Raw genomic sequence first — 192,239 nt, forward strand, 5'->3', positions numbered from 1 at the left:
TTCAACCGGATCGTAATCGGAAAGATCAACAATGTGTGGAAGATACTCGCTTATGAGTTGAATGAATAATAAGGTATTTTTCCAACATCCGCTTCATCCGCTGTGTGCCACAGGAATGTTGGCGGTGTATCCGACGTTACTTGTAGTTCATTACTTAAAAGCTGGACTAAATCTTCGCTAGCATTTTCACCTATCAAATTGATTCGTGAACCTTGATGCGCGTTCACACCAAGTGAAATAACCGGATAACACAGAACCATGAGATTGGGACGGGAGCTTTGATGCTCAATTGGATCTTCAGAAGCCTGATCTCCCCCATCGTAGTGCGTGCCCGCTGTCGCTGCCAAATGTCCGCCTGCCGAAAAACCAAGAATACCAATGCGTTTCGCATCCACACCCCATGCCTCCGCATGGTGTCTGACGATTCGAATAGCCCGCTGGGCGTCATTTAGAGGAATAGGATGTTTATACGGAGCTACACGATAGTTCAACACGTAAGCGGATATGCCAAGTCCATTCAGCCATTTTGCAATTGGCTCACCTTCATGAGGGGCGCGTCTGCCGTAGCCTCCACCTGGACATACAATAACTGCTGCGCGAAGGCCATCCCCCTCTACTGGATATAAGGTTAAGCTTGGACAGCCTTGATTCTCCTCACCTTGACTATCTTGTACAGCTCCTGGCCACAATTCAATCGTTGTCCCTGCGTTCAATTTTGAAACCCCCTCATTGGATTTACGTACTTAGTTAATAATAGCCAATCCTAATCAAGTAGAAAAGCATCTATTTCAACATTGAAGGAGCGATTTGATATGATGGTAGTTACGACAGAAAATATTGCCGGATATGAGATTACCGAAGTTCTAGGCAGTACATTTGGTGTTGTCGTGCGAGCCCGAGGCATTGGTGGGGATATTATGGCCTCTTTGAAAGGATTAATTGGCGGAGAAGTCACACAGTATACGCAAATGGTGGAAGACGGCCGCCGGCAAGCTATGGACCGACTGGTCAAGAATGCCGCAGCCATGGGTGGAGATGCGATTGTCATGATGCGGTTCGACAGTGGGGATATTGGTCAAAATATGAGCGAAATCGTCGCGTATGGCACAGCCGTCCGGACGCGAAGGCTATGAGCGGGAACTCCTCTATTTTGCTTATATACGGCTTGTGGATCGTAGGCTTTCTTATATTACTTCTTCTCGGTTATCTTGTTTACGACAAACGTTACAAAACGAACGGTGCCGCGACACCTCAATCGCCACCAAATGGCTTTGTTTTTACAACTGAAGTCTTCATTGATCCCCAAGATGGTTTCACTTATCGGGTCTATTACAACCCTCGAACGGGTGATCGAGCTTATATTCGTGAGAAATAATCGCTGCACAACATAAAAAGCCTTACAAAAGCTGAGAATCGGCTTTGTAAGGCTTTTCTTTATAGAAGGACGATCTACGTCCAAATGACTTGCCAATTGTGGTTAACACTAGCCTCGATGGTACCTCGCTCCATAATATACCCTGCGAGCAGTTCAGCTACATCCGTTGGGATATCCTTGACAACCGGCTTATTCTGGAACATCGCATAATTCCCTCCGCCAGCAGCACGGTAATTGTTCATGACCACTTCGAAAGAAGCCTCAAGATCTATGGGTTCCCCTTTAAAATCCAGCTGTACCACTCGGTTCCCAACAGGGCGGGCGATGTTCAGCGTGTAGGAAATTCCCTCCCACATATCATAGTTGTAATGGGCAGGCTTCGGTTCCATGAACGCTTTACTTACTTGAAGAACGCCATCCGCTAATTCAAAATACTCCGCAGACTGTTCCAAGGCATCCTTGATATCTTGACCTGAGATTCGAATGACCTTCAGCGTGTTCGGGTAAATATAGTTGGACACAATGTCCCGCATGGTAATATCCGAAGGAAACCCAGGAGAAATATTATCAAACAAAGCCGTGTTCGAAATCTGAGCACCCGACAGCTCCATTTGGACTTTGTTAATGAACTCGATCAGTGCATTATCAGCTGTACGAATCTGCATGGGATCTTTCACGAGCATGTCTCCTGTAAGCTTTCCGATGGGTTGATCCAGCCATAGCTGTGTCTTCGCCTCGTAAGAGCTGATCTGCGCGAGCAGCTCCGTGTCCGCTTCCACGTTGTCAACAGGTAGAAGCTCGGATTGCTTGGAAGCAATACGCCACTTCCCTTCCACCTGATCTAGCTCGATATCCACCTTCCCAAGTGTAACGCCAGCTGTACCAGGTTGAACAATGGTAACCCCATTAATGTGAACCCCAGCAATGCTGCGATGCTGATGACCGGTGAGAAGAACATCGATTCCCTCTACTTCCATACATAGCTGATACCCTTGATTTTCACCTGTTAACGGCTCAGTAGGTTCTCCGGTCACAATATCTCTTTCAAATCCGCCATGGTAGGAAACCACAACAACATCGACATGTTCTTGTTCCCGCAGGAATTGCACCCATGTACGAGCCGTAGCAATAGGATCTTCAAACCGTAAGCCGACAATATGCTTCGGATCTTCCCAGTTCGGGATATAAGGTGTCGTGATTCCAAGAATTCCAACACGTACGCCATCCGGAAATTGTTTAATCAGATACGGCTTACCGAAGAATGGCTCACCTGTCTCCTCACTCAAAATATTCGCGCATAACCATGGAAAATTAGATTCGCGAACTGCTTTTTGCAGAACATTCATGCCATAATTAAACTCATGATTCCCGAGTACTGCCGCATCATATTTCAAATAATTCAAACCTAGCACCATAGGATTCATTGGTTCATTATCTAATCGCGCGTGGTGGTAGGCGAGTGGTGTACCTTGAATGAGGTCGCCGTTATCCAAGACAATCACATTATTTTTGTGAGCACGTTCTTGTGCAATTAAGGCTGCAATTTTTGATAATCCGACATTATTGTGCTTATTATTTGCGTAATGAATGGGAAACATATTCCCATGGAGATCGCTTGTTTCCAAAATTGTAATATGACTTCTTCGTCCTTGCTCCGTCTGCGTCAAGCGTTTCACTCCATTCTTTATATTGTAAAGTTTTACATATCATTTGTCAGTTTAACAAATACTTCACACTATCTTCCATATCTCTTATGATAATGTTATAGTACATCATAGATAAAAAGTAAATATTTAAACGGAGGTCAAAAAGACATGAAAAAATTAACATTACTCAGCTTGTCCATGGTTGTAGCTGCAGGTGCACTTGTAGGCTGCGCGAAAAAAGACGAAACTCCAGCTGCTTCATCAACAGCTAAAGCAACGGCAGCAGCAACAACTGCGGCAACTGCTACTCCAGCTGCGGCAGGATTCGTTCCAAAAGAACTTAAAGTTCAATTCGTACCTTCCCAAAATGCAGAGACACTTGAGGCAAAAGCTAAGCCGCTTGAAAAATTGCTTGGAGATAAATTAGGTATCCCAGTTAAGGTTTCCGTTTCCACAGATTACAACGTTGTTATCGAAGCTATGTCTTCCAAACAAGTTGATGTTGGTTTCTTGCCACCAAGTAACTATGTTGTTGCTCATGATAACCGTAAAGCAGCTGATCTTCTTGTACAAGCTCAACGTTTTGGCGTTGATGATACAACTGGTCAACCAACGAAAGATCTTGTAGATTTCTACAAATCCATGATTGTTGTCAAAGCTGATTCCCCAATTAAATCCGTAGCTGATTTGAAAGGTAAGAAGATGGGTTGGCAAGGTGTTACTTCCGCAGCTGGTTACGTATACCCAGGTCTTGTGTTGAAACAAGCTGGCGTTGATCCTGTGAAGGATGTAACAGGCGTTCAATTCCAAGGACATGACAAAGCGGTTATCGCACTTCTTAACGGTCAAGTTGATGCAGTAGGCGTGTTCCAAGACATCCGTGCCAACATGATTAAAGATTACCCAGATATTTTCAAACAAACGAAAGTTCTTGCTTTCTCCGATAAAATTCCAAACGATACAATCGCTGTTCGTTCCGATATGGATGCAGCTTGGAAGAAGAAAATTCAAGATGCTTTCATCGCGATTGGTAACGATCCAGAAGGTAAAAAAGTGATTATCGATGTATACACACACCAAGGTTACGTAGCTACAACTGATGATAAATTCAACATCGTTCGTGAAGCTAACAAAGCAATGGGCTTGAAATAAGCCTAGCTTACACACTACACTATCAAACCACCGCAGCATGAGCCTTGCTTCCATGACGCGGTGGTTTTTTCCTTCTAATTTTACATTCTATACCAGAGTTTCCTTGCATATTATGAATGTGGCACGCCCGTCCAAGCTCATCGTTTACTTTTAACATTCAAACGTTTACTAAGTCGGTCGTGTCATAACTCATTGTGGGGTGAAAAACGGGATGTACGAAATGCTGATCATGCGTAAATCAGAAGTCATAATTCGGTGCGGCACCGATGAAGTACACGGAATCATTTCGCAGTATTACCCAGAATTTCAGCTGTTAAAAATAAACAACATTATGGTCCCCATTACGTTAATTGACCAAATCGAGCTTTTAGGGCCCGACGAACCGCTCTCACCTGTTGCTCATCGTCTTCGTGAACCTCGTACTCTTCACTTGGTTGCACAAGGTGGAAATAGTAAGTAGGTTAAGCACTTGATCTTGATCTTGATCTTGATCTTGATCTTGATCTTGCATGAATGATAAAAGGCAGTTCTTGAAGGTTAAGACCTTCAAGAACTGCCTTTTATTTGTGATACGAACGCGTATTCTAAACGATTCGTTTTCTTAATGATCCAGAGATATAGTCAATGATCGAAACGGTAACGATAATCCCGATCAAGATAATACCTACACGCGGCCACTGCCGAGCATTCAGTGCGAAGATGAGCGGTGTCCCGATCCCTCCAGCTCCAATGACCCCAAGCAAGGTGGCAGAACGAACATTGATTTCAAAACGGTATAGTGTATATGAAATGAAATCCGGTATGACCTGTGGAATGACGGCGAACGACATCCGCTGCCAGAAATTCGCACCAACAGCTGTCATAGCCTCTGTAGGCCCCATATCCATGTTCTCAATGGCCTCGGCATACAGTTTGCCAAGCATCCCTACAGAATGCAATCCGAGGGCCATTACGCCCGCGTAAGCGTTCGGTCCAACGGCTTTAATAAAGATTAAAGCCATAATGATTTCCGGAATCGTACGAACGACGCTAAGGAATAGCTTACCAGTACCAGAAACAGCGCGGTATTTGCTCATGTTCGCCGCAGCCCAGAAAGCAAATGGAAGACAAACGATCGCGGATACGAAGTTACCTAAATAGGAAATCGATAAGGTTTCAAGCAAGGAACGAAGTAAATCTTCGCCTTCTGGAATATAGACATAAGCCCAGTCCGGATGGAATAATCCACTGATCATCGCTTTGGTAAGAATCCAAGTTGTTGGTTGGAAACCTGTAAGTTCCAAACCTGTTAGAGCCCAAATAAGAAGACCGATCACAGCCACTATACCAATAATTTTATAGGTGTTAGCTTGTGTCTCAGACATCGGCTTGGCGCTTCCTTTTAGCAAATACGTACGGAAACGTGTACTCACCAAATCAATGATGACGACGATTAGCAACGTATAAATAACAATGGCACAAGACTGATCATAACGGAACAGATCGAGTGTGTTTTTGAGCAATAAGCCGATACCACCTGCGCCAACTAGACCGAGGATGGCAGATGCACGAATACTCACTTCAAATGTGTAAAGGAAATGCGCCAAGTATGTAGGAGCAACTTGCGGCAGAACCCCGAAGCGGATCAGCTTCAACTTATTAGCGCCAACCGCCGTCATCGCTTCAAGCGGGCCTGGATCGATGGCTTCCGTCGATTCATAAGAAAGCTTTGAAATAATACCAAAGGTAAAGAAAATTAGAGCTAGCGTACCTGCTGTTGGACCAAAGCCTACTAATACGGCAAATAAGGCAGCATAGAGCAAATCAGGAATGGTACGAACGAAATTCATAATAAATCGAGCTGGATAGGACAACCATGGCGATGATGTCACGTTGCGAGCAGCGAGCAGCGCCATTGGAAATGCGAATAACGCTCCTACAATCGTACCCAAGATGGACATTTGAATCGTTTGAGCCATCGGCTTCCAAATGTCTGCAAAGAATAGCCAATCTGGCGGAAACATTTCTGCAATAAACTTCAGAATCTCCGGCGTCCCCGTAGCTAATCTTGTCAACGTTGCATCCGTTTGATATATACTACCAATCAAGAACAGCACCATGATCGCGATGATCATGTAGAACTTCGTGCGTGGAGGCTTTTTGACGGTTGCTACACTCATCCCTCCTGCACCCCCAACAGTTCATCCTTCTTGATGGCGCGACCATAAATCTCGGAGAACACATCATCCGTCGCATCAGCAACAGGTCCATCATAGACGACCTTACCTGCACGAAGTCCAATAATGCGTGTTGCGTACTCACGAGCCAAATCGATAAAGTGAAGGTTGACAACAGTTGTGATGCCAAGGTCCTTGTTAATGCGTTTCAGGTCATCCATAACCTGTCGAGTCGTTAGCGGATCTAGTGAAGCAACAGGCTCATCCGCGAGGATGATTTTCGCTTCCTGCGCAAGTGCTCTTGCGATGGAAACACGTTGCTGTTGACCGCCGGACAATTCATCTGCGCGTGAATAAGCTTTTTCTCTAATGTTCACACGCTCCAATGCTTTAAGCGAAAGCTCAAGGTCCGCTTTGGGGAACAAACCAAACATCGTGCGAAGTGTGGAATGGTAGCCAACTCGACCGGAAAGAACATTACGAATAACCGTGGATCTTTTGACTAAATTAAAAGTTTGGAAAATCATTCCAATATCTCTACGCATCCGACGCAGCCCCGCGCCGTTCGCTTTGGTAATGGATTTTCCATCGATTAAGATCTCACCGCTCGTCGTCTCATGCAGACGATTAATCGAACGAAGCAGTGTCGACTTGCCAGCCCCTGATAAACCTACAATAACTACGAACTCCCCTGGGTGTATGGTCAGGTTAATGTCATTCAAACCAACAGTACCATTTGGATAAACCTTTGAAAGATTCTTAAACTCGATCATATTCGTCCTACTTTCTTTTACTCAATTTCGAAGTACTAGACAGACTACTTTCAACGAACAGTGGGAAAATCCTTTTTTCTATCATTACCTTTAGAAAATATTCATATTCCATTGTTCACCATGCACAATAAAGGACTACACAGTCCAGTTTGGACGAGTGCCCCCTCCAGAATTATAGCCGAATTTGCAAGTGAAGCCTATACCTGATAAATTGACAAAAAAAGGGCCTATGCGCGCTCGCAGTGGCCCTTTCTTCTATTGATTGTACTTCGTGCCCCAGCGCTCCTCGATTTTCATGCCTCTCCAAACAGCTATCGAAACGATCCAGGCGATGACGAACATCCCAACCAGAATAAAGCCTAATGTACCAAAATCAATCGCTTGCAGCCACGTCCAGAATGTACCTTCCATACTGAACTCTTCGGAAAGCACCTGTCCAAGTTCAATCACACCAATGATTAATGCGGCAACCACCGCGAGTGCTGTTACCGTCAAATTGTAGTAAATCTTGCGAACTGGGGTGTGGAACGCCCATTTGTACGCTTTTGTCATGAACATGCCATCTGCCGTATCGAATAAGCTCATCCCAGCGGCGAACAAGAGAGGCAACGAGATGACGCCGATAAACGGGATGGCATCCTTCGCCGCGTGCGCGGATATGGCCAACAATGCAATTTCACTGGCGGTATCAAAGCCTAATCCGAAGAGAAAGCCTAACGGGTATACGTGCCAGCTTTTGGTGATGAATGAGAAAAGTGGCTTAATGAGGCGGGCAATAAACCCACGTGACTCTAATAGCTCCTCAAACTCATTGTTGTTGTACTCACCGCCGCGAAACTTCAGAAACATTTTGTACAAGCTAATCAAAATTAATAAATTAATGACACCGATAATGACGAGGAAAAGTCCTGAAACAGAGGCACCGATCACACCGCCGAAACGCTGCATCCAAGGGAGCTCACGTGCCGCCCATTGCACCGAGAATGCAGTCACTATCGCCATGACGAACACAACGGAGGAGTGACCCAATGAAAAGTAAAAGCCAACGCCTAACGGATTTTTCTTCTGTTGGACAAGCTTCCGCACCGTATTGTCAATAGCCGCAATATGATCAACGTCGAACGCATGACGCATCCCCAGTGTGTAAGCTAATAGTCCAATCCCCCAGAATGCAGGAGAAGATTGAGCAACGGTGTATAATCCTACCAGGCCGAGTACGTGAAGCAGGATAATAACAATGACATATCCAGCCCAGTTCTTTCTCTCCTGCAGCAAAGATCTCCACATAGTCTTGCAAACACACCCTTCCCATTCGTGTTACGATTAACTAATAATGTAGCACACGCGTGCGTGGATTGAGAAGTACCGATCCGATTATTTGTGAAGAATTCTAAATTAGATCTGATATAATAGAAACCGTTCCAACCTTATTGCCCATCCTGTTATATCGAAAAGGAGCTGATTTCCTCCATGTCTATGCGTAAATACAAGCTGTTCACGATTTTATTACCCGTAATGATAATTGGTGGTTTTGAATATATCCGTCATGAATATTTACTCCGCTATTTAACAATGGAAGCTGGCAATTTCACAATCACGGTCATTACTTTGTTCTTATCCTATCTCTTCGCTTCTTGGATGTTTAGCAGCATGGAACGGAGTAATGAACAAATCCTACATAGCGAAGCCCGTAGAGCAGTCTTCGAAGAGCGTGAGCGATTGGCAAGAGAGCTGCATGATGATTTGGCGCAGACGCTTTTCTTCCTGAATGTCAAACTGCGTCAGGGCGACATCGAAGAAGCAAAAGCCGCTGTATCCGAGATCGACAATTCGCTGCGGCAGGCCATTTTCAATTTGCGAACACCGCCAGAAGAAGGTACTTCTTTTGGGCAACGCATCCAAACTTTCCTAGCCAACTGGAAGTTGGTCAGCGGCATTCACCTCCAAGTGACCGTGCAGATCGAAGAAGACAGCTTCACGCCAAGTGAGGAAGTTCAACTTTTTGGCATCCTGCAGGAAGCTTTCACCAACATTCGCAAACACTCGATGGCAACAGACGCTACGTTTCATTTGGAAGCTACACCCGATCGTTGGCGGCTACATGTGACGGACAATGGCTGTGGTATGCAGCTCGACTCGGATACGGATACAGGTAATAAGAAGAATACGACCTACGGCATCGACCTTATGCAAAAACGAGCTTCCGAGCTCGGTGCTGCTTTGGAGCTTCGGAGTGAGAAAGGCTGCGGTACAGAAGTGATCGTACTTGCCGATAGAAAGGTGAATAGCTGATGCCAGAAACGATGCCATTTCGTGTTCTTATTGTTGATGATCATCCCCTAGCACGCAAAGCGATACAAAGCATGCTGGCACCTTGCTCTGATTTCTTCATTGTCGGAGAAGCTAGCTCCGGAGAAGATGCCATTCGTCTTTGTGGAGAGCTTGCTCCTGACGTTGTCTTAATGGATATTCATATGTCGCCAATGGACGGCTTACAAGCCACACGGTACATCAAACAAGCCTACAGCGGGATACGCATCGTTATGCTCACGGTTTCGGATGATGTCGCCGATCTTTTCACGGCATTGCAATTCGGGGCGCAAGGGTATTTGCTCAAAAACATGGACCCCGATGAGTGGCTGAACTATCTCCGTGCACTTCTCGACGATAATTCCGAGGTGGCTCGAGGCATGGCGGACAAGCTATTTGGCCGTTTCCGCTCACCGGCAGGTGCGCACACGGAAGGTCCAAGCCCTCATATGCTCACTTCGCGTGAACAAGAAATTACTGCTTATGTCGCTCAAGGGGATAACAATCGCGTGATTGCCGAAAAACTGCTAATCTCCGAGCATACGGTGAAAAATCACATGAAAAATATTCTCGTGAAGCTCTCCCTAGAGAATCGCGTGCAGCTCACAGCTTTCGCCATTAAACATGGGTTGACACGAAAAGGACAAAACTAGTCGAAAAAATAGCCCACTCGAGTCATACTCTTATGCTTGTCTATCAGGTAAGATGGACAACATGGTAAGAGTTGAAATTGAAAGGGGAATATTATTCCATGTTTAAAAAGTTCATGTTAACCGCAAGCTCGATGATGATCGCCTCCATGCTCCTCGTAGGGATCGCAAGTGCTCACGTCACCGTATATCCGAAAGAAGCTACGCAAGGCAGCTATGAAGTTTTCACCGTACGAGTGCCTTCCGAGAAGGATAGTGCAACCGTTAAAGTAGAGGTGAAATTCCCGCTTGATTCAGTCGCTGTTTCTCGTTTTGAACCTAAAGCTGGATGGAAGTATGACATTGCAAAAGATGCTGCTGGCAAAATTACTGGCGTTACTTGGACAGCTACGGGTGATGGGCTAGGCGCAACTGAATTCGGAGATTTCAGCATGCAAGGTAAAGTCGCTGATGCCGCTACTCAAATCATCTGGAAAGCTTACCAAACTTACAAAGATGGTTCTGTTGTGGAATGGGTTGGCGCCAATGGATCAGACAAGCCTGCTTCGGTCACAACCGTTAAAGCGAAAGCTGCTGCTGGCGCAACGACAGATAGCCACGGGAATGTAACGGCTGGCACAGCTGCTGCTGGGGATAGTTCCGAATCGAACACGTCGCTGTACCTTTCCATTGCTGGTTTAGTGCTGGGTGCTGCTGCGTTGATTGTCGCGTTAGTAAGAAAACGGACATAAGAACCCTTTTAATCCTGTAGAAAATGGAAAAAGACTTCCATCAGATCTCGTTGATCTGATGGAAGTCTTTTTGGGTTGCTTATCTTATCTCTCGTAAATCCGGAAATAGTACTCATACGGATTCTTCTCGTTACGCTCACCTTGCTCAGACGATACTAGTGTCCAAGTGGTCAAGTCGAGGTCGGACATAAAGGTATCCGCCTCAAACTCATCCTCGATGTACGTGATGTACATCCGATTCACATGCGAGGCAAACAGTTTGAATATCTCTGCTCCACCGATGACGAATAGCTCCTGATCAGGGAACGCGTCGATTGCTTCGTCTACGGAGTGAATAACTTCGCAGCCCTCGGCTTGATACGCAGTATTCTGCGTGAGAATGACGTTGCGTCTTCCGGGAAGCGGCTTGCCGATGGACTCGTACGTTTTGCGTCCCATCAGGATGGGATGCCCCATCGTCACGTTTTTGAAAAATTTTAAATCACCTGGCAGATGCCAAGGTAGTTTATTATTGACGCCAATGGCTCGGTTACGGTCCATGGCAAATATAAATGAGATACTCATAGGGCGAACACTCCTTTCGTTACAACAACTTCCTTATATCGCAATCGGCGCCTTGATGCCCGGCAGCGGTGTGTAGTTCAGAAATTCAAAATCATCGAATTGATAGTCAAAAATGGAAGCTGGCTTCCTTTTGATATGAAGTGTTGGCAGCTCTTGTGGCTCTCTCGCTAGCTGTTTATTCACTTGTTCAACATGATTCTGATAAATGTGCACATCGCCACCGTTCCAGATCAGATCCCCTACTTCAAGATCGCACTGCTGAGCAATCATATGGGTTAACAGAGCATACGACGCCAAATTGAAGGGCAGACCCAAGAACGTGTCCACCGACCTCATTTGGAACATACACGATAAACGACCGTTGGCTACATAAAATTGAAACGCATAGTGGCACGGCGGCAAGGCCATGTTATCCACTTCTGCAGGGTTCCAAGCGCTAACCAAGTGTCTGCGTGAATCTGGATTCGTCTTGATTTGGTGAATCAGCTTCTCGATTTGATCGATAACTTGCCCATTTGGCGCCAGCCATGTACGCCATTGTGCACCGTATACGCGGCCAAGATTTCCCTCTTCGTCCGCCCATTCATCCCAGATCGAAACACCATTATCGCGCAAATATTGAACATTCGTGCTGCCGCTTACGAACCACAGAAGTTCATGAACAATGGATTTGATATGCAGCTTCTTCGTTGTTAAAAGAGGGAAACCTTCGCTCAAATTGATTCGCATCCCACGTCCAAAAACAGAAATCGTTCCTGTTCCCGTGCGATCTCCCTTTTCGACACCTTGATCTAAGACATCCTTAAGCAATTCTAAATAAGCTTTCATAATTCAATCATTCCCCACATTTTCGACATATCTTCTATTATAACATCATCCAATTCGACAATTCATCTCAAATTCCACCCGTATACAAGAAAACCAGGTTTGTTCATAATTAAATATGGATTACCAACTATTACCAAGGAGTGATGTTATGTCCAAAAAGATCTTATTTCTAACTGGTGATGCTGTAGAAGTATTGGAAGTATACTATCCTTATTACCGTGTACTGGAAGAGGGCTATGAAGCCGTTATCGCCTCCCCCACGAAGAAAGTACTCCGTACCGTCGTTCACGATTTTGTTGAAGATTGGGAAACATATACCGAAAAACCTGGACATCTTCTCCCTTCCCACGTCGCCTTCGCCGATGTTGATCCCAGCCAGTTCGATGGGCTGATCATTCCGGGCGGCAGAGCTCCAGAATACATTCGCTCGAGTGAAGATGTGCCACGCATCCTTCGTCATTTCCTTGAAGCGGATAAGCCTGTAGGTGCCATCTGTCATGGTGCGCAAGTATTCGCCGCTTTGAAAGACAGAACCCTCTTCGAGGGTCGCACGTTGACAGCGTATAACGCATGTCGCTTGGATGTAGAAGCGCTAGGTGCGACCTATACTACAGATACGCTTCATGTCGATGGGAAACTCGTCAGCGGTCATGCGTGGCCGGATTTACCAGGTTTTATGCGGGAGTTTTTAAAATTATTGGCTTAATCCATTTACATAAAGTGAGAGCAAAAACGAGACTAACTAGTGATAGATAGTCTCGTTTTGTTTTCTAATATTGAAATTTATTTAGAAACAAGTGCATTTCCGAAGTCAATCATAGCCCAGCTGCCCTTCCCTTTTTCCATTGTAAACACGAGCTTAAGTTTCTCGACTTGTGCAATCGGAACTGTGATATCTTGCGCCTCTTGCCCGTCTTTTACTTGAAAAGTAGCTAGCAGCTTATTATCACCAAATATTTGAAGGATGCCAACTTCTCCATCTTGATACTTACTAATGCGCTTATGCATACCGACAAAACCCGTTAATTTCTTATACTCGCCATGCAGGAGGAACTCAACGGATGCCTCCGTTGGCGCTGCTCCGTTCTGCGAATGTACACCACTGCTAATTCCATGAACAGCTGTCCTTGTGCCAACACGAATCGTTTCCCCGACGAAAGATTCGTTCAGGTTGATTTTCGGTCCATTGGGATCGCTCGATTTCTGAGTAAAATCAAAGTCCGCTAGGATATCAGGACTATTCTGGGTGGCATCTTTATAAGGTAACGAAGGATCAACTGTTGCCGCAGCTTTTGTCTTGAGCTCCACGGTTTGCTGTTGTTCGAGCCAACCGACATCCAGCCCCACAGCCTCTGCGACAGCACGAACTGGCAAATAGGTGGAACCATTAACAATTAATGGACTCAGTACTTGACCGTCTGCACTCTTCGGTGTCCAAGGTGCAGCATTCAAAGAAAATCGAATATCACTGTTCAAATACCCCTTTATTTCTTCCAAATTTGACTGTGCCGCAACGACCGTACTCACACCTACTAATAGGAGACTTGCACAAATAAGTATTTTTTTCATCTTTATGTTCCTCCTACTATTATCTATAAAGTTTGGCATCGAGAAGATTAATTGTTTGTGGTGAATGTGCACCGTTGCTAAAAGACACAAAAAGCTTATCGACATTTGTAACATCAATAAACACCGTTCGCGGTTTATCTCCCGGTTTAATCCTATACTGGTTTTGAGTCCCCCACATACTTGATATACCAACTGTACTATAGTTGCTATCCGCTACAGAGCTGTCGTCTATACCGACAATTGCTTCTAATTTTCGGAATTGCCCGCCTAAATCAATCTCCATATTTTTCAACCAATTTTCCCGATCAGGTGCATAAGTGGTGAAGGGACTTAGAGATAATTGCAGGCCTGATGAGTAAGTTTTGCTGAACATCGTAACAGGTGTTTGAACAATTTTCATCGCAGTCGAGAGATCTGAATCAATGTAAGGAATTATTTTCCGATTAGACAGCAATTCAAATTCTCCTGTCGTTTCTTTCTTTGAAAGTACGATTGTCTTAGCGGATTCATTCCAATCTACTTTCAAGCCTGTAGCCTCAGCAACAGAACGAAGCGGCAAATAAGTACTGCCCTCATACGTGAGTGCATCCTGTTTGATTCCATCTGCATCGAAAGGCGTCCATGCTTCCCCTTTCAGCATAAACTTTATCCCCTTGTTCACATAGACAGAAACTTCTTGAATGTTTGATGTAGCATAAACGGCTGTAGAGCAACTAAAAATAAGCAAACTAGCAAGAGCTAACGTAGTCGATTTTCTCATAAGTCCTCCTGATTTCGTCAAAATATATGACCATTCTACAAGATCTGCAAGAGAACTGGCATGAAATTCAGCAATCTTTGTCAAATCTTTAGCAAAGTCCTCTTAAACCGCTCTGTAATAATTGCCACCTCACAGCAAGGTGCTTTTTCCTGCGGATTATGTTACATTTTTTTAGAAAGAAGAGGTTCGTGAACTCCCTCTCTAAAAAACTATGAAATGAGGATTTACCCATGGCAGGCAGAAGTAATGAAGATTTGAAAGACATTACGTTGTTAGGCAATCAAGGAACGAAATATATTTTCAATTATGACCCTACACTCTTAGAAGCTTTTGATAATAAACACCCGGATCGGGCTTATTTCGTCAAATTTAACTTCCCTGAGTTCACTAGTCTTTGTCCTGTAACGGGACAACCGGATTTCGCTACCCTTTACATTTCGTATATTCCTACGATTAAAATGGTCGAGAGCAAATCCTTGAAGCTCTATCTATTCAGCTTCCGTAACCACGGTGATTTCCACGAGGATTGTGTCAATATTATTATGAATGATCTCATCGACTTGATGAACCCGCGATACATTGAAGTATGGGGCAAGTTCACACCGCGCGGCGGCATCTCCATTGATCCTTACTGTAACTGGGGGCAACCAGGTACGAAGTATGAGGCCATGGCTGATCATCGCTTGATGAATCATGATCTGTATCCAGAGAAGATTGATAACCGTTAATAAAAAGAAAAGCTTCGTCATTCCCAGCTACTAGCTGAGAGTGATCGAAGCTTTTTTAATTTATTTATCCTTGTCTTTGTCCTTGCCCCGGATTACTTGTAAGTGATAAATCTTCACTGACGAATCTTCTGCGGTAACGACTATAGTAATCTCATTTGCACCTGGATGCAATTTGATTGTTTTAGAAGGAGAGCCGCTTGCAACTGTTTCTCCGTCTACGGTCACTGTAGCCGTACTGTCTGATGTGATAGGTGTGAATTGGATTTTTGAATTGCTAGTTGATACATTGGCAGTTTGGGTCGTTAGCATTGGATCAAATACAAACGTTCCCGCGCTAATAGCTAGGTTACTCAGATTCGCATTATCAGAGAGTAAACGTGTAACTACTAGATGATAAGTTCTCGTCGACATATCTTCTGCAGTAACTACAATGACAATGACATTCTCGCCAACATTTAAATGGATAGCATTGGAAGGTGATCCGCTAACGAGGGGAGCACCGTTTACAGTTAATATCGCCTCGCCGCTCCCTGTAGTAGGTGTAAGGATAAGCTCTGATGTTGTTTTCGGTACAGAAGACACATATTCCGTCACTGCTGCATTAAATGCAGGGCTCAAGGTACCTACGCTAATACCTAAACCACTTAATGTGTTGTCTGTAGAAGGCCAAACTTCCGATGCCGTAACGCCAGCAGCCTTATCGTAATTTGTACCTATATTGTTTAATCGATTTTTAATTAGCAGAATGTTGTCGCCAGCTTGTAATTGAATTCCATTTGTATTACCAGTAACCACATTTCCTTCAATTTGTACATTCTGAGGGTCACCCGCTCCGATAAAATTAGCGTTCTGGTCTCCTCTATCATGTTCCAGTAAGATCCCCCAGTAATTGGATGCCGTATTATTTCGAACGATGTTATTTACAATACGGGTTCCTGGTCCATTCAAAATATTGATTCCTACCGCATTCTCAACGGAAGTCGTATTTTCAATAATGTTGTTCTCAATTAACGTATCGGATGTGCCCATTGTAATAACAATGCCTTCTCGCGAATTACGGATTACATTGTCATGAATATGGTTTTTAGGACCGGATTTACTATGGTTAGATGGCGCTGTACCCCCTGTATTGCCTAGTCCTACACCACCGCCTGTCAAAATATTCTCAATGGTATTACCATACACTTCATTCAAGTATTCTAACTCACCGTGGAGATCGATCGCGTCTAATTTGGTATTGATATAATGGTTGTTTCGCAGAACGTTATTGTGTGCCACATTCTGAATAAGGGAACCGTGACGTAAATAAGGACCTTCAAATGTGGAATCTTCCACAACATTCCAATACGTATCATTATCAAAACCAAGTCTGTCTACCTTCGGCATCCCTTGAATGGAGGTTCCGTAGCCTGCTCCGCCACCTCCAAGATCTGTTGCGTTACGGAAGGTACTACGGCGTACGATCACATCGTGACTGTTCTCAATACGGATTGCCATTCGTCTAAAACGTTCCACGGTTACATGATCTATCGTCACGTTATAGGAGGGAATCTCACCATAATTAGCTACAGCAATGCTGCTGTCAGGACCACCTGCATCGGGATTGTTCGTCGCATGCTCTAATGAAAAGTTACGATTCCAAGTCGAAGTGATCGTCAAGTCAGACACAACAATATCGTGTTGGCTCGATGATTTCACAACGGAACTATTTTTTATATCATCAATGCTTGACTTTAATATGGTACCCGCTTCACTTTCACCGCGTACATTTACACCAGACTTCAGCTTCAAATTCACAAAGCCATCAGGCGAAGTGATAAGGTTATACACGCCATTCGGCAAATAAACTTCATCCCCTGGTGAAGCCGCATTAATGGCATTTTGAATCGCAACACGGTCATCATTTGTATTATCAGCAAGATCCACACCATAACTGGTTACATTAATCGTTGCACCTATAACAGGATTAGGCGTATGCAGGACATGCGCAGTACCATCTGGATGGGTCAATCCAGCTTTAGTGAATGGAACCGTACCCGCAGGAGGTGTTGGTGTAATATTTGGAACAATAGCAACAGGTGTATCACCCGTTACATATGGCGCGTAGATCATAACATCGGTTAAGCTTGTAAACGTGCTTCCATCAGAATTTCCATGCCCAACAATCCTTACGAAACGGGCATTCGTATCGGGGATATCAAAAGCTTGCATATTCGCTGTGGTTGCGCGACTGCTTCCACTAAATACATTTGTCCATGCTATTGCATCATTTGAGGTTTCAATATCTATCCGAGTAGAGCGGAGATCTCCCTTATAAAAAGCAATTCCTACATAGCCAATCCGCTTGGTTTCGCCTAGATCAAACATCACATATTGACCATCGCCCGAGGCTGACCAACGACTAAATAAATTATTGTCTAAGGTGTTGCTCTCTACGTTTCCGTCGCTGCTGCTCGCGTTAACTTCAACGATTGGAATCGACGAGACCGGCGCTGATAGTGTCGTTGTTTGGTAATTCAACGGGCGCGTGGAAATATTATCAGCAATGTCTACTGCATAAACCGAATAGGTGACATTAACATTTGGAGACAAGCCTTGTGCTGTGTAAGTCGTGCTACCTGAAACAGTTGCTGCAAGTGCATTATTTTGATAGATCTGATAACTAGCTACCGAGCTATCATCGGTTGCCGCTGGCCAAGTCAATTGAACAAAATCAGTACCCAGATTAATCGACTTTAACGCAGCATCTGTTGGCCACTCCGGCGGGGTGCTATCACCTTGTACGATGCGTTTCACAAGAAGCTGTGTTTCTGAATTAGAAACGGAAGTATTGTCTTTCGAGTAGAAGTTAACGGATTTTCCCGTTAGCAGCGAATCAGCAACTACAAACGTCACAACGCCATCCGCTAAATGACGTCTCACATAATCGGATACATCAATATCGTGATAGATTGGTTTGGCACCATTTAATGTTGTAATTGTAAATTGACCTACTCGCTCCATTTGCGATAGATCTTTTTGAGGAACGGTCGCATTGTTCCAAGTAAACGTGCTTTCCTGCCATGAATTATCGGTTAAGCCGTATACTTGCAAATCTGCCGTAGTCAGATTGCTTCCTAGTTTCGCAGAAACTTGTAACGTATAGGTATAACTCGGATCAGAAGCTGTTGTGACATCAAATTTCATATACATTTGTTTCTTTTGCGAGCTTGTAGAAGAGATACTGAATAGCCCATCCGTGGATCCATTCTTTTTATCGTAGTTCGTGTCTGCGAAGGTTGGTGTAGCAGTATCTCCACTCTTCCACTGAATTGCTGCGTCAGCTGACGGAGGAAGTGCTTTAACGATGACTTCAACATCCTCTGCCATCCCTGCTGCCGGAAGGAGCAAAGACAATATCATAGAAACCATAAGCATGAATGCAAACTTTTTTTGGGCATTTTGAAATTTCATTGCGCAAAACTCCTTATCGTTATATTTCGACAATTGTAAGCGTATACAAAAATGATCATACTCGCTTTCGCCGCAAAATAATTGTCATTTATTTAGGTCAGGGAGTGGATAATTTAGGATTTTGCATCAAAAAACCTTTATCAAGGGGCATTCCACGATACGTCATTGAACCGCCACTTTAGCGAGCGCCCACCGGCTGCGCAACTGCCCTTGCGCACATTTCTTGTGCGCTAGCTAACCCCCGCCGGCGGCGCAACTGCCCTTGCACACAAAAAAACCGATCCAAAAAGATCGGTTTTTTTGTGCAAGTCATGTCCACACCCTAATACAATGGCTGAGGTGTATACACCGGCTGCTGCGGGCATTGCGGGTACGGCAAAATATCTCTTACCTGATTGAACGTATAATGCTTCGTAGCGAATTGCGTATGGTATAAATACTCAATGACGTAGATCGAGCCGCCTTGTACACTGCACAGAATACCAGATACTCCGGTACCATCCATCAAGGAAATACCAACAGGCCTGCCGATTAAGGCGTATGCTTTTTGCTGAATGGGCATAAATCATCATCTCCTGATGTAGCCTATGCCCCCAAGCGCCCAAAGGTTCAAGCTCCGCTTAACTTTTCCACGCCTACCCTTCCAGAGAAAAAGGTAGCCCCACCGCCCATATCGGCCACGCGATCTGGTGTCAGGACGTTTACGCGCGTTTTGCTGCCTGGTGTATCAGCCCAAAGCCCTTGACTGACAACTACCCCGCGCTGCACATCGCGACCAGCCATAACGACCAGCTCACACTCGCCGCGCTCGTTCCACACACGTGCGAAGTCGCCGCTGGCCAAGCCCAAAGCCGATACATCGTCTTCATGCATATGCAGCTTCGGTACTTTCTCCATGCGAACATGCTTCTCATTATGCGCAAAGGTTGAATTCAAGAAGTTATGATTCGGCGCCGGAATGAACATAAATGGCAAATCACTCGTCTCAGCAAGCGGTACATACGTTGGAAGCGCTGGAAAACCTTTACTCGCCATGTCGGCCGAGTATAGTTCGATTTTGCCGCTAGGCGTTCGCAGTTTCCCGGGAAATAAACGAACAGTCGCCGCCTTCATGAATCCGGAATCCAATAAAGAATCAAACGAAATGTCTGCTAAAGCTGGATTTTCAGGGTGATTCAAGGCTTGACGAACCATGTCCTCATCGCTGTCCCGCAGCGCTTCATCCTCGTAGCCCATCTTCGCTGCAAGCAGTCGGAACACATCTACATTCGCTTTGCTCTCACCATAAGGCGTAATCACTGGCAGCTGAAGATGCACATAGTGATGCCAATAGGAGCGATAGAAGTCTGTATTTTCAAAAGAGGACGTCGCTGGCAGCACAATATCCGCATACTTGGCTGTCTCGGTTAAAAACAAATCATGCACGACGGTGAATAAACCCTCCCGCTCCAGCCCTTCTTTCACCTTATTCGCATGCGGGGCCACCAACGCTGGGTTGGAATTATACACGTACAACGCGTGGATAGGCGGGTCTAGTTCGAGCAAGGCGCTGCCTAACAAGTTCATATTGATGAGACGCGCATCCTTCGCACGCAAATCCGGCCGTTGCAAGGCCGGCAAATTATGCTCCAAATAAGCGCCATTTCCTTTGATCGCACCGCCGCCTTGATGCAGCCATTGTCCTGTTAACGCGGGTAAGCAAGCGATCGTCCGCACGCACATGCCGCCATTATCGTGGTGCTGAATTCCGTTACCTATACGAATGAAAGCGGGCGAAGTCTCCCCATATAACCGAGCAAGGCGATAAATGTCCTCCACTGGCACACCTGTTATCGCAGATACGCTAGCAGGATCATAGGACTTTACGTGCTCCCTAAGCTCCTCATAGCCTAGCGTAAATTGCTCTAGGAAATCTTCATCCGTCATCCCCTCAGCAAACAGAATGTTCATCATGCCAAGGGCGAGAGCCGCATCCGTTCCTGGCAAAATGGGAATGAACCAGTCCGCCCAGCGGCCTGTTTGGTTCTTATGCGCATCAATGACGATGATTTGCGCGCCATTCTTGCGAGCTTTCTCAGCCAGCATCACCTGATGCATATTCGTGCTAACGGCATTGATGCCCCACATGATGATCAGCTTCGCATGCACCGTATCCTCGGGATCGGTCCCATAGCTGCCGCCCATCGTGTACTTGTAGCCTTCCGTGCCGGCTGATTCGCAAATCGAATACATGAGACGGCTCGCTCCCATTCGATGGAAGAAGCGACGATCCATGCCTTCCGTTCCTATGCGTCCCATATTGCCATAGAAACTATAAGGCAAGATGGCTTCTGGGCCTTCCGAGGCAATCAGTTTCTTCCAACGACTCGCAATCGTGTCCAATGCCTCATCCCAAGAAATCCGCTCGAACGAGGCCTCTTCCCCTTTGGGGCCGACGCGTTTCATGGGATATTGCAGCCTTTTATCATCGTAAATACGTGCTGTCATGTTGCGAACCTTGTTACAAATCGCTCCCTGTGTCACGGGGTGGTCAGGGTCCCCTTCTATTTTCACAATCTTCCCATCTTGTTTATGAAGCAGCAGTCCGCACTGATCTGGACAATCCAGAGGGCAAACGGCTGGAAAAATACCTTGTTGTTCTTCAGTCATTGTCGTAGTCATCGTTGCACGCATGTTCTTCTTTCTAGCTCCTTTCCACACACCTCATTTCTTTACTATATACCGAAAAGGAATGGAAGTGAAACTGCGCACTTTTAGTACAAATGTCCAGCTGACCAGTCTCCCTCTAACAGAAACGGTAGATGGGGATATCCCCGTTAGCATTGATGGTCGACAAAGCGTTACACGTAAAAAGCAGCCTAATGCCTCTTAGTAAATAATCCCCGCCCCTCATGGTACGGAATGCCATGAGGGGCGGGGATTTGTTCGCCTGCTATTGTTTTCTGTTTAGATTGAGTTCCTTCATAATCTTCCGTCCCGTTGGTGTCTGGGCTAAACCGCCTTTGGCCGTTTCCCGATGCTTCTCCGGCATGGCTGTGCCTACCTCATACATCACTTGAACGACTTCATCGGAAGGGATCACCGAACGGACTCCGGCGAGTGCCATATCGGCTGCCGCCATCGCGTTAACTGCACCAAAGCCGTTGCGAACGATGCAAGGGATTTCTACCAATCCACCAACGGGATCACAAATCAGTCCGAGCGTATTCTTCAGCGCAAGACCAACCGCATGCATCGCTTGCTCAGGCGTACCGCCGCGGAGCTCCACGAGTGCGCCAGCTGCCATCCCAATGGCTGAACCGACTTCCGCTTGGCAGCCTCCTTCGGCGCCAGAAACGAAAGAATTGTTGGCAATCACATACCCAATCGCACCTGCACAGAGCAACCCTCTGACCAAATGATCATCTTCCCAGCCAAAACGTTGCTGTGAACTGATGAATACACCTGGAATAATGCCGCATGAGCCAGCTGTTGGTGTAGCAATGATACGGCCCATCGATGCGTTGACTTCCGAGACCGCAAGGGCATACGCCATCGCTTTGCAAGCCTCTTCGCCCAGTGATGCTTCTGTTGTCGTGAGGTAGGCAGCCACACGCTGCGCATCCTTGCCTGTTAACCCGCTTCGCGAGGTCGTATCCTCGGTAAGACCCTTGGTTACGGCCTCTTTCATAATTTGATAATAGGCACGCATTTTATCAAATACATATTCGGGCGGCTTGCCTGATTCGTGACTTTGATCAGCCAGCATCACTTCTGCTATCGTCATGCCTTCCGCCGCACATAGATCGGCTAGTTGCTTTAATGTCCGGAATCTCATTCGTCGCCTCTTTCTGCCAGATCTACTTTTCTAACTTCAGTGATCATGTTTAGACGCAGAATTTGTTCTATTAAAGTAGCTGAAATAGACGCATCCGTCTCAATGACCGTCATCGCTTCGCGATTACGCCCTTTTCGGTCCAAATCCATAAATCCAATATTGATCTGGTTGCCCCCTAGCAGCGTTGTAATATCTGCAATCATTCCTGGCCGATCATGATGCGAAATAACCAATGTAGGGTAATTCGCTGTGAATTTCACATCAAATTGATCAACATTCATAATCTCAACATTACCGCCGCCGATAGACGCCCCTCTCATGCTGACTTTTCGCAATTCTGAGGTAAGTACAATCCCTACCGTGTTCGGATGATCGGCTTTATCTTTACTAATATGAAAAGCTATGGCTACGCCTAAAGCTTCTGCCACTTCGGCCGCTTGAGGTATACGTGGATCATCCGTTTCCCAATCCATAATCCCGCCGATCAACGCGAGATCCGTGCCATGTCCTCGATACGTATCTGCGAAGGATCCGTATAACGTGATCTCTGCCTGGAGCGGCTGTTCGCCTAGCAATTGCCTGGCAACGCGTCCCAAACGAATCGCACCCGCGGTATGCGAGGAAGAGGGACCGATCATCGAGGGGCCGATGATGGAAAAAACATCTTTAAAACGCATCACACAGCGCTCCTATCCTAAGGTGTTACTTACTATCTTCTCCTATTGTATGAAAGGGGACATATAAAAGACAAGTCTTTAAATTGACTAAATAAAATATTTTGAATTATAAAACACTTAAAAAACCAGTGCCTCAAGGCACTGGTTCGTGTCAACTGGTTGGAGCCTCCTGCCAGCTTAAGTTACTGGCACACCTGCTGCCCAGTAACCTGCAGAACGAATCCATTTCCCATATGTTTCCGACTGAAAGGATGGCGGATGATGGCCTGGCATCAGGTAAACGACTCTGCCCAACCCATATGCGCGCGTCCATGCTGCAGGCCATTGTTTGCCTTCATGTGTATACGTCAGAAGGAGCTCGATCGGCGCGAACGGGTCTAGTTCGAAGCGATACGGCTCTTCGTCCATCTCGAACGACTCCAGTCCGTTCAGTAACGGATGATCGCATTCCATCTTCTCGAAAGGGAGTGTCGTGAAGGCAGGATGACCTGTAAATCTTGCCCCGATTAGCTGGCTAAGCTCCGGGCTGCCCTGGATGGAGATGCCGTTATGGATAACGAGCAAGCCCCCTCCGCCAGCGACATATTGGAGGAGGCAGGCTGTTTCTTCGGCCTCAGGCACTTTCCCCCACATATCTAAGTAGGAAACAACTAATGGATAGGGCCGGAGGACATCTACTTTTAGATGAGTAGTGCCTTCAACGGATGTGACTTGAAAAGAAGCCCCTAAGTTATCTATGATAAGCTGCTGTACCGCCTGCAGTTTATGGTACGGTGCATCGTCGTTATTACCAATAATCAAGGTAGGAATAATTGACATTCGAGTTCATCTCCTTTTACTTCGTGTCGCCATGACTTACCACGGCCATTGTCCGCCTTGATAGTCAGTCAGAGCCAGTAATTGATCCGGCCAATCGGATCCGAGACGCTGTTCGAGTAGCCCAAGGATGTGCTGAGCAGATTGCTCAGGCGATAGCTTGGCAGTCGCATCTAACTCGCCTTTCATATAAGACTGCACATGCCCAGGATGCACGACCAGCACTTTGCCGCCTTGCGGCGAAATTTGGTTATGAACGAGTTGTGATTGCATATTGAGCGCAGACTTGGACATGCAGTAGGCATACCAAGCGGTTCGCTTGCAAGCCCCGACGCTGCCCGCTTCGGACGAGATGTTCATAATGGTTTTGTCGGTGCTTTTTAAAATAAGATCAATCAGCCCATTCGTCATACGCAATGCCCCAAGTGTATTCACGCGAAATACCTGCTCAATGTCTTCAAAATCCAACTCATCTTGAATCGTCGAGGTCGTATTCCCCAGGATGGCTCCATTATTGATGAGCAGATCAAGCTGCTCTGTTTGGTCAACCACTATACGCAGCGCTTCCGCTACACTCGTCGCATCGCTGATGTCCAGACGAATAGGACGCAGCCGCTTACCGTAAGCTGCCTCCAACTCCTGCAATGCCTGAGATTCCTCTGCATATTGCCCTGCCCATACATCATAACCTCGCGCCAACAGTCCTTTGGCCAAAGCGAGGCCAAGCCCTCGGTCAGCTCCGGTGACCAAGGCCCAACGATTGTTTTTCATAGCTGCAGCTCCCCTCTTATTTAATGAATAGACATTTTACCAAGCATAAGCCTCTGGAGCCGCTCCGCCTGGACCTGGGAAAATGCGATCCAGCTCCTTCAGCGTCGCTTCATTCAGCTTAAGCTCCACCGCTCGGAGCGTATCTATCAGTTGGTCCACCGTACGCGGCCCGATAATTGGCGCTGTCACGGTTGGATTCGCGAGCAACCAGGCTAACGCGACATGCGCGGGTTTTTCGCCTAGCTCGCTGCACAAATTCGCGAAAGCTTCCAGCTGATTGCGGTGCTTCGCTACGAACGCTTCGCTTTGTCTGCTTCTGCGCGTACCTTGGTCAGCTGAAAGCGCATTGCCGCCAAGCAGTCCACCTGCCAGCGGACTCCAGACGACAACGCCTAAGCCCAAATCCTGAGCGGCCGGCAACACTTCCAGTTCTGGCAGACGGTTCAGCAAATGATATTTATGCTGCTCGCTTACAAGCCCGAGGAAATGGCGCTCTTTGGCCGCCGCCTGCGCTTTCACGAGATGCCAGCCTGCAAAATTGCTGGAACCGATATAGTCGATTTTGCCCTGTTGAACCAGGCCTTCAAATGCTCCCCAGATCTCTTCCCAAGGCGTACGACGGTCAATGTGATGCATTTGGTAAAGCTCCACATGATCCGTTCGCAGACGACGAAGCGAATCTTCGAAATGGCGACGGATTTTGTATAGGGACAAGCCGCTCTCATCATTAGGGCCGTAAAGCGGCTTATGAAGTTTCTCATATACTTTGGTCGCTAACACAACACGTTCTCGGCGGTTGCCGCCTTGTGCGAACCAGTTGCCGATAATCGTCTCCGTGGCGCCAGAATTCTCGCCCCAGCCATAAATGTCAGCGGTGTCAAAAAACTGAATACCCGCATTCAGCGCGGCATCCATAATGCGGAAGGCTTCTGCTTGCTCCGTATCCACACTGAAATTCATCGTACCCAAACAGAGTTTACTAACCCGCAGCCCCGATCTGCCTAAATAATTGTATTCCATATAGATCGCCTCTTTCGGTTAATTTGATTACACAATTAAATAAATGGACGTCGGTCTAAAATCTTCTGCAGCACAATGTCCGCCTCGACTTGTTCAGGCATCACGGACTGAACGAGCGCTAGCGCGCAAACCGTTCCGCATAACGCATGCATATCTTCGAATAGGGCATCTTCAGGCCCGTCTCCGAGTACAGTAATACTGGTTAAAAGATGGCTGCCAATCGCTGATCATGGCTTGGAGTTCATTTGCCCGATGTTGGCTTTGTTCAGCATCACTGATCAATGTGTACATAACATCCAGTTCTCTCCAAGGTAGTTGAGCCCAGTCCTTGCAAGGTCGTCACCAAGCGTTCACGCTCGATGCTCCCTTCTGGCGGTAGTTCACCAATTGTGTATAGCAAAATGACAGCATCTGCAGTTCCATACAAATCTGCCTCGAGAGATTCAGAGATCTTTTGACGGTATCCTCCTAAAGAACTTATTCGGTGAGCATCGATAGAACGACGTACTTTTTTCAGAAAAGGTTCAATATTCGTCAGGTTGATTAGCCTCGCTTTGCAATTATTACATGTGAATTGAGTTCATTCTAGTCCAAATTGGAAGTCACTGCTATAATAAAATGGATGCACTATATAGCATAATGACCTATTACTCTTTCAAACCTGTTAGGGGGCAGCCGCCAATGGTTAACCATACAATTGCTCAGTACGCCATCGCAGCTCAGCAAGACGTCCAATTCTATTACACAGGGACAGAACAATGCGTGCCCGGCCAATCTTGGGGACCAGCGATTAAACAGAACTATAAAATCTTCTATATTCACAGTGGCAAGGGTATCTATCGTGTGGGCAATGAAACGTATCACTTATCTCAGGGGCATGTTTTCCTGATATCTCCCTATGTTGTTTCTTTTTTTGCAGCGGACGAAGTGGAGCCGTGGAACTTTTCGTGGGTCGCTTTCGGTGGCGGCATTGTCCAAGATTATTTGCGGCAAGCAGGCTTTACACCAGACAATCCTGTCATTTCCTGCGATCGAGAGTTGGAAATTCGGCAGTGCTTCAATAAACTGTTTGACGCGAACCAGCAGTTTTACAGCAAGCCTTTGCAGTTAACCTCAGCGCTGTATGCCTTCTTAGCCTTGTTACTAGAATCTTCTCAACAGGAGTCCCCTTTCCAGCAGCAGAAGACCATGAAAGACTTATACGTGGCGCAGGCAATCACTTTTATGAAAAATAACTATGCCCGACCGATTACGATCGAGGAAATGGCACAAACACTGGGGCTTAGTCGAAAATATATCACAAGCCTTTTCAAAGCTGCCATCGGCACACCGCCGCAGCACTATCTAAGCGAAATCCGGCTGGGCAAAGCGTGTGAACTCCTAACGAGCACGTCACTATCCATAAAAGAGATCGCCTACTCCGTCGGATATACGGATCAATTACATCTTAGTCGGATGTTCAAGAAGTGGTATGGCATCTCACCAAGCCAATACCGCGAAGGCATCCGATTGCCAACAAGCCAACAATGAAAAAAATCAGTTAACATCCCTTTTTATGGACGTTAACTGATTGGACAGGAGCATTAATAGGAGATCTCGGTGCTAGTAAATTTCCACCTCAGGAAAAGCCATCCGATACCGATTCGCATCGGTCGGGTTCGGGCGCAGATTCGTCCCTTCGATTTTCACATATCTTGCAGATACCGCAGAAAACGCAAAACTCTGAACGGCATTCCCCGGCTGCGCATAGCCCGTACGTGTAACTACCGTCGACCAATTCACATTATCCGCCGAGGTTTTAATGGTGAAGTCGATCGGAAAGTTTTGTCCGATATTCCCCGCATCATTACGTGGATAGATGTCTACCATACTCACACTGCGACTCCCCCCCATATCTAGTGTCACTGACTCGGTATGATTCGCAGTCAGACTATTATTACTAGTCCATCCCATCGAGCCTGTCACCGAATTTCGCCCGCCGTCATTTACTCTACTCGTAGAATAATTGCTATTCTCTAATGAGCTGCTTGCCGACACGATAGCCCCAGTTGCGTAATTGGTCGCATACAGTTCCACCTCCGCAAACGCCATCCGATACTGGTTTGCATCGCTCGGGTTCGGGCGCAGATTCGTCCCTTCGATTTTCACATATCTTGCAGATACCGCAGAAAACGCAAAACTCTGAACGGCATTCCCCGGCTGCGCATAGCCCGTACGCGCCACAACGGTCGACCAATTCACATTATCGGCAGAAGTCTTAATCGTGAAATCGATCGGGAAATTTTGCCCAACATTGCCTGCGTCATTACGCGGAAACAGATCCACCTTCGAGATCGTCTTGCTTGACCCCATATCCAGCGTCACTAACTCGGTATGGTTCGAGGTTAAGCTGTTATTACTGCTCCAACCCATAGAGCCTGTCACGCTGCTGCGTTGTCCGTCATTTATTTTAGCCGCAGAGAAATTCGTATTCTCCACCGAGCTGCTCCCCGACACCGTTGCCCCCATTGCTAAATTACCTGCTGCACCATATACCTCAAACTCCCATAAGGAGTACCCGTACACCGAACCCCGCAGAGTTCCATTCATTTTCACATATCTAGCCAACGTTGGCGTAAAGCTGATCTCATCGACACCGCCATTCCCCGTAGTTGTACTAAATACATTTGTCCATATGCTGCCGTCATTAGAAACTTGAATTTGATAGTTTTTGCCATATGCCGCTTCCCAATAAAGCTTCGCACCATCGACATACACAGGTGATCCCAAATCGACATAGATCCACTCATTATCTGTATAGCTAGATCCCCATCGTGTACCGAAGTTGCCATCAAAAGAAAGACTAGGAGCAGCTGCGCCAGATGAAGCTGTTGCTGGTTTATTCAAAGCTAGATTCACCCGTTGCACAGGTTCAGCAATTTGCGTCGGCAGTATCGTCACAGGTGTATGATTAGCACGATTGAGTATGTTCATTTGCGCTAAGTTCTGCGCTGGTGTCGCACTGCCCGGCATCACCACGTTATTAAACGTAATATTGCTGATGTTTTTGGTGCTGCTATAACCCTTCAACGTCCCCAACGTCGTTCCGGCATCGCGGACTAGAATATCCTTAACGGTCAACGTATTGATCGTACCGCCGCCAAAACCATCGGCATTTCGAATAATAAAGGAGGCCCATGTCCGCGTGCTGTCATTCGTATAGGTAATACGCTCAATATCGATATTTTCGAAGGTAACATTCGTGAGATTACCAACACCGTATTTATGATCGACACCGATTCCGACAGATGCGTCGTACACCACACTATTTTTGAAGGTCACATCGCTTTGATTTTGTCGCATGCCTTGACCTACTTTATACCCAAAGCAAACCGTCCAGGAAATCAGATCATCGAACACAACATTGCTGACAGGCTCAGGGCTTCCAGGCCAGCTTAGACTAATATCTGTCGCCTGATCCCATGTTTTCGTCGTGTAAGGATCGTCCAAGCCAATGCCGATGCCATGCTGAACGAGTACATTCTGAGATTCATTCACGTCGATACCGTCGTTCTCACCCATATCGAAGCGGTTAAAGATTTTCATATTTTTAAAAGTCAGATCATTCGATCTTGCCGGTGTCACGGCCCACGAACCTGAATCGCGAAGCAGTGGACCATCCAGCGTAAAATTGGTCGTACCGATTGGCACAATTAGATTGCTGGCAAAATTGTTCGTCGTTGTCGCGTATTTGCCATTGCCGTCGATGGTGCCTCGACCGTAAATTTTGACATTGTCTGCACCAGTCGGGGTGTACAGCCACCAGGTGACGTCTCGATTCTGTGAATCCTTATGCCAATTCACCGTGTAATCACTCGCCACTCCTGTAAAACGAAGCACAGCTCCGCCCTCTAAATACAAGGCGACGTCGCTTTTCAGTTGCAGATTTCCCGCCTTGTAGATCCCCGCAGGTACATACACGATTCCCTGACCGCCTGTGTAGCTGGCCGCATCATTGATCGCATTCTGAATGGCGGTCGTCGCCATGCCAGCACCCGTGCTATCCGCGTTGTAAGGCGCGTTCTTCACATTATAAATCCCTGTCCCCGATGAAGCGGGTTTGTTCGACTCTGCCGGGTCCGCTGCGATGACGAGCGCGCGCTGCCCGTTGATTTTCACGATTAAATACTCATCGCCACTGACCGTAAACGTCAGCTTATTGCCACTCGTTGTGCCAGTCAAATTAAGCTTCTTGGGACTGATGGAGTACGAGGAAATACTCGTTTGTCCAATAGCTGTAACCTCAATCGTCGCTGAGCCTGACATGGAAAAATGAGCATAATCATAGTCACTCGTGTAACTCACAACGGGAATCGTTGTCGCATCGACCTTAAGTCCGTACACCGTGGATGCGGTGTAGATCGAAGGCAGTGCGTAAGAGGAGATGGTGGCTGCATGGACACGAACAGGTAACGCACCTAAACTCCCAAGGATAAAAACAAAAGTAAATAATCCGATCAACCAAGCTTTCATTTTGTGCAAATAAATTCCCTCCTTCAGATGTGCTCGCCAAGACGAGATTGAGATTGTAAAGCGCTTACACAAATAAGTATAAAAAATCTGCCCTCGTTCCAGTAAGGCGGGAACTTCCATGTCGAGGGCAGATTTCTATTGGTTTTCAGTTAGTGAAGCAACCGGATCTCGCCTGCAATGCCCCATTTGACGAAATGGGAACCATTTACCTTCGTTTGTTCCGGAGCATCTGGACGGTCGGCGAAATTTTTAACACCTTTATACTGATCCGGACTCGTTAAATAACGATCGCCATCCACATGATGATGAGGTCCGTACACATTAAATGTACTTGGATATAACAGGACCTCGAGTTCATACGAGCCTTCCTTCATGGCTTTCGGAAGCGGCACCGACCAATTCGGTCCCCAGCACCAACCCAGCTCATTCCCGTTCAGCTTTACCAATGCGGCGTCTGCCCATAGATCGGTAAGCTCAAGGGCTGCTTGCTCCACGTCGCAAAGTTGGATGGTTTTTCTCACAGCAATCGGTGAGCCTGCAAAAGGAAAGCCGAATGCGATGAAATTCGTGCTATCGATCACTGTGGGCAGAGGAGCTAGCTCAAGTTGCCCTTCGAGCAGCCATTGATGCTCATCCTTTTCGATCAGCGGGGCTTTACTGGTGACAATGAACGAACCGCGCAATAATGCAATCGGACATGCTTCTCCCTCAGGTAACGGAGTTACTTCCATATGCAGTTTCGACACATTCACAGTTAATGCAGCAGGAACTTCCGCCTCAAAACCGCTTGCCGTCGGTACCACGGTTAATTCCACATCGTTCAACCAAACTGAACTTACTTCATCATGTAAAAAGAGTGTCATCACGCCAAACGACTCTGCCTGGTGCACGTCGATTTCTGCTGTCAGCTTGCCATTGTCTTGTAGCTGCAACTCCACGTAGACCTGATTCGCTTTCGGCACTTCTGCCGTCCACGAAGACTGCTTAATGAAAGAGCATTCCGCAGCTGATTGAACAGGTAGGGCTTTCACAGCAAATACGTGCCGCCAGTTCTCCGCATCACACAACGTAACTCCTGCTGTGAGAAGCCGCTCCACGATTGCTGGCTCCCTCCAACGACAACCGTCTGCCAACAGCACATGCGTGTAGTCCCGCTGGCCAATTCGCAGCATACCATCTAGAATGGTACCCGACTCCTCAAGCTCCCGCTCCTCGGTCAACTCATAGTGAACCCCTGCCTCAAAGCAAGCCTCTACTAGCGCAAGCAGCTTCGCATCGAGCACGCCTGTCGTGCTTGCAGGAATGTTCGACCCGTCATGCTCATTCATTTGCATCGCATCACGCGTATCAAAATCCGCCATGATTCCACGCGTTGGCGTTACAATTAGCACATCCGGCTTGGCTCTTAAATCTGGCAGTTGAGCAGCCTGCTCCTGCAGGGTGGCCAGCAGTGCTGGAAAAGCATCCTTCCAAGTCAGATGACTCGGCATGGAAGGCGGCCAATCTTGAATGGCTTGGGTATTCAGCTTGAGCTGGTTCAAGTGGAACACGAAATGTTCCACGCCGTGACTGGCCAGCCACATCACATAATTGGTGAAGGACTCGGGTGAAACGCCCCAGCCGCTTCCTCCCATCGCTTCGACCAGAGCGCCATCACGTCCTTGCTGCATGGCAATCGAATGGGCAATCCGAGGGTAAAAGTTATTCCCTGGAAACCGCTCCAAGGCGTCAATGGCCGGCGTTTCTACTGTTTTTAACACTTGAAAGCAAGAACCGCTATAGGACACTTGGAAAAAAGGACTTTCTTCGGCTTTAACATGAGCTGTAAATTTTTTACCATATTTTTCACACCAGTCTGCAACCGGTTTATAGAAACTCGTAATGAGCGCGTCCGTCAGCATTTCCCAGTAGCGGACACGGAACTCCTCATAGCCATCTACAGTTGTGAACAGCAGCGGCAATTGAGGAAGCAACGCCTCACCATATTTGTATTCATATAACGCTGGGAATCGATCCTCCCAAGGAATGGCCCCTGTTTTGACCGTAATCCCATGCCCATCCAAGAACGCGACTTCATCAGAGAAAAAGCCCGTCACATAATCAAATGCTTCGGGGCGCAACCCTTTGCGATATCCCTCATGAATGAGCTCAATAAACACCTGCGTTGTCTTCGGGTCGATCGAGGATACGGCGCTAAACGATTCAAATACGAGCCTTCCTCCTTGCCCATCGGAAACCCAATTCACATATTGGCAAGTGGAATCCGGCAGCCTTTTGATCACTTCGCCGCTTCCTGTGCCAGATGGCCAGCCATTTTCATCGTAAATCCAGAAGATCATCCCGGTCGATTTGGCATATATAATCAAGTCTGAAAGGATGTCCAAATAGGCATCGCTCATATAGACAGGTTTTCCCGGATAAAAACGGGGATGAAAAATAACCCCATCCAGCCCCGCTAAACGGAGCTCATCTAATTGGGTTTGCAGCCGCCCCAGATTCAATTCGTCATTGATCGACCAGAAACTAAGGAAAGACAATTTATTTCGCATGGGATAACACCCTTCTTCCCCCTAACGAGGGCTATTTCGTATTTAATAACATGGATATCATAGAGCCATCAGATCGACTTCTCAATATACACTTTTCCGTTATATAGACGTATAACATAGGTGTGTTGCGAATCCGCATGGCTCCATGATAACTGAAGGGTATCACTCGTCTGCTCAACTGCTTCCAAGCGGCCTTGAAGCTGATTTTTCGTGCTGCGATCATAATGGATAGCTTGCACAAATAACACGCGTTGTTCCACAGACGCGGTTGTTAGGAGAGACGTGCGCTGCCCGCTCGGCGGATTATCCGGTGTTAATGCTGTGTATATCGTTGTTGTCAGCGAGCACCAAACGTGCTGCTCCAACGTACCTTCACGCATCTGATAACCAAAAGCAGATACATCCGCTATCAGCTTCCGCTTCTCTTTGAACCAGTGCTGATCCAATCGGCTGAGCGGGTCCTCCGTCGCGGACCAAGCATCCATCGCATCATTGTCCAGCAGCATCCCGCTCCAATGATTCGTCCAATGCACCACGCGCGGCTCTGGAACCGTGACTTGCACAATATCGATGAGATGATCCTCAGCTAAGAGGTTAATTCTTCGAATTTGAGCCCCTCGATAAGCATCGCTATCCCAAGGATTAAGCTCCGCAGGCAAGATGATACGATCTTTCATCTTGTAATCCTCAGCCAGCCAATCCACGGCTGTTTCCAACCATACGCCCCATGGCTCTTCGTGCATTTGAATCAACCGCCCATCCCGTGGCGGCTGATCTGCCCCATCGATACTCACGGTATTATGCGAGTACGTATGTTTAAACCAACCGTAATGCGCAGGAACGCCGTACGCCGTTGTTCCGGGATCCACGAGCAGCGGAGTACCGCTATGCATGACGGACAGCCCTAGCCGATCCATGTGATCGTGTTCACCGCCGAAACGGCTGTGCTTCACGATTACATGCCAGCCAGCGGTGTTCACTAGCTTGGTCAGCCCACTCGCAGGTAACGAGCGTGAGCGTTGCACCTCAGCTCCTAGCGAGTCCAGCTCCGCTGTATCTCCGTCCAAGCTTTGGCCAAACATCAAAGCGTAAATCGAATCTCGCTGGGTTGGTTTCACGATCTTGATACGTGGATCATCTTCTGCCGTGCCATAAGCCGTATTCAAAAGCGAACGGTATTTGCCATCACCATAAATATCATAGGCAATCTCGTAGTACGGCGCGTAGGAGCCAATATGATGACCCAGCCCTGCATCATTCATCGTCGGCATCACGCCGTCTGGCAATACTAACTGTAAGGGATAATCAAACATCGCTTTCAGCGCTTGCTTTTTCCATACGTCCCAAGACGTCCCTTCAGCAATTAACGCGTAGTGCAGCAGGGATTTAAACGCGTAGAAATGATACTGCACATTCCCCTCGTACCATAGGCCGTCCTCCATAATTCCGCGATTCAGCTGGTCATGCAGGCCGTATTTGCCTTCCAGAGCAGCAGACAGCACAGTCTCATCATGTAATAGAAGCCCCAGTGCGGCAATCGCTGATGTAATCAATACCGAGTGATTATGGATTTGTCTTTCTTTATGAGCAATAAGAAATTGGGCACAGGGCTCAAGCAGCCCTGCCCGAATATGAGCGAGCTCACCAGGGGTTAGATGCTCCTGAATGATGTCAAAAGCAAGCGCCAAATCCGTGATCCAATGTGCTTCATCCAGCGTTTGGGCAAATAATTTGCCGGGCCCATTATAGGGAATATCTCCGTGAATGGCGTACGTAACGTAGTGATCGGCATACGCCATGAGGTACGATTTGACGAATTGAAGGCGTTTCTCATCTGTCTCTAAGGCATATAGTAATGCCACATGATACACAGCTTGACCGATCTGGCCATGAGCTAAAGACGTCCAGCACCCGTCAAGCAGTTGATTGCGCCGTTCCTTACCACAAGTCGAACAACGATGAAGAAAGGGCTCGTGCCACTGGAAAGTGAGCCGAGTCCCATCTTCTTCGCAATGATAATAATGCGTCCATTCGCCTTGCTCTTGGGCGCGAACGGCGAAGGTAATCTTCGCCGCTTCTTCCGCATCCCGTCTTAGCCCCTCCATCGCTGCTTGAAATTCCGCTTTTCCTGCGTTCCTTCGCAAGTTCTCAAAACGCTTGATGTCCATGGTGTGAAGTCCTCCTAGCCTTTCAATGAACCCGCCGTCATGTGCATGAACTGACGATTGGCAATCATATAGACAAGTAACAGCGGCAGAATAGATAGACACGCTCCAGCCATCATATAATGCGTTTGTACCGCAGCGGAAGCCCCATACCGCAAATAAGATAGGCCAACCGTCAACGTTTGCAGATTCGGATTCGTCATCGTAAATACTAACGGCCGCAAGTATTCATTCCACGCTCCGCAAAAGGTGAACAGTGCGCCTACGCCAAGTCCTGGGCGCATTAACGGTAAAATAATTCGCCAGAAAATGCCTGCGTTAGAGCAGCCGTCGATCCGAGCCGCCTCATCTAATTCCCGGGAAATACCTTTTAAGAAACTAAGTAAAATAAAGAAAATATACGCGTGGCCACTGACGAGAATGAGGACTACGCCCCATAAATTCGTATTCAGGTGCAGCTTGACCATCAGCTCGAACTGCGGTCTAATCACAACCGCGCCAATGGAGATAAACATCGTAGACGCTTGAATCGCCACATAAATTGCTTTTCCTGGAAAGTTGAGCCGATCAACGACGTAGGCGGCCATGGAAGCTACGGTCAGTACGCCGATCGTCGTCGCTCCACTTAAGAATAAGCTATTCCAAGTAAATCTCGCGAAGTTAGCTTGGACCCAGGCTTCCTTATAATTTTCAAAATGCCAGGATGAAGGGAAGATTTTGCCCCCCTTGGTTATCTCCAGGTTGGACATAAAGGAGCCTAGAAAAGTCACAATGACAGGGAAAACGATGAGCAAAGCGGTAATCAGTAAAAACAACCAAAGAAGCGCTCTCCCACCCCATCTCCCTACAAAAAATGACTGTGTTTGTTTCTTTATATGAACAGCTGGTATCGATTTGGATACTTCCATGATTCCCGAGTCTCCTTCCTATTGAAGTTTGTTGAGGCGCTTCGACATCCCATGATAGACGAGCGTGATGATGCCGACAATGACAGCGGTCATGAAGCCTACCGCACTACCGTAGCCGAATTGCTGCTCGGTTAATGCGTGCGATGGGGTTGGGAAGAATAGCTTATACACATAGAGATACATGACTTCCGTCTTCCCTACCGGTCCACCTTCTGTAAGAACCATGATGCTCTCATACCCTTTGAGGGAATTGATGATCGCGAGCATAATCACAATCTGAAGCACTGGACCTAGCATCGGAATCGTTAAATACCAGAACTGCTGCCATTTATTCGCGCCATCCAAGGAGGAGCTTTCGTACACATCATTCGGGATATTTTGAAGACCAGCTAGAAATAACAGCATGTAGTTCCCTACCGCGCCCCAGACTGCAATGAGGATCGTTGTCAGCATCGCATGCTTAGGTCCGAGCCAATCGATTCTTTCGGAGATGATATGGAACTTTAGTAAATATTGATTGAGAATACCGTTATATGAGTTGAAAATGACAAAAAATACGACGGCCATCACAGCCGAGCTAATAATTGTTGGCATGAAATAGATGGCTCTTAAGAAGTTGCGTCCACGCAGCTTGGAATTTAAGATCACGGCAAGAAGTAAGCATAACGGAAGGGTTATGATGAGCTTGCCACCTGCATAAACGAATGTATTGATGACAGAATCCCAATACTGCGTATCCCGGAAAAGTCGTCTGAAATTATCAATCCCAATAAAAGTCGGTGCCCCGAAGCCCTTGTACTCATAGAACATGTAGCGAATCGCCCAAGCAATCGGATAGACGCCCAACACCATGGTAAGCAGAAAGCTTGGAAATAAAAATAAGTAGGAAAACCCGATCTGGCGAGTTCTGTTCATCCCATTCCCTCCTCTTTATAGAACGCGAGAGTGGAGTTTCAGCTCCACTCTCGCTTCCTTTCTCTTCAATTCGCTCTTATTTCATCATCAGTTTCATTGGATCAAAACTTGCATTTGGCGCTACTTTGATATCGCCTTTGGCAACAGCTTTATCCAACGCATCGTTATAGCGTTTGTTCAATTCTTGAATAATTTGATCCAAGTTGCCGCCACTGATCATATATTTGAAGAAGGCGTCATTGTATTTCATACCTTCAACCGTAACGGTTGGCTGCAGCGGCCATGTGCCGTCATTTCCACTTGGCAAGAAGCCATCAATGCCTTTAATCTCAGGCTTTTTCGCTGTGGAAGAAATCGCTGGCACCATCGATAGTCCGAAACCTTTCTCGTGATACGTTTTCAATACATCGTCAGCATACATGAACTGCATAAATTTCCAAGCTTGATCCGCGTTTTTAGTTGTGTTGCTAATCGCTAACCATTGACCGCCTACGAAAGAAGTTGCCCCTTTAATCGTTCCGTCCGTGGTTGGAACAGGTGCTGCTGCCCAATCAATCTTAGCTGGGAACTGATTGGCGTATACCCCTGGCTCCGAGGAATAGGAGATGTACATCCCGATTTTACCTTCTGCGAATTGGGCGCGAAGCGGATCAATATCGAGCGACTCCATCCCTGGCAATGTGCTGCCATCATCCACCATTTGTTTGAAGGATTGAATGACATCCTTAAACCCTGTGAAATCGAACTTTGCTGTTTTAAAATCAAATCCAAACCCACCGAAACCGTTAGCTTCCGCGATTACCCTTGCCGAACGACCAAGCGCACTGTCTGGGCTCTTGAAGTTCAGCGCAAAGCCGTAGGAGCCGCTAGCCTTACCAACCGCCGTGATTTTCTTCGCATCCTCGACCATTTCTTTCAATGTTTTCGGAGGTGCTGCAATTCCTGCTTTAGCAAAGAGGTCTTTGTTATAAACAAGACGCAGGGTCGAGCCGTAGTTCGGAAGACTGTACAGTTTACCACCGATGCGGTTGAAATCATCAATAATCGGGAATTTCTTCTTCAGCGTATCATTCACATAGGAATCGATCGGTTTGAGGTATCCTTTGGCTACGAAAGGCTGGATGGTATTCTCCTTCACACGGATGATGTCAGGCGCTTGTCCTGATGCGAATGCCAGATCGATCGCTTGATTGAAATCCTCGGTTTTAACAACAATTTCAACTTCAATATTTTCGCCATTCGTTTCATTAAATTTCTGCACAACGCTCTTAATGTAGTCCATATCGTGACGATCATTTGTCCAATAGGCAAGCTTCGTTTTTCCCTTGGCAGGAGCCGCGCTTGCCGGTTGATCGGATGCTTTCGCGGACGCCGCTGGGCTTGCTGCTGTATCGGTTTTCGTGGAGCTACAAGCTGCTAAGCTACCCGCGAGTGCTACTGCTAATGTGACCGTCCCTAATTTTTTTATCATGTGTAAGCCTCCCTTAAATCTGTTGTTTACACTTCTAATAGTAAAAGAATTTCGATGCCCTGATAATGAGGTCAACTCTTGAACGAGGGCAGATATTTCTATATGTTGCCCTTCCGCTGGCCTAAGAAACAGGCAAGCCCTCACGGCTTCGAGGGCTTGCCCAGAGACATTTCTTTAAATTCGGTCGGTGTGAGCCCCGTCTGCTTTTTGAATACCTCGCTGAAATAACGTCGATGCTCATAGCCTAGCTCCTGCGCAATTTCCTGCACTTGGTAATCCTCGATCAGCATCGACTTCGCCCGTTCCATTTTGGCTTGCGTCACGAATTGCTGGAAGGTCGACCCTGTCACTTTTTTGAACAAGTTCGAGTAGTAGCCCCAGCTCAAATTCACCTGCTTCGCACAGTGCTCCAGCGTCAAATCAAGATTCAAATTCGCTTTAATATAATCCGCTGAACGGTGAATGATCTTCTGTGACTCGCTAGCCCGTTCCTGATGGATCAGACGGCAGCCTATTTCGCATAACTCCATAAACCAGGCGCGATACTCCAGAATGGCAGCCCCGCTGTCTCTGATTTCAAGCGACTTGGCTTCGAACTCTGCGAGGCTGGGACGAGGGAATTTCTCCAGCAGCACACGCAGCATGCGCAGGGCAAGTCCTTGCAGTAATCGGTCCACGACACCTGGTTCCGGGAGAACGGTTACTTTTCCCATCTCGGTAAAAATAGTCATTGCCCACTCGACACAAGCTTCCTTATTGCCAGAACGGAAAGCGAATAGAAACTCATTCTCGCTATCCTCGGTATAAATCCACTCCACAGGAAGCGCTGCCCCATCCCTATTGTAGCTGAATGCGCCATTGCCGCCTGTATAAAAATGATACGACAACGCGCTAAGCGACTGCTGATAGCTCTTCGGCAGCTCTTGCACGGTTTCAACATACTGGCCGATGCCAATGGATATCGTGAATTTGGTATGGCGCGCGATATTTGCGCAGCATTGGTCGGCAATCGCCATGGGCTGCTCTTGATTCGTAACATTGAGAATACAAATATAGCGATTGAGCCCCTCGCGAAACACGACGGCTGCCCCATGAAAGGCAATCGTCTCTTCGACGATATTTTGCAACGAAAAACGAACAAGCTCCAGCTCTTTCACAGGCACTTCGCCATATTTATCGGTAAATTGATCAATTTGAATCGTCATCACGGCAAAAGGGGGCTTCAACTCATTAATATCCAAAAAGTCCGATAGACGCGCTAATTCGGATTCATTGGTTTGATGATTGACTAGGAGGGATAAGTACTCCTGCCGGAGCGCTGGCATGCTTTCCTTAATCTTCTGCTGAAGACCGATCAACTGCTTACGGCTCAGGTTCTCTTGCTCCCAGACTTCCTTCGCCTTGACGACTGCTTTTACGATTTGATCAATGGAAAAAGGTTTCTTCACATAGTCCAATGCTCCATATTGGATCGCTTTTTGGGCATAATCAAAGTCTGTATAGGCACTTAAAATGATTACCTTACTCGTCGGCAAAATCTCCATAATATTACGAGTCATTTCCAAGCCGTCCATTTTAGGCATACGAATGTCGGTTAGAATCAGATCTGGCTTCGTTTCGCGAATCACCGCAAAGCCTTCCTCACCATCAGTTGCGCAGCCTACGATTTCAATGCCATGATCTGCCCATGAAATCTTCTTCGTAATCATATCCACGACACTTCGAATATCGTCCACGACACATAGCTTAACTCGTTGATCCATGGAAATCCTCCTCTTTTTCATACCGTGGCAACCACAAATCGATGCGAGCTCCGTTCCATGCGTTCGTCGTAATCTCCATACGTTGCTCAGTCCCATAGTACAGTTGAAGTCGCGTGTAAATATTGCGAAGTGCGTAGCCATGCTTCGAAGTTGTAGGATGCAGCATGCTTTGGCGCAGCCGCTCCGGAACGAGCCCTTGACCATTATCTTCCACTGTAATATGCAGCCAATCCCCATCCGATCGGGCTGTGAGCTGGATTTCGCCACCGGTCTTCATATCCTTGAAGCCATGCAAAATACTATTTTCAATAAGAGGTTGAATCATGATTTTAGGCACAAGACAAGCTTGCAACTCAGGCTCGACATCCATCTGAAAGACGAATAAATTCTCATAAGACCTTTGCTGAATGGCCAAATATTGCCGAACATGATCCACCTCATCCGCGAGCGTGATCAAATCCCTGCCTCCGCTTAAACTCAATTGAAACATATTCGATAAGGCCAAAATCATTTCATTCACATCATCGTTCTCACCCAGCACTGATTTACAATAAATCGTATTCAGCGTGTTGTAGAAAAAATGAGGATCCATTTGCGCAGATAACGCCTTGATCTCCGCTTTTCGTTTATCGCGTTCCCGATTCTTCACATCGGCAATCAGCTGTTTGATCTCATCTAACATGCGATTGAAGCGGAAACCAACCTGCGACACTTCATCCTGGTACACGCTTTCGAAACGCACATCGAGATCATTTTCTTCCACGCGCTTCATCAGCTTCTGCAAACGGAACAAGGGCTTGAGCAGCAGGAGTGTTAAATTGTTCGTGATAAAAAGGGATACCACAATAAAGCCGATGGTTACGTACGTCGTGGCTTGCTTAATACCGTTGAGTTTAGCTAAAAGTTTATCCTTGGCTTGAACGCCGACAATCATCCAGTCATCCTTCACGTCTAGTCGCGCATAGTTCACGAGATAATCCTTGCGATCCGAATCGCTATAGAAAAAGGAACCCTTGCTGTCCCCCGTTAATTGTTGCACGAAATCGGGACGCTGTATGAACGCTCTATCTTGGGTGCGATCCGCATAATTAATATCTTCTCCTTGCGAATCAACGAAATAATAGTGCTTGTTGGGATCCGTTAGGTTTTCCATAAAAAGATCACGAATATCGTCTTCTTTCACATTGATGACCACATACACATTCGTCGACTCATTGCGTATATAAGAATCCTCACTTACACCTTCGGCAACAAGCGAGATGACCCGCTGATTCCCTGTAAAAAAAGGATCCACATGCCCCTTGCTCCAGAAGCCTCGCTTCAAGAGCTGAAACTGCTTAAACATATCCGATTGATAAAAGGAATTGGCGTTATTCCGCACACTGGAGGTCGGGTAGAAATCCCCGATCGGGGTTGCGATCAGGATACTTTCAATCATGGAATCATTAAATTTCACTTGCGAAAAAACATATTGCAAAGACGTTAACGACTTAAAGTAGCTAGAGCTATCCTTATTCTGGACATCCTTCATCAGCTGTTTGAAGGCATCGCTGAACATGAGGGCACGGACGGCCGTGCCAATATTTTTCAATCGTTCATTCACAATTTGCGCCGATTGATTGACGGTATCTTGGCTTGATTGCATCGTAGTACGCTGAATTTCCTTGGATGCGATCAGATAAGCGATGCTCCCGGTAGCTACTAGACCTGCGGTGATGAGTATGACAAAGGTAAACCAAATCCGTTGTTTTAGTGAAAAGGAGTGGAACAGGCGTGGCAGCCACGACCAAATAGCTAGCTTATTCATAGGCGACGTTAGCACCTTTCCTTTATATGAAGGTAGACTTTATCTATTCTACATTATAGTATAGGAGGCTTTCTGGAGGCAGGGGGGAAATTCAAGGTGGAGGGCAGCTATTTCGATATTCCACGCCACAATTAGAACATATGTTCTTTATTTTTCAGGGGAATTGTGGTAATAATAAGAAGTAGACTTTTTCCCTTTCAACTACTTCAATCTAAGGAGCTGTTTAATGATGTCTGTTCGTTTAACTCCGTATTTAGTATTGCCTGGTACTGCTGGTGAAGCAATTGCCTTTTATGAAAAAGCGTTGGATGCTCAAGTCCTATTTAAACAGACCTTTGGTGAAATGCCTGCCAACCCGGAGTTCCCAATTGGTGAGGAACAGAAACATCTGGTTGCTCATGCCATGGTGCAAGTCGGCGAAAGTCAATTGATGTTTTCGGACACCGACGCAGGTCGTCCTATCCAATTGGGAGATCAAGTAACGATCTGTATTACTACGAAAGATGCTAGTCTGTCCAAGCGATATTTCGAAGGGCTCAAAGATGGCGGCACTGTCATCATGGATCTGCATGAAGCATTCTTCAGCCCGGCCTACGGACAAGTGAAGGATAAATTTGGCGTCACCTTCCATCTGTTTACCGAAGGCGAAGCGATGAATTAGAACGCAGTAAAGGCCCTGTCGCTTGTGACAGGGCCTTTTTTAGGTTGGGATTGGTTAGGGGTGTGTTGGCTGGTCCGTAGGCGTTATGCCAGCTGCTCAGCACCTGCATACCAGAACAACGCGTATTCCGTCATCACCGAAGCATAGCCCATTTGGCGCAGCATGGCCGTGACGTTCCCCCGATGATACGTAGCGTGATTCACAATCTGTAAAACGATCTCAGCCAAACTTGTTTCCCTGACTCCAGCATAGGGATTATCGAGTGTGATCTTCTTTTCCAAATCAGGCAGCTCCTTGAGAAAAGCCTTACCTCGTATCGACAATTCGACATACATGGCCTCTAGCTCAATTAAGCTCTTGCTCTCGGTTGCTTCAGTTATCTGCCAAGAGGCTGCCATGGCTTCCTTCATACTTTTACCTCCAAGAATGTCTAACCAAGTGCGATCTGTAAGGTAGATATGCGCAATTACTTTCGCAACAGTCGGAAACACACTCTGAATCTCTTGGCGGTACACCTCCTGCGGAAGCTCCTTCAACCTGTTGATCAGCGTTTGATTCGCCCATACATGATAATCATACATACGGTCAGCTGTTTGTGTCATTTAATACACACTCCCTTAATTCAATTTATTTTTATCATTGTTTCCAGATATACCCTTATTATAATGGAAGTACCCTGACAACATATTGTCAGGGTACTTTACGTTTTTTTATTTTACTTTCATTTCCTATACCCTTTTTTCTGAAAATAGCCAAAAAACCGTCCCTGCTTAGCGCATTGACGGTCAGTCATCCTTAATTAAATTGACGAAATACAACAGGATCAAAGTGTTTATTTTCATCGATTTCCCGTTGCTCACGGTTCGCTTGAATCCACGAACTCACACATAGCGCAACAATCCCCACAAAGAGCAGAAAGCCAAGAAGTTTCCACCAAAAACTACCTGCTATAGAAGGATTAGCCCCTATAATCAGAATTACAATTGGCAGGAACCATGATAGATTCTTCATATAAATCCAAATCACTTTTCGTTTTAACAAGCTGCTCTATCCCCTAAAATAGTTTCAAGTTCCGTATATCTTTCGCAGCAGCTTTTCACTTTAGGACCGTCCACTCCAACTTAAAATTCGTCCAATTTATGGAAACCAATACCCAGTCATCAAATGGTGTTATTCGGCGTGTCTACGAGGTCAGGATCAACTGTATTTGTACTTCCATTCAGCACATTCTGAACACTTCCAAAGCTGTCCCCAGGGGAAAATGAGTTGGCTCCTGCAAAGATTTTGGAGCTGCTTGTGAGACTAACAGCGAAGGTATCGCCAATCTGGACATTGGAGCCTTGAGCGACATTTAAAATTTTGATACCTCCATTAATAATGACAGGCATACTCCGGCCACTCCCTTCCAACTCTAAATCATTGTATGTATTAGAGTGCCTATTGGTCACTTGGGGGGTGGATAGATAACCGCATGAACATAAAAGAAGAACAGGTCCTAATGAACCTGTTCTTCTTTCTTGGCGACTTCATACTCGATGACAACCATCTGGTGGCACTTCAGACTAGGTACTGTGTAGTAAACCGTCTGATCCTCATACCTGAATGTGAGCGAGGTCATCTGCGGTGCCATATATACGTTCTTTACGTGGTTCGATGTACGAACAGATACCTGCACGTCATAGATGGGAACCATATCCTCAATGACTTCGATGTTTTTCCCTCTGCGGATTGGGGTTGCGTATAACAAATGATTAACCAGACGATGCTCATCCTGTTGATGCTGCAGTGTGACGATGCCTTGCGCTGGGAGATTGGTTTGCAACGTCTTGTCTAGGAGAAGGCGATCCAATGCATACAGTACGGCTTCTTTCAATATGAGGCTGCCTTTCGTCGCATAATCTTCAAATATGTTCCACGCGATATAAATACCACTTTCGCTTTCCACCATACCCGGTCCTCCATATTCATAGCTGCTTGGTGTATGCTGGTGCGAACAGAAAGTAAACAGATCGCGGTTAAAATAAGGATTTTCACGGTGTGCAAGCTCCGTTCCACCCGCAATTTTGATTTTCTGCCCCTGTGAATAGAAAATGTAAGAGGCCTCTCTACAGCTTCCAAAATTGAACAGCGGACGAAAATAATCGGGGCGGTATGGATTTGTCCCTACATACCCCACCCCGAGGTCGATGGCAAAGCGAGTACCCTCTGGATCAAGACACGACCAGCCCGTTGCGAGAACTTTACCGCCTTGCAGAAGGAATTGCACCAATTTGTTCTGGAGCTTATCATTCACTGCTACGTAATCCGGTAAAATTAGTACCTTATAAGCTGTAAAATCATTTTCCTGATCGATCACATCGAACAGGAATTTACCCTCAAGCAGCATGCGTACAGCCCCTGCGTCTGAATCCGATGTAGACACATTAGCCTTGGGATGCAAGCCGGTTGCTTCCAATGTCAACAGGGCCACATCTGCAACATTCGTCGCCTTTACGCACCATGCCTCCTTCGCCTCGACCTCGCGATATGCCTCGCCAATCAGTGCGTAGGTCGCTTCATCCATATGACCGTCAGGATGAAGCTGATCGCCAATCGAGCAGCAGGCGCCATTGGCTATGCTAAGCGCAGCTTCATAACGGAGTGCGTTCGGGTGCTTATAGCCACCAAATTCTCCCCAGGATGTATGGAATTTTCCCGTCATACCGAGAAAATCGACACCAAGCGGTTGCGCATACCTAGCCGACAGCGGAAAGTGATCATAGCCCCATCCACCTGTAGGCAGCGATTCCAGTTCTAAATGTGTGTTCATAGCAATCAGATCGCGTCGACCTCGCGCAATGTGTCCGCCATTGTGAAAGATCGGCAATCCTGGCTTGATCGCTTGAACCGTTTCCTTCACCTTCGTCGTATAATTCGCGTAGGTTGACTCCCATAGCTTTCGCATTGCCTTCTCATCCCGTGGATCCTGTCCTTGCCTGCGTATGCTCTCCACACAGCTATGACAGTAGCACTTGCGTATGCCAATGATATCTAGGAATAGTCCATCCAGATCATATCGGGACACGACTTCCCCGATCTGCTCGATCAGGATTGCCAGATAGGGAGAGTTTAAGCACAATTGGTGATAGCCTGGCAGTATAAATCCTTTGACCCAATTCGTTTGGTCATTCTCATCACGGATGAGCCATTCGGGGTGACGTCTTGCTAATTTTTCATCCAAACCTGCCGACAAGTATACGGGTGTCTTCACACCAATATCATGTGCCGCTTCAATTATGGCCGCAAGCAAGTCAAAGCTCAGCCCAGGATGGATTTCGTTCGCCTCCGACGGATGGTAAGCCCAGCCGTGATGGCATTTGGCAAAAATCGTAACGGAATCCACATGACCAAGCTTAAGCATTTCCTGAAACTGCCCCTGATCAAAACGTGCTCCGATCGGCGCTATAGCTTCCGAAGTGTGAAAATCAAGATGCACCTGACGAAATCGCATGCGGTCTCATCCTTTCCATTTTATATGCTATCCCTTTACCGAACCAATCATGGTCCCTTTCTCAAAGTAACGCAGCAGGAATGGATACATGACCAGCACGGGAAGAGCGGATACAATGACCGCTGCCATCTTCAAGCTCTCAGGCGCAGGCGGAACCTCATTCACAGCCGTCGTAAACGGATCGAGCCGGTTCTCAATCAGAATTTGCCGAACAATCTGCTGCAGCACGAACTTCGTTTGATCTGTCACATACAACAAATTGTCCATAAACGCATTAATGTGATACACAAGCGACCAGAGGCCGATCGTAACCAGAACGGGGACCGACAGCGGCAAAATAATACGAATGAGAATTCGCAGATCGCGCGCCCCGTCAATCCGTGCTGCTTCAATGAGCGCATCCGGAATCGAGCGGAAGAACGAGATCATCACCAACACCTGGAATGCGTTCGCCGCATGCGGCAGCACGTAAACCCACCGCGTATTCAGGAGATGCAACTCCTTTATAAGCAAATAATTTGGCACGATCCCACCATCGAAGATCATGGTAAAGAGCAGAAGCAGTACCAATACCCGCTTCCATGGCATTTCATTGCGAGATAACGGATAAGCTGCGCAAATGGTAACAATCAGGGTAAGCGCTGTGCCGACGACCATGCGGAACAACGTATTGCCGTACCCTTTCCAGATGAATGGATAGGTCAGTAATTCTTTGTATGGCGTCAAGGTCACATCCTTCGGAAACCAGTGAAAGCCGCTGCGGAGCGCCTCTCCCCTTCCACTTAGTGATACTGACAGCACGTGAATAAATGGGTACACGACAATAATGGCGAGTACGCCAAGTACGATATAAATGAGGCTAACGCTTAATCGATCTTGCCAGTTTCCAGTTCTCATGTTGCAAATCCTCCTACCATAAGCCGCTCTCTCCCTTGCTCAGTCTGCGCACCGTAAAGTTAGCCCCCAGAATTAGCAGCAGCCCTACTAAAGACTTGAACAAACCAATTGCAGCCGTATAACTGTATTGAAATTGCGTTAGCCCCACGCGATAGACGTAAGTATCAATAACATCCCCCGTATCAAAAGTGACAGGATTGAGCAAGTTAATAATTTGTTCAAAGTTCGCGCTCAAGAAGCCGCCTAAGCTCAGAATGAACATAATTGCAATGGTTGGCATAATCGACGGAATATTAATATGAAACAAACGCTGCCAGCGATTCGCCCCATCCATGGTTGCCGATTCATGCAGTTCCGGATTAATGCCCGATAGGGCAGCAAAATAAATAATTGACCCCCAGCCGATATCCTTCAGTATGGCTGAACCCACCACAATGGAGCGAAAATACTCCTTATGCCCCATGTAAAATACGGGTTTCCCGCCGAACCAGCCCACGATCTCAGCCACAATGCCCGTGGTTGGCGACAGGAAATAGATGACAAGGCCGGACATAATAACCCACGAAACGAAGTGCGGCAAATACATGGTCATCTGTACGAAACGCTGAAAAAAGCGGGATCTGATTTCATTCAGCAGAAGCGCCAGCACGATTGGTGCCGGAAAAGCGAACAGCAGCAAATATAGATTTAACAGCAGCGTATTACTCAGCAATCGGTAGAAATCAGATGAATGAAAGAGCGCTTCAAAATGCTTTAAGCCCACCCATGGGCTGCCCCATATACCATCGACAACGCGAAAATCTTTGAAAGCAATGAGTACCCCGTAGATCGGGCCATATTTGAATACGAGAAAAAAGGCAAAGGCAAATAAATAGAGCGCAAACAGCTCCCTATTTTTCAGGATCATCTTCATGTCATGTGCACGTCCTCAGGGCCAGTTGCGATTCCATCCTCGGCAGCAGCCACTTGACTAACAGCCGAGGATACAGATTCGCTTCTTAAGCTGATTATTTTTTAAATTGCTTTTGGTACATCTCATTGGCTTCTTTCGTTAACTCGTCTCCACCCTTAGCTTTCCACTCTGCTACATACTTATCGAAATCGCTAAGCGGCACTTCTCCACTGATGATTTGTGCAAAATATTTTTGCGTCAGCGCCGTCAGCTCCTTCTTATATTTGCCATCGGATGGAAGAGCTGCGAATAATAACGCATCTGTCTGACTGGGTGCAGAAGAATAGGTACGAACGGCTTCGTTCAACTGTGGATTGGAATATTTATCCCGATAGGCTCGCGTCGTGATATTACCAAGCGAGAACAAGCGAATACCAACTGCATCACGTTGTTCCTGCTTTTCGAAGCCCGGTAACACTTTCGTCGCGCCAGCAGTTGCTCCGCTAGCTGCAAAATCCCATTGCGTTCCTTTGACACCTAAGCTCGTCATATTAATCGTTTCTTCGTCACTGCTTTCTGCTCGCAGTATTTCAAAAATTTTGCTCAGCTTAGCCGGGTCATTCTTCACCTTATTGCCAAGCACAATGTAATTACTTTTTACGCCCCAATCCCAGCTGCCGCTGCCGCCTGGTCCTTTCGGATTTTTACCCAGTTGAAGCTTAGCATTCGGATTGATGTCTTTCATCGCTATATTGGTCGCACCATCCGCGAGCGCTGCTTTTCCGACTTGCTCCTCAATGACACCGATCCGACTGTTATACAGCTTCTTGCGGTACGAATCTTGGGTATCCGTAATATATTCAGGATCGATCACGCCGTCCGCATACCATTTACGCAGCTTCTCAAGAGCAGCCTTGGCCTCTGGCATAATGGAACCGTTCATGATCTGCCCTTGCTTTTCGTGCCACATCGTTGGTTGTACGCCAAAGGCGCCAAATATCGAATAGAAGCCCGTCGACCACGTCGACGTCGCTGTTCCGGTCAAACCATAGGTGTCGTTCTTGCCATTACCGTCTGGATCTTTTTTCGCGAACGCATACGCCGCCTGCTCAAATTCATCCAGCGTCTCTGGGAGCTTGGTGATACCGACCTTGTCGAGCCAGTCTTTGCGCCACAACATCGAAAGGTCATAAGGTTTCAAATCGATAAACATCGGGACTGCCCAAAGCTTATCGCTAAATGTAACCGTCTGGAACAGCGCCTTCGACTGCTCAACATCTTTATAGTATTCAGGCATTTTCTCTTTCACCATGTTAGGGTCCAGATCCATCAGAACACCTTGTGCTTGGTAGGCAGAGACATTCGATGGATCACCTAGCATGAACACATCCGGTACGTCACCGGAAGCGATACTCGCGTCAGTCACTTTGACAGGTTTGATTTTGATATTGAATTTCTGTTCAAGCCACTTCTGAACTGGCGTATCCGCCACGACCGCTGGTGCTTGGAATTGAATGCCCCACGTAATTTCAATCGGCTTTGCAGCAGCAGCAGAAGTACTACTCGGTTGACTCGATTCGGACGTTGTTTTCTTTTCTGCGGAACATCCGCTAAGTACGCTTGCGGCCATGCTAGCTGCTAATACGGTAAGTGCGACTGGTTTCATTTTATAGATAGGCAAAATAAATTCCCCCTGGTTCACCCTGATTTCCGTTCCTTAACGCGCTCTACCCCGGCCAGGAAATGGGAACGGTTACATCTTTTACGATATCCCGTGGCACACAACTACACAATGATCTCATTCGATTTTTGTTATGTTATTCCTTTCCGTGGCTGTTTTTATAGCGTTATGTTATTCGATTTTTCGTATGTTTTTCGCCTCTCTGCTTCCCCCTTCTTCATTCTGTGCTATAATTTTCTTCGTGCCGAGCGCTTCATCCACGTCATCTTGAAAACGCTAACACTTTGAAAGGAGGGTCTGGATGCCTAGTCTTCAAGTGATTCGCAACCGATCGCTATTCGTCAAGCTGTTGTTAACTATGACCGCTATTATCGTTGTTACCGTCATCCTCATTTCTTCGGTTACCTATACGATTTCTGCCGATACCAGCATTCAGAATTCGATTGAATACAATCAATCCATCATGGAGCAGCAGCGAGAACTGATTCATAAAGAACTTCTTGCGATACAGAACATCGCCTCGAGCATGGTCATGACCCAATCCTATCTGTATCATAAAATAAATGATAAGCTCAGTGTCTCTTCACTTATTGACTTAACGCGGTTTCTGGAGGAACAGCAGAAGCTAAGTCCTTATATCGATTCCATTTATCTCGTCTACAATAAACTCGATCTCGTACTGACCTCACGTTCTGATATGAAAATGTCCCCGTTATCCTCTTTCACCGACCGTTCTTGGATGACGGTCATGAATGAAGATACTGCCAACCGAACGGTGTGGCTGACTAATCGTCCTGGCAACGCCGCTGCGAAAGGAACATTGGCCACAAGTTTAATGCAAAAAATGCCACTCATTGGTCCTGTTGATGGAGCCATTGTAATTAATTTGAAGCTCGACCTGCTCTTTAAAGAATATTTGAGTCATTATCATAATAAAAAAGGCCTGACACTAGTCCTCGGGACTCAAGGTGAACCGCTCTACAGTGAAACAGAAGAAGCCGCAGCCCTGATCAGGAAGTTTAACCCTAGCGTGCTATCCGCTCCAGGAAGCGGTTCCTACGTTGATGATCGCCAGTGGATCATGACCTACACCACCTCTAACGTGACAGGGTGGAAGTTTGTTAATTTAACCCAACGATCTGTACTGCTTGAGGGTTTAGGCCGAATTAAAATGATCGTAGCCGCCGTTTCTGCTCTTTACGTCACCATTGCCATTTTGCTGCTGATCTACATCTCACAGCGACTATACCGTCCGCTCAAAAGCGTTCTCACCTATATTAGCGGCAGTGAAAGAGCAAATCCTGAAGCCTCATTGCCGGCCGCCGACGAAGCAAGCTTCATCCAGCAGGCATTCGAACGGCTTCGACATAGCCGGGAAACGATCCTTAGCGAGAAGGAACGGGTAGAAACATTGCTTGGCGACAACCGTTCAGCGATCAAGGAAAAATATTTGAGCGACCTCATAAAAGGACGGGCAATTTCCCAGCAAAGCAGTGGGCAGGAGAAAGACGCAGCGGAGCTTTTGGGATTAAAGTTGAATTTTGAGCGATTTGCTATCCTAACGATCGAGCTAGAGGAACAATCCTTGCTGAATGACTCGACGGGCAATCTCCATTTTCATCTATTTCAATATGGCTTAATTGAAGAACTTGGGCCCGAAATCGACGGCGAAATCTTCGCCAGGGACGATGAACGCATCATCATCATTCTTGCTGTCCCAGCTAATCAAGACGATGCTCCAAATGAGCTTGCGCGAAAGCTACAGCTTAATATGGAGAGCCGTTACAGCATCACTGCAACGTTTGGAATTAGCCGCATCCACACGGGTGTGCATTCAGCTCAAACCGCTTATGAAGAATCGGTCGAAGCCCTCAATCTGAAAATGTATGTCGGCAAAGGCGAAATCGTGCCCTATACCATCGTTTATTCCTGGAAGCAGGATGAAGAGACCTATTATTACCCCTACGAGCTAGAGACAAAGCTGCTTCAGGCACTGCTTCAACTGAACGAGGAGGAGTGTGTGGAGACGATCAGCCGTATTACGAAAGAAGTGACTACCCGCAGGCTTGGGATAGCCAACGTACAACAGCTCTTCTTTCAACTAAGCGGGGAAATTGTCAAAACGCTGGTGCAAACCGGCGGAGATATGACTGCCGTACTCGGCGATCGGCCATTCGTGCTGTCCGGTATCCAAACGCTTCGTGATATGGAGGCACGCTTGATGGAGATGTGCACCCAAATCATTGCCCACAATCGAGAGAAGCGGTTGAAACTGAACGATATGACCTTGCAGCTCGCTACCGAATTTATGGAAAAGAACTATAATAACAACATCACAATCGAGACCGTTGCCGGGCACGTGCAGCGAAGCACGTCCTTTTTGAGCCGTATTTTTAAGGAAACGACGGGCACAACGATCAATGACCATTTGATTCATTTGCGAATCAAACGGGCTTGTGAGCTGCTGAAGCAGCCCAAATATTCGCTGGAAGACATCTGCCGTGAAATTGGCTATGCCAACGTCAGCTATTTCAGTAAGCTGTTCAAATCGCGAATGGGGAGTACACCTGGGCAATACCGTCTGTTACAGACGGTCGACCAGATACCGGCGGGAGGATTGGAAGAGTAGTGAGACAATGCAAAAGAGCCGACCAATTCTCTTAGGGAGATTGGTTGGCTTTTTGACCACATACGATATTAAAAGCTCAGGATTGTGTCCATCGTTTCCCACAAGATAGGTCCATGCTCGCTCTCCGACCAAGGAATAAAATGCGGCTGCATCACGTCATGCCAATTCTCTGGTGTAATCGGAGCAGGCCATTTCCTTCTCGTCACACCATGTTCGAACGATGGCGCCGGACGTTCCTGATAGGAGAAGATCAGTTCCTCATGCGCTCCGATGAGATAGGTTGGATTAAAACAGCTCGGTTTTTCCTCCTGCATAGCATAATGATAGAAGATGTAGCTGCTGTATTTCGAGGGTTTCAATCGTGCAAGGCTACCAACTCGCTCACCACTTTGCCCGGCTTCTTTCATCTCCGGTTCACCATCGTGGAAGATATCGAGCATTGGAACGGCATATCGATGCTCACCTCCAAAACTGCCCGGCCATGCCTCCAACAACGGTTTGCACGTTATTGGCCATTCCCATTCACAGCCTTCGCCCGTCATTTCAAAATAAAGAAATACCCCGCTCCCCTTCGCAAAAATCGAGCAGCCCACTACACCCTGCCCCCGAAGTTCGCGCTGCCAGCTTACGGCTGCTTCCGCTAACGCGAGCGCGAAGCCCACTTCGCAGCCAACTTTCGTCTGCGCTCTATACATCCTTCTCATCATATCAGTAGTCGGTAGAATCGACTAGCATTGCCCGCACGAATCATTCCCTTCTCCCCCTCCGCAAGATTATCAGGAAGTACCGCCTCGAACAAGTTGATGACGTCCCTATAGCCGCCTGCCTGTAAGGCGACCGGCCAATCACTGCCAAACAACAATCGTCCGCTGCCGAATATCTCAAGCAACTGATCGATGTAAGGCCGAATCCTCTCAGGATGGAATCCGCCTGCCATCGTGATCATCCCGGACAGCTTAACCGCCACGCCCGGAAGACTGGATAGCCGCTTCATGTCTGTTCGCCACGGTTCCATTTGCTGCTCCCGAATGTTGGGGCAGCCCAAATGGTTGACGACCGTCTTAAGCTGCGGCAGCTCTTCTAAATACGACGCTACATCTGCAAGGTCTGCCGGCTGTACAAGCAGATCCAACGTGAGATCAGCCTGCATCAGCGCAACGAGTGCCGACCGCAGCTTGTTCTGGTCGATCTCTGAACGCTCAGAGCGAAATGCACTCCCGTTTAATCGAATGCCGGTAAAGCGCGAGTTGGCCTTCAAGGATTCCAGCTGCTCGTAGAAAAGACCCGCGAACGGATCGAGTCCTCCGCTCACACCCGATATAACTGGCCAGGTCTTCGCCAGCTCCAGCAGGAATGCCGCTTCCTCCGCACTTACGGCAGCCTGTACGGCTACCAGCTGCTTAACACCGTAAGCGTTCAGCTCCGTAAACAACTGCTCTGGCAGGTAGTCCCGATAGAGGAGCACATTCTCAGGCTTCAACCAGCCATAATCAATGCGCGATGGCTTCCAAAAATGAACATGACTGTCTACGTACATGACGCATCCCCATCTTCCCTACGCCCTACCAGCAGATCGGCAGCATAAGGGTTCGGCCACGGCATATCATAGCTCGGCGAATTGACGTAACGCTTCATGCCAAGCTGTAGTCTAAGGCCAGCGCCTCGCTTTAGATGAACAGCCAGCCATTTGCCATCAAGCTCTATGTGCGAGCCTGGTACAGGGCAGCCATCTCCGTCTATTCGCTGGACACTGGTAAACTCGTGTTCTCCGAAACTTCCTGCTTGAATCACGACCTCGCGTTCATCAAACAAACTCGTATTGCAGAGCTGCAGCGTCACACCATCCTTTGTAAGCGCCTCCACTAACGCAGATACACCTTGTGGAAGACCTGGTCGTTTCTCCTGTGAATCAAAGTAGCGAACCCTTGCATGCTGCAGGCCACCGTGCGAAATATGCATCGGTCCCCCCATTGTCAGCTGTACAAGCGACTCGAAATATATCGGGCACATCTCTTGCCAGATATGAATGTTAGAAAAGTCACCGTCTGCAAAATCGCTTTTCCACTCATGCGGGTCGCCTTGGTCCGAGCGCATTTTCTCCAGCTGCCGGCCTACCAACTCCATATTGGCTGCCAGTATTCGCTTCGGATAGTCCGGGTTGAGCCCTCGAATGTACTGGAACCAAGGCTCCGTATTGCCGATAAAGTGCTTTGTTTCTCTCCCTGTCTTGCTGTCCCTACCGGAGACGACAGGTATCGTAATTTCATTCCAATCATGATCTCTTGGAATCCGCTCTAACCGTTCTAAATCCTCGTCGGCCATGGACATCGTCCACAAATAGACCGGATACTTCGGCAGCGCCTTCCGCCAATCATACCAGCCGTTATCCCCATGTTTATTTGGCACGAGTACCTGGCCATTTTCTTCCCGCCGCAGCGCCCAGTTGGCATCCAGTTGAGAACGGGCTAACTCAAGCTGGTTCATGTCTCCCGTAAGTAAAACGGCATTCATACACGCGTTTGTCAGCGGCTCAATGATGGTCATAAATCCGTGCGGCCATCTATAGCCGTAATAGCCTCCCCACCATTTACCGTCATTGTACTCGCCTATTAAGCCAGACAGTCCGACATTATCAGGAATAATCCCCCCGTTACGGTGAGTGCGTTCTTCCCATGCTGCGAGATAATCGACCACCCAATCACGATAGGTTGCGTCTCCATTAAACATGAACGCATGCGTGATCATTCCAGTTGCATTCAAATTCAGCGGAACGTCTCCCCGGTTCATACGCTCATTCATCATTTCAATCATTTTCTGATAGACGTCATCGTTGGACCATGGGGTTTTACCGCTTGCAAAATCAACACCAGGAATATCCTCATACGGTGCAGGATAGTGGTCGAGAATACTGCGATGCGTGACCCAATCCTCTTCTGTTACTTTAAAACGTGGACCTTTGCTTCCGTTCAAAGGGGACCTGATAAGCTTCTGCGCCTTATCATAATTCGGAGCCTCTGGATCGTCTCCCGTATACATGCCCGCAAAACGTACGGCTCTCTGCCTGTCTTTGCTTGTAGCAGGACCAGCTAGTCCGAGAAAGTACAGAAATAAATACCCTTCACCATGATGCATCCAATCATAGTAAGCATCAAATTCTCGGGAAACTTGCCCATATTCCGTCCACTGCCACGTAATCCCTTCCCAAATCTTACGGGATACTTCGTGAAGCTCACGACTACCCCCTAATACGTAGAGCAGTGCTAGATTCATGAACCCTTCATAGGGATCATCTGATCCGTCCATCCCTGGCCATTCCTTCTGCCAGATCAGCGTTCCATCCGGCTGTGTGTAACGAGCCACAAACTCCTTCGCCGCTTGATTCAACGTAGCAAATAACCACTGTTCCTGCAACGCCCACTCTGGTGGCATCATTCGCTCTTCCGCTACAATCCTTGGCAATATGCCTGCTTGTGTGTTCATTTCGATGCCTCCTTCTCCGCTGGAAATAAACTTTTGCCCTGAAATAAAGCATATACCCGTTGCTGATCTTCTAAATCCAATCCATGCCCATCACAAAACGCCAAGTTCGCGCGCAGCACTTCCCGTGTTGCAGCCCCAGTTAAGGTCACGTGAATGGCCGGTTGCGATAGACTGAAACGCATGGCTGGTTCGACGAGTCCGTGCGGCTCTGTTTTGCGCAAAAACGTGAGCTGCTCCATCCGCTTCGCTGCCTCGTCAATGATGTTAGGGTTCAAAAACGGTGCTGGCGTATCGGCAAGCAGGCCGAGTCCGAGCACACTGCCGTTGATGACACCTATCTCCTTCTCAGCTGCGAGCGGGAGCAATGCATCCTTCGCTGTATGATCAATCAGCATATACCTAGCATAAAACTGGATGCTGTCAAACCGATTTATCCGAGCATATCGCTCCAGAAGTGACAATATTCTTGTCGAAACGCCGATATAGCGAATCTTTCCATCTTCCCGCAATTTCTCCAAGGCAGGAAGCGTCTCGTTCACGATCGTTTCATAGGAAACCTGCTCTACATCGTGAATTTGCAACAGATCGATCCAATCCGTTTGAAGCCGTTCCAAACTATGTTCAACGGAGCGAATCGTCGTCGCATAATCGAAAGATTCTCCCGGACCTACTGCCTTGGATGCCAACACGACTTCGTTTCTTCTTCCGCCGATCAGCGCCTTACCGATTCTACGCTCCGACTCACCTCTGCCGTAGCTCGGTGCCGTGTCAATAAAATTGATGCCGCTGTCCAAAGCCTCATGGATCATTTTCTCGACGCCTTGTTCATCCGCAGGTCCAAAAACCCCTCCAAGGGGTGCGCCGCCAAGCCCTAGTTTCGATACACGAAGTCCAGTACGGCCGAATGTAGTATACTCCATTTGTATATCCCTCCTACTGTAAATTGTAGTGTTCATCCTTTATAATCAAAATAGCCAGAGTTCCCCATCTCATGGTATATCTTCTCTATATGAGGAAGAGGCGAAAGATCACGTGGAATTTATTTATACGGATCCGATTGGTTTGACCGATCTGGCGGTGCTGGAGATCGGCACACAAAGTTGCCTGCCTGACATTTCTTTCGGGCCCAGCGTAAGAGATATGTACATTCTTCATTACATTCACAGCGGATATGGCACTTACTCGACAGGAGGCCGAACGGAACGGCTCGGCCCTGGTGACCTGTTCCTCGTTACACCGGATACCGTCCACACCTATCGCGCCGATTCGGTTGAGCCCTGGAGCTACTCTTGGTTTGGCTTCGTCGGAACATTTGCCCCCCGTCTGGTCGAAATAGCCGGATTTAATGTCCTGTCTCCTGTTCGGACGGCTGATTCTTCGTTGCCCGTTGACTCTCTTTTTGGCAATTTAATGAGCCTGCGCAAGGAACCAGCTAAAGAGCTCCTACTAACCGCTCTGCTGTACCAAATATTTGGGACGCTGGCCATACCGGACGATACGCCCCCACTTAGAGCTGATGTCGGACACCATGTACGTAATGCTGTTTCTTATATGAACGCCCGTTATGCCGATCGCATCAGTCTACACGAAATCGCTGAACATGTCGGGCTGGACACCAAATACTTGTGCCGTCTCTTCCAACAGCGCTTATCCATGTCCCCCTACCGATATTTGACCGATGTCCGGATGAGGAAAGCTTGCCGTCTTCTCCGCAGGCAGCTTCTCGGCATCGCCGAAATAGCCCAATCTGTGGGCTACCAAGACCCCCTCATGTTCTCGCGCATGTTCAAGCGGACCATTGGTATTTCGCCAACAGCGTACAGAGAGAAGGCTAAATTGGAGAGTGGAACAACTTCCTACGAAACTTCCTGATTATTCCTAAAAATGGAAATAAGCCTATCGATGATAGGCTTTAATTGAAAATAACCCCCACTCAGGTTAGCGCCATAGGGTAGGGGTTATTCATTTCCGGTATGTCACTCGGAGTGTCTCCATCCAAGTGTTGTGCAGGAGACGGACCGCGAATCCGTCTCTTTTGTTATATTTACTCTAACATTTTGAACCATTAATCAAAATCGTACCTCTGCTCCCTGAACGGATCCCCGTACATATGATATCCATTCCGCTCCCAGAAACCTGGCTTATCCTTCGCCATGAACTCGATGCCTCGCAGCCATTTGGCGCTTTTCCAGAAATAGAGATGCGGAACCACCATCCTTACAGGTGCTCCGTGGTCAGGAGTCAGCAACACGCCATTATGCCGGATGCCCAGAAAAGACGTCTCCAACAGGAAATCTGCCAGTGGCAGATTCGTCGTCCATCCATGCTCGGCATGCAGCATCACATGGGTTGCTTCTGGCTTCAGCTTCACTTTGCTCATGAGTTCGGACACAGCTATGCCCTCCCACACATTATCCAGCTTGGACCATGTGGTGACACAATGGATATCGTTAGCAAATTCCTTACGCGGCAGCGCCATGAAATCTTTATACGAAATGGTGAACTCTTCCTCCACCAGACCGAACAAACGTAAATCCCATTTGCTCATGTCGTTGTAGTAGGGCACGGACCCATAATGCAGCACAGGCCAGCCTTGTGTCAGCGTTTGCCCAGGAGGAACACGATCACTCGGATCCTGCGGTTGCTTTTGCCCAAATTGCATGGAACACCCTCCATCTGTTCTGCCTTCAAACCTTAGTCGTTACCGATATAGGAGCCGTATTCCGCAGCACTCAATAAGCCTTCCAATGCTTCTGGTCCTGAAATTTCAACCTCAACCATCCAGCCTTCACCGAAAGACGCATTGTTCACGAGCTCTGGCGAGCCTTCCAGCGTGCTGTTTACAGCCGTTACTTTGCCTGATACTGGGCAGAAAATGTCCGAAACCGTTTTGACCGATTCCACGCTGCCAATACTCTCATTCGCGGTAACAGAAGCACCTACCTTCGGAAGCTCCACGAATACAATATCCCCCAATTGATCTTGTGCAAAATCAGTAATCCCTATGCGAACCACCGTATCCGATAGCTTCTCTACCCACTCATGCTCTTTGGTGTATAACAAATTGGCTTGTACGTTACTCATCAGTCCACGCCTCGCTTACTTACAAATTTTGCTTATAGCTTAATCTACAGAGAACATCAAAGTCAAGACGGACATCATGGAGGGCACAATTCCTATTGAAACAGGCGGATGAGTACCTTCCAACCTAAAAGTTACTGTTGACAATTCATACCGATTTAGCCTCATAATGAGGATAAGTAGGCTAATTAAATATTGGCGAATGAGGATACAGGGAGAGACTGCGGAGAATGTTGGCAGCGCCGAAGGAGTAAGCCCAATGTGGTGAATCTCTCAGGCAAAAGGACCTGTATCGGACGCGACTCTGGAGAGCTTCGAACACTCGTTAATCACGAGAGATCGGACACCCAAGGGGAAACTTAACGGTTGAGCATATAGATTCATCCGTTCTAGGCAACTCTCAGGTACAAAGGACAGGGGCAAAAGGTATGTTTGTGTTGCATACCTTTTGCTCTTTTTTTGCGTTTCCGGCAATAATACCAACGGAAAATCACTCGATTGAAGGTGAGGTTATACGCATGCTGAAACGAACACCGCTTTTCCCGATTTACGCGGAGTATGGCGCGCGAATCATTGATTTTGGCGGCTGGGAGCTGCCCGTACAGTTCACTGGCATTCAAAAAGAGCATGATGCTGTCAGGGGGCAGGCGGGGCTTTTTGATGTATCGCATATGGGTGAGGTACGCATTCAAGGCCCGGATGCATTCGCATTTGTCCAACACGTCACGACGAATGATGTGTCCAAACTGGTAGAAGGACAGTGCCAGTACAGCCTCCTATGCTATCCAAATGGCGGTGTGGTTGATGATCTGCTCGTATACAAGTTCAGCGACGATGATTACATGCTCGTTATCAATGCCTCCAACATTGAAAAAGATATCGCTTGGCTGCAACAGCACCTGACAGGTCAGGTCGAGCTGACCAACATATCCGATGAGACTGCCCTGTTAGCCTTGCAAGGACCACGGGCCTTAGACATTTTGGCTAAATTGACCGACGCACCGATTGAGACGTTAAAGAGCTTCCATTTCCTCCATGATGTCAAAGTTGGAGATGTGAAAGCGCTGCTTTCCCGAACGGGGTATACAGGTGAAGATGGTTTCGAGCTTTACGTCGATCAAAAGGATACCATCCCCCTATGGCGGAAACTGCTGGAGGCAGGAACCGAGCATGGGCTCATCCCCACAGGGTTAGGTGCTAGAGATACGCTTCGCTTCGAAGCGCGACTTCCCCTTTATGGGCAGGAGCTATCCTCGGAGATTTCGCCGCTGGAGGCGGGCCTTTCTTTCTTTGTAAAGTTGAATAAAGGTGATTTCATAGGACGGGACGCCCTGCTCGAGCAAAAAACACACGGAATTCCACGCAAACTCGTTGGCATTGAAATGCAAGAACGCGGCATTCCACGTCCGCATTATGCTGTATACGCCGAAGGTAAACAGATTGGTGAGGTAACCACAGGTACACAGTCTCCAACGTACAAAACGAATGTGGGCTTAGCTTTAATCGACTCCGCATATAGCGCCGTTGGTACGGAAGTATTCGTTGAAATCAGAGGGGCACAAGTGAAAGCTCAGGTCGTCTCTACCCCTTTTCACAAAAAGAAATAATCCCCGAGTCCGGGTCGGAAGGAGCACTTCTTGTTATGAAACATCGTTATTTGCCTATTACGGAGCAGGATCAAAAGGAAATGCTGGATACAATCGGCATCTCCTCGATGGATGAGATGTTTAGCGATATTCCGCAGGGGGTGCGGTTTCAGGGTGAACTGCAAGTCGGGAATGCGCTCAGTGAACAGGGATTACTTCGATATATGCGCGAGTTGGCGGGGCGCAATGCGGATTTTCAGCGCTATGCCAGCTTCCTCGGCGCTGGCATCTACGATCATCACCTTCCGGTGGTGATCAATCATGTGATCTCACGCTCGGAGTTCTACACCGCGTATACGCCTTATCAACCGGAGATTAGCCAGGGGGAATTGCAGGCGATTTTTGAATTTCAGTCGTACATCTGTGAGCTCACCGGCATGGCCGTAGCGAACGCCTCGATGTACGATGGCGCAACCGCGCTGGCCGAAGCCGGCGCGCTAGCCAGCGGCGCGACGAAACGCAGCCGTCTGCTCGTGTCCCGCTCGGTGCACCCGGAGGCGCGCGCCGTCTTGCGCACGACCGCCCGCGGGCTGAACTTGGACGTCGTCGAGATCTCCGTGACCCCCGAAGGTGTCACGGATCTGGACGATCTCGCGTCCAAGCTCGAGAGCGACGCAGCCGCTGTCATCCTCCAATCGCCGAATTTCTTCGGCTGCTTGGAGGATCTCGCGGCTGTGGAGCCGCTCGCGCACGGCGCGGGCGCACTGCTCGTCGTGAGCGCGAATCCGCTCACGCTCGGGCTGCTCGAAGCGCCGGGGAAGCTCGGCGCTGATATCGTCGTCGGCGATTGCCAGCCGCTCGGCATCCCAGCTGCGCTGGGTGGACCGAGCTGCGGCTACTTCGCCGTCGCGGAGAGCTGGATGCGCCGCATGCCGGGGCGCATCGTGGGCCAAACCGTGGACCGCGATGGCAAGCGCGGTTTCGTGCTTACGCTCCAAGCGCGGGAGCAGCATATACGACGTGAGAAAGCCACGTCGAACATCTGCTCCAACCAAGCGCTGCTCGCGCTTTGCGCATCCGTGTACTTGTCCACGATGGGCAAGCAAGGCATACAGGACGTTGGCACGCTGAACGTCCGAAAAGCGCACTACGCGGCCAATCGCCTTGCCGCGTCACCTAAACTTGAGCTGCCGTTCACCGGCAGCTACTTCAATGAATTTGCCGTCAAGCTGCCGGACGGCACGAACATCGAGGAGCTGAATCGTCAGCTCCTCCAGCGCCAAATCATCGGCGGCTACGACCTCGGCCGCGACTATCCACAGCTAGCTGGCCATATGCTAATCGCCGTTACCGAGCAACGAACACGCGAAGATATTGATGCCTTCGCAGCTGCATTGGAGGAACTCGTATGAACAACGAAAAAGCACTCATTTTTGAAATGAGCCATCCTGGGCGTGTCGCTTATTCCTTACCAGATTCGGATGTCCCCGACGTAAATATAGATGAGCTTCTGCCAGTTAAATTTCTACGACAAGTCGAGCCTGACCTGCCCGAAGTGTATGAAGTCGACGTCATTCGCCACTACACGGCGCTTTCTCGTCGCAACTTTGGTGTGGATAATGGTTTTTATCCGCTAGGCTCATGTACGATGAAATACAATCCCAAAATCAACGAAGACGTCGCCCGCTTCCCCGGCTTCGCCCATATTCACCCGTATCAGCCAGAGGAATCGATACAGGGCGCTATGGAGCTGCTGTACAATCTCCAACACGATCTCGAAGCGATCACCGGAATGGATCGGGTAACCTTACAGCCGGCAGCAGGTGCACATGGCGAGTGGACGGGGCTCATGATGATTCGCGCCTATCACGAAAGCCGTGGTGAACACCGTACCAAGGTCATCTGTCCCGATTCCGCTCATGGCACGAATCCTGCAAGTGCGACGGTCGCTGGGTTCCAAACCGTCACGATCAAATCCGATGAGCGCGGCCTCGTGAATCTCGACGAGTTGCGCCGTGCCGTCGGTACAGATACAGCCGCTCTCATGCTCACAAACCCGAACACACTCGGTTTGTTCGAAGAGCAAATCGTTGAGATCGCCGAAATTGTGCATGCCGCAGGCGGACTGCTCTACTATGACGGCGCCAACGCGAATGCCATTATGGGCATCACGCGGCCAGGAGACATGGGCTTCGATGTCGTCCATCTCAACCTGCACAAAACCATGAGCACACCGCACGGCGGCGGCGGCCCTGGCGCTGGTCCTGTCGGCGTCAAAGAACGGCTGATTCCTTTTCTGCCGACGCCGCTTGTTGCCAAACGGGAGGATAACAGCTTCTACTTCGACTACAATTATCCACAGTCCATTGGTCGTGTTAAAGGCTTTTACGGCAACTTCGGCATCCTAGTTCGTGCCTATACCTACATCCGCACACTTGGGCCAGAAGGCTTGCGCAAGGTATCCGAGTACGCCGTCCTGAACGCCAACTATATGCTAGCTCGGTTAACGCCTTATTTTGACGTACCGCATCCCCGCTTCTGTAAGCACGAATTCGTGCTATCCGGGAATCGCCAGAAGAAGCTGGGTGTACGTACACTCGATATCGCTAAAAGATTGCTCGACTTCGGCTACCACCCGCCAACGATCTACTTCCCGCTCAGCGTGGAGGAGTGCATCATGATTGAGCCGACAGAAACGGAAAGCAAACAAACCTTGGATAGCTTCATCGACACGATGATCGCCATCGCCAAAGAAGTTGAAGAGACGCCAGAGTTGGTTAAAAATGCCCCTTACACAACCGTCGTCAGTCGGATGGATGAGGCATTGGCCGCTCGGAAGCCGGTTCTGAACTGTACCTGCGGGTAAAACGCAAATCTAAGTCACGCATCTACACGCGAAAAGGCTGATCCCTGAAGTAGATATCTACTTTAAGGATCAGCCTTTTATTGTCTTTCTCGCCCTTTATCCCCAACCAGCCAATAGTACGAAAAAACCGAACTAAACGCGACCAAGTCGCCTCACTTGATCGAATAGTTCGATTCGCCGAACTATTCAACCAATTTCCGAGATGACTGGCTGAAAATAGCGTTTTAAGCAGGCTAAATCGAACTACAGGCGCTTTCCCCCACAAAATCATCCTAAATAAGTAGGCAAAACCGAACTAAACGGCTCCGCTACCTCAAACCGACAGCTTCTCCACCAACTCGTGCGAAGCCAGCACAAGATCCGCCCGAATACCGCACGCATTCGGATCATCCAGCGAATGCAAGAAATGCTGAACGACGCCAGCGAAGCCTCTGCGCTCCAATACGGTATCCCAGCTGCCGAAGGTGCGCAGGCGAGGGGCAGCATTTTTATCATAAAAGACCGCTGACTCCAAATTCGTCACCTCGACGGATCTGCCGCTGCCGTGCAGCTCAACTTTTTCCAAATCAACACCGGCTAATCTCACCATGCTGTATGAGCCTGTGGCAGAACCGAAACCGAGCATACCTGATGCATGCAGCAACTTGCCGCTGTCATCTACCTGCTGATGGGAAGCCGTCACCTCATAAGGACTATCCCCTAACCAAAGTAACGTATCCAGCATGTGGATCAGATCATCATACAGCGTCTCTTTGGCGCTATGCCCCTGCAGTTTGGTACGATGCTTTACGGCTGAGGCCACATCAAACCCACCCGCTTCCTGCAACCACATCTTCGCCTCGATATATAACGGCGCATAGCGACGGTTGAAGCCCGCTGCAAGCAGCACGCCTTTTTGCTCCGCATACGCTGCCATTTCCACTGACTCTGCCCACGTATAAGAAAGGGGTTTATCCACATAAACCGCTACCCCATGCGCCATGCAGGCCATTGCAATATCAAAATGCGTTGACGTCGGGCTATGTACAAATACGACATCCAAACCAAGGGATAATAGTTCATTCAACTGCGTTGTTCCGAACGGAATTCTATACTTCATCTTCATTCGTTCAACGGTCGCTGCTGTAGAGCTCATAATACCTACAAGCTCTACCTGTTCATTTACAGACAGCAACGGTAGATATACTTTTTGCGCAATATCTCCTAAGCCGATAAGGCCAATTCTCTTTTTAGACATGTTACACGCCACTCCTTATTTGTGTTCGTAATACATAACGCCCTACCCATAAACCAAGTATGAGCAAAATAGCACCGACCACCGTGGATACGCCATATACCTGAACCCACATAGGTTGATCAGCAATTAGTGCATATATTTTCCCGCCTGCAACAGGTCCTAGGAAAGCTGCGAATCCCGTGATTGCCGAGTATGTCGCAATGTACATGGGACGCTCACTCTTCGGAGTATCTCCAATTGTAAAAGCAAATACCATCTGATTGAAGCCGCCCAAACCGATACCAAGCACAATATGAACGGCAAACAGCACAACAACAGCTGGTATAAAAGCGATCGCTCCCCATAATAAGCAGGCCAAGGCAATAATCGGCAAAGACCATAACAGCAAGGTTTGAGCCGAGAATCGCGCATTCAAATTGCCCCACACATAATAGCTAGCCATCATCACTAAGGTATGTACTACCGTTATATAAGAAACCGTCCCGTAGGAAATGTTCATCAGCTTCAGCATAACGTAGGAAAAAAGAGGCACAGTCAGCCCCTGAACGAAAAGGAAGGCGGCAAGGAAAATAATAGCTCTGAGAAAAGCGCGGTCCATTAATGGCTTCTGGATCATGCCTACAGGATTCGAAGCGGTTGATGGCTCGAAAGGCGGATTCGGGTACATAAAGTACGCAATCACATTAAACACCACACAAACACTGACAATCATGAAAATATAGGTAAAGCCCTGCTCACCTGGATATGTATCGAGAATTTGACCGCCTATGAAAAGCGCCAGCGAACTTACTCCCCCCAAGATGGTGTTTCGCAGTCCAAAATAACGTCCCCGAATCGGTCCTGGAACCGCATCACTAATGAGCGATGTCCACACAATTCCCCCAGCCGCATTCCCTAGATGAGCAGCGGTGTACAGAATCATATACGTGATGACCCAATACTCTTGCGGTAAAACAAATGGAATAAGACCTACACAAGCCCATAATATTCGATGCGTAGATCCAAAAATAATGAGCATACGCTTTCGATTACGGAATTTTTGCATGACGACTGCCATCGCGATTTGAACGATATTGACGACGGTTGTGATAGCCAGAATAAAACCAATCTCGGTCGAGCTTGCACCTAAGTAAATCAAATAACCGGTTAAGAATGGACCGCCCAACAGTTGAAAAATAATGACAGCAGGAAAGCCTTCGAATGTCGCGACGAATAAGCTTTTACGGTAGGTGGACATCTTTCTCTTCGGCTTACGCGCGTTCGGATCGAATAATTTCAAAGGCATAAACCTCCTTATGTCTGTCTCGCAAGGTTAGCAGGATCTAATAGTTTACAACCTATGGGTCGCTTATGGTAAAATAGTAGGGACTACCTAATCTATCACGTCAGGCGGGATCATCGTAAACCTATGAAACTTAAACTTTTGGGTCTAATCGCAACCTTGTTGCTCTTTTTGACTTTCATTGTACTCTCTATCAAGTCTGAGTCAACTACTTATTTGTATATTGCTAGTGTTTGCCCGCTTCTAGTCGTTCCTTTTCTACCAGATATCCGTTCGAATCAATATATTAAAGCTAATGGCCCTGTACGCCTCATTACCATGGAGAGCAAGGATAGCGGAGATTCAGATTTTCTTGTAATCCTTTTTGAACCAGGCTATATCAAATGGAATGGCGGCAAGCTTTTCTTCAATTTGGCAGATAACATGAAAGATGTGTATGTGAAGCCCGATCCATTGGCAGCAACGCTTACTGTTCTAAAATTTGATCTGCTCACGCACCGCCGCAAGAAGAATTGGATCGGCATCTCCTTGGCACAGTTGCAACAACGCACAGAACAACTCTCTTATACAACCAATGAAGTAAACCGTCTTATTATTCGTATCTCAGATATTCAAGAGTTACAACAAACCAACATTAACCAGCCTGCTTCTGTGGGGCAACAAGTTGGCGCTTAACAACTAGCTATAAAACACAAAATCACCCAACGTTGGAGATCTCCGCCTACAGTAACAGGTAGGTCAGAGAAGTCTCCCTCGCGGGTGATTTTTTATTGGATCTCAAGGCTAAGTAAGCTGCTCACCGCACAAGTATGCGGCTAATGTTCGCACCATCACACCTGTTGCCCCTTTGGGTTCAATGCCTTTGGCCGACCAAAGCCAAGCCGTACCACCGGTATCCAGATGGATCCAAGGTGTTTCCTCAGCAAAGTAACCGATGAACAAACCAGCCGTAATCGCGCCTGCCCAGCGGTCGGAGGAGGTGGCGTTTTTGATATCCGCTACATCACTCTTCAGCATCGCACGGTATTCAGAGTAGTTAGGAAGCTGCCAAACCTTCTCTCCTGCTGCTGTCGCGGCTTGTAGCAATGGCTTCAAGAACTCATCATCATTCGTCACAGCCCCAGTCGCGATATCGGCAAACGAGATTAGGATAGCCCCCGTTAATGTCGCTACATCGATCAGACGGGTCGCTCCATGCGCTTTCGCGTAGGTGATTCCCTCTGCCAAAATAATACGACCCTCCGCATCGGTATTCAGCACCTCCACGGAATGCCCGCTGAGCATCTTGACGATATCTCCTGGGCGGTACGCGCTGCCCGACGTCATATTCTCCGCTGCCGGAATGACCACAACCAAGTTCACCTTCGGCTTCAATTGTCCGACGACATGCAAGGCACCTAACAGTGTGGCGGCTCCGCCCATATCACTGATCATTTCTTCCATGCCGTCGGGCTTTTTCATCGAGATACCGCCGGTATCGAAGGTCACGCCCTTGCCGACGAGGCCCAGCACGTCGGCATTATCGGGATCACCCGTGTAACGCAAGGTGATCATGCGAGGCGGGTGGACGCTCCCAGCGCCCACCGCTTTGAGGCCGCCCATCCCGCGGGCGGCGATTTCGTGCTCGTCCAGCACTTCGCAGGCGAAGCCGTAGTGCAGGGCGAGTTGCATGGCTTCCTGAGCGAGGGAAGCCGGCACAAGCTTGTTGCCCGGGAGGTTCGTGAGATCCCGGGCATAGTTCGTGCCCTCCGCAACAGCCTCGGCGGCTGCGATCGCTTGCTTCAGAAGCGCTGCATCCGCAGCCGCTTCTGTCAAGAGCACCGCCTGGCGCAGCTCCGCGCGCGCAGGCTCATTCTTGCGGTACGCCGCGATGCGGTACGTACCGAGAAGCAGCCCTTCGGTCAGCGCCGCGGCGGCTGACCGGCTGTCAAATCCGCTTGGCAGCTTCAGCGCCAAGCTTTCGAACTGCAGCGCGAGCATCCGCCGCGCTGCAAAAACCGCGGCTGCGCGCAGCGTATCGCGCGTGGTTGCCGGGCCGAGCCCCGCAACCAGCACATACGCGTACGGCAGCAGCCCGTGGGTCGGCAGCGCCTCGAGCTCGCCTGAGGCGCCCGTGAATAGGCCCTTTGCGCGCATGCGCTCAAGGGCCTGGTCGAGCTGCGGCAGGCCGAGGACACTGTCCTGGCGCAGCTCTGCTTCTGTGACGCAGAAGAGAATCGCGTCTGCTCCTTCTATATTTTCCAACAACGAAGTGTACACACGCGTTGTAATATCTGTTATTTTTGTAAACATAGGCAATGATCCCTACCCTCATCCGTATTTCTGTTCCCACCAACTAACTGGAAAAACGCCAGCTAATTCCCTCACTCCCCCTAATAAAACGAAGCCGCCTTCTGCACAACCGACGACATCGGCAGTTGGTATGGACACTTCGCTTCACACAGCGGGACTACTTTACAAGGATCATGGTCTGCACAGCTAGTTATTTTTTCCTGATGACGCTGAAAAAATCCATCCCCTTTAGGCAGCAAACCAAATTTCTCCCTAAACTTGCTTGCGATCATCACATCAGGAATTGGGATTTCTAACGGACAGGAGCAATAATTGCACCGTCTGCAATCATGTTCACCTAGCTCTATGGCAAGCTGCTCTAGCTCACGGCGCTCCTCTGGCCCAACTTCCTTATTTTGGGCATCCAAATTCTCCTGTACTTCTTTGATGCTGACCATCCCTGAGATCGTAACATGCACATCTTGGCTATACGGATAGCGGATCGCCCGATCCACGGGTTGAATGAAACCGCCCGATAAGGGCTTCATCGCTACCCGCATCAAATCCATTTCAGAAGCTCTAGGAATCAGTTCATCGAGTGCGAAGGGCTGTGCCAAATTCAGATGAAACAAAATTTGCGAGAATTGCCCCTTCGCAATCCATTTCACAAGAAGATCTGGCCGGTGTCCGGAAATACCAATAAAGCGTACTTTTCCTTCACGCTGAGCCTCTAACGCAGCCTCGTAAGCGCCGCCAACTTCCATCGCTTTTTTGTATTCCGTCACATTATTCACATAGTGAATTTGTAACAAATCCACATGATCTGTCTTCATACGCACTAAACTGCGCTCAATTTCCGCTTTCGCCGTTGCATAATCACGCGCTCCTGTTTTCGTGGCTAGGAAATAGTCCTGTCGCCGATGCGAGATACACTCTCCTATAATTTCTTCACTATTCCTATAGGCAGCAGCCGTATCTATATAATTAATGCCATGATCCAAGGCATAATTGAGCGCTTCTCTTGCTTGTTCGATAGGTACATTGGGCAGATTCATAGCACCGAAACCTAATGATGACACGTTATAGCCTGACTTTCCAAACACCCGATATCTCAAGCCTTATTCCCCCTTAGTTGTGCTGCTTGCCAGCGTAACTTGTTCCTCAACCGATGCTCTCCCGCAAGAGCTTAGTACTTTTGTTCACTTCAACTATTGTAATACAACTCGGTTGCACTTTCCATGCTGTGAAGCTGTTCGACTACATTTAAAAGCCTCTCCAAGTAATTTTGCAGTCTCCTTCTTGAACTCTACCATAACAAAATACCTTCAACATTGAAGTGTTGAAGGTCTACTTTTAAATCCTCTAGCAATTGTCCCCATACCGTTATTTTATATTTGAGTAATGATATATACTTTTGACATATCCTTGCTAGTTCCAAAAAATAAATGTTATTCGCTAAGAACAACCTATAGAACGGTCTATTTAAGGTTGTAACTTTTTTCCCCAGACCTAATTTTACTTGTTTAGGAGCATCTGGAAGAATCTCAAACTCAAAATCTCCTGGTATCTGCATTAAGAAATTCATTTCTGATGAATCCCCATATCTTGAAGGTGTCTCATCACCCAGATACCATCTAGGAGTGCCACCTACCTTAAACTTGATTTCTTTAGGCTCAATACTACTAAGTAAATCTAGGTGCTTATACTTAACTTTAGGTACATAACAATCTTTTATTATACCTTCAGAAGTATCAAACACAATGACACTAAAATTCCTCTGATATTCATCTAAAAATCCTTCTGGTATGATCGCTTTACTTATTCTTCCAGTTAACATCTCTGGTATGAAATATTTCTCATCTACACACGAAGTACAGCAAAATAATGCTAAAGTGTATCCATTCCATTTGTGTTGAGTAGGAAAAGCTATTTGCAAGAAAAAAGTCATTTCAGCTGAACAAAGTTTACAACAAGGTATGCTAATATCATTTGGTAAAGTAGGCACGCCACCAATATATGATTTAGCATCGTTAGTCTGATTAGAATCTTCATTTATAGTAACCTGGTAACAACTCATTCTTTACATCCTTTCTTTAAACAACTCGGTGGTAACGCCACTATAGCTTGCACAAAATAAAAAGACTAACCAAGAAACACCTGATTCATCTAATAGAAAAGCCGAGAAATTGACTATAGATGACTTTTTTCTACCAGGTACCACTTCATGTCTAGAAAACTAGAAGGATAGTAGATCGGCTCTATCCATCGATAACCTCCGTCAGTAGTTACTTCTCCAATCAGCATTCGCTGGTTTTCATTATTTTGCAATTTGAATTTACCGTTGCCGAACGCTTTCCCCTTTTCCAGCAACTCAAATACATCCTTAAAGGAGTATTCCGCTCGATCAATTCCAGCTGTGATTAAATACTGTTCCAACGAAATCACTTCTGGTTCCGAGTTTTCTGAATTCCAAACTTCGTGAAACTCAAACCCGGTAAGACCACTCTCTAGCACACTATTGCGAAATTCATCGGTAACGAAAATGTACGATCCTTTAAACTCAGGTATTTTAAAGATAGCTTGTCCCTGAACCATGTCTTCTTTAAACACATACCGTTTGATATCCTTTACCACTTTGTATTTATCATGTATAACTAAGTCTGATTTCTCATAATCTAGGCAATTAACCACATTAATTACATTGATAACATAGTATGGTTCTCTAGCATGTTTCAAAGGTAATTCTTCTGCTTTGCCATCTAAGAAGTATGCTAAATTATTCACAGCTTTTTCATTGAGAATCGGTTTTCCTGGAGTTAGTCCAGTGCAATCGTAAAGTCTGCCTTTTTTATTAATATCCTCCATATAAATAGTAGGCCAATTATCCGACATTTTTTCCCCAATAAATCCATCAAGAAATAAATTACTAAATTCCAAATGATTTGAACGCGTAAGTGTAGACTCTTTATAGTTCCATTTCCATATTTTCATCGTTCACACCAAAGATTCTCTTAGATTTGTGTTAAAACATAAACTAAAGGATTTAATCTATCTCTAGTGCCGAAAAAATAGAGATTATTAGCCAGAAACAACTCATAATACCTCTTTTTTGAAGGCTCAAGCTTTCCTGAGAAATAGTCCATCTGCACTTGTCCAGGTACTCCTTCTAGAATCTCAAATTTTCTATCCTCTAAGATTTGCATAATAAACATCATCGGAATATTGTTATTATATGTAGCAGGAGATTCGTCTTCAAGATACCAATTAGGTATACCGCCGATTTTATCGACTCTTGTCGTTAACTGATTGAATTCAATTAACTCAATTGTGCTATACCTAACTTTTTCAACATAATTTGTAACTATACTCGACTCTGCTGTTTTAAATACTAGAATAGTAAAATTCTTTTGATATTCTTTTAAAAATCCATCTGAAATATTTACTCCTTGTAAAGGACCATTAATCATTTCAGGAATTAAATATCTTTCATCAAAACAAGAAGTACAAGCAAAAACAGACATAGTAAATCCTCCCCACTCATGCTCAATTGGAAAAGTTATTTGAAAAAAGAAGGTTAGTTGTGATCCACACAATTTACATACAGGCACGTTAGTTGTCGGTGGCAATTTAGGTCTTCCACCAATAAATGATTCTATTATTGAATCTTGAACATGCCCTGATTTATCTTCAATTAATTTATATGAGTTTTTAACTTCCATTAAGATTCCACCCTTTCTAGTTTTTTAAATAGCAGACATTTTAATAAAAACAGGACATCGTCTCTTTGCGGAGAAATGGTTGTTTCGGCTCTCTTGAGCTATCCAATTCCTAACGCAAAACATTTTAGAGTTTTGCGTCAGGCGTGGATGAAGAATGGTATTGACGTGACAGTTGTTTAACTCGCGCGTCGCATCCTAGAAGAAGTCTCGGGCAAATCGTTGTGTACGTTTATCAACAAGCCTTGAAGAAAAAGTCGCTTCATAAGTCACTTCAAGATCTCAGCCTAAAGTGAATTTTGCCGATTACGCTACAACCCTCCCCTTTTAAGGTATATTGCTACAAAATTCGCAACTCTTGATGAAACATTAATTATAATGGATTATCAAATGTTCTTGTTAACTTTTCTCCATCTATTATAACTTTAGCAGTTACAGACACTTACTCTCCGTGCCATTTCCTTATTATTATTTCACCCAAAATCGCTCTCAACCATTCCACTAATAGCCCTTCTTTATAAATAATAACTTTCTCAAATTTATTACGGATAAAAAAGGACGCTCGAAAGGCAGTTAATCGTAATACTTTCGATTAACATCCCTAACAAACGTCTTATAATGAATTAAATCTATAGTTTATTTTAAAATGTTCGCCTTAACGATATTAAATACAGTATTCGCCCATTGCCTTACTACCTCTATGTTGTGCTCATTCCCAACTTCGTACTTAAAAGTATTTCCTGTCCATTGGTTATGTTCAATAAGCACTTTAATATTATTTTTAATAAAGTACCCTTTCATATCGGTAATACCTATATATTCAATTTTTTCGGGGTTTATTTGACTTCTAATTATTTTAATAATATCTAAAAGATCCACCCCTGTATCATAGCCTTCAAAATCAAAAACCACAAAATCATTGTAGATAAACTCGAGTAATCTCATTTATTCCACCGCCTTTACAATTTGCTTTTTTCAATGTCAGTTCATTTTTATTTTAATTTAAACATTGAATCCACAGAATCTCTGCTTCTCATAGAAGAATTGATAATCGATTGAAAAATTCTATCTCCAACTAAACCTTTTTTAATTTGATATGTCACCATGTCTTCCCATGACATATTAGATTCTACAGACATTAAAAAATCTGCCCAAACTCTATCACTCATTGAATCCCTTGCTGAAGTTCTTAAAGAATTTCTTAAGTTGAATGCTTGTCTAGCAACATTTTCTAATGATTGGGAATAGTCTAATTTAGAAGATATCTTTGTTTCCTGCCAAAGGTACCAAATTCTAGTTTGATAAATACTTAGTGAATGTGCTGCAGGAGAATCCCCAAGTCCAAATATACCTACTAACTCATCCAGATTTTTACCAGGTATTACTTCTTTTGTTGCTTGAGCCAATTTTACAGCCAGATCCATTCTTCCAGCAGTAATTTAAACAATATCATCAATTTTTGGTATTAAGTCAACAAAACCATATAATTTAAGATAGTTATTAATTAGTATCTTGGGATCAGTAGTCACCGCTACTTGTTTAAGAACTTGTCCTCCAAACTTTACATCTCCCAAAACCGGTAGCATTAACGCTGCACTTAGTGCTGCCTCAGCATATTCTTTTCTTGCTAAATAAATAATTGAATCTACACCACTCGCTGGAATCGATAACACAGGAATTAAAGATAGATTTGAGAGCATTTTGTGAACATTCGTTTCTATATCAGCATTTGGATCATACATGAAAGTTTCCATGCCACCAAAAAATGTCTCAATACCGTTTAAACCGTAGACTCTCGCTGCCCACTCAGGAAATGCGCTTTGGGGGGCACCCGATTTTGGATCCCATGCATATCTTACAAAATAATTATAACAAGTGCGACATTTATATTTATTATTGGAGGTAATTGGTATCCCATATTCCTCTGATGGCGGGGCAGGAATAATAGCATTATGTTCATCTAATGGGTTATTTGCTACAACAAAATTGTATGTAGTTGCCCAATCTGGGTGCCCCGTTGGATATACTTCTGCATAGTACTCCCCATCCCTTGTATAGTACCATTGATCCCCTGAAAATTCATCAATATAAGGCATGGCATACTGTGTATTTTGGTTTACTTCCCCCCCCCCCCCAACTAATTGAGTTTGGCCCTGCTGCGAATCCAATATTATAATTCATACTATAAACTATCGGGTCATCGTTTCTACGTCCCATATGGATATCTATTGTTGTTTCCTGGTGAGGTAAATCATATTTAAATACAAAATCGTGTACATTTCCAGTTCGTGGAGTCGCATCAATGACATCTGTCCGACCATAATAATCTTGAATTGGGACAGCTTGTATATTAATACTTTGAGGATTTATCGACCCTCCAATTGATCCGACTTTACCGGAAAAATCAAAATTATAGCCAGTAAAACTTCCTACCGATAATTCTGAAACACCTTGGGTAGGACTAATATACTGTGCTCTTATGAAATAGATCCCTGGACTAAGAGAAATAGTATCCGAGTTCCCCTGGTCATATATACCTAAAATATTACCTTGATTATCTTCTAACATTAAAGAATTTTTTGACACTCCAATATGAACCTTTTGTCTCTCAGTAACAACAACTTTGTAGTAGTTTACATCATATAAAGAACTGATTCTATTATTTAAATATATCTGATCCCAATTTGCTGAGGTTGCACTATTCTTGGTGTTATCAAAATCATCCTCAACCGTCAAACGAGCCTTCAAACTTGCGCTGCCGTAATTTCTCAAAACAACGTAGTACGTGGTTCCTTGAGTCAGTGTGTAATCAATTTTGGAATACACTTCACCATATGGATGAATGTCTAATGCGTCATCATTTCGAGATAACAATGTCGTCAAAGCTGCATCTGCGTACAGTTCAAGTACTGTGTCATTAAGACCTGCTTGACCTTGGAATGGCGAGCTAAAGAATCTGTAATGCCCCGATGCGCTTGGCGTGAATTGATAATAGGCTTTGCGATAGCTTGGCAGACTAACATCTACAGACTGCTGGTTGCCTAGTGTGGCATAAGATACTTGCTGCTTCATTGTAGCCAGAAGTCTCGTGTAGATTGGATCTCCCGCATAGTTCTCAACCATAATGAAGTACGTATGGTTCGCTATCAGGCTCAGCTTTACGTTAGAGAACAAAGAGCCGTCCATGTCATCGTTGTAGCCAATTAGGTCGGTTTGGTTATAATCGCTAAACACAGACATTACCGTGTCGTTATCTGGACTGCTTGGGCTATCACCGTAGTAATTGGTACTAAACTCATATTCACCCGATTGCGCTGGGGTAAATTGATAGACAACATAATCTCCTGCCTGGCTGGCGCTAATATCCTCAGGAGCGTTCAACGCTAACGGAGGGATCGAACTAGTTTCCGTAGTAACCGTGATTCTCGCATGAACAGCAGTAGTTTCATAGCCGGATAATTTAATGTAATACGTGACTCCGCCCTGCAGCGTCCGCTTAATCTCCGAGAAAAGGGTATTGCCGCTAGCATCATCATTAGATGTTATCTGGTTGGCTAACTGATCATCTTCATAAAGATCAAGCATGGTATCGTTTAGCGTTCCTGATCCGCCATATGAACCCGTGTAGAAGGAGTACACGCCAGTCGATGGTGGGGTAAATGCATATACACGTGTTTTATCCGAAACGAGATCCACATCAATCGGATTGTTCAGGAGCAAGGTTGTAGCCCGAGTTCTAGCAATTATAGGGCTATAAGAGCTTGTTCCAGCCGTGTTTGAAGCGGCTACCCCGATATAGTACGTAGTCAATGGTTCTAATCCCGTATAAGTAAAGTAGGTGCTATTCGTAGTGCCATAATAGGATCCATTCAAAATAACTCGATACGACGTTGCCCCGCTAGATGGACTCCAACTCAACGTTACAGTAGTATCCGTGCTAGTGACGCTTAAAGAAGATAAGTCAGGTGCTAGTGGTACCGTCGGAACATCCACTAGCGTAGTGCCTGACGTTGTCGTTACGGAACTACTTCCATAGCTATTTACACCTTTTACGCCAAGTGTATAAGTTGTATCTGACGCCAATCCGTAAAATGTATAGCTCGTACTATACGTAGTTGCAAACTCACTACCGTTCAAATAAACCGTATACCCTGTTGAATACGCAGATGCTGACCAGCTTAGCGTAAGACTGGACGAGGTCTTGTTCGTAATGCTCAGATTTCCTGGTGCATTAGGCGTATTCCCTTTAGAGGCGCTAACGACATGGATTGTAAAGATATTAATGTAAAAGTCGCTCTTAATAGGATGTCATCATGCAGTCTGCCGTTCCCGCAGCACGTTGCACGATGGATTAGTTAAAAAAAACCTTTAATCCCAACTTGTCTCGAGGGATTAAAGGTTTTTCTACAGCTTCGAATGTGTCGCGCATCACTGCGGATTACCTGGACTGACTTATTCAGCTTTCATTTTTTCAATCAAATACCAATCCATCTCCACAAAAGTCGGTGGGAATGATACAGGAATAGTCCAATGATAAGTCCCATTATTCAACAAGATGCCTAGCCATGTTCTGTTCTGATCGTCATTTTGCAGGACGTATCGATCGCTGGCTATGGCTTGTTTGCCTTGCTCAATCATATCCAGTGCTTCAACAAATTTGTATGCTTTTCCTTCAAACTTCGGAGGAATGACCGGGGCATCTTCATTCTCCTCTTCCTCCGAATTCCATACTTCTTCAAACTCAAATCCAGTCAAGCCATGCTCTATAACGGCATCGCGAAATTTTTCGGTAACAAAATAATGGGTACCTCTGAAATATGGCAATTTAAAAATCACTTCATCTTTAACTAATTGTTCTTGAAATGCATATTTTTTAATAGCAGTGACAATGTTATATTCCTCATCTCTTACTACAATTGCTTTGTTAAGATCAAGACAATCCAGTACATTCAATATATTGACAAAACATAACTTGTCAGCCTCATATACTATTGGCAAATATTCTACTTTATCATGAATAAGAGGATCCAACGCATCAAATACCTTTTTATTTAAAATAGGTTGGGCAGTTCCAAAACCTGTGAAATCATATAGTTTAGTTGACTTGTCAATTAATTCAACATCGATTGGCTTCCAATCCCCCTTCATTGGTTTACCTTTAAAACCGTCCCTTATATGTTTCCTGTAATCATCAGGGTTTAAATACGTGTAAACACTATCTTTAAATCCAAGCCTCCAAATACGCATAACTCTACCTCCATATGAAAAAATAATTTGGAGCATAGTGCATGAAAAGCACTATGCTCCTTAGATGCTTCTGGTTACATCAATTGTTAATTAATCCCATAATAATATCACGATTCATTAATCCTTGTCGAATTTCCTGCAATTTCAAAACACCTTTTTTCTGCAATTGCTCTAAAGGCAAATCACTATAGTCATCATATACTTTTTGTAACTCATCATTAATAAATTGAAAATATTTCTTAGTATGAATTTTACTATGGTTTACAATTCTTACTTCGACATTGTTCAAATCGATCATTTCATGAATAGGTGTTCCTTGCTTTCTAGGAAGCCACATGCCATTGGCAATAGAATTTATATCGATTTTAAAATCATTTACTAGCAAATCCCTAACTTGTGTTGCCGCAGGAAACCGTTGGTAATCATAAGGAACAATATGATGAGCATCCCATTGCATTCCGTCTGTCCGATCCGGAATCAGCCCTGCTTCTTCCATTTCGTTACCTAACTTTTTGGATGGTGTAGACCCTGAAGCCTTGGAAGTGATAAACTTCGACAAATCATCATCCAGACCCGAAATGTAATTAGCTACAGGAATACAACTCGTATTATGAGTAAATATGCCAAGATTCGTAACGAAATAAGTGTGAAAGTCCTGTACACTAAAGTTATAAACCTTAACATTCTCTTCTTTTACCTCAATCGTTTCGATTGCAACAAGAGAGCCATCGCTCTTCTCTAACAAGTCTCCCACATTTAAATCTTTTGCTAAGACCCAGCCCTTGCCTTGAATCCAGAACGGATGTCGGTCGGTAGTAGTAACTGTTTCATTGCCAAAGGTAAGGTGCCATGCGGTTGTAATCTCTTTTTCAAAAGTATGCTCTACAGGTTTGTAAGCTACCTCTCCCGTTTCTGCATTTTTAGAAAGAACAAGGTCTCCTGCCTGAATCTGTTCAATCGGTAGTTGACCCTGATCGGTCTTCACAACCGTTCCTGCTGTAAAGCAGTTGACACAAACAGCAAATTCATCAAACTGTCTAAACCATTTTAATCCTACCTTGGCGCCCTTCCCAGCTTTCATAGACCAGCCAAGTGCATTACCCGCAATCGGAATCATAGAAGCTGAAGATAGTGCTGCGTTCACAGCATCTCCACGCATGATATAAACGACAGCGTTAATTCCATCTGCCACTTCACCAAATACCGGTACTAGTCCAATTGTACTCAACAATGTATTAATATTATCAATAGGATCCTCACTTGTACCAAGGAGGGATTCATCTACGGTTGCCCAGAATCGTTCGATCCCGTCTAAACCATAAATACGATTAAACCAAGATTCAAATGCCGTAGTCGGATTGCTTGTATACCCATCTGTAAGCCATACATACTGCATAAAATAGTTATAACATACATAACAGTTCGTATCGGAGGTAATAAGCTGACCATCCTGCTCCATTGGTATAGCTTGGAAATAATTTGGTATATCCATTTCACTATTTGCAACTGTTACCTCTCCGAAAGCTTTATGGTTACTGTTTGAATCATCAGGAGCGATAACAATCGTATACTTACCATTTCGCGCATAATATCTTTCTGGAAGACCATTAAAATTACCATCAAATGCTAATCCGAGAGTCTCAGGGTTGGGTTCAGTCGATGAAGTTTCCCCATTCCAAGTAAATTGATGGCTTCCTGCCCCCCGATACCCCAGTGTTGTGGTGTATACATCCAATAATGTAACGTTACTGCGAACAATTACCTTCGTCGCATTATGGAATTGACTATAATCCCATTCGACAGTTGCCGAATCCATCCCACTTGTTGCTTCAAATATCGGGTCATCTACATTAGTTGCTTTGGCTGAAGTTGAGTAAAACCAATCCAACCATCCAGAAGAATTAACTGTCTGTGAAGACATATTAAAACTATTATGTTTATCAAAATATTGCACTCTTGCATAATATGTCCCTGGTGTTTTAATTTGATATAATCCTGTGCTATCACCAGGCACAAAAATTTGGAGCAAATATCCGCTTGCATCTTCTAGGAATATACCATTTGTTGTAACATTCAAATGAATTGACATTGGTTGAGAGACTGAAATTTTGTAGTAATCAACATCGTAAAGCGAAGATATATCTCCTTCATAAATCTCCTCCCAAGTTGCTGACTTGGCATGAGCTTTGTCTGAATAAAATTTATCTTCTACCATTAACCGCGTTTCGAGTCTCTGCGATGAAATCAAGTTGCTTGCAACAAGGTAATAGGTCTGCCCTCCAACTAAATTTACTTCAATTTTCGAGAACAAGCTCCCATATGGCTTTAATGCACCTTGCACATCATCGTTTTGAGCAATAAGTACAGCCAATCCTGTATCTGCATACAAAGACAGAAATGTATCATTAATAACTGCATTACCCGGAACCGGAGACGTGAAAAAGCGATACTGCCCTGATTCTGTTGGTGTAAATGAGTAATATACTTGTTCTTGAGCAGGCTTGGAAATATCCGCAGCTACTTTGGCCTGCAATTCCCCAAAAGAAACCGCTTGATTTTGAATAATGCTAAGTCGTGCGCTTACAGCTGATTCACCATATCCTGATACTTGAATATAATACGGCTCATGGGCGACCAAATTAATAGTAACTTCAGAAAAAAGAGTGCCGTGTTCATCATCATTGTAGTCAATCAACTGAGTGAGATTAATATCATCAAAAACTGAAAGAACCGTATCCCTTTCACCATCGCCGATATTTCCTTCATAATATTCAGTATAAATCTTATATGATCCCGAAGAGCTTGGCGTAAATACATACACCTTGGTTTCGTTGTCTTCCGTTTGGAAATCAACAGGAGCACCTGCATGAATTTGAGGAATACCTGCTCCTACAGCTTCTACTGTAAGCCTAGCCTGAACTTCTGCATCTTCAATACCATGCAATTTAACAAAGTAAGTGACGCCTGCTTCTAGAACGGTATCTATTTGCGAAAATACACTATTACTGGTATCATCCGAGCTTGATATTTCGTTAGTAAAATTGAGGTCTCTATATAATTCCAAAACGGTATCTGAAGGTGCCCCAAACCCCCCGTATGCGCTCGTGAAAATTTTGAATTGACCCGACACCGAAGGGGTGAATGAATATATACCGAATTGTCCTTCGGCAATGTCCTCATCAATCGGTAAACTTTCATATAAACTTCGAGGGCTCGTCGTTACACTTATTACCGAATAACTGCTCGTACCAACTGTGTTTTTTGCCGCGACACCGAAAGTGTAATTCGTGTATGGATTTAATCCATTAACGGTAATATGGTTTGTAGTGCTACTTCCTGAGGGAACATCATTTTTCTGAATAAGATATTCCGTTGCACCCGATGAAGCCGTCCACGATAAGGTGACACTATTCTCACTAATTGCAGTTAATACTAGTCCTACTGGAGCAGTTGGCGGAACAACGATCGTTGATGCAAAAATAGAAGCGCTCGAACTTGTTCCGTAGGCATTTACACTTCTTACACCAAGCTTGTAACTTATACCTGGGGTCAGAGAGTTAAACGTGTACGATGTACCTGAGATATTTGTTTGTTTTACGTCATTTAAATAAATATCATAGCTTGTTGCTCCGGAAGCCGAAGCCCAGCCTAACTTAATACTGTTTGCAGTAATATTTGTAACAGCAAGATTGGTCGGTGATGAAGGTGCATTCCCTGTTCCGCTACTTGTAACGGCAACCTTAAAATCATCATCCCAATTTGGTGCAGAAGGGTAATGAAAATTTATGCTATATTGACCTACTACAGTGCTTGCTGTTGTATGCCACGTATAGCTGACGTGAAGAGAACTCGGTGAAATTGCATCTGTTTCAATCGTGTTACCGCTACTACCACTAGTTCATCCTTAAGAACACCTCATCAAGTTATCGGTATAAATGGAGTTGTTGCAGTAGATAATTCAACAGACCATGCAGTGGCGATAAAACAGGATGGCACGGTATGGGCGTGGGGAAGAAATGATGGTGGTAAAATTGGTAATGGCACTAGTTCACCCCTGGAAGTTCCAAATGCCACTCAAGTAGTCGGTTTAAATGTAAATTAAGTGTAGCTTACATAAAAATCCCCTGCCAAGTTTAGTTGGTAGGGGATTTTTATATCATTTTTTAATTCATTAACACGACTATCTTAATGGCTCTCTCACCTAGCCGGGCACAATCAAAAACTGCTCAGGTGCTCTGTTTACTACCGTCTTCCCTCATTACCATTATCGTCCCGGTCTCTATCTCCCCAGCCCCAATTCACGCCAGGGAATTTCCCGTTGTCATCCCTTTGAAAGGGTTTCACCGTAGGTTTACTCGTGCTTGTCGGCTTCACTGTAGGCTTAATAGTTGGCTTAGGTGTCGGGGTTGCCTTCGGCGTTGGTGTTGCCTTTGGTGTTGATGTTGCTGTTGGTTTCTTCGTTATACTGGGTCTCCCATCGTCGTCATCTTTACCATCAGGCTTTGGGGTCGTTTTGTGATCATCTTTATTGTTGTTATCGTTATTGTTTTTATCATTTCCGTTGTTCTTACCATTATTGTTATTGCTGTTATTATTGTTGTTGTTATTATTTCTGCCGTTATTGTCATTCTTGTTATTATTATCTCTATCATTCTTCGATGATGGCGGCGGTGGCGTTGGTTTATTGGTTACTTTCCCTGGGGTAGTACTCCCATTCCCTTTGCCATTGTTATTTTTACCGTTTTTATCATCATCTTTTGTTGATGAACGCCCCGTATCCGATTTGGAAACAATCGAAGTCTGTTGTGCACGTTCGCTCAGTTTGCCGGATTTCTCGTCAGCAAGCAATCTTTGCAAAGAAGACTTATCAATCGGTTTATCTGGTTTAACAAACGTTTGGATACCACCGTTGTCCTTGGCAAGCTGATGAATAGACGTTGTTTTAATATCATCCAGCGAGACTTTCACACCATTATCAATCGCGTTTAGATATATCGCATATTTACCAGCAGATACACCACTCGCTTGGGCTTCCTTCCTGACCTCTTGCGGGGCAGCAAAGGCTTGCACCTCGTAGTTTTTCACTTGGTCTGGATGGCTGTCCTCGATATGCTTAGCGACCTGAGCTTTCAGTTTCGTCGCGATAGCTTCATCACTAACTGTTGTTTTGGATTCCACCACGGTTGAAGAAATAATAATATCTCCTTCACCTTTGGCCAAGGCTCCTTGCTCCGCTTTATCGAGAATATCAGACGTGACATCCTCCAACGATTTACCCTCAAATACCAAAGCTTGAATTAAATCCTCACCATCTGTATTAAGCCCATGAAGATCACGAACAATCTCATGATCATCAATGCCAATTTCAATACTGGGATTAATATCAATGGTAACATACGCAACTACGCCATTGCCTGGTACACCTCCAGATAAGGTAGAAACCAAGACGAAGCATACGACAATCGCTGCAGCTAGTGCCGATACGATAGCCATTTGCGGAACTTGCAGCCGACGCTTCATCGGCGCGTAGAGAATCTCTTCCCCCAACTCACAGCTGCGCGTCCCTCTTGGCAGCTTATCAAACCGACCCTCTGAATTCATTACAATAATGGAGCCCTCGCTTAATTCCATTACGATCCCCTTGTTCATGCGCTGTTCTTCCTTTCATTCAACTTTCGTCATCACGAATATGTAAGTAATCCCGTAAATACGGATAAGGACCGTTAAAAATAAGTGCAATTGCAATGATGTACTTACGATTTCGCTCCAAAGTTTTCCTTGAAACCTGGACTTGCTCGAGCAGCTCTTTGATCGGCAGCTGTCGTTTCGTCAACAGAGTGCGCATAAGCTCTGAATCCTGTGCAAGTGTACGGCCAATGCCGAACAGCATCTGCCTTGAGTCGTCATGCTTCGGAGAGGCATCTGTCAACTCCGAGAAATTAATATCAAAATCACTTAAACAGCGATTAAAATCGATAATTTCACTTCGTCTTTCTTCTAAGCCCTTCTGCTTCTCATAGGCTTCAATCGCTTGATGAACCTCAATCGGATTCATTAAGTTGTCTTCATCATCTTCTTGATCAAACGAGCTATAAGGGATTTGCCCTTTAAAGCGTTGTTCCTTACGAATAAAATCAATAAGCCTTCGCCTAATTACGGTCTCTGCGAAACCTAGGAAAGACCTTCCCATGACCGAAGAGTACTGATTAATAGCTTCATTAAAGGCCGCTAATGCAATACTAAATTCATCATCCCGTGCGGGATCAATAAATCGTTTGCAGAATCTGCTCGTTACTTTAGCTACATACGGTTGATAGTCCGCAATAAATTGATTCCTTAGTCGTAGGTCTCCCGTTTGGATTTGATGTATAGTGACCTCAAGTGAAGAGGCTTGCGGTTCATTTTTTCCATGGGACTCATTCTTTCCCAGAAACTTTTTGAATAGTACCAGTAGCACCTTTCCACCTCACAGTATAGTAGTTTCGTCCTTATGTATATCAATTAGGGGGGTACACATGATGAAAATTACAAATAAATTGCTGATTCATTATAACATAGATCTGTAAATGAGCACCTACTGGCAAATAAACCCTTGTTTACGGTTTCAATTGCTTTATCAATCCTTTATAATATTAAGATAACCTCAATCGATATGTCATCTCGGACGACTGACAATGAATAGAGGTAACTTTTATTACCAATGAGATGGACGTTTTTGGAAGGCTTATCTTCTGGAGATTTTTTCTAATCTGATGTGGTAAGACAGGGGGGTGTTCATATGGAAGCAAACAATCATTTCGGTAAGTTTCTTGAAACGTTACGAGGCAAAGCTTCTTTGCGTAAAGCAGCTAACAAAAGCGGCCTATCACATGCATATATCAGGGATTTGGAGCTAGGAAGAAATCGTACTACGAATGATGTCATTAAGCCTTCTCCGGAGACGTTGAGGAAGTTGGCACAAGCTTATCAGTATCCGTATACGGATTTACTTAAAAAGGCAGGATATCTAGAAGAAACTTCCACTTGGTCAAAACCGGCTGAAGTGAATTTAGACAATATCTGGTATGTTGAATTCGGCATTCAATCCATTCTTTATGTCTCTGAAGATGGTATGAAAGAGGAGCAGGTCGAATCTCTTGTGGCCTTCACCCATTTCATTGAAACGTTAACTGAGCGCAACTTTGTGAAGTTGGATATGCATCTTTTCGTTAATCTGAAAAAAATAAAAAAGTATGCCCCCGCTGAGGGCAGACTTTATTTTGACATCTATGACCACGCACCTTATATTGTTGCGGCAGCCATTCCGCAGAAAAAATATCATCAAATGATACTCGATTATATCGCTTGTAACAATGGTCTTGCTATCGATTCATCGGCATCATCTTCCGCATGTGCTTCATCTTTGAAAACTAAGTTCTTTTCCTAACATGGTATAAAGGAAAAGAATAACTGCCATACTCAACATTTGAATTGGCATTGCTACACTATACACACTTGCTGGATAGGAATGACGGTAGATCAGTCCTAGTAGTACTACAATAATGAACAGGTATACACCGATATTCTCCCGTACAAGTGGAATTTTCGTATAGTTCGACAGAAACGTAAAACCTAAACGAAATTTATACAAACCAAAAAGAATACCAAATTTCACAACTACGACAATAGCACGAGTTGCATTGACGATGACTGGATTGTTTCTCATCTCCAAAAATTCGGCCGATTGCGTGGAATTAAGACTAACGATGACCGTTGTCGAAATAAAGGCACACATCACGTAACCTGAAAGTGCCATAAGTAACGCTGGTACGAACCGATATTTCCAAACAACAATAAGTAATATACAGATAATAACAGCGAACAATAACGGATTGTTGGCGGTAAGTACCGATCCTGCTACGATAGCAAGCGATAGTTGTTTCCAATAAGGCTTAAGACGAAGCCTAAATAACATCAATGAGAAAAAGAGCATGGGAATAAAATGAAGTACGGATAGAATCAACTTCTCCCCTGTAAACAATTTCCTTTCCCTCTTTTCCTAGTGCTGCCATTATCTAGCGCAGCGTACAATTTTCAACTCCACTTAGAACTATACAGGATAACTGCATTTTTGCGGTCGAAGTGGACTAAGTTGGCTGTTTCTGAGTATAAGATGACATGGTCCTTACAGAGATATAGAAAGGATTGGAGTGAGATTTAAGGAATGGAGCATCGCTTTAGAGTCGCGATCGTAGAAGATAATTATTGGGTAGGGCAATTGCTTGAAAGCTATTGTCAGCAATGCGGGTTGCAGGTCATTGCCAACGTGTCGGACGGGGAGCAATTTCTGAGGGAATACGATAAGCTGCAGCCAGATATCTTACTCATGGATATTGGTCTTGAAGGTAATTTGGATGGGATCAGTGTTGTTCAAGCTTTACGCCTTTCTGGGTACCAAATGAAGGTCGTTATGGTAAGCGGAACAACGAATACGGAGCATATTTTGACAGCCTTCCATGAACTGGATTCTGTCTATTTTCTCTCTAAGCCTGTCATACTGCCAAAATTTCAAGCAGCTATTTCCAAAACTATTGCTGAAATTCAACTGGAGCGAAGCCGTATATCGCTTGAACCACAACCTACTTCTGCTACATGGATTACAGTTAAAAATCAAAAATCGCAACTCCCCATTTCCGAAGACGCCATTCTTTTTGTTGAAAAGGAAGACAAACGTCTCTCCAGAATTCACCTGGTGAATGGTGCTCAAATGGAATCCAGTTCTAATTTATCTGAGATTCTAGCTCAGAGTACGACACATTTGTTCAGCCCCTTCAAGGGCTATCTCGTCAATCTAAGGCACGTCGTTTCCTTCGTGAAGGAAAGCGGGTTTCCCACTTCACGGAGATTTGTCATTCATTTAAGACATACTTCCGTCAAAATTCCTTTGAGCCGCGATTTGCAAAAGGATTTCGCTAGGCTGCTTCAGGAAATCAAATAAACGCATCCGTCTACATGGACGGATGCGTTTATTGCGTACAATTTTGTCTTCCAAACGCCTCTAGGAATTCTTAGAGGTTTTTTTATTTTTTAGCTTGTCGCGGCGTGCGCTAAGCATTTTCAATCGTTTCATAAGTTGCTCTTCCCATTCTTGATCGGCAATGGATTTGGCGAAGCCTAGAAGATCTAGCGCCATGTCAATTTGACAGCGAACGATATCGAGCGGCTCTTCCCCTTCGTGATTGACACAATTATCGTGCAACATATGATCTTTGCCATCTACGTATTCTATAAAATCTACTTCTGCAGCTCCATCCCCATGCGCATACTCGGCGAGAATTTCATATTCATTCTCCACCAAATAGTGAACCTCAATATGGTGACATACCGGGCAGAAGAGAATGGGCACATTGTGAATTTGTGTACGTACGTGCTTCAAAGTACCTTTCGTTCCAATCATACTGGCTCCACAGCAAAAACTCATGGAATTCCCTCCTTAAAGTTTTGCCTTGGCAAAACTCTCTTCGTAAGCATATGCTTCGTCAATCACCGGATTCCTTTAATATATTCGTTACAAATGTGTGAAATTCCTTTTTCATATGAGAGCTAGCTTATGTCAAATCATTCTAAATGTGTTTGAATAAGCATAATTATAGTAATGATCGATCCAATACGTGTTTTCCGAATTCTTAAGATGAAGGGGAGAGCGGCGTGAATATGATTCCGAGTGTTTCAAGACAGATTGCCTTTGTGCAGTATGACGATCAATCTTCCAGCATGACAGTTCAGTATCATACCGGATTCAGAGCCTCCTACACCAATGTAAAACAGGATGAGTATCTCTATGTTTTCACATCGGCGAATCGGTATGATTCTCTAATGAAACTTACGGAGAGTAGGTTCATGGAAGATAACATGCCAGCCGAGTGATGCATAAGATTTTCTTTCCCCTCATGCAAGCCTGACGAGCAAACCCCTAGTGGTAGGCAAGCAATCTCCTCCCTTTCTATATGGGTGGAGATTTTTGGTTTATATGGTGCATATGCTACAATAAAACATAGGATTAACACAAATTGCTCTTCTTACTACACTTATACAGTCCTCTTGCTTCATGAACTCTGAATTCTGATAACTCTAGAAAAGGTGAGTCTGATCTCTACTCAAGCACGCCCCTTTGCCAATGATTGCGATACACTTTATTTACTGGCACAATCTCCTGTCGTGCAGTTCATTTATTGGCAGCTCTCAACTAGTAAGCAGTTGCTTCTTCAGGAGCACTTCCAGAAGGACTGGCGTTCATTAACTCCCACCCTACGGTTTCATGAAGTCGGAGATCCTTCTCCCAGCATGTCATTCACCAAGCTGCAGCAGCCCGTTAAACGGGTCTCAGAGCTATTACTTCCCCAAGAAGATTCCTGCTTTATTCGCGGGTTAACTTCCGGTCAGTCGTACTTTGCAAGTCTTGGTATCCGGAATGAACAAGGCTGTTTCCTTCCGCTCCTTCATTCCAATACGATTCAAATTCCAGAGCTGAGCTTGTCTAACGCACAGCATCCAGCCGAATCTGATCAACCTTACATCTACCAACTGGCGCCTCTTCTCTTACAGCAAGTAACGTCTGATGCACATGCCTATTTCTCGGCCTATTCGGTGTATGTCCCGAAGAACACTTACCTTGTAGATATGGAATCCGGAGGCGATACTGATTGAGCACTAACGTACAAGGCCATGTTGCTTTGCTCTTGCATGCCCATATCCCTTATGTTCGCCATCAGGCATCTGAGATTACGTTGGAAGAACGCTGGTTTTTCGAGGCGGTTGTCGATACGTATCTTCCTCTCATCGACATGATGGAGAGACTTATTGAAGAAAGAGTCCCCTTTCGCCTTACGCTGTCCTTGTCTCCTCCGCTGCTTGCCATGCTAGAGGATTCTCGGCTGCACTTGCGACTTCGCAAGCACCTCTCCTCGCTTTGCGAGCTGGGGCAGCGAGAAGTGATTCGCCTGTGGGGCGATGAGGACTTCGGCCCCTTAGCCAAACTCTATGCCGATCATTATCACCGGCTCAAGCTCTTATATGATCGGCTGCACGGCGACCTTATTGCGAAATTCCGCAGCCTCAGCAGTACAGGCTGCTTAGAAGTAATAACCTGTGCCGCTACACATGCGTTTCTACCGCTGGTCAAGCACGATGCCACGTTGCGCGCACAGCTGGAAGCGGCTGTGCAGGAGTTCAGACGGCATTTCGGCGTTGCTCCCGCAGGCATCTGGCTGCCAGAGTGCGGCTATTCCCCTGCGCTTGAACCTCACCTGCAAGCGCTAGGTCTTCGCTACTTCGTCGTAGAGACGCATGCGCACACCCTAGCACGCCGCGATGAAACGGCGAACATCGAAGGATTGCCGCTGCGCACGCCAGGCGGCGCTTGTGCATTCGCTCGGGATCCTGAAGCCGGCGCCAACGTATGGAGCGCCGAGGCCGGATATCCCGGCGACCCTGCCTATCGCGAATATTATCGCGATATCGGTCACGACCTCGGCCGCGATGGCGGCGCCGAGTGGGCGTACTTGAAGCCCTACGTGCTGCCGGATGGCGCACGCGTCAACACGGGCTTCAAGTACTACAGCGTCACCGGCGCTGCCGCTGACGCCAAAGTGCCCTACAACCCGGCGCGCGCCGCTCAGAAAGCTCAGCAGGATGCTGAGCATTTCATCGCTAGCCGGGTCGCGCAGGTGCGCCGCCTCGCGGAGCGGCGCTCAGCCCTAGGCGCAGGCGCGGATGCGGCGCCTGCGGAGCCCTCGGTCATCGTATGTCCATACGATGCCGAGCTGTTCGGACACTGGTGGTACGAAGGCCACCAGTGGCTTGAAGCTGTGCTGCGCGGCTTTGCTGCGCGCAGCGATGAAAGCGTAGTCGTGCAGACGACTACGCTTGGCGGCTACGCCGCCGCCCATGCGCCGACCACCGTAGCGGAGCTTCCGGTGTCGAGCTGGGGTCGCGGCGGCTATGCCGAGGTCTGGCTGCAGCCGCGCAGCCAGTGGGTTACGCCGCTGCTGCACGCGGCGGAGGATCGCATGGTGCTGGCTGCTCAGAAGCACCATGACCCGGCAGCGCTTAGCAGCTTGCAGCTGCGGGCGCTCAATCAAGCTGCGCGGGAGCTTATGCTCGCGCAGAGCAGCGACTGGACGTTCATACTGGATGCAGATACCGTCCCTTCGTATGCGAAGAAGCGGATTGAAACGCATTTATCTCAATTTCATCACTTACTGAATAACCTAGATAAAGCCGTCTCTGACAAAGAGCTGTCCACTTTGGTTCACGCTTTAGAACGAAAGTCTCCTTTTTTACCAGAACTTCATTATCTCATTTTTCAGTCATCTTCTGCCAAGCAGAACATTCAACACTCGCTAGTGCGTGTAGATGCCTTCATTCCTTTAAAAGAAGTTGCCGTTACGTCCCATACAGAGGTTGTACAACCCAGCCCATCATCCAAACTACGTATTCTCATGCTCGCATGGGAATACCCTCCACACGTCATAGGCGGTCTTGCAAGAGCCGTCTGCGATTTGTCCAGACAGCTCGCTTCCGATGGTCATACCGTTCATGTCATCACCTGTGAAGCTTCTGGATGTCTGCCCTACGAAGTTTCAGAAGGGGTCCATCTTCATCGTGCGGAAGTACTCCCTGCGGCAGATTCCCTGCATTTCCTGGATCGTGTATTCCAAATGAACATGGCGTTCACAGACCTCATGCTAGGATTAACGCGGCAGGGCTTCGTTTTTGATGTGGTGCATGCACATGATTGGCTTGTTTACTACACAGCGCATATCGCTAAGCAACAATTGCATCTCCCGCTGTTAGCGACGATTCACGCAACTGAAACAGGACGAAACCTTGGAAAATTAGAGTCACCGCTTCAGAAGCGGATTCATACCCTAGAAGGTAAATTAACCGAAGCAGCTGATCACCTTATTGTTTGCAGTCTATCCATGCAGCAGGAGATCAAGTCTCTCTTTCCTATTCCTACCCACAAAATATCTGCCATCCCCAACGGCGTTGCTTTCTTTCGTACTTCCGAACCATCACGGCCAACCTTGCATGTTCAGCTTACAAACGCCATAACCGCTACGGGTAAGCCGCAACGCATTCTTGCTTTTCTAGGTCGACTTGTCTATGAAAAAGGTGTTCACACCCTTCTAGCCGCAATGCCGCTCGTGCTCGCGAAATTCCCGGAAGCCAAGCTCATTATTGCTGGCACGGGTCCGGAGCATGATGCCTTGGCGGTACTCGCTGCAAGCCTAGGAGATCGGGTTAGCTTCCCAGGCTTTCTGGATGAGGCTGATAAAAGCTTACTTTTAGACACGGCAGAGGTTTGTATATTTCCAAGTCTCTATGAACCTTTTGGCTTGGTTGCACTAGAAGCTATGGCCAGTGGGACACCTCTTATCGTCTCTAGTGTCGGAGGCCTCAGTGAAATTGTTAGCCATGGGGTAAACGGATGTACATGTCCGCCAGGCGACAGTAAGGCTTTAGCCGCACAAATCATTCAGCTTTTAGATCAGCCACAGTATGCCGCTAAGCTTGCTTCAACTGCTTTACGTACTGTTCATAGTCATTATGACTGGGGGAAAATCGGATCTTTGACAATTCAGGTTTACGAGGCTGTCATCTCCAAACAAGCTGCTTCAATCAGTCATTCCCCGCATCAAAAGGAAATAATCAAGTAATTTGGAGATCTTCTCCAAATGTAAGCGTGACCAGTAAGAATTTTCAGTTTTTTTTCAAAGAATCATTGATTCCTTTGTCAGAATTAGGTAACCTAGTTGCAAGACTTGTGCTCTATCGTTCAGTCCTCTTGGTGGGATCTGAATGCGCGATCAAACAAATAAGTGGGGAAGTGATTGTATTGCCAAGACATCTGGTCATCGGAAATGGAAAATTCCTTATTAACCTCGATCAGCATTCCTACATGCGGGATCTGTACTATCCTTTCGTAGGCCAGCTTAACCATATTGGCGGTTATCAGTGCCGTGTTGGTGTATGGGTAGATGGTGACTTCGCATGGCTGAATGCCCCTGAGTGGCAATTCAAGCTCGCGTATGTGGAGGATTCCCTTGTCACAGAAGTGACAGCTACACATCCCGGCCTCGGTGTAACTCTTCTTATGAATGACGGCGTTCACCAGCGTGAGGATATTTATTTGAAGCGAATTCACATTACGAATCACACGAATACGGTTCGTGAAGTACGCATGTTCTTCAACCAGGATCTGCTCATTAATGAGACGGAGGTTGGCGACACAGCTGCTTATTACCCTTCAACGAATACCGTCTTTCATTATAAAAAAGATCGTTACTTCATGTTTAACGGCAGCACCGGCACAGAAGGTATTTTTCAATATTCTACTGGTGTCAAAAGATTTTATAACGCCGAAGGCACATGGCGCGATGCGGAAGATGGTCATTTGATGGGGAATGCCATTGCACAGGGCTCTGTCGATAGTACGATCTCGTTCCGACTCTTCGTTCCTCCTAACGGAAACCAAACCCTCTACTACTGGATGGGCGCAGGCAAGAATCTGGAGGAAGTTAAGAAGCTCGACGCTTATGTCAAAGACAGCCACCCTGGCAAACTGCTTGATCGTGTGACGGTCTATTGGCAGCGTTGGGCGAACAAAATCGAGCGCGACTACTTCGATCTCACACCTGAAGTGCAACGCCTTTTCAAACAAAGCCTTTTGCTCGTTCGCACGCAAACCGATGTTAACGGTGCAATTATTGCAGCGAATGATTCTGATATCATGCAAAGCAACCGTGATCATTACAGCTACATGTGGCCACGTGATGGAGCATTAATCGCTTACTCCATGTCCATGGCTGGTTACCAAGGAATGATTATTCCATTTTTTAACTTCTGCGCAAACGTGTTGTCACCGGAAGGATACCTGCATCACAAATACAATCCAGACGGAACCGTGGGCTCCAGTTGGCATCCCTACATTCATTCTGGGCGCGTGCAGCTTCCAATTCAGGAAGATGAAACGGCGCTGGTCTTGTACGCTCTCTGGCAGGATTTCCAGAAGAATGGAAGCTTGGAATTTGCGCAATCGTTATACCGCAATTTGATCCGTCGAGCAGCCAGATTTATGTCCACTTACATTGATCAAGAACTGAACTTACCTAAGCCGAGCTACGATTTGTGGGAGGAACGTTACGGAATCTACACCTTTACAGCCTCTGCTGTATATGGTGGCTTGATCGCTGCCTCCAACTTCAGCAACCTGTTTGGGGATGAAGAGCGGAGCAATCGCTACAAGCATACCGCGGAGAAAATTAAATCCGGTATCCTGAAGCATCTTTGGGACGAAGGTGAACAACGATTTGTTCGCGGATTGTATATGGAAGACGGTCAATGGGTCAAGGATATGACGCTGGAAAGCTCTGTGTACGGCATTTTTGAGTTTGGCGTATTGCCTGCTGATGATCCACGTGTGGTCAGCACGATGCAAGCTAACAAAGAAGGTCTCATGATCAAAACCGAAGTCGGCGGCTCAGCCCGTTATCATCATGATTATTACTTCCAACGTTCCACGGATATTGAAAAAGTGCCAGGAAACCCTTGGATTATCTGTACTCTTTGGATTGCTGAATGGGAAATTGAGTATGCCAAAACGGTTGCTGACCTTGAAGCTCCGCGCAAAACGCTGGAGTGGGTCGTCAAGCACGCCATGGAGAGCGGGGTATTGTCCGAGCAATTGGACCCATTCTCCGGCGAGCCGGTGTCTGTAGCTCCTCTTACTTGGTCCCATGCGACTTATGTACTGACTGTGGTCAAATATTTAAACAAATACAAACAACTTTTAGGAAAGTAAACGATAGTAAACGGAGGACAGGAGTACATCTTGTCCTCCTTTCATATTCGACCATAGGGGGATCTGGTTCTGGGGAATTTAAATTTCTATATCTTATGTATCATCATTCTTTATTTGCTTTATGTGATGGTCTCCCGCATTCGGAAAAGTATGAAAATGAAGAAATCAGACATTCCGCCGCTTGGAAAATCTCGTAGAAAAAGAGCTCTTGCAAGCGATTCAAGTAACTGGCATGACACATCTGTCTATGATCATAACCCTCAACGCGGTCACCACAACCATCACCACAGCAGTCACGGGGATGACCATAACGGTGATTCCAGCGACTCTGGCGATTCTGGAAGCTCAGGAGACTCCGATTCGGACTAGCCCCGTTCTTAACCGAATCAGCCCGTTAAATTATCAAGGAGGTTGTGTATGGGAACTATCATCACTATTTTTATATTTGTAATTGTCGTTCTCTTTCTTTTTTCTGCTTTCTCCCACGAATCTCGCAGCAGGAACCAGCGCAGGCGCCGACATGACAACCATGACACTAGCTATAGCGGCTTTGCTAGCGATTCCTCTTCATTTGAGGATCATCGTCATCATGGTGGACATCATCATGGAAGTCATCATGGAAGTCACCACCATGGAGGTCATAGCGATCACGGGACATCCAACGATAGTGGCGGCGGGAGTAGCGGAGGCGGAGATTCTGGCGGTGGCGGCGGCGGCGGCGGGGACTAAGCCAACGCTACTCGGAACAACCAGCCTTTCTCATACGGAGACTCATAAAGCATTCCCGTTGCCCGCTCGATCAGTATGTTCACAGCGATCACTTCACCCGTTACAGGAGAAAATAAATCGTGCTCATCTACCGCGGTTTCAAGGGAACTCATGAACGCACCTTTCGTTAATTGCGCACCTTTTTCTGGCAGTTCGATGTATAGAATCATGCCCCATTTCTCTAATGCATGCTCGGTTAACCCTATAACCGCTTCATTGCCTTCTTGACGTATCCAATACAAATCTTCCGTCATCATTTCATCCATCGTCTGTTCTCCTTATAAAGAAAGGCCCCTCCGCCCGCATTCGCATGCTAACCGAGGGGCCTTCCTATTGAGTTAAAACTTATTTAACAACCAAGTTTTTGTCGCCTGGTTTCCAGTTCATTGGGCACAATCCGCCGGATTGAAGCGCTTGAAGCACACGAAGTGTCTCTTCTACGCTGCGACCTACGTCGTTGTGGTTAACAACTTCGTATTTCAATTCGCCTTCTGGATCGATGATGAACAGACCGCGAAGCGCGATACCTTCTTCTTCGATTAGAACGCCATAGTCACGTGCAACGGATTTTGTGATGTCTGCAGCAAGTGGGAATGCCAATTTGCCAAGACCGTTGTCGTTAATTGGTGTGTTGATCCACGCTTTGTGAGTATGGATGCTGTCAATGGAAACACCAAGAATTTCAGTGTCCAATGCTTTGAATTGGTCAGCAGCATAGCTAATCGCTGTGATTTCAGTTGGACATACGAATGTGAAGTCCAATGGGTAGAAGAAAAGAACTAACCATTTTCCTTTGTAATCAGACAAAGATGCTTTACCAAATCCTGTACCATCACCTGTAGCTGTCTCCATTGTGAAATCAGGAGCTTGTTTACCAACTAAACGTTCTGCCATGGGTATAATTCCTCCTCAAAATCTATCTAAATTCTATATTATCCGTATAAAATGGTACCATCCACCTACCTGAAAGTCAATAATTAGATTATATACTAGATAATAATTATTTTAATCCAATAGAAATTACCATCTGTGGACGTATTCATTTCTCAGCATACGTTTTTGTGTTATAAAAGCCCGTATTCCTGAAGTAAAATCACTTCGGAAAGTACGGGCTTATTTGTATACTTATTTGCGCATAGCGTCAACGATCAATTGACCCATTGCCAATGTACCGATTGCTGTGCTCTTATCTACTGCGATGTCGCCAGTACGGTGACCAGCGTCTAACACTTCTTTCACCGCGCGCTCGATGGAATCAGCAGCTTCGTGGTAGCCGAACGTCAAACGGAACATCAAAGCAACCGAAAGGATTGTTGCGATTGGGTTGGAGATACCTTGACCTGCGATATCAGGCGCAGAACCGTGTACCGGCTCGTACAAGCCGAATGCACCCTCGCCAAGGGAAGCGGATGCCAGCATTCCGATGGAACCTGTCAGCATTGCTGCTTCGTCGCTCAAGATGTCACCGAACATGTTCTCTGTTACGATAACATCGAAGGAGGACGGACGGCGAAGCAATTGCATCGCACAGTTATCAACCAATACGTGCTCAAGCTCAACATCTGGGTAGTCAGCCGATACACGGATGACGACTTCACGCCATAGGCGGGATGTTTCAAGTACGTTCGCTTTATCAACGGAAGCAAGCTTCTTGCGACGAGTGCGTGCAATGTCAAACGCTTGACGTGCGATACGCTCAACTTCTTTTTCGCTGTAAGCACATGTATCAACTGCTTCTTGACCGTTTGCTGTTTCACGACGGAATTTCTCACCGAAGTAAATACCGCCAGTCAACTCACGAACAACGATCAAATCCGTACCTTCAAGAACTTCTGGTTTCAATGTAGAAGCTTCTTTCAAGCAATCGAAGATGAACGCAGGACGAATGTTGGAGAACAAGCCAAGCGCTTTACGAATACCTAGAAGACCTGTTTCTGGACGAAGCTCTTTGGAATTGTTATCCCATTTCGGACCACCAACGGCTCCAAGAAGTACAGCGTCTGCGGATTGACAGACTTTCAATGTTTCTTCCGGAAGAGGTGTACCTTTCTCATCAATCGCGATACCACCGAAAAGCGCGTGTTCTGTTTCAAATTGATAGCCGAATAATTCTTCCGTACGCTTCAATACTTTTTCTGCTTCTGCAACGACTTCTGGACCAATACCGTCCCCAGCGATTACCGCAATTTTTTTAACATCAGCCATGACAATCATTCACTCCTTATTTTAGCAAACCTAGTTGGTTAGTCTTCCAATCGTTTATATCCTGACCTCATTGTACCATAAGATAACACCCTACTTTAGATATAAAAGCTATCGCTTTAATAGTTTATTCCTATAATGCGAGTTATAAAAAAACCTCTCTTGTTTTAGACAAGAAAGGGATAACACATTAGCTAGGTTTAATAATCATGAAGATGAACAAAATGACACCCACCGTGGATGCCGCATAGAAATAGTTCCGGGCCTTAACCCATAGTAACAACTGCTCACCAGGGAGTGAAGTCGCTTTCTGATTAGAAGGATTCAACACCCAGCCTCCGAGTTTTTTCTGATTAGGCGTTGCAAAGCCGATAGCAATAATTTGAATGATGACATAAGCGACAAGCGAGCCGATCAACCAAATTTGCATGATAGAGCCATAATCGCCTAACCAAATCAACAATAGACCTGTTAGCACAGCAAGGCTGCCGCCGATTTTCGGAAACATTTCCAATCGACTTCCCACACGCAAGGACATCCGTAACTCTTCAAGCGTTTGATCTTTTCTAAGCAACACATGAGCAAAAAAAGTTGGACCAACTCCGATAATGGCAGACAACACATGAATGAGAACTAGGAACTTCACGCCATTCACCTCTCCCTTGTAATATATAAACGACACAGTTTATAAGATACAATCCGGAAGCTGAATATGCTATGATGGCCCTCACCATTACTGTATTTTATTACCATAAAAATGATTAAGATTTCATCAAATTTTATCGTCATTCCCAGCCGTCAGCAACGGTTCATACATCATAATCGCATGGTTATCCGTCACCCACTCATCCCTTACCAAATGCCCTTCTCTATTCAAGACTCTGCGGTGAATTTCATTGTGCCTGACATATCCACCCCAGTATTCCCGCGTAATACGATGATTTTTCTCGTAGATCTCGAAGTTATGTAGATTAGGACTACTTGCCCGCCACTCACCAACTAAATGTGTATCCGAAACATGGATCTTCAACTGATACGGTTCTTGTGTCTCGTTCTTAATTTGCAAATCTAAGTAATTATAATAACACGTTGCTCCACTCCCAAAAGGTTGCGATCTTCCCGCATCTGGAAATACATCGTAACTATGTCGATACCTCTCCGTTACCGTAAGCGGCGTGTGCAGGGTCATCCAGTAGATTAGATTCGAAAGCTGGCATAAACCGCCCCCAACTCCCGTCTTCACCTTCCCATGAAAGTGAACCATCCCATCGACATACCCCTTCCTACGGGTTGTACTGCCAATTAAGCGCCAATAGGAAAAAGTCTCACCAGGATGAAGAATAACACCATTTAACTGATTAACAGCCAACTTTAAATTGATGACCTTATTATGTTGGAGCCACATATCGACATCCTTCAACTGTCTTAAAAGAGGGGTACGATGCGTAAAAGCTACCTCTGGCAGCAATTGATCTTGTTTACGTGTTGCATATTGTTTCCCATCGAAAAACCAGGCCAAATATCGTTTCAAACGATAAGCTTTGATCCCTAGATATATCCTGGCTCGACTTCGGTGGATCGGCTTTAAGGGCTTACTCATTTCGTGAAGGTCCCCTTTCATCACATCCTATTTCCATCTTAGTTTCAAAATAATGCCAAGTCAACGGACCCAAAATCTAGCTTGCTAACGCTATTATCTCTGTGATAAAGTGGATAAAAATGGTAGTGAAGCACACGCCGCTTTTCTAGTTCAGCTTTTGCTGATGCTAGGGAGCGGCTTCTTTATTTTCTGAAAAAGGAGGCGAATTGCATTATGTCAGTATTCGATACATCCTATGAGACGTGAGTTTCTATATTTGCATCCTGAATTTGAGATTAAAGATTTCCGAGATGGAACTCGTTATATCGATTTTGCCTACATCAGACAAGGGCTGAAGCTTGCTATCGAGATTGATGGGTACACCACCCACGCCAGCCAGATCAGTCGAACAGAATTCTCCGATGGACTTATTCGTCAAAATCATATGATGATCGACGGATGGAAAATATTGCGTTTTTCTTATGATGATGTAAAAAATCGCCCTCGTATGTGCGAGCAGGGAAGTATTTCAGTGAACAGCATGGGGAGAGCGAACAATATCGGGAGCTAAGTATCGTTGAAAAAGCGATTTGTCAGCTAGCCCTCTCACAAGGAAAAGCGATCTCTCCTCGTCATGTATCCAAACAATTTCAATTCGGTGCAAAAAAATCAAGAAACATCCTTCATAAAATGAAGGAGAAAGAACTTCTTCTCCCTGCAGGTGTGGGGCAGCAGCGAATTAAATATTATCAGCTGCATCCGGCGGTTGCAGCTCAGATGGTAAGGTAGTGGCACCGCGCCGCGGCACTAGCACTGCAATAGCGCCCATAATGGGCGCTATTCCTCTCGCTCTCGCGAGGCACAGCCGGCGAGCCGCACAAAAAAAACACCCAAAGCCAACGGCCTTGGGTGCTGCTCTTATGCATTTTGCAAATAGGATTCCATCGCCTTTGCAAGCTTTTTCATGCCTAGAACGGTCGTTTCTTTGTCCGTATGCGTATAGTTCAAACGCATGGTGTTGTACTGCGGATTCTCCGCGTAGAACGTAGCACCGGGAACAAAGGCAACGCCTTCTTTGACCGCGATTTTTAACAAATCCGCTGCGTTAATTTGCTCAGGAAGCTCGACCCAAATGAACATGCCGCCCTTTGGTTCTTCCCATTTTAGACCTGGCCAGTTCAACTCTGTGAGTAGACCTGACATGAACTTCATCCGATCCAGATACTGTTCACGGATCAAGGAAATATGAGCATCCAGATCAAAATGCTCAAGCAAATGATACAACGTTTGCTGATCAATCGTACTGGAGTGCAGATCCGCCGATTGCTTGAAGCGAGCAACTTGACGAATGATTGACTCATCACCCATGATCCAGCCTGTACGGAAAGCAGGTGCAACGGTTTTGGAGAATGTGCTCGTGTAAACTACATTCCCGCCTTCTGCTTTGCCACCTAGAGAGTAGACAGTCGGGTAGCTTTCGCTCTCGTCAAACTGGATTTCCCCGTAAGGGTCATCTTCCAGAATCAGTACGTCAGCACCGCGGCAGATGTCTAGCAAGCCTTGGCGGCGTTCCAAGCTCCATGCACGACCCGCTGGGTTCGAGAAGGTTGGAATCACGTAAACCATTTTCGGATTATACTGTGCAATTTTAGCTGCCAAATCCTCGAGAATCATGCCGTCATTGTCGCTATCGACAGAGACGATTTTTGCGCCTTTGGCTTGATACACTTGGATCGCTGCCAAATAGGTCGGACGTTCAACAAGGATAACATCGCCTTCGTCAATATATACGCGTGTCAAAAGGTCAATTGCTTGCTGTGACCCCGTCGTTAACAGCATTTCGTCTGGGGTAACCAGCATGTTCTTCGCTGCCATCCGTTTGCATAAGGATTCGCGCAAAGGCTTGTAGCCTTCTGTTAACCCATATTGCAGCGCAGACTTCCCGCCGCCAATAACTCTTGTGAACGCTTCGCTAACCGCGTCTAAGGGAAAAAACTCTTCAGCAGGCAATCCGCCAGCAAAGGAAATAATCGAGCTCCCTTGCGTCAACTTAAGAATTTCTCTTACTGCTGACGATGAGAAGCCTTCCAACGATTTAGAAAATCGATATTTCATACAGGGACGCATCCTTTCGCATTTGTAGAAAGCACCCCTCCTCGATACATGGAGGTGAGGTGCTAATCCGGGTTGCCATAATAGCTAAGAGCTTATATTAACGTTACGTTGCTTCTGTTACTTGTTGGGTTTTTACGTTTCTCAATGAGTCTGTTCACAGCGTCCAGGTAAGCCTTCGCGCTTGCTTCCAGAATGTCCGTGGAAATACCGCGTCCTTGTACGGAAATGGTATCTTGCTTCAGCACAACATGAACTTCACCAAGCGCATCTTTCCCGTGTGAAACGGATTTGATGGAGTAGTCATCAAGCTCCACGTTTTCTTTCGTTGCTTTATCAATCGCATTGTAAATCGCGTCAACGGAACCATTACCGACTGCGCTTTCAGCCACTTCGCTGCCATCTTGGAAGCGAACATGAACCGTTGCCGTTGGTGTCATTTGGTTACCGTAGGCAACTTGAAGCGTGCCAAGCGCGAAAATTTCCGGTGTCTCGATCAACTTTTCTTCGATCAATGCACGGATATCCTCGTCTTCGACTTGCTTCTTGCGATCTGCCAAATCCTTGAACTTAGCAAAAGCTACATTCACTTGCTCGTCGCCAAGCTCGTAACCAAGATCAATCAGCTTCTCACGGAACGCATGGCGTCCGGAGTGTTTACCCATAACGAGCTTACTTTCCTTCACGCCGATCGTTTCAGGAGACATAATCTCGTACGTTGTTTTTTCTTTGAGCATACCATCCTGATGGATGCCGGACTCATGCGCGAAGGCGTTAGCGCCAACAATCGCCTTGTTGCCTGGAACCACCATGCCAGTCAGCTTGCTAACTAGACGGCTGGTGCGGTAGATCTCGTTCAATACAAGCGAAGTCTTCGCTTGGTAGAAGTCTTGGCGTGTTTCCAGCGCCATGACAACTTCCTCGATCGAGGTGTTACCTGCTCGCTCGCCGATCCCGTTAATGGTGCCTTCAATTTGATCGGCACCGTTCAGAACAGCAGCGAGCGCGTTGGCAGTTGCCATGCCTAAATCGTCATGGCAGTGCGCGCTCAATTGAATTTTCTCAATGCCTGGGACAGTTTCCTTCAGCATTTTGAAAATATTACCGTAATCATACGGTGTCATATAGCCGACCGTATCTGGAATATTCACAACAGATGCGCCAGCACGAATCGCCATGCTCGTCACTTCAGCGATGAAGTCCAGTTCCGTACGCCCAGCATCCTCGAGTGAAAACTCGATTTTGCTGAAATACTTCTTCGCATATTTAATCGCAGCTTCAGCCGTTTCCAGAACTTGATGTTTCTCCATCCGCAGCTTATGCTGACGGTGAATCGGAGACGTGGCAAGGAATAGATGAATGCATGGATCTTGTGCACCTTGAAGAGCTTCACGCACTGCCTCGATATCGTTCTCTCTCGCACGGGACAACCCGATAACAGAAGCGTTCTTAATCGCTCTAGCAACGGCATTCACACCTGCCAAGTCACCTGGGGATGCCGCAGGAAAACCAGCCTCCATACGATCCACACCAAGTTTCTCTAATTGCAGGGCGATCTCAACCTTCTCCTGCATATTCAAGTTTACACCCGGTGATTGTTCACCGTCACGAAGTGTTGTATCAAAAATATAAATTTTACGCACCATGTCACCTCCTGAGAGTATCATTTTTCCAAGTCGTTATAGTATTCACAGGGAGCAATTGGGAAATTCTCCTCAATCACTCCCTGTGGAATGTATAGCTATAAGATTTTAATAATGCCTATAATTATTTTTTGATCCAGTGCATCATTTCACGCAATTGACCGCCTACAACCTCAATTGGGTGCGCAGCTTCGTTACGACGCGTAGCGTTCATGAATGCGAAGTTGGATTGGTTTTCCAAGATGAAATCGCGAGCGAATTTACCTTGTTGGATGTCGGAAAGAACTTCTTTCATCACTTTTTTCGTTTCAGCTGTGATGATACGAGGACCTGTTACATAGTCACCGTACTCAGCTGTGTTGGAGATGGAGCTGCGCATGGAAGCAAGTCCGCCTTCATACATCATATCAACGATCAATTTCAATTCATGCAAGCACTCGAAGTAAGCCATTTCTGGTGCATAGCCCGCTTCAACCAATGTTTCGAAACCAGCTTTAACCAGTTCAGAAGCACCGCCGCAAAGAACTGCTTGCTCACCGAACAAGTCTGTTTCTGTTTCTTCTTTGAACGTAGTTTCGATAACGCCTGCACGTGTACAGCCGATACCTTTTGCATAAGCAAGACCGATTGCTTTTGCATTGCCAGTCGCATCTTTCTCGATTGCGATTAGACCAGGTACACCAAAGCCTTCAACGTACGTACGACGTACCATGTGACCAGGGGATTTAGGAGCTACCAAGAATACATCTGTACCTTCAGGAGCAACGATTTGTCCGAAGTGGATGTTAAATCCGTGGGAGAACATGATTGCTGCGCCTTTTTTCATGTTCGGTTGAATGGACTCTTTGTATACGCGAGCTTGCGTTTCATCCGGCATCAAGATTTGGATAACATCAGCGCGTTGTGCTGCTTCTTCTACAGATACAACTTCGAAACCATCGTTTTTAGCTGCGTTCCATGAACGGCCTTCACGAAGACCGATAATAACGTTCAAACCACTGTCACGCAAGTTTTGTGCTTGTGCGTGCCCTTGGGAACCATAACCAACAACCGCAATCGTTTTACCTTTAAGTACCGCTAAGTCTGCATCTTTTTCATAGTAAGTAGTAACTGCCATTCGAATAAATCCTCCTTTGATATAATGAATCCGTTTTGTCTACCCCTTGAGTGGGTGTTTCAACGATTTACCGTGGTACTTCGCTGAAACCCCCACTCAAGGAGAAGTTATTGCCCATAGATCTCTTGGTTTTTCTTGGTAAAAATTTATTTAACCGAACCGCGAATCATCGCAGTAACGCCCGTACGGGAAAGCTCACGAATGCCATAAGGACGAAGCAATTCGACCATAGCATCTATTTTATCTGAATCTCCAACAACTTGCACGATTAATGAAGCAGGACCGATATCGACAACTGCCGCACGGAATGTTTCTACGATACCAAGAATTTCTGGACGCATGATCGGTTCAGCATTTACTTTGATAAGTGCGAGTTCTCTGGCTACCATTGGATTGGAGCTCAGATCAACTACCTTGATAACGTCAATCAACTTGTACAATTGCTTGGAGATTTGCTCCAATGTGTTGTCATCACCCGTGGTTACGATAACCATCCGGGAAAGTCCGTTTTCCTCGGACTCTCCTACGGTGATGCTTTCAATGTTAAAGCCACGGCGTCCGAACAAACCAGATACACGTTGCAGGACACCAGGCTGATTGTTTACGAGTACGGAAACTGTATGTTTAGTTGTCATTCCGAATCCCCCATTAACATGTCACTAATTGTATCGCCCGCTTTAACCATTGGGAACACGTTCTCGCCCTTCGGTACGACGAAATCAATAACGACAGGCCCCGGTGTATTGAGGGCTTCCTGCCATACTCTTCTTGCTTCTTCCTTCGTCGTTGCGCGCAACCCTTTTACGCCGTAAGCTTCTGCAAGCTTCACGAAATCAGGGCTTCCTGCCAAGTCAATGTGACTATAGCGATTGTCATAAATAATCTCTTGCCATTGGCGAACCATCCCAAGCACTTGGTTGTTGATAATAACAACTTTAACCGGAATGTTGTTGATCGCACAGATCGCAAGCTCTTGCGCACACATCTGAACGCCGCCGTCGCCATTAATGGAAACAACTAGTTTATCCGGGTTCCCCATTTGAGCGCCGATCGCCGATGGAAATCCGAAGCCCATTGTTCCAAGTCCACCTGATGTTACTAGGGAGCGAGGGTTTTTGAATTTATAGAACTGCGCGGCCCACATTTGATGCTGACCAACGTCCGTTGTAACGATCGCTTCACCTTTCGTTGTTTCGCTGATCATTTCAATAACGTATTGCGGCTTAAGCTCAGTTTCAGTCTCACCGTATTTGAGCGGGAACTTCTCTTTGCTTTCTTGCAATTCAGCAATCCATGCTGCGTTATTCGCAGGTTTCGCTTTCGTATTCGCATACTCCAGAACGGCTTTCACATCACCAACGCATGGGATATCCGTCTTCACGTTCTTGCCGATTTCAGCTGGATCTACGTCGATATGAGCGATTACTTTTACCTTTGGAGCAAAACCATTCAAATTCATCGTCACCCGATCATCGAAACGGGAACCGATGGAGATGAGAAGATCTGCATTTTGAATCGCAGTATTCGCTGTAAACGTTCCGTGCATCCCTGGCATACCGAGCCATAGCTCATGAGCACTAGGGAAGCCGCTTAAACCAAGCAAAGTTGTGGCTACTGGAATCTGTGTTTTATTAACAAATTCGATCAATTCTTTGGAAGCATCCGCATAAACAACGCCGCCACCTGCAATGATGACTGGACGTTCAGCCTCTTCAATGGCTTTGATCAGTTTATCAACTTGCAGTTTATTCGGTTGCACCGTAGGGTTATAACCACGAATACTTAGATCTTTTGCAGGCTTAAATATCGTTTTATGAGCGGAGACATCCTTTGGTATGTCAATGAGAACCGGGCCCTTACGTCCAGAGTTCGCAATATGGAATGCTTCGTGAATGATACGCGGCAGGTCATTAACGTCTCTTACCAAGTAGCTGTGCTTCGTAATTGGCATTGTAATACCTGTAATGTCAGCCTCTTGGAAAGCATCCGTACCGATGAAGTTCGTTGCAACGTTACCTGTAATAACAACTAGAGGAACAGAATCCATATATGCAGTAGCAATACCTGTGACTAGATTCGTAGCCCCCGGTCCGGAAGTTGCGATACATACGCCAACTTTGCCAGTTGAACGAGCGTAGCCGTCAGCTGCGTGAATAGCGCCTTGTTCATGTCGTGTCAACAAGTGATTGAAATCATCAAAATCATGCATCGCATCATAGATGTACAATACTGCGCCGCCTGGATATCCAAAGACGCAATCAACACCCTCCAGCAATAAGCTTCTTAGCAAAATCTCGGAACCTGTAATCAGGTCTGGTTGCGTCAGCTTCTCAATTAGTTCTTCTTTAGAGCGTTTTGGTTCAGTTTGAACATTCATTGTGATCCTCCTCTCGAAAAGTCAATTCGTGTTATCGTCTATCATGCCATGAAAATAAGAAAAACCCCTATCATCCCGGACACGCACGTAACGTGTTCAACGGGACGAAAGGGGTTTAAGCTTCCGTGGTACCACCCAAATTTGCTATATGCCTCACAGCACATAACCTTAGCAGGTATGCTCAATCATGAACATTACCCTCAGCACGATAACGTGTGCTCTCCCGGTCCTCCCTACTACGTGCGAACATTCGCATGTTTCAGGAAAACAGCTCCGAGGTGACTTCGTACGTAAGGGATTAAGGCGATGGTTTCAGCAAGTCCAACGCTCTCTGCGCATAAGTGCCCTTATTACTTCTTCCTCTTCATAGCGATTCATTCGTATGTTTCACCATATTAAATATGATTAAAGATTATTATATGCATCCGAAGGCCATTAGTCAATAGGTAGTTCGAATAAAACAATGGGAAGTGAGAGAAGATAATACCAATTCTATGGAAAGTTCTGAGGAGGCCAACGATGAAGACGTCTCTGCAAGTCCCTTTCCCCATGACGACATCGCTGCAGGATAACGTCAAATGGCTTCAAGATCGATTAGGCAAAAGCTCAGATGTGTACTATCGACAACTAGAAATCGGCGTATATCCAGAAACGAATAGCGTCGCTTTATTTTACATTGATGGGCTCGTTCAGAATGAGATTTTGAATGAACACGTGACCAAGCCACTCCTTAGCGCTCATGAGAATGCCTCCTATTGGCAGCAGGATATCTGCTTCCATGATTTGTTGTGCCAGGCGATCACCATCAGTGAACTAACCTTGAGCAAGGAAGGAACGGCTGTACTCGCTGCCCTTCTAGGTGGCCATACCATCCTGATTGCGGATGGCTATGACGAGGTGATTATCGCAGGCACCGCGGGTTGGGAAACGAGAGCCATTGAAGAACCTCAAACACAAACCGTCGTCCGTGGCCCAAAGGAAAGCTTCACAGAGGATATTCGAACGAACACTTCTTTATTACGGAGAAAAATCAGATCTCCTGATCTTCGTTTTATTTCTTTACGCATCGGTCGGTATACGCAAACGGAGGTCATCATTGCCTACCTGGAGGGCATTGCTAATGAACGTGTCGTCACAGAAGCCACATCACGATTAGAGCGAATAGATGCGGACAGCATTCTAGAAAGTGGCTATATTGAAGAATATATCGAGGATGTAACGTACTCCCCTTTTCCAACGATTATGAACTCCGAACGCCCAGATGCTGTTGCTGCTGGCATTCTTGAAGGTCAGATCGCCATCCTCGTCGATGGAACGCCTTTTGTTTTACAAGCGCCTGTCACTTTTTTCAGTTTCATTAAATCAAGTGAGGACTACTATCAGCGATTTGATATTGCAACATTTGTACGTGGCGTTCGCTATATCTCTTTTCTCGTCTCCATGCTGCTTCCAGCACTTTATATCGCCATCACAACGTTTCATCAGGAAATGCTGCCAACGACCTTGCTCATTTCCTTGGCCGCACAACGCGAAGGCGTTCCTTTCCCGGCATTGTTAGAAGCATTGCTCATGGAAGTCACCTTTGAGGTACTTCGTGAAGCTGGTGTACGCATGCCGCGTGTTATTGGTTCCGCCATTTCGATTGTAGGAGCACTCGTGCTTGGGCAAGCGTCTGTACAAGCTGGATTAGTCTCCGCCGCCATGGTTATCATCGTTTCTTTTACGGCTATCTCGAACTTCGTAACGCCTGCACTCAATATGGCTGTAGCTGCCCGATTAATTCGCTTTGGGCTCATGCTGCTCGCTGGCTCCTTCGGCTTATTTGGCATCCTGACCGGCTGCATGGCCATCTTGATTCACCTAGCATCACTCCGTTCATTTGGCGTCCCTTATTTGACACCAGTCGCCCCACTCGCTGTTAGCCATATCAAAGATACGTTACTTCGAGTGCCGCGTTGGTTAACAGGCATACGTCCGTTTACGCGCTCGAACGCAACAAGAAATAAGCCCTATGATAAGCCTTCTCCACCTAAAAGAGATCGCTACTAAGACATTCTCGGGGAGGCTATCACCATGAAACTGTATGGCAACAGTAGCATGCAGCGTCTAATGATCCTCAGTTTTTGCTGTTTACTACTCACCGGCTGTTGGGATCGCAAAGAATTGAACCAACTTGCTATTACTTCTGCGACCGCTTTAGATTGGGACGGCAAAGTTTGGACCATTTCGTATCAGGTCGTTATCCCGCAATCCATCGCCAATCCCAATACGGGCGGAAGCCCTGGGCAGCAGGCTCCTGTTATGGTGTTCTCCACAAGCGGCGGTTCCATTCGCGGTGCTGTCCAGCAATCCAGCTTAGAAATGCCAAGATCGCTATTTTTTGCTCACAATCGTGTGATTGTTATCGGAGAAGAGGCTGCCAAAGAAGGCATTTCCCAACTACTGGATGTCTATCTGCGCAATTCTGATTCACGCGAGACGGTGGGGATACTGATAACGAGTGGCGAAGGGCGAAAAATCCTGGAACAAATTGTCCCCTTAGAAAAAGTGCCCGGTGCCGCCATCAAAAACATGATTAGAAACGAAGATATGAATAGCTCCAATTTTAAACAGGTATCCATCTATCAAATGATGACGACTATCGCCAGTGATGCTCCCTATACGCTCGTTCCCGAAATCACCATTTCTGGAGAAGGTGAGAACAACACCATTGCTGCTCTCAAAAAAACCTCCTTCAGCAATAAGCTGAAGCTTGGCAGGATGGCTGTTTTCAAAAAAGATAAATTAGCCGGCTGGTTTACACCGAGTGAAGAATATGGCATAAGCTGGATTCGCAATACAATCAAAAGAACAACCTTGTATTTTGGATGTACCAAAGACAGTAGAGACATCAAAGCGGCAATTCGAATCGATCGTAATAAGACTAAAATGAAGTACATACGCTCCAGCACGGGACGCTTAATTATGCATGTCGACGTAGATACCATGGGCACTATCAATGAGAATGCCTGTATGAATGATCTTACGCAGCCGAAGGAGTTACAAGCTTTTGAAGGGGTCGTAAGCGCCGAAATCACTCGTCTCATGACGGAAGCCTTTCAGAGCGCAGTCAAGAAAAATCTCGATGTATTTCACTTCGCAGATAAGATTCATAAGCATGACCCTACATTCTGGAAGCAAATTAAACCTGATTGGGATGAGCAATTTGCGAACCTGCAATTCGAGTCTGAGGTTAGGGTGAAAATAGCCAGAATCGGCATGAGTGGCCAATCATTCTCGAAAATGATCAAAGATCCCGGAGAGTGAGCCACTAGCAGAGAAAGGAGGCCGAAGGACATCGAAGATCGCATTACGAACTATCAACTCGTCGTTATGATTATCCTATTTGAAATCGGGAGCACCCCGCTATTCGCATTAGGCAGTAGTGCAAAACAAGACTCCTGGATCGCTATGCTTGCTGCAGCTCTCTTTGGATTTCTCTTACTGCTCATGTTTGTCACGATTCAACGACGCGCACCGGATCAAGACATCATCGGACTTCTTCGGCTCTGCTTCGGAAAAATGGCTGGAACCATCATCGGCATTTCCTTTGCCATTTATTTTGCCTATGAATCCATGAGGAACGTCCGTGATTTCGGAGAAATCTCGAACTTAACCTTGCTGAACACAACACCTAAATACATAACGATGATGATCATTCTGCTATTAGCTTCTTATGCCATTCTCATGGGTGTGGATACGCTGTTCCGCGTGACCGAAGCGCTGCTTCCCTTATTGGCTATCTCCTATGGCTTGCTTATTTTCTTGATTAGTATCGCTCATCTCATTCATCTAGATCACTTACTGCCCGTCCTGGAAAATGGCTTTAAACCCGTCCTTCATGCCGCTTTTCCTGATATGGTCTCTTTCCCTTTCGGGCAAACCATCATCTTCTTCATGGTATGGCACATGCTGCCTGAGCAAGGAAAAGTGAAGAAGCTAAGTCTTACGGCTTACACCATCGTCTCCCTCTTCTTGATATTGATGAATGTCATCAATATCACGGTACTCGGCACCACACTTGCTGCCAACAGCACGTTGCCCTTTTTGCAAACGGTACAGCTCATTGAAGTTGGCGATATCTTCGAGCGACTGGATGTACTCGTCACCCTCCTGCTCTTCCTTGGCTTGTTCGTCAAAATGACAACGTTCTTCTGGGGTGCTGTTTATGCCTTCGCACATATTTTCCCCTCACTTCGAAAAGCCACCTGGCTTGTCATCGTGGGTAGTCTTATCTTCATCTCCTCCTTCTTCGAACCCAACTATACCATCCACGTATGGCTCGGACTTAGAATCAGTGTGAAGCTCTACCCCCTGTTCCAGGTTGTCATTCCAACCCTCATGTTTATCGTGATGCTCTTTCGGAAAATCCAAACTCCACAAGCTACATCTGACGCATGACGTAAAAAAGAGCCTGCCCCCTAATGGGGACAAGCTCTTTGGCGTATCGCATCGCTTACGCGTTTACTTTCGCTTTTGCAGCTGTTGCCAAATCGTTGAACGCTTTGGAATCATTCACAGCTAGGTCAGCCAAGATTTTACGGTTAACTTCTATACCAGCCAATTTCAAACCGTGCATCAATTTGCTGTAGCTCAAGCCATTTTGACGAGCACCTGCATTGATACGAGTAATCCAAAGTCTACGGAAGTTACGTTTTGTTTGACGACGGTCACGGTATGCATATACCAATGACTTCATTACTTGCTCTTTAGCTGTTTTAAATAAACGGTGTTTGGAACCGAAATAACCTTTTGCTAATTTCAAAATTTTCTTACGACGGTGAGCGCGAATAAATCCGCCCTTGACTCTTGCCATTGTGAACTACCTCCTGGGATATATAAATGATGTTCCGTGTTTAAGCTAAGTAACGATTAACCTTTGATAAGGGACAATTGTTGTTGCAGACGACGTACATCGCCAGGAGCCATTACTGGGTTCGTGGACAATACGCGTTTTTGCTTGGATGATTTACCAGAAAGCAAGTGGTTCTTACCTTGTTTGTATCTCATCACTTTGCCTGTGCCAGTGATTTTGAAACGGCCTTTCAGGCTACTGTGTGTTTTCATTTTCGGCATGTTGTTGTTCCTCCTAATTTAGTATACTCGCCTAAGTTGTCGCTTTTGGCGTTAAGATCATGATCATGCTTCTTCCCTCAAGCTTAGGAGCACGCTCCTGCGAGGAGATTTCAGCAGTTTCTGTAGCAAGGCGCTCAAGCACTTTGCGACCAATCTCCGAGTGCGCAATTTCACGACCACGGAAACGAACGCTGGCTTTCACTTTATCGCCTTCGCCAAGAAACTTAACTGCGTTGCGAAGCTTCGTTTGGAAGTCATGTTCATCGATCGTCGCGCTTAGGCGAATCTCTTTGATATCCACAATCTTCTGGTTCTTACGAGCTTCTTTTTCTTTCTTTTGCGTTTCATAACGGAACTTGCCGTAATCCATAATGCGGCAGACAGGCGGCTTCGCCGTCGGTGCAACGTTTACTAAATCAAGGTTCGCGTCAAGTGCAATTTGAAGAGCTTCGCGAATTGGTGTAATACCAAGTTGTTCTCCGTCCGCCCCAATAAGGCGTACTTCCTTCACACGAATCTCGTCATTAATCATATGGTCTTTGCTAATTGTGTTCCACCTCCATAAAGTATGTAACTCTCTTCCAAATATAAAAAAGATGCGGGCACAGTGGGCCCACATCTTCATCAATAACAGGTCTATAACAAACCTATTGAATGTACATGATGATTCATTCAGACCAGCCAACATTACGTTAGTCAGGTGAGAAGCGGGCGCTTCTGCTTTACTCGAAATATAATATCATCTCATTCTAGAAAAGTCAACTCACTTGTTTACTTTTCATTTCATCCAACCGAATGACACGCGTATGTTCTGTGTGGCTCCATTGTTTGTTGTTTTGCGTGAAGAACGCATAGAACGTAATTGGCCACCAAGACAGCATGAAAATCGGGTAAAGCAACAAGTACTTGTAAGTCTTCTTATTAGCTTTCTCAATCAACATCGCCATCGGAAGCAGCACATAGATCGCCAAGCTGATTGAATTAATCAGCACAGGGTTGACATGAACCAGCGCTGAATTAGCTGTGCCATGATCAGTCATGGATTGAATCCACAGCATAACCGTTAGAATGGCACCGAAGAAGAAATTGTATACATTCGCGGAATAGATCGCCGCGTCAATCTTCACCCAGCTCCCCGTCTTAATGCCTTGCCATAGCAATGGGAAGAAGAAGCGCTTCGCCACTTCAAAGTGACCTTGCATCCAACGCAGACGTTGCTTTGCAGAAGCACTAAAGGATAACGGCTTTTCATCATAGACACGTGTTTCGTAGTTATACGTAGGTTTAATCCCCATTTGCACACACATCATGGAGAATTCAAGATCCTCAACCAAGCTTGTTGCCCGCCAACCAACTTGCTTTAACAAAGCGGAGTCAAAGCACATGCCCGTGCCGCCAAGATAATTGGCAAGCCCTAGATTGGAACGCGGCGTTTGGACAAAACGGTTCGCATAGAAGAACGAAATCGCAAACGAACCTGTGATCCATGAATCATTCGGATTCTTCGTATCTAGATAAGCTTGAATAACGCGGGAACCTGAACAGAGATCGTTATTCATGTGAATCAGATAATCCGGGCTAACAAGGTTATCCGCATCGAACATGACGATACCATCATACTGGCGCTCACGTTTCCATAACTCTTTGAGCATCCATTCAATCGCATACCCTTTCCCTCTCAGGTTCGGGTTGTGGCGTTCCATCGCATACACACCATGGTGGCGAGCAATGTCAGCCGTGTTGTCTGTACAGTTGTCACAGATCACGAAAATGTCATATAACTCTCTCGGGTAATCCAAGGTCTTCAAATTCTCAATCAAGGCCCCAACAACTTGTTCCTCATTATGAGCGGCAACCAATACAGCAAACGATTTCTGCGGAGCATACATTTTTTTGTTTTTGGGACGATACCAACCAAAAAACGTTAAAAACAACTGATACGCACCGATCAAAGCCAAAAAGACCTGAACGGAAAGCATAATCTTGTCTAGCATGAAGCAAAGTCCCCCTTTTTTTTGTGCACGTCAGCTATCTTTTTGTATGCTTAGTGCTTTTATGTACAGGTCATTCATGTTAACAATCTAAACGTGAAACAATCGTTCTTGATTTTCCTCTCTTTCCCCCCGTTTGTCAAAGTCTGCAAACTACGAAAAAGCGTCAGTTCTTTGAAATTTAGGAGGTTTGCATACAGGGAATAGAGCATGCGCTCTAAATCAGGTCAAAAATGTCTTGTTTTCATCGTTTTTCATTTATTGTGTACCAAAAGTTCACCATTTAGACGAACACTAGCTTTTCTAAGTGGCAACGTCATTATTATAAGTCAATCAACAGAACGCTGACAACTTTTGCTTAAATAACCTGTTAATGGATAGTGATTTCCACCATAACAACATTCGTATATCAAAGCCCAAAAGAGTCCGTCGTTCACAAGAAGGACAAATCATGCGTAACACAAGCGGGATAACCGCTCCAAATAAAGGGAACAATTACTGGACATCCTGCGGAAAATGTGCGGACTCGGGCCCTAAGCTATTTGTCATCCTAGCATAGAAATGTTAACGCCAGATTAGTGCAACATTAAATTCCACGCAGGAATATTTATCAGTCCGTTAATCTTCCTCTAATAAATCCTTCGTACAATAGAGATAGAGAGAAATTCAAATGAGAAGGAGGCGGTTGCGCATGAATAGTAAAGTTGTCCTTTGGCTGCAACATCATGAAACACGTCTATTTCACTTCGTTAACCAACGAATTCAACATCATTTCCTCGATCATTTTTTTACGAGAATCACACATTTAGGCGGTGCCACAGCTGCTATTATGGTCTCGCTCTGCTTGGCATGTTTTGGTCAAGGTTCGTTGCGTTTAGCGGGTCTTCAAGCACTGATTGCTTTGACAGCCAGTCATATTCCCGTTGCGATTATGAAAAAAAAATACCCTAGACTACGTCCTTATCTTGTTCATCCACAAGCCATAACCCATAGAAATCCTCTAACCGATCATTCCTTTCCCTCTGGACATACCACGGCTATCTTCTCTGTTATTGTTCCTTTCGTATATGCCATACCCGTGCTAGGACTCATCCTGATCCCGCTTGCAGGTTTCGTTGGTCTTTCACGGATTTACTTGGGACTTCACTATCCATCCGATTGTATCGTAGGCTGCTTGTTAGGAACGACGGCATCGCTACTAACAGTCGCATTTTGGGGGTAATTCATGGCACAACCATTCTCGCAAAAAAGAAGAGTTCTCATCCTTTCCGAAGGTTTTGGTGCCGGTCATACACAAGCCGCTTTCGCATTAGCCAGCAGCTTAGAACAGCGATGTTCGTCGATCGAGACACGTGTCGTTGAGCTCGGATCCTTCTTCCATCCCATGTTGGCTTCTTGGGTTTTCAGTGCTTACAAGAAAACAATCTCGAAACAACCGAAATTATATGGTCGCTTATACCGTTCACAATATCAAAAATCACTTAATCCGCTGACTCAGCTTGCACTTCATCGCATTTTCTACGCACAAACGGCAGCTATGATTCGCCACTGGGCGCCGCAAGCCATTGTATGTACGCATCCTTTTCCAAGTGCTGTCGTTTCGCGGTTAAAAAGAGCAGGCTTACACATTCCCCTATGCACAGTCATCACGGACTACGATGTGCATGGGACCTGGATCAGCCGAGAGGTTAATAAATACATGGTGTCTTCCGAGGATGTGAAGGATAAGCTCATCGTGCATGGCATCGCGGCTGCACATGTCGAAATAACAGGAATCCCCGTGCATCCCAGCTTCCGAGAAGCGCACGATCGAACGTTGATTCGACAACAGTTCGAGCTCTCTTCCTTGCCAACCGTATTGGTCATGGGCGGTGGTTGGGGCTTGATCGGCGGAGATTCTTTAAGTGAGCATTTGCTTGCCTGGCGAGATCAGATTCAATTTATTTTCTGCTTAGGGCATAATGATAAAGCCATTTCCAAACTAGCCGCTGATCCGCGGTATCAACATCCAAATATCCACTTGCTCGGATTTACGCAAGAGATAGGCAAATTAATGGAAGTGTCCGACTTGCTCGTTACCAAGCCCGGCGGGATGACATGCTCCGAAGGACTTGCCAAGTCAATTCCTATGTTATTTTATGATCCGTTGCCAGGCCAAGAAGAAGAAAACGTCCAGTTTTTCACCCGACATGGCTTTGGGGAATCCATCCAATCGGCAGCTACAATCTCTCATTGGTTGTCCATGCTGGTTAGCCGCTATGCAGATGTGCAAGCCAAACGCTTATCCAATCAACATAAAAAGAGTCACCTGCCTGCCGGGGATGGATCCGAAGTCATTCTCGCGCTTTTAGGATGAAAAAAAAAAACAGACTATCTTGGTTGCACATTGGCAACATCGATTAGTCTGTTTTGCTGTTTATTCGGCTGATTCTTTTGATTCAGCAGCTAGGGCAGATGCCGCGGCTTGCTTCAACTGCTCTTGGTGTGTGGACAAAGCTTCTTGTCCAATCACAACTTCACAGCGATGAATATTCATGCCTTGGCCTGCAAATTTCGTTTCATACTCGGTCATCACATGATCAGGATGGATCCCATCTACGTGAAGATTCAACGAAATATTGCGCATTCTTAGGCCCATATCCGCGAAGGAATTCAATGAAAATTCGAATAAGGATTGCGAATCAGTTTTCAAATGAATTTCGCCTTTTGCGTTCAAAATTTGTTGATATTTGGCAACAAATCCCGGATGCGTTAGACGTCTGCGTGCATGCTTTTTCTTTGGCCAAGGATCGCTAAAGTTCAAATAAACCCGCTCCAGTTCACCTTCTGCAAAAGCTTCCTCAATATGTTCGATATTGAACAGCATCAATCTCAGATTAGGAATACTTAGTACAGCATCCTCCTCAGTTTCCACTGTAATCTCGTGAGCAACTTTAGCTTTCTCACTTGCTTTCCGAATCAATTCATCATACATATCCACACCGATAAAGTTAATGTTGGGATACTTTTTACTCATTTCACTGATAAAGCGCCCTTTGCCCATACCAAGCTCGGCATGAATTGGGTTATTATTTCCGAATAACTCGGCCCATTTGCCCTTGTAATCCTTGGCATTTAATACAACGAGTTCTTTTTGACGTTCAATATCTTCTCTAATCCCTTTTCTACCCCGTAAACGCATTATCCATTTGCCTCCTACACGTACATGCTTTCGAATACAAATCATAGTCGATTCTATAAAAAAAATCAAAGCTTTCCTCTAGTAGATGAATGGAAGAATGAAAGAAAACACCCTCCGAAATGGAAGGTGCTTCGCGTATAACAGATCAAAATGTTTATTTGTAGCTTTCGTCTCTTCTACTATTACTGCTTCGTAATCCAGCCAAGCCCAATAGACCAACTAGACCTAACCAACCCCAATTACTGCCATTATTATTATCCGTTGTGGCATTAGCTCGATAAGAATTAGTTCTATAAGTGCTTGGCGGGGTTGTTCCTATACTTTTCGTGCTCATTCTATCGACCATGTTCGCGCTGCGGTCTACCCCTCGCTCAACTGCATTGGCTCCGCGCTGTACACCTCGTTCAACCGCGTTAGCTCCTCTTTCAATTGGATTGGTTCCATATCCATTCATATGGTCCATGACCCCTGTGCCTCTTTCAGTTGTTCCATAGCCATTGTAGGAGTTCGTGTTCGTCAAATTCCCGTTATAAACCCCGTTCGTGCCGTTCCCACTAAAATTCTGAGAGCCAATGCCGCCACCAAGCCCCATTCCTGGTGAAGTCGCATCATAATTGCTTCCCGTATATCCCGTTGATGTCGTAGTCCCCAATGTCCCAATTGGTGATCCGTTTCCGATCGCATTGCCCGAATCCATATTCTTGGCCTGAGCACTTGCTGCCCCCATACTTAAAGCTGTCGTCAGTGCTACCGCCAAAGTTATCGTGCGAAACTTTTTCATGTAGTCCATTTCCCCTCTCAGCTTGTAATTGTGGTGCAAGGTTATCATGCTCGCTTATGAGAGGTTTTATCGGGGGACTTGTTGGAAAGGCAGGGGTCGCTTTCATGTGTAATTTTCGCTACAATATAGGTTGAAACAAAATAAACGACGACAACGCTGTTTATGGAGAAGCAACAGAAAGAAAGGATACATGTCCTATGTCTACAACGATTCAGGAATCACCTCAGCTTTGGGGAGATAAACGTTTCCATACATGGAATTATGAGATGCGCGATGCCTTCGGGGGGAAAGTTTTCAAAGTTATGCTAGATGCTGGCTTCACTTGCCCGAACCGTGACGGAAAGATTGCGACAGGCGGTTGCACCTTCTGTAGTGCGCGAGGATCAGGAGATTTCGCAGGAAGCCGCCGCGATGATCTCGTCACACAGTTTAATAAGATCCGCGATTTGCAGCATCAAAAATGGCCTGAAGCCAACTATATCGGCTATTTTCAAGCCTATACGAATACTTACGCGCCTGTTGAAGAGTTGCGAGAGTATTATGAAGAGATCTTAAAACAGCCTGGTGTCGTAGGGTTGTCCATTGCAACGCGCCCGGATTGCCTGCCGGATGATGTGATTGAATATTTGGCAGAACTGAATCAACGCACCTATTTATGGATCGAGATGGGCCTGCAAACGGTTCATGAATCCACTTCCGTGCTGATTAATCGCGCTCATGACACGCAATGCTATCTAGATGCAGTAGCTAAGCTCCGCAAACATAATATCCGTGTGTGTGCGCATATTATTTATGGCTTGCCTGGGGAAACCCATGACATGATGCTGGATACTGGACGAGCGGTTGCTCAAATGGATGTACAAGGCATCAAAATCCATTTGCTTCATCTCATGCGCAAAACCCCAATGGTGAAGCAATACGAAGCTGGCTTGCTGCAGTTCCTGGAGAAAGATGAATACGTCAAGTTGATTGTCGATACACTTGAAATTTTGCCCCCTGAAATGATCGTTCATCGCCTCACAGGGGATGCCCCGCGGGATCTCTTAATCGGACCGATGTGGAGTTTGAAAAAGTGGGAAGTGTTGAACGCTTTTGATAAATTGCTCACGGAACGAAATACGTGGCAAGGAAAGTATTGGGCTGGGAAAGTTTGATAGAACAGAGCATCCCGTCCTGATGTAAGGGAACTGGGATGCTCTGTTTTTTTAGAGTGCGCTGCAGCGAGGAGCGGTGGTGAAAGCGGGGAGCTGGAGCTGGAGAGCAAATAAGGCCCGAAAAGGGCCTTATTGCGCGGCATTCCGCTGCCGCGCAGTTACAAAAGAAAATCGGAGGCACTACACACATGGGATTCGTTTCAGTTCTGAGTTATGTACACCAGCTAATTGGACAACGCGTCCAGCCTGGTGATACCGTTATAGATGCCACGCTCGGCACTGGCGTGGACGCCTTGTTCATGGCGAAGCTCGTAGGCGCCCGCGGCAGCGTCTACGGCTTCGATATCCAGCAGGCTGCGCTGGATCAAACCAGTGAACGTCTGGCGAAGGAGCAGCCAGACGCCCAAGTGCACATGAGCTTGTGCAGCCATGCGCTCATGGAAGCGGCAGTGCCGCAAGACCGCCACGGCAAGGTTGCCGCGGTCACCTTCAATCTCGGCTACCTGCCAGGAGCCGATTCCGCCATCATCACCGAGCAGGCATCGACGATTCCTGCTCTCGAGGCCGCCCTCCGCCTGCTGCGCAAAGGCGGAATCGTGACCATCGTGCTGTACAGCGGGCACGATGGCGGGTCCGAAGAAGCCGCAGCGGTCGAGCGCTGGGCTTCTCAACTGCCGCTCGCAGCGTTTCAAGTGCTGCGGTATCAATTCGCCAATCGCAGCGCCTCCGCGCCGTATCTCTTGGCTCTAGAAAAAAGATAGCCACATGATATAATGCTAGAGTGGAATAAATGACAGAATGATAGAATAGACTAGGGGAAAGTAGGGATTGTTTTGAAATCATACCCGTTACAATTTCAACCTGAAATGAAAGAACGTGTTTGGGGAGGCAGAACCCTCGAACGCTTCGGCTTTGAGCTGCCGGAAGGCGCAATCGGTGAAGGCTGGATGATCGGCGATCACCCGAACGGAACTACGAAAGTCATCAATGGCGAATTAGCTGGCTTAGGTCTAGACGAAATTCGTGAAAAATACGGCAAAACGCTTTTCGGCACCAAAGGATTTTCTGAGAAAAACGGCCGTTTTCCACTCCTAATTAAATTGCTAGATTGTGAAGATGATCTGTCGGTACAAGTCCATCCAAATGATCACTACGAAAACCTTGCGGCTGGTGAACTTGGCAAAACTGAAATGTGGTACATTCTCGATGCGAAACCAGGCGCCAAAATTATATATGGCATGAAAGAAGGCGTGACGCGGGAGAGCCTTGCAGAAGCAATTGCGGAGAACCGCATTATGGATTGCTTGCAAGAAGTTCCTGTCGAAGCTGGAGATTCCTTCTACATACCGGCTGGAACGGTTCACGCGTTAGGTGCAGGTGTGCTCGTAGCTGAAATTCAACAAAACTCGGATACAACGTACCGCTTGTATGATTACAACCGTCCAGGCTTGGATGGCAAAATGCGTGAGCTGCACATCGAGGATTCCCTCAATGTCATCGCGTATGAAGGTTCAGGCTCCACACGCATGAAGACTGATTTGACGGAAGCAGGCACATGGTTGACGCTCGCTTCATCTCCTTTTTTCACTGTGGAAAAAGGTCTGGTAGGTCCGCAATGGGAACTCACAACGACGCCAGAAAGCTTCGTGATCCTTGTGATCGCAGATGGTAACGGAACGTTGCAGTGGGCAGACGGTCAGATCGCGACGAAGCCAGGTGACTGTTTCTTACTTCCTGCTGATTTGGGCAGCTACTCACTTGAGGGCAAAATGACAGTAATTCGCAGTTATTTGCCATAATAGATATTATTTCGCTAAGTAATGAAAAAAAGCTCTCTGATAGCAGCCGCGGTTGACGGGCACTGTCAGAGAGCTTTTATTTATCGGTGTTAGTGTTCTTCCGTCAGGCTACTTTCTTTCAGGATTACGTCGTGTGCTCCGCCTTCAACGAGTGATGTTGCGGATACGAGCGCAATTCTTGCATTTTGCTTCAATTCATCCAGCGTCAAGGAACCGCAGTTGCACATGGTGGACTTAATTTTACCCAAAGTCTTGTCCAAGTTTTCTTGCAGACTTCCCGCATAAGGAACGTAGGAATCTACGCCTTCTTCGAATAGAAGCTTGCTCTTGCCGCCAGTGTCGTAACGCTGCCAGTTACGTGCACGATTGGAACCTTCGCCCCAATATTCCTTCACGAAATTGTTGCCAACTTTCAGCTTGCGAGTTGGACTCTCATCGAAACGTGCAAAGTACCTACCCAGCATAACGAAGTCAGCACCCATCGCCAAAGCAAGGGTCACATGGTAGTCGTGTACGATACCACCATCGGAACAGATCGGAACATAGATCCCTGTTTCTCTGAAGTACTCGTCTCTCGCTTCAACAACCTCCATCACAGAGGAAGCTTGGCCGCGGCCAATCCCTTTTTGTTCCCGTGTAATACAGATGGATCCGCCGCCGATTCCTACTTTAATAAAGTCAGCACCTGACTCTACAAGGTAGCGGAAGCCCTCACGGTCAACGACGTTACCTGCGCCGATTTTGACATCAAAATTCTGCTTCACATACTGCACAGTCTCATGCTGCCATTCGCTGTAACCGTCCGAAGAATCGATAACAAGAATGTCTACGCCCGCTTCAACTAACGCAGGAACTCGCTCTGTATAATCCTTCGTGTTGATCCCGGCGCCGACAATATAGCTCTTATTCTTATCTAGAAGTTCCATCGGGTTTTCTTTGTGCTCATCGTAATCCTTACGGAAAACGAGCGTGTCGAGTTTCCCGTTCTCATCCACAATCGGCAAGCAGTTCAGCTTGTGATCCCAGATCAGATTGTTCGCTTCGGACAACGTAATCCCTGACTTTCCATAAATTAACTTCTCAAAAGGTGTCATGAACTCCGAAATTTTACGATCTTGCGAGTCGCGGCTCTTGCGGTAGTCACGACCTGTTACGATCCCGAGCAATTTTCCGTTCGCTGTCCCATCGTCGGTAATCGCAACTGTCGAATGGCCTGTCTCTTCTTTCAATGCCAACACATCACTAAGTGAATGTTCAGGCGTCAAGTTGGAGCGGCTTACAACGAAACCTGCCTTGTACCCTTTAACCTTGCGCACCATCTGAGCTTGTTCTTCAATCGACTGAGAGCCGAAAATGAACGAAATCCCGCCACTACGCGCCAATGCAATAGCCATTCCATCATCGGATACGGCTTGCATGACAGCAGAAGAAAACGGGATATTCAGTGAGATCGCAGGTTCCTCACCTTTATTAAACTTAACTAGCGGGGTCTTCAACTTTACATTAGCCGGTGTACATGCCTTCGTCGTCAGGTTTGGAATCAACAGGAACTCACTAAACGTACGCGATGGTTCCATATAATACGTAGCCACTTTACAATTTCCTCCTCATATAGGGATCTTTGAGCGCAACTCAAAGTCTCTCCTTCGATTGATCCATAGGTAAATTTTTATAATCTTATCACTGAACCTTACCTGTGGTCAATGGATTTTTTAGGGAAATGTTCAGTAGGCTGCGAATCGATGTTATTTCTTCCAAATCTGCGGCTCAGAGCCATGACTCGAATATTCCATATAATACGGGGACACGTCCATCACGACATAGTCAGGATCATGCGGTCCGTCAAACCATTGTTTCATTTCGTCTTTCCATAGCTTCTCCCGAAGCGCATTGTCCGAAGAAATCGTCGCTGTTGCCTGAATTTGCAAAATATGCGGCGTTGATTTGCCATCATAACCCACAAGAATATGCACATGAGGATTTTCTTGAAGTTCTTCCACCTTATCTGTTTTTTTGCTCGTCGTTAAATAAATCTCTAATCCTTCATGAAACAAAGCCATATAGCGCACCTTTGGCTTGTTACCGTCAATTGTCGCAAAGGAGCACACTTGATTGGTGTTCAGCACTCCAATGATTTGCTCTTCGAGTTGTGCGTTTTTGGTTTCGATCATAGCTAGCTCTCCTTTCAATTTTCAATCTTCTTCAACTACCCTATATTACCCAGATGGGCGCGTGTTCAATCGGTTTATGCGAAAAAAATCCCTCTCACGTCAGGGTGAGAGGGATGTGTTGCTAGATCGTTGCCAGTTGCTGCAACGGCATCGTATAGTAGGACGCCGGCTTCTGCGCGTCAGGCGGGAAGTGCACGACAAGCAGCTCCTTGCTGCTTTGGTCGAGTTCACCGCTTTGCAGGTACGTCTGCAAAGCGAACGGCAACACCTCAAGCATGCAATGCTTGTGGAGGTCTTTTTCATTGATGCGGAGACTAGCGAAGTCTCCGCTTGCGAGCTCAGGCTGCTCCGCCAGCAGCTTGAGGTACGCATTCTGTTCGGACTTCTCCAAGGTGAAGTCCCACCAGATTTTGCGCGGCTTATATTTATGGCCGAGGAAGTAATCGAGCTTCATCAGGCCTTCGATGATGTGCATGTTGTTCGTCCCGCGATGCGTCAGGAACTCGTGCAAACGAGTGAACAGATCCTCGAGCTGATGCCCGATCTTCTGCCAACCGCGGCCTTCCCAGAAGTCGCCGAATTCTTGGAAGAAGTCGAACGCCGAAGCGAACTCTTTGGCGATCAAGTGCTTCACCGTATGATCCATCCGGTGGGCGTTCCAATATTTCTCGAGCACATCCTCCACACGCTTGATTCGAATCAAATCAGTGAATGGGAGGATGTCGTTGCCGAGAATCTCGTAAGGCGCGTGGTCCATATAAATATAGCCATATTTATGGGCATCGTTACGCATACCTGTGCCGCGCAGCATTTTGAGGAAACCGAGTTGCAGCTCTTCCGGCCCTAGCTCGAATACATCATTAAACGTCTTACGGAACGAGTTGTAATCCTCTTCCGGCAGACCTGCGATGAGATCAAGATGCTGATCGATTTTGAGGCTATTTTTTACCTTAGACACGGTACGGCTCAGTTTGAAGAAGTTCTGCCTCCGCTGCACGAGGTCATTCGTCGTGTCGTTCGTCGATTGCACACCGATCTCGAAACGGAACGTGCCTGGCGGGGCATTTTCAGCTAAATAGTCAAGAACCTCAGGTCGCATAATATCCGCCGTAATCTCGAATTGGAACACGGTACCGCGATGATTCTGGATAAGGAATTCAAAGATTTCCATCGCATAGTCCCGTTTAATATTAAACGTACGATCCACGAATTTGATCAACTTCGCGCCCGAATCAATCAGGTACAGCAGATCTGCCTTCGTCCGCTCCATATCAAAATACCGCACGCCTACCTCGATGCTCGATAAGCAGAATTGACAGGAGAACGGGCAGCCACGGCTCGTCTCGAAATAGACGACACGATTGGCTAGGCTAGGAAGATCTTCCTTGAACCGATGCGGCGACGGGATATCATCCAGCTTCAGTTTAGGTCTACCTGGCATCAAAATCACTTCTTGTTCCTTACGGTAGGCAACACCATAGACGAAATGGTATTTACGCGTCGTTGAAATTTCGGTGAGCAGCTGATGGAACGTTTCTTCCCCTTCGCCCATCACGATGAAATCAACCTCCGGAATGCGCTCCATCCAGTAGTCCGTATCGTAAGAAACCTCGGGTCCACCGAGGACGATGATAAGTTCGGGTCTGATCTTTTTGATCATTTTGATAATATTGATCGTCTCTTCGATGTTCCATATGTAACAGGAAAAGCCTAGTACGTCTGGCGCCTTCTGGTAGATGTCGGAGACGACGTTCATGACGGGATCTTTGATCGTATATTCGGATATTTCAACATCAAAATCCTTCTCGCAAAACGCCTTCAGATAGCGCAAAGCCAAGGAGGTATGAATGAATTTGGCGTTCAGTGTGGATACAAGTACCTTCATATGAAAAAAACCTCGTTCTATTCTGGGTTATCGTGCCTTTTAATTCTACACGAAAACGACGGAAATACAAAGGAAAGCCCTCCCATGCGGGACGACTTGTGCAGTGTTTTGAGCAGGTGGGGACAGTCGTTCCGACAAATAAAGCGTTGTTAGAGGACCATATCGTCGTCCAAATGTGGGGCTTCATAGGGGAATTGCAAGTAGGAGGCTTCTTCGATGGCATTTTTCCAACGTTCTGCGTGAGCATACAACTGTTGTTCGACTTCCTGAATTTTCTGATGGATGGCATCGGCTGATTCTGCCGGTTCACGTTGCAGCGATTGCTGCAGGGTGCTGCGTTCTTCGAACCATTGCGTTAATTGGTATAAAAGCATAAGAAACCGCCTCTCACACGTAAGCTATGTGTGTTAGTGTTCCCTGATTTGTGGAGGTGTATTCGGTGGGGGTACACAACCTCCCTCCAGTCCTGACACATACCGACCGACACATGACTAACTGGAAAACTGAGACTGTCGATTAATGAATGGAGACTTAATAAATATGCAAATTAGTGAATTCTTATAAAAATTGACGGTTTTAGAGGAGCTTGTCTCTCCTTACAAAGGTACGCTCACATGCGATTTCAAATAAAGGTGTGCCTGCCATAACGTTATTTGCTACATTGGCATGTTCTGCGAAGAAATAGCATTACGGAATAACGCTATTTCGACCGAATGGAGTGGTATTTATCCATTTATGGTGAAATAACCTTGTTTTATAACGTTATTCTCCCGTATTCTCTTCTAAACTAACAAATAAGATGTTTTCATAAGGTTATTTTGCGAACGAGATTCATCTCTATGTCATGGGAGCGATAAGTTATCTCGAGTTGCAAAAGTTCCCCGTTGTTTCTCTAAATTTTAAATGATGCATATGATTATTCAGGATAAACAGTTAATCGACAGTCTCAAACCTCCAGCTAATTTCTAGTTTTCCACTACTAATAGGAAAATAAATGGAAAACCTCCCTCTAATTTCAGCAAATTACCGCAAAAACGGAAGAAGACTGAAAAATAGCTGGAGGTTTTCCATTGCTTTTACTTCAACAAAGCCCCATCCTTCTCAAGGACGGCCTGCAGTTCGGCAACGTTAATCTCTGCTGGTAGCACGCCATGCTTCACAGCGAGCCCTGCTGCGGAACCTGCGGCTTGGCCTGTAGCCATGCAGCTTGGCGTTAGGCGCGTCGTCGCGAGCGCTTCATGCGTGGTGGAGATACAGCGACCTGCGGTGAGCAGGTTCTCGATTTTTTGCGGCAGCAGGCAGCGGTAAGGGATATCGTAAGCGCCGTCCCCTTTGACCCATGCTGCGGTTACGCCTTTGCCCGATGGATCGTGGATATCAATCGGGTACCCACTGCGTGCGATAACGTCATCAAAATGACGACCTTGCACGACATCATCCACTTGCAGCGCATACTGGCCGTCAATCCGACGCGTTTCACGAATACCAATTTGTGCGCCAACGTTGGAAATGGAGGCTTTTTCAAAGCCTGGCAAGTTATTTCGCATAAACTCAGCGACCATCAACACTTGCTTGCGCCCAAGCTCTTCGGCTTCTGTCAAGTCTTCCACATTGGTGCCATCAAGCCCTTGCACACGCGTAGTATTGACCAGTACTTCGTCGTCCTCTGGACCCGTGAAGAACAGGACTTGATCGCGATTGATCGGCAGATTCGCTTCCTTCCAATGTTTGAAATAGCCTAGCACACCAGAGAGAGGGAGATCAGCGAGCTCGGAGAAAGGCGTCTTTTTATAAAACTCATCCGGGTGATCGATCATGTATTGTTTCACGCCAGGCAGATTCACACCGCGCATTCTGAATTTCATCGTCATCGGCTGTGTCGCCTTATCCCCGTCGCGCCCTTTGAGGCACGGCGCCCCTGACAGATACGCGAGATCCGCATCACCTGTCGTATCAATAAAGACTTTACCACGGACATCAATTCTGCCGGATTTGGACGTCAGCTGCACAGATTGAATGCGATTGTCCACGGTTTCCACATGATCGACAAAGCTATGGAAAAGCAACTTAACACCCGCTTCTTTAAGCATATCGACGGCAAGAACTTTATATATTTCAGGGTGATAAGGTGTAATAGTATTCACGAATCCAACGGTATCCCGAAGATGTCCTGGGGATGCGTTCATCGCCATCAGGCGGTCAATAATTTCTTGCGCGAGACCCGCAATGACTTGCTTGCCATCCGTTGTATGAAACGTCATCCAAGGATACACAAGCGCTGCCGTCGACATCCCGCCGATAAAGCCATATTTTTCGATTAAAACAGTCTTAGCCCCACTTCTTCCTGCCGCTATCGCTGCATTAACACCCGCTGGACCTCCACCTACAACTACCACATCTGCTTCTATCTGTTTAATCATCTGACTTCGCTCCCTTAGGTTCATTGTTTGTTTGCCGAATGCTTCTATGTCTTGCTTCTCTCCTAGTGTAGTTTAAAATTAACCTTCTTTTTAGTATCAAATTAGTTTAAAATTAGAGATACAGAAGGTATCAGAAAAGGAGACATCTCAGACGAATGCGCAAACGAATTACGCTCTACGATTTGGCCGATCAGCTAGGCTTAACGATTCAAACGGTATCCAAAGCGCTGCGAGGTCTACCTGGTATGTCAGAGCAGACACGAAGTGAAGTTTTCAAACTCGCGCGCGAGCTTGGCTATATGACCAAAGACCAAAAAGTAACGCTTCAACAAGATCTCATCTCACCGTATCCCGTTGTACAGCGCAGGTTCGTACTCGTCCAAAACAAACAATCATTAAACTTTAATCGCCTGCTGCTGCAAGGCTTGCATGAACGCTTCATGGAATTCGGGCACACGGTCCAACCACTTCTCATACCACCTAAACTGAAACCATCGCAATTCAATGATTGGGCTGAGGAGCAAGGTTTACTGTATGCAGAAGGGGTCTTTATCGCACCACGAATGAACTTTGATCTCTTGGAACAAAAGCTGCTGGAACTGCAAATCCCGCGGATTCTGCTGAATTTCCCGCCACCGGAGTCAAAGGTGGATAGTGTCATTTGGGATGTGTATGAGGCGGTTTATCAGGCGGTGCGTAGGCTGGTGCGCATGGGCCACAGAAACATCCTTTATGTAGGTGACACGAAAGATCAACGCGGATTCGTTATCCGTTGGCAGGCTTTCACAGAAGCGATGAAAGAAGCTGGGGTCAACGTAGACCCTACTGATCACGCGATAGAGCGAGATGGTTCGGAGGGGTGGCTGCACGATTTTGAGCGGAAATATCAGCTGCATCAACCTACGGCTGTCATTTGCGGCATTGATGAAGAAGCAGCGCCTGTGTATCACACGCTTCGCCGATTAGGCGTGAACGTGCCGCAGCAATGCTCGCTGGTTGCGCTACTGAATGAACAGATCGACACGCTGCCGCTCTGTTCTCGCCCGCAACTGCCGATCCGTGAGGCTGGCTATCGTGCAGCAGATCGCATGCTATGGCGGATTGCGAATCCGCATTTACCTTTTGAGCATGTGCGGCTGCAGGGAGATTTTTTCATGGGTAGCACGATTCAGAAGCAGTAGCGTTCGCGTCAATCATTTCATTTGCTTTTACGAACGTGGTATATTGGAGGTCGAATGAACGGACCGGAAGGTAAGCCATCGTACTAGGAGGTATTTTAACATGCAAAAAAAACAAGGTTCGCGTCCAAAATCCACCGGGGGTCACAGACCCAAATTGGGTACGCATAAAGCTCAAAGCCATTCCATGCAAGCAGGTGCAGGTAAGAGTAGTCAGGAATCGAGTACTCGCCAGTATACGGTGAAGGAGCCTGCTGAGCTTCTGACCTTTTTATTAGAAAAGCTATCGAGTCTAGGTCGAAATGCGGTCAAAGCGATTCTCGCTCGTGGACAAGTCGCTGTCAATGGCAAAGCGGTCACGGCTTATAATTACCCTTTGCAACCGGAAATGACGGTCACCATCAATAAGGATAAAGTCGTGGAGGATATTCCGCTGGCTGGCATGACGATTTTGCACGAAGATAATGATGTTATTGTGATTCAAAAGGATGCTGGCCTTCTATCCATTGCAACGGATACACAGGAAAATCAAATTACGGCCTATCGCCAGCTTACGGCGCATGTGCGAAATCATGATCCGAAGTCACGGATTTTTGTCGTTCATCGTCTAGATCGAGACACATCCGGCGTAATGATGTTTGCCAAAAACGAACAAGCACAGCAGCATTTGCAAAACACTTGGCAAGAAAGTGTCAAGGAGCGGACGTATGTGGCATTAGTGGAAGGCATGGTGCGTAAGCCAGAGGGCACGATTTCTTCATGGCTCAAAGAGCACGCGAAATCACTCAAAATGTTCTCCACCCCATACCCGAACGATGGTCAACATGCGGTCACGCATTACAAAACGCTGCAAGCGAACAAAAGCTTTTCCTTGCTTGAGGTGAACTTGGAGACGGGACGTAAAAACCAAATCCGCGTGCATATGCAGGATATCGGGCATCCCGTTGCTGGGGATAAAAAGTATGGCTCCAAATCGAAGGAGATCAATCGACTCGGTCTGCATGCGCGTGTGCTAGCCTTTTTGCACCCGACAACAGGACAGTTAATGCGTTTTGAGACGCATATTCCGAAGGTGTTTTTGAACCCTTTTAAAGAGCCAGGTGTAAAAAAATAACGCCTTGACACCTTGAGGATAAGCGAAACAGATGGCCTAAAACATGGAGAGGGTGTACGGGGATGAACATTGTGGTACTTGATGGATATGCATTAAATCCAGGAGACTTAACTTGGAATGAGTTCGAGGCGCTTGGGGAGCTCGTTGTCTATGATCGCACAGCAGAAAACCAAATCGTCGAACGTGCAGCTAACGCAGATATGGTGCTGACAAATAAGACTCCTCTCTCTGCACAAACGTTGGAGCAGCTGCCTAATTTAAAATATATTGGCGTGTTGGCAACTGGCTACAATATTGTAGATATCCAAGCGGCGAAAATGAATGGCATTCTCGTTACGAACGTTCCAGCTTACAGCACAAGTTCGGTTGCTCAATTGGTTTTCGCCTTGGTCTTGGAGTTCTGCCATCGTATTCAGCGCCATAGCGACAGTGTGCTTCAAGGTGACTGGGCTAGATCGATCGATTTCAGTTACAGCAAGTCCCCGCTAGTAGAGTTAAGCGGTCAAACCATGGGGCTGATCGGACTTGGTCAGATCGGCAAACAAACGGCACTTATCGCTAGGGCGATGGGGATGAAGGTCGTTGCTACAGGCAGCGGACGAAGTGTTCCTCAGCCCCTCGAAGGCATCGAGTGGGTATCGCTTGAAGAGTTGCTACAGCGCGCTGATGTGATCAGCTTGCATTGTCCACTTACCCCAGCGACGAATGAGTTGATCAATGCAGATCGAATCGCTTTGATGAAGCCATCCGCTATTCTAATTAATACCGCTAGAGGCGGCCTCCTTAACGAAGCCGATGTCGCCCAAGCTCTGAATGAAGGCCGCCTCGCTGGTGCTGGGCTAGATGTATTAACGGTGGAACCACCCAAGCCAGATAATCCCTTGCTGCATGCGCAGAATGTGATTATTACGCCGCATATTGCTTGGGCAACGAAGGAAGCCAGAGCTAGATTGATGGCTGTTGCAGGGAATAATGCGCGGAGTTTTGCACAGGGCACGCCTGTGAATGTGATTGGGTAGTGTTAGGTAGTAAAAAAGCTGTCTCCCGAGTAGATGTTATCTACGGGGAAGACAGCTTTTTTGGGTTATTTCAATAAGGCCGCATAATCCATCTGCGGCACAAGACCTGCCTCAGCGGCACGCTGAAGCAAGGTCAAAACAGCGCCATAACCGCTATCACCCAGATCAGCGGTGAACTCATTGACGTACAGGTCAATGTGCTGTTGCGCGACCTGTGGGTCCATCTCCTGCGCGTGCTGCATGACATAGTCGCGAGAAGCTTCCGGATGCGCCCACGCGTATTCTACGGAGGCGCGAGCCCAGCCCGCGAGCGCCTCCACATCCATCGTGCGCCGAGCAATGATAGCGCCCAGCGGGATCGGCAGCCCGGTGTCGGACTCCCACCAGCTGCCCAAATCGGTGAGAAGCGCTAACCCGAACGACGGGTACGTAAATCGCGCTTCATGAATAACAAGGCCGGCATCGATGAGGCCGTCCCGCACGGCGGGCATGATCTCGTGGAACGGCATGACCACGATTTCGCCTACGCCGCCAGGTACGTTCTGTTCGGCCCATAGGCGGAACAGTAAGTACGCGGTAGAGCGCTCGCTTGGCACAGCGACTCGGCGGCCGCTAAGTGCTGCCGGGTCTGGTGTTTGTCCGGCGCTTGGCTGCGTCAGCACAAGCGGGCCGCAGCCTCTGCCCAAGGCGCCGCCGCAGGGCAGCAGGGCGTAGTCCTGCAGCACCCACGGGAGTGCTGCGTAGGAGATCTTGAGCACGTCTGGGCCCGTACCTTCGGCAGCCAGACGGTTCGTAATATCGATGTCTGCGTAGAGGACATCGAGCTCTGGTGCACCTGGAATTAAGCCATGTGCCCAGGCATGGAAAACAAAGGTATCGTTGGGACAAGGTGAGAACGCTATTTTCATTTTAAAGCACCTCCGCTATGACTGAACCTGCTGATTCTAAAGCTTGTAAGGCCGCACCGATCCGCCAGGCGTCTCGGTCTCGCGGCCCCACCGCGTTGGAGATCGCGCGGATCTCCAACACAGGCACGCCGCGCTGCTGCGCTGCTGTCGCAATGCCGAAGCCTTCCATGGCTTCGGCGGCAGCGCCAGGCACGCGCGCCGCCAGCGCAGCGGCGGTTGCCGCTGTTCCGGTGGCCGTTGCCACCGTCAGCACCGGCGCCGCTTGCGCCTTCAAGCCGGCGGCTTGCAGCGCAGCCGTCACGCGCTCGGCTTCGGAAGCAACGCTGATGCGCGTTGAGCCGAAGCCCAGCTCGTCCAAGCTGCTGAAGCCGTCCAGCAGCTCAACGCCGAGATCAGCGGCGATGATCTCGCTCGCGATCACCAGCGAGCCTACTTCTGCTTGACCTGCGAAACCGCCGGCGATACCGGCGATAATTACGAGGTCATAGTCAGCTTTGGCAAGCTTAAGGGCACCATTAACCGCTGCCGCGGCAATGCCCACACCAGCTAATGCATATTCAAATCGGCTATCCTGTCCAAGACCCCGTTGTATGGCATCTCGTTCAGCAGCGACTGCTGTCATCACAAGTATTCGCATCATTACTTTTTCCCCTTTAAACTTTGACGTCTATCTTCGTATTTTACATGAGGCTCGCCCAGAAGGAAACTTTCATGCTTGACACGCTCATCTAATTTAAATATTATCTAATTAGATGTGTATCAAATTAAATGTGAGGAGCTGCCAGGTATGCAACTGGATAAAATCATCACCTACCATAAGGCACTGTCCGATGCGACTCGTATACGAATGCTCATTTTGCTTGCGGACGGGGAATCTAACGGGCTAACCCTTTCTGAGAAGTTAGGCGTGAGCCCCGCAACCGTCACCCATCACGCTGCCAAACTTCGCGAAGCCAACCTGATTCATGAACGTCGCGACAAAAATACGATCTATTTCACCTTGAATGACGCGTCCATCCGCAGTCACGGTCAAGCGACCGCTGATCTTATTTTCAAAAATAAAAAGGAGATGCCTGCATCCATGGAAATCGCGGACAAAAACTCAAATTTGAAGGAGTCCGTTATACGGAATTTTTTCACGATAGATGGAAAGCTCAAACACATTCCTTCTCAGCTTAAGAAGAAATTGATTGTTCTCGAACATATGGTTACTGGGCTAGAGAAAGGCCGTTCCTACACCGAGAAAGAACTAAATGAGCTACTAAAAAATTATCATCCGGATTTTGCAACCCTGCGCCGCGAGTTCATTATGCACCAGTTCATGTTCCGCGAAAAAGAAATCTATGAGTTGAACCCTAGGGAAATGTGGGCAAAGTGGGAAACCTTGTCGTAGTTGGGGGGTCACTCCCACTTACTCCGCTTCACTCATCTGCTTCTCCATTAAAGTTTAACTGGAAAAACTCCAGCTATTTTCAATGCTACCCGCTGTTTCACACAGATAAATGGAAAAACTCCAGTTAATTTCGCTCAAATCTCTCTTTTACTCGGAAATGATCAAAATTAACTGGAGAAATACAGGTATTCCGTAAATTTCGCCCAAATGCCCCGATTTAGATGGAGAAAATCCAGTTATTTACCTCTGCGGGAGCTTGGTAGGCACATGGTGGGGGTTAGCTAGACGCTCAGTCGGTACTTTGTCGGTACTTGGTCGGTACTTGGTCGATCCTTGGTCGGTGCTTGATCGGTGCTTGATCGGTCCTTGTTGGATGTTTACCGCACGATCTGTAGGTACTTGGTAGGGACTTGGTCAGTCTTTATTCGTACCTGTGGAACTTATTCGATACTTCCCGAATCCTTTGTAGGTGCTTAGTGGTTACTTTGGTTCACCACACTGGCCTTCTCCCTCGGGGTCACTCCCCTCCCCGCTCCCCCTAAGACGCAAAAGCCACTTTTTATATTCCTTGGGGGTAATCCCGAGGCATCTTTTAAACTCTTTGGAAAAGTGTGCATAATCATGGTAGCCGAACTGCCCCATACAACTAGCGATATCCACCGTCGGATTGAAGAAGATTTGAAGCCGAGCGAGATTAAAACGTGACACGGCATTTAACCGCTTAGGCGACATGCCGACTAGCTCTGCACAAATGCGCTCAAAGTGCCGCTGGGAGTAGCCGCTCTCAGCTACACTGATGGGAACATCCTGCTCCATCGGTGTTCGATAAAGCTTGGACAAGATATTAATCATAGCGGTATGTTTGGTTTCTGGTTGGAAATGACGGTACAAATAAGCCGTCAATAGCGCAACTCCCTTGTCCAATTCAGCCTCTGCCAGTTGCGCAATTAGCTCGGCAAGCTCATATTCGTGTTCGGGAAATATCGCTGTGAGCGGAAGAAACTTGTCAATCAACGTGCGATGATCCATCTCTCTGAAAGCTCGCAACCCCCATGGCAGCAGCCGAACTCCGAATAAACGAATCGGCCCCTCCGCTGTAAGTGGATGATACTGAGAAAGCGTACCGATAAAAAAAGCACTCGGCAGAACCTGACCACCTACGGAATACTCAGCTCCAAAGTGAAAAATCAATTCTTGGCAGCCATCTGGCCACAAGGTTTCTCCTTCTTCCACTGCACTGTAATCTCGTTCCAAATACCAATAACATTTCACATATCGCGCCAATGTCTCATCCGGTTGACGTTCCTCGTAACGCATGTGTTTAACTACCTCCTTTCCTTCATGTTGCAGGATACTACCAGTGTGAACTCTCCGATCTGGTCCCATAAAATGGACACGTTGCCCAATTATTTCTCCGCATGCAGGGCATTCATCCATGCACCCTCGAGTCAGATCACATATAGTAATCTTGTGAAGGGAGGGATTGACATGAGTTGTGGTTACCCTGCTGGCGGATCAAGCACTGCTGTAGTCCTCGTTCTATACGTCCTCTTAGTTATCGTTCTAGCTACATTTGGATTTGGTTGGTAAAATTGATTTGGTAAAATAGATAAGCATGAGCGGCTGGGACGATGATTTACGTTCCGGCCGCTTACTTTTTATTGTCCTTTTAGCTATAATTAAACCTTAAGCTATGATTTGCATCTATTCTCTATTCAGGACGGAGACGAGTACTGTGTCTAAACCGATTTTGACCATCGTGGTCCCTTGCTACAACGAAGAAGAAGTGCTCCCGGAAACCGTTTTCCAACTTAGTGAGGTCTTAGATTCCCTGATAACGGATCAATTAATTGCCCCCAATAGTACGGTTTTGTTTGTCGATGATGGCAGCAAAGATGCAACTTGGTCGTTAATTGAGCGATTTCATCTTGCTAATTCGTTCATAACGGGGCTTAAGCTTGCCAAAAATGCCGGTCATCAAAGTGCTTTACTTGCCGGGCTTCTCCAAGCGAAAGAGTATTCCGACTGCGTCGTTTCCATCGATGCGGATCTTCAAGATGATACATCGGTCATCCGTGAATTTATCAAGAAATTCCACGAGGGCTATGACATTGTCTACGGTATTCGTCAAGATCGCTCCGCAGATACTTTGTTTAAGCGAGCTACCGCCCAAGGTTTCTATAAACTCATGACATCCTTAGGTGTGAAAATACATTACAATCACGCGGACTTCCGCTTAATGAGCAAACGCACGCTTGATAATTTGGAGAAATTCCAAGAGGTTAACTTATTCCTTCGGGGTTTAGTCCCTCTGCTAGGATTTCCCTCCACACAGGTCTATTATGACCGAAAAGAACGATTTGCTGGTGAATCCAAATATCCGCTGCGCAAAATGCTCGCTTTTGCCTTCGATGGCATTACCTCATTCAGCGTAACTCCGATCCGTTTGGTTACCGTGATGGGCTTTATGCTTTTCGCACTTAGCGTGGTTGCTGCTATCTATGCGATTGTAGGCAAACTACTAGGTGCAAACGTAACGGGTTGGACTTCGCTTATTCTCTCCGTTTGGTTCATCGGTGGTGTGCAGCTCCTTGCGATCGGCTTGATTGGTGAATACATAGGTAAAATATATAAAGAAGTGAAGCAGCGTCCCCTATTTGTTATCGAAAAGGAACTAAGGGAGCATACACTGGCTGACGAAACCGCGAATTCATCGGTTCAACCTGCTTCTTCAAGGCGGTAAGTAGATGACTTCCTTGAAACCATTCTTAACAGGCAGCTTCGCGCGTTTCTTACTCGTCGGTGTGTTCAATACGCTGGTAGGCTTGTCTATCAGTTTTGTACTTTTTAACTTATTCGATCTCAATTATTGGATATCGACATTTGGCGGCAATACGATCGGCGCTGTGGTGAGTTATCTGCTCAACCGCACGTTTACGTTTCGCTCTAATACCAGTGTCGGCAGCAGTTGGTGGAAGTTTGGCATTGTTATTCTCGTCTGTTACGGATTCTCTTACGAGGTCAGCTGGCTGCTTGCCGATGTGCTAGGAGCCTATCTGACGACTGTCCATACAGGTTGGCTCCACAATGGCGCCATACTCGTAGGCAATGGATTGTACACGATTGGCAATTATCTCGGGCATAAATATTTCACTTTTCGTACTCATGATCCGAAAAGGGGCAGGGCATCCTAACACCTAAGAGGTGATAGACGATGTCACGAAGAAGAAGAAACCGGGCTATGGTACCCGGATCCGAACATGGCTTAGGGCTTCTGAAAGCCCAAGTTATGCAAGATCAAGGATACGCCGTGAATCCAGAACGGCCTGATCTTGTGAAGTATGAAGTTGCACGCACACTAGGTGTTCCCTTGCAGCAAGGCTACAACGGGCAGCTGAGCTCAGAAGATGCCGGCAGAGTAGGGGGCCCCATCGGTGGTGCGATGGTCCGTGAGCTTGTGCGCATGGCCCAGCAGCAGCTCGCTAATCAGCGGCCGCGGCAGTAGTCCACATGTCCGAAGTCTAGAAGTCAGCCATAATCTGCCGCGTTTGCACATAAACTAGTAGCGAGCTGCTCGCGGCTCTACTTTTAATGGTGAAGTCAGGTGATGATGGCAGATGAATCCTCCAGGCAATCGTTCGTCAAAGCCCGATTGGAAGGGACTGTCGGCGCAAGCCGGCGATGTACTTGGTCCTGATTTCTGGCAGGATATTGCCAGTATTATTCCACTAACCGGACCTAGAATTGATATGTATGAGACATCACAAGAGCTCGTTGTTGTTGCGGAGGTACCCGGATTGTCGTCTCCTGAGAACATCCAGCTATCATTTCGTGACCAATCGCTCTTGATTCGAGGCATGCTCGTTCGGCCTTATCAAGTCAGCGATGAACAGATGCGGCTGTCCGAGCGTTATTTCGGTACCTTTGAGCGCGCGATCCGCTTGCCTGGCAGGGCTTTGACCGATGGGATGCGAGCGCAATATCATAATGGATTGCTCATTATTCGTATTCCGCTTGCTCCACCCGATGGCGAGAAGGTCATCCCGATACAATTTACGTGAGACAACGATTGATCAAGATTACCGACGCCCCTTCTTGGCGTGCACGGTGATCTTTTTGTTTTTGCAAAAAGAGAAATGATTCTGCGTTTGTCCCCATATACATGGAAAGGAGACGCTGAATTAGAGGATTTGGAGGGAATAACGATGGTTCGGATCCAATTTAAATCCATTCATATCGATGACATATCAGAGAATTCCAGTGTAAATAAAGGCAGTAATCGGATCAGCGGCAGAAGGCATTCTGCGAAAAGTAATCAAGGATTAGGCGAAATAAGTGGCGAGCATACTGTGGTGATAGGCGGGCAACATACGGTCCTCGATAATGATAAGTTTGATGTTATACCGATTTCACGAAAGAGCTGATCTGACCTATGTGGTTTCAAAAAAAGAAAGCTTCGCCGCCATCATCAGCCCCCTCTGCTGCCACACCCAAAATACCACTCCCTACGAGAGCAGAAGCTTTACCGTCGTCATCCGTGCATGCCCAAACCATCCATCTCTTGGAACAACGGCTGCGGAAGCTTGAAGATCAGCTAGCTGACCTCTCCACCAAACACCCACGCATACATATCGATAACCTTCACGTCCACCAGCCTGTTCTTGAAAATTTGACTTTTCGACTCGACCATCTCGATATTAAGGAATTGAGTGGTTCATTGAATTTAGGAAACAATTTCGGTGCCAAGCCAAATGGGAAATCGCATGATGATACGGTTGATAAAGCTATCCAACGTACACAAGTAACTAGAGAATCCAAATCAGAGCGATCCTCTGACGCTGTATCGCATGCATCTTCCGCGCAAGAGGGTTCTGGACCCGAGCGAACCTCAACGGGCTACCGCTATACCCCTCCCCAGTCTAAAGTGTAAAGATGAGGTGATTACCATGTCGTCGTTCATGTCTCCAACTTTTATCATCGGTTCAATTCGTATTGGGTCCGTCGAAAGTGCATCCTGCATCAATATGGGAAATAACTGGCCTACAGATTTTCAGAGCAATCAAAAAACGGTTCAAGGCTTCGGCGCTGTCGAAGGCGATCATAACCAATTGGTGGGTACCCGTTCGATGCTGAACGATTCCGATTTCCTCGACATGCTCAATGTCGGTGATAATGAAACTCCGGAGTGGCTGCAGGAAATGATAACTGTTCAAGCACAGGCTTCAGGCTTTACCACCAACACCGCGGCTGCTTCTACGGCTCCGGCAGAAGCAACGACGAAAGCTCCGCCAACGGCCGAATAAGGCTGTCGCGGAGCTTTTTTTTAAACACGACCAATGATCAAATCACCTTTGGTATAAGGCGCATCAATGATATCGTTATCGTAAACCGTATTCACATTGTTCCATACTATATTATGTTCGCCGCTCACTTCACCAAGGCCGCTATTGTTTTTACCACTCGTTGACCAGTTCACCTGTGCATTCGTGCCAATGAATATACCAGAACCATCGGTTATTGAATTGACATGAATCGAATCAAATTGAATCAAAGGTGGATCTAGGGGGCCAGGCAGATTCATCATGGCGTACTACCACCCTTCCCTAAGCTTGATTCGTTATGGCTGGTTTAAAGTCCTGATCATTAATCGGTGCATCGATAAAGTCATTATCAAAGATGGTATTGACGAAGTTGCAGGCGACCGAATTACCGATGAATTCACCATTGCCGTAATTGTTTTTGCTATGGGAATCCCAACTGGATTGGGCATTCTCTCCAATCCCAATCGTGGCATTCGTATTCTGGTTATTAATATTAATCATGTTAAACACGATGGAACTCGGCATGCTGCTCACTCCCTGTCCGCGGTTTCTCTGCCATAAAGTTGTATCATAGCCTATTCAAGAAGCAGCGAATTGGTGCTTTAATCTCAAAATGAGGGAGTCAACAAACAAAAGACTCTCCCCTGTAGGAGAGAGTCTTCCATGCCTACTCGATTTCGATCATCCTCAGAACCAGAGTCCTGGACCACCGAAGCCGCCAAAGCCGCCACCATACGGAAAGCCACCAAAGCCACCGCCAAAGCCGCCACCATAACCTCCAAAGCCACCGCCAAATCCACCATACGCATAAGGTGCAGTACCAATAGCCAGCAGATCAAATAAAACCAATGGAATAATCGCTTTTACTTGAACTTTTTTGCCATTTTGTGGAGCAACTATCAACGTGTTCCCGCTGATCCGCACCAATTTGCCAGTCACTTGTGTACCATCTTTTTTAACAGCCAAAATATCTTTTCCGATCAATTTACGTACTTCTTCTTTACGAATTCTGGATGCCACGAACGTCCACCTCCTTCACGTGAGCAGAGATACATTGCTCTACAGTGTATGGCTAATGGGGTAACATCGCATGGATAGCTGTCCATTTTTACATAAAAATACGCTCATGTCTCTACTGATAGCTTGGTCAATGCTTTCTTGGCGGGTCCTTCGATAACATCCCCTTGGAAGGAATATCTGGAACCATGACACGGGCAGTCCCATGTTCGCTCCGCGTCGTTCCACTCAACTTCACATCCCAAATGGGTACAAGTTGTATCAACAACGTGCAATTCCCCATTGGGTTCTCTGTAAGCACCAGCTCGCTTGCCTTTCACACGTACGACAGAACCCTCATCCGGCGACAACTCTTCAGGGTGCTTATGCTCTAAATCAAACTTCCCAGCAACAAAATGCTTCGCCACGTTGGCATTCTGCATGATAAATGTTTTGACGCTAGGATCCGCATGGAATCGATGCGGGGTAAACACATCTTCATAGGGACTTTGCTCCCCTAGGATTATTTTCGTATTCAGCATTGCGGCTACCATGCTGTTCGTCATCCCCCATTTGCGATACCCCGTCGCTATTAGGAGATGAGGAGCATCGGAAAATTGCTGCCCTATATAGGGCATTTTATCTAATGTGAACACATCCTGCGCTGACCAACGGTATAGGATCTCCCGCAGTCCGAAGGTATCCGCTCCAAACTTCTGTAGATTCTCATAATACTGATGGGTACACAGCCCTTGCCCCGTCTTATGCCCTTCCCCGCCAATCAGCACCGCAGGTTCCCCCTGTATGGTGACAGCACGGAGAGAGCGAGAAGGTTGCTCGACATTTAAATACATCCCCCCGGGGTATGCTTGCTTCGTACGCGCAGCAATGACGTATGATTTCTCTGCATGCAGACGAGTAAAGTATGCGCCCTGGATGTCGTTGAATGGATAGTGCGAGGCGGTAACGACGTAATTACAAGTGACTTGATGGCCTTGCTTAGTTTTGACAATAGAAGGCTTCTCATGGGAGGCACTGACCACCGTTGTTCCTTCATAGATGTGACCGCCAAGCCGCAGGATCTCTTGCATCAGTCGGATTAGGTAAGGTACAGGATTAAACCTGGCCTGATCTTTGATCCTTATTGCTGCTTTCGTCTCGAACGGCAGAGGGGTTGATTCCAGATAATCGCCGCCTATTTTCAGCTGCCCATATGCCAAGTATTCATCTTGTAATTGCTGTAAATAAGCATCATCACTCGTATACAGATACGCATCATCTTCGGTAAATTGACACTCGATGTCTAGTTCATCAACCGTTTGCTTGACGAGCTTCAGCGCTTCGTTATTGGCTTCATAATAAAGACGAGTCTTCTCCTCACCAAAATGGGCAAAAAACTCATGATAAATAAGTCCATGCTGCGTGGTAACTTTAGCCGTGGTATGTCCTGTCGTACCTTCAAGGATAGGTCCTGCATTGAGCAAAATGACCTTAACGCCTTGTTTCGCGAGTAAATAAGCCGTGGTGATTCCGGTAATCCCTGCACCAATAACGACTACATCGCTCTTTAGATCGGTTGTCAGGCTAGGAAATTGGGGGATCTTGTCCACAGAGTCCAGCCAGAATGATTGGGGGAATTGCGGTAAATCGGCAGTTGAAGCCTCTCCATGTTGCGTCACTTTTTATGTTCTCCTTTTGTACCATTTTCTACCTATTTTGTCCTTGTCGTTGTGATAGTATGTATGAGAGTAGATACTTCTCACTCTTGATAGAGAACGTGCGTTCCATTACAATGGAAGATACCCGTTAAATTCTCGCGTTTACTACCGCAGATAGGAGTGAGAACATGTCAGAGAAAATGAACGCCTCACAAGTTATCATCGTGCCTTGGTCCGAATCCGATTTCGAACTCCTTCGACTTAGCAATGCTCCTGAGATGATGGAGCATCTTGGAGGCCCCGAAACGGAAGAGCAGCTTCGCACTCGCCACAATCGGTATCTTACCCTCAGAGAAAGAGAAAAAGGACATATGTTTAGCATCGTTATGCTACCTAACCGTGAAACCGTAGGTAGTATTGGATACTGGGATAGCCACTGGCAAGGAGAAAATGTCTATGAAATCGGTTGGAGTGTGCTTCCTACCTTCCAAGGGCGAGGGATAGCGAGCAGCGCCTTGCAGGCAGCTATTTCTCATGTGAACGCGGGTGCTAAGTATCGATGGATGCATGCGTTTCCTTCCATTCACAATCCTGCATCAAATGCAGTGTGTCGCAAACTTAGTTTCACCCTTAGGTCTGAGTGTGAATTCGAGTACCCACCAGGACATTTTATGCAATGTAATGATTGGCGTTTAGAGCTTGCAGGTAGTTAATTAAAAGTTTGGAGGTATTCCTAGGATGAAAAGGTCCATCTCTCACCTCGGTGTTTATGCTTCATTGGGCAGTATGTTGCTTTGCTGTTGGTTCCTTTTTTGGAATCCCTACTCAGAAGTAGTAGCTAGCAGGGATACTATGCTCCTCTTACTCGTGATGTTAATTGCACCTGCTGGAGTCGGGTTGATCGGTTCCTTTTTGAAGAATAGGAAGTTGCTAATTGTGGCTTTTATCTGGTCACTTCCCTATGGACTCTATCTGGCACTAGCGAGCCTACCGAGCTTCTGGTATTTATTCGGTGTGACGCTCCTACTATATCTAGCAGCAGCTTTGCGAATGAGACCACGACCCTAGTGTCGATGAAAATTATAAGCAGCCTAAGTAGGACTCACTCCGGTGGGTTCTGTGTGGGGCTGCTTATTTGGGTTAGGAATTAACTGGATTTCATGCAGCTAATTTCGCGGGAATTCATGGTTTGGAACGTTTAACTGGATTATATACAGCTAATTTTGTGTAAAGTGGTCTGTTTGGCGAAATTCATTCGATTTAGCGGGAGAAAATCCAGTTATTTTCCCTAAAGCAGGGATTTGGCATGAATTAGATGTAGAAATGCAGTTATTTTGATGTCGGGGTTGGGGCTGGGGTTCGGGGTTCAGGGTTCGGGGTTCGGGGTTCGGGGTTCGGGGTTCGGGGTTCGGGGTTCGGGCTTCGGGTTCGGCTTCGCGGTCCTGCCGCTGAGCACTGCTGCCGGCGGACATTTGGCAAGTGGACGCCACAGCCAAAAACAGCAAAAAGCCGCCCTCCGACACAACGTCAGAAACAGCGGCTTGCTAATTTGGCTTATGATAATGACGAACCCATTAGGCCTTGCGAATTTTGCCAAGCTCGGTCGTGATCGCATCAATCTCGCTAATGCTGAAACGATCCTTGCTTGCTACCATATCATAGAGATCCTTCAGATCCTCGTAGACTTCTTCTTTAACATTAGAGGCTTTGATAGATCCCCCAGTAGCCATGCGCAACTTTTTCTTAATTTCCTCAAACATAAATTCAACGTTCTCTTCCGACCATGTCGTCAAATCCATCGTATATGCTCATCCTTCCCTCGGTATCTTGTCATCATTTTAAAGCACAGAGGGGGTAATGTAAAATACAGATTGCCCCAATAAACAAAAAGAAGCTTAGACAGATCGTCTCGCTTCCTTCATTTCTTCTATATAACGTTGGATTTCCGCATGTTTTGTCCAATCATTTTGACAAGCGGACGCTGAGCTTCTATGGAATCCACATCCAAGCTGACACAGATCAATCGGATATGCTCATCAGCCAATTTGCGTGCTTCCTCGTAAGAAAGTTTAAACTGAATGCAATAAGAGATAAAGCCATGTAAGGACATAAATATATTCCACGGAAGCGTATACTTGCGACTCTCTAATCCTGGCTGATCTTTCAAAACTTCACGAATGACAATCGCAAACATATCCAAGCATTGAGCTTGTTCGGTACGTGAGTACTGCTGCAGTTCTGGCTCGTTAATCATAAACATCATTTCGTAGTGATTCGGGTTGCTTAATCCAAACCAAACGAATTCCATCATTAACTTTTGGAGCAAATTCACGCTAAACCCATGCTCACGAACGATCATTTCCTTCTGACGCTGCAGAAGTGAGGCGAAATCGTCTTTAATTAGTGCATAAAATAATTCAGCTTTCTCATTAAAATGGTAATATAACGCCCCATGACTGTACCCCATTGCTTTAGCAATGCTTCGCATCGTTAAAGCGCGATAGCCGAAAGTAGCGAATAATTCCCGCGCCTCCGTAAGAATTCGTTCTCTGCTAAGCTCTTGCGCGACTGCTTTCCTAGCCATTCCTATCCCTCCGCATCCTCAGCTCATATGAAATTTTGTTTGGTTTTCTGGAGCCTGCCTATTCAGGCAAGCTCTCATGAACGATGTACTCGTTCTCACCAGCGACGATCATGCTTTGACCTTGTGTAACATCCCTTGCCCAATTCATAAATGCTTCCGCTTTAGCAGCCAAAGGATAACAAGGAACGGTCACTTTGTCCGTAAACCCGATATCCCCAAGCAGCATCCCTTGATTTCTCAGTTCATTTTCCAGCTTGCCATACCATGTATAATCGACTTCAATCAGCACGAGCTGATGATTTACTTTATAAATCGGCTTTCCTGCTTCTATGCCTGCCAGAGCCCCATCCGCATAAGCGCGAATAAGTCCGCCAGCACCTAACATGATGCCACCAAAATAACGAGTAACTACGACAACGGTATTCTTGAGCCCTTGATGCTTCATTACTTCCAGAATCGGCTTCCCGGCTGTTCCGCTAGGTTCTCCATCATCGGATTGCTTCTGGATTTGATCCCGCTCACCAATGACATACGCACTGCAATTATGCGTCGCCGACCTGTGTTCCTTCTTGATCGCTTCAATAAACTGGATTGCTTCTTCTTCTGAATCTACGGGTTTAGCATGACCGATGAAACGTGACTTCTTGATGATAATCTCAGACGAACCATACGAATGGATTGTTTTATAATGTGCTAGCATAGCCAACCTTTCTCGGTAGAAGGAAACAACTGTTTCACTATATTCTACACACATGCCTCGACTTCGACAATATGGAAAGAAAATTTACCATCTAAATAATGGAAAAAGGGGTGCAAAAAAACGACCTATCCGATAGGATTGATCGTTTTTCGTTTTTACGGCGCATTATTGCTCTAAGCGAGCTTCAAGTTCCGCTTTTTCTTTTTCATAACCAGGCTTGCCCAAGAGAGCAAACATGTTCTTTTTATACGCTTCAACACCCGGTTGATCGAATGGATTCACACCCATCAAGTAACCGCTGATGCCGCATGCTTTTTCAAAGAAATAGACCATGTATCCGAATGAGTAAGGCGTCATATCTGGCAAAGTTACGATCAGGTTCGGTACTTGACCGTCTGTGTGCGCAAGCATCGTGCCTTGGAAAGCCTTCTTGTTCACGAAATCCATCGTTTTGCCGCTAAGGAAATTCAAACCGTCCAGATCATCTGCATCTGTACCGATCGTGATATGATCAGCCACTTGGTCAACTTGGATAACCGTTTCGAACAAAATGCGATTACCATCTTGAACGAATTGTCCCATGGAGTGAAGATCTGTGGAGAAGTCTACAGACGCGGGATAAATCCCTTTGTAATCCTTCCCTTCGCTCTCCCCGAATAATTGCTTCCACCACTCCGAAACGAAGTGCAAGGATGGCTCATAGTTCACAAGGATCTCAATCGTTTTCCCTTTGCGATACAGAGAGTTACGAACTGCTGCGTATTGGTAAGCTTGATTCTCACTAAGCTTCGGATTGGAGAATTCTTGCTGTGCATCTGCTGCACCTTTCATAATCGCTTCAACGTCAATACCTGCAGTTGCAATTGGAAGCAAACCAACCGCTGTAAGTACGGAGTAACGTCCACCCACATCATCTGGAATAACGAAAGTCTCGTATCCTTCTGCATTTGATAGTGTTTTGAGCGCACCCTTCTCTTGATCCGTTGTTGCATAAATCCGTTTACGAGCGGCTTCTTTACCATATTTTTTCTCCAGTAGTTCGCGGAAAATACGGAAAGCAATCGCTGGCTCAGTCGTCGTACCGGATTTGGAAATCACATTCACGGAGAAATCCTTGCCTTCAAGCAATTGAAGCAAATGCGTGACATATGTCGAAGAGATATTATTTCCTACAAAATAAATCTCAGGCGTTTTACGTTTATCTTTTGGCAAAATATTATAAAAGGAATGAGAAAGCATTTCTAGCGCCGCGCGTGCACCTAGATATGAACCCCCAATACCGATCACGACAAGTGCCTCGGAGTCTGATTGAATCTGCTTCGCAGCTGCCCCAATACGGGCAAACTCTTCACGATTGTAGTTCTCAGGAAGATCCACCCACCCCAAATAATCGGAGCCAGCACCTGTTTTATTATGTAGTTGATTGTGGGCTAGTTCCACTTGAGCCGACAAATAATCGACTTCATGTTGCGATAAAAAGGATAGTGCTTTGCTGTAATCAAATTGTAGTTTTTTACTCAATAGGTTCGCCTCCATCTCTATTTTTACCTTTTCCTAGCATACTTATTTGCTTGTCCAAAAGCAAGTGAGAAAGGAATTCACAGGTATTAATTCCCATGCTAAAATGAAGTCAGAGGTGAGGACATGAAACGTATCGGCTTTATTGGACTTGGCACAATGGGTAAGCCCATGGCTGCTAACCTTATTCAAAAAGGGTTTATGGTAACTGTGTATAATCGAACTGCTGGCAAAGTGGACGAGCTTGAGCAAATGGGTGCTGAAGTTGCCCTTACTGCTGCGGAAGTCGCTCGCCATTCAGATGTGCTTTTCACAATGCTTAGCAATGATGCTGCGCTGCTTGAGACATTTTACAGTGAGCAGGGTATTCTGAGCGGTATTCACCCTGCACTCACGATTATTGACTCCAGCACCGTATCTCCTCAAACAAGTCAAAAGCTCGCAGAAGAGCTCGCTGCACACTTCGTCGACTTCCTCGATGCGCCTGTGACAGGCACGAAGCCTGCTGCTGAAGCAGGTACGCTTACGTTCATGGTCGGCGGCAGTAAAGAAGTGTTCGAGGAGCAGCTTGAATTGTTCCACGCGCTTGGCAGCAAAGCACTTTACCTAGGACCAAGTGGTTCTGGTTCTTATGCGAAGCTCGCCCACAATACGATGGTCGGGATTAACCTAGCAGGGCTTGCTGAAGGCATGTCCATTGCAACGAAAGCCGGGATTCACCCTGGCCAATTCTTAGAAATCGTCCGCTCCGGAGGAGCTAATAGTAAACAAGTCGAGCTCAAGGGCGAGAAAATTCTCGATCGCGATTTCAGCAATCAATTCTCATTGAAGCTGATGCTGAAGGATTTGCTCCTCGCGCAAGAAATCACCAGTAAATTTCAGTTGCCGACACCCATGCTGCAATCTGCGACTAATCTGTTCCAAATCGGCCTAAGCAAGGGCTTAGGCGAAGAAGATCTTAGCGCTGTCATTAAGTGCTACGAGGAATGGATGGGACAAGCTGTTGTTAAGCCTAGTGCGCCTGTTGTTGCGGAACCGGTGAAAGCCGCTTCTCCACTCTCGGGCCGTGAACGCCGTAAGAATACACGGGTTCAGCTGGATATTAACTTGAAATTGTCCATCTATCAATGGGAGCAAGAAGGTTCTTTCTCCGGGCAAAACATCGATGGCACTCTCTTCGATCTGTCCGAAAGTGGACTCCAGATCACAACGGATGTTCTGCTTGCCCCCGATATGTTCGTCGTCATCCACTTCCCACAAGAAGCTGGATTGCCGCCAATCACAGGTCGGGTCATTCGCATCGTGACCGAAGGACGCAGCTTCCGCTACGGTTGCATGCTTTCGGGACTGCCGCCCTATGTACGGATTAAGTTGGAGCAGTATATTGAGGATCATATTGGGAGTGCGGTATAGGACGTACTAATAAGAAAAGAACACGGTACTCCTTAGATGGAAGTCGGTGTTCTTTTTAAATTTACATTGCAATCAGATAGTTCACATCTGGCCTGACACTTTTCGGAGCTCATTGGCTAGCCGGTGAAATTCTTCCCTAGCTTCGATATCATCCGTGCTTGTCCATGCTGCAGACAAAAAAGTAATAATTTTATTAGCATCTTCCGGACTCATCACATACTCCCTTTCCTCTTCTACTTGATCATAAAACGTCAAATTACTCCCTTCTATAATCCGAATCAACTTCTCCGCATACTGTGGATCTGTTGCATATCCTGCTCGAAGCAGTTCCCAGCTTGCTCTGCGATAATCTTGCTCATGTAGCACCTGTGCGTACCTTGGATTGCTAGCAATTAGTAAGGAGTGATCGCGAATGCTATCATGCCAGCTTTCATACACACGGAAACCATCTACAATTTGCAGCCACTTGCCGTTAATGAATTCCTGCGTAGTCTGCAGCTGCCCGCTTCCTTTAATCCCGAACAAATTATTGCCCGGGGCATAACGACCCCAACCGCTTTCTAGAATAGCTTGTGCGATGGTCACACTAGCCAAAATGCCAAATGACTGCATATCCACTTGTGCGGCTGGAGCGATTTGCTCAATAAACATATCCTTGCTCATAGCCCTTCCCCTTTGCTTCGCAACACTTGAATCATTTGCTTCAAAAAAATGGGAAGTGGCAAACCTAATCGTCCATAATTTTCAGTAATCGAAATAAACTCATTCGCCAAGTAAAAATAAATCGCGCCCGTCATCATCAGATCTGTGTCCAACAGAATGTCCATACGATGCGCCAGCATAATGACAAGCAACATTAATCCTTTGCGTGCAAGGCCCCAGAAACCCACTTGACTGTTGAGGCCCTGCTGCTCTTTGATCGAGGCCGCCATACCAGTGATATAATCCACGAGTATCGCCATGAGGAAAAGGCCTATGAGCTCATTCCACCCGCCGAAGGCATAGGTGGCTATTAATCCGAGAGTGGCTGTGATTAAGTTGAAATTGATTTGGTTCATGCGTTTGTGCTCCTTTCTTGTGGGATTTGGGGAAAGTCCTCGATTACAAGCGATTATCATTGTTATATTGTGGGTCGTTTTCTGTTTTCAGCGCCATAACCATGTTGTATTCGTCCTGATTGATCCATCCATTAAGTAGTGCTGTGAAGTTGCTATTTTTCTTTTTATTGCTCGACTTATTTTAATAATGGAACTGCAACGAAAAACTGGTTTTGTCAATTCTTCGCTCAGGTATGAAATTCAATTCCCGATGTATTATGTTGACCCTATACCGAATTCACTCGGCGAAGTCTTGCTAATAGAATGGAAACTCCGACTGTCCCGCGTATGATTCGAAGTCTTGGTCTATTGTCGTTTCGACTCCCCCTACTTACCACTCGCGTAACCTAATATAATCTTCTGCCAGTATGCATTTTAATATCTCTCTATCCAATAAGTACTGTAGTAAACGTTCCACCACCACCCCAACCCACACCTGAATTCCCTTGTGCATAATAGGTAACGCGACAACCAGTGGATGTTACATTTGTTAGAGTACAGGAAACTGTAAAAGACCCACCATTAACACTGAAGTATGAACCACCTCCTAGGAAGTTTGTGGAATCGGTAGTTGCTGAGGCAGTAATTCCAAGCATCCCACCTCCACCACCGTTTGCTATCATTGAGACTGAAGTGCCATAAAACAACACAAACTTAGGTGCAAATGTCAAACCAGTAAAATCTAAAAAAAATGAGTTTGGTGGAGAACTATAGTTGGTAGATACAGGATTTGCATTTGAGAATTTTGCAGATTTTAACGTTGTCATATCTCCAACTACACCAAATATATTTACGCCTGATTTAATATTAGCCGCTATAAAATCAGGATCATCCCAATAAACACTTGAGTTACCATCCCAATAGCCATTTGGCACTTGAATAGCCATACGTCCTAATGAGCCTGCCCCATTAAGACCAATTTGGGATGTATTGCGGTTAGGCATCGTCCCAGTAAGTCCCGAACTCATTCCATTCGTGAACGTTTTCCCAGCCAATACGTCAGCTGCAACCGCGTTACCCGAACCTGTAGAAATAGAACTTATCTTCGTACTTAATGTTGTAAATGAATCGCTTCCTGAAGCTGGTATACCCTTGCCAGTAATCGCGGAAGCGACCGCTGTTTTACCGTTACTGACAGAAGTAAAAAGCTCTGTAACAGACCTTTCTAAATCAGCTTGATTTTGTACGACGGAATCCACAACAGTTTTAAGATTACTCGCCGTTTCAATATTTATAGCTTGCAGTGATGTTGATAATAGATATTGATCAAGTGCAATGTATGTGACTTCATATGTTGCTGTTGGGTCGAAGTTTGCATATGATATAGTTGCACTTGCTCCACCATAGGCAGAAACAGAGCCCACATAGTTAGAGTAAATAGTCCATTGCTTGTCTTCTTTACCGTTCTTATAAATCACTAAAATTCTGTTAGTTCTGTTTTTCACGAAATTAGATGCGTTGATTAGCACAAAATCGAGTTGTGGTCTTATATAAGGATTCGCCTTCTCACGTACAACAACACCTTGCCCTACTTCAATTTGATTCAATCCTGCGTGAAGTGACATACTTTCTTCTACTTGGATTTCTTCAAATGTTGGTGTAGCAAGTTGATAAGTTAATTTGTAAGGTGTTGAACCCAGCCAAGTTGTCGGCGTTGTCGGCATTACGGACAAATTGTAATCCACACCAACCGTTCCATTTCCTGCCGCATTACCTACCTTTCTCCACCGCTTTGTGCCTGTTATATACGGCAATGATGTCGAAGAAGAATCATGCATTGCCCAACCATAGAAATACGCTTTAATCTCATCTGCTGTAGGTGTATATGTCTCTCCCCAACCGCTGTCCGTGTCAAAAATCCACATTTCAACAACGTTAGAGGCACCGTTTGTATATACAATATCGCCAGTACTAACTGATCCAGAGTAATTAGTAAGTATTTTCCCATCATACTTAACGGCTGTTTTTGTCGTTTGTGAATTATACATTCCTACAACGGTATTGATGTATACTTTCTTATATCCTACTGCATCTTCTCCAAATATCCATGCCAAACTCCCGTCAAGCACCATATCCTTAAAACGCTTCTCAACAAAGTATTTGCCGTCACGCTTGAATAATGAGTCATATACTGTCACATCTAAATTTGATGCTAATTGCGTATTCAGGAATGCAAGCCTATCGTCATTACGTGGCTTGAATGGTTTAGCTGTCGATCCAAGGTTAAGCATAGGGTTAGAGAATGTGAATGTTCCTGCCCCTAATGTATCATTGCTGAAATACAAACGAATACTCTTTGCAAGGTTTGGGGCGGTAAACGTAATCGACTGCGCTGTGCTCCATCCTGTGCCACCAATCATAGCTCCGCCAGATGAATCTATAGGGTCAAGTGCTATTTTTCCATTATGTGTTATGGAAAAAGTGTACTGTTGTCCTACTATGGCGGGTATGTCAATATAATTTAATTGACTGTTTGCAGTAGCAGAAAGTGTTAATTTGTAAGGTTCGCTTACTACTGCATTTGCATGTAATGTCGCCTCATTAAATGTCGGCGCTTGATTCTCCCCATATTTAATTAGATAAGGTGCACTTACATGCTTTATATCATCTACGTATGGGTATTTAGCGGCAATGTAGGCTTGTGCATTTGCTGTTGTAAGCCCGTCGATATATGCTTTTTCTGTTGCGGCGATTTCGTATAAACGAATCCCATCAACGTATGCAATTTGACCACTTAACCCATTAATAACGAACCTAACTTTAGCAGAAATAGCCCCAGTTAAGTTAGCAGAGCCGAGGGTAACGTAAGCAACTTGAAATTTTGTTGTGTCTGTTATTACATTTGTTTGGGTTTGTGAAGAACCGACCACATTCCATAAGGCTAGCCCATTTGTAGCACTACCATTTTTTATATCACTGACGATAAGATAATTCTTCGTGAGGTTTAACCTACTGATTAATTCAGCGGATTCGATCACGCCTTGCGTTGAAGTAAGCGTACCTCTGAAAGAGTTACTGCCTATTGCTTTATTTGTTGAATCTAATGCGGCAGTTAATTGAATCGTTACCCATTTACTTACATCCTCACAATTCCCATCACGCCCTAGTAAGTTAACCAACGTGCGCCCCTTGACATTCAAGTTGTCAAACGGTGAACTTTGTGGAACATTGACAACCTGCAATCCATTGACTAGATTTACAGCTGCTGGTGGTGGACTCACACTTACTTGCGCTCCGATCTGCGCATCAATCCTATCCCAGTTGTCATTTAGCATCGTGTTAATATCAAATGTATCATTGCCGTCCGTGGACGGATTTTTCTTATACAATCCTATATTCGTAGTAGTGCTAGACATATGTTTTTCCCTCCATTTTAAACGGGAATGAATGGCGCGAAGTCGGTCATTTTCCTCGTTTGAATTTCATTAATGGTCAATGTTTGATGCAACTGGCTAAGCAAGAAATACTGGTATTGATAAATCACCTGCAAATGAGCCGGCTTAATGTCCTCAATCGCAGCCTTCAAATCATTCATGTTAGGCGGCGTCCCCAACGTATCCACGAACCGCACCGTAAACTGGTACGAAGCCGGCTGCTGCGTGACCTCCACCACACCGCGCTCGTAAGCCTCGGCCACGCTCTGAATCAAATCCACAGTGACGGTCCCGACGCCACGCAGCTTGGCGTTGATCACCGACCGACGCTGATCGTCGGGCTTACCAGGCACTGACGCGATGCCGAGCTCAGCTTCCCACGCGTCCAGCCCCCACGTCGCAGAGCTGACAAAAAATTGCTCCAATGTCTCCTCCAAGGAGACACGCAATTGATCGAGCTCGGCCCCTTGGGCTTGCAGGATCGAGCCCATGACGCGCGATGTCTCGTAGTAATCCGGCAAGTAGCCCAGCATCCGCTTGCCGCTTGTTGAAGTCACTTGTGTCATACTAGCGACACCGTCCCCACAACGGCAACTTGCCCAACGTTGATCGCGATGTTAGAGCTGCCGCCATTCATCAGCAAGTTGACATAATCCTGCACGCCCGGCGTGTCTAGCAACAAGGAACCTATGCGCACATAGCGAACCGCGGGATCATTAGAGAACGCCAGTTCGTATAAATAAGCGCGAACGGCCTCAGTGAAATCATTTTTCACCTGTGCCAACGTCCTTGTTCCGTTTAATGTAAGATCAGCCTGAATGCCAATCGCAACCTCAGCAGCTGCCTCCACAGTGACGACCGCCCCAATCGGAGCTTTCCCCACCAGTGGTGGAGCAGGGTAAATGTACTGCTGCACAGCTGTGACGATGGAAGAAGGAACACTCCTTTTATCCGTGCCGATGATGACAACCTTAACCGTACCTGGCCCCTGCCATAACGGCAGAACCTGTGCGGCACCCACACCAGCCACATCGAGCGCCCAGTTCAAATAATCAGCTTTATTCCCACTTGTACCAGGAGAACGCACTTTGGCGTAATAACGATTGAGCAGCGAGTCATCTTTCTCTACGTCCGCTCCACTTGTCATCTGCGCGGGATTCGTCACGCTCGTTATACCTACAATTGGCGTTACCAAAAGGCTTATAGCTCCACTCGGTACATTTCCTTTCGTACCACCATCAACTGCCGAAACGGACACCATCACATATCCAGAGTTATCCACAACTACTGCATCCAGTGTCTCAAACATCACGGACGACGTGCCATGAATGTTATCTGCCAATGTACCTACCCGCGATCCTTGTGGGACAACCGTTCCCGAAGCGCCTGTAAATTTCACTTGACCGACAGCCTTGATTGCATCTTTGCGCGTAATACCTCGCTCCGCACAGCGTAAGTCCAAATACGGTCCAAAGGTCGTTCCCGCGAATCCTCTTCGCAGAACCTCCTGTGACTGCAGCGCTGCAAGTGCCAACTCTATGGAAGCTGGAGCCAAAGCATCCCAGATATACGAACCTTCTGACTTGTCCAAATCGGAAGGCAAACTGACTAACATGCGACTCCGAATCTCTTCTTCTGTCTGTTCTACCAAATAATCGGGTAAACTTGCCATATTAATTGATCACCACACTTCCTTTTATGTTCTTTTGCTCGCCACGTATGTTCACGATTTCACATTGAAATGAGCACCCCTCTTTTTCCCAATTAAATGTAAAATGGCGAACATCCGCCGTACGCGGATCGACCTTCACAGTCTCCGTCGTCATACGTAAAATCTCCATTTCATTCGCTTGACGCGACAAATGCCGGGCAATCAAATCATCATACTCCTGGCCATAGGCCCGGGAATACACTAGATGGGTGTACCGTCGCGAACGCAGCGCCTTTTGGCACCATTCCAGCCAAGCTTCGGTACCCACACATTCCGCGATCTTCCCCGTTGGGGTCGTTACGAACTCACCTACGGAATGGTCAAACTTCGGACTGCGTCCGAAGGGAATCGCTCCCTTTTTGCCAGCTGCCAAAAATGCCTCCGTTCTTGTTCCAACTCCAACCCCAGTCCCAGAACTCGCGCCAACTACCGGAAATAAATTCGGCATCTATTTCACCACCTTACACAGAATCACGGCATCGTTGCCATCATCAATTGGAATCGCGAGCACGCGGTCCCCAGGCTTCAAGCCATGCTGAAACTCCATTCGCACATCCTCAATCTCCGACTCTGAAAAAGCAAACGTACCCTGCCCCGCTACGGGAACACTGCCGCTGGTTAAGCCTGAAACCGTGCCCGCTAGCGCGAAACTTGGCAGATGAAGCTTAGCCATCCAATCCGCCACATAATAATCTGCGATTTCGTGCTTAAAACGATCGAGTTTCAACCCACCAGCAGTCATTGTGCCTAATTCCGCCGGTAAACCGGATACCGCTGATGCGGCATGACCAGACATCCGACTGTCCAATAAGGTAGCTAATTTTTTATACGGATTCATTCATGTAATACCTCCTTCTGACAAGTTCGGGACTGCCGAGTTCCAGTACCATTTTGCCGGGATCCCCTAACTCGTGTCTGACCGACATCGCAATGAGCTCCATCCCGCTTCCCGCCAAATCTACCTTATCTCCAGCGCGAATGGTGTTAATATCCAGCGATGTGACGCTAATGGTCTCCTGCACACCTGTAAGCATCGCATGCGCAGCTTCTTTAGCCTCAGAAACGGATTGAAAGCTGCTGTCTTGGACGATTTTTTGCAGCGTACCTAGCTCCGCAATCTCTCCTTCTTCTACCGCCAACACTTGCGCTACGACGTCATCCCCTGCCGCTTTCGTGCCGAGCACCTTCACTTTCGTAACGGCTCCTTCGAGCGTCCGCTTTTGCATAATGTTCATTACATTCTCACTCGGCTCCAAGGACCACACGGTTGCATTACTGCCAATTTCCACAAGCTCCAGCCCGTTAATTGTCATGCGTGGACGGTACATCGGGCCGCCTTTCTTGGCTGTTTCCTTGAGATCCTTCATGATCATGGCGTATATGTTCTCCGAACGGTACATCGCTTTGGCAAGCTTGATACCTGTGTCAGGCAACTGACCAAGCTGAATATGCCAATCCTCAGCATACCTGCGTAAGCGCTCATCTGCCTTCATACCGCCTGGAAATACATACTCATCCTCCGATTTAGCCAAATAAATCGTCCGATCATACATCGTGACGGTTAGCCGATCCATACGCTCATAACTGTTCTCGCACTGCCACACAACGGCTGGATGCAGCAAATCCACTTGCTCTGCCCCGCCATATGGCTTGCCTAGCACACGAACAGCTTGACCTGGCTTTATCCCAGGAAAATTCGGCGTCACCACGATCGTCGCTTGCGCCCGATAGGAGATTTCGTCGAGCGCTTCTTCCAACGTCATTTCATAAATCAAATCCCCTAAAGCATATTGCTCATCCAGCCAAATATCGTAAGACCCACTCGTCCAAACGGCCATTAGGGCATCACCAACTCTTGATCGATTTGGATAGCATCGGGGTTATCACCAATTAACGCTCGATTTATATCATAAATCTCCCGCCAACGGCTGCCGGAACCGAGATTCATTTTGGCAATCGCCCAAAGAGAATCTCCTGACTTAACCGTGTACGTAGCGGACACAGGTTTGATATCAGGTCGTGCCTCTCCGCCAGAAGTGCCACTGCGCTCCGCCAGCGTCCTCACTTTATAGTCACGCCATGTGCGAAAAGTCACATCGAAGTACACGTCACCCGGTTCACCGCCTTTGAAGCTACTATTATGAGCAGAAAGCATGACAAGCACATTCACATCCGTTTCCGTCATAATTAAGCGAAGGGGCTCACGTTGTTCCATCCATGTATTGAGTTGATTCATCGCTGTTTGGGGGTTAGGCAGCGGTTGGTACTTACAGTAGCTAGCATCATATACCGCTGGAAAAAAGGAGGAGAAGGAGATTTCCTTCACCTTTACACCTTGCGGCACATCTAGTTCCCCGCCATGAATAATCGTGATCGTCTCAAAACTTTTGTCACGGCGAATGTTCACTTCTGATGGGTTAACTGGAAAATGCATTCTCAAGCCAGTTGGATCCTCCAACGTGATATCCATAGCTTTGATAACCCTTTCCTCAATAGCCAAAAGCGCTGCCCCCATTCTCTGAGCGGTTTTGCATCGCCGCATTCATTTGCGACACAATTTGATGCCCGATCGTGAAAGCTAGCTTCTCTTTATCAACTTCCTCTTTTGGAAAATGAACCGCTACGCCGTCCACTTTGACTTCGTACTGGTTCGGAGGGGCAGCTTGCGCTGCCGAAGAATTCACCGCAGAAACTGCTTGAGCGGGATCTGCCGCCAAGGACTCGCGCCCTTGAGGTACAAGAGACGTTTTGGACTCTGATTCTTCCACTGGCTTCTTCTTCCCAAAAAATTTATTCGCAATAAATGATCCTGCTTTATCTCCGAGATAGCCACCCAACATGCCTCCAACTGCAGTTCCAAATACCGGTAAAATAGCTGATCCAAGCGCAGCACCTAGAGCAGCGCCGCCCGCGCCTGCACCTGCTTGAATCGCCGCTCCCGCTTTGTTCTCTGATGTCAGCACATCCACAGCTGCCAGACCAATACCAAGAGGTGCTATCGCTTTGCTAGCTCCTTTCGCCATCTTCAAGCCACCTTTAAACAACTTACCTAATCGTCCCCTCGAAGAAGCTGGCGGTCGTCCTTCAGGATGTCCGTCGGGGTGTCCCTCTGAATTGACTCTCGCTGGATTTCTATCTTCTAGCGCAACCTCAGCAGCAATTGGCATCGTCCTCCTGTTACCTACTGGTTGTGTTGTACTATCCCCTTGCAGATTGGTTGTCGTACCCATCTTGGACTCTGTTTTCGTGCCTGCCTTAGATCTAGTCTTGGAATTTGCATCCGTGCAGCATTTTGTACCCTTCCCTTCGAGCTTGCCTTTTCCCGAGGATAACCCCTGCAAAGATTTAATGCTTTCGACCATGGATTTAACGCTATTTACAACAGATTTAAAGCTATCTGCCATTGATTTAACGGATGCACTCAAGCTTTGAGCGATCGATTTAATCCCCTCAACGAAGTTTTTAACGCCATCGCCTACTGCTTTGATACCTTCTCCGAAGCTTTTGACCCCATCGCCGATCCCAGTGATTCCGTCACCAATACGACCTAGTCCCGCACCGACGCTATCGATTCCATCACCGATATATTTGAGTCCATCCCCAATGCCGGCTCCGATGCTTTTAATTCCATCGCCAATGCTGCCAATTCCCGCACCGATTCCTGTAAGTCCATCTCCTATGCTACCAATTCCTGCACCGATCCCTTGAAGTCCATCGCCGATGCTGCCTATTCCTGCGCCAATCCCTTTGATTCCATCGCCAATGTTACTAAATCCCCCGCCGATACTTGTGAGTCCATCCCCTATACCTGCGCCTATACTTTTAATTCCTTCGCCTATGCTGCCTATTCCTGTTCCTATCCCTGCACCGATTTCTTTGAAACCGTCACCAATGCTGCCAATCCCTGCGCCAATTCCTTTGAGTCCGTCGCCGATACTACTTATTCCTGCACCGACATTTGTGAGACCATCCCCGATGCCTGCGCCAATGCTTTTAATTCCATCGCCGATGCCAGCACCAAAACTTTTGAATGCCTCACCTATCCCTTGAAGTCCTTCACGTATACCTTTGAATCCATCACCAAAAGCACTAAAAGCTTCGCCAAACAGCTTCAGCGCCTCTCCTATTCTCACTAGGCGGTCAATCCAAGTATCTATTGGACTTTTCTTCTCTGGTGCTGCTTTCACAGTGACCATCGATACGGAAGCTGATGCAGATGCACTCGCTCCCGCCGAGCCCCCGCCCTGTATGCCGACGGATAGCGTCCCACCAAGCCCAGTCAACAATTGCCGCAGCTGTTTCGCTGCGCCAACCACTTGATCATCAATAATCAGCTTCACATCGACCTTCGTGTGACCCAAATCCGCCAGTTGCAGCAGCAACCGGTCAATCACAAAAGAAAAATAATCCCGCACAGCAATTGTCGGTCTTGCAGTCACTTGACTGAGTCTTACGCCAGCTTCACCAGCTTTATCAAAAAAAACTGATAGCCGCTGTGCAGCTGAACTAGTCCGATCGACTGCTCTTCGCAGCCCATCTTGCGCAGCTGTCACTCTTGCTAAATTGCCTGCCATCGCCATGTCACTCATGGCTCTCACCTCCTTGCGCGTTCACGCTCTCGCTGCAGCGCTTGTTCCTGCTCCAGCTCTAGTTCCAAGCTGGCCAGCAGGAATAGCTGCTCCCCGCGAGGCAGCTTCCAGAATGCTCCGGGGAGCAAATGATGACGCGTCCACATCGCATGGAGCATCGCCGGGAGCCCCCCGGAGGCTATTAGTTTTTTACTTCGTCCAGCGTCGTGTTAAATCCGCTCAGATCGAGCACTTCATCCCCCAGCGCTGACAGCTCGCCAGCAAGCAAAATTCGCTTGATCACTTCCTCGCCAGAGCTGGCCTGATACTTCGTCAGCAAGCGGGAGTCTCCCCAGTTGGGGGACACGGTAGCAGCGGCAATAAGTGCTACATTGAACTGCTCTTCGTCGAGCCGATCGGTTTGGACACCTCGACGATCCGAACGTTCTGTACAGCGTTCACGCAGTGCAAACACCTGCTTCCCAGTTAATCCACGCAGAATAATGGGGACGCCAACCCGGGAAAGGGTTAACGTCTTTTCTGGCAATTGATCCGCCTCAAGCAGTTTTTGCAAAATTTGTTCATCAGTCAACATTAGGTATGTCCTCCTTCAAATAGTTGAGATTAAATCGCCTTAATCGGGTCATTTAGGGTATAGCCTTCAAATGTAAACGAAACTTCTTCTTTCACTTCCTCACCAGCCGTCCAGTTCGCTAACTGAAGCTTGTCCAACATCACATTATTCAGCGTAATACGCTCAAAGCCGTAGGAATCCGGATCACCAAGTTTAGAAACAAGACTGAATTTCTCGAATCCACGGGCAATCATATCGCTTGTGACTTTGAAGCCACTCATCGAGCCCGTCCCCTTCATAGCGCCTTTCTTATGACGAACCCACGGATCGCCTGCCAGGTTAAGCTCTTTCTTTTGAATTTCTACATTGGCTTCCAAATGGTTGAAATTCGTTTGCCATTCACCCGCAATAAATACACTTCCGTATGTGCCTAAAATAACTCTACTCGCATCTAAACTCATCAATATGCCTCCCTTAATTTACGATAAAAGTGCCAAAAATTTGTTCCATAACATCCGTTAATTTCGCTTCCCACTTGATGTAAACTTGATCAGGAGCAGGCGTGAGTACAGATCCTTGCCCATAATAGGCTGGGTTCAAATACACATCGAAACCTTGAGCTTCAATCACACCAGCTTGTGCTAGTGCCTGCATATATTGCTTGCCGGCTTCCACAAGCGCGAGACGTCCCTCTTCCGTATTGTTCACTTTCCCGATGTAGCTATCTTCCGCTGTACGCAGCAAATCGTTATTGATCGTGTCCATAACACGAATCGTACGAATTTTCTTCCAAGCCGCATTCTGGCCTGGACGCAACGTGCTCAGTGCGTTCATACCGCGCAGCGCCTTCACCTTCTGGCCGTCGTGAACGAACAGGAACACGCCATTTTTCACGGCATTTTCTTGCTCACTACGTGTGGAGCGGCGCGTCACATCACTGAATGGCGAGACCGCGTACGTCGTCGATTCGCTAAGTTTCTGACCCGCGATGAGGCCCGCCACATACGCGGAGATATACGCCGAGCTGTAGCTCGCACCCGCTAGGATCGCTCCTGTTCCAACATTCACGATGGCCTCGTGATTGTACGTCGCACTCCTCGTCACAGCTCGGCTAATGGCATCAGCCCCTGTATCGTCGGCGGAAGATCCGCCGAGCACGGTCACGATGCCTTTGCCTTCGCTGCGCAGTCTCGCTGTCCAAGCGACGACAGAAGCTTGAATGCTCGTATCCGTAACGCCATCCAGCGCCAACACATGGAAATTCTGCGTTTCCATCGCGCTCAAGGCATTCACATAATCGGTTGCCGCAATGCCGCTTACACCGGAATTCCCTCCTGCAAGTGCACTGCCGACCACAGCGGCTAGCGTGCCATTACCTGGAGCAAGCACAGTTGCCATCAACCATACGTTACTCGTATCTTGATTAATCGCATCAGCAGCCGCTTGAACTGAGCTGCCTGCGAAAGTAAATGTTTTCAGCACAGAGGTGCCTTCAAGCAGCTTTAGATCTTTCTGTGCGGAATCCACCGCATTCGTTTGTACAATAATTGAGAAGCTGTTTCCTCGTGTTCCTTCATACTTGGCATCAAGTTTCAACACATTCGCTGATGCCGAATCCTTCAGCGTTACACTCGCTTTCGCTGCTGTTGCATCGGCGATTCGATATGCCAATACTTTTTTCGGCTTGCCCAGCAAAGCCAGTTTCAACACAGGTGGAGCTGTCGCAGCATCAGACTGATCCATACTGAAAGCATCGTAGATGCCCTGCTCACTCGTAATTTCCACAAACTGACGTACTGCTCCCCAATTGGCCTTCACCGGGATGATTACTGTTCCTTGACTGCCTGGTCCAATCGAGCTTAAGGCAGCCGCCTCAAAATTCATATAAAAGCCCGGCAATACCGGACGATCCGTCCCACTCCAAGTTCCACCCGCCATTATTCTTGCACCTTCCTTTGTAAAAAGTTTTGAATGAATTGTTTCGTCTCAGCAATAGTGAATGCTGTTTCCGTCTTACCAAGCAGCGCCCCAATAAGCACCTCTGGCGGGCAAGCGAACAGCTCCTGTGAATGGCTGATTAGCTCTTCCTTTGCGTAACCCACAGCTACCGCTGTATTTTCTTCTGTTTGCCCTTTCGTAGAACTTAATCCTTGTTTGATAAAAATCACCTCAGCTATTAATTTGTGTTTCTGTGCGCACGGCTGCCATCAGCGGAAGCGTGCTTTGCGGAGCGGCAATTGCTCCTTTTAGGGTAAGCGTCAGTACACCTGTAGATAAATCTCCTAACCGCATCGCAATCGTCGAATTCACTACAGTTAACCATCTGCCTTCCGTACCAGTTACCGGCAATTTAACCTGTTCGGCCAGCCCTACTAATAGAACTTGAGCAGCCAACTGATACTCGCTTGCCGACCTTGCCGCAATCTGCCCAACATATTGTTTGGTTAGCTGCGCAGTACTTTGAGATGCTGTTGCACTCTGCCAGCTTGTACACTGCCACGAAACAGCAGGTCGGCATGTGCCATTGAATCCTCGATATACGTGCCATTGCGGTCCGAGCAGCGCCTCCGTAAATTGGGAGATGGCCCCCAACCACGACTCTGTAACTGGTTGCACTTGCCGTAGAATCAAGACTGATTTCATCACGTATCTGCCGTTCGCATCCTTGTCCTGTAGAGCCGGCAATGACGTAATTTGTACCGTGTACAACTTATTACCGACCTCGATGACGCCGTCATCGGGTTCAAGCAGCTTGGTAATCACGCGCCATATTCGCTCATTTGCACCAGCCGAGGTTACGCTTCTAGTTTGTAAACTTAACTTCCGCCAACTTTCAGGGACATCCAGTTTGAATTCAGCACTGCCACCCAAATGAGTGAACCAAATCACTTCGTCTGGCGTTGTCGGCAAGCTGTCAATGAAAAGGTCAACTCCTATCGTTCCCTCATCATTAGCGTGGAGATATTGAACTAGTTGATCAGCCAAGTTAATCATTCAAATCTCTCACCTCCTTTCCGCTTCATTTCGTTTTGTTTTGAATTTCAAAACATTTTTTTCTTTTCAAAACGTATTTCACTCCTTTACGAGCCCCTCGTCTCACCAATGATTGGATAGCAGGAACGATTTTTTCAACATCCTGTTTAGCAACTTCACCTCCCCAACTTGGCTACACAACGATCATACCATGCCATATTTTAGGTGAACTGCCAATAAACAGCCAACTCTCAGTCATCCTTGTTGTAGCTTCACTTCCAACCGCAGCATGTACGCTAGCTTCTCGATCGCTCTCGCCTTCATCCGATAATACGTACGCTCACTCAAATTAAGCTCATGAAACAATAGAAAATCGAACGTCTTCTTTCTTTTTAAATAACGTTCCCGGATAATTCCCTGCTCTTGCTCATCTAGCCGAGATATGGCCTGCTCCACTTCCTCACATATACCTCGCATGTGTTCATCTGATCCCGCCTGGTAAGGAGCTGTGCGCTCCGCCACTTTGAACCATTGATTCCTAGCGGAAATAGCTTCATTTCCTTTTCTTAAATCCCCCATTACGCGATACATACGCACGGCTTCAAGCACACTTTCTACCCTTTTTCGCGTTGCCCGGCGATCAATTTGTTCTTTCTCTATATTCAAAATACGTTCTAACATCCCATGATCATCTCCTAAAATTTGTTCGTTTTGTAATTCTAAACACATCATACATTGTCTTGTTTAAAATTTCAACACAAAAAGTTTTGATATTCAAAACTTTTTAGGGATCTCCCCTTGTTTTTTGCACCGCTCACCATTTACAATAGAATCAGGTGATCAAACGATGAAAGATATGGTGCAATTCGGTAATCGAATCCGGCAGCTGAGAAAAATGAACAATTATTCCCTCAGAGAGCTTGGCGAACGGTCCGGTGTTAGTTATTCGTTTATTAACTCCATAGAAAACAATCGCTTCAGCCCGTCACGGGAAACGGTTATCGCTTTAGCCGATACGCTGAGTATTGCTGAGAAGGACGAACTTCTGCTGCTTGCTGGATTTGCTCCAACGGAAGAGGAGTCACTCGATGGCTTATCTGGAGACGGTCTTGACGAAGTCGATGACCCTGATGTGAGCTTATTTTTCAAAGACTTCAAAAATGCCCCTAAAGAGCGCCGCGACGAGATGCTTCGTTTCTGGAACTTCATCAAAGAACAGCAGCAGTCTCGAACACCTGACAGCGAGCAGTAATCATAAAGCCAAGCCCTTATGGGCTTTTCTTTAGCCCTAATAAGCGAACATACATTCCATTTTTTAAGAAAAGCGAGGTGTATTCACCTGTTCACTCATTACCAACCGACCTCCCTTGAACAGTGGGTAGAAGCTTTATATACGCAACTTGGCATTACATCACCAGCTCAACTCAATATGACGAATTTGGCTGCTATGCTGCATATTTGGGTTTATACGATGGATATGAACAGTATGGCTATTGAAAAAAATGGACTATTCAGCATCAATGTGGACCGTCGATTATCCGCCAAAGAACAGTGGGAGGACTTCCTGCATGAGCTTTGTCATGTGCTTCGCCACTCCGGCAACCAAATGGTTATGCCCGATCGCTATGTCGATTGGCAGGAGCAGGATGCCTCCTCATTTCAGCTTTACGCGGCTATTCCCATGTCCATGTTGAAGAAATTGTCGCTGCCTGAGCAAAAAAGCGAAATGGTTGCCTTTCTGGCGGAAGAATTCCAGGTGACCTATCGACTTGCCAACGAGCGGGTCGAACAGATTCAGCGGCGGGTCCTTCAAGGGATTCTGGATTATGAATACCAGCAATTCACGCAAAGTCAAATAAACACGTACAATCCAGCCAACTGGTCCGATGCAACCCGCGCCATCATGAACAAGCTGGAACATTTAAAGCAAAAAGGGGGAATGGCCCATCGTCAAACTAGCCGTCTTTTATGACTTTCATGAAGAGCATATACAACCACTCATTATGGCGCTTCGGTTTCGGCCTAACGAACTTGATTTTAGTAAGTCCACCCTTTACATACCGATCAGTGCTCCTTTTCAACAACTGCATATCGAAGAAATCCCCGAACTAGAAGCTGGCATCACTGTGCTGCTGGAGGACCTTGTTGTCAATCCTGCACGTCCTGCTTCTTTCGGCATCAGCCTCTCCCGCATGGAGCAACGACATACGATCTTACTCCAGAATCACCCTCAGATCCAACAATTATGGATTCGCATGACAGATATTGAAGAGGTACTGCAGATGGAGATCCGCTCCTTTTACAGCTGGTCAGCCAAAAAATAAAAAACCATACATCCATTGAACGTAATGTTCAAAATGATGTATGGTTTTTGCGGTTAAAAGCTTCGAGTTATTGGATTACTCAGCAATATAAGAACAGATATAATCGCTCACTGTTTTCACTTCGAGCTTGAATTTGGTGTTCGCAGGCACAGTGAATTCACCTTGGCCGTTGATCGTAATCCACTCTGTGCTGCCTGGAAGCAAAACGTTCAGCTCACCAGCTTGGATTTCCATGATTTCTTTCGTGTCTGTTCCGAATTCGTATTCACCAGGAAGCAAGATGCCTAGTGTTTTCTTTGTGCCGTCTGCGAATTGTACAGTGCGGCTTGTTACTTTTCCATCGAAATAAACATTGGCTTTCGTAAGTACAGTTACATTTTCAAAGCTAGACATAATTAAAAGTTCCCCCTCTAAAATGGATATAAATAAATGCAAGCCGAGGCCTAGACGAACTAAGCCCCAGCTAATGAATTAACCCAACAATGCTTTCACGCGTGCTGCTACGTTCTCAGGTGAGAATCCGTATTCTCTAAGAACCGTATCCCCTGGTGCGGATGCTCCAAAAGTGGAAATTCCAAGGATGGAACCCTCGTCACCTGTGTAACGCTCCCAGCCGAGTGGGTATGCCATCTCAACAGCAAGACGCTTCTTCACGCCTGGAAGGATAACGGAATCTTTGTATTCTTTGGATTGTTTTTCGAACAATTCCAAGCTTGGTAGGCTGACAACGCGAACGTTGATGCCTTCAGCTTGCAGCAATTTTTGCGCCGCGACAGCTAATTGTACTTCGGAACCTGTTGCTAGGATTTGTGCATCTGGTTGACCGTTTGCTGCGTCGGATACCACGTATCCGCCTTTGCGAAGGTTCTCTTTTGCTCCTGCAACGGTACCAGGAAGGATCGGCAAGTTTTGACGAGTCAACACAAGCGCGACTGGACCTTTGGATTCGGAAATCGCATAGCGCCAAGCTTCGGATGTCTCGTTACCGTCAGCAGGACGAATGACCGTGATGCCTGGGATCACACGAAGTGCCGGCAATTGCTCGATCGGCTCATGCGTCGGTCCATCTTCACCAACAGCGATACTATCATGTGTTAACACATAGATCACTGGCAATTGCATCAAAGCTGCAAGACGGATGGATGCGCGCAAGTAGTCGGAGAATACGAAGAAAGTTGCTCCGTATACTTTTACCCCACCGTGAAGAGCCATACCGTTCATTGCTGTACCCATACCGAACTCACGAACACCGAACCATACGTTGCGTCCAGCATAGTTGCTAGCGCTGTAGTTGGATTCGCCTTTGATCATTGTGTTATTGGAGCTCGCTAGATCCGCAGAGCCACCAATTAATTGTGGCAATTTGCCTGCAACGGCATTGATTGCATTACCAGAAGCAACACGCGTAGCCATAGGCTTGTCTTCTGTCGTGTATGTAGGAAGATCAGCATCCCAACCAGCTGGAAGCTCACCATTCACAGCAGCGCTGAATTGCTTGCCAAGCTCTGGGTAAGCTTTGATGTACTCGTTCAAAAGGTTGCTCCAAGCTTCTTCAGCTGCAGTACCTTCTTTTTGAATTTCCGCATAGTGTGCGCGAACTTCGTCCGGAACATAGAAATCCGGCTCTTCCGGCCAGCCGTATGCTTGTTTCGTTAATTTTACTTCGTCGCCGCCAAGTGGGGATCCGTGAGGTCCAACGTGACCACCTTTACCGCCTTTGTTCGGGGAACCGAAACCGATTGTCGTTTTCACTTCAATCAACGTAGGACGAGTTGTATCAGCTTTCGCTTCAGCAATCGCCTTGGAGATCGCAGCAAGGTCATTCTGTTCTTCAACGCGAATAACTTGCCAGCCGTAAGCTTCGAAACGTGCTTGCACGTTTTCAGAGAACGCCATATTCAATTCGCCATCAAGCGAAATATCGTTGGAATCATACATCATGATCAATTTGCCCAATTTCAAATGAGCTGCAAGGGAAACGGCTTCAGAGGAAACGCCCTCCATCATATCGCCATCGCCGCAAATTGCGTACGTGTAGTGATCGATCACTGGGAAGTTTTCTTTGTTGTACGTTTCTCTCAAGTGAGCTTCAGCCATCGCCATACCGACAGCCATACCAACGCCTTGTCCAAGTGGACCTGTCGTTGCATCAACACCTGCCGTGTGACCGTACTCTGGGTGACCAGGCGTTTTGCTTCCCCATTGGCGGAAGTTCTTGATTTCTTCCATTGGCAGATCATATCCGCACAAGTGAAGCAAGCTGTATAGAAGCATGGAACCGTGTCCAGCAGATAGAACGAAACGGTCACGGTTGACCCATTTAGGATTCGAAGGATTGTGTTTCATATGCTGTTTCCACAGCACGTAAGCCATTGGAGCAGCTCCCATAACCATACCTGGGTGGCCGGATTTTGCTTTCTCAACCGCGTCGATACCGAGTGTACGGATCGTGTCCACGGCTAATTGTTCAATTGTTTTCGTTGATGCAGTCATTCGAAGATTCCCTCCATATGTTTCTGTATTTTCATCAATCACTAACTTGTACATACAAGTGACATTTGTCGCTTGCATTATTGTACCATTTGCTTTAAGGCATTGCCACAATAACTGATTAAAACGCTTAGAGTTTTAATCTATATCTAAATAGGCTGTACCCATAAACAGGTACAACCTAGCTTTTAGTTAAAAACAACCGTCTTATTATTGTGAACGATAATACGATCTTCCACATGCCACGCTACCGCGCGTGCCAATACGATACGCTCAATATGACGGCCGATTCTTTTCAAATCCTCGACATTATCGCGGTGACTCACGCGTTGAACGTCCTGTTCAATAATCGGTCCAGCGTCTAGCTCGTCCGTCACATAATGCGCTGTCGCACCAATAATCTTCACGCCGCGGTTATGCGCTTGTGCATAAGGCTTACCGCCTACAAAAGCAGGTAAGAAGGAGTGATGAATATTGATGATGCGATTTGCGTAATTTTGAATAAATGAAGGGGAAACAATCTGCATATAGCGAGCAAGCACAATCGCATCGACACCATCGCCGATGACTTCAAGTTGACGCTGTTCAGCCTCTGCTTTCGTAGCCGCGGTAACCGGAATATGGTGAAACGGGATTCCGAAAGGCTCTACAAGTGATCGCATATCATTGTGGTTGCTGATCACCATGGCGATGTCCGCGTTCAGATCGCCTGCACGCCAATGCCATAACAATTCGAGCAAAGCATGGTCTTCCTTCGAGACGAAAATCGCAATCCGTTTCTTCTGGCTAGCTAGCGACAGACTCCAGTCCATCTTGAATTTGTCAGCAACAACTGAGAAATCAGCTCTTAACTTCTCCACACGAGTTGCCAACTCTGTTAAATCGAACTCAATCCGGATGAAAAACATGCCGCCTTCTGGATCCATCGTGTACTGATCCGATTGCACAATATTTGCCCCATATTCAAATAGAAATTGTGATACGGCTGCTACAATACCTGGCTGATCCGGGCAAGAAATAAGCATTCTTGCTCTATTCATCAATTCGCTCTCCCGGCGATTTGAGCTATTCGTGGTTCCCGCTTCCATTTGTATCCCCCTAGCGATATCTGTCTCTGTAAGCTTAGGCTTTCTTCAAAATGTCATTTCCAGCAAGCCAGACAATCAATCGTTGATTAATTTGTTCTTCACTAAGATCAGCGAAAAGGCGTTCCTCATGAAGAATATCATATAAACGCTCCAATGGCTCGCGTCCATCTGCTTTCTTCGCTTTTGCATCATTTTTAAGCAGTTCCCAAGTTTTAATTACGAAATCGCGGTAGTGAATATCTTTTTTGTTCATCAAAAAGTCAATTCGCTCCACTTGATCCAGGAACTCGCCGCCAAAACGACCAGTTAAGTTACCGGAAAGCAACGCAATTTCCGCTTCATACATCGGACGCTGTGTTTTGTCTTCTTTTCCGATCCAAGGCGTTTCAAGAATCATCGGCAAATGCTGCAGCTTCTCATGGTTCGCAATGTTGTTCATCGCTTCGAAACCAATCCAACCTGAGCCTAACGGTGCGTGACGATCCTTGCTTGCGCCGCGTGGATTTTTACTATCGTTCAAGTGAATAACGCCTAATTTCTCCAGCCCAATCGTGCGATCGAAATGGTGCAGCACACCGTCCAAATCATTCACGATATCATAGCCAGCATCATGAATATGGCAAGTGTCCATACAAACGGTCAGTTTGTTATTGAACTCTACACGTTCCATGATTTCTGCGATTTCTTCAAAGCTGCGACCAATTTCGGTCCCTTTGCCGGCCATCGTTTCCAAAGCAATGTTAACGTTCGTATCTTTAACACCAGCAAGTACTTCGTTCAAGCCATCAGCAATTCTAGCGATCCCATAGTCCGCATCCTTGTCCGTATAAGCACCAGGGTGAAGCACGATATTGCTAACGCCAATGTAATCCGTCCGGCGGATTTCTTCTTGAAGGAAACGTACGGCAAGCTCGAACGTATCTTCCTTATAAGAACCCAAGTTGATAATGTAAGGGGCATGAACGACGATTTCATTCATCGCATGCTTGTCCATCACAGCTTTGCCTTCTTCAATATACTGTTCTTCAATCGGTTTGCGGCGCGTATTTTGCGGTGCGCCCGTGTATATCATAAACGTGGATGATCCGTATGAAACGGCTTCTTCAGCTGCATTTAACAAGCCTTTATCTGAGAACGAAACGTGTGATCCAATTTTCGGCATAATTCATAACTCCTTTATTAGTGGCTGCTACCCTCCTATTTTACTCGTATTGTCGCAAGAAATCTAGAAATAAGGTATAATTCTTACTATCTATTTGAAGCAAATGAGTGAGGTGACAAATAAATGGCAAATGATTATTTCATGTGGTTCATTATTTTTTGGGTATGCGTGCTGCTTGCCTTCATGTCCATCGGCGGATACTTCATGTTTCGCAAGTTTATTAAGGTACTACCCAAAGAGGATGGCAAATCCAAACTCGATTGGCAAAATCATTACGTGGACAGCTCACGGCATCTCTGGACGTCGGATTCCAAAGCATTTCTCGACCAATTGGTTTCACCTGTACCAACGGCCTTCCGTGATATTGCCAAGCATTCCATTGCCGCGCGTATCGGACAAGTCGCTTTAGAGGCTAACGCGGAGGAAGTTACAAGGGATCACTGTATCGAGGGGTACATACTGGCGACGCCTAAGCGGGATTATCGGAGTTTGACGAGCTTTTTGGAGAAGCAAGAGATTGATTATAGTGCGTTTAAGCATTTGTTGGTTTAAAAAAATTTGTATACTCCATTCATGCATAAAATACACCCCTCACTGCTTAAGTGAGGGGTGTATTTTGATATAAAGCTAGATAAGTGTCTGATTAATTCTCACTCTATCTCACCAATTGACTAATTAAAAATATAGGAAGAATCCCCAATATAGTTTGAATCGAATTGTATTTTTTTAGAATTCATAAGAATTCTAATGTCCATTTCTGTCGCTTCTAAACATGTGCAATTTTTACAATGAGATAACGGAATATTCGTTTTATAGAAACCAGTCTTAAAAATTATATGTGCTTCTTTTCTTAATATTAATGAATTGCACTCTAAACAATACACCACGTTTGATTCATTCATCTTTATTTCAACTCCCTTGATAGTTCTAACGTTGCAAAAAGCTACGATTTGTATATAATTATATTGTACGATACATTTCGTATCCAATCAAGTTCTTTTCCTATTATTACTATTGAAACTCATATTTCATTAATCGAGAGGATGAGATTTTTTGTGTTGTTCAAATTAAAATACAAGTACTTAGGATACTTATTATTAATTGGGATATTATTTCTTGTTCTTCTATTAATCTATAAACATTATCACACCATACCTACCCTAATTAATGTTAAAGATTTTGGTGCCAAAGGAGACGGAGTTAGTGATGATACACGTTCTATTCAGAGCGCGCTAAATACCGGGACAAAAAAGAAATTAAATATCTATTTCCCTACTGGTACATACATCGTCAATTCAAATGAATCTTTAATACTAAAATCCAATACTAGTATCATAGGTGATGGAGAAGGATCAGTAATTAAGGCTGACAACTCCAAATTTGGATGGAGCTTATTTCATATAGAAGGTACAAATATACAAATTAATCAAATGAAATTTGATGGTAATCATGCAGTTAACCGTGTATTGGTCGTTCAACCCGGAAGCTCACTAGTTCAAATTTCTAATAGCCATGTTAGCAATGCTTCTCAAAGTACGGAGAAAACATCTGATTTTTATTCTTCAATTGTTTCTGGAATCGTTATTTATGGGAATACAGATTCAATTGTCATAGATCAAACTGAAATTCAAAATATCGTTTCTATTCATCCAGTAAATGGAAGTTTAATTGCTAGAGGAATATACGTAACTACAACTTCAGGTACACTTGAAAAATCCACTACAAACCTTAGCATTCAAAACTCAAAAATTCATGATATTGGTCCTGCAGATGACGGCGATGGCATTTACTACGAAGACCCACTTCTCGATAAAAATATTATTCAAAATACGAATAGTTCCATTACCAATAATACGTTCTATAACTGTGCAAAAAGAGCTATTAAACTATATGCAAATGGAATCACTGTTTCTGGTAATCATATTACTAATGATTATTTAAATAACAACTATTATCAAGGCAAAGACAAAGGTAAATTAGCTCCGGATATGTATGCAGGCATAAGTGTTTATGGGAATAATATAAAAATATCAGATAATATTATACAAGGGAGAGGTAGTTTTTATTCTGGGATTGAGATCACTTCTTCTAACACCGTAAAAAATGTAGATGTGAGTAAAAATACGATAAAGATGGGAGCAGAGAGTAATAAGAAAGGAACCACTTCCATTCGAGTCGGTGATATTGAAGATTTCTCAATTACTTCCAATATTATAGAAAATGGCGAACGCGGTATTTGGAATTGGCAAAACGCAACGCGAGGTACGATCACTGGAAATACAATCCATATGCCAGAGGGAGGTGGCATTGATCTTACAACTTACTTACCTAATTATAGCCAAAACAATATTCATTGTTTAAATAATATAATTACTGCGAAAAACTTTAACATTCTCGCACCCGAAGGGAATCTATCTATATATTTAAATAGCTAGTGATATCAGGAGAAAGCCCCATAAGTAAAGCCCGTTCACTCTAGAAGTAGTGAATAGGGCTTATTTTTGTCTTTATACGATTAGGGTCTAGTTCAAACTCATCAGAAGTACATATGATGGTGTGTATGACTAATTACCCATATTTTATTATGAATGGAGGAGAACACATGCAAGACTTAATCACTGTTCCAGGTGACTTTGTTACCGTTATCAACAATAACTTTCAAACTCTTCAATCGGCTATTGACAACTTAGAAGACAGTTCCAGTAGCTCTGGTTCCACAGCAATGGCTGATATTCAGACCAATTTCCCTACTCCAAATACAGCAAATCGCGGAAAGTTGCTTTTGTTAGCTGGAACTACAGGCGTATCCGACAAGCTATATTGCTGTATGAAACTAGCAGATGACACGTACGAGTGGTTACAAATAAGATAAGGAGGTTGAAATAATGGCCGTTAATAATACAGTAATTAATGTTAAGGATTATGGTGTAAAGGGTGACGGTAAAACAAATGATACCGCGACTATGCAAGCAGCTCTCACCTCAATAGCTTCTTTAGGTGCAATAGCTTATATTCCACTCGGCACTTACCTTATTAGTTCGACCCTCACAACATTGGTATCAATATTAAGTAATGGGGCTACTTTAAAAGTAAGCGCTACGAAATTTGAAATGATGATGTTGAACATAATTGGGTCCAATATAATTATTGAAGGACTTAATTTTAATGGAAATAGTATTGCCAATAGGGGTATTACAATCTCTGCTAATCGCAGTAATATCACAATTCGTGATTGTGAGATTTATAGCCTTAAGCAATTGACTGGATATACAACTGAAACTTTAGGCATTCATATACAATCTGGAGTAACTCATGTATCGATTATGGGATGTTATATTCATAATTTGGATGCAAGTGTGACAGGGATTTGTAGAGGGGTTTTGGCTAATCAAGCCGGAGGCACAGCCGATTCAACTAATATAACGATTACAAATAATCGATTTGAGGAGATCTCACCAATAAATGATGGTGATGGCGTAGTTATTCAAGATTTCAAAGGATTTTGTTACATTACTATTGCTAATAATTACTTTAAACGATGTTACAAAAGATCTATCAAAATACAAGTCAATGGCACTATCGTTACAGGCAACTTGATTGATAATCCTTTCCTAGGCACGTCAAAAGGACAAATCCAACCTTATTCAGCAATATCCGTATATGGCAGTTATTCGATTGTTACAAATAACAACATCGTCGGGGGAACTTATCTGTGCGGTATTGAGATTGGTTCGCTACTAGACGTTACAACTCATGTTATCACAATAGGTAATAGCGTTAAATTTGATGCAGTTAATGCCGACGTTTCGGGTGCCGATTGCATACGTGCTTATGGGGCTTCCGATTTTTTAACGATTAATGACAATATACTAAAAGACGGAAGATATGGAATTCGACTCACATCATATTCAAATGGTGTAACCATTAATGGAAACATTCTAGAAAACATGAAATTCCCTGCCATATTATTAGAGGGAACTAATAGCTCATATCCTAAAAATGCAACCATTAATGGGAATTCATTCGTTGCTTGCCAACATTATGGTATCGATACTACAAAAAGCACATCGGTCAGTTCTACAGGAAATATAGGTGTCGCCGCTTTTGGATTAATTAATCCAAGTTGCCTTCCAAACCTAGGAATAGCTGGTACTACAGCTCAAAGACCAACAACTAATCTTTACGCTGGTCTTTCTTATTTTGACACCTCACTAGGCTCGAATGGGAAAACGATTTGGCGAAACAAAAATAATAACGGCTGGGTCGATGCAACTGGTATTTCTGTCTAGCCCTATTGGTTGTTAAGCCTCACCCCAAAGTGAGGCTTACATGTTTCAATCGCCACTAACCTTAACTTGCAAGACTTCTTGCTCATAATATTGCTTAATTGTCATAAATTGATGATTACTCTGTACAAGCTGATTTAGGCAATGAAACGACATCTTTGATAATCCTTTAGGATGCGAAATTATATTTACAACATCTAATTCCGATTGTTGAATGATGCGTAATAAATCATCTGGAAACATTCGTTCTAGTGAAACCATTTCATAAGCCGGTAAAAATCGATTGACAGAAGACATCGGAATGCCATTCCCGTCACCATAAGGTATTAACTCCTTCTTATGTATTTTATTTTTAATTTTTCTAATGATTTTAGAATAACTGCTACATCGAAAAGTTGATATAGGTATTTCTACTAAATCTCCATATTGTTCATTTTTCGTAGGATCCATATTGAATCGATAGTAATTGATAGGCTTTACATGTGAAAAATCAAAATTATGAACAGAACTAGTCCCCTTAATACAAGGCGCCACAGAACTGTCCACCATTACTCCACATTCCATAAACGATTTCTTCAATTGGTCAAATGGCTGTATGCACCAACCACCGGCTCGATATGACATTACTTTATAGTTATGCTGAACTTCACCAGCAATCTCTTCTAGAACCCTACATGACTTAAGAAATAAATCAAATATTTCTGTCTCAGATAACGATTGCAATCGGTATCGTTGATAATGCGGGAACTCCCACGCACCATTTACATAAGTTGCATCTAACCAGTGTGGATGCAAATGAGGCTCAATTCTGCTTCCTGATGCAACTAGACGCTGTAACTGCGACTTGAAAAGTTCAGCAGTAGTTCTAGTCTGTTCATGCTCTAGCAATCTCAAATAGTATAAGACATCAACAAAAAAAGTTGCACCAATCCTATGCTTCTCAAAAAAAGTAAGTAAATCATTTACTGGGTTTTGTATACAACTTTCAAATGTTCCGGATTTTCTAAAAAAAACCTCATAGTCAAATGTTAAGAGAATCTTTTTATTAGCTACCTTCCCATTTTTCATGTTGTTCCCCCTGTTTTGTTTTATATATAAAAACTCTTTATTCCATCTACTATTTTCTGAGATGCATTTCCATCTCCGTATAAATCATCAATATAATTCGACATTTTTTTTTGGCATATCGTAGTGCTTAAATCCATGTCGAATGGGTTGACTAACGTATTCCAACCTGTATTCACAGTCTCTACCCATTCTGTTTCTTCTCTTAGAGTGAAACAAGGGACTTTAGCGAAATATGCTTCTTTCTGCACACCACCGGAATCTGTAATTATACCTTTCGACTCCATCTCAAGCATTAACATTTCCAAATAAGATACTGGCTCGATCAGTTGAATCTTCTTGTGTCTTATAATTTTTTCCAACAGTTCTAAATCCTTGAGAATCTTATGTGTTCTAGGATGAAGAGGTAAGATAACAGACATATTCAGGCTCATCAATGAATCAACTATTGCTTTTAATCTTGCTGGTTGATCGGTATTCTCGGCTCTATGAATTGTACATAAATAATAGGACCCTTTACTTTGACCAAACTTACTTATTTCAAACCTATCTCGTGCAATCATATAATTGTAGCGAACTGCATCGTACATCACATCACCGCTCAAACGCACAGAATCAACTATATTTTCTAAAGCAAGATTATGTACAGCTCTTTCAGTAGGTGCAAATAACAAACTCGATAAATGATCGGTCATGATTCGGTTAATCTCTTCAGGCATTTGTTTGTTATAACTTCTAAGACCTGCTTCGACATGAAAAATAGGAATATGCAATTTACTTGCTGCTAATGCTCCTGCTAAAGTCGAATTAGTATCTCCATACACTATGACGCCATCTGGTTTTTCTTTTAGTAATATCTCTTCTATTAAACCCAACATAATCCCAGTTTGTTTACCATGTGAATGTGAGCCAACTTCTAAATTATAATCTGGTCGGGGAATTTGCAGTTCATCAAAAAATACTCCTGACATGTTAAAATCATAATGTTGGCCAGTATTCACCAATATTTCTTGATACGTTTTCCTTAAAATTCTAGAAACAGGTGCAACCTTAATGAATTGCGGTCTAGCTCCCACGACAGTTATAATTTTTCTCATAACTAGCTACTCCTTTGAAATAAATACGTTAGCGTTAGAATTAATATAACGTGCGATTTTTCCTTTAGCTTTTGTTTCCTCTATTGCAATTCCCTTAGACTGTTCGCGATGAAGAACAACAAGGATCGTCTGAAATAATATCTTTAGATCTAACAAAAGTGAATAATCCTTAATATACAGGAGATCATATCTTAATTTATCTGATGGTAGCGTACTGTAGTTACCCATCACTTGAGCCATCCCTGTAATACCAGGTTTCACCATAAAACGGTAAGTATAATGCGGTAGTTCTTCTGAGAATGCTTGTGTAAAAAAAGCCCGTTCAGGTCTTGGACCGACTACACTCATTTCACCTCTAATTACATTGATTAATTGTGGCAATTCATCAATTCTTGTTGCTCTAATAAATGCTCCAAGCTTCGTAATTCTTGCATCTCTTTCTGTTGCAAGTACAGGGCCGGTGTGTTTCTCAGCATTATCCACCATGCTTCGAAATTTCAACATTTTAAATGGCTTCTCACCTTCTCCAATCCGCTCTTGTGAGAAGAATGCTTTACCATGCGACGATAACGGTATGATAATTGTCATTAATAGAAAAATTGGAGAGGTACAAATGAGGAGAATGGCGGAAATGACCAAATCCAGAACCCGTTTCATCGTTTTTTGTAATTTACTTAAATGGGGAGAAGGGATAGAGTACACAAGCATATCATCGATCTGCTGGGGCTCCGCAGCCATCATGAGAAGATCATTGTACTCAGGGATTAACAACACTTCTTTTCCTTCTTTACCTGCCAAACATAATAAATCTACTTTTAGTCCTGTATCAACTTCAGGGCTAATAATAAACAACTCAATATCCTGAAAGGCTTCTGTAGTAACCTTAAGCAATTCCGTTTCAGTCTGTATAACACCTCGTACATCAAACCATTTTTCACCTTTGGTTAGAACTTTTTGAATAATTCCATTACTTAATTTTGAATTTTTCACGATAATAAGTGCTTTTTTCTTAATGAGGTCCTGAGACACCAAACGGAACAGTATGCTTCTCACTCCAATCATAAAACTCAGTTGCAGGATAAGTGCTATGAGTACTGTGCTTAAAGGGATATTCAACTCTTGAAATCCAAATTTCAGTAGCATCCATTCAAAAGCAATCATCACATGCGCAATAACAAGATTATAGTAATACTTAGAATAGGATATACGGCCCGAGTATGTATAGAGGTTGAAAAACTGATAAGTCAGAATGCACATGACGCTAATCCAGAGTATATGGTTCAGAAAGGAGTAAAACTCAATGATTGAAGCGTACATTTGAAAACTTAAACCATATGCAAAAACATAGCTAATGGCAATTACAATGAAGTCTAGCAATCCAATTACCCATTTCGAACCCCTCGGCCGATTCAAGCTATTCATATTACCATTCCCTCTCCATTGATTTCAGATGATGAAGCAGTTGCCTGCAGCTTATTCGACGTCGAGTATACTTCATCCAGTAGTACCATGATTTCTTTCAGATCATACTGACTAGCCTGAACATAACTATTAAAGCCCATTTCCATGCGCAGTTCTTTATTTGCATAGAGTAGTTTAAAGGCTTGAATGGTCTCCCTATCTCCTCCAACAGGTACAACAAATCCATTTATTTGAGATGACACAAGCTCTCTGCTTCCACGGACATCTGTAACAACCATGGGTTTACCCGCGGCTGAAGCTTCTAATAACACTTTTGGAAGTCCTTCGCGTCGAGACAATAATGCAACTGTGTCTGCCATTTTCATGATTGCAGGAATATCCTTCCTAAACCCAAGAAACCGGACACTATGCTCCAAATGAAGACGTTTTACGAGCGATTGGAGATAAGCTTCTTTGGCACCTGTTCCTACAAGTAGACAAATAGCGGGAACGCCTTGCTTGTTCAATTCATACACGCTGTATATGAGTTGCTCCTGATTTTTATTGTGATTCATTTCGGCAATACATAAGATAATGAATTCATTTTTCTTGATCCCTATCTCATCCCTAAGATCGTCTACCACTCGTTCATTGGCATTCTGGTAGGTTTGAATGTCCACACCAACTCCTGGGATATAAACTGCCTTTTTTCGAACTGGAAATTTTCTTGCACGTTCATAATCTTCTTGATTAATTGTAATGATTACATCCGTCCAGAAAGACATCAACCACTCTACAGGAAAATAAACGAGCCAGTTTATCCATGAAGCTCCTTTAAAAAAATGAAAACCATGAGCTGTATAGATGACATTTTTGCATCCTGCCAGTTTCGCTGCAATACGGCAGATTACGCTAGCATTCGGTGTATGTACATGGATAAGATCGTATTGCTCTTGCTTAAACCATTTTGTGAGTGAAATAAGCGCCATAATATTCTGTAGGGCAAGCGGATTACGGCTAAATGTAATATCGCGGCATTCAATTGATGCTTGTTGCAAATCTTCTTTGCAGTGGTCTCGGCCGCCGTAAGCATGGACTTGATGGCCTTGTGACTTCAGCCTTTGAATAAAAGGAATGTGAAAGACAGCAAGATGGGAGTATACGGTAGCAACATAAGCAACTTTGGCATTTGTCATCTAATTTACCCTCTCCACTTCCCGATCTTGTGCTTTTGTCTTAAATAGATCACTGTAAATTGATTCCCAGCGCAAGATAATCGCATTAATGTCATACTTAGCTAATACGAACTCCCGCCCCTTTTTTCCCATCACGGTCCGTTCTTCTTTCGTTAATGACATCATCTTTTGCATCTTTTGTGAGAGATCCGGCGCGTCTATTGGGCGGGCAAGATAACCAGATACCTCTTCTTCCACAACCTCTCCGTTGCCGCCAACATCCGTAGCCACCATAGGGAGTTCACTTGCTGATGCCTCCAACAACACCATCGGCATACCTTCCCATATTGAAGAAATAACAAAAGCATCTGAGGCATTCATCAAGCGGGGAATGTCTTTACGAATTCCAAGAAACTTAATGTGATTTTCCATGTGTAGGGAGCGAACATAGGCTTCTAAAGTAGCTCGTAAAATGCCTTCGCCAACGATTATTAGCCTGCAATGTGAATTACGCTTCACAATTTCTGAGAATGCTGTGACCAACGTATGGTAGTCCTTAACCTCAACAAGTCGACCCACAGCCAGCCAGACAAATTCATCCTTCAGACCTAATTCACTTCGAATGTCTGTATAGTCTTGTTCGTTTTTATTGAATTGTTTTAAATTAATACCATTCGGCACGAACATAATTTTGTTCGCGGGGCAAGCCTTTTTCTGAATATAGCTCTGTACAGCATCTTGGCTGACGTTAGTCGTTATTTCACAAAGGGAATCCGTAGCTCTGTATAGCAGCATCCTTGTTTTCCCACCTTCATTATTACTATGAGCAGTTGAAACTAGAACCGGTATTTTGACAAATACCCGAGTAACCCTAGCCAGAATGTTGGCATGAATCATGTGGCTATGCACAATATCAGGATTAAATTTTTGGATAATTTGTTTGAGTTTGTTTATAGCGCGTGGGTCTGGGATTCCCTTCTTCATATTCAATGTGAAGAGTTCAATACCGAGTTCGTCCAACTCCTCGACATAAGCAGTGGGTTTAATCATGGATATGACTTGGACGAGCCAACCCCTAAGTTGTAGTCCTATTGCCAATTGGATTACTTGAGCTTCGGCCCCTGCGTAATCTAAACCTGTTAAAATAAAGATGATTTTGTCCATGCCTATCAACATCCTTTTCTTTCACTTTTGGCGCTAAGGCCAATGCAGTTATCGCAACCAACAGGTATTCGTAGTTATAGCCAAAATCACCACTAAAAAGTGCAGATATCACACCTTGAAATAATAAAGCTAACAACACACCACTAAACCTCGCTATATAGCAAGAATAGATGATAGCCATCCCCCATAGGGTAATACCAACAAGTCCAAGTTCGCTGGCAATTTCTAGAACAATGTTGTGTGGATAGTAAAATCTACCCATTAATGAATCACCGCCTAAACCAGTACCGAAGAAGGGATTATCCATAAATTTATTTAATGCATTCGCCTGCAAATATTTTCTACCTAGAAAGTTAGCATCTCCGGCTAATTGATTCTGGTTAACCAATACAGTGAAACGACTTCCTCCAATTGCATCCTGTACTTGGTCTCTAAAATGCATAGTAACGAACCCGACAACAATGATCAGCAGCATTGCTCCTATTTTGAAAGAATTGCTAATCCGTAATTGGTTATTCTTATACTTTTTGTAGAGTACATAGATAAGTACCAGCAAATTTGCAACTAGCAGTGCCAATAAAGGCCCTCTAGATTGCGTTGCGATTCCTGAAACTAACCCAAAACAAATAGTCGATATTCGCAGAATGAGTGGGATACGTTTTCCCCATATAGCAATGGTCACAGCACCGAAAAGAATACGTGCATCAAAAATTGGATTCCCTCCTGGAAGAGTTAATCTTCCTGGATACAATGGGGTATACAATGCGTATAAGTGATGCATTATCGAATAGGCTAATCCAAACAAAACGACCGAAGTCCATGAGAACTTTTTATATTTCTTGTATACAATAAAGATATAAATACCTGGTATAATGCCATGAATGAGAAGAATTTGCAGTTTGGAAAAGCCCAACTGATCGTTAAAAGCCCAACTTAACGATATGATGCTATAACTAAGAAATATGAACCATAATAGTAATCCCTGGCTGGTGAATAAACCTTCACTTAGTCTTCTTTTATGTAGAAAAGTTACTCCAACAAGTATCATTGGAACGGCGAGTAGAAGAAACAATGAGCTGCCATGCATATACTTTTTATAAAGAAAACCTATTAAATCAAAGAAAAAACTAAAGCCAAAGATCCAGCCAGCATCCAGTTTTAGCCCTAACTGCATTACACATTGCAAGAAGAAAACCATTATGCATCCACAGAGACACCCAATCATTATCAATTGAATACTCAATATTTCTCACCTATTCTCTACAATACTTGTCATATAAGAAATACGGATTGCTTCTTTTTGCTTCGTATCTAAATGTTGGACCCATTCTCTTGATACCCTCTTACCTGCCCAGTATGTTGAGAATTCTGTTATTTTATCTAAGTAGGGCACGATGTTATTAGCCTCATTCGGCAACTCTAATATGAATGGGGGATTATCTTGAAAATCTGTATCATGGTAACCAACAATGACTGGTATTCCGTAGGCCAGGTATTCCCTCACTTTCAATGGTGAAGCTTCTTTCATATTCTTTCGATGTAAAGCTAGTGTTCCGATCGCAATATCTGCTTGTTGTATGATTGGCTGATACTGGTCTCTTGTTAATTTTCCATGAAAAATCATATTACTTGGAATTTCTTGCTTAATAACATCTGTACCAATCATATCGAATTGCCAATTTGGTTGACGTTTTGCCAATAGTATAATTTTATCTATTCCGTGCCAAGTTTGACCTGCAGATCCAATAAAGACTAGTCTAATCGATTTATTTTCGGTATTTATTGAAGGTGGGTATTTTTCCAACTCAATGCCATTCCCAATAATAATCTTACTTTTTACATATCGACTATAATGCTTCTTCTCAGAAAGTTCCTTAGTTACAAAAACAAACCCTTTACTTACTTTTAAAGCTCGTGTACGCGTCAAGAGATGGTACCAATATCTAACACCAAGCAATGATCTCATTTCCGTTAGGTCATTTGAGTTAATCTCAAGAACAGACGGGTATTTACGCAATAGACGATTCAAATGTGGATAGTAAAGATCAAACCGATGATAGATAGTATCAGGATTCCATTGTTCAATTTGCGTTACTAAAGTACGAAACCGGGTCAATCGACTCCGCCATCCGTCGTATTGCTGCAGAATAACCTCAATTTGATCACAGTGTAAACTCCAATCAATGTTACTCCTGTTTGTAAAAATAAATAACTTGATTTCATTGCCCATTTTTCTCCACTCATTAACTTGTGAGCATATTTTCTTGAAAACTCCGCTTTCAGGACCTTCATTCCAATGGATCAAATAAGCTAATTTCATCTTTACATCTTCTTTCCTAGTTTGTTTTTAATAAACTCACACATTCCTGATACAGTGATAACTCGTCATATTTTACTAATTGACTGTTATGCCACAACAAGGTGAAATCGCCATTAAATCTCTTACATTGATTATGAAAATTACTTATTACTTTTAGTGCTTCCTGTCCTTTCAATCCCAAATACTGCATGTGAAGAACTGTTTGTTCCATTACAATCAAAGGTCTTTCTTTTAGTTTCAATGACCTTCTAGTCAACAAATTAAACACGGGGTATTCATAACATACTCCGCAGCGGAAACCAGGGAAATCCGCATAACTTAGTGTACTGTCGTAACTTAATCCAGCATCCTCCCAATGTTGCCAAGTTTCGGATGCACTCCATCGCAAATAATGCTGTCTCCCTCCCCATTCATCCTGAAATATTCTATTTGCCTGGGTAACATCGAGCAAAATTTCAAACTGCTGCTTTAACCTCTGTGGACTAGAGTAAGTATTATAACTTGGGTGTAATCCGATCTCATGCCCTCTAGCATTAATTTCACAAAGTAAATGTTGAATTTCACGATCATACATAGAATAGTTGCCGTCTAATCCACGTAAAGTCTCTTGTGTAATGAAATAAAATGCACTACGAATACCTGCCTTTTCGCTCTGATCCATAATCCATCGAAATGTATTAAAGGGATCCTTAGTTAAGTCTCCATTTCTTGTAGACCATATTGCCTTTGCTTTTATATAGGCAGATTGAAGATCACGCCTCTTCACAGCATCCGACATTGCTTCCTTTATTATTTGTGAATTTGTTTTACCAACCACGTAAAAGGGCCAGTCGACGTCGTGACTCAATATAAACTTTTGTTTTCTTGGTAACCTCTGAATTTGAGGCCAAAGAGCACTTATTGATTCCCACAAAATTTCTACATATTCATTAATAATTGGACGATTTAAAAATTTCTCTCTAAAAGCAAGTGAGCTACGTGCAGAGAATCGATTACGTTGATCTCTCTCTGTAATAACATACTCCTCATAACGAGTTAACATAAAAAAAGCACTTCCAAATATATCTATGCCACAATATATAGATTGTGGGTAATTATCATAGTAAGAGCCGTTACTGTTCCTCTTCCCAAATATAATTGGAAGTGGCCCGTATAAGGGATGCTCCAATGATTCTAAAGGGGACTTAGGCAGCGTAGCTTTTGTTAACCAAAACAGTTCATCTGTTTGTAAAAAAATATCTGCTATCACTAGTTTTGCATTGTTATTACAACCCTCTAACGTGATCTCAAACTCAGCTGTATCCTCAAATAAAATATTGTATTGAATACCTAAAAATTCCTGGAAAATAACTTTCAGAATATATTCTCTTTCAGGTATATACATTAGCGGTGATCGTATTGTCAGCAATTCATTATCCTCCATGCTTTTTCAGAAAGTTTATCCATTCTCTACCAGTTCTGAACAGCTCTTTAATTCCTTGTTTTCTTACTAGATAATAAGGGACTAGCTCGCCCCCCCACGGAGACTTTGCTTCGGATACAGATGGAATATTTGCTCCACAAAAATCAAATCCTCCTATTCCGTCAGAAGATAAATCCCTAAAAGAGAAATCGATTAGCTTCTGAGTCACGCCATGTGATAAATAGGCGTGTTTAGTACCTAAAACCCACCCCAACGCGCACTTTTTATTCAACACAAGAATGATACTCGCACTAACGGGTGCTCCATCTTTGCTGTAACAAACATAAGCGCGAAATGATTGTTCACCTAATAAATCCTTTGCCAATTTCATATCCTGAATAGTTAACTGATGATTAAATCCTTTTCTAGTTTCCGTTTCTTTTAAACATTGATGGACATCATCAAAATTATCTGTCTTAATCACGACATAACCTTCCGAATTAGCTTTATTGATCTTTCTTTGAATAAGACTATCCAGTTGTTCAGGCTTATAGGGAAACTTAATTTTGTAAGTATATTGGACACTAATCTGAAATCCTGCCCATATCCATGGACGAATATCTGATATCTCCGGTGGAAGAACAAAATCAATATCAGACCCATTCTTAATCATTTCTCTTAACATAACGTCTGCTACATCATTCCATTGTCGTATGATACGGAAATTTTTGTTTGTAGGTGTGGGGGTAAATTCAACAGGATGGTAAAAATTTAGTGGAGGCAAATATATTTTTCCTTGCTGATTAAGGAAAAATATACTATCACAATACGCATCTGAATTTGGAGCTTGAAATCTTTTGAGAAGAACCTTGCACTTCCACTTTTGCCTATTAAACTCCCCCCAATTAACTAAAGCTTCTTGAGTTTGAACTTGAACTTGAGCCTGCATCATACTCACTCCCTTTAATTTTCCTCATCTTCTTAACTGCAAACCAAGATAAGCTTAGATGTAAGCTGTAACCTAATGTGGAAGCAATACTTAAGAATGTAATGGCTATATCAGAAGTTTGATTTGTATACCTTGCTAGAAATAATGCCCCAAGAATCATAACAATTCGGGTTATTTCTCTATATAGATGCAGATCCTGCCGTTCCATAACACTAAGCGTTGCTCCTACTGAGGTGGCAATAAACTGACTTAAGTACATAATGGATAAAATCCTCATAAAATGGCCTGACTTTTCCCATGTATCACCAAATAAATAGTGGAATAACATTGGAGCAAAAATGACAACCCCACCTATAATAATGATTCCAAAAACTAGTGATTTTTTGACTGTACTCCTAAATAATGAATGAATTCTCGATGGATTTTGATTTAAACACATGGCAAACTCAGACATGTACACTTGATTAATTGAAAGGGAAATCAGAGTAATTGGGGCTCCAAGAAATCGTTGTCCCATTGTGTATAATCCCGCAATATATGGTCCATATAAAGCTGCAAGAATTATATTGGGAAGATATAACCCAACACTATTTAGGATATTTGACCAGCTCGATAATATAGGAAATCTTCGATAACGATGAGCGCTATCTTTCATATCCAACCAAGTGGTTTGAATAGCTTTTTTCTTTACATCATTACGCCAGAGCCTCCACTGCGAGGTCACACCTGTTAAGCGACCAAGCAACTCACCAATAATAAGACCTAGTGGACCCCAGCTTGTAAAACTTAATAGAAGTTGTGAAGACACTTGACTAATACTTTGCATATATTTAGTACGGGAAAGCTGCTTAAAGTATTCTTTTCGTATTGACCATAAATTCAAGATTTGATGACATCCTGCACCAAACAAACTGAATGTAAACAAAAATGCGTAACGTTGCATATCAGGCTCATCTAACCAGCGTGAGAATTGTGTGTGGAGCAAATAAAAACCTAAGCCCCCAACAATACTAATGATTACACATAAATATAAGGAGAGCTTTACAATACTAGATGCCATCCGATCATTTTCTGGTAATGGAATAGCAATCTCATATGATAATGAAACAATCACTAGAACAATTGAGATGATAGATATATACACTGAAAATATTCCGAAATCGGAAGGGCTGTAAAGTCGTGTTAGAATTGGTAACGTCGCTAGTATAATTACTTGACTGAGTACAGTTCCCCTCGCTAAAATAACCACTTTGCGCATAAATTGATCCAAGGATAGCCCCTTAATCAGTTTCATAAATTCCCTATTCACAATAACTCGATCAGTTTAGAACTTACATACGACTGAATCTGCCGATCGATTTGTGGCCAAATTGGCAATGAAAGTACCTCACTAGCTAATTTCTCAGCCTTGGGCATCTGAATTTCCATTGATTGATAGACGGGCAGCTTATGAACAGGTACTGGGTAATATATCATTGTACTTACACCCAGCTCATCCAATTTTGCTTGAATCTCGTCACGTCTTCCCTCTTTAACACGAATGGTATATTGATGAAAGACATGCTTTGCGTAACTCTCTTCGACCGGAAGAACAATTCCTTCTACGCCGCTTAGTAACTCCTTATAGGTACGCGCAGCAAGCTTTCTTCCGTCATTCCACTTATCTATATACGGTAGTTTCACACGCAGAATTGCCGCTTGGATTTCATCTAATCTAGAGTTATAACCAATAACTTCGTTATAATATTTCTTCTTAGATCCGTGGACTCTAAGCATAGCTGCTTTCATTGCAAATTCTTCATTGTTCGTAGCTAACAATCCACCATCACCATATGCACCTAAATTCTTCGAAGGAAAGAAAGAAAAGCACCCAATATCACCAATCGTCCCTACTTTACGATCTTGGTATTCCGCACCGAATGCTTGAGCGGTATCTTCAATCACAAGAAGCTGATATTTGTTAGCAATTCTCAATAGCTCTCCCATATCGACTGTATGACCGAACAGATGAACAGGAATAATTGCTTTTGTTCTTGGGGTGATAGCCGCTTCGAGTTGTAACAAATCCATATTGTAGGTATATTCATCAACATCCACGAAGATTGGCGTTGCCCCCACTTGACTAATTGCTTCTGCAGTAGCAAAGAAAGTGAAAGGCGTTGTTATAACTTCATCACCTGGACCCACTCCAGCCGCAAGTAATCCTATGATGATTGCATCTGTACCTGAATTTAATGTGATCGCAAATTTTACCCCCAAGTAGTCTGCAACCTCTTGCTCAAATTTTTTAACGTTAGGTCCCATAATGAATGTTCCGGCATCTAGTACATTTTCAAATACCTGCATCAGTTGTGGCTTAAGTTCATTAATCTCATAACTTAAATCAAGTATTGGGACTGATTTCATTGACAACATGTTTATTCCTCCGTTACTTTGATTAATTTGTCTACAATTAATTGGTAACTCCTTTGACACTCCGGACACACAATTGTATCTTCATGCGTTGTTAAAGAATGCCCGCATTCGCAGACCCAACCAATTCTTCTCGCAGGGACACCAGCTTGAAGCGAGTACGAGGGTACATCCTTTGTAACAACCGCCCCAGCTGCAATAAAAGCCCATTCGCCAATGGTTACCCCACAAACAACCGTCGCGTTAGCACCAATTGATGCTCCTTTTTTTACCGTTGTAATATGATAATCATTACTTGTATTTCGCGGGAACGCTGATCTAGGCGTTCTGACATTCGTAAATACCATGCTTGGTCCACAGAATACATAATCCTCCAAAACAACACCTTCATAAATAGAAACGTTATTTTGAATTTTTACACCTTTTCCAATTTCCACATTATTAGCCACGAATACATTCTGTCCCAAACTACAGCTTTCGCCAATAATTGAATTGCTAGATACGTGTGAGAAGTGCCATACCTTTGTCCCGTCACCAACGCTTGCACCTTCATCTATAATGGCTGATTCATGCTTAAAGTAAGTCATTCTCCAATCTCCTCACTATAATAAATAGTAGTGTGTTGGCTTTATACAGTGCTTCATAGCATTTCTCGTATCAAATACGACCGATGCAGCTTTACTGATAAGCTCGTAATCAAATTGCGAATGGTCTGTTGTAATAACCGTAATATCTGCATCTTTTAATCGCTCACTCGTGACAGTCACACATTCATAATGTTGGTTATGATGCTTGAAGGATCGAATGCATGTATCACTAATGATAACTTTTGCTCCTCTCTCCTCTAACTGCTCAATAATATGAAGTACAGGTGATTCCCGATAATCATCAATATCCTTTTTGTAAGCAACACCTAACAAATGTACCGTTGATCCATTAATTGATTTGCACTGCTCATTTAGGATTTCACCAATCTTCTTTACAACGAATTCAGGCATTGCATTATTAATTTCTCCTGCTAATTCAATAAGTCGTGTATGATAATTAAACTCTCTTGCTTTCCATGTTAAATAGAAAGGATCAATGGGAATACAGTGACCACCAAGGCCTGGGCCTGGGTAGAATGCCATAAATCCATATGGTTTGGATTTGGCTGCGTCAATAACCTCCCACACATTTATGCCCATTCGGTCACATAGAATAGCCATTTCATTGGCTAGAGCGATATTAATATGACGGAAAGTGTTCTCATAAATTTTCTCCATTTCAGCTACGGAAGGACTGGAGACTTTATGTACATCACCTTCAAGCACTTCTTGATACAGTGCAACAGCCGTTTGCAAACACGCCTCGGTTACACCGCCAACTACTTTTGGCGTATTTTTCGTACTGAAAAACTTATTACCTGGATCCACACGTTCAGGAGAATATGCCAAGAAAAAATCCACACCACAGCGTAATCCTGTTTGTTCCAATATCGGCTTGACAAGTTCCTCTGTCGTCCCTGGGTAGGTTGTACTTTCAAGAACAACTAACATGCCTTGATGTAGGTATTGCGAAATTGCTCTCGTTGAATTAACCACATAGCTCGTATCTGGCTGTTGATAAATATCGAGTGGTGTTGGCACGCAGATAGCTACTGCGTCGACTTCACTTAAAAATGCGAAATCCGTTGTAGCTCTTAAGCGTCCTTCCTCGATAATCACACGCAAGTCTTCGTCAATAACGTCTCCAATATAGTTAATACCCGCATTCACCATATCTACTTTTGTTTCTTGGACATCGAACCCAATTACTTTATATCCTGCTTTTGCTTTTTCCACTGCGAGAGGCAGACCCACATACCCCAGTCCAATTACACCAATGACTGCCGTTTTATTCTCAAACTTGTCTATCAGTGACTTACTATGATTAGTAATAAGACTTTGTGTATCCATTAACATACGACCCCTCCTAATCCCCTTGTAGAAAAATGGTCCAGTCCATCTTCACAGATATCTAGTACTAGTTTCACCGCACTTCTCCCATCTGCAGCGGTTACGATAGGGTCTCGATCTATATGAATTGCCTCTACCATATCAGCAATGATTGCTTGATGTCCTGATGTACCGATGGGATCTGCCTCGACTTGTTTAATCCAATCATTCACTTCCTCTGGCGAAGTCTGTGAACAATTCCATTGCTTAATCCAATTTGCAGTCGGCCCACCAATAATTGCATAGCCCATTTCACCGAACACACTTATCGATTCTTCTAAATTGGCTTCATAAATAGTAGTTGTAGCTTCTACGACACCAAGAACTCCACATTTAAATTTTAGCGTTGCAACCGCTACATCCTCCGACTCCATGCGTCGGATACGTGTATCCATCATCGCTTTCACTTGATCAACGGAACCAAATAGCCATTGCAATAAATCAAGACTATGTATGGCTTGGTTCATTAGAACACCACCATCCATTTCTCGAGTCCCACGCCAAATGGATTGATCGTAGTAAGCTTGACCTCGATTCCAACGTAACGTCACATTGACATGGCTAATTTTACCGAAAATCCCCTTATCTAATGCCCATTTTAATCTCTGTATGGCAGGACGGAATCGATTCGGATGGACGACAGCTATCTTCACATTGTGCTGAGAAGCAGCATCTACCATGGCATCTACGTCCTCCAGTGTTAAAGCCATCGGCTTTTCAATAATCAGATGTTTACCAGCTTGAGCTGCTATTATGGCATGATGGACATGTAATCCACTTGGCGTACAAATGCACACCACATCAATCTCAGGCAAGCTTCTTAACATTTCTGCTATATCTATAAAACAGGCTACTTGCAAGCTCACTTGTAACTCTTGTAGCCTCATTGTGTTCGTGTCACATAAAGCAATTAGCTTTGCTCCATTGATTTTAGCAATAGCTTCAATATGTTTGTTCGCTATATGACCGCAACCAATTATGGCAAAATGAATCATATCTATACCTCCAATTGGGTAGGAGCTTCCCTTTTAACTTGCGCCTCTAAGCGGAAATTCGGTATGCGCTCTTTTTTTTTCACCTTTTTTAATCGCTTCTTATCTAATAACAAGCTAAAGCTTGTTGCTGCAAAAAAACCTACAAAAGTACATACAGCCAAATTAAACATTTTTTTCGGCTTAACCGGTGATGATGAATTTTCATACACAGCTAGGTCGAGCACATTCACATTAGCTTGATTAAGAATAAGAGTAGAGTTGCTAACGAAGGATTCTGCGAACGCATTGGCGATAGCTACCGCTTGATTTGCATCATTTGCATTTGCGTAAATAGATAAAATTAAGGCACCAGGATCCGTCTTGACTTGAATCTTCCTTAGTAGTTCACTCGGAGTCAAGCTGCTCGAAAGCTTAAGCTTTACAATGTTAGCAATAAAAAGACTTTGAATTGCTTCTTGATAGGTCGTTGTTAACATCTGGTTAGCAAGCAATTCATTATATTTGTTCGAAACATTATCACTGGCTTTACCAAAGTTAGCAATCAAGGTGGATTTCGCTTGGTACTCTGGTTGAAGTAGCATATTGATTCCGAACCCTGCAGCCACAAAGCATATTAAAATCATAGGAAATACGACAAAATGTCTACGAATCGCAGCAAAAATCTGCTCTCCCATTACCTCACCTCTCTTATCTTTTGCTTATTTGTTAAAGTATCTTGATTATGGTAATTTCCAAGTACGGTGTCACACAATTCCTCCATACTTGTACTCACCATGCCATATTGATGTTGAAGCTTCTTAAAATGCTCAATAATTTTTCGGAATGCTGCCATATTAGCTTCTTCATCATTTGAAAAATTGTAGGGATGCCACCAAAGATGATACACAAGTCCGTGTTGTGCGGCATACGTCATACTAGAAAGCACGCGGTTTAACCTAAGTGATTCCAACATTTTTGTCTTTTTTGAGTAGGGTCTTAGGAAGTGACTCGCTGGCAAGTTAATAGGAATTTGTTTATGTAGTTCTTTTAACGAGTAGCAATTATGTCCAGAAAGATTTACATAGGAATCTACCAAACGAAAAATTCGTTTCACGATGGAGTCAGACCTGGAGTAACCTTTCCGATAAACCCAGTGTGCTGGATTCCCGCGGTAGGAAAGAATGCCATGCTTCTTCAAAACTTTTATGTATTTGTCATTTACTTGGTTTCTGGGAAAGATGATGCTTTTCAGTTCTAATCCTTTCTCCTTGGCAGTCCGTACAGCAGCTTTCAAATCCGCTTCAAAATGCTCTAGAGATTGCCCCTGCTCCAAGCAATAATAGTGCGAGAATGTGTGGGTTGAGATCCACTGATTTCGCGTCTCTTTAATTGCCTTAATTAATGAAGGAGCATAATGATGAGGATCCAACAATTCATTAAAGCCTACATTCCCATTCTTTATATAAGGATAAGGAGACAGGTCAGCTACGGTGTAATCAGGTACTAAGCGCGGTAAGTTATTTGCTAGTTCTTCAAAATTATCGAAGAATAAAAGTCCAACAATCGCCCAGGTAGCGTGAATATCATAATCTTCTAGATAAGCAAGAAGTTTTGGGATTAATTGTCTTTCACTTGACATCTGTTCGGTATACTGATGAAGTGAATAGATATCCCGAATTCCCCAATACATTTCAAAATCAAGTGAGATGACAAATTGACCCTGTATTTTTCTCATATGTTCTCCAACCAATGATTTATACCCAACTTCTTTCCAGTTCAAAAGAACTCTCATAGCCGTTTGGATTATTCACTTGCCAACGCCAAGCATCTATACACATTTCTTCAATGCCTTTATGAGCTTCCCAACCTAACTCAACTTTGGCCTTTGTCGGATCCGCATAACAAACTGCAACATCACCAGGTCTGCGCTCAACAATTGAGTAAGGGATGATTTTCCCAGTTATTCTTTCAAAAGTATGAATCATCTCTAGCACACTATAACCCCTTCCAGTACCTAAGTTGTAGGCGTTCACCCCAGTAGCACCGGACATTACTTTCTCAATTGCCTTAACATGTCCCAGCGCCAAATCTGTTACGTGAAGGTAGTCACGAATACCTGTACCATCAGGTGTTGGATAATTATTTCCATAAATATTCATTTCTCTTAACTTACCAGCAGCAACTTGGGTAATAAATGGGGTTAAATTATTTGGCGTACCATTCGGATACTCACCTAATCGCCCACTCTGATGTGCACCAACTGGATTGAAGTATCGCAGTGGAATAATACTCCATTCCTTATCTGACACGTATAGATCCCTTAAGATTTCTTCAATCATTAACTTGGATCGACCATAAGGGTTAGTTGCTTCTAATAGATTGTCTTCTGAAATTGGAACCTGTGTCTGCAAGCCGTACACGGTTGCTGAAGAACTAAAGACCAATTTCTTTACTTCATATTTCTTCATCATTTCAATGAGTGTTACAGTACCATTAATGTTATTATCATAGTATTTAAGAGGTAAATGTATCGACTCTCCAACCGCTTTCAAACCTGCCAAATGAATAACAGCATCGATACTATTCTCCGAAAAAACTTTCTCCAATAATTGCTTATCACGCATATCAAGTTCATAGAATCGAAAACTTTTATTCGTTACTTCATAGATTCTTCGTAGAACTTCTGGCTGACTATTACTAAAATTGTCGAACAACACGATATCATATCCAGCATTAAGCATCTCGACACTAGTATGAGCCCCTATAAATCCACTGCCACCAGTGATTAAAATAGCCATCTTTAGTTACACCCTTTCAAGGTACTAGTCTCATAGTTTACTAGATTTAAAACTTGAAATTCATGATACAAAATGGATTCGAATTCGATATTTATGAAACGTTTTGTATCATTTATATTTTAAATATACGATACAAAATGTATCGTGTCAAGCGCTACTTTGCCTCACTCTAGTTCGTTTCCATCTTAAATCTTAAATACATTTTGTATCATTCCTATGGTAGATTAACCTATATTATTCCCTTTGAAAATAATCCTGAGTTATCTTTTTCACTTCATCCATATCTGGAATCCAGTACCACACATTGTTCTTAACTAAGGGGTCCATCTCCAAACTCGAATGTCCTGGTATCTGAATATAACTAAAATCTGATGCCTTAACTCCATTTAATAACCAAGCTAAACTAAGTAAATCCCCATCAGAAAAATTTGTATCAGAGATATCTTTCTTAACTAATGAAAGTAATTTAGGCAACTTCGGAAGTTGCTTCGGTTGAAGTAGTTTTACAGCAATTTCTTTCAAAACCTGTGACTGATTAAACTGTCTCCCAAAATCCCCGTTTTGCAATGAATGTCTCTCCCGTACTAAACTAAGCGTGGTCGCCCCGTCAATGTGCTGCATGCCTTGATGAAGAAGCAGTGATGACTCACCTAAATAGATGTCCTCCATGACCTCAATATCAATACCACCAATTTCATCAATCATGTTTATAAAACCTCTGAAATTAGTTTTTACGTAATAATTAATTGGAATATTTAAGAAACTACTTACAGTTTGTAGTACTAATTGGGTACCTTCCTTATTTCCCCCATGTAGTTCACCAACGATATGAGCATGATTAATTTTTGTATAACCTACATTGTCTACTGCAACTCTTGAATCTCGCGGAATTGAAACGATGGCAACTTTTTTTTCATTTGGCATCACATGTGCCACAATAATTACATCTGATCGAGAGTCTTCGTTCCCAATAGCATCCGTTCCAAGAATAAGGACATTAAAGGATGAGTACTTTTCTGCTTTATCTACTTTTATAGTTGCTGCTGTTGGTTCTGATTGTACGATCTTAGTATCATCATTGAGTTGGGCTGGTTGATTGGACTGATTTATGGGATATGATGATATCGCTTGATAATTAGGTGTAGATAATACAGGTAATTCACTTCCTTGAAAGTGATGGTTGGGCTCGAAACTCAAGTAAATCCAACAACTACTTGCGAGCCCTAAAGAAGCAACAAAGTAATAAATAGCTCTTCGTTTCATATATCACCCTTCTTATTCATTTATTCATCAATGTAACAAATCGTATCTTTTACTCGTCTACTTTACGATACATTATGTAACATGTCAACTATTTACTTTTAGCTTTATACAACACTGTATTACTTAACTTTCCATACATTCAAACAGAAAAAAAGACGGTGAAAATCACCGTCCTTTTCTATCGATTTATAATTGCAGCTTTTCTCGCTTGAATTTTATTATTACTCTCTTTAACATTAGAGAATGGTTTCCCCGTCACATAAGTTCCAAATTGAATACCATAATCAACTTCACTTATATCATTTCCTGTAATTGTGCCATTGACTGCTCCTTGCCATGTCCAGATCCCATTACTTCCTCTTATTATTTTATTTCCTGAAATTTCAAAGTTTGCCACATCCCCAATTCGCATTCCGCTTGTACCACTCTGATTTGAACTTGCTCCCATTGTGATGGTATTATTTAATATTTTAATTCGATCAACCAAAAGTTCAGCGGAGACTTCAATGCCACCATAAAAGCTCCCCACACCATCTATGTTGTTTCCACTTACAATGACATCGTTAGCATAAATAGATATCCCTGCGTACATATCCATTCCTGGTACTGGATTACTCGCCACATATTGATTATTGTTCAAGAAAGAATTTATGACATGGTTATTTGAAACAGTAATACCTGGAGTTGCAATTTTAATACCTCTTTTTCCAACCCGCTCAAATGTATTCCCACTTATTACAGAGTTAGATAGAACAGTGCTTGAATCGAAATAGATCCCATCACCGTCATCTTTTGGTGATATATCCGAGATCGTATTATTACTAATTGTAATATTCTTTGCAATTGTACCATTATAACTCGAAACCATTACCCCTCTTGATACAGCGGGCGCATTTTTCGCTCTAACACCATTTATCACATTATTATCTAACAAAACTCCTACGATCCCTGTTTTTATCATTACTCCTGCAACGAGGTCAGTTGAATAACTCCCCCCTTGGGTAATGTTTTTAATGGTACTGTTAGTCACTTTTATATTGGATATATTCTCATATAGAGAAACTCCTACTTTGCTGAGATTATTTCCATCAAAAATTAATTTATCAATCTCAACATTACTTCCTCTGATCCCAATTACTTCTGCTGCATGTCCGGTTCCAGTCATCTTAATAGTAGATCCATTCCCTTGCAATTTAACATTAGCTGCAACTGCCAATGGAGCTCCGACGGCAATTGTAAACTGTCCATTTGAGGGAAATACAACTGTTCCACCCGCGACAGCTGCAGCATCCAGAGCCTGTTTAATCGTACTATAATCGGCAACATTAAATACCTTACCAGTTGGTGTAGTGGGTGGCGTAGGAGGCGTTGGAGTAACAATAGCAGGTGTTGCTACTTTTGTTGTCTTTTTTCCATCAAAGATGTAGGCCCCATCATCGGGAATAACAACATAACAAGGTTTCCCATTTGCGAAAGCAGTATCTAACGCCTTTTGCATTTCTGCATCAACCATTTTTATTCATCTCCTTTTTATTTTTCTAGCATTTTTGTCATCCGACAAATTCATACTATAATCCAGTTTATGTAAACCCAGACTGTTTGCTCCCGGCCAATGACTCTATGATAATGACACTTCAAGATCTAATTGATTGATAGCAAATAGAGTAGGCCCATGCATAGTTGCATGGGCCTCTCACAGAACCGAACGTGCGGGTCATCGCATTCGGCTCCTCCGTGCTTATCCCCTCTGGGG

General features: G+C 45.3%; 185 protein-coding genes, 1 pseudogene, 2 riboswitches and 1 other annotated feature. Of the genes and pseudogenes, 57 read left to right on the forward strand and 129 right to left on the reverse strand.

Annotation, left to right across the window (positions count from 1 at the left end; all coding sequences use genetic code 11):
- Nucleotides 1-50: 50 nt before the first annotated feature.
- On the reverse strand, nt 51-713 hold the full coding sequence (locus tag J2736_RS24215; RefSeq protein WP_310501164.1) for an alpha/beta hydrolase: 663 nt from the start codon (nt 711-713) through the stop codon (nt 51-53).
- A gap of 99 nt (nt 714-812) precedes the next feature.
- Between J2736_RS24215 and J2736_RS24220 the strand changes: the two genes are divergently transcribed.
- Both J2736_RS24220 and J2736_RS24225 read left to right on the forward strand, forming a co-directional pair.
- Nucleotides 813-1,133: a YbjQ family protein gene (locus J2736_RS24220; protein WP_310501165.1), complete on the forward strand. Its 321-nt coding sequence runs from the start codon at nt 813-815 to the stop codon at nt 1,131-1,133.
- Entirely contained in the window at nt 1,130-1,375 is a 246-nt protein-coding gene (locus J2736_RS24225; RefSeq protein WP_310501166.1) for an HD family phosphohydrolase, read from the forward strand. The genes J2736_RS24220 and J2736_RS24225 overlap by 4 nt, the downstream gene beginning before the upstream one ends.
- 74 nt (nt 1,376-1,449) lie before the next feature.
- Here the strand turns inward: J2736_RS24225 and J2736_RS24230 are convergent, their stop codons facing one another.
- Nucleotides 1,450-3,042, reverse strand: coding sequence for a bifunctional metallophosphatase/5'-nucleotidase (locus J2736_RS24230; protein ID WP_310501167.1), 1,593 nt, complete (start codon nt 3,040-3,042; stop codon nt 1,450-1,452).
- Between the two features lie 147 nt (nt 3,043-3,189).
- On the opposite strand from J2736_RS24230, the gene J2736_RS24235 reads away from it, so the two are divergent.
- Together J2736_RS24235 and J2736_RS24240 are read left to right on the forward strand one after the other, a co-directional pair.
- Nucleotides 3,190-4,173: a phosphate/phosphite/phosphonate ABC transporter substrate-binding protein gene (locus J2736_RS24235; RefSeq protein ID WP_310501168.1), complete on the forward strand. Its 984-nt coding sequence runs from the start codon at nt 3,190-3,192 to the stop codon at nt 4,171-4,173.
- Nucleotides 4,174-4,402: 229 nt separating this feature from the next.
- A complete protein-coding gene (locus J2736_RS24240; protein ID WP_310501169.1) occupies nt 4,403-4,633 on the forward strand; it encodes a hypothetical protein in 231 nt (76 codons plus the stop codon).
- 124 nt (nt 4,634-4,757) lie between these two features.
- Here J2736_RS24240 and phnE read toward each other — a convergent pair whose 3' ends face one another.
- From phnE to J2736_RS24260, 3 genes are all read right to left on the reverse strand, one after another.
- Entirely contained in the window at nt 4,758-6,332 is a 1,575-nt protein-coding gene (phnE, locus tag J2736_RS34330) for a phosphonate ABC transporter, permease protein PhnE (protein ID WP_397341485.1), read from the reverse strand.
- Nucleotides 6,329-7,102: a phosphonate ABC transporter ATP-binding protein gene (gene phnC, locus J2736_RS24255; RefSeq protein WP_310501170.1), complete on the reverse strand. Its 774-nt coding sequence runs from the start codon at nt 7,100-7,102 to the stop codon at nt 6,329-6,331. Before phnC ends, phnE begins: the two co-directional genes overlap by 4 nt.
- A gap of 255 nt (nt 7,103-7,357) precedes the next feature.
- Complete coding sequence (locus J2736_RS24260; RefSeq protein ID WP_310501171.1) at nt 7,358-8,389, reverse strand: HoxN/HupN/NixA family nickel/cobalt transporter; 1,032 nt, start codon at nt 8,387-8,389, stop codon at nt 7,358-7,360.
- Nucleotides 8,390-8,572: 183 nt separating this feature from the next.
- Here J2736_RS24260 and J2736_RS24265 point away from each other — a divergent pair, with 183 nt between their 5' ends.
- From J2736_RS24265 to J2736_RS24275, 3 genes are all read left to right on the forward strand, one after another.
- Complete coding sequence (locus J2736_RS24265; RefSeq protein ID WP_310501172.1) at nt 8,573-9,394, forward strand: sensor histidine kinase; 822 nt, start codon at nt 8,573-8,575, stop codon at nt 9,392-9,394.
- Entirely contained in the window at nt 9,394-10,065 is a 672-nt protein-coding gene (locus J2736_RS24270; RefSeq protein ID WP_310501173.1) for a response regulator transcription factor, read from the forward strand. The genes J2736_RS24265 and J2736_RS24270 overlap by 1 nt, the downstream gene beginning before the upstream one ends.
- Nucleotides 10,066-10,163: 98 nt before the next feature.
- Nucleotides 10,164-10,793, forward strand: coding sequence for a YcnI family copper-binding membrane protein (locus tag J2736_RS24275; RefSeq protein ID WP_310501174.1), 630 nt, complete (start codon nt 10,164-10,166; stop codon nt 10,791-10,793).
- A gap of 84 nt (nt 10,794-10,877) precedes the next feature.
- Here J2736_RS24275 and J2736_RS24280 read toward each other — a convergent pair whose 3' ends face one another.
- The gene (locus tag J2736_RS24280; RefSeq protein ID WP_310501175.1) at nt 10,878-11,357 is read right to left on the reverse strand and encodes a dihydrofolate reductase; all 480 of its coding nucleotides are present in this window, start codon (nt 11,355-11,357) and stop codon (nt 10,878-10,880) included.
- Between the two features lie 33 nt (nt 11,358-11,390).
- Complete coding sequence (thyA, locus tag J2736_RS24285) at nt 11,391-12,185, reverse strand: thymidylate synthase (RefSeq protein WP_310501176.1); 795 nt, start codon at nt 12,183-12,185, stop codon at nt 11,391-11,393.
- 148 nt (nt 12,186-12,333) lie between these two features.
- On the opposite strand from thyA, the gene J2736_RS24290 reads away from it, so the two are divergent.
- Nucleotides 12,334-12,891, forward strand: coding sequence for a DJ-1/PfpI family protein (locus tag J2736_RS24290; protein WP_310501177.1), 558 nt, complete (start codon nt 12,334-12,336; stop codon nt 12,889-12,891).
- Between the two features lie 77 nt (nt 12,892-12,968).
- On the opposite strand, the gene J2736_RS24295 is transcribed toward J2736_RS24290, so the two are convergent.
- Both J2736_RS24295 and J2736_RS24300 read right to left on the reverse strand, forming a co-directional pair.
- Entirely contained in the window at nt 12,969-13,754 is a 786-nt protein-coding gene (locus J2736_RS24295) for an NPCBM/NEW2 domain-containing protein (RefSeq protein WP_310501178.1), read from the reverse strand.
- 19 nt (nt 13,755-13,773) lie between these two features.
- Nucleotides 13,774-14,514 carry a stalk domain-containing protein gene (locus J2736_RS24300; RefSeq protein WP_310501179.1) on the reverse strand — a complete coding sequence of 247 codons (741 nt, stop codon included), beginning with the start codon at nt 14,512-14,514 and terminating at the stop codon, nt 13,774-13,776.
- Nucleotides 14,515-14,689: 175 nt separating this feature from the next.
- A riboswitch (PreQ1 riboswitch) is annotated at nt 14,690-14,733 on the forward strand.
- Between the two features lie 11 nt (nt 14,734-14,744).
- Between J2736_RS24300 and queF the strand changes: the two genes are divergently transcribed.
- Nucleotides 14,745-15,242, forward strand: coding sequence for a preQ(1) synthase (gene queF / locus J2736_RS24305; protein WP_310501180.1), 498 nt, complete (start codon nt 14,745-14,747; stop codon nt 15,240-15,242).
- A 60-nt stretch (nt 15,243-15,302) separates the two neighbouring features.
- Here the strand turns inward: queF and J2736_RS24310 are convergent, their stop codons facing one another.
- The 9 genes from J2736_RS24310 to J2736_RS24350 form a co-directional block, all read right to left on the reverse strand.
- A complete protein-coding gene (locus J2736_RS24310) occupies nt 15,303-18,695 on the reverse strand; it encodes a cadherin-like beta sandwich domain-containing protein (protein ID WP_310501181.1) in 3,393 nt (1,130 codons plus the stop codon).
- A gap of 322 nt (nt 18,696-19,017) precedes the next feature.
- On the reverse strand, nt 19,018-19,257 hold the full coding sequence (locus J2736_RS24315; protein ID WP_310501182.1) for a hypothetical protein: 240 nt from the start codon (nt 19,255-19,257) through the stop codon (nt 19,018-19,020).
- Nucleotides 19,258-19,304: 47 nt separating this feature from the next.
- Nucleotides 19,305-21,368 (reverse strand): molybdopterin-dependent oxidoreductase, encoded by a 2,064-nt coding sequence (locus tag J2736_RS24320; protein ID WP_310501183.1) that lies wholly within the window; start codon nt 21,366-21,368, stop codon nt 19,305-19,307.
- A 259-nt stretch (nt 21,369-21,627) separates the two neighbouring features.
- Complete coding sequence (gene sdaAA, locus J2736_RS24325) at nt 21,628-22,512, reverse strand: L-serine ammonia-lyase, iron-sulfur-dependent, subunit alpha (protein ID WP_310501184.1); 885 nt, start codon at nt 22,510-22,512, stop codon at nt 21,628-21,630.
- Entirely contained in the window at nt 22,509-23,189 is a 681-nt protein-coding gene (gene sdaAB / locus J2736_RS24330) for an L-serine ammonia-lyase, iron-sulfur-dependent subunit beta (protein WP_310501185.1), read from the reverse strand. The genes sdaAA and sdaAB overlap by 4 nt, the downstream gene beginning before the upstream one ends.
- Nucleotides 23,190-23,366: 177 nt before the next feature.
- On the reverse strand, nt 23,367-24,008 hold the full coding sequence (locus tag J2736_RS24335) for a ThuA domain-containing protein (protein ID WP_310501186.1): 642 nt from the start codon (nt 24,006-24,008) through the stop codon (nt 23,367-23,369).
- 36 nt (nt 24,009-24,044) lie between these two features.
- Complete coding sequence (locus J2736_RS24340) at nt 24,045-24,776, reverse strand: SDR family NAD(P)-dependent oxidoreductase (protein ID WP_310501187.1); 732 nt, start codon at nt 24,774-24,776, stop codon at nt 24,045-24,047.
- A gap of 36 nt (nt 24,777-24,812) precedes the next feature.
- The gene (locus J2736_RS24345) at nt 24,813-25,796 is read right to left on the reverse strand and encodes an aldo/keto reductase (protein ID WP_310501188.1); all 984 of its coding nucleotides are present in this window, start codon (nt 25,794-25,796) and stop codon (nt 24,813-24,815) included.
- Nucleotides 25,797-26,067: 271 nt separating this feature from the next.
- Nucleotides 26,068-26,223 (reverse strand): hypothetical protein, encoded by a 156-nt coding sequence (locus J2736_RS24350; RefSeq protein WP_310501189.1) that lies wholly within the window; start codon nt 26,221-26,223, stop codon nt 26,068-26,070.
- Nucleotides 26,224-26,477: 254 nt separating this feature from the next.
- Here J2736_RS24350 and J2736_RS24355 point away from each other — a divergent pair, with 254 nt between their 5' ends.
- Complete coding sequence (locus J2736_RS24355) at nt 26,478-27,326, forward strand: AraC family transcriptional regulator (protein WP_310501190.1); 849 nt, start codon at nt 26,478-26,480, stop codon at nt 27,324-27,326.
- 72 nt (nt 27,327-27,398) lie between these two features.
- On the opposite strand, the gene J2736_RS24360 is transcribed toward J2736_RS24355, so the two are convergent.
- From J2736_RS24360 to J2736_RS24395, 8 genes are all read right to left on the reverse strand, one after another.
- A complete protein-coding gene (locus tag J2736_RS24360; protein ID WP_310501329.1) occupies nt 27,399-30,308 on the reverse strand; it encodes a discoidin domain-containing protein in 2,910 nt (969 codons plus the stop codon).
- A 149-nt stretch (nt 30,309-30,457) separates the two neighbouring features.
- A complete protein-coding gene (locus tag J2736_RS24365; protein WP_310501191.1) occupies nt 30,458-32,857 on the reverse strand; it encodes a hypothetical protein in 2,400 nt (799 codons plus the stop codon).
- A 68-nt stretch (nt 32,858-32,925) separates the two neighbouring features.
- Complete coding sequence (locus tag J2736_RS24370) at nt 32,926-35,025, reverse strand: heparinase II/III domain-containing protein (protein WP_310501192.1); 2,100 nt, start codon at nt 35,023-35,025, stop codon at nt 32,926-32,928.
- A gap of 14 nt (nt 35,026-35,039) precedes the next feature.
- Nucleotides 35,040-35,930, reverse strand: coding sequence for a carbohydrate ABC transporter permease (locus J2736_RS24375; RefSeq protein ID WP_310501193.1), 891 nt, complete (start codon nt 35,928-35,930; stop codon nt 35,040-35,042).
- A gap of 18 nt (nt 35,931-35,948) precedes the next feature.
- On the reverse strand, nt 35,949-36,845 hold the full coding sequence (locus J2736_RS24380; RefSeq protein ID WP_310501194.1) for a carbohydrate ABC transporter permease: 897 nt from the start codon (nt 36,843-36,845) through the stop codon (nt 35,949-35,951).
- Nucleotides 36,846-36,921: 76 nt separating this feature from the next.
- Nucleotides 36,922-38,316, reverse strand: a complete 1,395-nt coding sequence (locus J2736_RS24385) for an ABC transporter substrate-binding protein (protein WP_310501195.1) — start codon at nt 38,314-38,316, stop codon at nt 36,922-36,924.
- Nucleotides 38,317-38,456: 140 nt separating this feature from the next.
- Nucleotides 38,457-40,079, reverse strand: coding sequence for a response regulator (locus J2736_RS24390; protein WP_310501196.1), 1,623 nt, complete (start codon nt 40,077-40,079; stop codon nt 38,457-38,459).
- Nucleotides 40,063-41,886, reverse strand: a complete 1,824-nt coding sequence (locus J2736_RS24395) for a sensor histidine kinase (protein ID WP_310501197.1) — start codon at nt 41,884-41,886, stop codon at nt 40,063-40,065. The genes J2736_RS24390 and J2736_RS24395 overlap by 17 nt, the downstream gene beginning before the upstream one ends.
- Nucleotides 41,887-42,115: 229 nt before the next feature.
- Between J2736_RS24395 and J2736_RS24400 the strand changes: the two genes are divergently transcribed.
- Nucleotides 42,116-42,547 carry a VOC family protein gene (locus tag J2736_RS24400; RefSeq protein WP_310501330.1) on the forward strand — a complete coding sequence of 144 codons (432 nt, stop codon included), beginning with the start codon at nt 42,116-42,118 and terminating at the stop codon, nt 42,545-42,547.
- A gap of 83 nt (nt 42,548-42,630) precedes the next feature.
- On the opposite strand, the gene J2736_RS24405 is transcribed toward J2736_RS24400, so the two are convergent.
- The 7 genes from J2736_RS24405 to J2736_RS24435 form a co-directional block, all read right to left on the reverse strand.
- On the reverse strand, nt 42,631-43,149 hold the full coding sequence (locus tag J2736_RS24405) for a DinB family protein (RefSeq protein WP_310501198.1): 519 nt from the start codon (nt 43,147-43,149) through the stop codon (nt 42,631-42,633).
- A gap of 193 nt (nt 43,150-43,342) precedes the next feature.
- Nucleotides 43,343-43,588, reverse strand: a complete 246-nt coding sequence (locus J2736_RS24410) for a hypothetical protein (protein WP_310501199.1) — start codon at nt 43,586-43,588, stop codon at nt 43,343-43,345.
- 119 nt (nt 43,589-43,707) lie between these two features.
- Nucleotides 43,708-43,935, reverse strand: a complete 228-nt coding sequence (locus tag J2736_RS24415) for a spore germination protein (protein ID WP_310501200.1) — start codon at nt 43,933-43,935, stop codon at nt 43,708-43,710.
- Nucleotides 43,936-44,042: 107 nt separating this feature from the next.
- On the reverse strand, nt 44,043-46,037 hold the full coding sequence (locus J2736_RS24420) for an alpha-amylase family protein (protein ID WP_310501201.1): 1,995 nt from the start codon (nt 46,035-46,037) through the stop codon (nt 44,043-44,045).
- A gap of 27 nt (nt 46,038-46,064) precedes the next feature.
- The gene (locus tag J2736_RS24425) at nt 46,065-46,934 is read right to left on the reverse strand and encodes a carbohydrate ABC transporter permease (protein ID WP_310501202.1); all 870 of its coding nucleotides are present in this window, start codon (nt 46,932-46,934) and stop codon (nt 46,065-46,067) included.
- A gap of 13 nt (nt 46,935-46,947) precedes the next feature.
- Entirely contained in the window at nt 46,948-47,847 is a 900-nt protein-coding gene (locus tag J2736_RS24430) for an ABC transporter permease (protein ID WP_310501203.1), read from the reverse strand.
- Between the two features lie 94 nt (nt 47,848-47,941).
- Nucleotides 47,942-49,507 (reverse strand): extracellular solute-binding protein, encoded by a 1,566-nt coding sequence (locus J2736_RS24435; protein WP_310501204.1) that lies wholly within the window; start codon nt 49,505-49,507, stop codon nt 47,942-47,944.
- A gap of 301 nt (nt 49,508-49,808) precedes the next feature.
- Here J2736_RS24435 and J2736_RS24440 point away from each other — a divergent pair, with 301 nt between their 5' ends.
- Nucleotides 49,809-52,136 carry a helix-turn-helix domain-containing protein gene (locus J2736_RS24440; RefSeq protein WP_310501205.1) on the forward strand — a complete coding sequence of 776 codons (2,328 nt, stop codon included), beginning with the start codon at nt 49,809-49,811 and terminating at the stop codon, nt 52,134-52,136.
- A 68-nt stretch (nt 52,137-52,204) separates the two neighbouring features.
- Here J2736_RS24440 and J2736_RS24445 read toward each other — a convergent pair whose 3' ends face one another.
- From J2736_RS24445 to J2736_RS24460, 4 genes are read right to left on the reverse strand one after another with little or no spacing between them, the layout of a single operon-like run.
- Nucleotides 52,205-52,843, reverse strand: a complete 639-nt coding sequence (locus J2736_RS24445) for a hypothetical protein (RefSeq protein ID WP_310501206.1) — start codon at nt 52,841-52,843, stop codon at nt 52,205-52,207.
- Complete coding sequence (locus tag J2736_RS24450; protein ID WP_310501207.1) at nt 52,840-53,673, reverse strand: amidohydrolase family protein; 834 nt, start codon at nt 53,671-53,673, stop codon at nt 52,840-52,842. Before J2736_RS24450 ends, J2736_RS24445 begins: the two co-directional genes overlap by 4 nt.
- The gene (locus J2736_RS24455; RefSeq protein ID WP_310501208.1) at nt 53,664-55,616 is read right to left on the reverse strand and encodes a hypothetical protein; all 1,953 of its coding nucleotides are present in this window, start codon (nt 55,614-55,616) and stop codon (nt 53,664-53,666) included. The genes J2736_RS24450 and J2736_RS24455 overlap by 10 nt, the downstream gene beginning before the upstream one ends.
- Nucleotides 55,613-56,536, reverse strand: coding sequence for an aldo/keto reductase (locus J2736_RS24460; RefSeq protein WP_310501209.1), 924 nt, complete (start codon nt 56,534-56,536; stop codon nt 55,613-55,615). Before J2736_RS24460 ends, J2736_RS24455 begins: the two co-directional genes overlap by 4 nt.
- A 112-nt stretch (nt 56,537-56,648) precedes the next feature.
- On the opposite strand from J2736_RS24460, the gene J2736_RS24465 reads away from it, so the two are divergent.
- Entirely contained in the window at nt 56,649-57,488 is an 840-nt protein-coding gene (locus J2736_RS24465; RefSeq protein ID WP_310501210.1) for an AraC family ligand binding domain-containing protein, read from the forward strand.
- Nucleotides 57,489-57,681: 193 nt separating this feature from the next.
- On the opposite strand, the gene J2736_RS24470 is transcribed toward J2736_RS24465, so the two are convergent.
- A complete protein-coding gene (locus J2736_RS24470) occupies nt 57,682-58,278 on the reverse strand; it encodes a sulfite oxidase-like oxidoreductase (RefSeq protein ID WP_310501211.1) in 597 nt (198 codons plus the stop codon).
- A 32-nt stretch (nt 58,279-58,310) separates the two neighbouring features.
- Entirely contained in the window at nt 58,311-58,700 is a 390-nt protein-coding gene (gene gcvH / locus J2736_RS24475) for a glycine cleavage system protein GcvH (RefSeq protein ID WP_056609175.1), read from the reverse strand.
- Between the two features lie 199 nt (nt 58,701-58,899).
- Nucleotides 58,900-58,996: riboswitch (glycine riboswitch) on the forward strand.
- A 213-nt stretch (nt 58,997-59,209) separates the two neighbouring features.
- Here gcvH and gcvT point away from each other — a divergent pair.
- From gcvT to gcvPB, 3 genes are read left to right on the forward strand one after another with little or no spacing between them, the layout of a single operon-like run.
- Nucleotides 59,210-60,304, forward strand: coding sequence for a glycine cleavage system aminomethyltransferase GcvT (gene gcvT / locus J2736_RS24480; protein WP_310501331.1), 1,095 nt, complete (start codon nt 59,210-59,212; stop codon nt 60,302-60,304).
- 35 nt (nt 60,305-60,339) lie between these two features.
- The gene (gene gcvPA, locus J2736_RS24485; RefSeq protein WP_310501212.1) at nt 60,340-61,695 is read left to right on the forward strand and encodes an aminomethyl-transferring glycine dehydrogenase subunit GcvPA; all 1,356 of its coding nucleotides are present in this window, start codon (nt 60,340-60,342) and stop codon (nt 61,693-61,695) included.
- Nucleotides 61,692-63,149 carry an aminomethyl-transferring glycine dehydrogenase subunit GcvPB gene (gene gcvPB / locus J2736_RS24490; protein ID WP_310501213.1) on the forward strand — a complete coding sequence of 486 codons (1,458 nt, stop codon included), beginning with the start codon at nt 61,692-61,694 and terminating at the stop codon, nt 63,147-63,149. Before gcvPA ends, gcvPB begins: the two co-directional genes overlap by 4 nt.
- A gap of 313 nt (nt 63,150-63,462) precedes the next feature.
- On the opposite strand, the gene J2736_RS24495 is transcribed toward gcvPB, so the two are convergent.
- Together J2736_RS24495 and J2736_RS24500 are read right to left on the reverse strand one after the other, a co-directional pair.
- On the reverse strand, nt 63,463-64,386 hold the full coding sequence (locus J2736_RS24495; RefSeq protein WP_310501214.1) for a Gfo/Idh/MocA family protein: 924 nt from the start codon (nt 64,384-64,386) through the stop codon (nt 63,463-63,465).
- A 1-nt stretch (nt 64,387) separates the two neighbouring features.
- Entirely contained in the window at nt 64,388-65,665 is a 1,278-nt protein-coding gene (locus tag J2736_RS24500; protein WP_310501215.1) for an MFS transporter, read from the reverse strand.
- Between the two features lie 129 nt (nt 65,666-65,794).
- Here J2736_RS24500 and J2736_RS24505 point away from each other — a divergent pair, with 129 nt between their 5' ends.
- Nucleotides 65,795-66,343, forward strand: a complete 549-nt coding sequence (locus tag J2736_RS24505) for a hypothetical protein (protein ID WP_310501216.1) — start codon at nt 65,795-65,797, stop codon at nt 66,341-66,343.
- 108 nt (nt 66,344-66,451) lie between these two features.
- Here J2736_RS24505 and J2736_RS24510 read toward each other — a convergent pair whose 3' ends face one another.
- From J2736_RS24510 to J2736_RS34335, 12 genes and pseudogenes are all read right to left on the reverse strand, one after another.
- Nucleotides 66,452-67,960, reverse strand: coding sequence for a leucyl aminopeptidase (locus J2736_RS24510; RefSeq protein WP_310501332.1), 1,509 nt, complete (start codon nt 67,958-67,960; stop codon nt 66,452-66,454).
- Nucleotides 67,961-68,040: 80 nt separating this feature from the next.
- Nucleotides 68,041-69,054, reverse strand: coding sequence for an aldo/keto reductase (locus J2736_RS24515; RefSeq protein ID WP_310501217.1), 1,014 nt, complete (start codon nt 69,052-69,054; stop codon nt 68,041-68,043).
- 191 nt (nt 69,055-69,245) lie between these two features.
- Nucleotides 69,246-70,016: a hypothetical protein gene (locus J2736_RS24520; RefSeq protein ID WP_310501218.1), complete on the reverse strand. Its 771-nt coding sequence runs from the start codon at nt 70,014-70,016 to the stop codon at nt 69,246-69,248.
- Nucleotides 70,017-70,129: 113 nt separating this feature from the next.
- A complete protein-coding gene (locus J2736_RS24525) occupies nt 70,130-70,930 on the reverse strand; it encodes an imm11 family protein (RefSeq protein WP_310501219.1) in 801 nt (266 codons plus the stop codon).
- Between the two features lie 20 nt (nt 70,931-70,950).
- Entirely contained in the window at nt 70,951-71,658 is a 708-nt protein-coding gene (locus J2736_RS24530) for a hypothetical protein (RefSeq protein ID WP_310501220.1), read from the reverse strand.
- A gap of 633 nt (nt 71,659-72,291) precedes the next feature.
- Entirely contained in the window at nt 72,292-72,600 is a 309-nt protein-coding gene (locus J2736_RS24535) for a hypothetical protein (protein WP_310501221.1), read from the reverse strand.
- Between the two features lie 47 nt (nt 72,601-72,647).
- Nucleotides 72,648-73,061 carry a hypothetical protein gene (locus J2736_RS24540; RefSeq protein WP_310501222.1) on the reverse strand — a complete coding sequence of 138 codons (414 nt, stop codon included), beginning with the start codon at nt 73,059-73,061 and terminating at the stop codon, nt 72,648-72,650.
- 33 nt (nt 73,062-73,094) lie between these two features.
- Nucleotides 73,095-73,751, reverse strand: a complete 657-nt coding sequence (locus tag J2736_RS24545) for a hypothetical protein (protein ID WP_310501223.1) — start codon at nt 73,749-73,751, stop codon at nt 73,095-73,097.
- Nucleotides 73,738-75,957 (reverse strand): fibronectin type III domain-containing protein, encoded by a 2,220-nt coding sequence (locus tag J2736_RS24550; protein ID WP_310501333.1) that lies wholly within the window; start codon nt 75,955-75,957, stop codon nt 73,738-73,740. The genes J2736_RS24545 and J2736_RS24550 overlap by 14 nt, the downstream gene beginning before the upstream one ends.
- Nucleotides 75,958-76,107: 150 nt before the next feature.
- Nucleotides 76,108-76,902, reverse strand: a complete 795-nt coding sequence (locus tag J2736_RS24555) for an imm11 family protein (RefSeq protein ID WP_310501224.1) — start codon at nt 76,900-76,902, stop codon at nt 76,108-76,110.
- A 79-nt stretch (nt 76,903-76,981) separates the two neighbouring features.
- The gene (locus J2736_RS24560) at nt 76,982-79,966 is read right to left on the reverse strand and encodes a polymorphic toxin-type HINT domain-containing protein (protein WP_310501225.1); all 2,985 of its coding nucleotides are present in this window, start codon (nt 79,964-79,966) and stop codon (nt 76,982-76,984) included.
- 171 nt (nt 79,967-80,137) lie between these two features.
- A pseudogene (locus tag J2736_RS34335) lies at nt 80,138-80,776 on the reverse strand (fibronectin type III domain-containing protein); the annotation flags it as partial.
- Between the two features lie 57 nt (nt 80,777-80,833).
- On the opposite strand from J2736_RS34335, the gene J2736_RS34340 reads away from it, so the two are divergent.
- Nucleotides 80,834-81,004 carry a hypothetical protein gene (locus tag J2736_RS34340; protein WP_397341547.1) on the forward strand — a complete coding sequence of 57 codons (171 nt, stop codon included), beginning with the start codon at nt 80,834-80,836 and terminating at the stop codon, nt 81,002-81,004.
- Nucleotides 81,005-81,144: 140 nt separating this feature from the next.
- On the opposite strand, the gene J2736_RS24565 is transcribed toward J2736_RS34340, so the two are convergent.
- Together J2736_RS24565 and sigI are read right to left on the reverse strand one after the other, a co-directional pair.
- Nucleotides 81,145-82,551 (reverse strand): anti-sigma-I factor RsgI family protein, encoded by a 1,407-nt coding sequence (locus tag J2736_RS24565; protein ID WP_310501226.1) that lies wholly within the window; start codon nt 82,549-82,551, stop codon nt 81,145-81,147.
- Nucleotides 82,552-82,570: 19 nt separating this feature from the next.
- Nucleotides 82,571-83,359, reverse strand: coding sequence for an RNA polymerase sigma factor SigI (gene sigI, locus J2736_RS24570; protein WP_310501227.1), 789 nt, complete (start codon nt 83,357-83,359; stop codon nt 82,571-82,573).
- A gap of 321 nt (nt 83,360-83,680) precedes the next feature.
- On the opposite strand from sigI, the gene J2736_RS24575 reads away from it, so the two are divergent.
- The gene (locus J2736_RS24575) at nt 83,681-84,328 is read left to right on the forward strand and encodes a helix-turn-helix domain-containing protein (RefSeq protein ID WP_310501228.1); all 648 of its coding nucleotides are present in this window, start codon (nt 83,681-83,683) and stop codon (nt 84,326-84,328) included.
- Here J2736_RS24575 and J2736_RS24580 read toward each other — a convergent pair.
- Nucleotides 84,299-84,904, reverse strand: a complete 606-nt coding sequence (locus J2736_RS24580) for a hypothetical protein (RefSeq protein ID WP_310501229.1) — start codon at nt 84,902-84,904, stop codon at nt 84,299-84,301. The two genes, J2736_RS24575 and J2736_RS24580, sit on opposite strands and share 30 nt — an antisense overlap.
- A gap of 201 nt (nt 84,905-85,105) precedes the next feature.
- Between J2736_RS24580 and J2736_RS24585 the strand changes: the two genes are divergently transcribed.
- Nucleotides 85,106-85,879, forward strand: a complete 774-nt coding sequence (locus J2736_RS24585) for a LytR/AlgR family response regulator transcription factor (protein WP_310501230.1) — start codon at nt 85,106-85,108, stop codon at nt 85,877-85,879.
- 60 nt (nt 85,880-85,939) lie between these two features.
- Here J2736_RS24585 and J2736_RS24590 read toward each other — a convergent pair whose 3' ends face one another.
- Nucleotides 85,940-86,362 carry a hypothetical protein gene (locus J2736_RS24590; protein ID WP_310501231.1) on the reverse strand — a complete coding sequence of 141 codons (423 nt, stop codon included), beginning with the start codon at nt 86,360-86,362 and terminating at the stop codon, nt 85,940-85,942.
- Between the two features lie 233 nt (nt 86,363-86,595).
- On the opposite strand from J2736_RS24590, the gene J2736_RS24595 reads away from it, so the two are divergent.
- The 6 genes from J2736_RS24595 to J2736_RS24620 all read left to right on the forward strand — a co-directional run bounded on the left by J2736_RS24595 (nt 86,596) and on the right by J2736_RS24620 (nt 93,475).
- Entirely contained in the window at nt 86,596-86,808 is a 213-nt protein-coding gene (locus tag J2736_RS24595; protein WP_310501334.1) for a hypothetical protein, read from the forward strand.
- A gap of 213 nt (nt 86,809-87,021) precedes the next feature.
- Nucleotides 87,022-87,588, forward strand: coding sequence for a DUF4912 domain-containing protein (locus J2736_RS24600; RefSeq protein ID WP_310501232.1), 567 nt, complete (start codon nt 87,022-87,024; stop codon nt 87,586-87,588).
- The gene (locus J2736_RS24605; RefSeq protein WP_310501233.1) at nt 87,585-90,602 is read left to right on the forward strand and encodes a 1,4-alpha-glucan branching protein domain-containing protein; all 3,018 of its coding nucleotides are present in this window, start codon (nt 87,585-87,587) and stop codon (nt 90,600-90,602) included. The genes J2736_RS24600 and J2736_RS24605 overlap by 4 nt, the downstream gene beginning before the upstream one ends.
- 179 nt (nt 90,603-90,781) lie before the next feature.
- The gene (locus J2736_RS24610) at nt 90,782-92,746 is read left to right on the forward strand and encodes a glycoside hydrolase family 15 protein (RefSeq protein WP_310501335.1); all 1,965 of its coding nucleotides are present in this window, start codon (nt 90,782-90,784) and stop codon (nt 92,744-92,746) included.
- Nucleotides 92,747-92,927: 181 nt separating this feature from the next.
- The gene (locus J2736_RS24615) at nt 92,928-93,197 is read left to right on the forward strand and encodes a hypothetical protein (RefSeq protein ID WP_310501234.1); all 270 of its coding nucleotides are present in this window, start codon (nt 92,928-92,930) and stop codon (nt 93,195-93,197) included.
- Complete coding sequence (locus J2736_RS24620) at nt 93,164-93,475, forward strand: hypothetical protein (protein WP_310501235.1); 312 nt, start codon at nt 93,164-93,166, stop codon at nt 93,473-93,475. The genes J2736_RS24615 and J2736_RS24620 overlap by 34 nt, the downstream gene beginning before the upstream one ends.
- Here the strand turns inward: J2736_RS24620 and J2736_RS24625 are convergent.
- The 5 genes from J2736_RS24625 to J2736_RS24645 form a co-directional block, all read right to left on the reverse strand.
- Nucleotides 93,472-93,780: a glycine cleavage system H family protein gene (locus tag J2736_RS24625; protein ID WP_310501236.1), complete on the reverse strand. Its 309-nt coding sequence runs from the start codon at nt 93,778-93,780 to the stop codon at nt 93,472-93,474. The two genes, J2736_RS24620 and J2736_RS24625, sit on opposite strands and share 4 nt — an antisense overlap.
- A 79-nt stretch (nt 93,781-93,859) precedes the next feature.
- The gene (locus J2736_RS24630; RefSeq protein WP_310501237.1) at nt 93,860-94,408 is read right to left on the reverse strand and encodes a peroxiredoxin; all 549 of its coding nucleotides are present in this window, start codon (nt 94,406-94,408) and stop codon (nt 93,860-93,862) included.
- A gap of 231 nt (nt 94,409-94,639) precedes the next feature.
- Complete coding sequence (gene leuB / locus J2736_RS24635; RefSeq protein ID WP_310501238.1) at nt 94,640-95,719, reverse strand: 3-isopropylmalate dehydrogenase; 1,080 nt, start codon at nt 95,717-95,719, stop codon at nt 94,640-94,642.
- A 187-nt stretch (nt 95,720-95,906) separates the two neighbouring features.
- Complete coding sequence (locus tag J2736_RS24640) at nt 95,907-96,362, reverse strand: DUF2269 family protein (protein WP_310501239.1); 456 nt, start codon at nt 96,360-96,362, stop codon at nt 95,907-95,909.
- A gap of 126 nt (nt 96,363-96,488) precedes the next feature.
- Nucleotides 96,489-97,316 carry a VanW family protein gene (locus tag J2736_RS24645; protein WP_310501240.1) on the reverse strand — a complete coding sequence of 276 codons (828 nt, stop codon included), beginning with the start codon at nt 97,314-97,316 and terminating at the stop codon, nt 96,489-96,491.
- A gap of 235 nt (nt 97,317-97,551) precedes the next feature.
- Between J2736_RS24645 and J2736_RS24650 the strand changes: the two genes are divergently transcribed.
- Nucleotides 97,552-97,866, forward strand: a complete 315-nt coding sequence (locus tag J2736_RS24650; protein WP_310501241.1) for a hypothetical protein — start codon at nt 97,552-97,554, stop codon at nt 97,864-97,866.
- A gap of 347 nt (nt 97,867-98,213) precedes the next feature.
- Here the strand turns inward: J2736_RS24650 and J2736_RS24655 are convergent, their stop codons facing one another.
- From J2736_RS24655 to ilvB, 5 genes are all read right to left on the reverse strand, one after another.
- The gene (locus tag J2736_RS24655; protein ID WP_310501242.1) at nt 98,214-99,410 is read right to left on the reverse strand and encodes an aminotransferase-like domain-containing protein; all 1,197 of its coding nucleotides are present in this window, start codon (nt 99,408-99,410) and stop codon (nt 98,214-98,216) included.
- 92 nt (nt 99,411-99,502) lie between these two features.
- Entirely contained in the window at nt 99,503-101,050 is a 1,548-nt protein-coding gene (locus J2736_RS24660) for a 2-isopropylmalate synthase (RefSeq protein WP_310501336.1), read from the reverse strand.
- Between the two features lie 124 nt (nt 101,051-101,174).
- Nucleotides 101,175-102,167, reverse strand: coding sequence for a ketol-acid reductoisomerase (ilvC, locus tag J2736_RS24665; RefSeq protein ID WP_310501243.1), 993 nt, complete (start codon nt 102,165-102,167; stop codon nt 101,175-101,177).
- 146 nt (nt 102,168-102,313) lie between these two features.
- Nucleotides 102,314-102,802, reverse strand: coding sequence for an acetolactate synthase small subunit (gene ilvN / locus J2736_RS24670; RefSeq protein ID WP_056609108.1), 489 nt, complete (start codon nt 102,800-102,802; stop codon nt 102,314-102,316).
- Nucleotides 102,799-104,544, reverse strand: coding sequence for a biosynthetic-type acetolactate synthase large subunit (gene ilvB / locus J2736_RS24675; RefSeq protein ID WP_310501244.1), 1,746 nt, complete (start codon nt 104,542-104,544; stop codon nt 102,799-102,801). The genes ilvN and ilvB overlap by 4 nt, the downstream gene beginning before the upstream one ends.
- Nucleotides 104,545-105,063: 519 nt before the next feature.
- On the opposite strand from ilvB, the gene J2736_RS24680 reads away from it, so the two are divergent.
- From J2736_RS24680 to J2736_RS24690, 3 genes are read left to right on the forward strand one after another with little or no spacing between them, the layout of a single operon-like run.
- Nucleotides 105,064-106,593 (forward strand): spore germination protein, encoded by a 1,530-nt coding sequence (locus tag J2736_RS24680; protein WP_310501245.1) that lies wholly within the window; start codon nt 105,064-105,066, stop codon nt 106,591-106,593.
- 24 nt (nt 106,594-106,617) lie between these two features.
- Nucleotides 106,618-107,850 (forward strand): Ger(x)C family spore germination protein, encoded by a 1,233-nt coding sequence (locus tag J2736_RS24685; protein ID WP_310501246.1) that lies wholly within the window; start codon nt 106,618-106,620, stop codon nt 107,848-107,850.
- Nucleotides 107,851-107,892: 42 nt separating this feature from the next.
- Nucleotides 107,893-108,984, forward strand: coding sequence for a GerAB/ArcD/ProY family transporter (locus tag J2736_RS24690; protein ID WP_310501337.1), 1,092 nt, complete (start codon nt 107,893-107,895; stop codon nt 108,982-108,984).
- 55 nt (nt 108,985-109,039) lie between these two features.
- Here J2736_RS24690 and rplT read toward each other — a convergent pair whose 3' ends face one another.
- From rplT to J2736_RS24710, 4 genes are all read right to left on the reverse strand, one after another.
- Entirely contained in the window at nt 109,040-109,399 is a 360-nt protein-coding gene (gene rplT / locus J2736_RS24695) for a 50S ribosomal protein L20 (RefSeq protein ID WP_028553998.1), read from the reverse strand.
- Between the two features lie 56 nt (nt 109,400-109,455).
- Nucleotides 109,456-109,659 (reverse strand): 50S ribosomal protein L35, encoded by a 204-nt coding sequence (gene rpmI / locus J2736_RS24700; protein ID WP_068666422.1) that lies wholly within the window; start codon nt 109,657-109,659, stop codon nt 109,456-109,458.
- 31 nt (nt 109,660-109,690) lie between these two features.
- Nucleotides 109,691-110,191, reverse strand: a complete 501-nt coding sequence (gene infC / locus J2736_RS24705) for a translation initiation factor IF-3 (RefSeq protein ID WP_056609101.1) — start codon at nt 110,189-110,191, stop codon at nt 109,691-109,693.
- A 52-nt stretch (nt 110,192-110,243) separates the two neighbouring features.
- Nucleotides 110,244-110,388, reverse strand: a sequence feature (ribosomal protein L20 leader region).
- A 29-nt stretch (nt 110,389-110,417) separates the two neighbouring features.
- The gene (locus J2736_RS24710; RefSeq protein ID WP_310501247.1) at nt 110,418-111,653 is read right to left on the reverse strand and encodes a glycosyltransferase family 2 protein; all 1,236 of its coding nucleotides are present in this window, start codon (nt 111,651-111,653) and stop codon (nt 110,418-110,420) included.
- A gap of 688 nt (nt 111,654-112,341) precedes the next feature.
- Between J2736_RS24710 and J2736_RS24715 the strand changes: the two genes are divergently transcribed.
- Together J2736_RS24715 and J2736_RS24720 are read left to right on the forward strand one after the other, a co-directional pair.
- Nucleotides 112,342-112,872, forward strand: coding sequence for a phosphatase PAP2 family protein (locus tag J2736_RS24715; protein ID WP_310501248.1), 531 nt, complete (start codon nt 112,342-112,344; stop codon nt 112,870-112,872).
- Nucleotides 112,873-112,875: 3 nt separating this feature from the next.
- Nucleotides 112,876-114,006 (forward strand): MGDG synthase family glycosyltransferase, encoded by a 1,131-nt coding sequence (locus tag J2736_RS24720; RefSeq protein WP_310501249.1) that lies wholly within the window; start codon nt 112,876-112,878, stop codon nt 114,004-114,006.
- Nucleotides 114,007-114,066: 60 nt separating this feature from the next.
- Here J2736_RS24720 and trmB read toward each other — a convergent pair whose 3' ends face one another.
- On the reverse strand, nt 114,067-114,831 hold the full coding sequence (gene trmB / locus J2736_RS24725; RefSeq protein ID WP_310501250.1) for a tRNA (guanosine(46)-N7)-methyltransferase TrmB: 765 nt from the start codon (nt 114,829-114,831) through the stop codon (nt 114,067-114,069).
- A 154-nt stretch (nt 114,832-114,985) separates the two neighbouring features.
- The gene (locus J2736_RS24730) at nt 114,986-115,612 is read right to left on the reverse strand and encodes a WGxxGxxG family protein (protein WP_310501251.1); all 627 of its coding nucleotides are present in this window, start codon (nt 115,610-115,612) and stop codon (nt 114,986-114,988) included.
- A 197-nt stretch (nt 115,613-115,809) separates the two neighbouring features.
- On the opposite strand from J2736_RS24730, the gene mnmL reads away from it, so the two are divergent.
- The 3 genes from mnmL (at nt 115,810) to J2736_RS24745 (ending at nt 118,565) form a co-directional block, all read left to right on the forward strand.
- The gene (gene mnmL, locus J2736_RS24735; protein WP_310501252.1) at nt 115,810-116,766 is read left to right on the forward strand and encodes a tRNA modification radical SAM protein MnmL/YtqA; all 957 of its coding nucleotides are present in this window, start codon (nt 115,810-115,812) and stop codon (nt 116,764-116,766) included.
- 188 nt (nt 116,767-116,954) lie between these two features.
- Nucleotides 116,955-117,527, forward strand: coding sequence for a tRNA 5-(aminomethyl)-2-thiouridylate-methyltransferase MnmM (mnmM, locus tag J2736_RS24740; protein ID WP_310501253.1), 573 nt, complete (start codon nt 116,955-116,957; stop codon nt 117,525-117,527).
- A 72-nt stretch (nt 117,528-117,599) separates the two neighbouring features.
- Nucleotides 117,600-118,565 (forward strand): type I phosphomannose isomerase catalytic subunit, encoded by a 966-nt coding sequence (locus J2736_RS24745; protein ID WP_310501254.1) that lies wholly within the window; start codon nt 117,600-117,602, stop codon nt 118,563-118,565.
- An 89-nt stretch (nt 118,566-118,654) separates the two neighbouring features.
- Here J2736_RS24745 and J2736_RS24750 read toward each other — a convergent pair whose 3' ends face one another.
- The 5 genes from J2736_RS24750 to J2736_RS24770 form a co-directional block, all read right to left on the reverse strand.
- On the reverse strand, nt 118,655-120,157 hold the full coding sequence (locus tag J2736_RS24750; RefSeq protein ID WP_310501255.1) for an IMP dehydrogenase: 1,503 nt from the start codon (nt 120,155-120,157) through the stop codon (nt 118,655-118,657).
- A gap of 153 nt (nt 120,158-120,310) precedes the next feature.
- Entirely contained in the window at nt 120,311-120,736 is a 426-nt protein-coding gene (locus tag J2736_RS24755; protein WP_310501256.1) for a pyridoxamine 5'-phosphate oxidase family protein, read from the reverse strand.
- Nucleotides 120,737-120,857: 121 nt separating this feature from the next.
- Nucleotides 120,858-122,621: a B12-binding domain-containing radical SAM protein gene (locus J2736_RS24760; protein ID WP_310501257.1), complete on the reverse strand. Its 1,764-nt coding sequence runs from the start codon at nt 122,619-122,621 to the stop codon at nt 120,858-120,860.
- A 149-nt stretch (nt 122,622-122,770) separates the two neighbouring features.
- On the reverse strand, nt 122,771-122,995 hold the full coding sequence (locus J2736_RS24765; protein ID WP_310501258.1) for a hypothetical protein: 225 nt from the start codon (nt 122,993-122,995) through the stop codon (nt 122,771-122,773).
- 702 nt (nt 122,996-123,697) lie between these two features.
- Nucleotides 123,698-125,041, reverse strand: coding sequence for an FAD-dependent oxidoreductase (locus tag J2736_RS24770; protein WP_310501259.1), 1,344 nt, complete (start codon nt 125,039-125,041; stop codon nt 123,698-123,700).
- 155 nt (nt 125,042-125,196) lie between these two features.
- Between J2736_RS24770 and J2736_RS24775 the strand changes: the two genes are divergently transcribed.
- From J2736_RS24775 to J2736_RS24785, 3 genes are all read left to right on the forward strand, one after another.
- Nucleotides 125,197-126,222 carry a LacI family DNA-binding transcriptional regulator gene (locus J2736_RS24775; protein ID WP_310501260.1) on the forward strand — a complete coding sequence of 342 codons (1,026 nt, stop codon included), beginning with the start codon at nt 125,197-125,199 and terminating at the stop codon, nt 126,220-126,222.
- Nucleotides 126,223-126,322: 100 nt separating this feature from the next.
- The gene (locus J2736_RS24780) at nt 126,323-127,333 is read left to right on the forward strand and encodes an RluA family pseudouridine synthase (protein WP_397341519.1); all 1,011 of its coding nucleotides are present in this window, start codon (nt 126,323-126,325) and stop codon (nt 127,331-127,333) included.
- Nucleotides 127,334-127,395: 62 nt separating this feature from the next.
- Nucleotides 127,396-128,352, forward strand: a complete 957-nt coding sequence (locus tag J2736_RS24785) for a D-2-hydroxyacid dehydrogenase (RefSeq protein WP_310501261.1) — start codon at nt 127,396-127,398, stop codon at nt 128,350-128,352.
- Nucleotides 128,353-128,417: 65 nt separating this feature from the next.
- On the opposite strand, the gene J2736_RS24790 is transcribed toward J2736_RS24785, so the two are convergent.
- Entirely contained in the window at nt 128,418-129,260 is an 843-nt protein-coding gene (locus J2736_RS24790) for a 1,4-dihydroxy-6-naphthoate synthase (RefSeq protein ID WP_310501262.1), read from the reverse strand.
- Nucleotide 129,261: 1 nt separating this feature from the next.
- Nucleotides 129,262-129,900 carry a futalosine hydrolase gene (locus J2736_RS24795; RefSeq protein WP_310501263.1) on the reverse strand — a complete coding sequence of 213 codons (639 nt, stop codon included), beginning with the start codon at nt 129,898-129,900 and terminating at the stop codon, nt 129,262-129,264.
- Nucleotides 129,901-130,047: 147 nt separating this feature from the next.
- Here J2736_RS24795 and J2736_RS24800 point away from each other — a divergent pair, with 147 nt between their 5' ends.
- Nucleotides 130,048-130,653, forward strand: coding sequence for a DUF2087 domain-containing protein (locus tag J2736_RS24800; protein WP_310501264.1), 606 nt, complete (start codon nt 130,048-130,050; stop codon nt 130,651-130,653).
- Between the two features lie 480 nt (nt 130,654-131,133).
- On the opposite strand, the gene J2736_RS24805 is transcribed toward J2736_RS24800, so the two are convergent.
- A complete protein-coding gene (locus tag J2736_RS24805) occupies nt 131,134-131,970 on the reverse strand; it encodes an AraC family transcriptional regulator (protein ID WP_310501265.1) in 837 nt (278 codons plus the stop codon).
- 171 nt (nt 131,971-132,141) lie between these two features.
- On the opposite strand from J2736_RS24805, the gene J2736_RS24810 reads away from it, so the two are divergent.
- The 8 genes from J2736_RS24810 (at nt 132,142) to J2736_RS24845 (ending at nt 135,956) form a co-directional block, all read left to right on the forward strand.
- Complete coding sequence (locus J2736_RS24810) at nt 132,142-132,243, forward strand: YjcZ family sporulation protein (protein ID WP_310501266.1); 102 nt, start codon at nt 132,142-132,144, stop codon at nt 132,241-132,243.
- Between the two features lie 145 nt (nt 132,244-132,388).
- On the forward strand, nt 132,389-133,396 hold the full coding sequence (locus J2736_RS24815) for a glycosyltransferase family 2 protein (RefSeq protein ID WP_310501267.1): 1,008 nt from the start codon (nt 132,389-132,391) through the stop codon (nt 133,394-133,396).
- A 4-nt stretch (nt 133,397-133,400) separates the two neighbouring features.
- Complete coding sequence (locus J2736_RS24820; RefSeq protein ID WP_310501268.1) at nt 133,401-133,847, forward strand: GtrA family protein; 447 nt, start codon at nt 133,401-133,403, stop codon at nt 133,845-133,847.
- Between the two features lie 20 nt (nt 133,848-133,867).
- The gene (locus tag J2736_RS24825) at nt 133,868-134,158 is read left to right on the forward strand and encodes an alpha/beta-type small acid-soluble spore protein (protein WP_310501269.1); all 291 of its coding nucleotides are present in this window, start codon (nt 133,868-133,870) and stop codon (nt 134,156-134,158) included.
- 112 nt (nt 134,159-134,270) lie between these two features.
- On the forward strand, nt 134,271-134,714 hold the full coding sequence (locus tag J2736_RS24830; RefSeq protein ID WP_310501270.1) for an Hsp20/alpha crystallin family protein: 444 nt from the start codon (nt 134,271-134,273) through the stop codon (nt 134,712-134,714).
- 144 nt (nt 134,715-134,858) lie between these two features.
- Entirely contained in the window at nt 134,859-135,077 is a 219-nt protein-coding gene (locus J2736_RS24835) for a hypothetical protein (RefSeq protein ID WP_310501271.1), read from the forward strand.
- An 8-nt stretch (nt 135,078-135,085) separates the two neighbouring features.
- On the forward strand, nt 135,086-135,583 hold the full coding sequence (locus J2736_RS24840; RefSeq protein ID WP_310501272.1) for a hypothetical protein: 498 nt from the start codon (nt 135,086-135,088) through the stop codon (nt 135,581-135,583).
- Between the two features lie 16 nt (nt 135,584-135,599).
- A complete protein-coding gene (locus J2736_RS24845; RefSeq protein WP_310501273.1) occupies nt 135,600-135,956 on the forward strand; it encodes a hypothetical protein in 357 nt (118 codons plus the stop codon).
- 20 nt (nt 135,957-135,976) lie between these two features.
- Here the strand turns inward: J2736_RS24845 and J2736_RS24850 are convergent, their stop codons facing one another.
- The 4 genes from J2736_RS24850 to J2736_RS24865 form a co-directional block, all read right to left on the reverse strand.
- Entirely contained in the window at nt 135,977-136,237 is a 261-nt protein-coding gene (locus J2736_RS24850; protein ID WP_310501274.1) for a hypothetical protein, read from the reverse strand.
- A gap of 19 nt (nt 136,238-136,256) precedes the next feature.
- A complete protein-coding gene (locus J2736_RS24855; RefSeq protein ID WP_310501275.1) occupies nt 136,257-136,499 on the reverse strand; it encodes a spore germination protein in 243 nt (80 codons plus the stop codon).
- 162 nt (nt 136,500-136,661) lie between these two features.
- The gene (locus tag J2736_RS24860) at nt 136,662-136,994 is read right to left on the reverse strand and encodes a hypothetical protein (RefSeq protein ID WP_310501276.1); all 333 of its coding nucleotides are present in this window, start codon (nt 136,992-136,994) and stop codon (nt 136,662-136,664) included.
- Between the two features lie 104 nt (nt 136,995-137,098).
- Entirely contained in the window at nt 137,099-138,649 is a 1,551-nt protein-coding gene (locus J2736_RS24865; RefSeq protein ID WP_310501277.1) for an FAD-dependent oxidoreductase, read from the reverse strand.
- A 167-nt stretch (nt 138,650-138,816) separates the two neighbouring features.
- Here J2736_RS24865 and J2736_RS24870 point away from each other — a divergent pair, with 167 nt between their 5' ends.
- Both J2736_RS24870 and J2736_RS24875 read left to right on the forward strand, forming a co-directional pair.
- Nucleotides 138,817-139,341, forward strand: a complete 525-nt coding sequence (locus J2736_RS24870) for a GNAT family N-acetyltransferase (protein ID WP_310501278.1) — start codon at nt 138,817-138,819, stop codon at nt 139,339-139,341.
- A gap of 25 nt (nt 139,342-139,366) precedes the next feature.
- Entirely contained in the window at nt 139,367-139,696 is a 330-nt protein-coding gene (locus J2736_RS24875; RefSeq protein WP_310501279.1) for a hypothetical protein, read from the forward strand.
- A 506-nt stretch (nt 139,697-140,202) separates the two neighbouring features.
- Here J2736_RS24875 and J2736_RS24880 read toward each other — a convergent pair.
- The 4 genes from J2736_RS24880 to J2736_RS24895 all read right to left on the reverse strand — a co-directional run bounded on the left by J2736_RS24880 (nt 140,203) and on the right by J2736_RS24895 (nt 143,433).
- The gene (locus J2736_RS24880; protein ID WP_310501280.1) at nt 140,203-140,427 is read right to left on the reverse strand and encodes a DUF1128 domain-containing protein; all 225 of its coding nucleotides are present in this window, start codon (nt 140,425-140,427) and stop codon (nt 140,203-140,205) included.
- A 128-nt stretch (nt 140,428-140,555) separates the two neighbouring features.
- Nucleotides 140,556-141,212 (reverse strand): TetR/AcrR family transcriptional regulator, encoded by a 657-nt coding sequence (locus J2736_RS24885; RefSeq protein ID WP_310501281.1) that lies wholly within the window; start codon nt 141,210-141,212, stop codon nt 140,556-140,558.
- Between the two features lie 58 nt (nt 141,213-141,270).
- Nucleotides 141,271-141,912 (reverse strand): YigZ family protein, encoded by a 642-nt coding sequence (locus J2736_RS24890; RefSeq protein WP_310501282.1) that lies wholly within the window; start codon nt 141,910-141,912, stop codon nt 141,271-141,273.
- A gap of 165 nt (nt 141,913-142,077) precedes the next feature.
- Entirely contained in the window at nt 142,078-143,433 is a 1,356-nt protein-coding gene (locus tag J2736_RS24895; protein ID WP_310501283.1) for a glucose-6-phosphate isomerase, read from the reverse strand.
- Nucleotides 143,434-143,556: 123 nt separating this feature from the next.
- Between J2736_RS24895 and J2736_RS24900 the strand changes: the two genes are divergently transcribed.
- Nucleotides 143,557-144,843 carry an NAD(P)-binding domain-containing protein gene (locus J2736_RS24900; RefSeq protein WP_310501284.1) on the forward strand — a complete coding sequence of 429 codons (1,287 nt, stop codon included), beginning with the start codon at nt 143,557-143,559 and terminating at the stop codon, nt 144,841-144,843.
- Nucleotides 144,844-144,924: 81 nt separating this feature from the next.
- Here the strand turns inward: J2736_RS24900 and J2736_RS24905 are convergent, their stop codons facing one another.
- The 17 genes from J2736_RS24905 to J2736_RS24985 all read right to left on the reverse strand — a co-directional run bounded on the left by J2736_RS24905 (nt 144,925) and on the right by J2736_RS24985 (nt 159,821).
- Nucleotides 144,925-145,506 carry a glycoside hydrolase family 73 protein gene (locus J2736_RS24905; RefSeq protein ID WP_310501285.1) on the reverse strand — a complete coding sequence of 194 codons (582 nt, stop codon included), beginning with the start codon at nt 145,504-145,506 and terminating at the stop codon, nt 144,925-144,927.
- A complete protein-coding gene (locus J2736_RS24910) occupies nt 145,503-145,901 on the reverse strand; it encodes a phage holin family protein (RefSeq protein ID WP_310501286.1) in 399 nt (132 codons plus the stop codon). Before J2736_RS24910 ends, J2736_RS24905 begins: the two co-directional genes overlap by 4 nt.
- Nucleotides 145,902-146,326: 425 nt before the next feature.
- Entirely contained in the window at nt 146,327-149,296 is a 2,970-nt protein-coding gene (locus tag J2736_RS24915) for a hypothetical protein (RefSeq protein WP_310501287.1), read from the reverse strand.
- A 17-nt stretch (nt 149,297-149,313) separates the two neighbouring features.
- Nucleotides 149,314-149,880, reverse strand: coding sequence for a putative phage tail protein (locus tag J2736_RS24920; RefSeq protein WP_310501288.1), 567 nt, complete (start codon nt 149,878-149,880; stop codon nt 149,314-149,316).
- Nucleotides 149,877-150,986: a baseplate J/gp47 family protein gene (locus J2736_RS24925; RefSeq protein WP_310501289.1), complete on the reverse strand. Its 1,110-nt coding sequence runs from the start codon at nt 150,984-150,986 to the stop codon at nt 149,877-149,879. Before J2736_RS24925 ends, J2736_RS24920 begins: the two co-directional genes overlap by 4 nt.
- 1 nt (nt 150,987) lies before the next feature.
- Entirely contained in the window at nt 150,988-151,473 is a 486-nt protein-coding gene (locus tag J2736_RS24930; RefSeq protein ID WP_310501290.1) for a DUF2634 domain-containing protein, read from the reverse strand.
- The gene (locus J2736_RS24935) at nt 151,474-151,863 is read right to left on the reverse strand and encodes a hypothetical protein (RefSeq protein WP_310501291.1); all 390 of its coding nucleotides are present in this window, start codon (nt 151,861-151,863) and stop codon (nt 151,474-151,476) included.
- Nucleotides 151,850-152,863: an XkdQ/YqbQ family protein gene (locus J2736_RS24940; protein WP_310501292.1), complete on the reverse strand. Its 1,014-nt coding sequence runs from the start codon at nt 152,861-152,863 to the stop codon at nt 151,850-151,852. The genes J2736_RS24935 and J2736_RS24940 overlap by 14 nt, the downstream gene beginning before the upstream one ends.
- Complete coding sequence (locus tag J2736_RS24945; RefSeq protein WP_310501339.1) at nt 152,863-153,495, reverse strand: LysM peptidoglycan-binding domain-containing protein; 633 nt, start codon at nt 153,493-153,495, stop codon at nt 152,863-152,865. Before J2736_RS24945 ends, J2736_RS24940 begins: the two co-directional genes overlap by 1 nt.
- Nucleotides 153,496-153,514: 19 nt before the next feature.
- Nucleotides 153,515-155,614 (reverse strand): hypothetical protein, encoded by a 2,100-nt coding sequence (locus tag J2736_RS24950; protein WP_310501293.1) that lies wholly within the window; start codon nt 155,612-155,614, stop codon nt 153,515-153,517.
- A gap of 5 nt (nt 155,615-155,619) precedes the next feature.
- Nucleotides 155,620-155,772, reverse strand: coding sequence for a hypothetical protein (locus J2736_RS24955; RefSeq protein ID WP_310501294.1), 153 nt, complete (start codon nt 155,770-155,772; stop codon nt 155,620-155,622).
- A gap of 23 nt (nt 155,773-155,795) precedes the next feature.
- Nucleotides 155,796-156,188: a phage tail assembly chaperone gene (locus tag J2736_RS24960; protein WP_065857630.1), complete on the reverse strand. Its 393-nt coding sequence runs from the start codon at nt 156,186-156,188 to the stop codon at nt 155,796-155,798.
- 29 nt (nt 156,189-156,217) lie between these two features.
- Nucleotides 156,218-156,628: a phage tail tube protein gene (locus J2736_RS24965; RefSeq protein ID WP_310501295.1), complete on the reverse strand. Its 411-nt coding sequence runs from the start codon at nt 156,626-156,628 to the stop codon at nt 156,218-156,220.
- 13 nt (nt 156,629-156,641) lie between these two features.
- On the reverse strand, nt 156,642-158,105 hold the full coding sequence (locus tag J2736_RS24970; RefSeq protein ID WP_310501296.1) for a phage tail sheath subtilisin-like domain-containing protein: 1,464 nt from the start codon (nt 158,103-158,105) through the stop codon (nt 156,642-156,644).
- The gene (locus J2736_RS24975; protein ID WP_310501297.1) at nt 158,105-158,335 is read right to left on the reverse strand and encodes a hypothetical protein; all 231 of its coding nucleotides are present in this window, start codon (nt 158,333-158,335) and stop codon (nt 158,105-158,107) included. Before J2736_RS24975 ends, J2736_RS24970 begins: the two co-directional genes overlap by 1 nt.
- Nucleotide 158,336: 1 nt before the next feature.
- A complete protein-coding gene (locus tag J2736_RS24980; protein WP_310501298.1) occupies nt 158,337-159,161 on the reverse strand; it encodes a minor capsid protein in 825 nt (274 codons plus the stop codon).
- A gap of 234 nt (nt 159,162-159,395) precedes the next feature.
- Nucleotides 159,396-159,821 carry an ArpU family phage packaging/lysis transcriptional regulator gene (locus J2736_RS24985; protein ID WP_310501299.1) on the reverse strand — a complete coding sequence of 142 codons (426 nt, stop codon included), beginning with the start codon at nt 159,819-159,821 and terminating at the stop codon, nt 159,396-159,398.
- Between the two features lie 166 nt (nt 159,822-159,987).
- Between J2736_RS24985 and J2736_RS24990 the strand changes: the two genes are divergently transcribed.
- The 3 genes from J2736_RS24990 to J2736_RS25000 all read left to right on the forward strand — a co-directional run bounded on the left by J2736_RS24990 (nt 159,988) and on the right by J2736_RS25000 (nt 161,464).
- Entirely contained in the window at nt 159,988-160,392 is a 405-nt protein-coding gene (locus J2736_RS24990; RefSeq protein ID WP_310501300.1) for a helix-turn-helix domain-containing protein, read from the forward strand.
- 195 nt (nt 160,393-160,587) lie between these two features.
- On the forward strand, nt 160,588-161,112 hold the full coding sequence (locus J2736_RS24995) for an ImmA/IrrE family metallo-endopeptidase (RefSeq protein WP_310501301.1): 525 nt from the start codon (nt 160,588-160,590) through the stop codon (nt 161,110-161,112).
- Nucleotides 161,113-161,143: 31 nt separating this feature from the next.
- Nucleotides 161,144-161,464, forward strand: coding sequence for a hypothetical protein (locus J2736_RS25000; RefSeq protein WP_310501302.1), 321 nt, complete (start codon nt 161,144-161,146; stop codon nt 161,462-161,464).
- 75 nt (nt 161,465-161,539) lie between these two features.
- Here the strand turns inward: J2736_RS25000 and ppnP are convergent, their stop codons facing one another.
- The 4 genes from ppnP to J2736_RS25020 all read right to left on the reverse strand — a co-directional run bounded on the left by ppnP (nt 161,540) and on the right by J2736_RS25020 (nt 166,204).
- Nucleotides 161,540-161,857: a pyrimidine/purine nucleoside phosphorylase gene (gene ppnP, locus J2736_RS25005; RefSeq protein ID WP_310501303.1), complete on the reverse strand. Its 318-nt coding sequence runs from the start codon at nt 161,855-161,857 to the stop codon at nt 161,540-161,542.
- Between the two features lie 78 nt (nt 161,858-161,935).
- Entirely contained in the window at nt 161,936-163,957 is a 2,022-nt protein-coding gene (tkt, locus tag J2736_RS25010) for a transketolase (protein WP_310501304.1), read from the reverse strand.
- Nucleotides 163,958-164,142: 185 nt separating this feature from the next.
- Nucleotides 164,143-165,042 carry a formyltetrahydrofolate deformylase gene (purU, locus tag J2736_RS25015; RefSeq protein ID WP_310501305.1) on the reverse strand — a complete coding sequence of 300 codons (900 nt, stop codon included), beginning with the start codon at nt 165,040-165,042 and terminating at the stop codon, nt 164,143-164,145.
- Between the two features lie 34 nt (nt 165,043-165,076).
- On the reverse strand, nt 165,077-166,204 hold the full coding sequence (locus J2736_RS25020; RefSeq protein WP_310501306.1) for a deoxyribonuclease IV: 1,128 nt from the start codon (nt 166,202-166,204) through the stop codon (nt 165,077-165,079).
- A gap of 123 nt (nt 166,205-166,327) precedes the next feature.
- On the opposite strand from J2736_RS25020, the gene J2736_RS25025 reads away from it, so the two are divergent.
- The 4 genes from J2736_RS25025 to J2736_RS25040 all read left to right on the forward strand — a co-directional run bounded on the left by J2736_RS25025 (nt 166,328) and on the right by J2736_RS25040 (nt 170,493).
- On the forward strand, nt 166,328-166,756 hold the full coding sequence (locus J2736_RS25025) for a DUF2621 domain-containing protein (protein ID WP_310501307.1): 429 nt from the start codon (nt 166,328-166,330) through the stop codon (nt 166,754-166,756).
- 503 nt (nt 166,757-167,259) lie between these two features.
- Nucleotides 167,260-168,639 carry a glycosyl hydrolase family 28-related protein gene (locus J2736_RS25030; RefSeq protein ID WP_310501308.1) on the forward strand — a complete coding sequence of 460 codons (1,380 nt, stop codon included), beginning with the start codon at nt 167,260-167,262 and terminating at the stop codon, nt 168,637-168,639.
- Between the two features lie 167 nt (nt 168,640-168,806).
- A complete protein-coding gene (locus tag J2736_RS25035; protein ID WP_310501309.1) occupies nt 168,807-169,076 on the forward strand; it encodes a hypothetical protein in 270 nt (89 codons plus the stop codon).
- A gap of 13 nt (nt 169,077-169,089) precedes the next feature.
- Complete coding sequence (locus J2736_RS25040) at nt 169,090-170,493, forward strand: right-handed parallel beta-helix repeat-containing protein (RefSeq protein ID WP_310501310.1); 1,404 nt, start codon at nt 169,090-169,092, stop codon at nt 170,491-170,493.
- Nucleotides 170,494-170,538: 45 nt separating this feature from the next.
- Here J2736_RS25040 and J2736_RS25045 read toward each other — a convergent pair whose 3' ends face one another.
- The 19 genes from J2736_RS25045 to J2736_RS25135 all read right to left on the reverse strand — a co-directional run bounded on the left by J2736_RS25045 (nt 170,539) and on the right by J2736_RS25135 (nt 191,999).
- On the reverse strand, nt 170,539-171,558 hold the full coding sequence (locus tag J2736_RS25045) for a polysaccharide deacetylase family protein (RefSeq protein WP_310501311.1): 1,020 nt from the start codon (nt 171,556-171,558) through the stop codon (nt 170,539-170,541).
- A gap of 20 nt (nt 171,559-171,578) precedes the next feature.
- Nucleotides 171,579-172,652 (reverse strand): non-hydrolyzing UDP-N-acetylglucosamine 2-epimerase, encoded by a 1,074-nt coding sequence (gene wecB, locus J2736_RS25050; RefSeq protein ID WP_310501312.1) that lies wholly within the window; start codon nt 172,650-172,652, stop codon nt 171,579-171,581.
- 6 nt (nt 172,653-172,658) lie between these two features.
- Nucleotides 172,659-174,074 (reverse strand): sugar transferase, encoded by a 1,416-nt coding sequence (locus J2736_RS25055; protein WP_310501313.1) that lies wholly within the window; start codon nt 174,072-174,074, stop codon nt 172,659-172,661.
- Nucleotides 174,071-175,249: a glycosyltransferase family 4 protein gene (locus tag J2736_RS25060; RefSeq protein ID WP_310501314.1), complete on the reverse strand. Its 1,179-nt coding sequence runs from the start codon at nt 175,247-175,249 to the stop codon at nt 174,071-174,073. The genes J2736_RS25055 and J2736_RS25060 overlap by 4 nt, the downstream gene beginning before the upstream one ends.
- A complete protein-coding gene (locus J2736_RS25065) occupies nt 175,250-176,392 on the reverse strand; it encodes a glycosyltransferase (RefSeq protein ID WP_310501315.1) in 1,143 nt (380 codons plus the stop codon).
- Nucleotides 176,304-177,566, reverse strand: coding sequence for an O-antigen ligase family protein (locus J2736_RS25070; protein WP_310501316.1), 1,263 nt, complete (start codon nt 177,564-177,566; stop codon nt 176,304-176,306). The genes J2736_RS25065 and J2736_RS25070 overlap by 89 nt, the downstream gene beginning before the upstream one ends.
- A gap of 75 nt (nt 177,567-177,641) precedes the next feature.
- Nucleotides 177,642-178,712, reverse strand: coding sequence for a glycosyltransferase family protein (locus J2736_RS25075; RefSeq protein ID WP_310501317.1), 1,071 nt, complete (start codon nt 178,710-178,712; stop codon nt 177,642-177,644).
- Between the two features lie 16 nt (nt 178,713-178,728).
- The gene (locus J2736_RS25080; RefSeq protein WP_310501318.1) at nt 178,729-180,120 is read right to left on the reverse strand and encodes a polysaccharide deacetylase family protein; all 1,392 of its coding nucleotides are present in this window, start codon (nt 180,118-180,120) and stop codon (nt 178,729-178,731) included.
- A 4-nt stretch (nt 180,121-180,124) separates the two neighbouring features.
- Nucleotides 180,125-181,072, reverse strand: coding sequence for a hypothetical protein (locus tag J2736_RS25085; protein WP_397341540.1), 948 nt, complete (start codon nt 181,070-181,072; stop codon nt 180,125-180,127).
- On the reverse strand, nt 181,020-182,357 hold the full coding sequence (locus J2736_RS25090) for a lipopolysaccharide biosynthesis protein (RefSeq protein ID WP_310501319.1): 1,338 nt from the start codon (nt 182,355-182,357) through the stop codon (nt 181,020-181,022). The genes J2736_RS25085 and J2736_RS25090 overlap by 53 nt, the downstream gene beginning before the upstream one ends.
- A gap of 11 nt (nt 182,358-182,368) precedes the next feature.
- Nucleotides 182,369-183,469: a DegT/DnrJ/EryC1/StrS family aminotransferase gene (locus J2736_RS25095; RefSeq protein ID WP_310501341.1), complete on the reverse strand. Its 1,101-nt coding sequence runs from the start codon at nt 183,467-183,469 to the stop codon at nt 182,369-182,371.
- Between the two features lie 11 nt (nt 183,470-183,480).
- Nucleotides 183,481-184,062, reverse strand: coding sequence for an acyltransferase (locus J2736_RS25100; protein WP_310501320.1), 582 nt, complete (start codon nt 184,060-184,062; stop codon nt 183,481-183,483).
- 15 nt (nt 184,063-184,077) lie between these two features.
- Nucleotides 184,078-185,418, reverse strand: coding sequence for a nucleotide sugar dehydrogenase (locus tag J2736_RS25105; protein WP_310501321.1), 1,341 nt, complete (start codon nt 185,416-185,418; stop codon nt 184,078-184,080).
- On the reverse strand, nt 185,412-186,446 hold the full coding sequence (locus J2736_RS25110) for a Gfo/Idh/MocA family protein (RefSeq protein ID WP_310501322.1): 1,035 nt from the start codon (nt 186,444-186,446) through the stop codon (nt 185,412-185,414). The genes J2736_RS25105 and J2736_RS25110 overlap by 7 nt, the downstream gene beginning before the upstream one ends.
- 2 nt (nt 186,447-186,448) lie before the next feature.
- Entirely contained in the window at nt 186,449-187,120 is a 672-nt protein-coding gene (locus tag J2736_RS25115; RefSeq protein WP_310501323.1) for a YveK family protein, read from the reverse strand.
- A complete protein-coding gene (locus J2736_RS25120) occupies nt 187,120-188,160 on the reverse strand; it encodes a polysaccharide deacetylase family protein (protein WP_310501324.1) in 1,041 nt (346 codons plus the stop codon). Before J2736_RS25120 ends, J2736_RS25115 begins: the two co-directional genes overlap by 1 nt.
- 19 nt (nt 188,161-188,179) lie before the next feature.
- Nucleotides 188,180-189,223: a UDP-glucose 4-epimerase GalE gene (gene galE / locus J2736_RS25125; protein ID WP_310501325.1), complete on the reverse strand. Its 1,044-nt coding sequence runs from the start codon at nt 189,221-189,223 to the stop codon at nt 188,180-188,182.
- 234 nt (nt 189,224-189,457) lie between these two features.
- The gene (locus tag J2736_RS25130; protein WP_310501326.1) at nt 189,458-190,486 is read right to left on the reverse strand and encodes an LCP family protein; all 1,029 of its coding nucleotides are present in this window, start codon (nt 190,484-190,486) and stop codon (nt 189,458-189,460) included.
- A gap of 178 nt (nt 190,487-190,664) precedes the next feature.
- The gene (locus tag J2736_RS25135; RefSeq protein ID WP_310501327.1) at nt 190,665-191,999 is read right to left on the reverse strand and encodes a right-handed parallel beta-helix repeat-containing protein; all 1,335 of its coding nucleotides are present in this window, start codon (nt 191,997-191,999) and stop codon (nt 190,665-190,667) included.
- Between the last annotated feature and the right edge of the window lie 240 nt (nt 192,000-192,239).

It is taken from the genome of Paenibacillus qinlingensis, assembly GCF_031455095.1.
Taxonomy (GTDB): domain Bacteria; phylum Bacillota; class Bacilli; order Paenibacillales; family NBRC-103111; genus Paenibacillus_E; species Paenibacillus_E qinlingensis_A.

What these genes read in the sequence shown, in the direction of transcription:
- J2736_RS24220 (WP_310501165.1), top strand. Translation starts at nt 813, where the DNA reads ATGATGGTAGTTACGACAGAAAATATTGCCGGATATGAGATTACCGAA.
- J2736_RS24225 (WP_310501166.1), top strand. Translation starts at nt 1,130, where the DNA reads ATGAGCGGGAACTCCTCTATTTTGCTTATATACGGCTTGTGGATCGTA.
- J2736_RS24235 (WP_310501168.1), top strand. Translation starts at nt 3,190, where the DNA reads ATGAAAAAATTAACATTACTCAGCTTGTCCATGGTTGTAGCTGCAGGT.
- J2736_RS24240 (WP_310501169.1), top strand. Translation starts at nt 4,403, where the DNA reads ATGCGTAAATCAGAAGTCATAATTCGGTGCGGCACCGATGAAGTACAC.
- phnE (WP_397341485.1), bottom strand. Translation starts at nt 6,332, where the DNA reads ATGAGTGTAGCAACCGTCAAAAAGCCTCCACGCACGAAGTTCTACATG.
- phnC (WP_310501170.1), bottom strand. Translation starts at nt 7,102, where the DNA reads ATGATCGAGTTTAAGAATCTTTCAAAGGTTTATCCAAATGGTACTGTT.
- J2736_RS24260 (WP_310501171.1), bottom strand. Translation starts at nt 8,389, where the DNA reads ATGTGGAGATCTTTGCTGCAGGAGAGAAAGAACTGGGCTGGATATGTC.
- J2736_RS24265 (WP_310501172.1), top strand. Translation starts at nt 8,573, where the DNA reads ATGTCTATGCGTAAATACAAGCTGTTCACGATTTTATTACCCGTAATG.
- J2736_RS24270 (WP_310501173.1), top strand. Translation starts at nt 9,394, where the DNA reads ATGCCAGAAACGATGCCATTTCGTGTTCTTATTGTTGATGATCATCCC.
- J2736_RS24275 (WP_310501174.1), top strand. Translation starts at nt 10,164, where the DNA reads ATGTTTAAAAAGTTCATGTTAACCGCAAGCTCGATGATGATCGCCTCC.
- J2736_RS24280 (WP_310501175.1), bottom strand. Translation starts at nt 11,357, where the DNA reads ATGAGTATCTCATTTATATTTGCCATGGACCGTAACCGAGCCATTGGC.
- thyA (WP_310501176.1), bottom strand. Translation starts at nt 12,185, where the DNA reads ATGAAAGCTTATTTAGAATTGCTTAAGGATGTCTTAGATCAAGGTGTC.
- J2736_RS24290 (WP_310501177.1), top strand. Translation starts at nt 12,334, where the DNA reads ATGTCCAAAAAGATCTTATTTCTAACTGGTGATGCTGTAGAAGTATTG.
- J2736_RS24295 (WP_310501178.1), bottom strand. Translation starts at nt 13,754, where the DNA reads ATGAAAAAAATACTTATTTGTGCAAGTCTCCTATTAGTAGGTGTGAGT.
- J2736_RS24300 (WP_310501179.1), bottom strand. Translation starts at nt 14,514, where the DNA reads ATGAGAAAATCGACTACGTTAGCTCTTGCTAGTTTGCTTATTTTTAGT.
- queF (WP_310501180.1), top strand. Translation starts at nt 14,745, where the DNA reads ATGGCAGGCAGAAGTAATGAAGATTTGAAAGACATTACGTTGTTAGGC.
- J2736_RS24310 (WP_310501181.1), bottom strand. Translation starts at nt 18,695, where the DNA reads ATGAAATTTCAAAATGCCCAAAAAAAGTTTGCATTCATGCTTATGGTT.
- J2736_RS24315 (WP_310501182.1), bottom strand. Translation starts at nt 19,257, where the DNA reads ATGCCCATTCAGCAAAAAGCATACGCCTTAATCGGCAGGCCTGTTGGT.
- J2736_RS24320 (WP_310501183.1), bottom strand. Translation starts at nt 21,368, where the DNA reads ATGCGTGCAACGATGACTACGACAATGACTGAAGAACAACAAGGTATT.
- sdaAA (WP_310501184.1), bottom strand. Translation starts at nt 22,512, where the DNA reads ATGAGATTCCGGACATTAAAGCAACTAGCCGATCTATGTGCGGCGGAA.
- sdaAB (WP_310501185.1), bottom strand. Translation starts at nt 23,189, where the DNA reads ATGCGTTTTAAAGATGTTTTTTCCATCATCGGCCCCTCGATGATCGGT.
- J2736_RS24335 (WP_310501186.1), bottom strand. Translation starts at nt 24,008, where the DNA reads ATGTCAATTATTCCTACCTTGATTATTGGTAATAACGACGATGCACCG.
- J2736_RS24340 (WP_310501187.1), bottom strand. Translation starts at nt 24,776, where the DNA reads ATGAAAAACAATCGTTGGGCCTTGGTCACCGGAGCTGACCGAGGGCTT.
- J2736_RS24345 (WP_310501188.1), bottom strand. Translation starts at nt 25,796, where the DNA reads ATGGAATACAATTATTTAGGCAGATCGGGGCTGCGGGTTAGTAAACTC.
- J2736_RS24355 (WP_310501190.1), top strand. Translation starts at nt 26,478, where the DNA reads ATGGTTAACCATACAATTGCTCAGTACGCCATCGCAGCTCAGCAAGAC.
- J2736_RS24360 (WP_310501329.1), bottom strand. Translation starts at nt 30,308, where the DNA reads ATGAAAGCTTGGTTGATCGGATTATTTACTTTTGTTTTTATCCTTGGG.
- J2736_RS24365 (WP_310501191.1), bottom strand. Translation starts at nt 32,857, where the DNA reads ATGCGAAATAAATTGTCTTTCCTTAGTTTCTGGTCGATCAATGACGAA.
- J2736_RS24370 (WP_310501192.1), bottom strand. Translation starts at nt 35,025, where the DNA reads ATGGACATCAAGCGTTTTGAGAACTTGCGAAGGAACGCAGGAAAAGCG.
- J2736_RS24375 (WP_310501193.1), bottom strand. Translation starts at nt 35,930, where the DNA reads ATGGAAGTATCCAAATCGATACCAGCTGTTCATATAAAGAAACAAACA.
- J2736_RS24380 (WP_310501194.1), bottom strand. Translation starts at nt 36,845, where the DNA reads ATGAACAGAACTCGCCAGATCGGGTTTTCCTACTTATTTTTATTTCCA.
- J2736_RS24385 (WP_310501195.1), bottom strand. Translation starts at nt 38,316, where the DNA reads ATGATAAAAAAATTAGGGACGGTCACATTAGCAGTAGCACTCGCGGGT.
- J2736_RS24390 (WP_310501196.1), bottom strand. Translation starts at nt 40,079, where the DNA reads ATGGATCAACGAGTTAAGCTATGTGTCGTGGACGATATTCGAAGTGTC.
- J2736_RS24395 (WP_310501197.1), bottom strand. Translation starts at nt 41,886, where the DNA reads ATGAATAAGCTAGCTATTTGGTCGTGGCTGCCACGCCTGTTCCACTCC.
- J2736_RS24400 (WP_310501330.1), top strand. Translation starts at nt 42,116, where the DNA reads ATGTCTGTTCGTTTAACTCCGTATTTAGTATTGCCTGGTACTGCTGGT.
- J2736_RS24405 (WP_310501198.1), bottom strand. Translation starts at nt 43,149, where the DNA reads ATGACACAAACAGCTGACCGTATGTATGATTATCATGTATGGGCGAAT.
- J2736_RS24415 (WP_310501200.1), bottom strand. Translation starts at nt 43,935, where the DNA reads ATGCCTGTCATTATTAATGGAGGTATCAAAATTTTAAATGTCGCTCAA.
- J2736_RS24420 (WP_310501201.1), bottom strand. Translation starts at nt 46,037, where the DNA reads ATGCGATTTCGTCAGGTGCATCTTGATTTTCACACTTCGGAAGCTATA.
- J2736_RS24425 (WP_310501202.1), bottom strand. Translation starts at nt 46,934, where the DNA reads ATGAGAACTGGAAACTGGCAAGATCGATTAAGCGTTAGCCTCATTTAT.
- J2736_RS24430 (WP_310501203.1), bottom strand. Translation starts at nt 47,847, where the DNA reads ATGAAGATGATCCTGAAAAATAGGGAGCTGTTTGCGCTCTATTTATTT.
- J2736_RS24440 (WP_310501205.1), top strand. Translation starts at nt 49,809, where the DNA reads ATGCCTAGTCTTCAAGTGATTCGCAACCGATCGCTATTCGTCAAGCTG.
- J2736_RS24445 (WP_310501206.1), bottom strand. Translation starts at nt 52,843, where the DNA reads ATGATGAGAAGGATGTATAGAGCGCAGACGAAAGTTGGCTGCGAAGTG.
- J2736_RS24450 (WP_310501207.1), bottom strand. Translation starts at nt 53,673, where the DNA reads ATGTACGTAGACAGTCATGTTCATTTTTGGAAGCCATCGCGCATTGAT.
- J2736_RS24455 (WP_310501208.1), bottom strand. Translation starts at nt 55,616, where the DNA reads ATGAACACACAAGCAGGCATATTGCCAAGGATTGTAGCGGAAGAGCGA.
- J2736_RS24460 (WP_310501209.1), bottom strand. Translation starts at nt 56,536, where the DNA reads ATGGAGTATACTACATTCGGCCGTACTGGACTTCGTGTATCGAAACTA.
- J2736_RS24470 (WP_310501211.1), bottom strand. Translation starts at nt 58,278, where the DNA reads ATGCAATTTGGGCAAAAGCAACCGCAGGATCCGAGTGATCGTGTTCCT.
- gcvH (WP_056609175.1), bottom strand. Translation starts at nt 58,700, where the DNA reads ATGAGTAACGTACAAGCCAATTTGTTATACACCAAAGAGCATGAGTGG.
- gcvPA (WP_310501212.1), top strand. Translation starts at nt 60,340, where the DNA reads ATGAAACATCGTTATTTGCCTATTACGGAGCAGGATCAAAAGGAAATG.
- gcvPB (WP_310501213.1), top strand. Translation starts at nt 61,692, where the DNA reads ATGAACAACGAAAAAGCACTCATTTTTGAAATGAGCCATCCTGGGCGT.
- J2736_RS24495 (WP_310501214.1), bottom strand. Translation starts at nt 64,386, where the DNA reads ATGTCTAAAAAGAGAATTGGCCTTATCGGCTTAGGAGATATTGCGCAA.
- J2736_RS24505 (WP_310501216.1), top strand. Translation starts at nt 65,795, where the DNA reads ATGAAACTTAAACTTTTGGGTCTAATCGCAACCTTGTTGCTCTTTTTG.
- J2736_RS24510 (WP_310501332.1), bottom strand. Translation starts at nt 67,960, where the DNA reads ATGTTTACAAAAATAACAGATATTACAACGCGTGTGTACACTTCGTTG.
- J2736_RS24520 (WP_310501218.1), bottom strand. Translation starts at nt 70,016, where the DNA reads ATGAGTTGTTACCAGGTTACTATAAATGAAGATTCTAATCAGACTAAC.
- J2736_RS24525 (WP_310501219.1), bottom strand. Translation starts at nt 70,930, where the DNA reads ATGAAAATATGGAAATGGAACTATAAAGAGTCTACACTTACGCGTTCA.
- J2736_RS24530 (WP_310501220.1), bottom strand. Translation starts at nt 71,658, where the DNA reads ATGGAAGTTAAAAACTCATATAAATTAATTGAAGATAAATCAGGGCAT.
- J2736_RS24535 (WP_310501221.1), bottom strand. Translation starts at nt 72,600, where the DNA reads ATGAGATTACTCGAGTTTATCTACAATGATTTTGTGGTTTTTGATTTT.
- J2736_RS24545 (WP_310501223.1), bottom strand. Translation starts at nt 73,751, where the DNA reads ATGCCTTATATTGATGAATTTTCAGGGGATCAATGGTACTATACAAGG.
- J2736_RS24555 (WP_310501224.1), bottom strand. Translation starts at nt 76,902, where the DNA reads ATGCGTATTTGGAGGCTTGGATTTAAAGATAGTGTTTACACGTATTTA.
- J2736_RS24565 (WP_310501226.1), bottom strand. Translation starts at nt 82,551, where the DNA reads ATGAACAAGGGGATCGTAATGGAATTAAGCGAGGGCTCCATTATTGTA.
- J2736_RS24575 (WP_310501228.1), top strand. Translation starts at nt 83,681, where the DNA reads ATGGAAGCAAACAATCATTTCGGTAAGTTTCTTGAAACGTTACGAGGC.
- J2736_RS24585 (WP_310501230.1), top strand. Translation starts at nt 85,106, where the DNA reads ATGGAGCATCGCTTTAGAGTCGCGATCGTAGAAGATAATTATTGGGTA.
- J2736_RS24590 (WP_310501231.1), bottom strand. Translation starts at nt 86,362, where the DNA reads ATGAGTTTTTGCTGTGGAGCCAGTATGATTGGAACGAAAGGTACTTTG.
- J2736_RS24595 (WP_310501334.1), top strand. Translation starts at nt 86,596, where the DNA reads ATGATTCCGAGTGTTTCAAGACAGATTGCCTTTGTGCAGTATGACGAT.
- J2736_RS24620 (WP_310501235.1), top strand. Translation starts at nt 93,164, where the DNA reads ATGGGAACTATCATCACTATTTTTATATTTGTAATTGTCGTTCTCTTT.
- J2736_RS24625 (WP_310501236.1), bottom strand. Translation starts at nt 93,780, where the DNA reads ATGGATGAAATGATGACGGAAGATTTGTATTGGATACGTCAAGAAGGC.
- J2736_RS24630 (WP_310501237.1), bottom strand. Translation starts at nt 94,408, where the DNA reads ATGGCAGAACGTTTAGTTGGTAAACAAGCTCCTGATTTCACAATGGAG.
- leuB (WP_310501238.1), bottom strand. Translation starts at nt 95,719, where the DNA reads ATGGCTGATGTTAAAAAAATTGCGGTAATCGCTGGGGACGGTATTGGT.
- J2736_RS24645 (WP_310501240.1), bottom strand. Translation starts at nt 97,316, where the DNA reads ATGAGTAAGCCCTTAAAGCCGATCCACCGAAGTCGAGCCAGGATATAT.
- J2736_RS24650 (WP_310501241.1), top strand. Translation starts at nt 97,552, where the DNA reads ATGAGACGTGAGTTTCTATATTTGCATCCTGAATTTGAGATTAAAGAT.
- J2736_RS24655 (WP_310501242.1), bottom strand. Translation starts at nt 99,410, where the DNA reads ATGAAATATCGATTTTCTAAATCGTTGGAAGGCTTCTCATCGTCAGCA.
- ilvC (WP_310501243.1), bottom strand. Translation starts at nt 102,167, where the DNA reads ATGGCAGTTACTACTTACTATGAAAAAGATGCAGACTTAGCGGTACTT.
- ilvN (WP_056609108.1), bottom strand. Translation starts at nt 102,802, where the DNA reads ATGACAACTAAACATACAGTTTCCGTACTCGTAAACAATCAGCCTGGT.
- ilvB (WP_310501244.1), bottom strand. Translation starts at nt 104,544, where the DNA reads ATGAATGTTCAAACTGAACCAAAACGCTCTAAAGAAGAACTAATTGAG.
- J2736_RS24680 (WP_310501245.1), top strand. Translation starts at nt 105,064, where the DNA reads ATGAAGACGTCTCTGCAAGTCCCTTTCCCCATGACGACATCGCTGCAG.
- J2736_RS24685 (WP_310501246.1), top strand. Translation starts at nt 106,618, where the DNA reads ATGAAACTGTATGGCAACAGTAGCATGCAGCGTCTAATGATCCTCAGT.
- rplT (WP_028553998.1), bottom strand. Translation starts at nt 109,399, where the DNA reads ATGGCAAGAGTCAAGGGCGGATTTATTCGCGCTCACCGTCGTAAGAAA.
- rpmI (WP_068666422.1), bottom strand. Translation starts at nt 109,659, where the DNA reads ATGCCGAAAATGAAAACACACAGTAGCCTGAAAGGCCGTTTCAAAATC.
- infC (WP_056609101.1), bottom strand. Translation starts at nt 110,191, where the DNA reads ATGATTAATGACGAGATTCGTGTGAAGGAAGTACGCCTTATTGGGGCG.
- J2736_RS24710 (WP_310501247.1), bottom strand. Translation starts at nt 111,653, where the DNA reads ATGCTAGACAAGATTATGCTTTCCGTTCAGGTCTTTTTGGCTTTGATC.
- J2736_RS24715 (WP_310501248.1), top strand. Translation starts at nt 112,342, where the DNA reads ATGAATAGTAAAGTTGTCCTTTGGCTGCAACATCATGAAACACGTCTA.
- J2736_RS24720 (WP_310501249.1), top strand. Translation starts at nt 112,876, where the DNA reads ATGGCACAACCATTCTCGCAAAAAAGAAGAGTTCTCATCCTTTCCGAA.
- trmB (WP_310501250.1), bottom strand. Translation starts at nt 114,831, where the DNA reads ATGCGTTTACGGGGTAGAAAAGGGATTAGAGAAGATATTGAACGTCAA.
- J2736_RS24730 (WP_310501251.1), bottom strand. Translation starts at nt 115,612, where the DNA reads ATGAAAAAGTTTCGCACGATAACTTTGGCGGTAGCACTGACGACAGCT.
- mnmL (WP_310501252.1), top strand. Translation starts at nt 115,810, where the DNA reads ATGTCTACAACGATTCAGGAATCACCTCAGCTTTGGGGAGATAAACGT.
- mnmM (WP_310501253.1), top strand. Translation starts at nt 116,955, where the DNA reads ATGGGATTCGTTTCAGTTCTGAGTTATGTACACCAGCTAATTGGACAA.
- J2736_RS24755 (WP_310501256.1), bottom strand. Translation starts at nt 120,736, where the DNA reads ATGATCGAAACCAAAAACGCACAACTCGAAGAGCAAATCATTGGAGTG.
- J2736_RS24760 (WP_310501257.1), bottom strand. Translation starts at nt 122,621, where the DNA reads ATGAAGGTACTTGTATCCACACTGAACGCCAAATTCATTCATACCTCC.
- J2736_RS24765 (WP_310501258.1), bottom strand. Translation starts at nt 122,995, where the DNA reads ATGCTTTTATACCAATTAACGCAATGGTTCGAAGAACGCAGCACCCTG.
- J2736_RS24770 (WP_310501259.1), bottom strand. Translation starts at nt 125,041, where the DNA reads ATGATTAAACAGATAGAAGCAGATGTGGTAGTTGTAGGTGGAGGTCCA.
- J2736_RS24775 (WP_310501260.1), top strand. Translation starts at nt 125,197, where the DNA reads ATGCGCAAACGAATTACGCTCTACGATTTGGCCGATCAGCTAGGCTTA.
- J2736_RS24780 (WP_397341519.1), top strand. Translation starts at nt 126,323, where the DNA reads ATGCAAAAAAAACAAGGTTCGCGTCCAAAATCCACCGGGGGTCACAGA.
- J2736_RS24785 (WP_310501261.1), top strand. Translation starts at nt 127,396, where the DNA reads ATGAACATTGTGGTACTTGATGGATATGCATTAAATCCAGGAGACTTA.
- J2736_RS24790 (WP_310501262.1), bottom strand. Translation starts at nt 129,260, where the DNA reads ATGAAAATAGCGTTCTCACCTTGTCCCAACGATACCTTTGTTTTCCAT.
- J2736_RS24795 (WP_310501263.1), bottom strand. Translation starts at nt 129,900, where the DNA reads ATGATGCGAATACTTGTGATGACAGCAGTCGCTGCTGAACGAGATGCC.
- J2736_RS24800 (WP_310501264.1), top strand. Translation starts at nt 130,048, where the DNA reads ATGCAACTGGATAAAATCATCACCTACCATAAGGCACTGTCCGATGCG.
- J2736_RS24805 (WP_310501265.1), bottom strand. Translation starts at nt 131,970, where the DNA reads ATGCGTTACGAGGAACGTCAACCGGATGAGACATTGGCGCGATATGTG.
- J2736_RS24810 (WP_310501266.1), top strand. Translation starts at nt 132,142, where the DNA reads ATGAGTTGTGGTTACCCTGCTGGCGGATCAAGCACTGCTGTAGTCCTC.
- J2736_RS24820 (WP_310501268.1), top strand. Translation starts at nt 133,401, where the DNA reads ATGACTTCCTTGAAACCATTCTTAACAGGCAGCTTCGCGCGTTTCTTA.
- J2736_RS24825 (WP_310501269.1), top strand. Translation starts at nt 133,868, where the DNA reads ATGTCACGAAGAAGAAGAAACCGGGCTATGGTACCCGGATCCGAACAT.
- J2736_RS24830 (WP_310501270.1), top strand. Translation starts at nt 134,271, where the DNA reads ATGAATCCTCCAGGCAATCGTTCGTCAAAGCCCGATTGGAAGGGACTG.
- J2736_RS24835 (WP_310501271.1), top strand. Translation starts at nt 134,859, where the DNA reads ATGGTTCGGATCCAATTTAAATCCATTCATATCGATGACATATCAGAG.
- J2736_RS24840 (WP_310501272.1), top strand. Translation starts at nt 135,086, where the DNA reads ATGTGGTTTCAAAAAAAGAAAGCTTCGCCGCCATCATCAGCCCCCTCT.
- J2736_RS24845 (WP_310501273.1), top strand. Translation starts at nt 135,600, where the DNA reads ATGTCGTCGTTCATGTCTCCAACTTTTATCATCGGTTCAATTCGTATT.
- J2736_RS24850 (WP_310501274.1), bottom strand. Translation starts at nt 136,237, where the DNA reads ATGATGAATCTGCCTGGCCCCCTAGATCCACCTTTGATTCAATTTGAT.
- J2736_RS24855 (WP_310501275.1), bottom strand. Translation starts at nt 136,499, where the DNA reads ATGCCGAGTTCCATCGTGTTTAACATGATTAATATTAATAACCAGAAT.
- J2736_RS24870 (WP_310501278.1), top strand. Translation starts at nt 138,817, where the DNA reads ATGTCAGAGAAAATGAACGCCTCACAAGTTATCATCGTGCCTTGGTCC.
- J2736_RS24875 (WP_310501279.1), top strand. Translation starts at nt 139,367, where the DNA reads ATGAAAAGGTCCATCTCTCACCTCGGTGTTTATGCTTCATTGGGCAGT.
- J2736_RS24880 (WP_310501280.1), bottom strand. Translation starts at nt 140,427, where the DNA reads ATGGATTTGACGACATGGTCGGAAGAGAACGTTGAATTTATGTTTGAG.
- J2736_RS24885 (WP_310501281.1), bottom strand. Translation starts at nt 141,212, where the DNA reads ATGGCTAGGAAAGCAGTCGCGCAAGAGCTTAGCAGAGAACGAATTCTT.
- J2736_RS24890 (WP_310501282.1), bottom strand. Translation starts at nt 141,912, where the DNA reads ATGCTAGCACATTATAAAACAATCCATTCGTATGGTTCGTCTGAGATT.
- J2736_RS24900 (WP_310501284.1), top strand. Translation starts at nt 143,557, where the DNA reads ATGAAACGTATCGGCTTTATTGGACTTGGCACAATGGGTAAGCCCATG.
- J2736_RS24905 (WP_310501285.1), bottom strand. Translation starts at nt 145,506, where the DNA reads ATGAGCAAGGATATGTTTATTGAGCAAATCGCTCCAGCCGCACAAGTG.
- J2736_RS24910 (WP_310501286.1), bottom strand. Translation starts at nt 145,901, where the DNA reads ATGAACCAAATCAATTTCAACTTAATCACAGCCACTCTCGGATTAATA.
- J2736_RS24915 (WP_310501287.1), bottom strand. Translation starts at nt 149,296, where the DNA reads ATGTCTAGCACTACTACGAATATAGGATTGTATAAGAAAAATCCGTCC.
- J2736_RS24920 (WP_310501288.1), bottom strand. Translation starts at nt 149,880, where the DNA reads ATGACACAAGTGACTTCAACAAGCGGCAAGCGGATGCTGGGCTACTTG.
- J2736_RS24925 (WP_310501289.1), bottom strand. Translation starts at nt 150,986, where the DNA reads ATGGCAAGTTTACCCGATTATTTGGTAGAACAGACAGAAGAAGAGATT.
- J2736_RS24930 (WP_310501290.1), bottom strand. Translation starts at nt 151,473, where the DNA reads ATGCCGAATTTATTTCCGGTAGTTGGCGCGAGTTCTGGGACTGGGGTT.
- J2736_RS24935 (WP_310501291.1), bottom strand. Translation starts at nt 151,863, where the DNA reads ATGAATCCGTATAAAAAATTAGCTACCTTATTGGACAGTCGGATGTCT.
- J2736_RS24940 (WP_310501292.1), bottom strand. Translation starts at nt 152,863, where the DNA reads ATGGCCGTTTGGACGAGTGGGTCTTACGATATTTGGCTGGATGAGCAA.
- J2736_RS24945 (WP_310501339.1), bottom strand. Translation starts at nt 153,495, where the DNA reads ATGGATATCACGTTGGAGGATCCAACTGGCTTGAGAATGCATTTTCCA.
- J2736_RS24950 (WP_310501293.1), bottom strand. Translation starts at nt 155,614, where the DNA reads ATGAGTGACATGGCGATGGCAGGCAATTTAGCAAGAGTGACAGCTGCG.
- J2736_RS24955 (WP_310501294.1), bottom strand. Translation starts at nt 155,772, where the DNA reads ATGCTCCATGCGATGTGGACGCGTCATCATTTGCTCCCCGGAGCATTC.
- J2736_RS24960 (WP_065857630.1), bottom strand. Translation starts at nt 156,188, where the DNA reads ATGTTGACTGATGAACAAATTTTGCAAAAACTGCTTGAGGCGGATCAA.
- J2736_RS24965 (WP_310501295.1), bottom strand. Translation starts at nt 156,628, where the DNA reads ATGAGTTTAGATGCGAGTAGAGTTATTTTAGGCACATACGGAAGTGTA.
- J2736_RS24970 (WP_310501296.1), bottom strand. Translation starts at nt 158,105, where the DNA reads ATGGCGGGTGGAACTTGGAGTGGGACGGATCGTCCGGTATTGCCGGGC.
- J2736_RS24980 (WP_310501298.1), bottom strand. Translation starts at nt 159,161, where the DNA reads ATGATTAACTTGGCTGATCAACTAGTTCAATATCTCCACGCTAATGAT.
- J2736_RS24985 (WP_310501299.1), bottom strand. Translation starts at nt 159,821, where the DNA reads ATGTTAGAACGTATTTTGAATATAGAGAAAGAACAAATTGATCGCCGG.
- J2736_RS24990 (WP_310501300.1), top strand. Translation starts at nt 159,988, where the DNA reads ATGAAAGATATGGTGCAATTCGGTAATCGAATCCGGCAGCTGAGAAAA.
- J2736_RS24995 (WP_310501301.1), top strand. Translation starts at nt 160,588, where the DNA reads ATGCTGCATATTTGGGTTTATACGATGGATATGAACAGTATGGCTATT.
- J2736_RS25000 (WP_310501302.1), top strand. Translation starts at nt 161,144, where the DNA reads ATGGCGCTTCGGTTTCGGCCTAACGAACTTGATTTTAGTAAGTCCACC.
- ppnP (WP_310501303.1), bottom strand. Translation starts at nt 161,857, where the DNA reads ATGTCTAGCTTTGAAAATGTAACTGTACTTACGAAAGCCAATGTTTAT.
- tkt (WP_310501304.1), bottom strand. Translation starts at nt 163,957, where the DNA reads ATGACTGCATCAACGAAAACAATTGAACAATTAGCCGTGGACACGATC.
- purU (WP_310501305.1), bottom strand. Translation starts at nt 165,042, where the DNA reads ATGGAAGCGGGAACCACGAATAGCTCAAATCGCCGGGAGAGCGAATTG.
- J2736_RS25020 (WP_310501306.1), bottom strand. Translation starts at nt 166,204, where the DNA reads ATGCCGAAAATTGGATCACACGTTTCGTTCTCAGATAAAGGCTTGTTA.
- J2736_RS25025 (WP_310501307.1), top strand. Translation starts at nt 166,328, where the DNA reads ATGGCAAATGATTATTTCATGTGGTTCATTATTTTTTGGGTATGCGTG.
- J2736_RS25035 (WP_310501309.1), top strand. Translation starts at nt 168,807, where the DNA reads ATGCAAGACTTAATCACTGTTCCAGGTGACTTTGTTACCGTTATCAAC.
- J2736_RS25040 (WP_310501310.1), top strand. Translation starts at nt 169,090, where the DNA reads ATGGCCGTTAATAATACAGTAATTAATGTTAAGGATTATGGTGTAAAG.
- J2736_RS25045 (WP_310501311.1), bottom strand. Translation starts at nt 171,558, where the DNA reads ATGAAAAATGGGAAGGTAGCTAATAAAAAGATTCTCTTAACATTTGAC.
- wecB (WP_310501312.1), bottom strand. Translation starts at nt 172,652, where the DNA reads ATGAGAAAAATTATAACTGTCGTGGGAGCTAGACCGCAATTCATTAAG.
- J2736_RS25055 (WP_310501313.1), bottom strand. Translation starts at nt 174,074, where the DNA reads ATGAATAGCTTGAATCGGCCGAGGGGTTCGAAATGGGTAATTGGATTG.
- J2736_RS25060 (WP_310501314.1), bottom strand. Translation starts at nt 175,249, where the DNA reads ATGACAAATGCCAAAGTTGCTTATGTTGCTACCGTATACTCCCATCTT.
- J2736_RS25065 (WP_310501315.1), bottom strand. Translation starts at nt 176,392, where the DNA reads ATGGACAAAATCATCTTTATTTTAACAGGTTTAGATTACGCAGGGGCC.
- J2736_RS25070 (WP_310501316.1), bottom strand. Translation starts at nt 177,566, where the DNA reads ATGCAGTTAGGGCTAAAACTGGATGCTGGCTGGATCTTTGGCTTTAGT.
- J2736_RS25075 (WP_310501317.1), bottom strand. Translation starts at nt 178,712, where the DNA reads ATGAAATTAGCTTATTTGATCCATTGGAATGAAGGTCCTGAAAGCGGA.
- J2736_RS25090 (WP_310501319.1), bottom strand. Translation starts at nt 182,357, where the DNA reads ATGAAACTGATTAAGGGGCTATCCTTGGATCAATTTATGCGCAAAGTG.
- J2736_RS25095 (WP_310501341.1), bottom strand. Translation starts at nt 183,469, where the DNA reads ATGAAATCAGTCCCAATACTTGATTTAAGTTATGAGATTAATGAACTT.
- J2736_RS25100 (WP_310501320.1), bottom strand. Translation starts at nt 184,062, where the DNA reads ATGACTTACTTTAAGCATGAATCAGCCATTATAGATGAAGGTGCAAGC.
- J2736_RS25105 (WP_310501321.1), bottom strand. Translation starts at nt 185,418, where the DNA reads ATGTTAATGGATACACAAAGTCTTATTACTAATCATAGTAAGTCACTG.
- J2736_RS25110 (WP_310501322.1), bottom strand. Translation starts at nt 186,446, where the DNA reads ATGATTCATTTTGCCATAATTGGTTGCGGTCATATAGCGAACAAACAT.
- J2736_RS25115 (WP_310501323.1), bottom strand. Translation starts at nt 187,120, where the DNA reads ATGGGAGAGCAGATTTTTGCTGCGATTCGTAGACATTTTGTCGTATTT.
- J2736_RS25120 (WP_310501324.1), bottom strand. Translation starts at nt 188,160, where the DNA reads ATGAGAAAAATACAGGGTCAATTTGTCATCTCACTTGATTTTGAAATG.
- galE (WP_310501325.1), bottom strand. Translation starts at nt 189,223, where the DNA reads ATGGCTATTTTAATCACTGGTGGCAGTGGATTTATAGGGGCTCATACT.
- J2736_RS25130 (WP_310501326.1), bottom strand. Translation starts at nt 190,486, where the DNA reads ATGAAACGAAGAGCTATTTATTACTTTGTTGCTTCTTTAGGGCTCGCA.
- J2736_RS25135 (WP_310501327.1), bottom strand. Translation starts at nt 191,999, where the DNA reads ATGGTTGATGCAGAAATGCAAAAGGCGTTAGATACTGCTTTCGCAAAT.